Origin of the sequence: Bacteroides sp. AF34-31BH (assembly GCF_003602795.1) — a bacterium.
Lineage (GTDB): Bacteria > Bacteroidota > Bacteroidia > Bacteroidales > Bacteroidaceae > Bacteroides > Bacteroides uniformis.
The window spans coordinates 346,028-576,713 of sequence record NZ_QTLV01000002.1; the positions used below are offsets into that span (position 1 = coordinate 346,028).

Below are 230,686 nucleotides of genomic sequence, written 5' to 3' on the forward strand. Positions count from 1 at the left end.
TGATATTTGCGGGCATACCGTTGCAGGAAATACTCTGCCAGCAAGAGGATGTCGTTTCCGCGTTCCCGCAGAGGTGGAATATGCAACTCGATGGTGTTGATGCGATACAGCAGGTCTTGGCGGAAGTCTCCTTCGTCCACCAGCCGACGGATGTCTGCATTGGTGGCGCAGATGAGCCGCACATCAATGGGCGTAGCCTGCGTACTTCCCAAACGACTGATACAACGCTTTTCGATGGCAGTCAGCAATTTGGCCTGCATGGGCAGGGAAAGGTTACCTATCTCATCCAGAAAAAGCGTACCGCCGGTTGCCACTTCCATACGTCCGGCTTTCGCCTTCCGTGCATCGGTGAATGCGCCTTTCTCGTAGCCGAACAACTCGCTTTCGAACAACTGTTCGGGAATACTGCCGAGGTCTATCGTAACAAACGGCTTTCCATAGCGGGGAGAATTGCGGTAAAGCAGGCGGGCAATCACATCCTTTCCGGTTCCATTCTCACCCAATATAAGTATGTTGGCATCCGTATCGCGCAACTTCTCCACAGTAGAGAAGACTTGCTGCATGACAGGAGAATCACCGATAATAATCTCTTCGGAGCCTCCTGCTGTGACATTGCTCAGAACTTCCACCTGCTCTTTCAGCAGATTTATCTCGGTCCGCGAACGACGCAGCTTCATGCCCGAAGAAAGGGTGGCCAGCAACTTCTCCTTCTCCCACGGCTTGGGAATGAAATCCGTAGCCCCCGCTTTGATGGCACGCACCGCCTTGTCCGTATCCGCGTAGGCAGTCATGAAGATGACCACTGCTTGCGGGTCGATACTCAGAATCTGCTTCAAGCTGTCGAAACCTTCCTGACCACTGATGGCATCACGGCTGAAATTCATATCCAGCAGAATAATGTCCGGACGGAAAGTGGTCATAAAATGCTCGATGCGGTCGGGAGTCACTGCCACTTTTATCTTCTCGGCGTAGGGTTCGAGAAGAAGGTTCAGTGCAAAAAGGACATCCTCGTTATCATCTACAATCAATATTTTACCAAACTGCTCCATATCTGTTTTCTTTTCGTGCAGGCAAGGCCTACACAATCCCACATCTCTTGTACGGGCAAAGATAAGTATAATATCCATGTGTTGTGCGTGCATTATCGCACTATTTTTGTGCGCAACTGCACACGTTTGGAAAGCTTCGAACCACAACAAACACTTATAATACAATAACTTATACTTATGGCATAGAATTTGAACTTTATAGAGTAAAGAAAACAACTATGCACCGGAATATATTTTTATTGCTTATTACATTCAGTCTGATGTCGAGTGCCGTTGCCCAAGAGCACACACTGGAGCTGACTTTGGAAGAAACCATCGAGCAGGCCCGCCAGCAGTCGCCCGACGCCCAAAACGCCCGCCATAGCTTCCGTTCCGCTTATTGGAACTACAAATACTACTGTGCCAACTACCTGCCGACGCTCAAGCTTACTTCCAATCCTTATCTGGACCGTGCCATCAACAAAGTGACCCAAAGCGATGGCAACGTCAAGTTCATAGAGCAGAACCTGCTGAGTACCGACCTGACACTGAGTCTGACACAAAACGTGCCGTGGACCGGAGGAACCTTTTTCATTGAAACGGCTGCGCAGCGTCTCGACCTTTTCAGCAGCGACACTTATTCCTGGCAGACTTCACCCGTCAACATCGGATACAGCCAGTCCTTGTTTGGCTACAACAGCCTGAAGTGGGACCGGCGCATCGAACCTATCCGTTATCGCGAAGCCAAGAAAACCTACGTAGAAACCCTTGAGCTTGTTGCCGCCAATGCCACAGAGAAGTTCTTCAACCTGGCCAAAGCACAAAGCAACTACGAAATAGCCAACGCCAACTACGCCAATGCCGACACCTTATATATATATGCGCAAGGACGATACAACATCGGCACCATCAGCGAGAACGAGATGTTACAGCTCGAACTCAACAAACTGACCGAAGAAACCAACTGCATGAATGCCCGCATCGAAGTGGAAAACTGCATGCAGGAACTCCGTTCCTACCTCGGCATCCAAGAAGACCTCCATATAAAGGTGAAGATAGACAACCGGGTGCCCGACCTGCACATCGACCTGGATGCCGCGCTGATGCTTGCCAACGAAAACAGTCCGGAGATACAGAACATGCTACGCCGCAAGGTGGAAAGCGAGAGTGCCGTGTCGCGCGCCAAGGCCAATGCCGGACTGAAAGCAGACATCTACCTGCGCTTCGGCTTGACGCAAACTGCCGACAAGCTGAAAGATGCCTACCGGAATCCACTGGACCAGCAGTACGTCAGCCTGGGCATTACCCTCCCCATCCTGGACTGGGGGCGCGGAAGGGGACAAGTACGCGTGGCCCGTTCCAACCGAGACCTTGTCTACACGCAGGTGGAGCAGGACAAGACAGATTTCGACTTGAACGTACGGAAACTCGTGAAGCAATTCAACCTGCAGGCGCAACGGGTAAACATAGCCGCCCGCACGGACCATACAGCCCAACGACGCGCCGAAGTAGCCCGAAAACTCTATCTGCTCGGCAAGTCCTCGGTACTCGACCTCAATGCATCCATCACGGAAAAAGATACGGCCCGGAGAAGCTATATAACGGCTTTGTACAACTATTGGAGTTTGTACTATACACTGAGAAGCATCACACTATATGACTTTGAAAAAGAGAGGCCACTGGCAGAAGACTTGGAAAGGGTTACTAATGAAGAATCTATACAATAATAGAATCGTGGAATAGTTTTAGTAAAAGCTGGCCGGAGATTTACTAAAACTCCGGTGACGATTTACTAAATCTCCGGTGAAGTTTTAGTAAAACTCGGAACCCTTATTCAGAAGTACTTCTGAAGGGGGTATCTGAAAAGTAAAAAAAGAGTATATAAAATATTGCATTATGGATATAAAACTTGAAAAGAAACCCTGGTACATCCGTTACCGCTACTATCTGGCGGGAGGCGTTGCCTTCCTTGCCTTCTTGGTCTATGTAATCACCCTTTCGCTGGGCCCCAGCAAACTGCGCATCGAGCAAGACAACATACAGATAGCCGAAGTCAAGAACGGCAAATTCATGGAATATGTAGATGTGGAGGGAGTGATTCAGCCCATCCTTACCATCAAGGTCAATGCACGTGAAGCCGGAAGCGTGGAACGCATCATAGGAGAGGAGGGGAGCCTGCTCCGGCAAGGAGACACCATCCTCGTCATGGAAAACCCCGACCTGCTGCGCAGTATCGAAGACCAGCGCGACGACTGGGAAAAGCAGCTCATCACCTACCGCGAAAAAGAGATTGAGATGGAGCAGAAAAGCCTGAACCTGCAACAACAAGCCCTGCAGACCGATTATGACCTCAACCGCCTGCGCAAGAGTTTTGCCCTTGACAAGGAGGAGTACCGCATGGGCATCAAGAGTAAGGCGCAGCTCGAAGTTTCCGAGGACGAATACAACTATAAAGTGAAAAATGCCCATCTTCAAAGGGAAAGCCTCCGTCATGACTCTGCCGTCACCGTCATCCGCAAAGACCTCATCAGGAACGACCGCGAACGGGAACGGAAGAAGTATGAACGCGCCTGCGAACGGCTCGGCAACCTGGTGGTAAAAGCTCCCGTCGCCGGCCAGCTCAGCTTTGTCAAGGTGACTCCGGGACAGCAGGTCGCTTCCGGCGAAAGCATTGCGGAAATCAAGGTGCTGGACCAATATAAAGTGCATACTTCCCTAAGCGAATACTACATCGACCGCATTATCACCGGATTGCCTGCCACCATCAATTATCAGGGAAGAAAATACCCGTTGCGCATCACGAAAGTGGTTCCCGAAGTCAAAGACCGCACGTTCGACGTAGACCTCGTCTTCACCGGTGACATGCCCGACAACGTACGTGTAGGCAAAAGCTTCCGGGTACAGATAGAACTCGGCCAGCCGGAGGAGGCGCTCGTCATTCCGCGCGGCAACTTCTACCAGAGTACCGGCGGACAATGGATTTACAAACTGAACGCCGCAAAGACAAAAGCCGTGCGCGTGCCGCTTGGCATCGGTCGCCAAAATCCGCAACAATACGAGATTACGGAAGGTTTGCAACCCGGAGATTGGGTAATTACAACGGGATATGATACCTTTGGCGAGGCGGAAGAATTGATAATGAAATAAAACGACGCACTATGAGACAAATAATCTTAGCCATCAATGCATTGCTGAAATTCAAAGCATACACCCTTATCAATGTATTGGGATTGGCGTGCAGTTTGGCTTGTGTACTTACCGTTGCCCGATATATCCACCAGGAAAACACGGTAAACCGGTGCTTCCCTGAATATAAACGTATTTGCCTGATAAAAACCTCTACCAGCAGTGGTGAAAACTTCTTGGGAGGCTACCGGTCGGGATTGGAAAAGGATCCTGCCGTAGAACAATTTACGGTGATTTATCAAATATCGGATATGCCCGTTCTGTTCGGGGAACAAGAAATTGCAGCGAACGCTTTTTCTGTAGACAGCACCTTCTTCAAAATCTTTCCATATAGGGTGATTGCCGGAAGCGGAAGAATAGTCCGCCCGAGGGATGTTGTCATCACCCGTTCTTTTTGGATGAAGAAGCTGGGAGGAAAGAATGCCATAGGCGCTACTTTCAAAAACACAAAAGGGAATAAATTCACTATTGTAGGAGTGGTGGATGACCCCGATACCAAGACATCGTGGACGCCAGATATATTTATGTCGAATGAATTGGATGAATTCCTTTTTTTCGACCCTATATACGCCATGCTGATGGCATCGGATGCAGACATCGCACTGCTGAATAAAAAGTATTCAAAAGAACACCCCCGCAGCAAATGGAGCACTTATGAGACGGTACGCTATCAGTATCTGCCTTTGAAAGATTTATATTACGATAAAGACCACGGAAAAGAAAACAAGAACTATCAATATGGCAACCAAAGCTATGTCCGGGTATTGATGGTAGTAGCCTTCCTGGTAGGCATCATAGGGCTGCTGAACTTCATCAACATCTACACTGTCATCATGTCCAAGCGGTCAAGAGAGTTTGGGGTAAAAAAGGTGTTCGGTGCAGGCAGGACAGACATTTTCCTGCAAATATATGCCGAGAACATCTTATTGACGGGACTGGCATTACTCCTCTGCTGGGCTTTAATAGAAATAACCAAGTTTTTCTTTTTCCATGAACTTTATATACCTACCACAACAGACCCTGGCTTTGACCGGAAGGTCTCTGCCATCGTACTTTTAGGATTACCATTACTGACTACTATTTATCCGTTCTTGAAATACACATGCAGCAAGCCCGTCAACTCCATACGCGAGCTGGCATCTTCACGCTTTTCCACACGGTCACGTATGATATTACTGTGTTTTCAATATGTCGTAACTATCTTTATAATAACCGTTTCTCTGTTTTTTGTGCGACAGTTGGAATATATGCTTGGCGCTGACCTCGGTTTCCGCTCGCACGATGTGATAACTTGCCGGATGTATGTTGGTAATTTGGGACTTTATAAAACAAGTAAAGAGGAGGGATTGGATGAAGGAAAAAGACAATATATAAGTAATGCTTTGGTCAATAAACGAATGAGTGAAAGCACTCTGTTTGAACATTGGAGCAGAGGAAACAACTTGCTGTTCACTGACTTCCGTTTTGACAGCTTTGCGCTCAACAGAGCCGAAAACGGTTTCCATCCGGCATTGCGCGCACATTTAACGAGCCATTCCATGGCAATATACGATTTTCAGCTTGTAGAGGGGCGCCTATGGAACGACTCCATAGATGAAGCGTTCACCAAAAACAGTTTCAAGGTAATTATCAACGAAACCGCTAAAAGAGTCTATGGAATAAAAGACATCACCAAAGACAAGCTGCAACCTGAAGAACCACACTACGCCTCAAGCAGCTTACCGGATTTCTACAATCCACCTTGCGAGATAGTAGGGGTCATAAAGGATTTCAATGTTCGGCACCTTTCACAATCCACCCAACCGGTTGTCATCTATTATCACGATGCAAGCATAGGCGGAATTTATACTGTTACAGCCTCGTATAAGCACGAGAATAAAGCCAAAGTCATTGATTTCCTGCGCCGCTTATACGAAGAATCTACGGGAAGAACCGACTTTGAATATACGCTGATAGAAGATGAACTCCAAAAGATGTATCGTGAAGACCGTCAAGTGGTGAACATTTATACGCTCTTTGCCGGAATAGCCATTTTCATCTCTTCATTGGGATTATTGTCAATATCCTTGTTTGATATTCGGCAACGTTACCGTGAGATAGGTTTACGCAAAGTGAACGGTGCGCAAGCAAAGGATATTTATCCCTTACTCATTAAAAAGTATCTCTCGGTCATGGGAGTCGCCACTTTGCTATCCATACCCTTGTCATGGATTGCCATTACCCTCTATTTGCAGGATTTTGCCCACAAAGCCCCTTTGACATTCGACTTGTTTGCCATAGCAGTAGCCATAACAACTGCCATCTCCTTGTTGACTATTATTGGGCAAATCCGCAAGGCTGCCAACATCAATCCGGCAAGCATTATGAAAAACGAATAAAAGACATAAAAATTATAAATTTGACATATAATGAAAACACTAAAATACGCTTGGCGTTTCTTGATGCGCTCAAAATCATACACGGTTATAAATTTAGTAGGTCTGGCTTTCAGTCTGGCATGCTGCATCATGCTGATGCGATATATCCATAGAGAACTGACGGTAGACACACATTGTGTGGATCGCAATCATGTATATGGTGTCATTCAGGACATGGATGGCAATAGAGGAATGGCAACAATAGAAAACACGAATAAAGACAGTATATACATTGACCACCGTTACATAGAGAAACGCACTTCTTTAATTCTGATGGAACAGGATTTTGTGAGCGACGAAACATCCCGTTACACAGTGCGGACACTCGTAGCAGATAGTTGTTATTTTCAGCTTTTTCCTTACCGCATAGTGCAAGGAACTCCTATGAAATCTCCTGAATCTGCACTACTGACGGAAGTATGTGCACGTCGTATTTTTGGCCATGACAATCCTATAGGTAAAGTGTTACATTATTCAAATGGGAAAGACATTACCGTAAGTGGCATTATAGCCGAACCGACTTGCAAGACAATGATACAATTTGACATTGTGGTATCAAATACGCTTTCCTCATTTTGGGAACGTATGCCTATTGAATTCGTCCGTTTCACGCCGGGTACAAGCATCAAGAAAATGAACGAGCTTGGGAAACAAGCACGCTGGGTAAATCCGAATTGGAAAAATATAGATGCACGACAATATACATTTTCGTTCATGCCTATAGCAGATATTTATTGGGAACCAGCTTATGTGCAAGATGCCGGTTGCCCTGCCATGCTCACTTATGGAAAACGTTCTCATATTTACATTTTATCTTGTGTATGCTTATTGTTATTGCTTACCGGCATTATAAACTTCATCAATCTTTATTTGATAGGCACACAACGGAGGGGAAAAGAGTACGGGCTTAAAAAAATGTTCGGTATAAAAGGAACGACACTTTTCCTGCAGATATTAACAGAAAACGGACTTTTAGTTGGTTGTGCTTTATTACTGGCTTGGTTACTGATAGAGATAACAATAATCCCTGTCAGCCGTTTGTTAGAATATTATTTCACTTATACATCTTTCGACTTTTGGCTTTCTGCCGGAATTTGGGTAATATTACCCATATTGACCTCTATCTATCCGTTTGTAAAATACAATTATGCATCACCCGTCAGTTCAATTCGTGATGCCACCCAAAGCAAACGTACTGTACACACACGCATTCTTTTTCTTTTTATACAATACATCTTCACATTCCTGCTCATCAGTCTTTCCCTTTATTTCAACAAGCAGCTTTCGCTCTTATTACACACGCAACCTGGATTCCGCATAGAAAATGTACTGATAGCCAAGTTAGGGTATGAATCGGAATCAGCGATGCCACGCGAAAAATGGCAGGAAGCCAGAGAAGCTATGTGGCAACGCAGACATGAACTATGGGAGGCACTTGCACAGTGTCCTTTTATAGAACATTTTGAAATGGAAAAACGACATATACTTTCCGAAGGTTTTAAAGTAACCTACTATAACAATAGAGAGGAAAAAGTAGAGATGAAGTTTTGGTATGCTACCCCTAACTTTTTTAAGTTGTACGGTATCAAAATAATAGAAGGTAGTATTCCCAGTTTTGAAGGAGAAGGAAACAGAGGAGAGGTTTTGGTAGCCAACCGAGCAGCTATGAAAGCTTTGCACTACGACAATCTGTCTGAAGCTTTGGTACAGGAAGAGAACGAGCGTCGGTTAAATCCCAATGCTCCTCTGCATCCCATTGTTGCCGTTGCTGAGGATTACTATGACCGCCACTTGAGTGCAGGACATCGCCCCATTATCTACAATGTATGCAAACAGCGCAGTGACGATATGTGCCAGATAGCCTATACCCCCGGACGACTTAAAGATGTACTTGACTATTTGCGCGACACAGAGCTGCGTATCTATGGTTGTACAGACTTCGAATATACTTTATTGGAAGATGAATGGCATAAACTGTATCAAAAAGACCGGCAGATAGCGGTTATCTATTCTTGTTTCGCACTGATAGCTGTCTTGATATCCTGTTTAGGGCTATTTGGCATTTCACTTTTTGACATTCGTCAGCGTTATCGGGAAATAGGTATTCGCAAAATCAATGGAGCCGGGATGTGTGATCTCTACCAATTATTGTTCCGCAAATATATTCTTGTATTAGCCGTTGCATTTATTATAGCCGCTCCTCTGACTTACTATATCATATACCTATATACACAAGATTTCGCAGTGAAGGCATCCGTAGGTATAGGAATATATGTTATATCGTTACTGATAGTGGCTTTCATCTCACTGGGAACATTATTTTGGCAAATACACAAGGCTGCGAAGATAAATCCGGCAGAAGTAATCAAAGCGGAATAAAATAAGATTAAGATATGAAGTTGGTGCAGTTATCTATAAGGACATTATATCGTTTCAAGATATATACAGCCATCAATATATTAGGATTGGCTTTAAGTCTGGCATGTGTCATCATAATCTCCCGCTACGTGAAGCAGGAAAATGATGTAGATTGTTATAGTCCCGACAAAGACCGGATAGGCATCATGGTGCAGGAATACAAAGATGACAACAATAAAACGGCAGTTATCGGAGGGCCCCTCGAAGATGCAGACATAGAAGCGATGTCCACTTTCGTATGGTTCAATAAAGACTATATCATAAAGGAAGAAAAACATATTGATGTAGAAACGATTGTAGCAGACAGCTTGTTTCTAATAGTGACTGATTTTCCCATGAAATATGGAAAAGCCGAATCATGGGCGGCGTCTCCACAAACCGCCTTTATCACAGAAGAGCTGAGTGAGAAACTCTTCGGGAACATAAATCCTATCGGCAAAACCATTGAATACTCTACCGGCGACCCTCTTACGGTGACCGGAGTTATCGGCAAAGACGGAGGGAAACGCTCGCTTCATTTCGACTTGCTTGTTCCTGAAACGTTGCAGGAGGATTGGGAGTTCCGTTTCCCGATGAAAATGGCATTAATTCATAAAGGGGCTTCCTTTACGAAGATAAATGCACGGCATGCAGCGTTCCGGCAATCTCCACGTGCTGCGGATGTTGAATTCAGGTATCAACTGCTTCCCATGCGTGAAGTGTATTTTCATCCAGCCATTAATGTTTGGCAGGACATGCTGCAAAGGGGGAATTTACCACAGCTACATCTATTGGCACTTGTTGCTGTACTAATTTTAATTGTAGGCATCTTCAATTTTATGAGTCTTTATACGGTTGTATTATTGAAACGAAGCAAAGAATTCGGACTAAAGAAAGTTTTTGGAAACAATTCAGCACAGCTATTCTCCCAACTATATATCGAGAATTTCTGTCTGACACTTGTATCATTGTTTATAGCCTGGTTCCTTGTCGAAATTTCCGCCTTTCCCTTAAATAAATATTTTGATGTCATTCAACAGCCTAATGGTATATTTGACATCGGAATAACCATAGCTATCCTGATTTTGCTGCCATTGACAGCTTCAATCTATCCGTTTTTTAAATTCAAATACAACACGCCTATCCATTCATTACGGAAAATAGGCAGTGGTGAAAAATCGTCTGTTGTAAGAAACCTCTATCTGAGTATTCAGTATATCGTGGCATTCATTCTAATAGTTGTTTCCATGTTCTTCGCCAAACAACTGTATGAAATGACTCACATAGATTTAGGCTATGACACAGACTCTATCGTTAAAGTCTATTTTGAACGCTATGAACGCAAACAGCCTACCACTGAAGCAGAATATCTGAAACAGACCTCCTTGCGCAAAGCCTCCAAAGAAAATATATCCACCGCAATGAATGCCTCTCCTTTATTCACGGCATGGAATTACTCTTTATCCCCCTATGAATATTTCACCGAATCTCCGGTACTTTTCCGTAAGCTCGGAGAAACCAATTTCAAACAATTGTATTGCATTCCCATTACAGAAGAAGAAATAAGATTTCATGGCTTCCGTTTATCCCAGGGACGTTTATGGGATGCCGGCATCGACCATGAAGGTGAAGCCAAACTGATTCTCAATCAAAAAGCCATGCAACTCTTCGGACTCGGAAGCACAATCAATGCCCGACTGGAACCTCAACAACCTTTATGGCCGCGTAGGGATTTGAGCCCTTATCAGATTATAGGTATCGTCGAAGATTTTTATTGTGGACATTTATCCCAACCGGTTCTTCCTATAGCTTTTATATACGGTGAAACATATCTTTCACAAATTCCTTTGCAAGCTAAAATTGCTCCAGGACATCAAAAAGATGCCGTTGCCTTCTTGGAAAGCCTACACAACGACAATGCTGATGGAGCCTTCAATTATACTTTTGCAAAACAGGAAGTTGAGAATCTCTATAGGTCAGACAAGCAAATAACCATTACCTATTCCTTTTTCTCCTTTATGGCCATTCTAATATCCTCAATAGCTTTGTTTGGATTGTCCTTATTTGACATACAACAAAGATACCGGGAAATAGCTATACGAAAAGTACATGGCGCTACACATAAGGAAATTTTATTGTTATTACTCAAAAAATACATTATCATATTAGCAATGTCATTTTTGATTGCCATTCCTATATCTTATTGGGGAATAGCCATTTATCTGAAAGATTTTGCCTACAAAGCCAACATCAGCAGTTGGTTGTTCATTGTTGCAGCAATCATCATATCATTAATTTCCATATTAACATTGGTTTATCAAGTAAAAAAGGCTGCACGGCAGAATCCGGCAGAAGTAATAAAGAGTGAATAAAAGCGTGTATTTTCGCACAACACATGTGCTATATCGCACAGATACAGTATGGCATTACAAGATTTAATAATCTAATTATAAAACACTTAACTATTTGGCATAATATTTGAATTAAGATTATAACGAGAGACTATTGAAGACAAATAAAAAGAGAAAACATGATTATACATTATCTGAAAGTAGCAATTAGAAACCTGCTGAAATACAAGACTCAAAGTATCGTTTCCATTGTTGGACTGGCAATAGGCTTTGCTTGCTTCGCACTTGCCAATCTATGGATACATTACGAAATGACCTATGACTGTCAGTTTGATGGAGCCGACCGCTTTTACCTGCTTTACAAAAAAGATTTGCTCAATGATACAGGTTATTCAACCAGAATGCCCTATCCAACATCGAATATCTTGAAGAAAAACTTTCCCGAAGTGGAAGATGCTTGTGCGTATATGATATGGGATGATACTGAACTAAAACTTGAAGGTAGTCCCACTATTAACACATCAATGCTATTGGCAGATTCATGTTTTATGAAAATGTTCGGAATTACTCTTTTAGCCGGAAATATGGACTTTCTGCATAATGATTCACAGATAGCTTTAACAAAGGACATGGCAATGAAGCTTTTTGGAAGTGTTGACGTGTTGGGTAAGGAGCTGACTGTTGCTGACAACACTGTAACCATTGAAGCTATATTGGAAGGATTGCAACATAGCAATCTCGCTTTCGGCTGTTGGGGACGAGGTGCCTATTTCCACCAATGGCAAGATTATTGGGGCTATGCAAGCTTTCAAATTTGCGCAAAACTCAAAAAAGGTATCTCAGCCGAAAATTTTCAAAGAAAGCTTAATGCCAGCGAATATAAGGGAGATTCACGAGACCCTGATAAACTATTTGAAGGTGTCGGACTAATGCCCCTTACTCAATACCATTATTCCGAAATAAATGAAAAGAAATCTATCAAATTCCTATATCTGATATTTTTTTCTATCATAGGTGGGCTGGTCATTTCATGTTCACTCTTCAACTATCTGTCTTTGTTTATAACCCGACTCAACATCCGTAATAAAGAATTGGAATTAAGACGGATGTGTGGGTCTTCCATCAGAGGCATTCTTGCACTTTTCATGATTGAATACGGCACTATGATTTTACTTGCAGGAATAATAGGCATGGCATTGGTAGAGATTACTTTACCAATATTCAGAGAAATGTCCGGCATTACGGGAAACATCTATTATGAATCGCTGCTCTATTTCATCGGACTTTTATTATTGTCACTCATTCTGTTACTTCCCTTTGCACTGCGTCGTACAGTAAAACAAAGAAAAGATAAACGCTTCTTTATTTATCGATGTAGTATCCTATTCCAGATATTTATCAGCATACTCTTCCTTTTTTGTATGAGTATTCTGCTGAAACAGATATATCACCTCACCCATACTGATTTGGGATGGGAACGCCATAATATTGCAGCTTTTCCCCTTATTTATCCTCATGACAATTATGACGAAATTGCAGAAAAAATAGCTCAAATACCTTGTACCTCCGAAGTATTGAAAGGACACCACGGACTCTTCCCACGCACCGTCGGTTTAAGTTTGCAAATCAAAGATTGGGACGGTAGAATTGAAGGAGCAGAAGGATTTGAGATACAAAGTATAATCGAAGGAAAAGAAATTATAGATTTTTACAATCTTGACCTTATAGAAGGAGAAGCAATGAAAGAAGAAGAAACGGATAAGGTAATATTAAATGAAACAGCTGTGAAGTTTTTAGGTATGACCGATCCCATCGGAAAAAAACTTTATTTGAATGAAGGAAATGTCAAAACGATTATTGGCATCGTAAGGGATTTTCATATAACGGCTCCTACCATACCCGTAAATCCAATAATGCTGATTGGGAATCATGGCTTCTCTCATAAATTTTGGGGTGGAAGAGGGGATATATTAGTAAAGTTCCATGAAGGCAAATGGAAAGAATTAAAGAATGAGATAGAGAATTTGTTCAGTCAATCCTATCCCACTACAAGATATAAATTCGTGAATGTAGAAGAAGGCTACGAAGAATATCTAAAATCAGAAAAAGTATTGATGAAATTAATATCTTTCGTATCAATGGTATGTATTCTGATTACCATATTCGGCATCTTTTCATTGATTACGCTAAGTTGTGAACAACGACGTAAAGAGATTGCCGTGCGCAAAGTAAATGGAGCTACAACTAAAAATATCATGACAATGTTTATCAAAGAATACATGTTATTATTAATATTTGCTTCTACTATAGCATTCCCAATAGGTTATGTATTGATGAACCATTGGTTAGAGAGCTATGTAAGGCGTACAAGCATTAATCTATGGATTTATACTACCATCTTTGTAGGCATAGCTATTATTATCTTACTTTGTATCGGGTGGAGAGTATGGCAGGCAGCACAACAGAATCCGGCGGAAGTAATCAAAAGCGAATAATACAATAATGATACTATTATGATAAGACATTATATTAAAACAGCATTCAGAAACCTATTAAAGTACAAGGCACAGAATATCATCTCTATCATCGGACTGTCGGTAGGCATACTTTGTTTTAGTATCTGCCTATATTGCAGCCGCTATATAAATTCTACCGACAAGTGCTTTACCCACTGGGAACGCATTGCAGACATAAACATGCACACTTCAAAAGGAGACCTATGGTCCGGAACATCTGCTTCACTGATTGAAAGTCTGCGCCAATTGCAATTCCAAGAAGTAGAAGCATTTACTTTTGTTGCCTATCCCCGCCCACGTAGCTACAATGTGGAAACTATCGACAAGGAAGAACTGCCTTACGAAGATTTATATGCTATGGAAGTAGATACAGCCTACCATAGCGTGTTCACCCCGGAAGTATTACAAGGTTCATGGGCTGTAGCATCGCAAACTCCCAATGCCGTGATACTGACACGCTCTCTGGCACACAAAATATTTGGTCTCGGAGAGAATCCGATAGGAAAGCGAATGACCTTAGCACAACGGCTTTTCTCTTCACCTGATACCACACCACGAACAGGAGGTACCATCTATACCATACAAGCGATAATAGAAGATATTCCATTGAATACCAGCCTTAGCTTTCTCCAAAAGATTGATATGTTAATCTTGAACGATAGCGAAGGACTTATACAATTCGATGGACGAGACAGTATGACCGGTGGACTTACTTTTGCTCTTCTTCGTCCGGGCAAAACATCCACACAACTCGAAGCAAGTTTCCGTGCAATGGACTTGAAGCACACAATATTCAATGAGAAAAATACCGTATCAGCCTCGAATTTCGGAAAACTTTTTCGGGAGAAATCCGTTGCCCCTTACTTTGCCGGAATCACATTCATTGTCGGCCTTTTGATTCTACTGACTGGTCTACTCAACTTTTTTCATTTTTTGACGGGGAGTTACCTGAACCGTTCGCACGAGTTCGGCATTCGTAAAGTGAATGGAAGTAATGGCAACAAACTATTCTGGTTACTTTTTACCCAAGCCATTATCATTTCGTTCATAACCTTCTTATTGACTTTCTGTCTGATAGAAATATTTAACCCCTACCTTTCATTCTCTTTATTTGATTTCACATTAGTCATTGAACGGGACCTATTATTGATACAGACAACAGAATATATGGCAGGCATTATTTTGCTATGCTTATTACTCTGCTTGTTTACCGTATGGAGGATGAAGCATGCCTCCATCCAGTCAAGTATTTACAAGAACAAATCCAAACGCCACAAACAGAAGATACGAAATTGTCTTTTGGGTATCCAATTTTTCATCTGTTGGTTATTCATAGTCTTTACAGTCGCTTTATATTTGCAGGCTAACAAGACCGGTTCCACACTGTTCAACACACTGACAGAAAAAGAAAAGTCCGAAATTATCAGTATTCCTATGGATTACCGTTTTCTAAAAAATGACGAAAAGCTTGCTCTCATAGAGCGCATCAGTCAGCATCCGGATATAAAAGATAAAATGCTGACAGATATTAATTATCTGAAAGGTATTTCGGGAACAAGCATGCAGACAGAAAAAGATAACCGGGAAAGTAGCCTTGAAGTCAATATAATGAATGTTCCTAATAACTTCTTCGAGTTTATGAATATCCCTATCCTTTCCGGGCATGCCCTGAAGACAAATAGTGACATGGTAGCAGACCGTAAATTGGCAGAACGTATGAAGAAGGATTTACTGGGAACCACCTTGTACAATTATCAAGACAGCTACACGGTATGCGGCATTTGCTCCGATTTTGTAGCCGACACTTACAATCAGAGCCAGGGATTCGTCTTTCTGCCTTGTGATTTCAAATATTATGTAGGTCATTGCTATTTGAAGTGTGTACCCGGAAAAGCAGAAGAAGCAAAGACTTTCGTTAAGAAAATACTGGAAGAGAATCTTCCACCGAGTATACAATTACACATTTCGACCTTGCTGGAAGACATTCACCAAGCACAAGCCATCGAGAACAACATGAAAGGAATAATCTTATTCTTCTCATTTGTCAGCCTTATAATCACTTTATTAGGCGTCTATTCGGCAATCACACTGGATACGGAACGCAGACAAAAGGAAGTGGCAATCCGTAAAGTAAATGGTGCGGGATTGAAACAGATTATCATATTGTTTGCCCGTACGTATATTTATCAGCTTGTACTTTCGGCAGCGATAGCATTTCCTTTATGTTATGCCATACTGCAGTTATGGAAAAACATGTATATCGTATTCTTTAATGACGGCCCGCTATTTTGGATTTCAATCTTCATAATCGTAGCTGTCATTACTACTCTGACTATTATTTTCCGTATTCTGAAAATAGCAAGGACAAATCCGGCAGAAGTCATTAAAAACGAATAAAAGAATATATTATATTTATCTCCCAATTATGACCATACTTGCAATCCTAAAAATAATTACCCGCGGTTGGTGGAGAAACAAAGTTTTCTTCTTCATTTCTATAGTCAGTCTGGCTATAGGGTTAGCATGTACAAACTTGCTGTTCACCTATTTTGTACATGATTATAATATAGAGAGTGGCAATCGGGACAAGAAGCGTATTTTCTGTCTGCGTCAGGATAATCCGATGCAGGACGGAAGCAAGGTGGCCTATGCTGATGCCAATATTCCCCCTATGCTGAAAGAAAAATATGCAGAAGTGGAAGACTACCTGCGTATCAATTCTCTGGTTCCACAATATTGTAAATATGGAGGGGAGATTTACCACGATATAACCTTTATATCTGCCGATACTACTTTGCAACATTTCTTCCACTATCATCCCATTACCGGTAGTTTAAAGCAAGTATTGGAACAACCGGGCAAAGTAGCGCTCAGTGAAGCTTTTGCACATAAACTGTTTGGAGATAAAAATCCATTAGGAGAATTGCTGGAAATAAAAACCATGACTGATACCCAAAGTTATGAAGTGGCAGCCATATTAAAGTCACGGTCACAATCATTGCTCCAATTCGACATGATTACCGGGAATAACAAAGACTTTTGGGGTGGAATGACATTTCTGAAACTAATTCCAAATACCGATGCCCAACAGTTTACCGAAAAAATCAACCACGACAAAGTTCCCACTTTGATTCCGGAAAAGACACAATATTACGTCGACCCTCTGTCCGACATCTACTTTACTACACCGGACTACGATACACAACAACCTCTGCCGTATATCAATCAAAGTAATGTGCAATTATTGTATATCAGCCTTGCTGCCGCCTTGTTGGTACTTATCATAGCCTGCTGCAACTATACCAACATGAGCCTGAGCCGTGTATTGCAACAGCTCAAAATGATACATGTGGAGAAACTGATGGGAAGCAGCCTGAAGGATATCCGCATCCAACTGTTTGGTGATGCATTCCTCACTGTGCTGCTGGCATTCGGATTATCTTTACTCATCATCAACGACTGTCTGTCTTTTTTCAATGGATTATTTGCATCCCATTTAAACGTACATTTCTTTTTCAGCCTACAGATGCTACCCTTGTTAGTGCTCTTTGTACTAGTTATGTCCATTGTCCCTGCCTGGTATATCAGCCATAGACTTTCACAACTCTCATTCAGCGAATACAAGACACTTTACGGAGGTAAAAAGAAACAACGTTTCATAGCTTTGCTGGTCATTCTTCAGTTTTCCATTTCTATAGGGCTGATATTCGCTACTCTCGTTGCCAATGAACAAATCAATCTCATCAAGGAACGGGCCTACTGTTACGAAAATCGGATTGAAATAGGAGATTTCAATGCCGCACCGGCTACAATACTTAAAGAAGAACTGGAGAAACATGTACAAGGAATAGAGTCCATCGCCCTGTCACAAGGCTCCATATTGAATTCATGGATACGTGAGCTATCCATCAAACAAGCCGACGGTACGGAAAAAAGTTCCTACCTATTAATGCTGTATAGTGATGCCAATCTGGTAAAAACGATGGGGTTCAAACTCTTGTCCGGCAACGCTCCCGAACAACTGCAAAAACAATATGCCTATCCTGCACTGGTCAACGAAAGCTATGTCAGAATGCTGATTCCAGCAGGAATAAATGCCATTGGAAAACCTTTGAAAGAATTTGACCAGTCTGCCGATTCTTTATACATCATCGGCGGTGTATTAGAGGACTTCCCGTTCAGTTCATTGGAAAATGAAATTACCCCGGTCATACTTTACCTTCCACCTACAGAGAGAATGTCGGGTGCCAACTATCTGCAGATTAAGCTGATTGAAAGCAATAAACAAGAAACACTACATCAAATAGCCCAAATATGGGAAAAGATGAATGAAGGGGAGATATTTCAATACACAGACATGCACCAAGACTTTATGAAACGCAATGGTAAAGTCTTGTCTCTCTCCAAACTCCTTATCGCCTATTCTCTGATTGGCTTGATATTGACCTGCTTCGGCTTATTCGGCATTTCATGGTATGCCACTCGCCAGCGTATCCGCGAAATCAGCATTCGCAAGATTCATGGAGCAACATCCCGACAAATCGTGCTGTTGCTGAATAAACCATTCTGCCTGCAAATTCTGCTTGCATATATTCTAGCTGTCCCCATTGTCTATTGGCTCATGCACCATTGGCATGAACAGTTTGCCTATAAAGCCCCCTTCACCGTTATGGACTTTCTATTGCCACTATGTATTGTCTGGATAATATCTGCCGTCACAGTGTGTCTGCAAAGTTATTTGCTGAACAAAACAAATCCGATTGACTGCATCAAATCCGAGTAAGAAATAATATATTTATAACCCATAAAAACAAAGCATTATGATTAAGACAGTAAACTTACAGAAGATTTTCAAGACCGAGGAAGTACAGACTCTGGCTTTGAACGACGTAAACATTGAAGTGAAAGAAGGGGAGTTTGTTGCTATCATGGGACCTTCAGGCTGCGGAAAATCCACTTTACTGAATATCCTCGGTCTGTTGGACAATCCTACATCCGGAGAATATTACTTGAATAGGACGGAAGTATCCAAATATACAGAAGCCCAACGTACCAACTTGCGTAAAGGAGTCATCGGCTTTGTATTCCAAAGTTTCAACCTGATTGATGAGCTGAATGTATACGAGAACATCGAACTGCCGCTACTCTACATGGGCATTCCTGCCACCGAACGCAAGCGCCGGGTGGAAACCGCTATGGAGCGTATGGCAATCATGCACCGCAGCAAGCACTTCCCGCAACAACTGTCCGGCGGACAACAGCAACGCGTGGCAATCGCCCGTGCAGTCGTATCAAACCCTAAACTGATACTTGCCGATGAGCCTACCGGTAACCTCGATTCAAAGAACGGAAAAGAGGTAATGGAACTACTGAATGAACTGAATAAGGAAGGCACTACGATTGTCATGGTGACACACTCACAACATGATGCCGGATTTGCCGGACGTATCATCAATCTGTTTGACGGGCAGGTAGTGACGGAAGCTAACTTATAATTCCCGCTTCTCCCGATTTATATGCAGGTTGCAATGTTTTTTCCATTGTAATCTGCATGTTTTTTTGGAAATAGCTTTCCTTTTTTTTGTTTCTGTCGTCCGAAATGCCTAATATTGCTACCAATAAACTTTTTACTTCCACATTTTAAATAACAGAAAATGAAAACATACACACCGTCCCCTTTGAACACAGAAAATATCACTTTACCGGATAATTTGACGGAACTCACAGAAGCCATGGCACGCAATGTGCATGAAGTATGGGCTTTGGGAAGAGTGAAAGAAGGATGGAAATACGGAGAGACACGCAATGATGAATTAAAGACACATCCCGGACTTGTACCATACGAAGAGTTACCGGACTCAGAACAAGAATACGACCGGCAAACAGCCATACAGACACTGAAACTGATTATGAAACTGGGATTCGACATACAGAAGAAATAATAATCCAATATCTATTATAGTACTATGAGGACGAGTGAGAACAAGTATTATCCTATCCGGCACTGGTGGAAATTCGTGATTCCTGCCTTTATCATTCTCTTTCTGGTTGCAGCATTGATTGTGACATGCACTACATTCCAAAACCTTATTCAATTCTTTCCATCGCGTGGAATGACCTACCTGATGACACTCCATGCCATCATTTCCCTTAGCGTATGCATCTGTTTTTTTCTATGTATCAAGAGATTAATAGATGTATTCTCATTGAATCTGGAACAAGAAAGAAACATTCTTGCATCCTTGTATCAGGAAAAAGAAAAACGGGAGATTATCAATAACGATGAGAAAGAAATCAATAAACTGAAAGAGAATATCAGAAAAGAATTGAAACAAGAAACTGAAAAAAAGGAAACTGCCTAATGACAAAACAAATATGAATCTGCTAACAAGACTTTTTGCCCTTCATTTTGACCGCTCTTTTTCCGGAAAAGGATGGAGGCAGCTTGCTTGGCTTTTCGGAGTCATAGTAACTGTTTTCTTATTGATATATCTGGTAAGTTTTGCATTTATCTTTCCTGAGCCGTCTCTTGAAGAATGGACCGGTATTGATAAAGACGTACCTATGGGGCGTTTGCTTCAGTTGATTTGTCTGTTCATTGATCCGGGGAATATTGTGGAAGTACCACCTTATCTGCGTTGGTTCTCTCTATTGGTCGTAGTGCTGGGATTAATTTTGTTCTGCGGATTATTGATATCCGTAATCTCCAATATGCTGGAACGCAGAGTTGAGCGATATCGTGAAGGCGATATCGTTTACCCTTTGCAAAACCACATCGTCATTATCGGTTTTGACAACATGGTCCCCACTCTTATCCAGCAAATTTGCGATGACACACATTATGGGAATTACCATATTCTGATTCAGAGTACCCAACCGGCACAAGAAATCCGTAGCAAAATCCATACGGAACTGGATGCCAAAAATGAAAAAAGAATTGTGGTGCTGCGTGCCCGGCGCGACTCTATCGAGGAGTTGGAAAAACTCTATACTACCAAAGCGCGCGAAGTATTCCTTATCGGAGAGAGGAACGAACATGACCATGACTCACTGAACATAGACTGCCTGAAAAAGATAGTTGACATTCATAAACGATGCAATAAATGTTCCCTCATACCATTCACCGTTCTTTTCGAATATCAGACTACTTTTGCCGCTTTCCAACTGACCGATTTGTCTGCCGAATGGAGAAAATATATAGAATTCCATCCCTTTAACTTCTACGAGGGCTGGGCCAAAAAGATATTGGTAAGCCGGCAATACGGAAAAGGGGAGAACTGCATTGAATATCCTCCTCTCGACCGTGAGGCAATAACCTACGAAAGCGAAAAACATGTTCATCTTGTTATCATCGGTATGAGCCGTATGGGAGTGGCAATAGGAGTGGAAGCTGCCCATCTGTTGCATTTCCCAAACTTCTGCCGGGACAAGAACATAAAAAGTGTCATTACCTTCATTGATGAAAATGCCGACCGGGAAATGAATTTCTTTTGTGGACGATACCGCCATTATTTCGAGATATCGTCTACCCATTATTACGACATGAGCAAGAACGAAAGGCACGAGAGATTTGTCCTTCCCACCCGTTTTAAAGGAAAAGATGCAGACTTTCTGGATGTGGAATTCGAATTTATCAAAGGCCGTGCGGAAACTCCTGCCATCCAGAACCTAATTAAAGAATGGGTACATGACTCAGACCAGGTATTGACGATTGCCGTCTGTCTCAATTATCCTCCTCAAAGCATGGCAATGGGATTATATCTGCCGGACGATGTATATGATGAAAATATCCCAGTTTTTGTCCGTCAGGAAACCTCCAGTGCACTGCTCAATATGCTTAACAGTAGAAAGAAAGATGAAGCGATTCATAAATATTCCCATGTTTTTCCTTTTGGAATGCTGGACAACTGTTACGACTTGGACAAAAAAAGCCGGAGGGAGGGACAAATCATCAATTATATATACGATTTCAAGAATAAATATGGAAATGTGCCTCAATCATGCCCACCTGACAATGAGCTGAAAGACTCATGGAACAAACTGTCCGTATCCCTTCAGTGGTCCAACTTGTACAGTGCATATTCCATTGGTCCCAAGCTACGCTCCATAGGCATTACGGATGGTTACGTGAAACTGGACAACGACCAGATAACATTGCTTGCCGAAGTCGAACATAACCGTTGGAACATGGAGAAGCTGCTGCTTGGCTTCCGTAAACCCACCGCCGAAGAAGAAGAGTTAATCTATGGCAGCAAGGAAATGGGAGACATCTTCAAAAAGAAACGCTTTGTGCATCCCGATATACGTCCGTATGATGAATTGAAGGAAAGCTCAAAAGCGTATGACAGATGTATCACAGCCGGCATTCCGCTAGTCGTAAACAACAACACATAGAAAGTAACCAACACTATATTATGAAAACATACCATGTATTTATAGCCTCTTCGCTGAGTTTTCAGAAAGAAAGGGATTTAATGGAAAAAGTCCTGACGGAAAGAAACAACAGCGAACTCAATATTGTAGTGCACCGGCACGAAAAAAATGGAGACAACGATTTAGCTAAAGGCGATACGCAGGAAATCATAAATTCAGAGATAAGGCAATGTGACGTCATCATCTTCTTCGCCGGAAACTGGATACGCTCCAAGACCATCGGAGAGTTTAATGTTGCCATCGAAAATGCATCCAACAAACATATCTATTTCTATCAGAATCCGACATTGGAATACACCCAAGAAGACTGGACAAACACTACTTTATGGAAAGACTTCTATGCGGAATACATGCAAAAGCACCTGGACGACGATACCGTTATCGAGCGGTATGAGAAGCAGTGCAATACGCTGGAGCAGCTAAGGGACGCGTTGGTCAAGGATCGTGAAAGTTTTCTCAATAATCCCTTTTGCGCAATCTCTTGCCATAAGATGGAGTATGATAAAATTATTCCCAACAGCCAAGCCAACCGTCGCAGAGGCAACCTGGACTACTATTTTATCCGTCCGGAAGTAGACAACAAACTTAAAGAGGAGTTTGACAGCACAAACAAGACAATCATCGTCACCGGTCAATCCACTTCGGGAAAGACTATTGCCGTTTGCCGAATGCTGAAAAAGCTCCCTCAGGAATATTATGTGGTCATTTTGAATGCCGATACGACCAAAGAACAGTTAGAACGGCTTTCTGTATCCCAATTCCAGCATGGCAAAAAGATTCTTCTACTGGACGATTTGCAGCTGTTGTTTTGGAAAGAAGAGAATGAAAAGCCGATACCCATTGACAGAGAATTACTTCGCAAGTTATCGGAAATCCTTCACATCGGCAATCCGGACTTCAAGGTTATTGCCACTACAAGCTATAGCTTCAAGGAAGTGAAATCCATGCTTACTTTCAATGAAATGGTTCCTCCGGCCATAGTCGAAGTGGGCATCAAACCTTTATCCTTCAAAAAAATAAATGAATATGCCCGCGAGCTTAGGACATACGGCTATCTTAAACTCCGACCCGAAGCCGGCATGACTATCGGTTCCTTGTTTTTCGACATAGACAGAATCAAGACCAGATATAACAACCAGTTCCAGAACAGCAATTTAAGCAACCTGCAGAAATCCATGCTTCGACAACTCTGCCACGCCATAAAATGTTTGTGGATGTGGAAAAAGAGAAGCCGCAATAAAATAGACCTATTGCTCGATTTCCTCAAATTCACCTATGAGAACAGTTACGAAAAGGCCGACAGAAGCACCATCTGTGAATTGGCAGGCAAAGTAGATGATTTGATTTATTATCAGGACATTGAAAAGGACACATTTGAAGTTGAAGACATCATAGTAACCCAGGTTTTCCAGTACTATAGCAGTGAACCGTCCGATGACCTACTGGCAACTGAAAAGAAAGCCATAAAGGGCATATTCCGCTATATCTACTACAAAGACAGACCGAACTTTTTCAAAAATACAACCAAGATCCTGCATCGGGTGAAAAACTGTTCGGTAAATGCCCCCGAACTCCAACAGTATATCATCAATGATGTTGTAAGCCGCATTTATAAAAACGAACAAACGCTATATACAAGTAAGGAACTGGGAACAAACCCGGAAGGCGTTTCCATTGATTGGGTGGACGCCTATATTGGCAATATAGCCAATTTTGCTCCTACCAATGCAGAGGCCATCCATATTTGGAAATTAACAAAAAAATATAATAGGAGAGAGCTGAATGTGCTGCGGTGGCTTTTGCCCAGACTGCAGACACAACAAGATAAGGACATTGTACACAAGGATTTGCTCAATGAACAAGGGCAAATGCAAGACAAGTATATAGAAAACTCGTATATTGAATTTCAGACAGAATTGGTACGGTTCCTCGACATGGACGAAGCCAAAGAAATATACCTCAACGCTTCCTTTATATACGAAGCTTCCCCAAGTGCCGATGATGACGACATAGATGATTTCTTCTCCGATTCTGCAGAGAGCGCCCATGGGCAGGAAAGCAACAATGAGACTTATCTGACAGAACTGAAAGAGAAAAGAATACGTAATTTCGCCAGGCAGCTTATGCATAAAGCACAGACTCTGGCTGACATACACGACATCAAGAACTTCTTGCAGAAGAATGATAAAGGGGTAGTTCCCCACGACGATGCAGTCTTTTTCTTCAACTTTATTGCTCCCTACACCTGGCTGGAAGTTTTCAAAAGATTCAGCCAGCCGGAAGAGCTGGTTGCATTCTTCAACGAACTGACAGAACTGTCTGTCGACAAAAAAGAGGATACCAGTATGTTCCTGAACAAGACCGAAGTGTTGAATGGAGCACTCGAAAACATACCGTCCTCTTATGCCTATGATTTATGGAACCGTATGGGGAATAACTGTGATGGCTACTCATTGAACTTTATGCTCCAAAAGGCTAAAAATTTTGAGCAAGCCAAAGGAATCTTCAACACTTTTATGGAAAGGTTGGAGCAGCAAGAAGAAGAAAACAAGACCAAACTGAAAGTGGGTGAAATCTACCTGAACGACTTATTGGATACGACCTCCACTTATAGCGGGATTAAGGAATGCGAGGAACTGTTCCATAAATACCATTTACTGGAAGCAGACCAGTCTTTACTGGATTACCCGAGCCAGCACACACAAGGTATCCTATACCAACGCATGACCCTAAAGGAAATCAAGGCACATATGAAGAGACATCGTCCCCAAAACGGCGATGAATCTCGAAATATAAGAACAATCGTACAATTCATTCTGAAAATATCAAATTATGAAGAGGCGTATCAGGCACTGTTCGGAGAAACTCCCGATTGTATTACTCCGGAAGAACAACAGATTTTGAATCATTCGCCCTACGTTGTCTCCGAAATGTTCAATAAGGTAAAGACTCCGGAAGAAGGAGGAGTCGCAAGGGATTTCTTCGAGAACCGGCTGGACAAGTCACTGCTCAATCATCCTGATGCCAATATCTTGAATATCATTATCAATAACCGGTTCATATATCCCTATTATGAACAAAAAATGGACATGATAAAGCGGATGTCCGAAAAATACACCGTACAACAGAACAGTTATACACATAAACATTTACTCTATCACCTGACCAACCACACCCAAGGTTCACTTCCTCCGGAAGAAATACAACTGATTATAAATGAGGAAATAATGAAAAGCCTGGATGCGCCAAAGGATATATTGAAGCAAATGCTTATCCAGCGATACTATGCCGGAAGAGCACAAGACAACGTTCCGCAGCCTTTTCCCATTTATACATCGGAAGGGTGGAAAATTAAAGAAAGCACTATTCTGGAATATGTGTATTGTCTGCTGGACGTGGGCGTATATGATGGAGGAATTATCTTCTGTTGCATGAAGGCATTGCTCCGTCAGAATGATAAGGAAAACGCCCAACGGCTGCAAGAGCAAGCAATCAGTAAAAAGGTTTTTATCAATTACGATTCATATTGTATGTTGAAAAAGGTAGGAGCCGTCATTCCTAAACCCTACCTATTTGTCGAACATTATCCAATTATGAAGGACATATGCTATCAAATGCGGGAACGCGGCATGACCTTCGAAGAAGCCGAAAGCCGTATAAAAGAGATGGAAGATGATTTACATATTTCCATTGCACGCACACAAATCTACTGGAACAATGTCATCAGCCGCATGGCCAACAACAGAACAAACAAAAAACTGGTGCTTCAGAATACTCTGAAATTCATCGATGAACACCATGTGCCGATGAGTCCGGAAATATATTACTCCCTTTTACACACAATCACTTCCATTGAAGACTATACAAAAGTCAAAGGTTTATATAAAGGCGAATTGAATATAGGACATATCTTCGTACTTCTAAAGAAGATTCCAGAATTTGCCAAATATAGAATTGCCGAATGGGCATTTGTCGCCTGCTTGCGTCAGGAGTTTGATGAATGGTATGACATTCTATGTTCCATCAGTGAGAAAGAACAGGAGAAAAGAATTAAAATCATGTTACAGTCCGAGCGCTACAAGCAACTGCAAGTCATCACCCCCAAAGGGTATCTTAACCAGACTTTCTTGTTCTGGTGGACTATCCGCTACGCCGTCTCAGAGACTGAAGAGCAACGGAAGGCAGAATTGGATACCCTTGTCACAATGATACCCAAACCCTTTGTACCTCAGTATCCGAAAATGATAGAGAAGTTCTTTATACCTTATCCGCAAGACTTGCTTGAAATCATTCGAGAATATATAGGCCGGATTATTTCATCCGAGCCGCAATAGCCAGCAATACCCCGAGCACCACACCCAATATCGCTGCAAACAGCACCCGCATTTCTCCCGGCAGGAGGAATGTGATGGTGTGTGCCGGATACCAGAAGAAAGGAATTGTTTTCTTGAAGACAAAATTCCATTGTGCATCCCAATTCAGATGCGTAATGATGCGGGTCATCGGGATAGGAGTGAGGAGGCTGCGAGGCGAACCGCCACAATCCAGGATATGCGTATCCGTAATCTTATGGAATGTCATGAATACCGGAGCGAAAATGGTATTCATAGCAACTGAAATGGTGAGGGCTATCCATAATTTGTCCAGGCAGAATTCTCCGTTTATAATGGCGGCGGCATTTGCCATTCCCATATATTCCATGAATTGCGGCACACCTTTGGAGAAGATTATCATGGCCGCATTGATACCCATTCCCAGCAGTCCCCACACTACGGCACGCGGCAGTACGCCAAATCCTTTTCGGTTATAGACTCCGGCACTGATACGAAGTCCCAGCATCTCACCCAGTGTAGCAAGAATTCCGAATTTAACGAAACTCATTACCATGCCATGTGCAGCGTTGAAAGACTTATACCAATTGTAGATGGATTCACTCACAAAGAATGGCAGGAATATTATCACCAGAACAAAAATAAAAAGGAAGTCTTGCTTTTTCATACAAAAGTCATGTTTTTCATAAATAATGTGGCAAACATACTAAAATTATTCTAATTTAAAAGCAAATAAGTAAATAAAAGAAGTTTTACCAAACAGAATAAAGTGTTTCCCTTAACCGAACAGTGTGTTTCATTAAAGAGAACACTTCGTTTCCCTTAAAAGAACAGTTTGTTTCAAATAGAAAAACACTTTGTTTTCTATAGCTAAAACAAAGTGTTCAGCACTGTGAACTAACGAATTATCCCATTAGCTCCCTCAGAAGCCCATATCATAGTCTCGGCACAAAAAAAGTGGGATTCAGAGAAACCTCTGATCCCACTTCATCATAGTAAGCAACGGATAGTTATTTCTTATCCTTCATATATTCATCCGCTTTCTCCTTGGCACGTGCCACGCGCTTGGCTGTATCCGGATGAGAAGAGAACATCTTCTGGAACTTGGATTCCTTCGGTGCTTCCGCTGAAAGTTCAAGCAATTTGTTCAAAGCATTGTACATGGCATACGGATCGAGATTATTCTTGATGCAGAATTCAAAGCCGTAATCATCCGCTTCCGTCTCCTGCTTCTGGGAGTATTGAGCACCTGCCAATGCCTCGGCCATGGCACCCAGTTCAGAATCACTCAATTTGGATACCGTAGAACTTGCCGCACCGGCAGCATTCTTCACAGCCGAACGAAGGTAAGCATTCTTCATCGCATCTTTGGAATCCGTATGGATGACGTGACCTATCTCGTGGCCGACAACTGCCATCACTTCATCATCCGTCATGATGTCCATCAGTCCGGCACAGATGCGTACACTACCATCACCGCACGCAAAGGCATTCACATCTATTACTTCATAAACACCGAAGTTCACCTTCAAGCCGTCCACTTCCTTGATATTTCCGGTCAGCTTCTCCAGACGCTTGCCGTAATCCGTATCGGGCTTTGTCAGCGGATTGTGCGTATCCATCCATTCCATATATTCCTTGCTCATCGCTGCAATGTCAGCATCGGACAATGAAATGGCCTTGACGGCATCTGTACCGGCTTGGACAACTTTGGTCACATTGATTTTCTTTCCACCGATTTTGAACTGCGCATAGGCAGTGGTGGTACAACTCATTCCGCATACTACAGCAGTAATGATGAAGAAGTTCTTTTTCATGTACTTTACGATTTAATTTTAATCCTACTTCGCTTTGTCTATAAAAAAAACCGCCTAATCATTATTAAACGGTTTTCCGAATATCTGTTTAAATCAAGTTTACTTGATGATACCCAATTCCTTGAAACATTTAGTCAATTTTTCTACAGCATAATCCACTTGTTCGACCGTATGGGTAGCCATCAACGCTACACGCACCAGTGTATCTTGTGGAGCACATGCAGGTGGAATAACGGGGTTGATGAAGATACCTTCGTCAAAAGCCAGCTTCGTTACTATAAATGTCTTCTCTGTATCACGCACATAGAGAGGAATGATAGGAGATTCTGTCTCACCGATTTCGAAGCCTGCATCGCGGAACTTCTTCAAGGCATAGTTAGTGATGTCCCACAGACGTTGGATGCGTTCAGGTTCGGACTTGATGATGTGAAGCGCCTCGCGGGCTGCAGCCGTAGCAGCAGGTGTGCTACTTGCCTGGAATATATAGGAACGGGCATTGTGGCGCAGCCAATTGATTACCGCCTTGTCTCCAGCAACAAAACCACCGATAGAAGCCAATGACTTGCTGAATGTACCCATAATCAGGTCTACATCTTCGGTAACACCGAAATGGTCGCACACACCACGGCCTTGTTTTCCGAATACACCCAAGCCGTGAGCTTCGTCCACGTAAATGCTGGCATTGTATTTCTTCTTCAGGCGGACAATTTCGGGCAGATTGGCCAAGTCACCTTCCATGGAAAATACTCCATCCACAACAATCAGCTTTACAGCATCCGGTTCGCATTTCTGGAGTTCTTTTTCCAAAGCCTCCATATCGTTATGCTTGTACTTCAACTGAGTGGCAAATGCAAGACGGCGGCCGTCTACAATGGAAGCGTGGTCACGGTCATCACAAATGATATAATCCCCACGGCCCACAACAGCAGGAATAATACCTTCGTTTACAGTAAATCCGGTAGAAAAACAGAGTGCTTCATCTTTTCCTACGAATTCAGCCAATTCCTTCTCCAGTTCAACATGTATATCGAGTGTTCCGTTCAGAAAGCGGGAACCTGCACAGCCGGTGCCATATTTTTCTGTGGCAGCTATCGAGGCATCAATGATACGCTTGTCATATGTCAGTCCCATATATGCATTAGAGCCGAACATCAGAACCTTTTTACCATCCATCATTACCTCTGTATCCTGATGGCTGTTAATTGTGCGGAAATAAGGATATACGCCTTTTGCCATAAACTGTTGCGGCAGGTCGTATTTCGCAAATTTGTCTTGTAGTAAACCCATGAAATATCTTTTATATAATGAATATTTAATTCTATTAAATACAAGTCTTAAAAAACAGGGGGCAAAGATAGCAAAATATGTCGGTATATGTTCTATTTACATTAAAAAAACTACTTATACTTATTTTAAAAAGAATTATGTGGTTAATTTTTCAGATATTTATATTACTTTTGCCAGTTGGAAAACCTGCATAGCAACAACCCTTGCATGAACGAAAACAAGAAGAAAATAGCATTTATCATAAACCCCATATCCGGCACTCAGAGTAAGGAGCAGATACTGAAGTGGCTCGATGAAAAACTGGATAAGGAAAGGTATGCACAAGAAGTGATTTATACCGAACGGGCAGGCCATGCCGTAGAGATAGCGGCACAGAAGGCACAAGAAGATGCACATGCCGTCATCGCCATAGGAGGAGACGGCACCATCAATGAGATAGCCCGCTCACTGGTACATACAAAAACCGCTTTGGGCATCATTCCCTGCGGTTCCGGCAACGGACTTGCCCGCCATCTGCAGATTCCGATGGAGCCGAAAAAGGCCATCGACATCATCAATGACGGACTGATAGACATCATTGACTACGGAAAAATCAACGATGTGCCTTTCTTCTGCACCTGCGGCGTGGGATTCGACGCATTTGTAAGCCTGCAATTCTCCAAGGCGGGAAGGAGAGGACCACTCACTTATCTGGAAAAGACTCTGCTCGAAAGCCTGAAGTACCGTCCGGAAACCTATGAACTGGAAATGGACGGCAGCACCCTGCGATACAAGGCGTTCCTGATAGCCTGCGGAAACGCATCGCAATATGGAAACAATGCGTATATTGCCCCACAAGCCACCTTGAACGACGGACTGCTGGACGTCACCATACTCGAGCCGTTCACTGTGCTCGATGTACCGTCGCTCTCTTTCCAGCTCTTCAACAAGACCATTGACCAGAACAGCCGGATTAAGACGTTCCGTTGCCAGACACTCCGTATTCACCGTTCTAAACCAGGGGTAGTCCACTTTGACGGCGACCCGATGATGATGGGAGAGAATGTAGATGTAAAGATTATGAAGAAAGGACTGCAGGTCATTGTTCCCCGGGATGCGGAAAAAGACACTTCGAATGTCTTGCAGCGGGCACAAGACTATATCAACGGACTGAAACAAATTAATGATGCTTTTGTGGAGGACATCGCCCATAAAAACAAGATGATACTGGATAAAGGCAAAAGGCAATTCAAGAAACTGACAAAAATGTAATGTTGTAAAAAAGGTACTAAAGGAGTTTCTGAAAATAACTTTCCCCTTTTGATGCGCCATATAATATGTTTTATGTATTTTTGCATGTTCAAAATAGTAAATAAGTAAATCGTCAAACAGTAAATAAAAAGATGTATAGATCACACACCTGCGGAGAACTCCGTATCTCCGATGTTAACAAGCAAGTAACGCTGGCTGGTTGGGTACAGCGCAGCCGTAAGATGGGAGGCATGACATTCATTGATCTCCGCGACCGTTACGGAATTACCCAATTAGTGTTCAACGAAGAGGTGAATGCCGAACTTTGCGAGCGTGCCAACCGCTTGGGCCGTGAATTCGTAATCCAGGTTAAGGGTACCGTAAACGAACGTTTCAGTAAAAACCAGCATATCCCGACGGGAGACATTGAAATCATCGTATCGGAACTGGATGTTCTGAACTCATCGCTGACCCCTCCCTTCACCATCGAGGAAAATACGGACGGTGGCGACGATATCCGCATGAAGTACCGTTATCTAGACCTGCGCCGTGCCAATGTACGCAGCAATCTAGAGCTTCGCCATAAAATGACAATTGAAGTACGCAAATACCTGGACAGCCAGGGATTCATCGAAGTGGAAACTCCGATTCTGGTAGGCTCCACGCCCGAAGGTGCACGCGATTTCGTCGTTCCATCACGCATGAACCCGGGACAATTCTATGCCTTGCCTCAAAGCCCGCAGACACTGAAACAGTTGTTGATGGTTTCCGGTTTCGACCGTTACTTCCAGATAGCCAAATGCTTCCGTGACGAAGACCTGCGTGCCGACCGCCAGCCGGAATTCACACAGATTGACTGCGAAATGTCTTTTGTGGAGCAGGATGACGTCATCAACCTCTTCGAAGGCATGGCCAAATATCTGTTCAAGGAAATCCGTGGCGTAGAGATGAACGAGCCGTTCATGCGCATGCCATGGGCAGACGCCATGAAATATTACGGCAGCGACAAGCCCGACCTCCGTTTCGGCATGAAGTTCGTGGAACTGATGGACATCATGAAGGGACACGGATTCCCGGTATTCGACAATGCCGCCTACATCGGCGGTATCTGCGCAGAAGGCGCCGCACACTATACACGCAAACAGCTGGATGCACTGACCGAATTCGTGAAAAGACCGCAAATCGGTGCCAAAGGTATGGTATACGCGCGCGTAGAGGCAGACGGCAACGTAAAATCAAGTGTCGACAAGTTCTATGCGCAGGAAGTATTGCAGGAAATGAAGGCTGCTTTCAACGCCAAGCCGGGTGACCTGATTCTGATTCTGAGCGGTGACGACGCCATGAAGACCCGCAAGCAACTGAACGAGTTGCGCCTTGAAATGGGTAACCAACTGGGATTGCGCGACAAGAACAAGTTCGTCTGCCTTTGGGTGGTTGACTTCCCGATGTTTGAGTGGAGCGATGAAGAAGGCCGCCTGATGGCTATGCACCACCCGTTCACCCATCCGAAAGACGAAGATATTCCTTTGCTGGATACAGACCCGGCAGCTGTCCGTGCAGATGCATACGACATGGTGTGCAACGGTATTGAAGTGGGTGGAGGTTCCATCCGTATCCACGATGCACAGTTGCAGGCCAAAATGTTCGAGATTCTCGGATTCACTCCCGAGAAGGCTCAGGAGCAGTTCGGCTTCCTGATGAATGCCTTCAAATACGGTGCACCTCCTCACGGTGGTCTGGCATACGGTCTGGACCGTTGGGTCAGCATCTTCGCAGGTCTCGACAGTATCCGCGACTGCATTGCATTCCCCAAGAACAACAGTGGACGCGATGTAATGCTGGATGCACCTTCGGCTATTGACCAGAAGCAGCTGGATGAACTGAATCTGATTGTTGAAGTGAAAGAGTAAAAGCAGGTACGGAGTAGGAGAGTGAAAGAGTCTGCACGCATTTTTCGTTTTGCGGTAATCGGCACGCTGAATGCCTTGATTATGGCTGTTACCGTTTGGGTAATGATGGACGAACTGGACATCAACTATATGCTCTCCAATGTAACCGCATATATACTTGCACAGATACACAACTTCATCTGGTGCAAGTATTGGATATTCCCTACAGAAAAAAAGAGCAACACTTGGCGACAAGTGCTGCTCTTTTCTATAGCTTTCGGAATGGCTTACGGAGCGCAATTCCTTTTCCTCATAGGGCTGGTGGAGGGACTGGACTGCAACGAATACCTTGCCCAGTTCCTGGGATTATTCATCTACGGAAGTGTCAATTTCCTGATGAACAAACGGGTGACATTCCGTTAGTTCTCCCCCAGAGATCCCCGTCGTTATCAGTCAAGAAATCGTTTTGTCAATCCGGCATAGGCATCAATTCTGCGGTCGCGCAGGAAAGGCCACCAACGGCGTACATTTTCCGAACGTTCCAAGTCCACCTCTACAACGATATTTTCCGGCCGTTCGTTTCCTGCTTGGGCCAGGAACTCGCCTTGCGGTCCGGCCACAAAACTATTTCCCCAAAACAAGATACCATTGGTCTGCATGGAAGGATCCGGCTCATGTCCCACACGGTTCACTGAAACAACCGGCAAGCCGTTGGCCACAGCATGTCCACGCTGGGAGATAATCCAAGCATTGAGCTGACGCGCCTTTTCATCATCCGTATCACTGCTTTCCCAACCGATAGCCGTAGGATATATCAGTATTTCAGCTCCCTTCAGCGCCATCAGACGTGCTGCTTCCGGATACCATTGGTCCCAGCACACCAAAACTCCCAATTTGCCCAAAGATGTCTGAATAGGTTCGAAGCCTATATCACCGGGAGTAAAATAGAATTTCTCATAATAGGCGGGGTCATCAGGAATATGCATCTTCCGGTATTTCCCGGCAATGCTGCCGTCACGTTCAAAAACAACCGCTGTGTTATGATACAATCCGGGAGCGCGTTTCTCGAACAGAGAAGTGACCAGCACAATATCGTTGGCAGCAGCCAACTCTGAATAGAATCCCGTAGAAGGACCGGGAATCGGTTCTGCCAAGTCGAACAACTGCGTGTTTTCCGTCTGACAGAAATACAGAGAGTTATGCAGCTCCTGCAAAACAACCAATTGAGCCCCATGCGCCGCACATGCCTCTATACTTTTGGCCAAATTCATTAAATTAGTCCTGAGGTCCTTGGTATTGGCCTGCTGGATAATACCTACTTTTATTTTTCTTGTCATCTTATTCTATGGTTTATTGTTTTACTATGTATAATCGACATTACTTCAACACCCCTACGGGATATTGCATGGTAACACAATGCAAAGAGCCGTGTTGCTTAATCAAAGCACGGCAATCTATCCCGATAATTTCATAACCGGGAAAAGCCTCCCGCAACACTTCCCCCGCGCGGGCATCATTCTCCGGCTGGCGATAGGTGGGGTAAAGCACTGCATCATTCAGAATCAAGAAATTAGCGTAAGTGGCAGGAAGCCGTTCCCCTTCCTCTTCTATCTTATCGGCCATGGGCAAAGCCAGCAAACGGTAAGGTTCCCCCTTCAACGTACGGAAAGTCTTCAGTTGCTCCTCCATGCGATGCAGTTCTTCGTAATGCTCATCATCCGCATCCTTGCATTGTACATAGGCTATCGTGTCGGCAGGGCAGAAACGGGCCAGCGTGTCTATATGACTGTCCGTATCGTCACCTGCCAAATAACCGTGGTCCAGCCAAAGAACACGTTGCAGGTGAAAAACGGAACGAAGATATTCCTCAATTTCCACCCGGTTCATCTGTCCGTTCCGGTTAGGCGAAAGCAGGCATTCGGAGGTGGTGAGCAACGTACCCATGCCGTCACTTTCGATGGAACCGCCTTCAAGGACAAACCCCAAGCGATTTACATACTTTCCTTTCATCACTTCCGACTCCACCGCACGACGCGTAATCAAATTATCCTTATCGGATGCAAACTTCAATCCCCACCCGTTGAACTTAAAGTCGAGCAGAGATACACCGTCAGCATCCAGTAGGGTGATGGCTCCATGGTCGCGTGCCCAAGTATCATTCGTCTCACACTTCAGGAAACGGACATTTTCCATATTCACCCTACCGAGAATCTGTTTCTTCACCTCATCCGGTTCTGGGGTTACAATCAGCAATGTCTCCCGGGCGGCTATTTCGTGGGCAATGGCTACAAAACATTCCTGCACTTCGTCCAACATATAGGTCCAGTCTGTACCCGCATGAGGCCATGTAAGCTGTATGCCGCTTTGCAAAGCCCATTCGGCAGGCAAGTGGGGAGCACGTGTCTCTACCTGAAAAGTCATATTCTTGCCAAAACGCACCTGACAGTCCTTCTCTGCGGCACCACCCAGCGGCAGTCCTACAAAATATCCCATATTATTTATCTTTTCTAATTCGTTACTTTTTAAGTTAGCAGAGAGAGGGAGAATAAACCTTAGGTTTAGAATTGCCAAACCTCTACTTCAGACTTCTAAACCTCTACTCTATGATTGTAAACCTCTACTCGTCAATTATCACTTATCTTCCTTCGGTTTCCGGTCGAAGAATGGATTCTTGGAGGATGCACTCACCGGAATGGCAAAGACAGTCTTGCATCCTTTCAGCCAATCCAAACGCTGAGCGGCAAGTCCGGCAGAAAACATGACACGGGTATCCACCCTCAAATCGGCAGCCATGGCACAAGCCGAACCTACAGCTATCCCTACATCCACCGTATTCAAAGCACAAGGTACTCCCTCCGGACGACCGGCACAAGTGGGAAAACCGCAGTGTCCGCAATTCAAACTTTGCGTCTGCTCGCGCGTACCTATTATAATTACACATTCAGCCTGCAAAATGTTGTCCGCATCACGGAGAAAGAACTTCATACCGTGCTCTTCAACCATAGCGACCATCTTTTCAGACAGCTTCTTAATGTCTTCACCCGTAACCAGCGCAGCTTCAATCACATCAATACCTTTTCCTTTCGGTGCCGTGCGCGCAGCAGTCAGCATTTGCCTTGCCACGTCAAGCACATGTTCGTGGCGGCAATCCCGTTCATTCTGTATCATAGTCTTTCTTTCCTGAATTAATTAGTGCGTCAAAGATAGCACAAATATTTTTTTGCACTATCTTTGCGATACAGAAAGATTAAAGGAACACCATGCTGCAAATAGAAAATGCCAGTATCGCCTACGGCAACGATATACTTTTCTCGGGTTTCAACCTGCAATTGGAAAGGGGAGAGATAGCCAGTATCTCCGGCCCTTCGGGATGCGGAAAGTCGTCACTGCTGAATGCCATACTTGGATTTACTCCGTTAAAAGAAGGACGCATCGTCTTGAACGGCATTCTGCTGGATAAAGGAAACGTCGACGTTGTCCGTAAGCAGACTGCATGGATTCCACAAGAACTGGCATTGCCGCTGGAATGGGTAAAGGACATGGTACAATTGCCCTTCGGTTTAAAGGCAAACCGGGGTACACCCTTTTCTGAAACCCGCTTATTTGCATGTTTCGAGGATTTGGGTCTGGAACAAGAGTTATATTACAAACGGGTGAACGAAATATCCGGAGGCCAACGCCAACGGATGATGATAGCCGTAGCCTCAATGATTGGCAAACCACTGACCATTGTCGATGAACCGACTTCCGCTCTCGACTCCGGTTCCGCGGAAAAAGTACTCTCTTTCTTCCGCAGGCAGACAGAAAATGGAAGTGCCATACTGACCGTATCCCATGACAAAAGATTCGCCAACGGATGTGACCGACATATAATCATGAAATAACATACACACTATTGGGAACCATAGATATATCATACCTCAGCCTGGGCATCGGATTATTGCTATTATTAATACCGCTGTTTTACATCTGGAAGTTCAAGACCGGACTGTTGCGCGCTACTGTGATAGGTACGGCACGCATGATTGTCCAGTTGTTCTTCATCGGCATATACTTGAACTACCTCTTTTTATGGGATAACCCGTGGATAAACTTTCTATGGGTAATTGTCATGATATTTGTAGCATCGCAGACGGCATTGGCACGAACACAATTGAAGAGGAAGATTCTGCTCCTGCCCATATCCGCAGGTTTCTTATGCAGTGTAGTATGTGTAGGCTTGTACTTTATCGGAATAGTACTGAGAGTGGAAAACGTATTCAGCGCCCGGTATTTCATCCCTATTTTCGGCATACTGATGGGCAACATGCTATCCAGTAACGTCATAGCCCTCAACACCTATTATAGTGGACTGAAACGGGAACAACAGCTTTACCGGTATCTTCTCGGCAATGGTGCTACAAAAGCGGAAGCACAGGCACCTTTCATCCGCCAAGCCATCATCAAATCCTTCAGTCCGCTGATTGCCAATATATCCGTGATGGGGCTGGTTGCTTTTCCGGGAACCATGATTGGCCAGATATTGGGTGGCAGCAGCCCGAATGTGGCCATCAAATATCAGATGATGATTATGGTCATCACCTTTACCGCCTCCATGCTGTCACTGATGATTACAATCTCTCTGGCTTCCCGCAAGTCGTTCGATGCCTACGGCAAGCTACTGCCGGTGATGGTAGAGAAGAAGGGAAAAAAGGAGCATAAATAACTTCAACGGCGGTGGGCATCCAGTTTTCCGGGGAGATAGCGTAGCTGCACATATTGTACGCCCGGTTTCACAAAGCCGCTGTCCAACATCACTTTCTTTACACGGAATTCTTCAAGCCTATACTGCAGGTAACTTTTGATGCGTTGACTTTGCGGCTTGGTATATGCCAGCAGATTAACTTTTCCCAGCGAATCAATCTCTACCCTTGCCTTGACGGTGCGTAGAGAAAGAGGACCGTCTTTTTTCTTAGCCTGATAATCTTTATCCTTGTCTACCCAAAAGATAGCCGTAGCCTTGGGAGTAGTATCTACCGGCTCCTCCATATCCTCAGATACATCTTTACCGGAACGGTTCGTATCCTGACAAGACAATAACGATAAAAGGAAAAGAAACAAAACAAGTAATGTTTTCATAATAAAGGAGATTAATGTGTCCAACTAATCAAACGTACCCGATGAAGCATATATTATCGGATATATAAAATGTTCTTCACCTTCCGTTTGCGGTTGTTCAAACAATTGTTTGTAGATAGGTTCCGGCTCTGTTTCAGAGAAAAAATCTGCATCAGCAGGATAAATACCATAATACCACCAGGGAGTTCCTTCCATATTATAAGGCTCAATACCCTCGATTACAAACTTATATAATCCAACTGTATCACCATCTTTTATAATGCTTGTATAGGTTCCATAATTGGTCCCCATATTATATCTCAATCCTTTTAAAGGAGCATATTCTTCTTCAGTAAACTCGCCTGCTACATATTTTTTTCTTTTGCATGCAAAAGGAATCTCATATTTTCCTCCATCAGGAGAAAGAATAAAAGGATTGGGTCCATCAACCTCTATTGTATATTCATATTCTACTCCGACTTTTGATAACACCTCGACCAGTTCGTATGCAATATTACTGGCATCGGCGGGAGGGTTGAGCAAAGTTGTTTTTTTCACCAATAAGGTGTATTCATACCCCTTGCTATAATCAAACCCGGCAATTCCTAAAAAGTCCAACGCTTCATATTCATTTTTACCTTCCTCCTTTACCAACATACAATCAATGAAATGATCACTTCCCCAAGGCTGGTAAGTGCCAATCTCGGAAGAGACCTTCATTTTAATGTTTTCTACATTGTCTTGTGGAGTATCACTGTTACAAGAGGTCACACCAATTATAATCAAGAGCGATAAAATTCCGAATAGTTTTTTAGTTTTCATAGATTTAGTTTTATAATAATCGCTCGCAAAGATAGTCTTTTTCGTGATAAAACATTTTTCGATAAGAGTTTTTGTTGGAAGAAAACCGTCTATTACTCAAATTTGTTACTGATATTTTATAAAAAGAATAAAAAACATTCTCAATCCATTGCTTTTTACTATATTTGCAACCAAATTTTCTGTTCACAATGAAAATTAAGGAATTAGTAAGCGCCCTTGAACGGTTCGCGCCTCTGCCATTGCAAGACGGATTTGATAATGCCGGCCTGCAAATCGGATTGACAGATGCGGAAGCAACAGGGGCTTTGTTGTGTCTTGACGTTACTGAAGCTGTACTGGATGAAGCCATTGCATTGGGATATAATGTGGTTATATCACATCACCCTCTCATTTTCAAAGGGTATAAATCCATCACGGGCAGGGATTATGTGGAACGTTGTATCTTGAAAGCCATCAAGAATGACATCGTTGTTTATGCTGCGCACACTAACCTGGATAATGCGCCGGGAGGAGTGAACTTCAAGATTGCCGAGAAAATCGGTTTGAAGAATGTCCGTATCCTGGAAGCCAAGGAAAATGCGCTGGTAAAGTTTACTACATTCGTACCGACCGCCCAAGCGGAAGACGTGAGGCAAGCCTTGTTCGACGCCGGATGCGGCAATATCGGCAACTATGATTCGTGCAGTTATAACCTGGAAGGCGAGGGGACATTCCGAGCCCGGGAAGGCGCCCATCCATACTGTGGAGCGATAGGGGAGCTGCATACCGAACGTGAAGTACGTATTGAGACAATCATACCCGCCTACAAAAAAGCGGAAGCTGTCAAGGCACTGCTTGCGGCACATCCATATGAAGAACCGGTCTATGATATTTATCCCTTGCAAAACTCATGGCCACAAGCCGGAGCCGGTGTCATTGGCGAATTGGAAGTACCGGAGACAGAACTTGAATTCCTGAAACGGATAAAGAAAACCTTCGAAGTGGGGTGTCTCAGACATAACAAACTCCTCGGGCGGGAAATACAGACTGTTGCATTGTGTGGCGGCGCCGGCGCTTTCCTGATGCCGCTTGCCATCCGCAACCGTGCAGATGTCTTTATCACCGGCGAGATAAAATACCACGACTATTTCGGACATGATACCGATATATTATTGGCTGAAATAGGGCATTATGAAAGTGAGCAATATACGAAAGAAATATTTTATACAATAATCCGGGATTTGTTTCCTCATTTTGAGGTCCAGATGACCAAAGTGAATACAAACCCCATAAAATACATGTAAGTAAAATGGCTAAAGAAGCAAAAAAAGATCCTCAGGAATTGACCGTAGAACAGAAGTTGAAAGCTTTGTTCCAATTGCAGACAATGCTGTCCAAAATCGATGAAATCAAGACGTTGAGAGGTGAACTTCCACTGGAAGTACAGGACTTGGAAGACGAAATAGCCGGTCTGAGTACCCGTATAGACAGAATCAAGGCAGAAGTTGCCGAGTTGAAATCCTCCATTGCAGGAAAGAAAGTTGAAATTGAAACCGCAAAGGCTTCTGTAGCTAAATATAAAGACCAGCAGGACAACGTACGCAACAACCGTGAATACGACTTCTTGAGCAAGGAAATCGAATTCCAGACATTGGAAATTGAACTCTGCGAGAAGCGCATCAAGGAATTTGCAGCACAAGAGGAAGAAAAGTCTCAGGAAGTGGCAGAAAGCACTGCTGCGCTGGAAGAAAGACAAAAAGACCTCGACGTCAAGAAGAGCGAACTGGACGAAATCATCTCCGAAACCAAGCAAGAGGAAGAGAAGCTGAGAGACAAGGCCAAAGAACTGGAAACAAAGATTGAACCCCGTCTGCTTCAGTCCTTCAAACGTATCCGTAAGAATTCACGCAATGGACTGGGTATTGTATACGTACAGCGTGATGCTTGCGGTGGTTGCTTCAACAAGATTCCGCCCCAGAGACAATTGGACATCCGCTCACGCAAGAAAATTATCGTTTGCGAATATTGTGGCCGTATCATGATTGACCCGGAATTGGCAGGTATAACTCCCGAACAGAAAGTGGAAGTTGTAAAGGAAAAGCCAGTAAGAGCAAAAAGAAAAATCGTACATATCGGCTCAGATAATTAAAAATAGAACATTTTCTATATATAAAACGGCAATAGTAAAGCACCTATTGCCGTTTTTTTGTTAAATAAGCTCATAAAAACCTGCTATTAGAGAAAAAAGAAGTAGTTTTGTTGCTTGAAAAATTAATAGAATTAAATTAAAAAGCATGAGACTAAACAAATTATTCATACTCTATTCACTTTTCGGAATATTGATGGCATCGTGCATAAAAGATGAAGCACCCAATGCTGAAGCTGATATAACAGGCATCTCTTTTGAAGAAGATGTACTGGCAAGCGCTCGTTTCAATTTAAATCCGTCTTACAATGATAATCTGCAGGCCTACCCCATATTAGTAAAAGTAAAAGAGGGCACTCCTTTAAACAAACTATCCCCCCTGTTTGAGTTGACGCCGGGCGCTACCATTAGTCCGAAAAGTGGTAGTGAACACGATTTCTCTGACGGAAAAAGGGTAAAGTATACCGTAACTTCCGAGAACAAGGCTTGGCAGCGAGTATATTCCATCGGTGTACGCGAACAATCGGTATCAGACATCCCAAATGAATTCCATTTTGAAGACATACGACTTATCAATGGAATTAACCCCAAATACAAATATCAGGAGTTCTATGAAGAACAAGACGGATTGGAACTGACATGGGCCAGTGGAAATGAAGGATTCAACTGGGCAGCCAGTTCATCAGCTACTGAAAATTACCCTACGTCACAATATGACAATGGTAAAAACGGAAAGTGTGCCAAATTAGAAACTCGGCTTACCGGCTCTCTGGGAGCAATGGTAGGTATGCCGATAGCTGCCGGAAATTTGTTTATCGGTGAGTTTGATATGACGAATGCTCTCACCAGCCCATTGAAAGCCACACATTTCGGCACTCCTTTCTGTTATAAGCCCTCACGTCTAAAAGGTTGGTACAAGTACAAAGCCGGTGAACGTTTTTATGAAAACGGTGGATACACCGACCGTAAAGATGTGATGAACATCTATGCAATCTTTTATGAAGGCGAAAGTTACAACGAAGCAGGAGAAGTTACGGAAGTAATATTGGATGGAAATCTGCCAAACCAGAACTATGAACATCCCAGTATGGTAGCTTTAGCTCTAATATCCAATCCCCACGAAACCGATGATTGGGAAGCTTTCGACATTCCTTTTGACTATCAGAGATATGGAAAAGAAATAGATGAAACCAAACTGGCAAAAGGAAAATATAAACTAAGTATCATTTTTGCATCCAGCAAGAACGGTGCAACTTTCGAGGGTGCGCCCGGAAGTACCCTTTTAGTGGATGATGTGGAACTGATTTTCGAATAAGAACCCTGTAGAATTGGAATACAACATGATAAAGAAAATAGTAGCATTTATCGCATTGGCAGTTTACATGCAAACCGCCCTATACGCTCAAGAGAATCAGAATCGTACGCTTATAAACGCTGCCCTGCACGGATGGGAATATGAGATAAGGGCCGGTGTCAGCATCGGTGGTACTTCCCCGCTTCCATTGCCCGTAGAAATACGGAGTATCGATGCCTACAATCCTACTTTAGCTCTTATGCTGGAAGGAAATGCCATCAAGTGGTTAGGAAAAACTAAAAAATGGGGAGTAATAACCGGGGTAAGACTGGAAACCAAAAATATGATTACCAAAGCGACAGTAAAGAACTATGGCATGGAAATCATAGGAAATGACGGTAACCGCTTGAAAGGTAACTGGACGGGAGGAGTAAAAACCAAAGTACGCAATGCCTACATTACTGTCCCCGTACTTGGAGCATATAAAATCAACTCACGATTGCGAGCCAAAGCAGGTGCATATGTATCCTACCTGATGGATGAGGAATTCTCCGGATATGTATATGAAGGTTATCTGCGTGAAGGTAATCCTACCGGAAAGAAAGTCAACTTCTCCGACGGTGCCATTGCCACTTACGACTTTTCGGATGATTTGCGCAAGTTTGCCTGGGGCGTGCAAGCTGGTGTAGACTGGCGTGCCTTCAAACATCTGAGTGTATTTGCCGACCTTACATGGGGATTGAATGATATTTTCAAGAAAGATTTCAATACAATTACCTTTGCCATGTATCCCATCTACTTGAATGTGGGTTTCGGGTATGCCTTCTAAGATACTCGGGTATACCGAGTAAATACTCATAAACAAATAAAGGTTTAGGTTGTTATCAATCCCATAAAAAGATAACCACCTAAACCTTTATTTATGAATATAAAAGTTTGGAGCACTGCGTTGCTCATATTATGCCTATGTCCTGCGGCTATGGCACAGAAAGCCAACCGCTATCTTGAGAAACCACTCCCACAAGGCTGGGGAAAGGACGCCTCCCATGCCATTCCCGGAGATGACAATCTGTTCAGCGGACAGATACCACCCATTGACGACAAGTGGTGGAAAGCCTTCGATGACCCGATGCTGGATTCATTGATTACGGTAGCCTCCACTCAAAACTATTCCGTACTTTCTGCCATGGACCGTATGGATATGGCTAAATCCAATCTGCGGATAGAACGCGGCAGCTTTTTCCCTTCCATCTCATTGGACGGAGGATGGGCACGGCAGCAAAGCAGCGGCAATGTCAACGCACTTCCGCAATCCATTACCGGTGCATACAGCGCCTCGCTCAACGCCAGTTGGGAGCTGGACGTATTCGGAAGTATCCGCCAACGGGTAAAGGCACAGCGGGAAACCTTCATGGCAAGCAAGGAGGAATATACCTCTGTCATGGTATCCCTCTGTGCCCAGATAGCTTCTGCCTACATCGGACTCCGCGAACTGCAGCAAGAGCTAAGTGTAGTGACCCACAATTGCCATACCCAGGCAGCCGTACTTAACATTACCGAAGTACGCTACAAAACCGGACTGGTGTCCAAACTGGACGTTTCACAAGCCAAATCCGTATATTACAGTACCAAAGCCTCCATCCCACAACTGGAGGCAGGCATCAACCAATACATCACGACGCTCGCAATCTTACTCGGTACTTACCCCCAGCATATCCGCCCCATATTGGAGAAGCCCGGCAAACTGCCCGACTATATGGAACTCATAGGCATCGGTATTCCTGCCGACCTGCTGCTCCGCCGCCCCGATATACGGCAAGCCGAACGCCAAGTCAACGCGCAGGCGGCAACACTCGGCGCATCTCAAAGTGACTGGCTGCCGCAAGTGTTCCTAAAAGGTTCCATCGGCTATTCCTCCCATGACTTGAAGGACTTGACTAAACGGAACAGTATGACGTTTGAAATTGCTCCAAGCATCAGCTGGACCTTATTCAGCGGTACCAAACAGGTGAATGCCACCCGTCTGGCACGTGCCCAGCTCGATGAATCCATTCACCAGTTCAACCAGACAGTGCTTACCGCCGTGCAGGAAACGGATAATGCCATGAACTCCTATCGCAACTCCATCCAACAGATTGTTGCCATGCGCGAAGTATGCAACCAGGGAGAAGAAACTCTGAAACTCTCCCTCGATTTGTACAAACAAGGACTTACTCCCTTCCAGAACGTACTGGACGCACTACGCTCACTCCTGACATACGAAAATCAGCTGGTGCAGGCACAAGGCAGCTCCTTGCTGCATCTGATAGCCTTATACCAGGCATTGGGAGGTGGATATGAAATGAATCAGAAATAAGAATATAAACTAAACCGAACCGTATATGAAAAATCAAATGTACATCACCCTGCTCATCCTGCCATTGCTGGCAACGGGATGCGGGGGAAGGAAAGAAACGGCACAAACGATGCCCGTTCCCGAGATAAGCGTGGCCCGTCCGACAGTGCAGAACATTACGCTGACGAAAGAATATCCGGGCTACCTGACTTCTGAAAAGACCGTAGACCTGGTAGGCAGAGTCAGCGGAACCTTACAGACCATCGCTTACGCTCCCGGCAGCCGGGTACGCCAGGGACAAGTACTTTTTGTCATCGAACCGACAGTCTATCAAGACAATGTGCGGCAGGCAGAAGCAGAACTCAACACTGCCCGCGCCAACCTGGAATACGCCCAAAACAACTACACACGTATGCAGGAAGCCGTGAAAAGCGATGCTGTAAGCCGTATACAAGTGCTGCAAGCACAATCCAACGTGGCAACCTCGCAGGCTGCAGTGAGCAATGCGGAAGCAGCCCTGAACACGGCGCGCACCAATCTGGGCTACTGCACCGTCCGTGCCCCCTTCGACGGTACCGTAAGCCGTAACCTGGTGGATGCCGGAGGCTATGTAGGCGGCAGCGTGCAGCCCGTCACACTGGCAACCATCTACAAAGACGACCATCTGTACACCTACTTCAACGTGGCAGACAACCAATGGCTCTCCATGCTGATGCAGCAGGGAGACAGTATCCCCCGGCAAGTGAGTGTCAGCCTAGGCAAAGACGGACTCCTCACTTATCCCGCACAACTGGATTATCTTTCGCCCAACGTAGACTTGAACACCGGAACTCTGAACATCCGCGCCCGTCTCGACAACCCTAAAGGACTGTTGAAAAGCGGCCTCTACGTCAGCATCACCTTGCCCTACGGAGAGCAACAGCAGGCCATCCTGCTGCCGGACGCCTCCATCGGTACCGACCAGTTGGGGAAATACATATACGTAGTCAACGATTCGAATATAGTGCGCTACCGCCATATAGAAACCGGACAACTGATAGGGGACAGCCTGCGCCAGATAAGGGCAGGCATCACTCCCCAGGAACGTTACGTCACCAAAGCGCTGATGAAGGTAAGGGATGGAATGAAAGTACATCCCATCGACAACTAATATGAATTGATTAATACCAAAGCCTATGTTTTCAAAATTCTTCATAGACCGTCCTATCTTTGCTACCGTATTGGCGCTGCTCATCGTCGTAGCAGGACTGGTCACACTGGGCATCCTGCCCATCGCACAATATCCGGACATCACGCCGCCCACCGTACAGGTCAGTGCCGTATATCCCGGAGCCAATGCGCAGACGGTGGCACAAACCGTCGGCATCCCCATCGAGCAGCAAGTCAACGGAGTGGACGGGATGCTTTACATGTCCTCCAACTCCAGCTCATCGGGCGCTTACTCGCTGACCATCACTTTTGCCGTAGGCACGGACATTGATATGGCTACCGTACAAGTCCAGAACCGGGTAAGCGTGGCCCAGTCGTCACTGCCTACTCCCGTTGTGGTACAAGGTGTCACGGTGCAGAAGCAGTCATCGAATATCGTGATGTTCCTCACCATGACATCGGACAGCAAGGACTACGACGGACTTTACCTCAGCAACTATGCCAAGCTGAATCTCGTGGACCAGCTGACACGCGTGCCCGGTGTAGGCGCCGTCAATGTGATGGGAGCAGGGGACTACTCCATGCGTATCTGGCTCGACCCTGCCGCCATGCGCATCCGCTATCTTTCGCCGGCCGATGTATACCAAGCCATCCAATCACAGAATGTGGAAGTCAGCGCAGGTAACGTAGGGCAACCCATCGGCACGGACAATAAAAATGCCTATCAATACAGCCTGACCGTAAAGGGCCGACTTACCTCGCCCGAAGAGTTCGGCAACATTATCCTGCGTACCGAAACCGGAGGGAAGATACTCCGTCTGCGCGACGTGGCGCACATCGACCTGGGCTCGGCCTCTTACAGCGTAGTATCCCAACTGGACGGGAAACCCACCGCCGCCATTGCTATCTATCAGCAACCGGGCAGCAACTCGCTGGACGTTTCCAAAGGAGTAAAGGCAAAAATGCAGGAACTCTCGCAGAATTTCCCTACAGGCATACAATACAATGTAACCCTGGACACTACGGATGTCATTCATGCCTCCATAGACGAAGTGATGGTGACGTTCCTTGAAACAACCCTGCTGGTAGTTCTCGTCATCTTCCTGTTCCTACAGAACTGGCGGGCGGTCGTCATCCCCTGCATCACTATTCCGGTATCACTCATCGGCACACTGGCCGTCATGTCCTTGTTCGGCTTCTCCATCAATACGCTGACGCTGTTCGGACTGATACTTGCCGTGGCCATCGTGGTGGATGATGCCATCGTGGTGGTGGAGAACTCCACGCGTCTGCTGGACACGGGGCGCTACACCTCCCGCCAGGCTGTGACCGAAGCGATGGGAGAGATTACCGGACCCATTGTCGGAGTAGTGCTGGTGCTACTTGCCGTATTTATCCCGACAACACTCGTCAGCGGCATATCAGGACAACTGTACAAACAGTTTGCCTTGACCATTGCAGCCAGCACCGTACTTAGCGGATTCAACTCACTGACCCTTACTCCGGCGCTCTGTGCCTTGATGCTGCAACCTACCCGGCCTTCCAAGAATCCCTTGTATCGGGGGTTCAATCGTCTGTACGACAAGACACAAGGAGTTTACGACCGGATAGTGGAGTACCTGCTCCAACGCCCTGTTGCTTCCATCGTGTCATATACAGTTTTCACATTGATTGCTGTCCTGCTGTTTGTCAAATGGCCCTCCACGTTTGTTCCGGAAGAAGATGACGGCTATTTCCTCGCAGTCGTACAGCTTCCCCCTGCATCGAGCCTGGAGCGTACCCAAGCCGTAGGGAAGCAGATAAATGAGATTCTTGATTCTTACCCCGAAATAAAGGACTACATCGGCATATCCGGCTTCTCCGTGATGGGAGGAGGAGAGCAAAGCAATGCGGCCACTTACTTCATCGTACTGAAAAACTGGAATGAACGCAAGGGAAAGGAACATACGGCTGAAGCCGTAGTACAGCGCTTCAATATGGAAGTATATGGCATCCAGGAAGCAGAGATATTTGCCATGGTCCCGCCTGCCATCCCCGGACTGGGAGCTACCGGAGGCCTGCAACTCCAATTGGAAGACCGCCACAACCTCGGCGCCACCGAGATGCAGCGTGCTGTAGAGACCTTGATGGAGCATTACCGCAATTATCCGGCACTGGCATCGGTCAGCAGCCAGTACCAAGCCAATGTACCGCAATATTTTTTGAATATAGACCGCGACAAGGTACAGTTGATGGGTATCCCGCTGAACAGTGTATTCACCGCCTTGGGTTACTATATGGGGGAGGCCTACGTCAACGACTATGTACAGTTCGGACACATCTACCAAGTGAAATTGGGGGCGGGCGACCGTGCCCAGCGTGTCATCGACGATGTTCTGAAATTGAGCGTTCCCAATGCATCGGGAGAAATGGTACCTTTCTCTTCCTTCACCCGGGTGGAAGAGCAGTTAGGCATGGACCAGATAAACAGATATAACATGTACTCCACAGCAGCCGTGACCTGCAATGTGGCTCCGGGCAGTAGTTCGGGAGAGGGTATCCGGCAAATGGAAAGTCTAATCAAAGAGCATCTCGGAGACGAGTTCGGCTATGAATGGACTTCGGTAGCCTATCAGGAGACGCAGGCGGGAACCACGACGACTGTCGTATTCGTCATGGCACTGCTGGTTGCCTTCCTTGTACTCGCCGCACAATACGAAAGCTGGACCAGTCCGGTAGCTGCCGTAATGGGACTTCCGGTTGCACTGCTCGGTGCCATGCTGGGATGCTATGTCATGGGGACTCCGGTCAGCATCTACACACAAATTGGAATCATTCTGCTTGTCGCCTTGTCTGCCAAAAACGGTATTCTGATTGTGGAGTTTGCACGTGACTTTCGTGCACAAGGTAATTCAATCCGCGATGCGGCATTCCAGGCCGGACATATCCGCCTGCGACCTATTCTGATGACATCGCTTGCATTCGTATTCGGGGTTATGCCGCTGCTTTTTGCAACCGGAGCAGGGGCGGGAAGCCGTATTGCACTGGGAGCCGCCGTAGTGTTCGGTATGGCACTGAATACCTTGCTTGCCACGGTCTATATTCCTAATTTCTACGAATTGATGCAGAAGTTGCAGGAGAAGTTCAGTAAGAAACAATAGGGAGGATGAGCTACAAGTTATGGATTATGGGTTATAGGCTATCACACTTATAGCTCATAATCCATAACTCATTTTAGCAACTTGCTGCTAAAAGTTGTATCTTTGCGTGCGAATTGCCTCTTAAAGAAATTGAAGTTATGAAAGCATATTTCATCGCCATACTTACCTTATTCACTTGTATAGCTACCGTCGTCCGGGCGCAGCAAATGTCTGAACTTGAAAACCGGATTGACAGTCTGCTCAATGGCAAGAAAGCCACCGTTGGTATAGCCGTATGGACAGACAAAGGAGACATGCTCCGGTATAACGACCATGTACACTTCCCCTTGCTCAGTGTATTCAAATTCCATGTGGCACTGGCCGTACTGGACAAGATGGATAAGCAAAGCATCAGTCTGGACAGCATTGTTTCCATAAAGGCATCCCAAATGCTGCCCAATACCTACAGCCCCCTGCGGAAGAAGTTTCCCGACCAGGATTTCACGATTACGCTTAGGGAGCTGATGCAATACAGCATTTCCCAAAGCGACAACAATGCCTGCGACATCTTGATAGAATATGCAGGAGGTATCAAACATATCAATGACTATATCCGCCGGTTGGGTATCGACTCCTTCAACCTCTCGGAAACAGAAGACGACATGCACTCCAGCTTCGAGGCTGTATACCGCAACTGGAGTACTCCTTCCGCTATGGCCCGACTACTGAGAACGGCCGATGAAAAAGAGTTGTTCTCCAACAAGGAACTGAAAGACTTCTTGTGGCAGACCATGATAGATACTGAAACCGGTGCCAACAAACTGAAAGGTATGTTGCCAGCCAAAACCGTGGTAGGACACAAGACCGGCTCTTCCGACCGCAATGCCGACGGCATGAAAACTGCAGATAATGATGCCGGCCTCGTTATCCTTCCCGACGGCCGGAAATACTACATTGCCGCCTTCGTCATGGACTCATACGAGACGGATGAGGACAATGCAGACATCATCGCCCGCATATCACGCATGGTATATGATGCGATGAGAAGGCAAGGTGGCTATTGGTAGCTCCTCCTATAAGTTTTGATACTCGGGTATATCTTGCAGAAAAGTATAGCTGTTGTGCTCGTAATCTATGCGGCAACAATAATGCTGAAGCCCGTTGCTGACAATCAGATAATCCACTTTCAGCACCATGTTGTAACGGGTAATCTGGTCGAAAACCTTTTGGGTGATTTCTATTTCGGGCGCCTTGTATTCCACAATCATCCGGGCGGTAAGGTCGCGCCGATAGAGCACTGTATCACAGCGTTTCTTTGTACCGTTCAGCTGTACCTGCACCTCATTTGCCATAAGCGCCTGCGGATACCCCTTGTGAGCAAGAAGAAAGTGGACGAAGTGCTGCCGCACCCATTCTTCAGGGGTCAAGGCGACATAACGACGACGGATTATATCGAAAATAACATTTTTTCCGTTCCTTGCGGCAATTTTAGCATCGAATGCTGGTAGGTTTAACGATAACATTTACTACATTTGTAAGTTAAATAATGGTTCCCGTCTTTTGGGAACACAAATTTAATGAAATCTTATGAAAACAAAAGAAGAAATCGTAGCCAATTGGCTGCCCCGTTACACAAAGCGTAACCTGGAGGATTTTGGAGAGTACATTCTGTTGACCAACTTCAACAAGTACGTAGAGATTTTCGCAGAAAAGTTCAATGTTCCCATTCTCGGTAAAGATGCCAACATGATATCTGCCAGTGCAGAAGGAATGACCATCATCAACTTTGGCATGGGAAGTCCTAATGCCGCCATTATCATGGACTTGCTGAGCGCCATCAAGCCCAAAGCATGTCTGTTTCTGGGTAAGTGCGGCGGCATAGACAAAAAAAATAGAATAGGGGACCTCATCCTCCCCATAGCCGCCATCCGTGGCGAAGGTACTTCCAACGACTACTTCCCGCCCGAAGTCCCGTCACTCCCGGCATTTATGCTGCAACGTGCCGTTTCTTCCGCCATCCGCGACTATGCCCGTGACTACTGGACCGGTACCGTATACACCACCAATCGCCGCATTTGGGAACATGACGAGGGGTTCAAGGAATATCTGAAGAAAACCCGTGCTATGGCTGTCGATATGGAAACGGCAACCCTATTCAGCTGCGGTTTTGCCAATCATATTCCCACGGGAGCCCTTCTGCTGGTTTCAGACCAACCGATGATTCCGGAAGGTGTAAAAACCGATAAAAGCGACAACCTGGTGACCCAAAATTATGTAAAGGAACATGTTGAAATCGGTATCGCATCCTTGCGCATGATTATTGATGAAAAGAAAACCGTAAAACACTTGAAGTTCGACTGGTAATCCTCTTTACGGGACATCCCCTCGTAACACTTACTTTATTATATGGCAAAACAAGAAACGACCTGTGATGATATTCTAAAAGAGTTGAGAGCCAAACAATACCGCCCCGTCTACTATCTCATGGGCGAGGAATCGTATTACATAGACCTCATCTCCGACTATATTGTAGACAATGTTCTCACTGACACCGAAAAGGAATTTAACCTGACCGTAGTCTACGGTGCAGATGTGGATATAGCCACTGTCATCAATGCGGCTAAGCGTTATCCGATGATGTCCGAACGCCAGGTCGTAGTCGTAAAGGAAGCGCAGGCCATCCGCAACATGGAGGAGCTTTCATACTACCTGCAAAAACCATTGAACTCCACTATTCTTGTTCTATGCCACAAACATGGGGTGCTGGACAGAAGAAAGAAGCTGGCAGCCGAAATAGAGAAGGTGGGAGTTCTATTCGAATCCAAGAAGGTGAAGGATGCCCAGTTACCGGCATTCATCACCTCATACATGAAGCGCAAAGGTGTAGACTTGGATCCTAAAGCCACCTCCATGCTTGCCGATTTCGTAGGTACGGACCTCAGCCGCCTTACAGGAGAACTGGAAAAACTGATTATAACTCTTCCAAAAGGTCAGACACGCGTCACCCCCGAACAAATAGAACGTAACATTGGAATCAGTAAGGATTATAATAACTTTGAACTTCGCAGTGCCATTGTAGAAAAAGACATACTAAAGGCCAATAAAATAATAAAATATTTTGAAGAAAATCCGAAAACAAACCCTATCCAGATGACTTTATCTTTACTTTTCGGCTTCTTCTCCAACTTGATGTTGGCTTATTATGCACCCGAAAAGACGGAGCAGGGTATTGCCAGTTTCATAGGATTAAAGACTCCCTGGCAGTCGCGCGAATACCTAAGTGCCATGCGTCGTTACAGCGGAGTAAAAACCATGCAGATAATCGGAGAAATTCGATATGCAGATGCCAAATCCAAAGGAGTAGGAAATTCCTCCCTAAGCGATGGAGATATCCTCCGGGAATTGGTCTTTAAGATTCTACACTAACTTCCATACAGCATACTTTTCCATAAAAGGGAAAAAGCATAAAACAGACTGATTTGATATCATTATGTCATTTTTAGGGGGATTTATCCCCCTTTTTCTATTTCGGTCCTTAGCATAGACAGTAAAATAGGAGATAATAATCATATTTACAGCAAATTACGTTCATTTATAAGCTCTGAGAATCGTGTTTTTATAACGAATCGACCAATTATACAGAAATAAAGCAAGGATTTAAGTCTTGAAGACTAGAAAATAAATAAAGCATCTTATTTTCTTATTTATGTCACATCTTTTCTCCTTTAGTAAAAAGAAGAGATGGAGCAATTCAGCTTTAAATCGTCATATATGAAATCTGTTACACTTTTCAAGAGTACAATAGTTGTAATACACAACTAGGATAATTGACTATTGTGAATTTAATACATTACATAAATATCTATATGACGGGTGTATTATAACATATGTAATATTATACTTGAAAACACAAATGTAATAAGTAATATTTAATATCGCAAACTGATGGTTTACAAAAATAATAGAGTAGGGGTTAACCCATATAATTATAAGCAATAAATATGTATATATCAATTACATACGACGATTAATCAAATTATTAAATTATATATTATATAAAATGAGCGACAAACAAATGTAATACAGCATTTACCATCAAAAAATAACTATATAATATGCTAATAACTAGACAAATATATTATTTTATTAAACTTACGATAAACACCTATTTTACTCGTAATTTGTATTATAGCATTTGTAATGATGAATATTGTAATAACAGCATTTCATTTGTGAACTTTAAAATATTACATTTTTAATTTGCTTTTGTGATATCATTTTTTTACTTTTGTAATTCAATAAATAACATGTACAATTGTAATAACACATAAACCATGAGTATAAAAGACAGGTTCAAAATGGTTATGGACCGGGAGAAACTGACAGCAGGAGCTTTTGCCGAGAGTATCGGCGTGGCCCAAGCCACCATTTCTCACATCTTGGGTCCGCGTAACAAATATCCAAGTACGGAAGTCATTCTCCGATTGCATCAACGATACAACGACATAAACTTGGAGTGGCTGCTTACCGGAAAAGGTAATATGAGTAATAATCCGGATTCACCCGAAAACGATGGATTCGACTATCCTTTATTCGCCGAGAATCCGGAAAATCTGTCCAACGGGCCGGAAGAATCTAAAAATCGCAAGGAAATTGCATTAGAGACAGCCCTAAAATCGCCTAAAGAGATTGTAAAACAAGAGATTATCTACAAAGAAAGACCTCCCAGAAAAATCACAGAAATAAGAATTTTCTTTGATGACAATACCTACGAGACTTTCAAACCGGAAAATTAAGGAATGAGAATGGAAATAGACTAACGCCCCGGCATAAAAAAGAAACGGGTTCATTTTATTCTGCACTCGGTTTACACTATCTTTGCACCCGAAAGAAAAACATCCCTCTTTATAGATATGAAAAAGTATATTTTAGATCTGACAGTGACAGAGAACCTCCGCTTGCATGCAAACTACGTGTTGTTGAAGCTGACTTCTCCATCCCCACTTCCGGAAATGCTTCCGGGACAATTTGCAGAGATTCGCGTGGACGGCTCACCTACCACTTTTTTGCGCCGCCCCATCTCCATCAATTATGTAGATAGACAACGGAACGAGGTCTGGTTCTTAATCCAACTTGTAGGCGACGGAACCAAGCGATTAGGAGAAGCAAAAGCAGGCGATATAATCAATGTAGTGCTTCCGTTGGGAAACTGCTTCACAATGCCTGAAAAGCCCTCAGACAAGCTCTTATTGGTAGGTGGAGGTGTAGGTACAGCTCCTATGTTATATTTAGGCGAACAGCTCGCCAAGAAAGGTTGCAAGCCAACATTCCTGCTGGGTGCCAGAAGTGACAAAGATTTGCTTCAATTGGAACAATTTGCCGCCTATGGCGAGGTGTATACCACCACCGAAGATGGCAGCCACGGAGAGAAGGGATACGTAACACAACACTCCATATTAAATAAGGTGTGCTTTGAGCAGATATATACTTGCGGCCCCAAACCGATGATGATGGCAGTAGCAAAGTATGCCAAAAGTAAAGGCATCAGTTGCGAAGTATCTTTGGAAAATATGATGGCGTGTGGCATAGGCGCTTGTCTATGCTGTGTAGAAAATACCACGGAAGGTCATTTGTGCGTATGTAAAGAAGGTCCGGTTTTTAATATAAACAAACTATTATGGCAGATTTAAGTGTAAATATTGGTGAATTACAAATGAATAATCCGGTGATGACTGCATCCGGAACATTCGGATATGGTGAAGAATTCGCCGATTTCATCGAACTATCGCGAATAGGTGGTATAATTGTAAAGGGAACTACTCTTCACAAACGTGAAGGCAATCCATATCCGCGTATGGCAGAGACTCCTTCGGGTATGTTAAACGCTGTGGGACTGCAAAATAAGGGTGTACATTACTTTGTTGAACACATCTATCCCCGCATCAAGGACATTCAGACCAACATGATTGTGAATGTTTCGGGGTCTGCCATCGAAGACTATGCCGAAACAGCCGCAATCATTAATGAACTTGACAAAATTCCTGCCATAGAGTTGAACATCTCTTGCCCCAATGTGAAGCAAGGAGGAATGGCATTCGGTGTTACCGCCAAAGGAGCAGAAGAAGTGGTGAAAGCCGTGCGCTCAGTTTACAAAAAGACACTTATCGTAAAGCTCTCACCGAACGTTACCGACATCACCGAAATAGCCCGCGCAGCCGAAAATGGCGGTGCAGACAGTGTTTCCCTCATCAATACCCTGCTGGGAATGGCTATAGACGCGGAACGCAGGCGTCCGATACTCTCCACTGTAACCGGTGGCATGTCCGGTGCGGCCGTGAAACCCATTGCCTTACGTATGGTATGGCAAGTAGCCCAAGCGGTAAAAATCCCCGTCATAGGCTTGGGAGGTATCATGAACTGGAAAGATGCTGTGGAATTCATGCTTGCAGGTGCCTCTGCCATCCAGATTGGTACGGCAAACTTCATTGATCCGGCGGTTACAGTGAAAGTGGTAGAAGGAATAAATGACTATCTTAACAGACACGGTTATCAGTCTGTAAAGGATATTATCGGTGCACTCGAGGTATAAAGAATAACAAGAGATCGCCATTCGCAATATATATTCATAAAAAAGGACATTCATTGACGAATGTCCTTTTTCTTTTTATTTACATCAGTAAACTTACTCTCCCAACAAATCCGGACGCAATCTACGGGTCCTTTCCAACGACTGTTGCAGCTCCCATTCCTTAATCTTGGCCTCATGTCCGGAAAGTAAAATATCCGGAACCTTCCATCCATTGTAATCAGCGGGACGTGTATAGACCGGTGCGGCCAGCAGATTGTCCTGAAAAGAATCTGAAAGTGCAGACTGCTCATCGGAAATCACTCCCGGAATGATACGGACGATGGCATCTGCCATGACAGCCGCCGCCAGTTCTCCACCAGTCAACACATAGTCGCCGATACTGATTTCCTTGGTGATGAGATGCTCGCGAATCCGGTAATCTATCCCTTTGAAATGCCCGCAGAGAATGATGAGATTCTGGGCAAGGGAAAGAGTATTTGCCATCGGCTGATTGAACTGCTCACCATCGGGGGTCGTAAAGATAACCTCGTCATAATCCCGCTCGGCCTTCAAGGCGTTGATACACCGCTCTATCGGCTCTATCTTCATGACCATTCCGGCAAAGCCGCCAAACGGATAATCGTCTACACGACGGTACTTATCTTCCGTATAATCACGAAGATTATGGATATGTATCTCTGCAAGCCCTTTATTTTGAGCACGTTTCATAATGGAACAGTTGAAGAATCCCTCAATCATCTCCGGCAAAACTGTGATAATGTCAATGCGCATATAACTTTATTTTAGCTATTTCAAGCTGCAAAAGTACAAATATTCGGGGAGAAACCCGTATTTTTGCGTTCAAACAATCCGAAAACCCTATGACTGTAAAAGAAAAAATAGACCAGCTCCGTGCGGAATTACACCAGCACAACTACAATTATTATGTGCTGAATGCTCCTGAAATATCCGACAAGGAGTTTGACGACCTGATGCGCGAGCTACAAGACTTAGAGAAAGAACATCCTGAATACCAAGATGATAATTCGCCCACGATGCGTGTAGGGAGTGATTTGAATAAGAACTTTACACAAGTGGCACACAAATATCCCATGCTTTCATTGGGAAACACCTATTCCGAAAACGAAGTGACCGACTTTTACGAACGGGTAAAGAAAGCGTTGAATGAGGATTTTGAAATCTGCTGCGAGCTGAAGTATGACGGTACTTCCATCTCGCTGACTTACGAGGATGGCAAACTGGTGCGTGCCGTCACCCGTGGCGACGGCGAAAAGGGCGATGACGTGACGGACAATGTAAAGACAATCCGAACGATTCCACTGGTCCTCCATGGGGATTATCCTAAATCATTCGAAATCAGAGGGGAAATCCTGATGCCCTGGGTGGTTTTCGAAGAACTGAACCGGGAAAAGGAAGCACGTGAGGAACCGCTTTTCGCCAATCCGCGCAACGCTGCTTCCGGTACCTTGAAGTTGCAGAATTCCGCCATCGTAGCATCCAGAAAGCTGGATGCTTATCTCTACTATCTATTGGGAGAGGAATTGCCCTGCGACGGCCATTACGAGAATCTGCAAGCCGCCGCCAGCTGGGGATTTAAAACATCAGAGCACACCAGAAAAGCCCACAGCCTGGAGGAAGTCTTCGAATACATCAATTATTGGGACACGGAGCGTAAGAACCTTCCGGTAGCTACTGATGGTATTGTACTAAAAGTCAACAGCTTGAGACAACAAAAGAATTTGGGATTCACAGCCAAGTCCCCCCGGTGGGCCATCGCATACAAATTCCAGGCAGAACGTGCACTGACACGCTTGAATAGGGTTACCTACCAAGTAGGACGTACCGGCGCAGTCACTCCGGTTGCCAATCTGGACCCCGTACAACTGTCCGGCACCATTGTGAAACGTGCCTCCCTGCACAATGCAGATATTATCGAGGGGCTGGACCTGCATATAGGCGACATGGTGTATGTGGAAAAAGGCGGTGAAATCATCCCCAAAATAACCGGTGTCGATAAGGATGCTCGCAGTATGCTTATCGGTGAAAAAGTGAAGTTCATCACCCATTGTCCCGAATGCGGCAGCAAACTGATACGTTTTGAAGGAGAAGCAGCCCACTATTGCCCCAATGAAACCGCTTGTCCTCCGCAGATTAAAGGGAAAATAGAGCATTTCATCAGCCGCAAAGCCATGAATATAGACGGACTGGGACCTGAAACAGTAGATATGTTCTACCGATTGGGACTGATAAAGGATACTGCAGATTTATACCAGCTCAAAACCGATGACATCAAGAACCTGGAACGGATGGGCGAAAAATCGGCAGAAAACATAGTCAACGGTATTGCGGCAAGTAAAGAAGTGCCATTCGAAAGAGTACTCTTTGCACTGGGCATACGCTTCGTGGGAGAAACGGTTGCCAAGAAGATAGCCAAGTCCTTTACGGACATCGAAGAACTGGAAAACGCAGACCTCGAAAAGCTGAAAAACATCGATGAAATCGGTGAAAAAATAGCGCAGAGCATTATAACCTACTTCTCCAATCCTGCCAACAGAGAGCTAGTGGAACGGCTGAAATCGAACGGTCTGCAACTCCACCGGACGGAAGAAGACCTCAGCGGATACACCGACAAACTGGCGGGCCAGTCCATTGTCATCAGCGGCGTATTCACCCACCACTCACGGGACGAATACAAAGAGATGATTGAAAAGAACGGTGGGAAAAACGTCGGCAGTATCTCCTCCAAAACCAGCTTTATCCTGGCCGGAGAAAATATGGGACCTGCCAAACTGGAGAAAGCGCAGAAACTGGGAGTAAAGATTATGAGCGAAGATGAGTTTTTGGCATTGCTATCCTAACAAATTTCCACAAAAAGCTTTTTTATGGCTTATATTTGTAGGGTAAATCGAAAAAATTCGTACTTTTGCGAGTCATTTAATTAGAGATTACTTTATAATACTCATGATACAGACAAGATTGAAAGGAATGGGGGTAGCGCTGATTACTCCATTTAAAGAGGATGAAAGCGTTGACTACGATGCGTTGATGCGTTTGGTAGACTATCAACTTCAAAACAATACCGACTTTTTATGCGTGCTCGGCACCACGGCAGAAACTCCGACTCTGACTGAAGAAGAGAAAAAGAAAATCAAGAAAATGGTCATAGAACGGGTGAACGGAAGAATTCCTATCCTGCTGGGCGTAGGCGGAAACAACACCCGGGCCATAGTGGAAACACTGAAAAATGACGATTTCACCGGAGTAGATGCCATTCTATCCGTCGTTCCATATTACAACAAGCCATCGCAAGAAGGTATATATCAGCATTATAAGGCCATTTCTGAAGCAACGGATTTGCCGATTGTGCTTTATAATGTCCCCGGTCGTACCGGCGTGAACATGAAGGCAGAAACAACCCTGCGCATTGCACGTGATTTCAAGAATGTGATAGCCGTCAAAGAAGCTTCGGGCGACATTACGCAGATGGACGACATCATCAAAAACAAACCGGCCAATTTCGACGTTATTTCGGGCGATGACGGCATCACCTTCCCTCTGATTACTCTGGGGGCCGTCGGCATCATCTCGGTCATTGGAAACGCGTTTCCGCGTGAGTTCAGCCGTATGGTACGTCTGGCACTGCAAGGGGACTATGCCAATGCATTGACCATTCACCACAAATTTGCCGAATTATTCAAGCTTCTGTTTGTAGACGGCAACCCTGCCGGAGTAAAAGCCATGCTGAATGTAATGGGAATGATTGAGAACAAGCTCCGCCTGCCATTGGTGCCGACCAGAATCACTACTTTCGAAGCCATGCGCAAGATTCTGGATGAATTGAACATCAAATGCTAAGGCCTTATACCGCCCCTATAGGATATTAATTTCCAGTATACAACATATTAATATCAGATATGCAAGGAGTTAATTTTGTGGAAACACGGAATTAACTCCTTCTTTTTTTCCTATGTGACTATATTTATCAGTACAATAATCCCAAAACAGTCTACTGATTACGTTATAAAGCAAAAAGACATCTGGTTAAATCGAGAAAAAGACGTCTCTAGCTCAATCAAGACAAGACTATTATTTCAGCTAATCTATTAGTTCACAACACTGAACACTTTGTTTCAGCAGAGAAAAACACTTTGTTTTTATATGATGGAACAAAGTGTTCTGTCAAGGGAAACAAAGTGTTCTCCATAATGAAACAAAGTGTTTAGTTAAGGGAAACAGTTTGTTTTACTTAGCAAAACACGCGCCAGTGCCATACAAGGGGAGAACATCAACTATATGCCATTGCTGTAAAAACAAAGAACCTCCGCAAGTTTTCTTGCGGAGGTTCTTTGTGATCGCGACAGGATTCAAACCTGTAACCGGCTGATCCGTAGTCAGCTACTCTATTCAGTTGAGCTACGCGACCCTTAAAAAAATTATGAAAACTTGTGACCGCGACAGGATTCAAACCTGTAACCGGCTGATCCGTAGTCAGCTACTCTATTCAGTTGAGCTACGCGGCCTCTTTGTTTAACGGGTGCAAAGATACGTACTTTTTCCGAATTAGCAAACGATATACAAACTTTTTTTGAAGAAATTTATTCGACAAAGCGATAATTAAACAACTGCCAGCCGATGGTCATCCCCACATTCCACTCCCTTCTCGGTGAGCTATAATGATTTACATAAGCAGAGATGGCTCCGAAGGGCAAATGACAAATAACAGAAACTTCTCCCATATACTCAAAGCGGGAGAATGCTTTTCCATAATATGCTTTATTCAATGCATTCTTTTTTATCGGAAAAATCGGTGTAAAGCCATAAAATTCTGTCCGGAACTGGAACATGTCGTTCAAAACATATATGGGTTTGATACCGGCAGCCACATACTGGTTGGCACGAAAAGCTTCATTGTACATCAGTTTACTATGCGGAGTCGGTGCAAATTCTCCTGCCTGCATCATGGTTGCCGTATAATTCTCAGAGAAATTCTTCGATGAATATAGTGCTTCTGCCATCCATCCCAGGGTGAATTTCGGCCCCATAGTGTGATATGCCTCTTTCATATAAGAGATTTGTAACCATGATTGCCGCTCTTGCGGAGAAGGACTGTACCCTTCTTGCGGATTCCCCGGTTCAAATCTTTCCCTCCCGGTAAATACCTGGGCTATCAGTTTCTCCAGATAGCCTTTTGTCGCGTATTGCCGCGTATTCAGGGTACTCCCATAGAAACCGATGGAACCTCCCAAAAGTTTGTAGGTACTTCTGTCCGAACGGTCCTTATCGAAATCTATTACACTGGATTGAAAGTAGTTATCTTCCAGTTGGCCATATCCCAGACTGAACTCCGCACGCTTATTGGCCAAAAACGGCAAGGCAACCATCAACTTCACAAAACGTTCGTCCTTTGAATTGAATGAAGGTTTGTCATTCCTGGAAAACAGCTTGTCCTTCTTGTAGTAATCGAAGGTACTGATTGAAGCAATAAAACGAAAGGACGTAGGTATGTTGGTAGGCAAATCAATCTTACCCATCAACTGGGCATTATTATAAATCTTACCCAACTGACCGTCAAAAGTGATTTCCTTGGAATAATAATTCAAGTTCTGATATCCTATTCCCAAATAGATTTGATTTGAGCTCGTGGTAGAGACACTGCCCCCCAGACGCACGGAAAAATTATCCTCCATCTTCACCTTCAAATGCAGCTCATACAAATCGGATTCCGAATCATACACAGCATGAGGAACTATTTCCGAAATCATATTATCTGCCAGCAAACGAAAATACCCGCGCTTCAAGTCTTCATAAGTAAAGACTTCATGCTCTTCATCATGGAACTCTTTTTTGATGTAGGCTTGCTGTTGGGCATTCGCCCCTTCAATAATAATATCCCGAAAACGGAATTGAGGCAGGTTACTCCGGAAGACAAGGCGCCTCAAACGCACATTATCAGCATTCACCCTACGGTGAACACGGCTTTTGATGGAATCCATCATATTAAGAGTACGGTTGTAGCCTATATCGTGCAATTCCTGCAGACGGTCAAAATCCAGCAGGTTGACATCATCGTACTTGAAGGTCATGACTATGCCCAACGAGTCCGGAATGGAGTAATCGGTCTTCTGCATAATCATATTCTCCAATTGGCTCATCAGGTCATTCTCCTTCGGCTTACCGGGATTGGCCGCTACCACACTGCCAATAATGACATCCGGATGAAAATCCTCCCGCATCACATCCGTAGGGAAATTATTGTAAATGCCGCCATCATAAGCAAGCGTACTGTCTATTTCTATCGGTTTGAAGACAAATGGAAAGCTCATGGAAGCACGTACCGCATCTCCCAAATCCCCTTTACTCAATACCAATGGCTTTTTATTGTACACATCGGATGCTATACAGCGAAAAGGAACAAACAGTTTGTTGAAATTACCGCCACATGCAGCCGTAGCACGTGCAAACAATTCCACAAATACCAGGTTCATCTGTATGGGGTTGACCATGCTTGTGGGAAGTATCTGGGGCTTTATATGCAGCGAGTCCCTAAAAGCAAAACGGATATTAAAAAATTCCGGTGAAGGACGATTCTTCTTAAAATAATACTCGTATTTAGGCTCCACTTTGCCCGAATACCAACGCTTAAAGTCGGGAGAGCGCAACAGCGCCTCCATATCGTCCGGGGAATACCCCATAGCATACAGAGAACCGATGATAGCTCCCATAGAGGTTCCGGTTATATAATCAATGGGGATATTATTCTCTTCCAAAGCCCGGATAATGCCTATATGAGTCATGCCTTTTGCTCCACCGCCACTCAGTACAAGCCCCACTTTCTGAGCTTGTAAAATAAAGCCACATAGAAGAAACGAAAAAAACAATAAAACTCTTTTCATAACTATGCTATTCCGAGTAAGATAAATGTTCATTGCCCCAAATATAAACAATAGTTTCTAAAAATGCCGTATTCAACGAAGAAAATCACACCCTAATTGGTGAAAATGAATAAAAAAAGGGTATTGCGACTCCGAAGAATCACAATACCCTTGCATATATTAAATGCAAATTTAAAGGGGCTTATTTTATCAGGTCAATGCTTCTCTTGACAAAGTTGTTCAAAGCTTCACCTTTCAACATACCATTCTGCAGCAGTGCCAAATCTATCAGTTGACGGACAACCTTATTCTTGGCAGCATAATCGGCGAAGATGCCTTCTTTCTGTGTTTTCAGTTCGTCCCACTTCTTATCCAGCTCATTCACTTTATCCTTTTCGGCAGTCGGTATATCCTCATCTTTCTTGCCTTCCTGCTTCTTTTTCAGGTCAGTACGCTGCTTGTTCACTTCATCCATCTCTGCCTGAACCGGAGCAACGGCAGCAGCACATTCCTTATCTTCATCTGCCAGAACTTCTTTTACCAGCTTATGGTCTGAATTCAATACCAGGTTAAACATATCCGGCATTTCGCCATAGAAGCTCATTCCAGCCTGGATATTCGCCATTTCCTTCATACGGCGCATGTACTCGCTCTGAGTTATCATGATAGGAGTGGCATTTTCGCCCAAAGCCTGCGCCGTGATGTTGAACTCCGTCTTATCCATCTTGGGCAACTGGCTCTTGAAGATGGAAGAAAGAACTTCCTGCTTGCCGGCTTCCAACGCTTCGTTCTTCTTGTCTTCCTTGACAATCAGATTATCAATAATATCGCTGTCTACACGAGTGAAGCGAACCTTTTCGAACTTCTGTTCCAACATGCTCACCACCGCAATGTCCAGCTGTCCATCCATCAACAGCACATTGTATCCTTTATTCGTAGCGGCCTCTATGTAGCTGTATTGTTCATCTTTATTGTTGGCATACAGATAAATCAGATTTCCATCCTTATCCGTCTGGTTATCTTTAATCAACGTCTTATACTCTTCGAAAGTATAATATTTGCTGTCTGTATCGGTGAAAAGGGCAAAATCCTTGGCTCTATCATAGAAATCTTCCTGCGTAAGCATTCCGTAGTTGATGAAGATTTTCAAGTCATTCCACTTTTCCTCAAACTGTTTACGGTCATTCTTGAAGATAGACTGCAAACGGTCTGACACCTTCTTCGTGATATATGTAGAAATCTTCTTCACGTTGGCATCGCTCTGCAAATAAGAACGGGAAACGTTCAATGGAATGTCCGGTGAATCGAGCACACCATGCAGCAGGGTCAAGAAGTCGGGAACAATACCTTCCACCGAATCCGTCACATATACCTGGTTGCAATAGAGCTGAATCTTATTCTTGTTCAACTCGATGTTGCTCTTCACTTTGGGGAAGTACAGAATACCGGTAAGGTGGAACGGATAATCCACATTCAGATGAATCCAGAATAAAGGTTCGTCGGACATAGGATAAAGGTCACGGTAGAACTTCTTGTAATCTTCATCTTTCAATTCGCTGGGTTTCAGCGTCCACAACGGGTTGGAATCATTGATGATATTATCCTCGGCAGTTTCAACCTGCTTGCCGTCTTTCCATTCTTTCTTCTTGCCGAATGCAACCGGGATAGGGAGGAAGCTGCAATACTTCTTCAACAAAGAGGAAATGCGCGCTTCTTCAAGGAATTCCTTGCAGTCATCGTCTATGTAAAGAACGATATCCGTACCACGTTCTGCCTTATCAGTGTCTTCAATCGTAAACTCCGGACTGCCATCGCATGTCCACTTTACAGCCTGGGCGCCTTCCCGATAGGATTTAGTGATGATTTCGACTTTCTTGGCAACCATAAAAGCCGAATAGAAACCCAATCCAAAATGGCCGATGATGGCGTTGGCATCGTTTTTATATTTCTCAAGGAAGTCATTGGCGCCAGAGAAAGCTATCTGGTTAATATACTTGTCTATTTCTTCAGCCGTAAGACCTATACCATGGTCGGACACCGTAATGGTATCTTTTCCCAGCGAGACATGTACGGTTAAATCGCCAACTTCACCCTTGAACTCACCGATAGAGGAGAGTGTTTTCAGCTTCTGTGTAGCATCAACCGCGTTAGAAACCAACTCACGGAGAAAAATTTCATGATCACTATACAAGAACTTTTTAATGACGGGGAAGATATTCTCAGTAGTTACCCCAATATTACCTTTTTGCATACTACATTTATATTTTTTAGATTTATATTTTTAATTATTCCGGCAGATATAGCACAAAAAAAATGCCAGCCCATAAGGACTGACATTTTGACGGTTTTTATAAAGAACAGCTTATGCCTTCCTGATGCTCAGCTCGTCTTTTTCTTTGTCTACTGATACGTTTACCGTATCACCCGGCTGTAACTCCTCCGCCACTATCAGCTCGGAAAGTCCATCCTCCAAGTGGTTCTGAATGGCGCGCTTCAATGGGCGCGCACCAAACTGTACATCGTACCCTTTCGAAGCAAGGAATGTCTTTGCATCATCCTCCACAACCAGCTTGTAACCAATTGCTTCAACCCGTTCGTACAAACCTTTCAGCTCAATGTCCACAATCTTTGTGATGGCCTCCAAAGAGAGCTGGTCGAAAGTAATGATTTCATCCAAACGATTCAAGAATTCGGGAGCAAAGGTCTTGTTCAGAGCCTTTTGTATCACGCTGCGCGAATGTTCATTGTCATCCGTGCGGTTTTGCGCCGCAAAACCTACGCCACGGCCAAATTCCTTCAACTGCCGCGTACCGATATTGGAGGTCATAATGATAACCGTATTCTTGAAATCGATGGTTCTGCCATAATTGTCAGTCAAACGGCCTTCATCCAGTACCTGGAGCAAGATGTTGAACACGTCCGGATGGGCTTTCTCAATCTCATCCAGCAAGACAATGGAATACGGCTTGCGACGCACCTTTTCAGTCAACTGGCCGCCTTCCTCATAGCCCACATATCCCGGAGCGGCACCAATCATACGAGATACGGTGTATTTCTCCATATACTCGCTCATATCGATACGTATCAAGGCATCGGCAGAGCCAAACATATATTTTGCCAATTGCTTTGCCAAATGCGTCTTACCCACACCAGTAGGGCCAAGGAACATAAAGGTTCCGATGGGATGGTTCGGGTCTTTCAACCCTACACGGCTACGCAAGATTGCTTTGGTAAGTTTCTCTATCGCAGCATCTTGAGCTATCACCTTCGCCTGTAGTTCTTCCTTCATTCCGGCCAGTTTAAGTCCTTCTGCCTGCGCCATGCGCTGTACGGGTACACCGGACATCATTGAAATAACATTGGCTATTTCCTCTTCACCTACCGTTTGGCGGTCATCCTTCAAACGGGCTTCCCACTCAACCTTCATCTCCTCCAAGCGGACAGAAAGTTCCTTCTCACGGTCGCGGTAGCTGGCAGCCAGCTCAAAATTCTGTGACTTTACAGCTTCAGCCTTCAGGCTACGTGCCTCTTCAATCAGCTTTTCCTGTTCCTCAATTTCTTTCGGAACATTAATATTCGTCAAATGCACACGCGAACCCGCCTCGTCCAAAGCATCAATAGCTTTATCCGGGAAGTTGCGGTCGGTTATATAGCGTGCTGACAACTTGACACATGCTTCCAGGGCTTCATCCGTGTAGCTCACGTTATGATGGTCTTCATACTTCTCCTTGATATTCTTCAATATCTGAAGCGTTTCTTCAGCTGTGGTAGGCTCTACAATCACCTTTTGGAAACGACGTTCCAAAGCACCGTCTTTCTCGATATTCTTTCTGTATTCATCAAGAGTGGTAGCTCCAATACACTGGATTTCACCACGCGCTAAAGCTGGTTTCAGCATATTGGCAGCATCCATGGAACCGGCAGCAGCACCGGCACCTACAATCGTATGGATTTCATCGATGAAAAGGATGACATTCGGATTTTTCTGCAACTCGTTGATGATAGAGCGGATACGTTCCTCAAACTGACCACGGTATTTTGTTCCCGCCACCACAGAGGCCATATCAAGCATCACCACGCGCTTTTCAAACAAAATGCGCGAAACTTTCTTTTGCACAATACGCAATGCCAAACCCTCTACGATGGCAGATTTTCCGACTCCTGGTTCACCGATAAGCACCGGATTGTTCTTCTTGCGGCGGCTCAAGATTTGCGCCAGACGTTCAATCTCGCGTTCGCGACCCACAACCGGGTCCAGCTTGCCTTCTTCGGCAGCCCGCGTCATGTCTACGCCGAAATTGTCCAGCACAGGAGTATCATTGGACGGCTTTCTGGATGCAGCCTGTGCAGCCGAAGCCGAACCAGCTCCCCCAGTACGGGAGGAGCGGGACATATTCATATCTTCTTCATCCTCTTCATCATCCTCGGTGAATCCCATTCCCGCATTCGGATTGGTCGATTTCATCGAAAGCTGTTCAAATACAGCCTGATAATCCACCCGGTGTTCTTCCAAAACAGTTGCAGCAAGATTGTCGCCATCTTTCAAGATAGCCAGCAATACATGTTCCGTATCGGCAGTTGCACTTTTCAGCAAACGCGCTTCAAGCATACACATCTTCAATATCTTAGCCGTCATCGGGGACAAGGGCACTTCAGCGTCCGGCAAGAGAGTATCGTCCTCGGCATCCTTTAGGAAACCCTCCAGACGACTTTTTACTCGTTTTAAATCTATATCAAGTTTCAACAATATTTCAATAGCTTTTCCTCCGCCATCACGCAGCATGCCGAGCAGAAGGTGTTCCGGACCAATATAGCGATTTCTCAATCGATTGGCTTCTTCCTTGCTATAAGTAATTATGTCTGAAACTCTTTGTGAAAATTGATTGTTCATATTTTATAATTCTCCTCAATTAAAAAGGTTATCCACGACAAAGATACGCATTTATTAATTCAGCGTATCATATTTAACTGATTTAATAGTATACAAATCCCGTGCCATAAATTTCAAATCTGTTTTTCCACTTTATACCTTATATATTAATAGCAATTTGGTGAGGAATGGAGGGAGTACTTCCATATTTATGTTGCAGGCAACAAAGTTTATGGAGGAAAACTTTTGTATATCGTAAAAAAGCAGTACTTTAGCGTGGTTTTTCACGAACCCGAAAATGTATAATTAATAATCTTTTTAAATGCTTGAACAAGACAGAATTATAAAGATTAACATCGAGGAGGAAATGAAGTCATCGTACATTGACTACTCTATGTCGGTCATTGTTTCACGTGCCCTTCCGGATGTTAGAGATGGTTTTAAACCCGTTCACCGAAGAATTCTTTTCGGAATGATGGGATTAGGAAATACCTCCGACAAACCTTATAAAAAATCAGCCAGAGTTGTAGGTGAAGTATTAGGTAAATATCACCCTCATGGCGACTCGTCCGTTTACGGAGCTCTTGTACGTATGGCTCAGCCTTGGGCAATGCGTTACATGTTGGTAGATGGACAAGGTAACTACGGTTCAGTAGACGGTGACAGTGCTGCTGCCATGCGTTATACAGAGTGTCGTTTGCGAAAAATTGGTGAAGACATGATGACAGACCTTGAGAAAGAGACTGTTGACATGCAGAACAATTTCGATGACTCTTTGCAAGAGCCTACCGTCATGCCGGCCCGTATTCCGAATCTTTTGGTAAATGGTGCATCTGGTATTGCCGTAGGTATGGCTACCAATATGCCGACCCATAATCTATCTGAGGTTATTGACGCTTGTATTGCATACATCGAAAACAATGACATCGATATAGAAGAGCTGATGACGTATGTCAAAGCTCCTGATTTCCCGACCGGAGGCTATATATACGGTATGAGCGGTGTTCGCGAAGCCTATCTCACGGGACGCGGACGTGTCATAATGCGTGCTAGAGCCGAAATTGAGACTGGTTCGACGCACGATAAAATCGTTGTGACAGAAATTCCCTATGGTGTCAACAAAGCTGAATTGATTAAGAATATAGCCGATTTGGCCAACGAAAAGAAAATTGAAGGTATTGCCAATGCTAATGACGAATCCGACCGTGAAGGTATGCGTATCGTTATTGATGTAAAACGTGATGCAAATGCCAGCATTGTACTCAACAAGCTCTACAAGATGACAATGCTGCAGACATCTTTTGGTGTGAACAATGTTGCATTGGTACATGGCCGTCCACGTCTGTTGAATCTGAAAGATTTGATAAAACACTTCGTTGAGCACAGACACGACGTAGTCATCCGCCGTACTCAGTATGATTTGCGCAAGGCCAAAGAACGTGCACATATTCTGGAAGGATTAATCATTGCATCTGATAATATCGACGAAGTAATCAAGATTATCCGTGCTGCTAAAACCCCGAATGATGCTATATCAGGTTTGATGGAGCGATTCCAACTCAGTGAAATTCAGTCACGTGCCATTGTTGAAATGCGTTTGCGTCAGCTCACAGGATTGATGCAAGACCAGCTGCACGCCGAATATGAGGAAATTCAGAAGCAGATTGCTTATTTGGAAGAAATCCTTGTCAATGACGAACTCTGCCGCAAAGTCATTAAAGATGAACTGATTGAAGTAAAAGAGAAGTATGGTGACGAACGTCGCTCGGAAATTGTCTATTCATCAGAAGAATTCAATCCGGAAGACTTCTATGCAGATGATGAAATGATTATCACCATCTCGCACATGGGATACATCAAACGCACACCGCTGAGCGAATTCCGTGCGCAAAACCGTGGTGGGGTAGGCTCCAAAGGTACCGAAACCCGCGATGCAGACTTTGTAGAGCATATTTATCCTGCAACCATGCATAATACCATGATGTTCTTTACACAGAAAGGTAAGTGTTACTGGCTGAAGGTATACGAAATCCCCGAAGGTACTAAGAATTCGAAAGGTCGTGCCATCCAGAATTTGTTGAATATCGACTCTGACGATGCTGTAAACGCCTATTTGCGCGTGAAGAACTTGAACGACCAAGAATTTATCAACAGCCATTATGTATTGTTCTGTACTAAGAATGGTGTCATTAAGAAAACATTGCTTGAGCAGTATTCACGTCCTCGCCAAAATGGTGTAAATGCTATCACTATCCGTGAAGACGACCGTGTAATCGAAGTGCGTATGACAAACGGTGACAATGAAATCATCATTGCCAACCGTAACGGACGTGCCATTCGTTTCCATGAAAGTGCTGTGCGCGTTATGGGACGTACTGCCACCGGTGTACGTGGTATGACATTGGATGAAGACGGTCAAGACGAAGTAGTAGGTATGATATGCATCAAAGATCCTGAAGCGGAAACAATTATGGTTGTATCGGAACAAGGATATGGCAAACGTTCGGATATTGAAGATTATCGCAAGACCAATCGTGGAGGTAAAGGTGTGAAAACAATGAATATCACCGATAAAACGGGTAAATTAGTAACTATCAAGTCTGTTACAGATGAAAATGACTTGATGATTATTAATAAATCCGGTATTACCATCCGTCTGAAAGTCGCCGATGTTCGTATCATGGGACGTGCTACACAAGGTGTGCGTCTAATCAACCTTGAGAAACGTAATGACGAAATCGGCTCTGTATGTAAAGTCACTTCAGAAAATGAAGAGGAACTTATAGAGGAGGGGGAAGAAAATACCCTTGAAAGCCCTCAGAACGAGGTAAACAATGAAAATGAAGAATAGACATAATATTAATTTAAATTTTCTACAATCATGAAAAGAGTATTATTTTCAATGGTTTTACTACTTGTCGCAAGCTTTACTTTCGCCCAAGAAAAGAACGTAAAAGAGGCTAAAAGTATTGCTAACGGAGTAAATCCTGACTTTGCCAAAGCAGAGGAACTGATAAATCAGGCTTTAACCAATCCCGAAACAAAGGACAATGCCGAAACGTGGGATGTAGCAGGTCTTATCCAAAGAAAAAGAAGTGAGAAAGAAATGGAAAATGCCTATCTGAGAAAACCTTATGACACTCTTCAGGTATATAATAGCGCATTGAACATGTGTAAATTCTACTTCAAATGTGACGAATTGGCACAAATTCCCAATGAAAAGGGCAAAATCAAGAATAAATATAGAAAATCTAATTCTGCTACAATTTTAGCAGAACGCGGTAATCTGATCAATGGCGGTATCCAATTCTTTAATTTGGCCTCACAGAAAGAAGGCGATGCAGCCAATGAAGACAATAAAAAAGCATTAGATTTCTTTGCAACATACATTGATATTGCTATCAACCCGATGTTTGAAAAGGAAAATCTATTACAAACAGATACTGTATTACCCCAAATAGCATATTATGCAAGTTTAGCAGCTGCTAAGATGGAAGATTATCCTAGTATTTTGAAGTATGCTCCTTATGCGCAAGATGATAAAGAAGTTGGGAAATACGCAATGGAATTTATCTCTACTGCATTGAAAGCTGAAGGTGATACTGTTAAATGGATTGCTTCTTTAAAAGAAGGTATCCAGAAATATCCTGAACATTCATTCTTCTTCGGTCACTTGATTGATTATTATAGCAATAACAACAAATATGACGAAGCTATGCAGTTTGCTGATGATATGTTGGCTAAAGATCCTAACAATACATTCTATTTGTATGTAAAAGGCTACCTTTATCACAATATGAAGGACTATGATAAAGCTATTGAATTCTATAAAAAAACTATAGAAGTAGATCCTAATTATGCAGAAGCATACTCTAATTTAGGCTTGATTTACTGCTTACAAGCACAAGATTTCTCAGAAAAAGCAACTACAGATATTAATGATCCGAAGTATAAAGAAGACCAGGCTACTCTGAAGACTTTCTATGAAAAGGCAAAACCTTATTATGAAAAGGCAAGAGAACTGAAACCTGATCAAAAAGATTTGTGGTTAAATGGTCTGTATAGAGTGTATTATAATTTGCAAATGGGCCCTGAATTCGAAGAAATTGAAAAGTTGATGTAATACTTTCATAATAATAAAAGCCTAATTAAATTATTAATTAGGCTTTTATTATTGTTATATCATTAAGTAAAGAATGTTATTTCTTAAGTGAGGGAGAGAAGAAATTAAAATTAGATTAAATTATTCCAGCGCTATATTAAACATAATGCTGATATTGAATAAAAACCATATATACCTATATTCAACACCTAATTCGGTCTTCCGTAAATTACCAACAATGGTGTATCAGAATGGAAAATCATCTTTCTGGCAATGCCAGGGTTAAATAAGCGCGAAAATATATTTCTTTTATAAGAAGTTAATGTTATAATATCAATATGATTACTTTTGATATAACTGTCTAAACTACTAAGCAGATTATCGTTCTTTACCACATCATAGTATATTTCCAATTGTGGATATTGTTTTTGAAAATATTCCTTAATACCAGCCAGTTTTATTTCATTCCATGTATTCTGAACATCTGAAAGATGTATCAGAGACACTGAAAACTTAAATGATTTCAGATTATTTATTAGCGAATCAAAAGCTATTAAATCACGCTGGTCAAAATTAGTAATGAATGCAATACGCTTAGCCTCAGAAAATTGCTAGAATGGAGTATTTTCAGGAATGGCCAATACCGGTACACGGCTACGTTCAATCACTTCAGCCGTTACACTACCGATCAAATCAATATCCTTCTGACTTTTACCACGAGTTCCCATTATGATAATGCGTGGTCGATATTCCTTGGTATAGCGGAGTACCTCTTCTTCAGGAATACCTTCACGCAAGACACAAGTATATTTAATATCTGGAAACTCGCCGGAAGCTACCTTCTCTTTTACTTTATTAGATAATGCATTCAAATCAGCATGAACTTTTTGTAAGATACTCCTTACATTCTCCTCATCACTTAGCTGATAGTTAAATACGTCTCCGTATGGCAAAGAAGTTGCATATATAGGAGTAAAATAAACATGTAGCAAAACAACTTCTGCACCTATATTCTGAGCGAAATTGAAACCGAACTCGCAAGCCTTCAAAGAATAATTGGAAAAATCCACTGGAATCAGCACTTTATTACTAACCTTCTCCAGTTTAGGTGACTTCCCCCCCACTACCTCTTCAGATAACCACGCAGAGCTTTCAGTAATTTTCAGAGCATGAGGTAAGTCACTCTCCTTAATACGTACACGTACGCCAGAAGAAACAACCGGTTGTATCTGGTTTACATTGTGAATATAAGTCTCAATACCTTCATTTTCAAGAACATTTTTCAATATTTGAGCTTTCGCGTACGTTAAGATTGCCAAAGTAACTAATTTATCTTCCATATATCATTGATTTTGAGATTAAAACAAACAAGAAATCCCAATTGTTGTCAGCAATTGGGATTCTATCTAACTTTCTCTTCTTAAGCTCGAACAGCTTCTTCAGTCTTACCTGCCATTTCATCTAAAATTTTTAAAGCTCGCTCTAAAACAGTAGTATCATCAATCATAACCAATCCACCATCTGGTCCAGGTTCCAAGTGAATCCCAACACTTTTCCCCTCCTTAAAATTGTGTCCACCGAAAAAATTTCTTACAGTGTCAACATTCAGTCCAAGTTCATCGGCTATTCTATGCATACTACCACTAGGCAATGAGTCTTTAATCTTACGTAATTCATTAAATGTTATTGTTCTCATATTCATAAATTTAATGGTTAATACTCTGTACTTTTTATTATCACGCTATAAACTTAAGGAAAAAAAAGGATAAAACAAACTATTTCTTTATCTTTTTTCAAAAAGAATATTGCCTCTCCAAAAAATAATCATTTTCAAGTATGCAGAATTATAAGTACAGAGAAAAAGCTCCTAAAAATAGACAGAAACAGCTCGTATAAAGCAGAATTATCGGGTTTATACGAGCTGTTTTTAGAATACAGGGAAAATTTAAATACCTTCTATGGCAGAAGCTGGAACCCACCCTACTTTACCATCTTCCAAACGAATTTCTTTCCATTCACGCATAGAGTTGTCTTTTATCTCAACTTTACGTCCCTCATGAAGAATGAACAGACTTGTACCACTTTCACTGGGAGTACTACGCACTGTGACACTAGGTGCCAACACTATAGCTTCGTTACGTTCCATCAGTTCGCCTTTTTGCTGAGCAGCAAACACATTACTCAATATAACAAGAACCAGGAATACTATTCCTGCAATAAATCCCACTTTCTTTCCCGTAATCTGTTTTGAAAAGAAAAAGAGATAGAACGAAACGAGTAATAGTACAAAGAACACAATCCCCAACTTAGCCCATGCGTCTACGCTAAGACAATTAATCAACGATTTAGTCCAAGATACAAAGAAAACCTCAGGAACTGGGATTACCTTATCGATTGTCTTAGAACGTGCTATCTCCAAATTTGCACGAATATCAGCATTACCAGGTTCCAACAACAAGGCACGCTCATAATTCAATATAGCTCTTGCTATATCATCTGCCTTATAATAACTGTTGCCAAGATTATAATAGACCTCTGCAGCCTCTCCCTTCTTTAACAGATTCTCATATATTTGAATGGCAGAAGCATAATCATTCCGTATATAAGCGCTGTCACCTTCAGCCTTTGTCACATTGCTTTCTTGCCTTGCAGCAGAGAATTCCGCATGTGAACCGACGGATGTAGAGTCACTAGCAGTCTGTAATGTATCTACAGATGCAGAATTCTGCCCATAGGCAGTAATTGCCATCACTAGACTAAGAGTAAAAAACAATATTTTATTCATTACCATTTCCTCCTGATTAATGTTTTATCGAGTTTTCCATTTTACTGATAACTTCCAAAGAAGCTGAATATACCTTATCCATAGCCTGGTTATCATCACCCGGAGCAAAGCGGGCAAACTCACAGTTATTCAATGCATCGAGGAATTCCTTTATCAACGCATCATTCACACCATAATTACGAAGTTCCTCTTCGATATTATCCTTAGACAAACGGGATACCGGAATGTTCAGTTTATCACTGATATACCCCCAAAGAGCTTTCAAAACCTCATCATAAAACGCATCTTTCTTATTCTCAGCCAATAATTTACCAGCTTGCTTCATACGTTTCACCGCCACTTTATTGGCTTTCTTGGTACGCATCTTTGCTACATTTGCATTGGCTGCTATTTGCTTACGATAGATGATAAAGAATGTAATGAATGCAATACCCGGTATCAAATAAAGCAACCAATACGTCAACGAACCGAAGAAGAAATCACCCTTGGGAGACAGAGTAACATTATTCTGCTTGATAAAACGAATATCCTCGTTCAATACTTTCAACTCTTCCTTGCTTGTAAAGTTTGCAATAGTCTGAGCAGCATTACCTGCTCCCTTTTCCACATGCAATTCATACTCTTCCGTAGTCAACGTCTTATACGAACGGGAATTAATATCAAAATAACTGAACTTTACGGCAGGAATCTTATAAGTTCCAGCATTACGAGGAATTGCCAGATACTCAATGACCTTACTACCGGAGAGGCCCGAATTTGTCAGACGGAATTTATTGTCCACCTTCGGATCATATACTTCAAAATCCTCGGGGAATTTAACTTCCGGATTAGAGAGCAATTTCAGATTACCGGTACCAGAAATGACAAGTTTGACAGTAACAGCATCATTGGTCTTGACATTTGTACTATTGATAGAAGAAGTTATATTGAACTCTCCCACTCCTCCCGAAAAATCGGCTGGCTTACCTGCCGGCAAGGGCTTTACGTCAATTGTCAGTTGCGGAGTCAAAATTGTCTTTTTAACTTCTACGTAATTGCTTCCTCCATTGAAAAATGCCTCGAACGGATCAGCAACTTGTGTAGCCTTTGCAATGGAAGCATCAAAGCGTGCAGCATCAATTGTCAGCTTACCGGCTTGTTGCGGGAACAACACAAACTGACGATAGATTGTAGACTGATAATTTCTACCTTTATAATGCTCCAATCCCCATCTTCTGTCATTAGGCAATTCTACTTCCTGAGAATGGAATCCTTTGAAGTCGGGCAATTTCACATTATCAAACATACGTAAGTCCACCAAGGTATATATCTTGTATGTCAGCAGAAAAGCCTCTTGTTCATACACCGTCATCTTACTGGCAGTAGCTGTAATAAACAAATCACTATTCGATACAGATGTCCCGGAAGAAGCGCGGCTGGCAGTGCCCTCACTCTGTTTGCCACCATTTCCAGAAGCTCCATTAGCAGCCTGATCTGCCGGAAGAACCCTTACTTGTACAGAATTCGAAACCATTTGGTTACCATCAGCAGTGATAGTGGCTCCTGGAATGGTAAAATCACCTTCTGCAGTCGCCATTAAAATATAAGTGAATGTAATACTGCTGGTTGAAGTCGTCTGCCCATTAATCATCTGCACGCTACTCTGTTGCGAGCGGCTGGGCCCCATCAACACATCAAATCCCTTCATAGAAGGAGCACGAAAATCCCTTACCTTTTGTGTAGTCACCGTATACGACAGTCTGAACTGGTCTCCTACCGCCACAGCGTCAGGAGCGGACGCAGTAAACGAGACCTTGCCATCGGCAAAGGCATTCATACTGACTGCAATCAGTGCTATCCATAAGAAAACTATTTTTCTCATATATTATTCCTATTATGTTTGTTACCAATCTTTTTCCAGACGACCTCCTTGAAGTACCTGCTGCTTTTTCACTTTATCCTGCACATCCTTCTCGTCTTGCATGACAGAGTTTAACAGCTGCTCGGCATTTTCCTTAGACATCTCATTATCTTTCTTTTCCGGCTGAGAAGGTTGTTGTTGCTGGTCTTGATTCTGTTGCTGGTCTTTCTGCTGATCCTGCTGTTTATCCTGCTCCTTCTGTTGGTCCTGTTTATCCTGATCTTGATTCTGATCCTGGTTCTGCTGCTGGTCTTGCAATTGTTTCTGTGCCAAAGCAAGGTTATAGCGCGTTTCATCATCTTTCGGATTATTGCGTAACGACTCCTTATAGGCTTCTACCGCCTTTGCATAATCCTTCTGAGAATGAAAGATGACTCCCATATTATGATAAATCTGTGCTAAGTTCGATTTGTCCTTTTCTATCTTGGTAGCTCCCACATATTGCTCCATCGCTTCCTGCAGCTTGTTCTGCTGGATCAATGTATTTCCCAGGTTGAACATGGAAACCGTTGACTTCGGGTTTACCTCCAAAGCCTTCCGATAGTTCACTTCTGCATCCACATATACGCTATCCTTAAAAAAACGGTTTCCCTTACGGATATAATCGCGTTCCGCCTTCTGTGCAGAAGCTGAAACTGCCACTAACAGCAGCAAAACTATTCCAATATACTTTTTCTGTAACATACGCATCATTTCTTATTAGAGAATAAATGAATGTTGCGGAACAGAGGATTCTTGCGCTCCAATATCAACATCTCAGTCAGTAACAACAGCAGAATAATCCATGCCACTGCCTGAAACTGTTCATTGAATTCCGTGTACACCTGTGTTTCCACATCTGCCTTTGCCATCTTGTTGATTTCCTGACTAATCGCTTTCTGTGCACCGTTGGTATTGTCTACGCGCACATAAATACCATTTCCTGCCTGAGCAATTTCCTGACACATCTGCTCATTCAAGCGAGTAACGATTACATTACCTTCACGGTCACGACGATAATCATTAGTACCCTCTATTGGAATGGGGGCACCCTCAGGCATACCTACCCCTAATACATTGACCTGAATACCTTTCTCTGCAGCAGCCTTAGCAGCTTCTACGGCACCACCTTCATGGTTTTCACCGTCGGTGATGACAATAACAGTACGTCCCACTCCTTCTTGAGGTGTAAAACTCCGGGCAGCCAGATTTATTGCAGCTCCAATTGCCGTACCTTGCTTGGAAATCAGCGAAGGATCGATGGACTCCAAAAACATCTTGGCAGAAATATAATCACTCGTAATAGGCAACTGGGTAAATGCGTCACCTGCAAAAACAATCATACCGACCTTGTCATTCTGCATCTTATCTACCAACTGCGCCACCAGCCGTTTTGCCTTCTGCAAGCGGCTTGGCTGTACGTCTTGTGCCAGCATGGAATTGGATATATCCAACGCAATCATCACTTCCACTCCCTGGCGTTTTACCGTCTCCAGTTTGGAACCAAACTGCGGACGTGCCAGCAGTACCGTGAACAACCCAATAGCCGCAAAAACCAACCAAAACTTCACATCCGGACGGTATTTGGAAACATCCGGCATTAGCTGTGCCATCAGTATAGGGTCACCAAATTTACGAATGGCTTTCCTCCTCCGATAATTGGAGTACAAGTAGAAGGCCGCCAATAAAGGCAGCAGCAGCAACAAGTACAAATATGCAGGTTCTTCAAATCGAAACATCTTTTTATTTACAATTTAGCAATTTACAATTTACAATTTGGCTACGCAATGACTGATACACTAAAAGACATTCTCCGTTTTTACGGTATCTTCTTCAATATAGAGTTGCGTAACAGTACCTCCAGTAATACGCACAAGAAAGCAGCCAACGCAAACCAGCGGTACTCTTCCTGGCGCTTGCTGTATTCTTTTACATTCAATTTTGTTTTCTCCAGCTTGTCTATCTCTTCGTACACTTCCTTCAACTTCGAGTTGCTGGTGGCACGGAAATAGTTACCTTCCGTTGTTCCGGCAATCTGTGTCAAAGTCTTTTCATCAATTTCGACGGGCATATTGACATATTGCACTGTTCCACCTACCGGATAAGGATAAGGAGCCATACCATTGGTTCCTACCCCAATAGTATAAACGCGAATGCCAAAACTCTTGGCTATTTCAGCAGCCGTCAAAGGAGAAATATCACCTTTATTATTGACACCGTCCGTCAGCAGAATAATGACTTTCGACTTTGCCTTGCTATCCTTCAAACGGGTAACGGCATTGGCAATACCCATACCGATTGCCGTTCCGTCTTCAATCAGCCCGCACTTCATATCTTTAAGCAAGTTCAACAATACGGCATGGTCTACTGTCAACGGACATTGCGTAAAGCTTTCTCCAGCAAACAAAGTTATACCTATATTGTCATTCGGACGTCCGTTAATAAACTCTGCCGCCACATCCTTCGCCGCTTCCAACCGGTTAGGTTTCAGGTCTTCGGCCAGCATACTGGTAGAAACGTCCATAGCAAGCATGATATCAATACCCTCAATCTCACTGTTCTGCCAGCTATCGGTGGTTTGCGGACGTGCCAAAACAAGAATAATCAGTATCAAGGCAATTATCCGCAATACAAACGGTACATGCAACAAATAGTTCTTATAGCTTTTAGGGGTATGGGCATACACACGGGCATCCGAAATCTGAAGCGTAGCTTCACTATTCTTCCGCTTCATAATATACCATACTATATAAGGTATAAGCAACAGCAGCAAAAATAAATATTCAATATTGGCAAAAACCATATTTATGTACGATTTAACGATTTACAATTCAGCTTCGCTCCAAACATCCCTCACTTTTCACTCATGTATATCCGATTGAAGTCACTTTTCCTGTATTAAGCAAAATAATTATACAACTCCAATCCGATATATATCAATGAACTGACAAGGGCTACAGCCAACACTACAATACCCGTTCCCAGCAAAATCTTGGTACGCAAAGAACGTTTCTCGATAATGGTAATCTCCGTAGGCTGCGGCTTGGCATTCTCCTCTTCTTTCTCCTTGGTTTCATTAATAAAGTCAATGGCATTAATCAGGTTAGCGTCATTTTCGTTCATCAATGGATTATGCTTGGCAAATTTCACCAAATCAGCAGTCTGGAACAATTCACGCAAATCCGATATTGCTTCCTTATCTTTCATTTCCAGCAACTTATCTATGATTTCCGTAGAAGTCATTTCCAAAGCATTGAAACCAAAACGGTCTTTTATATATGTACGAAGAGTATCGGTCAATTCCGTATAATATTCCTTCGGTTCCCCTTTCTGCCATACCTTCTCATTCTTGATACGTTCTATCTCCTGCATAGCCAACTGATGGGGAGGCAGCTTAGGTTCTACCTTCACCTTACGGATAATAGGCTTATTGTCGAAGAAGCGCATTATCAGATAGACAAGTAATATCCCTATCGGGATAATCAGCGCACCACAAGCCATAAGACCATACCAGTCTTCCCAGGCAAAAGGCGCTTGCATCACTGTTTTGGGACCGAAGAACTGTTCCGGATTCTCCGGGTCTAACGGGACATTCACCGAATATACTTTCAAGGCCAACGCTTTGGAGCGATACTTCTCATTATCCACTGTCACTTCCATAGGCGGCAGATAATAAAGAGCCGAGTCGAAAGAGGTAACTGTATACTCTTGAGTTATCAATGCACGCCGGCCATCATTCAGCAGTTGCGTATCCGGCTTGGCCACATCAATAATTTCAACCCCATTCACCAGCGTATCGGTATATACCGGGAATATGGCACGCTTATCGGCATCCAGAGATACTTGAAGCTTTATCTTTGCCTGCTCTCCAATAAGAATCTGCAAAGAGTCAATCGTAGCATCTACCGTTACCGACTGGGCTACTACCCTTCCCGACCATGCTATCAATAACGCTATCAGAAATAAATATCTTTTCATTTTCCGATTAATTTCGTTTCGCAAACAAATTCATCAATGCCTTGACATAATCCTGGTCGGTACGTACCGACACATTGTCGACATTACTCTTGGTAAACGTTTCATTCAATTCCGCCTGCTTGTTCACCCACCAATCATGATGGGCACGGCGCACGGCACGCGAGGAGGTGTCAATCCACTGCTCATGTCCCGTCTCGGCATCCCTAATCTTCATCAGTCCCACGGGTGGCAATTCTTCCACACGACGGTCGTACACCTGAACGGCAACCAGGTCATGCTTACGATTGGCAATGGTCATGGCGTTCTTGAAACTTTCCTGGTCGATGAAGTCGGACAAGACAAATGCCGTGCAACGGCGTTTCATCACATTCGTCAGATATTCCAATCCCAAACGGATGTTCGTCCTCCGGCTTTCCGCATGAAAATCTATCAGTTCGCGGATGATGTAAAGTATATGCTTACGTCCCTTCTTGGGCGGAATAAACTTCTCAATCCGGTCCGAAAAGAAGATGACACCAATCTTGTCATTATTCTGAATGGCAGAGAATGCCAGTGTAGCGGCAATTTCCGTCACCATATCCTTCTTCATCTGCTTTACCGTACCGAATTCCAAACTACCGGAAACATCTACCAACAACATCACTGTCAATTCGCGCTCCTCCTCAAACACCTTGACGTAAGGCTTGTTGAAGCGGGCGGTCACATTCCAGTCAATGTCGCGTATGTCGTCGCCAAACTGATACTCGCGCACCTCGGAGAATGCCATACCTCTACCCTTGAAGGCAGAGTGATACTGCCCGGCAAAGATATTGTTGGACAATCCGCGCGTCTTTATCTCAATCTGACGGACTTTCTTCAAAAGTTCTGTTGTTTCCATTGATTTATTTTAATAATCTCATTTAAGCACACAAGCGCAATTTAGTTTATAACAGAAACTTCCCTATGAAAAGGGGTGAGGTTTTCGGTACTCAACCCTAAGGTTTACGACGCTAAGCCTCAGGTATAGGATTGTAAACCTCAAGTTTACGAAAACCTCTATTATGCGTTAGGGCACTTCAACCTTGTTCAGTATCTTGCTGACGATTTCATCAGATGTCATATTGCTGGCTTCCGCCTCGTAAGTCAAGCCGATACGGTGGCGAAGTACGTCGTGTGCCACAGCGCGCACATCCTCCGGAATGACATAACCGCGACGCTTGATGAACGCGTAGCTACGGGCAGCCAAGGCCAAGTTGATGGAAGCACGGGGCGAACCGCCGAAACCAATCATGTCTTTCAGTTCTTTTAAATCATATTTTTCCGGATAACGGGTAGCAAATACAATATCAACAATATATTTTTCTATTTTCTCATCCAGATACACCTGGCGAACCACTTTACGAGCTTCAATAATTTCGTCTGCCTTCAAAATGGGCTTCACTTCAAATTTATCACCATTGATATTCTGACGGATAATCAGTTTCTCCTCTTCCAGCTTCGGATAGTCTATTACGACTTTCAGCATGAAACGGTCCACTTGCGCTTCGGGCAGCGGATAAGTACCTTCCTGCTCGATAGGATTCTGTGTGGCAAGCACCAGGAATGGTTTGGGCAACCCGAAAGTTTCATTGCCGATAGTAACTTGACGTTCCTGCATGGCTTCCAGCAAAGCACTCTGTACTTTGGCCGGAGCACGGTTGATTTCATCAGCCAAAACAAAGTTTGCGAAGACCGGACCTTTTTTTACTTGGAACGTTTCATCCTTCTGGCTGTAAACCATTGTACCTATTACGTCGGCAGGCAACAAGTCAGGCGTAAACTGAATGCGGCTGTATTGCGCATCAATCAACGAAGCAAGCGTCTTGATAGCTAAAGTCTTTGCCAAACCGGGCACACCTTCCAACAACACATGTCCATCGGACAACAAACCAATTAACAACGACTCTACCAGATGCTTTTGTCCTACAATGACCTGGTCCATACCTGTGGTAAGATTGGTAACGAAAGCACTTTGTCTTTCAATCCGCTCATTCAGTTCGCGGATGTCAATTGTTTCAGCCATAAATCAATCTATTTTTTAATGTTTAATTTCTTCATTTATCCGGTTTTGAACCGGCAATTATTTTTTTCGCTCCCAAAAGTACGGGAATAAATTAACCATACCAACTAATTTTTATTAAAAAACTATGCGAAACCTTTTAGATTAAACTACTTTCATAGAGTTTAGTATTTAACAAAAAAGAAGCAGTAATTTTTTACTGCTTCTTGGCTAATTTCGGTATCTTGATAGTGGTACCATAAGGTACATTATCCGGATTCTTGATTACGCCGGGATTATGCTTCACGATATAAGGCCAAAGCGCTTTTGTCCCATAAAAACGAAGCGCTACCCTAGTCAGCGTTTCCCCTTCCTTGATGGTATAAGTGGTTTCTGTTCCCACAATCGTATACCCCACAGAATCCGGTTCAAACGGTGCAACTGTCTTTTTCTGCTCTTTTTTAGGAGCGGGAGACTGTGCCTGTACATTTTCCTTTGGAGTTGTTGTAAGCGCAGGAGTTGTTGTAGCAACAGTTTCTGCCACAGTATCTGTCCGGGCAGGAACTACAACATCTTTTGAAACAATGCTGTCTGTCAAGGCAATATTGTCTTGACCGGCAGGGACATCCACCTTTTCAGTAACAGATTCCTTCACATCCGAGTCTGCAACCTCTTCTACAAGAGGCTTTGCAGTAAGTTTGTCAAGCAAGTCCGGATAATACATGAAAGCTACGGCACCACCACACAACAACACTACAAATACAACGATGCCTATAAAATATTTCATAGTCGAAGAATCTGCCGTATCTTTTATCACTGGCTCAGACGGTTCCGGTTCAACAGCAACTATATTTTCAGGCATTGCTTCAGGTTCAGTTTTTTCCGGTTTCTCCTCTTCAACTTCCGGTTCGGGCTCAACTAACGGCTCTTCGACTACAGTTTCCACCAAAGGTTCTTCTATCGTGGCTTCTTCCACTAAGGCAACCTTCTCCTCCACCTCTTGTTCCGGAGTTTTGATTTCAGTATCTTCATCATCTTCACTGTCATTTTCCTGCAGGGTGTCCTCAAGCACCGTAGCGTCATTCAAAACTACAGTTTCAAAATGCGAAAATGGTCTATTGATAATATCTTTCAAAGCCGGTTCCGGTGTAAACGACACTTTTGTATGCCCTTGTATCTCAAACCTTTCCCCCGTATTCACATTAACGCTTTCACGACTCCCGACATCTATCAGCTTGAAAGTCCCCAAACCTCGTATCTTCACATACTTGTCCTTCTCCAAAGACTCCTCAATCAGCTGGAAGAATTCTTTCACAAAACTATCCGCATTCTTCTTGCTCATGCCATGCCTTTCAGCCAGCGTGTCAATCAGGTCTTGTATGTTCAGTTTCTCGTTCATAATACGGGAGATTTTTTAAAAGCCGGTTACTTAAACTTATCCTTTAACAATGTACTCGGCTTATAGGTCAATACCAATTTGGGAGGCACCAGCATACGTTGCTTTGTAGTCGGATTCACAGATATACGCTCTGCCTTCTTTTTCACTTCGAATGTACCGAACCCTTGTATAGAGATAATATTCCCCTCCTCCAACTGCCGTGTCATATCCGACAGCAATGAAGCAACCAGCTCAGAAGTATCTTTCAATGTGTACCCTAACCTCCGCGACAATTCAGAAGTAAACTCTTTGTTATTCAAAATGTAAGCCTTTAAATTGAACTACGGTGCTATATTAGCAAATCTTCTTCACATATGCAAGAAAATAAGGAAAAATCTTTAAATTATTCGTCCAAAAAGGTCGAAATCATCGGAATTTACTATCTCTACGTGGTAAAAGTTACCTATATGCAACGCTCTGTCTCCACGCTCAATCAAAACCTCAGGATCCACTTCGGGAGAATCAAATTCTGTACGTCCAATATAATATTCGCCTTCCAGCCGGTCAATGATCACTTTCATCTGCCTGCCTACTTTCTCCGCACTCAACTCCCCTGAAATGCCTTGCTGAATAGACATTAACTCATCCAAGCGCGCTTGTTTCACTTCCTGGGGAATAGAATCCTCATATTCAGCAGCGGCATACGTCCCTTCTTCTTCCGAATACGCAAAAGCCCCCATTCTATCGAAACGCACTTTACGGACAAACTCTTTCAGCTCCTCAAAATCGGCTTCAGTTTCTCCTGGATGCCCCACCATCAGTGTAGTACGGAGATGGATACCGGGAACCTCCTCACGGAATTGTTCTATCAGCTTATACGTCTCATCCTTCGTCACATGGCGGCGCATCTTTTGCAGCATATTGTCGCTGATATGTTGCAGGGCAATATCCATATATTTGCATACATTGTCACGCTCGCGCATCACACGGAATAAATCAGCCGGAAAATGTGCCGGATAGGCATAATGCAAGCGTATCCACTCCACTCCGGGAATATCCGAAATCCGCTCAACAAGCTCGGGCAACATTTGCTTCTTATATAAATCTACTCCGTAATAGGTCAACTCCTGGGCTATAACCTGGAATTCCTTTACACCCCGTGCAACCAGATACTTCACCTCGTCAAGTATCTCCTCCATCGGGCGCGACACATGCCGTCCCGTAATGATGGGAATAGCGCAATAAGAACATTTACGGTCACACCCTTCGGATATCTTCAAATAGGCATAATGCTTGGGAGTGGTCAATGTGCGCTCTATGTGCAGCTCGTCATGATAGGCCTTTCCCAAATCCTGCAGCAACTCTCTCCAATTGAATTTACCATAGAATTTATCCACCTGGGGAATTTCAACGGCCAATTCCTTCAGATAACGTTCCGAAAGGCAACCCATTACATAAAGCTTCTCCAAGTTTCCTTCCTCCTTGGCCTGCGCAAATTCCAGAATCATATTAATGGATTCCTCCTTGGCGTCACCGATGAAACCGCAAGTATTGATTACGGCAATCTGTCCCTTCGGTCTTTCCGCATCATGTGTCACATGGAATCCCACTTCCTCCAACTGACGCATCAAATGTTCCGAATCCACCAGGTTTTTAGAACATCCTAAAGTGATGATATCTATAGTCTTCCGTTTCATGCATTCTCCCCGAACAGTGAATCAACAAATTCCTTTTTACGGAACACCTGCAAATCTTCCATTCCTTCACCCAATCCAATATATTTAACCGGAATTTTAAACTGGTCTGAAATGCCGATGACTACGCCACCCTTGGCTGTTCCGTCCAACTTTGTAACAGCCATTGCCGTAACCTCCGTTGCCAGAGTGAACTGCTTGGCTTGTTCGAATGCATTCTGTCCGGTTGAGCCATCCAACACAAGCAACACCTCATTCGGAGCATCAGGAACAACCTTCTTCATCACATTCTTGATTTTCGTCAGTTCATTCATCAAACCGACTTTATTATGAAGGCGTCCTGCCGTATCTATAATTACCACATCGGCATTATTGGCAGTTGCGGAACTCAGTGTGTCAAAAGCGACAGAAGCCGGGTCAGCACCCATTTTCTGCTTTACAACAGGCACACCTACCCGTTCACCCCATATCACCAACTGCTCCACAGCAGCAGCACGGAAAGTATCGGCAGCACCCAGATAAACAGACTTTCCGGCTTTCTTGAACTGATAAGCCAGTTTACCAATCGTAGTAGTCTTCCCTACACCATTGACACCCACTACCATAATGACGTATGGTTTCTTCGCAATCGGCGCTTCAAAGTCATCCACATCCTCCGAATTATTCTCTGTAAGCAACGCTGCGATTTCATCACGCAAAATATGATTCAGCTCAGTGGCATTCATATATTTGTCGGCTGCTGCACGCTTTTCGATACGTTCAATAATTTTCAGTGTCGTTTCCACGCCCACATCCGAAGTTATCAACACCTCTTCCAGATTATCCAATACTTCATCATCAACTTTTGACTTTCCTGCCACGGCACGCGCAATCTTGCCAAACACACTTTCTTTGGTCTTAGATAATCCTTTATCTAATGTTTCCTTTTTTTCCTTGGAGAAAAAACTAAAAAATCCCATACACTAATTATTTTTATGCAACCTGTTTTCGCATTCCCTGCAAAGATAGTGCAAACCGGATGCAGAATAAAATGAACCCGTTCATTTTTTATGCCGAGGTGCAGCCTATCTTCGCATTTTCAGCAAAGATATAACAAAACTGACGAATATTAAAAACTTCGTCCTCTTTTTAAAAAGAAATCCCCTTACCGGAAATACCGACAAGGGGATCTTTATAAGTCATCAGCGCTTTACAGCCACTGTATTTATCTTATTTCTTAAAGAAGTTCTGAACATCTTCATTACGGACCATCTGTTCATCAAAGATGTAAGCACCAGTCTTAGGAGACTTCACCATTTTGATAACCTTTGTATAAGAACGTCCTTCTTTGCTTCCTTCGTGCAAGGTTGCTACCGCTTTCTTTGCCATAAGTTATAGATTTATTATTTAATTTCTTTATGTACTGTCACTCTCTTCAGAATCGGGTTGTATTTCTTCAACTCCAATCTCTCTGTGGTATTCTTTCTGTTCTTCGTCGTAATATAACGAGAAGTACCCGGCATACCGCTATCCTTGTGTTCTGTGCATTCCAGAATCACCTGTACTCTGTTACCTTTTGCTTTCTTTGCCATAATCAGTATTCTCCTCTACTTTAGCCAATAACTTTAATGCTTTTCCAATCACAATAACCTTTAGCTACCGCATCTTTCAAAGCAGCGTCCAGTCCTTTCTTATTAATAATGCGCAAACCATTAGCGCAAATGCTAAGGCTGATCCAGCAATCCTGCTCTACATAGTAGAACTTCTTGTTAAACAAGTTCAAATCAAAGGTTCTCTTTGTTCTTCTCTTTGAGTGTGAAACATTGTTGCCAATCATGGCCTTCTTTCCGGTAATTTGACAAATCTTTGACATTTCTATCTTAATTTTATAGTTTTCTTTTTTGCCTATTTCAAACAGAGCGCAAAGTAAGCACTTTTATCGTTACCAAACAAGTTTTTCTTAAAATAATTCACTGTATGATAGCATTTTTTCCTCATTTCAGCTTCTCACAAAGCAACAAAAGGGCATTTTGAATTGCTTTTTCCACATTTCCCTTTCTTCCCTCGTCCCCCTCCTGCTTCATGGTAACGATTTCATTTTTATAGGCAGCGGCTATCCACACCGTACCCACCGGTTTTTCCGGAGTCCCACCTCCAGGACCTGCAATACCGGAAGTAGCCACTGCACAATCTGTTTTCAGCGTTTTCATCGCACCTTTCACCATTTCTGTAACAGTTTCGCGGCTTACTGCTCCATGTTTTTCCAAAGTTTCGGCAGATACATGCAGCAAAGACATCTTTATTTCATTGGAATACGCCACTATACTACCACTAAAGTATTCCGAACTGCCGGGAACGGAAGTAATCAGAGCGGCAATCCCTCCACCCGTACAACTTTCTGCGGTGGAAAGGGACAATTTCTTTGCTTTCAGCAGCTCTCCTACCTTTTCTTCCAACTTCATACCTTATTATATATTATCCTAAAGTTACGCGTGAATAAGCAGGTGCTTCCATCGGACAAAAATCCTTATCCATATACTTGAAGTATCCGGTAATGGCAATCATGGCAGCGTTATCCGTCGTGTAGCTGAACTTCGGAATAAATATTTTCCAACCATACTTCCCGGCATGCTCACGGAAAGCATTACGCAATCCATTATTGGCAGAAACGCCTCCTGCAACAGCCACTTCCTTTATTTTATATTGTTTGGCAGCTTTGCGCAACTTATCCATCAAGATATCTACAACGGTAGCTTCCAGTGATGCCGCCAAATCCGTCTTGTGATGTTCGATGAAATCGGGGTCGTCCTTCATCCAGTCGCGCAGAGAGTAAAGAAACGAGGTCTTAAGTCCGCTGAAACTATAATCCAACCCTGGAATATTCGGTTTGCTAAACGAGAAGGCTTTAGGATTACCTTGCCGAGCCAGCTTGTCAATAATCGGACCACCCGGATATCCCAATCCCATTACCTTCGAGCATTTGTCAATGGCTTCACCGGCGGCATCATCAATGGTCTGCCCCAAAATTTCCATATCGTTATAGGCTTTCACCAAGATAATCTGTGAGTTTCCACCGGAAACCAGCAAGCAGAGGAAAGGAAATTCCGGCTGCACATTATCTTCACCTTCTGCTTTAATGAAATGAGCTAAAACATGGCCAGTCAAATGATTAACATCAATCATGGGAATGCCTAATGAACGGGCGAATCCTTTGGCGAAAGATACCCCCACCAACAACGACCCCATCAATCCCGGTCCACGCGTAAAGGCCACAGCACTCAATTCCTCTTTAGTTACTCCGGCGCGTTTCAATGCCTCATGCACTACCGGAACTATATTTTGTTGGTGCGCGCGGGAAGCCAGTTCAGGCACTACCCCACCGTACGCTTCATGCACAGCTTGGCTGGCCACCACATTCGAAAGCAGATAACCATCTTTGATGACAGCTGCAGAAGTGTCATCACAAGAAGATTCTATTCCCAAGATTATTGTACTCATAATGTTTATTTACGTTTAAACGCTGCAAAAGTAGTGATAAAAGTACGATTCATAACGTATTATTTCATATTTTTGTTGGCTGATTATAAAAATTAACCGCCTATCAGAAAGCTAAAAAAAACAGTACGCTGGGTACTCGGTATTGTATTGGGATTGTATATCGGTACCATATTGTTGCTGAACATTCCATCCGTTCAGCGACAAATGTCTGTATTTGTTGCCAATGAACTGGCTTCCATACTGGACAGCAAGATTTCCATTGGGCGAATAAACATAGGATTGCTGAACCGCATCATCATCGACGACCTGCTCCTGGACGACCAGTCTGGCAAGGAAATGCTGAAGGTGACCCGTCTTTCTGCCAAATTCGATATTCTCCCCCTATTCAGCGGCAAAATATCCATCAGTAACATACAATTGTTCGGCTTTAACATCAATCTGAACAAGCAGACTCCCAAGGATAAACCTAATTTTCAGTTTGTACTCGACGCATTCGCATCCAAAGATACGGTTCAAAAGAAAAACAACCTGGATCTCCGTATCAATTCCTTACTGATACGCCGCGGAAAGGTTTCATATGATGTGCTGTCCGAGAAAGAGACTCCGGGAAAGTTCAATCCACAGCATCTCCGCTTGCGTAACATTATTGCAAACATCTCCCTAAAAGCATTGCAAAATGATTCTATCAATGCTGCCATCAAGCGTCTGAGCATCGAAGAAGAACATTCCGGATTTGAATTGAAGAAACTAAGCCTAAAGGTTATCGGTAATGACCAACGGATGAAAATCGAAAATTTCGCCATCGACCTCCCCAACACCTCTTTGGCAATGGATACTATACACATGGATTATGACAGCCTGGGGGCGTTTGACAATCTTGCCCAAGATGTCCGTTTCTCATTCCATTTGCTGCCCTCTCAAATCGCCTTGCAGGATTTATCGGCTTTTGTTCCGGCTTTTGGTTCTTTTAAGGAAAAATTGCAAGTAGAGGTACAGACGGACGGCACTGTCAATCAACTGAATTGCCCGCACCTTTCCGTCTCTGTCGGAAATCATTTTTATCTGAGGGGAGACGTATCACTACAAGACCTTTCCCATCCGGAAAATGCTTATATATTCGGTAATTTGTCCAATTTGTACGCAGACCCGGAAGGAATTGCCTTCTTTGTCCGGAATTTCAGCAAGAACTATAATGGAGTACCTCCCGTCCTGCAACACTTAGGAACGGTTTCCTTCCGTGGAGAAGTATCGGGCTACTTCACAGACCTCGTAACTTACGGACAAGTACGCACCGACATCGGAACCATCCAAACTGACGTAAAACTAAGTTCTAACAAAGATAAAGGTTATTTTGCCTATTCCGGTGCAGTGAAAACCAAAGAGTTTGAGCTAGGCAAGATGCTGGGCAACAAGAAACTGGGTAAAGTAACTTTCAATCTGGATGTCAACAGCAGCCATTATGAAAAGCAATATCCGTCCGTACTGCTGAAAGGGTTGGTTGCCTCCATTGATTACAGCGACTACAATTACGAAAATATCACTCTGGATGGAGAATACAAGCAGGGAGGCTTCACGGGAAAAGTCGCCTTGGATGACACCAATGGTTCTGTTATTTTGAACGGTACCATCAATACCGCCAGTCGGGTACCGACTTTCAACTTTCAGGCAAGCATCGACAAATTTCGTCCTCATGCCCTACATCTGACACCCAACTATGAAGATACGGAAATATCAGTCAAAGTCAAGGCTGACTTCACCGGCGGTTCCATTGACGAGATGAACGGTGAAATCAACGTTGACAGCTTACTGTTCGCAGCTCCGGAAACACAATACTTCCTGGACAATCTGAAGATATCCGCCATCAGAGAAAGCGAAGACCAGAAACGGCTGACCATCCAATCCAACTTTCTCCAAGGTCGCATAGAAGGCGATTATTCTTATCGTACCCTGCCTGCCAGTGTACTGAATATCATGCGTCGTTATATCCCCGCCTTGATTCTGCCAGACAAGAAACCCATAGAGACGGAGAACAATTTCCATTTCGACATGCACATTTACAATACGGAACTGCTCTCCACCGTCTTTCAGATTCCGGTAAAAGTATATACCCATTCCACCATTAAAGGATACTTCAATGACAAGGCACAGCGACTCCGTGTAGAAGGCTATTTTCCCCGTCTCCGCTATGAAAACAAATTCATCGAATCCGGAATGTTCCTTTGCGAGAATCCCGGTGACCAGTTCCATACACGCCTACGCTTCAGCAACCGCAAATCAAGCGGCGCTGTCAATATAGCTTTAGAAGCGCAAGCCCAGAACAACAGCATACAGACCACGCTGAACTGGGGTAACAGCAGCACTGTAACCTACAGCGGGAAACTCGCCGCCGTCGCCCACTTCATCCGTGAACAGAAAGAAGCGAATGAAAACAAGAGGAAACTTCCCCCCTTAAAAACCGTCATTGATGTCCAGCCCACCAACGTGATACTGAACGATACGCTATGGGATATACATCCCTCCCAAGTGGTACTCGACTCCGGCAAAGTGTATGTCAATGATTTCTACTTCAGCCATAAAGACCGGCACTTGCGTATCAATGGTATCGTTTCACCACAACCCGAAGATACAGTACGTCTGGATTTGAAGGAAATCAACATCGGTTATGTGTTCGACATTGCAGACCTCGGAGTCAATTTCAAAGGAGAAGCCACCGGTCCGGCTTTCGCCAGCGGAGTACTGGAAAACCCCGTCATGAGCACCGACTTGTTTATCCGCAACCTCGGATTGAACGAAGGCTTGCTGGGTGATGCCAACATACACGGAGAATGGCACCACGACGTGAAGGGCATCTATCTGGATGCCCATATCAGGGAGAAAGATATCGCCAAAAGCCATGTGTATGGCTATGTCTATCCCTTGAAGCCCACCAGTTCATTGGATCTCCAAATTGAAGCGGGCGGTACCAACTTGAAGTTCATACATCATTATATGAGCAGCATCACGCCCGAATTCAACGGACGTGCCACCGGCCATGTACATTTCTATGGCAAATTCAAGGCTCTCACCATGGAAGGGCGTGTATTCGGCGATGCTTCCATGAAGGTAGACGTGCTCAACACCACTTTCTCCGTCAAAGACAGCATCTACATCGAGCCCGGCGGGTTGACCTTCCGCAACAACCGCATTTTCGACACGCAAGGGCATCAAGGCAGCATGAGCGGCTATCTGCACTATCAGCATTTCAAGAACCTGGAGTACCGTTTCAATTTCAATGTCAACGACATGCTGGTGATGAATACCAAAGAATCACCGGACTATCCCTTCTACGGCACCGTCTACGGTACGGGGAATGCCACTATTGCCGGTAATGCCCAAGATGGCGTTAACATTGACGTTGCAATGACTACCAATCGTAACACCACCTTTACCTATATAAAGGATAACGTATCTACAGCGGTCAGCAACCAGTTCATCAAGTTTGTGGACAAGACGCCACGCCGTGCCGTACAAGACTCTGTCCGCCTTTCCGACTACGAGATTGCCCAAAAGGAAATCGAGGAAGAGAAAGAGAGCGACACTGACATCCGGCTGAATCTCTTGGTAGACGCCACCCCCGACGCTACCATGAAGATTATCATGGACCCTATCGCCGGCGACTATATCAGTGGACGGGGAACCGGAAATATCCGTACTGAGTTCTTCAATAAAGGAGATGTAAAGATGTTCGGCAGTTACCGAATAAGCCAGGGAGTCTATAAATTCAGTCTGCAAGAGGTTATCCGAAAGGACTTTATTATCAGGGATGGAAGTACCATTACATTCAACGGTTCGCCGCTGGATGCCACTCTGGACATAAAAGCAGGCTATACGGTCAACTCAGCATCCTTAAATGACCTGATGCCCAACGAGGCAACCTCCGGCTACATCAGCCAGACAAATGTAAAAGTGAACTGTATGATGGACCTTACCGGACAATTGACTTCACCCGATGTAAAATTCGACATCGAGCTGCCCAACGAACGCGATGAAGTGCAGGCCATTGTCCGTAACTATATTCCTACTGACGAGCAAATGAACATGCAGATACTCTATCTGTTGGCTATCGGCAAGTTCTATACCCCGGAAAACTTGGGAGCCACCCAGAATTCGAATATGATGTCCAGTGTTGTTTCATCCACCCTTTCCGGACAGTTGAATAACGCTTTATCAAACATTCTCGATGTCAATAACTGGAACTTCGGCACCAATTTCAGTACCGGTGAAAGAGGCTGGACAGACATGGAGTTCGAGACCATGCTTTCGGGGCAATTATTGAATAACCGACTACTTATCAATGGTAATTTTGGTTATCGTGACAATCCGATGGCAAATACCAATTTTGTGGGAGACTTTGAAGCAGAATGGCTCGTCAACCGTTCCGGAGACATCCGCCTGAAAGCGTACAACGAAACGAACGACCGCTACTACACCCGGACAAATCTGACAACACAAGGTATTGGCATTATCTTCAAAAAGGATTTCAACAAATGGAGTGAGCTCCTTTTCTGGAACAGATGGAAACTCAACCGGCTGAGAAAGGAACAAGAAATAAAACAAGATACTCTATCCTCTGATAAAATAAACACAGAACAGCAGAGGCCCGAGGCACAATCAAAACGGAAAAGGGAGCAAAAATAAGATTGACGTCCTCACTGTCCACATTGAAGGTTTTAGAATAAGTAAATAGGCTCAAATACAGTATTTTAACATGGCTACACCCTTTATACCTAAAGGTGTAGCCATCACTCTACGATGGTATAGGCATTCAAGGCAAAGGGTGTAGCCATAAAAATACATCAGAAAGGCAATGGCCCGTCCGACCCCACACCTCCAAACGGGTTGTCCGTCTGTGGTGGAAAATCAGCAGCCGATGGAGGTGGCGGTGTTGCCGTACTTCCGATAGGCGCATTCATACGTGAACCGAATGTAGCTCCTCCACCCTCCGTCGGAGGTGGGATAACCATATCATCCTCCGGATTCTGGAAACGGGTGTACTGTCCGATAAATCTCAGACGCACATCCCCCACAGCACCGTTACGGTGCTTTGCTATGATGATTTCCGCCATACCGCGCAAGTCACTGCCATCGGCAGAAGTATAAATCTTGTAATATTCGGGACGGTGAATGAAGCACACCATATCGGCATCCTGCTCGATGGCACCGGATTCACGAAGGTCGCTCAACTGGGGACGCTTGCCTTCCTCGCCTTCACGGTTCTCCACACCACGGTTCAACTGCGACAGAGCGATGATAGGAATGTTCAGCTCTTTGGCCAAACCTTTCAATGAGCGCGAAATGGTACTGACTTCTTCCTGACGGCTACCGAAAGACATTCCGCTTGCATTCATCAGCTGAAGGTAGTCGATGATGATAATCTTCACTCCGTGCTCACGTACCAGACGCCGTGCCTTCGTACGGAGTTCGAATACCGACAAAGAAGGCGTATCATCCACATAAAGCGGAGCATCCAGCAAGTCACGCAGTTTGTAATCCAACTGCTGCCATTCATAGTCCGCCAACTGGCCACTCTTGATTTTCTCACTCGGAATCTCGCACACGTTGGATATCAGACGGTTCACCAGCTGCACGTTACTCATTTCAAGCGAGAACAGCGCTACGGGATTGCGGAAATTCACGGCAATGTTTTTCGCCATGGAAAGTACGAACGCCGTTTTACCCATGGCAGGACGGGCTGCAATAATGATGAGGTCGGACTTCTGCCATCCGGAAGTCATCTTGTCCAGCTTGGTATACCCACTTTCCAAGCCACTCAAACCATCGGTACGGGCAGCAGCTTTCTGAATCAAATCATAGGCTTCGGCAATGACAGGATTAATTTGTGTATAATCCTTCTTCATGTTCTGCTGGGAAATCTCGAACAGTTTTCCTTCGGCCTCCTGCATCAGGTCGTCCACGTCCAGCGTCTCGTCGAAAGCCTTGCTCTGGATATTACTGGTAAAAGTAATCAATTCACGTGCCAAAGCTTTCTGCGCAATGATACGTGCATGGTATTCGATGTGTGCAGAAGATGCCACCTTACTGCTGAGTTGGGTAATATAGAACGGGCCGCCCACTTCCTCCAATTCTCCCCGCTTGGAAAGTTGCTCCTTCACGGTGAGGATATCGACCGGCTTCTGATTCACGGCCAAATCGGTAATAGCGGAATATATCAACTGATGTCTATGCTCATAGAATGACTCCGGACGAAGAATTTCACTTACCAGCGAATAAGCGTCCTTCTCAATCATCAAGGCTCCCAAGACTGCTTCTTCCAGCTCCGGCGCTTGCGGCTGGATACGTCCGTAGTCTGTTACAGGCTGTGGTGCCTTTCCTTTCGGAGTACGGGATGTTCTTCTTTGTTCTGCCACTTTCAGAATTAAAAATTGAAAATTAAAAATTAAATGAATTTCCCTTTTAGAAAGGGAAAGCAAAGATAGTGCAAACCGAATACATAACTTTCATGCTTGTATGAAAAAGTTATGTTGAGGTGCAGCCTATCTTCGCTCGTATGGCAAAGATAAGCGAATTTATTTATAAGCAGTAAATAAATCATTGTTAAGTTTTCAATCTACTATGAACAGAAATCACTAACTTTGTCTTCGGAAGCTGCACTCCAATAGCTTCTCCTTTTAATTTTAAATTATTAATTCTTAATTTTCAACGCCATGCTGACTTTTCCAAATGCCAAAATAAACCTGGGACTGAATATCACAGAAAAGCGTCCGGACGGATACCATAATCTGGAAACCATTTTCTATCCGGTTCCCATAGAAGATGCTTTGGAAATAAATATCTTGAACGAAGGAAAAGGAAAGTTCCGTCTGCATCAAGCAGGCCTGGAGATTGAGGGAGAAGCAGAGAGTAACCTGGTAGTGAAAGCCTACAAGTTACTGGATGACCGGTTCAACCTTCCTCCGGTAGATATTCATCTCTTCAAGCATATTCCCTCGGGAGCCGGACTGGGTGGCGGTTCGGCCGATGCAGCCTTCATGCTGAAGCTTCTGAATAATAAGTTTGAACTCGGACTGCCGGATGACACTCTGGAAGAGTATGCCGCCAAGCTGGGTGCCGATTGTGCCTTCTTCATCAAAAACCGTCCGACTTACGCAGAAGGTATCGGAAACATATTTTCTCCCCTTCCCCTCTCACTGAAAGGATATCGGATATGGTTGGTGAAGCCGGACATTTTCGTCTCTACACGGGATGCCTTTGCAAAAATAAAACCGCATCATCCGGAAATGTCCCTGAAAGAAATTGCCCAACTTCCCGTAGAAGAATGGAACGGACGAATGGTCAATGACTTTGAAGAAAGCGTATTCCCCCAATTCCCGGCTATTGGAGAAATCAAGGAAGAGATGTACCGGCAAGGAGCTGTATATGCCTCCATGAGTGGTTCGGGGTCATCTGTTTACGGATTATTCAAGGAAGATGCCGTATTACCGGAAGTGGATTTCGGAGAAAAAGCTTTTGTATACAAAGGCCAGTTCACTGATATTTAAAAATGCATCAACCAATATACTGATTTCCGGAAACAAAAATACAACAAGGTTGTTCTTACAGAAAACTCAAAACAACCTTGATTATGAAAAAGTTCAAATTCTGTATTCTGGCAGGACTACTTGCCTTGCTGTCGGTGTCCGCTTTTGCGGAAGGACGTCTTCCTGCAAATATACAAACAGCTTTTCAAACGCTCTATCCTCAAGCAACGGATGTGGAATGGGAGCAAATGGCCGGTTGCTACGTGGCAGAATTTATTGCAGATGGTCAGGAAATTGATGTCTGGTTCAATAAACAAGCGGAGTGGGTTATGACTGAAACGGATGTAGAGTCACTGGAAAAAGTGCCGGCTCCCGTGGCAGAAGCATTCATGAGCAGTACAATGACCGGCATGAGATTAAGGGATATAAGAATCATCACCTTTCCCAAACATCCCACAGTGATAATAATTGAGGTGGAACAATACAATTCCGATGAAGAATTCCAACTGTTCTATGCTCCGGATGGAAAACTATTACAAAGCCTCGATGTAACAGAACTTGGAGGAGAGATTTATCCCGGACTCTTTTTCAATGATTAATACTGACGATTGGTGATTTGTTAATGATATCCATTCATCAACAAATCACCAATCATACATCACTAATCATTAATATACCTCTACCCTATCAGCAATACGCTTCGCTTTGTCGCGCAGCGTGTCAAGATCACTGTCAAGAGGTGCATAACACAGCACTACACCCATACGGCGGTTTACGCGGGTAGTAGGCTTACCAAAAATACGCAGATAAGTATCCTCTTCTTTCGTAACCTCTTCCATGCCACGATAATTGGGACGTTCCTGACTGGCTATCGGAGAAAGGATGACAGCACTGGCTCCTATACGCTCCTGCTTGATGCCAGGGATAGGCAGACCAAGCACCGCACGACAGTGCAATTCAAACTCATTCAGATTCTGGGTTCCGGCCAGGGTTACCATACCCGTATCGTGCGGACGTGGAGAGAGTTCGGAGAAATAGACACCGTTCTCATGGCTGAGAAAGAATTCCACTCCCCACAATCCGGCACCGGTCAAGGCACGGGTCACTTTCTCTGCCATATCCTGCGCCTCCCTTAGATGGGCAGGGTCAATATGGGCAGGCTGGAAGCTTTCACGATAGTCCCCACCCTTCTGTACATGGCCGATAGGCGGGCAGAACAAGGTCGGACCATTCTTCTGTGTTACGGTGAGCAGTGTTATCTCACTGTCGAACTTGATGAACTCTTCAATGATAAGTTCTTTGATGTCTCCACGGCTACCATTACAGCCATACTCCCAGGCATGCTCCAGTTCGTCGGCACTCTTTACGAGAGACTGGCCTTTACCGGAAGAGGACATCAGCGGTTTCACCACACACGGGAAACCTATCTTTTCAGCAGCAGCTTTCAGTTCATCCAAAGATTTGGCATAAAAATATTTAGCAGTCTTCAATCCCAGCTCTTTAGCTGCAAGGTCACGTATGGCTTTACGGTTCATGGTAAAGTTCACGGCGCGTGCACTGGGCACTACCTGAATGCCTTCTTTCTCGAAATCATACAGACGTTCCGTACGGATAGCCTCAATTTCCGGAACAATAATATCCGGCTGGTGTTTGCGTACTACACGTTCCAAAGCATCTCCATCGAGCATGCTGAATACCTCACATTCATCTGCCACTTGCATGGCAGGCGCTCCGGCATACGAGTCGCAAGCAATGATATACTGGCCCTTACGTTGGGCGGAAATAACAAACTCCTTGCCCAACTCACCGGAACCTAACAATAAAATCTTTTTCATCAATTCTTTTATTTACAATTTTATATATTTACGATTTGACGACGTACGATGTACGATTAGAGTTACTTTAGACAATAAACCGCCACAAGCCAAAGCAATCCCAATCGTACATCGTAAATCGTCTAATAGTAAATCCTCTTATTGGTGCTGGTCTCTCAACAAGTCATTCACCGTCTTTACCGGATTGAATGTAGTCAGAGGCACTTCTACAAATACTGTGTTCCAATCACTCATGGCTCCGTTCCACAAACCGGGAAGTTCAAGCGCTTTCAGGTCCTTGCCGTTCTTGGACTTATAGGAGATGAACCCCGTCGCTTTATCCACATACTTCACAAGATTGAACTTATGTCCTTTATAGTCACGTACGGCGCAAACCAAATCCACCGGATTGAAATGGGTACCTTTTTCAAACATTTCCTTCTTTTCCGGGTCGTCCATATCAATCTGCGAACTTTCCAGAATCTGCAGAGAGATAGTACCGTCACTGTTGTATGCCAAGAACGGACCTCCGCCCGGTTCGCCTACGTTCTTCACCATACCGCAAACACGCATCGGACGGTTCAGCTTCTCTTTCAGATATATAACCAACTCGGCATCTTCCAGATTCTTTGTCTCCGGATTCTTGCAATAGAGTTGTTTCTGCAGGAATTGCAGAACTTCAAGAATTTGCTCGTGTGTATACTTCCCGCTGTCAAGCAACTGCAGATAAGCAAACGCTCTCTGCTGTAACGCTACCAGCACACCGGCAATCAGTTTCTTATATAATACGGTGTCACCTTTCAGCTTGTCGGGTACCACATTGTCTATATTCTTTATGAAGATAATATCCGCATCAAGGTCATTCAAGTTTTCAATCAAGGCGCCATGACCGCCGGGACGGAACAACAATTTGCCATTGTCGCGGAAGGGTTTGTTTTCCATATCGGCGGCAATGGTATCGGTGCTCGGCTTCTGTTCCGAAAAAGAGATGTTATAATCCACCCCATACTTCTTTGCATAAGCGGCAGCCTTTTCGTCTACCAAAGCCTTGAACAAGGCACGATGTTCGGGCGAAACCGTGAAATGCACATTCACCTTACCGTTCTTATTGGCAGCATACAATGCTCCTTCTACCAAGTGCTCTTCCAGCGGCGTGCGGCTACCGTCTTCATACTTATGGAACTTAAGCAATCCTTTGGGCAGAGCACCATAGTTCAGTCCGGCCCCTTCGAGTAAGGCAGCAACAACCGCCTTGTAGTTTCCAGCGGCAACCAAAGTCGGTATATCCTTTCCGGCAGTCCTCTGGCAAGCGGTATTCAAGTCATCATAGAAGGCAAACTTCTCTATTTTCTCAAAGAAAGTCTTTTCAAAGTTTGTCTGGGGAGTGTCATAGTCTGCCCCGAGAAATTCAAACAAGTTCTTGAACATACGGCTGGCAGCACCCGAAGCAGGCACAAACTTCACCACCACTTTATCGGTTTGTGTATATGCCTCCCAGGCATCCAGGTATTTCTTCTGTTCATCCGTATTCGGAGCCAGTATACCCTTTTCTACAGAAGCGGCGGCAGACAGCTTCAAGTATGGAAAACCTTTTTCGAAACAAGCCAACTGTTCGGTTATTTGTTCTTCGGAGATGCCTTTATTTTCGAGCAACTCTTTGTCTTGCGGTGTTATCATAATATCTTGTTTTATTAATTCATGCCCAAAAATACAAAAAAAGCAGAACTGCCGTCAAGAAAATGAAGAAAAAACTTACCTTTGAAGCATAAAATACGGACGATTATGGAAACTGATGAATTTTTCACTATCAAAGAGAAAGATTTACTCTTCTCGCTCTACCGCAAACTGTTGCAACTTTCCGGAGAAACCCTCCAGAAGGGGGACTGCAAAAAGCTGAAAACACATCTTGTCAATACTATACAGAACAACCGTATCCAGCGTGATATATTCGGTTTGAATCCCGTCATCAAAGATATGCAGACGGCTGTCATTGTAGCGGAAGAAATCGGAATGAAGCGTGCTTCTATCCTGGGGCTCATGCTGCACGACTCCGTGCGCTGCGGCACTTGCACCGCTTTGGAAGTGGAGCAAATCTATGGCGAGGATGTGGCAGGCATCATCCGGGGATTGATACGTGTAAACGAACTTTATTCCAAAAGCCCTACCATCGAGTCCGAGAATTTCCGCAACTTGTTGCTGACTTTCGCCGAAGACATGCGTGTCATTCTCATCATGATTGCCGACCGCGTAAACATCATGCGGCAGATAAAGGATTGCAAGAACGATGAAGCCCGTCGGCAGGTAGCCAACGAAGCGGCTTATCTCTATGCGCCCCTTGCCCATAAGCTGGGTCTGTACAAATTGAAGTCGGAACTGGAAGACCTCTCATTGAAATACACAGAAAAGGACGTTTACTACCATATCAAGGAAAAACTGAATGAGACCAAGGCATCGCGTGACAAGTACATTGCCGCCTTCATTGCACCGGTACAGAAGAAGCTCGAAGAAGCCGGACTGAAGTTCCATATCAAAGGACGCACCAAGTCCATCCACTCCATCTACCAGAAAATGAAGAAGCAGAAATGCCCCTTCGAAGGCGTGTATGACCTGTTCGCCATCCGCGTCATCCTGGACTCTTGCCTGGAAAAGGAGAAACTGGAATGTTGGCAGGCCTACTCCATCGTAACAGATATGTACCAGCCTAACCCGAAAAGGCTACGCGACTGGCTGTCCGTACCTAAAAGCAACGGATATGAATCACTGCACATCACCGTGATGGGCCCCGAAGGCAAATGGGTGGAAGTACAAATACGTACCGAACGCATGGATGATATTGCCGAACGAGGCCTGGCCGCCCATTGGCGATACAAAGGAGTGAAAGGTGAATCTGGTCTTGACGAATGGCTGACTTCCGTACGCGAAGCCTTAGAGAGCTCGGACAGCAACGGACTGGAAACGATGGACCAGTTCAAACTGGATTTGTACGAAGACGAGGTATTTGTATTTACTCCCAAAGGTGATTTGTTCAAACTTGCCAAAGGCTCCACCGTGCTCGATTTTGCGTTCCACATCCATAGCAAACTGGGCTGCAAATGTATCGGTGCAAAAGTGAACGGCAAGAATGTACAGCTGAAGCAAATGCTGCATAGCGGTGACCAGGTGGAGATAATGACATCGAATACGCAGACGCCCAAGCAGGACTGGCTGAACATCGTAACCACCTCCAAGGCACGCACCAAAATACGCCAGGCATTGAAGGAAATGGCTGCACGCCAGCACGCCTTCGCTAAGGAAACCCTGGAACGCAAGTTCAAGAACCGGAAGATAGAGTATGATGAAGGAACCATGATGCGCCTCATCAAGCGCCTCGGTTTCAAGATAGTGACCGACTTCTATCAAGCCATAGCCGATGAAGAACTGGATGTCAACGAGATTATAGACAAATACCAGGAACAGCAAAGACGGGAAAATGATACGCGCGACGATATTGTCTACCGCAGTGCTGAAGGCTATAACCTTCAACAAGGCATACCGGAAGAGATAGGTACCAAAGAAGATGTACTGGTCATTGATCAAAATCTGAAAGGATTGGATTTCAAGTTGGCACGCTGCTGCAATCCCATCTATGGAGATGATGTATTCGGCTTTGTCAGTGTGACGGGAGGTATCAAGATACACCGTTGCGATTGTCCCAATGCCAGTGATTTGCACTCACGTTTCGGCTACCGTATCGTGAAGGCACGCTGGGCCGGAAAGTCACAAGGTACACAGTACCCCATCACCCTGCGCGTAGTTGGACACGATGACATCGGCATCGTGACCAACATCACTTCCATCATTTCCAAAGAAACGGGCATTACTTTGAGAAGCATCGGCATTGACTCGCATGACGGGCTGTTCTCCGGAACACTGACCATCATGGTGAGCGATACGGGACATCTGGAAGCGCTCGTCAAGAAACTGAGAACAGTAAAGGGAGTGAAACAGGTTTCAAGGAATTAAGCAACAACTATAATCCATGAAGTACGACTTTAAAAAGCAGTTGCGCAGTTTCGGATATGCTTGGAAAGGTATCCGGTGTTGCATAGGAAAAGAACAGAACCTGAGCTTCCATCTGATAGTTACGGCTGTGGTAGTCATTGCAGGATTCGTTTTAGGCATTACCCGCATGGAGTGGATGATAATCATTCTCTGCATCGGAGTGGTGATAGCAGCCGAACTGTTCAATACCGCCATTGAGAAGCTGGTCGACCTGGTGTCTCCCCAACAGCATCCCGTGGCAGGGCAAGTAAAAGACATAGCCGCCGGAGCAGTACTGGTATGTGCTGCAACGGCGGCCATTATAGGATTGATTGTATTTATCCCTTACCTCACCCGCTTCTTCTTATAATAAGGATAGGTCAGAAGTACAAAGAAAAATACGGCAAGCATAGCAGCAACAGACGCCACATGGTATATCTGCGCTTTGTCCATCAGGTGGCAAGCCACAGCCATGCCCACCAGCAGCCCTGCCTCCATGAACAAATGGCAAGTGGTGTTTGCCGTTCCACGCTGGCAATGGTGCGACAGCTTGACGAACATCTTCATGAACGGGACTGTAATGAACACCAATACAGCCAATGCCGCCAATGACCAGTAATCGCCCACAAACATCAGTGGCAGCAACGCTCCCGGTACAAAAGCAATCAACTGCATATTGATGGCAGGTACCCATGCACGCGGCAATAAGAAGCGGTCCATATTGCACAACGACACGCCTATCGGAGCACGGAAAGCCACATATACCCTCGATGCGAAAAATATGCTAGCCAGTCCGGCCGCTACGGACAGATAGGTCACCATACGGAAACCATACATCTTATACATTCCAATGCCCAACACAACACCCACCAGCATGCCCAAGCGTGCAGCCCATGCATATACCATGTTTCCTGCGCTGCGGCGCGCGGAAGTCGTTATGTCGATGGCCACCGTAATGCCCGCTGTGGTTGCCAGCCCGAAACATGCTCCCTGCACAGCGGCAAGCAGCAGAAATTTCGTATAACCATCCACAAAGGCATATCCCAGAACAGCCGCCAGCATAATGAGTGCGGAGTAAAGGAGCACGTGTTTCCTTTTATATTCATCGACCAGATAGGCATGGAAAGGACCGACAGCAAACATGGCCACCGCAAAGACCAGAAACATGCTGCCCGCCTGCCCGACGGAAACACCCAACTGCTCTCCCATCACAAAAGGAAGCAAAGGGAAAAGCATATAGACGGATATGAACAGCAACAGATTTGCCGTACACATCCGCCAAAAATTGAGTGTCATGAGTTTGTTAGTACTGTTCTTTCTCATTCGGGAAATCTAAATTCTTCACATCGGAAACATAACGGCTGATGGCATCCGTCATCACTGTATGCAGGTCGGCATAGCGACGCAGGAAACGGGGACGAAAACCGTTATTCATACCCAGCATATCCTGAACCACCAACACCTGGCCGTCCACATCGCCACCGGCACCGATGCCTATAACGGGTATAGTCAGCTCGCTTGCCACGCGGGCAGCCAATGCGGCAGGAATCTTCTCCAATACCAGTCCGAAGCATCCGGCTTCTTCCAGCAAATGCGCATCGCGTACCAGTTTCTCGGCTTCGGCATCATCCTTGGCACGGACCGTATATGTTCCATACTTGTTGATGGATTGGGGCATCAGTCCGAGATGTCCCATGATGGGAATACCGGCGCTGAGGATACGCTTCACCGTACCGATGATTTCCTCGCCTCCCTCCAGTTTGAGGGCGTCGGCATGGCTTTCTTTCATAATACGGATAGCGGAAGCCAATCCCTCCAGTTCGTTGCCCTGATAAGAGCCGAAAGGCATGTCGACAATGACCATGGCACGCTTCACACCTCGAACCACGGATTTGCCATGATAAATCATCTGGTCGAGCGTGATGGGAAGCGTGGTGACATTGCCTGCCATTACATTGGAAGCGGAATCTCCCACCAGAATCACGTCTACCCCGGCACCGTCCACAATCTGCGCCATAGTATAGTCGTATGATGTCAACATTGATATTTTTTCGCCTCTCTGTTTCATTTCGATAAGGCGATGTGTAGTCACTTTACGAGTGTCGTCTGAAATATAACCCATGATAGTATTTACAATTTGGCAATTTACAATTTACAATTACTCAATTTAATTTTCGGCGCAAAGGTAATCCTTTTTCTGATTACTTGTACAATTGAGTTAATTTATCGTAAGTGAATCCCTGAAAGTCATCCAATACATAATGACACAACGGAGCTATGTCTTCACGGGAATTGGTGGTTGCCAACCCTATAACGGTAGCTCCTGAAGCCATGCCGGCTTTCAGCCCGTTGAAAGAATCCTCGAATACATATGTGGTGTCGGGAGTTGTGCCGAAAACCTCCATACCCAACAGAAAACAATCCGGTGCAGGCTTGGAAGCCGTAAACATCTCGGCCGTAAGGATACGGTCGAAAAGAGTCTTTATTTCGGGATGAACCCGATAGACAGCTGCCATCTTCGCTTCGTTGGAGCTGGTCACTACGGCAGTCTTCACCCCATTCCGGTGTAGGTCGGCAATGAAGTCAAGCACTCCGGGAATAAAGTCGAATGACATTTCCTGTTCAAAGCGGTTCAGCCGTTCGGTAATTTCGGCCTGTTCCTTCGCCATGCCCGGAAAAAAGGTATCATAAATATAGACCAGCGTCTGGCCCTTCACCCTGCCTTCAATATCATCCATACCCAAATACTGCTTTCCCATTTCATGCCAGAAGTGACTGTACTGTGTTTCCGTGTCTACCACCACGCCGTCAAAATCAAAAAGTACGGCGGTTGCTTTTGTTGTGTCCATAAACTTTCTTTTACCTAAATCTGTTAATACCAAAACATTATAGCGTACAAAGGTGGGAATAATCTGCGAATCAAACAAATATTTTATACCTTTGTGCTCCTTAATTGACTCATATCAAATGAACAACGCGCATATATTAGGAACCGAACGTATTGGCAAACTGCTTGTGCAGTACTCCATTCCGGCCATTATAGGCATGACGATTACTTCGTTGTACAACATCATCGACAGCATTTTCATCGGTCATGGCGTAGGTCCTATGGGCATTGCCGGACTCGCCATTACTTTCCCTCTGATGAATCTGGTCGTGGCTTTCTGTACGATGGTATCGGCAGGTGGCTCCACCATTTCGTCCATCCGGTTGGGACAGAAAGACCTGGACGGAGCAACGGAAGTATTGGGAAACACACTGATGTTCTGCCTGGTCAACGCATTCATATTCGGCAGTGTTTCATTCATCTTTCTGGATGACATCCTCCGGTTCTTCGGCGCAAGCAACGAAACACTTCCCTATGCGCGAGACTTTATGCAAGTGATACTGCTGGGTACCCCCATTACCTATACCATGATAGGACTGAACAACATCATGCGTGCCACGGGATACCCCAAGAAAGCGATGCTCACCTCTATGGTGACGGTGGTCTGCAATATCATCCTCGCTCCCATCTTTATTTTCCAGTTCGACTGGGGAATCCGGGGAGCAGCCACGGCAACAGTCATATCGCAGTTCATCGGCATGGTGTGGGTTGTAAGCCATTTTTTGCAAAAGACGAGTACAGTACACTTGCAACGGGGATTCTGGAAAATGAAAAAGCGCATCATCGGCAGCATCCTTTCCATTGGTATGTCACCGTTCCTGATGAACGTGACGGCATGTGTCATCGTAATTATCGTGAACAACAGCCTGCAACAGTATGGTGGCGACATGGCTATCGGAGCTTACGGCATCATCAACCGGCTGCTGGTGCTCTACGTAATGATTGTATTGGGGCTGACGATGGGAATGCAGCCGATTGTAGGTTATAACTTCGGCGCACAAAAAAACGACCGCGTGAAAGCGACGCTACGGTTGACCATCCTTGCCGGAGTATGTATCACCAGCACGGGATTCCTCATCTGCGAACTGTTCCCTCATACCATATCCGCCATCTTCACCAGTGATGAAGAACTGATAGATATTGCTTCCAGAGGTGTACGCATTGCCGTAGCCATATTCCCGCTGGTAGGCGCACAGATTGTCATTGGTAATTTCTTCCAAAGCATCGGGAAGGCGAAAATCAGTATCTTCCTGTCACTGACACGCCAATTGCTGTATCTGCTGCCGGGACTACTGATATTCCCGCATTTCTTTGGTCTGGACGGCATCTGGATATGTATGCCGGTATCGGATTTCTTTGCTTTTGTAACGGCAGCCATTGCATTATGGATTTATTGGGCGCGCCAAAAGCGACCTCAAGGATGAAAGATTAGTAATAAACCTGCCATTCCTTTCAAAAGCTGCCACCTTTTGAGGGAATTTCTGAATACGCTTAAAGTCCCTTTTGAATTGGCTCGTTGGATGCAGTTTCTTTTTCACTTCATCAATTCCTCCATCAAGCTTTCTACACTATCAAACGTTTCTTTATTCTTTGTCTCACGTGCCTCTTTAATAGCCGCAACCGTTTCCTCATTGGGTTCTGAATACATTGCGTCCATCAGAGTGCTCTCAACGAAATTATTCAGGCTTCTGTTCGCTTTCTTGGCATGTTCCTGCAAGACCTGCAGCAAATCTTCACGCAGTCGGAACGAGGTTTGTTTTCTTACTACTGCTTCCATATTATTACTGTATTACAGTACATTGCAAAAGTAGCACAACATAATCACAAAAGCAATATCACTCAGTCTTTATTTTAAACCTTTTCTATTTATTAAAATCAGCAGGGCAGCAGGCGATGTATTTTCTTTTATCCACTCCACACCACGGCAATATCTGTTCCCTTGTATCTGTGAGTACATGCTCATTAATTACTTGTCAAGAGCAGATTTACGAAAGATTAACGGTAAATCCCGGTAAACACATCATCCATACGCTCCAAACGCATGATGCGTTTACCCTGAACACACCATCCGTAACGCTGCACTCTATCATCCAAAACCTCAGGGTTACTTGGCCGAATGCCCATGTCAGCACTGCCAACCCCGGGCATTTCAGTTGCTAAGGTGTGGCATTTCGGGCGGTAGGGTATGGCATTCGGGAAGCTGAAGTGTGGCATTTCAAACGGAGTACCGGCAGGGGGAAAAAGAAAAGGAGAAGCCATGCCTCTCCTTTTACGCTAATTTAAAAATGAAGTATCTATAAAATCACTTTACAAAGATACAACATTCAGAAGCCGATGTCAAGTGTTTCGGAAGATATTTTATTCACTCTTTATGCTCTTTACCGGATTCTCGTTGGCAATGCGCCAAGTACGCCACACGATACATACAGCTATAATTATCAATAGCAGTATAATGACCACTCCAAATGCTCCGAAACCAACATCTACCTGCTCTGCAAAGCTATCCAGCCAACGCCGACCGAAAATATAGGCGCAGATACCTCCCAAGCAAACTCCCGGAATGGCAATCCAGGTGATTTCCTTTGTCAGCAGATGAATGATGCTCCCCGCTTCGGCACCATTTACTTTACGAATGGCAATCTCCTTACTGCGACGGCGTACCTCATCATTGACATACCCCAACAGTCCCATCAAAGTAATGAAGAAGATGGAACAACTTGCCAGCAACACCACATTGCGGAAACGACGTACGTCTACATATTGCTCTTCCAACTCCTTTTCCAAAGAAGTGAATACGACATCATCCGTAGGAAACATTTCCTGCATAGAGCGATTAAGCGCTGTGAGGTTTTCACCAAACGGCTCTTTCAAACGCAAATAATGCATACTTCCCCAATTCTCCTTCACAACCAAAACAATGGGCGATTGCTCTTCAAAAGCACTGTTGATTGGGTAATCTTCCATGACTCCCACTACTTTGAAATTAGTACCGGCCCAATTTACAACACGACCTACCGCACTGTCGGTCCATCCCGCCTGACTGATAAAGGTTTGATTGACAATCAACTCATCGTTGTCCGCCCACATAGTTTCACCGTTTTTTGCAGAAGAAAAATTGCTTCCCTCTATCAGTTTGATTTTCATCATAGGTAAAAAACTACGGGTTACCCAATCAAGCCGAGTATTCACTTTATGCCCATCCCCCGTATCGAATGTATCTCCACTATATCCTTCGGTGATGAGCTGACTTGAACAAGTATAGTCTTCTACCATAGGCAGACTGCTAAAAAGAGTAACCTTGTTTTCATAATCACCTCCTACATCCGCCCAACAAGTCACCACCCGCGCAGGATCGTACTTCAAGGGACGATTTATTACCAAATGATACTGGCACAAAACCACCAACAAGAAACAAAAGATAAACGAAACCCCAACGAACTGAACAAACAGTAACGGACGTTTCCAGGAAGTGTTACGTTCGGTGTAACGGCGGAACACTTGCGTAACAGGTATGGACGAGAATACCCATGCCGGCAATATACCTGCCAATAACAGAACAGACAGAACCACCATCCCCGGTACCCACAAGTTTTGTACCGTAAACAGCGACAAAAGCTTGGCTACCGCTATCTCCTCGACAAAGTCACGGAAAAGATACATCAGTCCTCCGGTCAGAACTACCGAGAGTAGTATCAACAAGACAGTCTCATTCAGGAACAGCCCGAATATGGTACTGTTTGCCGCACCGTTGCATTTATGCACCCCTACTTCCTTGGCACGACGCGCCAAAGAGGACAAAGAAATCAGCACATAGTTGAATGCAGCTATCAGTAGGATAGCTATCGCCAGGATAGTCATTACTACCACCATTGTAGAGACAGTAGAGTTCTGCGTATGTAAGTCCGTCAAAGGCCGGAAGTCAATAGTCCAACTATTATTGGCATCCTCTTTAAAACCAGGCAGATACTTCTTAATCATTTCCGGCACTCTTGCTTCTACCGCTGGTATGTCTTTCTCAGGATTTTTGAAACGGATTAGAGATGCATAACTAATATCAAATCCCCATCCGGCACGTTTGTTATTCCAAAAGTATGCCATAGAAGCCACTACTTGGAAAGGCACATCCGTATTCTCAGGCAAATCCTCGAAAATACCACGAACTGTCACCGGGACTTTTCGGTCAAGATACAACTGTTTGCCAATGACTGTGGTCAGTTCAGCATCCTCACGTATTTTATCTGCCAACGAACGCGAAATAAATATATTCCCGTCTGTTTTCAAATCTTCAGCATTGCCAGCCAACAACTTAATCCCCATAGTGGAAAAGAGATGGCTGTCTGCATAAATGGTACGTTGCGACAAGCGCACACTGCCATGATAGAAGATTCTTTCCCAAGACTCCCGCCAGACAGTTGCATCTTCCACTTGTTCGGGAAAGTTTTCACGCATGGCTTCGGAAAAAGTACCATAAATATACGGAGCGCTTTTATCCGGCACACCGTTCAGCAGATTGGTCATATAAGCCAGATAAAGTTGTTCCGGCTTATCAAAAAAACGATTATAGCTTAACTGGAAGGCTACGCAGGCAAACAGCAGAATACCGATAAACAGCCCCAGTGTCAACGAAATAGTTTTGGTCAGGTTATTGCTACGCCCACGCAACAACATTAAGATGCTATAGTAAAGTTGTTTCATAAATCAATTATGGTTAACTAAATAAACACTCATTCACTCTTGATACTCTTCACCGGATTCTCATTCGCTATGCGCCATGCCTTGATTACCACTACCAGTACAATCAGTGCCAACAGGCAAATACCCAGCAAAACAAACCACAAAGGTGAAAGTAATTCACTGTCCGGAAACTGTTCCATCCAGATGCCGGAAATATACCAGGAGGAAATAATGCCCAATACCACTGCACCGACCGCTACCTTCAATATGTCTGCCGACAACAGATGAAGAATGTCAGCCGCCACCGCCCCGTTTACCTTGCGAATGGCAATCTCTTTAGAACGACGGCCGGTTTCATTGTTTACATAGCCAAGCAAACCCATCAGTACAATAAAGAGCACACATACGGAAGTTACAAATACCGTATTCTGGAAGCGATAGACACTCCTTCCACGTATCTCACGTATCTCTTTGAAAGAAGCAAACTGGTTCTTGTCCGTAGGCCGCAACTCCGAATAGAAAGCTTTCAGTTTTTTCAGGTTTTCCTCATAAGGCTCCTTGAGACGCACATTCACATCGTTCATCCAAAGCACATCACCATGACAGATAAAGGCCGTACTTTTCATTTTGCTTGCAAAGCCCATATTGCGTACATCCTTCACCACACCTACAATAATGCCGGGATTCTCGCCCTCATCCAATCCGGGACAACGCTGCCCCACAACCGGTTGCGCTATCTTCAGCTCTTTCACGGTAGTTTCGCCAACCAATATATCGCCTTCTTTTTCCGGCCAATCTCCTTCTATCAGTTGCATGCCCATCAGTTGCGGATATTCCTTTTCCATCCTCATATAATGAGTTCCAAGACCGGTAGTATTGTAGTGCGAAAGAATACGATTGGAAGCGCATGACACTCCCTCCACATAAGGTTGGTGACGCAAGGCTTCACACACGTTCTGTCGCTCGTTCAGGTTTTTCACTGATAGCCTGAGGTTGGCCAATCCTTCACTGCGAAATCCTAAGTCGGTATTTATAATAGTGTGATACTGCCCTACCACCGTAAGCAACATGCCGAGAATAAACGCTACACCCACAAACTGAACGAACAGCAGTCCACACTTCCATCCGCGCTTTCCGTCCGTATAGTGACGGAACACCTGCGTAACCGGAATATGGGCAAAAATCCTTCCCGGCAATATACCCGCTACCAGAAAAAGCAACAAGACAGTAAGCGCTGCTACCCAAAGGTTATCCGGACAGAAGATTTCCGACAATTTCACCTGCATCATCTCCTCTATGTTCCTGCCAAACAGATACAACAGCAAAGCAGATACCACTATAGCCCCCAATACGACAATTCCGGTTTCCCATAAAAACATTCCCATTACTTGTCCATTACCGGCACCGCAACATTTATTCACTCCCACCACTTTGGCTCTATTGCCAAGAGAAGCGATAGCTGCCAACACATAATTCATGATAGAAATAAAGAATACGGAAAATCCTAAGACAGCCAGAATGATGAGCCTGCGGCGATTATCAGAGTTACTGAGGTGCACTTTACTCAAGGGAGTCAGCACATACTCCGGACAAAAATCCCGGTTCCGGTCATAGTCGTTGAAAAGCCTGATTGTCCGTTCAAGGCTTCCATTCATCGCTTCAATATCCTCGACATGCCTCATGCGGAAAAAGATATGGTATATATCATTGTTATTCCACGTTCCCTTACTCCACTCTACAGTAGGCAGTGAGACTACAATATTATGATAATACTCCGTATTAGGTTGTAAATCCCGGTACACTCCGCGCACAGTCATTTCCTGACTTTCATTAGCTGTCAATATCTTCCCTATAGGATTCTCGTCCGGAAAAAGTTTCCGGGCCATGCTTTCCGAAAGGAATATAACATTGCGTGTGGCAAGATCGTGTACATCGCCCTGCAGCACCTCTATCCCCACGGTGCTGAAGAACAGTGTATCTGCCCCTATCATGTCCGTACCCTCAACCTCATATCCATTCAGCGAAAAAGAATACTGCATCATCTTCATCGCCACACAGCCACTCTCCACCCATTGCGGCAATGCTCCACTTAAATCAGAGGCAGCCGGTCTATGCGCCGTATCATCCAAATCCTTGTCCGGTATGCCGCCTTTCACCCAACGGATTTGTAATATCGCCACCCTATCCGCATCTTTGTAGAAGTTCTCGTAACTCAACTCGAAAGCAATTTGCGAAAAAAGCAACACACCTATCAACAATCCCAAAGACAATGATAGCAATTTCACTATATTGCTGCCACGACCACGGAGTAATATCCGAAAACTATAATAAATCTGCCTCATAATTATTCTATTAAAAGAGTAGGGAAAGTCTGTTTCTTACATAATCAAATCCTAAAGCCTATGAAAGAAAAAAGACTTCCCGGTACTCACAGTCATTTAAAAAGTTCTTATTCGCTCTTGATGCTCTTCACCGGATTCTCATTCGCTATGCGCCATGCCTTGATTACCACTACCAGTACAATCAGTGCCAACAGGCAAATACCCAGCAAAACAAACCACAAAGGTGAAAGTAATTCACTGTCCGGAAACTGTTCCATCCAGATGCCGGAAATATACCAAGCGAATCCTATTCCGATAATCACTGCACCGACAGCCACTTTCAGAATGCCTGCCGACAACAAGCGGAGAATATCCGATGACTCTGCTCCATTCACCTTGCGGACGGCAATCTCTTTGGAACGCCGTTGTGTTTCATCACTGACATAACCTATCAAGCCTAATAAAACGATAAATAAGATACAAGTACTTGTAGCACACACTATATTACGAAAACGAAGTACATTCCCGTTCTTCAACTTACGTATCTGCCCATATGTCTCGAACTCCAGCGAACAGGCAGGAAATGCTTCCTTGACCAATGCATTCAGCCGTTTCACATTTTCTTCCGCAGGTTCCTTTAAACGGACATTGAAAACACGCACACCCTTTTCATTATAGATGAAGGCCGTATTCGTCAACTCCTCGAAAAAACCCATATTCCGAACATCATCCACTACTCCCACCACCGTAACGGGAGCAGTCATTTTCAACCAAGACAAATCTATGGAAAGCTTCTTACCGACTGCCTCACTGCCCCATCTCATTGTCTCTACCGTCTTTTTGCTGACAACTGTCTCACCTTCGCGCTGTGGCCATGAACCTTCCAACAGTTCCAAACCTATCACCTCCGGAAAATACTTTCCTATAAACTGATAATGCAATAAACCAATGGAATTCCCCTGCACATCACGCAACATGGCAGTATTGTATCCTTCCAGCATGCTGAATGTTGTAGCTGCGACAGATTCCACATAAGGCTCCCTACGGATGGCATCAGCTACACTGCCCCCCTGACTCATATCTCCCGACAAGTCGGCCATAGCAAGTCCGGATGTACGGAACCCCACACTACGCCTCATCAAATCGTGATACTGCCAAACGGTAGTGAGCAGCATACTGAGAATGAAAGCAATGCCTACAAACTGCACAAAAAGCAGACCACGCTTCCACGAGCGCTTGCTTTCCGTATAACGGCGAAAAACCTGCGTCACAGGAATGCGGGCGTACATACAACCCGGAAGTACGCCTGCCACTACAAAAAGCATCAATACCGTAAGTGCCGGAACATACATATTCTGCACCGTAAACACATCCGCCAACCGAGAACCGGTCATATCCTGAATAATGTCACAGAACAGTTGCATCAGCAACAAGCAACAGCCTACGGAAACCAATACCATCAGTCCCGTTTCCCATAAGAACATGCCTAATATATGTCCGCTGCTCGCACCACTGCATTTATGTATCCCCACAGACTTGGCACGCCGATTCATGGAAGCGATGGCAGCCAACACATAGTTCATTATAGAGACAAAAAAAATGGAAAAGCCCAGTACACCCAGTATTACTAACCGCCGTATATTGTCCGGATAACTGAGATAAATATCCGGCAAAGCAATCACACTGAATTCCAGATATTCCGTCTCTCCGAGACGGGTATCCATAAACTGTTCTACCGCTTTCTGTATTCCTTGATTCATGACATCCACATCCCTGGCATGCTTCAAGCGGAAGAGCGTGTAGTATATATTGTTCTGCTTCCACGTTCCCCTGCCATAACGCCATTCAAAAGCTTCCAACGAGAGCAATACATTATGCCGGAAAACAGTATTGCCCGGTACCTCCTGATAAATGCCACGTACAGTAACGTTAAACTCTTTCTCTACCGAAATTTCTTTTCCTATCGGATTTTCATCACCAAACAACTCACGGGCTTTGTCCTGTGAAAGAAAAGCATTGTTGCCGTTCGCCAAATCATGCGCGTCTCCTTTCAACACCTGCAAGCCAATCGTCTGCAGATAAAGTGTATCCACAAACAAGACCTGTACATCCTCCAGACGTTTATTGTTTACATATAGTGTAGGCTGCCAATAATCTGCAGAACGACTGGCACACTCCACCAGTTCTGGATATGTTTCCCATAGGTCAGTGGCAGCCGGACGAAAGGTACCATTGTTATACTCCTCCGACGGGATGCCATCTTCCACACTCTGCAAGCGCAACAAAGCCACCCGTTCCGGGTCTTTGTAAAAATTCTCATAGTTCAGTTCATAAACTATCTGCGAAAAGAGCAGGATGCCTACCAGCAAACCCAAAGTCAGAGAAGTCAGCTTGACAATATTGCTTCCACGACCACGCAACAATATTTGTATTGTGTAATAGATTTGTCTCATAACAACAGTTCCATTTCATCAAAGTCCCTGGGCTGCAATGCTTGCCACCACACTACCGTCGAAAAGATGTATCGTGCGGTGTGCAAACGAGGCGTCGTGCTGGCTGTGGGTCACCATAATAATCGTAGTACCCTCTTTATTCAGTTCTGTCAACAGATTCATCACCTCAGCTCCGTTCTTGGAGTCCAAGTTACCGGTAGGCTCATCGGCGAGTATCAGCTTGGGATTGGTTACGACCGCACGGGCTATCGCCACACGCTGCTGCTGACCGCCGGAAAGCTGTTGCGGGAAGTGTTTGGCACGGTGGCTGATGTTCATCCGCTTCAGAATATCCTCTACCATGCGTTTGCGCTCACTTGCCTTCACGCCGAGGTACGTAAGGGGAAGTTCCACATTCTCGTAGACGTTCAGTTCGTCTATCAGGTTGAAGCTCTGGAACACGAATCCCAGCTTGCCCTTGCGCACACGGGTACGTTCCTTTTCCTTCAAGTCCGCTACTTCCTGACCGAGCAGCTTGTAACTGCCCTCCGTAGGATTGTCCAGCAGCCCGAGGATGTTCAGCAAGGTGGACTTGCCGCAACCTGACGGTCCCATAATGGCTACAAACTCCCCCTCCTTTACATCGAGGCTGACGTGGTTCAATGCTACTGTCTCTACTTCCGAAGTACGGAATACTTTGCTGATGTTGTTAATTTCAATCATGATATTCTATGTATTAATATTATTATCATTCGCTCTTAATGCTGTTTACCGGGTTCTCGTTCGCTATCTGCCAGGACTTCCAAAGTACGCAGGCTACGATAATCACCAAATTGGCCATCACTACCAGTACGTATACTGCCCAACTGATGGGAATACGCTCCGCAAACTGTTCCATCCACATTCCGTTGACATACCATGCCAATACCGTACCGATGACAACTGCCGGAGCTGCCACAACGAGTATATCCCTTGACAACATTTCCAAGATGCCAGAAGCCTCTGCGCCGTTCACTTTGCGGATGGCAATCTCCTTGCTGCGGCGGCGCACCTCATCGGTGGTATACCCAATCAGCCCCATCAGCATGATGAAGAACATGGTCACTGCCGCCATCAAAGTGGCATTGCGGAATACACGGACAGAATTATAACTATTCTCTATTCTTTTCTCATAGCCGGTAAAGTCAATAGTCTGGTCATGGAAAGCCTCGGCTACATCGTGGTTCAGCTTCTGCAGATTTTCGGTAAAGGGTTCTTTCAAACGGACATGTACCGTTCCATAAAAATTCTTGTTTCCCCGGGCTATGAAAGGCATCTTCTCGGTTCTGAAACTCTCTATCTGGAAATCCTTCAACTGCCCTACGACCTTGAATGTATTCCCTTCGGTATATACCGTACGGCCTACGACGTCGTCTCCCCAACGCATCATCTCGGCAAAGGTCTCGTTCACCACGACTTCCTCTTTATCGCGCGCCATACGTCCCGTCTTCATAGTCATGCCCATCAAGGCAGGAAAGTCCTCGCGCATGAAATAAGAAGAGCGGCAAGAGAACAGTGCCTGCCCGCTCTCACTATGAATCATCGAACCGCTATATCCGCTAATGGGTGTGCTGTTGGCACTGGACACCGCTTCCACGTAGGGCAATCCTTTGAAAAACTGATAAGCCGCGTCACGCGTCGCTTCATTATCCCAGTAGGCATTGCCTATGGCTATCTGCTTGGGATTATACCCCATATCCTTTTTCAGTACATACTGATATTGCGACATCACCACACACATCAATCCACTGATGAATGCCACGCCTGCAAACTGGACAAACAGCAACGGACGCTTCCAGCCCTTCTTCCCCTCGGTATAGCGGCGGAACACCTGCGATACGGGAATACGCGCAAAGAGCCGACCCGGCAACACGCCTCCCACTATAAACAGCAGAAGCACTACCGACAACGGTACCCAGATACGCTCCGGAGCCAACAAGGTGGAGAGCTTTACAACGACCGTGTCTTCCACAAAATCGCGGAAGTTGAGCATTATCAACGCCATCAGCAGCAATGCCGCCACAATGATGATACCCGTTTCCAGCAAAAACATGCTGAAAACCGTGCCACCGCTCGCACCGCTGCATTTATGTACGCCTACCGACTTGGCGCGGTAGCTCAAAGAGGAAATGGAAATCAGCACATAGTTCAACGCCGCAATGAAAAGAATGGCAAAACCAAGAATGCTCATGATGACACGCATCCGCTGCACATCATCATAATTGCGGTATGTATCACGGATGGGCTGCACAAAAGCCGTGTAACCGTACTCTTTCTTATCTTCTGCCGGGCGATATTTGTCTATCATGGCATCAATACGCGCATTGACAACAGATTTGTCGGCACCGGGACGGAAACGGATAAACTCTACCCAACTGTCTCCCCCGCTCCACGAGTAGTTATTCCAGTTGCGGCTCCACAAGGTAGGCATCGAGATAACCGCTTCCGGATTGATTGTGGCGTTCTCAGGCAAATTGGCATAGATTCCCTTCACCGTCAGGTCAAACTGATGGTCATAATTAAGCGTTTTCCCTATAGGATTCTCCTCACCGAACACTTTCCTTGCAAAGCGTTCACTCAAGAAAATAATATCCTTCTGCACCAAGTCCTTTTCGGGATTCCCGTTCAGGACGTCGATACCCATGGTACGGAAGAACAGCGAATCGGCTGCAATCTTCCTGTCGTCAAGACGCACGCTTCCATTGTAAAGGGGAGCAGATACCATAGACGTGCTCAAACTTACCGCCGACTCCACCTCTTTGGGGAAGTTCTCCAAAATAGCCCCTGCCACGGGACCGCAATTCCACTCCTGAGGCTCAAACTTCTCTCCTTTCACCGAGAATATCGACCATACTTGATACAAGTTATCATAATCCTTGAAGCAAGTGTCAAAACTCTGTTCATATGCCACGCGGGAGAAAAGCAGAATACTCATCGTCAATCCCAATCCCAAAGAAATGACCTTGATGATATTCGAACCGCGTCCCCGCAGTAAAGTCTGAATTACATAATAGATTTGTTTCATTCCGTTTATCGTTTATTAGATTTATTTTCTTGCTTTTCATATTGCAGAAAGCGTGCCAAAGAATGCACAAACCTGATTATCAGCGCATATCGTATTTCAGAAGAAGACAAAGGTGTCTAATTTTTAGACACTCCCGTCTAAAAATTAGACAGAGGCCGAATCTCTGTTCAGCCTCATAGAACAAAAAAAAGGGAAATTAGAAAAGAATCCATAAGAATGAAAACTTTACCTTTGCCCACAGTTTTCTAAAGATAGAGTATAAACGTAAAATGAAGCACCTGCACATGAAATTCCCCAAACTCTTATATCCTTCATTCCTATGCCTGCTTATAGCCGGCTGCGACATGATAGATTATCACCCTTACGATGTACACATCAGCGGTGAAACCGATGTCAATGCCCACAACATTGCCCAAATAGAGCAGAACTGCCAGAACAAGACAACAATCCGGTTCGTAACAATGGGTGATTCCCAGCGCTGGTATGACGAGACCGACGACTTTGTAAGCCACCTCAACAAGCGGGACGACATAGATTTCGTCATTCATGGCGGAGACGTCAGTGACTTCGGTGTAACAGACGAGTTCCTTTGGCAACGGGACATTATGAACAAGCTAAAGATACCCTATGTGGTACTTCTCGGCAACCACGACTGCCTGGGCACGGGCGAAGAGACTTATCGTGCAATATTCGGAGACCCCAATTTCTCCTTCATTGCAGGACGGGTAAAGTTTGTCTGCCTGAATACCAACGCCATCGAATTCGACTACTCCCGCCCCATTCCCGACTTCGAGTTTCTTGCCGCACAGATACGCGACCGTGAAGAGGAATTCGATAAAACCGTTGTGTCCATGCATATACGCCCGTTCTGCAACGAGTTCAACAATAATGTGGCACACGTATTCCAGCGCTACATCAAGGAATTTCCCGGACTGCAGTTCTGTACATCCGCACACGAACACCATCGTTTCGAGAAAGACCTCTTTGAAGATGGGATAATGTATTACATGAGCGACTGCATGAAGAACCGCAATTACTATATATTCACCATAACCCCCGACGGATATGAACGCGAAGTGGCATATTATTAATCACCTGGCATGCGCCGTCGTCTTCTTGTCGGTATGCTCTTTTTCTGCTTTTTCACAAGAGAGAGATACCATCTTCATCATAGAACACGATACTGTATGGATGGACCCGCAACCGGATGCCGTCATTGAAAGCCGAACCAGGGAGAACCGTTATGACCGCCGCGTACACCGCTACCGCAGGCATTGGGAGGCCTTGATTCCGACGCACACCAAAATTCAGTTTGCCGGCAATATGGGGTTGCTGTCATTCGGTACCGGATGGGATTACGGCAGAAGAAACCAATGGGAAACAGACGTATTCTTCGGAGTATTGCCCAAATATGACTCCAAACGTACCAAGCTGACATTCACTGTCAAGCAGAACTACCTTCCCTGGAGCCTGCAAATAAAACAGAGCCGTTTTTCTGTAGAACCGCTGGCTTGCGGCATGTATCTGAACACGGTATTCGGCGATGAGTTCTGGGTCAATGAGCCGGAACGCTACCCTAAAGGATATTATGGTTTCTCCTCCAAGGTACGCATCCATGTATTCTTAGGACAGCGCATCACTTACGACATCGACCCACAACGACGGTTCACGGCCAAAGAAATCACTTTCTTCTATGAAATAAGTACATGTGACCTATATGTAGTCAGCGCCTTCACCAACAAGTATCTGAAACCCAAGGATTATCTGAGCTTGTCATTTGGCATCAAACTGCAACTGCTATAAATTTTTTCAGTACCGCCATGAGCTCTTACTGAAGTTGCTACAAACTAATTTCTGTTTTACTTAAATCTATTCGTCCCACAATCGTTATATTATCGTCCGACAGCTGTTGAATTATCGTCCGACAGTTATCGGACGATAATTCAACAGCTGTCGGACGATTAATTCTTAGTAAGCAAAAATATAGAATAAAGCATATAATACAGATAAATCATTAACTTTGCCTGCAGAAAACAGAAATAGTTTATGGCAAAAAAAAACGGAAACATCCTGATTGTCGATGATAACCGAGGCGTACTTACCGCCTTGCAGCTTTTGTTGAAGCCATATTTTGAAGGGATAATCACACTTCCCTCTCCCGTAACCCTGCCCAGCGTATTGCGGGAAAGGTCATGGCAAGTGGTTCTTCTTGACATGAACTTCACCTCGGGCATCAATACCGGCAACGAGGGACTATACTGGCTCCATGAAATAAAGAAGCAATGTCCCACCCTGCCCGTAGTGCTGTTCACCGCTTATGCCGACATTGACCTTGCCGTACGGGGAATCAAGGAAGGAGCCACAGACTTCGTCGTGAAACCCTGGAACAACCAGAAACTGGTGGAAACCTTGCTGAATGCCGTATCAGCTTCTGAAACAAAATCTCCGGCCAACGGCCCAAATGCCGGACGTACGGCAGAAAGTAGCCACCTGTTTGCAGATACCCGCAACATGTATTGGGGAAACAGCCCCGCCATGCAGCAGCTCCGCCTTTTGGTGGAAAAAGTGGCCTCTACCGATGCCAATATCCTTATTACGGGCGAGAACGGTACCGGTAAAGAGATGCTGGCACGCGAAATTCACTCCCTTTCACCGCGCAACCGGCAGGAGATGGTAAGTGTGGATATGGGTGCAGTCACCGAAAGCCTTTTCGAGAGCGAACTGTTCGGCCACATGAAAGGCTCTTTCACCGATGCCCATGCCGACCGTGCCGGCAAGTTCGAAGCAGCCAGCCGCAGCACCCTCTTTCTCGATGAAATAGGCAATCTCCCCTACCATCTGCAAGCCAAACTGCTGACCGCCATCCAACGCCGCAGCATTGTCCGTGTAGGCAGCAACACTCCCATTCCCGTAGACATACGGCTGATTTGCGCTACAAACCGCAATCTGCCCGAGATGGTGGCAAAAGGCGAATTCCGCGAGGACTTGCTGTACCGCATCAACACGATACATCTCGAGATACCCTCGTTGCGCGAGCGGCCCGAAGACATCATCCCCCTTGCAGAACTTTTCATCGCCCGCTTCTGCAAGCAATATGACAAGCCCCCTGTCAAGCTGACGGACGGCGCCTGCGAGAAACTTACGCTCCACCCCTGGTACGGCAATATCCGCGAACTGGAACATGCCATCGAAAAAGCCATTATCATCTGTGACAACGAAACCCTTCCCGCAGAACTGTTCCAGCTGGCACGGCGAACCGGCACTCCCGAAGCAGCCGCATCCACGCTCGAAGAAATGGAAATGCAGATGATACGGAAGACGCTCGACAAATGTAGCGGAAATCTCTCTGCCGTCGCCGCACAGCTGGGTATCACCCGCCAGACGTTGTACAACAAAATGAAGAAGTATGGCCTTTAATTATTCATTCCGTGTTGCCGTCAGTCTGGCAGTAGCGCTCCTTGCAGGGGTGATGTGGACTGTGGACGTATTTTGGGGCGCGCTCTGTACCGCGCTGCTTCCCATAGCCTTGTACTGGCAGCAGAAGTTATACCGCCATCATGTGCGGAAAGTGCTTTTCATGCTCGACGCCATCGAAAACAACGACAATGCCATCCACTTCTCCGAAACGGAAAACACTGCCGACGCACGCCTCGTAAACCGTGCATTGAACCGGGTTGCCCATATACTTTATAATGTGAAAAGTGAAACAGCCCAGCAAGAAAAATACTACGAACTCATCCTGGACTGCGTGAATACCGGTATCCTTGTCCTGAACGACAATGGTGCCGTATATCAGAAAAACAGCGAAGCCCTCCGTTTGCTGGGCCTCAATGTCTTTACCCACGTCAGCCAGCTGAACCGCGTGGATCCGCGTCTTTCGTCCCTTCTTGCCAATTGCCGCCCGGGAGACAAATTGCAAATGCCTTTCAACAACGAGCGAGGCACTGTCAACATGTCTGTCCGCGTCAGCGACATCACAGTCCGTAAAGAACATCTGCGCATCCTCGCCTTGAACGACATCAACAACGAGCTGGATGAAAAGGAAATAGATTCCTGGATTAGGCTTACCCGCGTACTGACGCACGAAATAATGAACGCCGTCACTCCCATAACCTCCCTAAGCGATACACTGCTGGGACTGACCGAAGCGCAAGTTTCCAAAGAAGAAATCAGAAACGGCCTGCAGACTATCAGCAGCACGGGCAAGGGCCTGCTCTCTTTTGTGGAATCATACCGGAAATTCACCCGTATTCCCACCCCCGAACCATCCTTGTTCTATGTAAAAAGTTTTATCGAGCGGATGGTCGAACTCGCCCGTCACCAGCACCCCGATGTCCGGGTCACCTTTCATACGGACATCGCGCCAAGCGACCTTATTCTATATGCCGATGAGAACCTGGTATCACAAGTAGTCATCAACTTACTGAAAAATGCCATACAAGCCATCGAATCGGATAAAGATACAGATAAAGAAGGACATATCAACATACGTGCCTACTGCAACGAAGCGGAAGCCATACTGATAGAAATTTCCAACAACGGACCTGCCATTCCCAATGACATTGCCGAACACATATTTATCCCCTTCTTTACGACCAAAGAGGGCGGAAGCGGTATTGGATTGAGTATTTCCCGGCAAATAATGAGGCTTTCCGGCGGAAATTTATCCTTATTGCCTGGTAAAGAAACCACCTTTATTTTAAAATTCAATTGAACTATTTTAGATTTGTATTTGTTAAACACATTGCATATCTTTGTACTATTAGACATAAGAAACATCACATTTCAAACTATATAGCATAGAATTTATGATATTTACAGCAGGAAACATACTACTTATAGGTTCCATATTACTTTTCGTCAGCATCATTGTCGGCAAGACCGGCTACCGTTTCGGAGTGCCTGCATTATTGCTTTTTCTTGTCGTCGGCATGCTGTTCGGCAGTGACGGATTGGGATTGCAGTTCCACAACGCCAAGGAAGCACAGTTCATCGGCATGGTTGCACTCAGCATCATTCTGTTCTCCGGTGGCATGGACACCAAGTTTACGGAGATAAAGCCCATATTGACTCCCGGCATTGTTTTGTCAACCGCAGGAGTGCTGCTCACGGCCCTTTTTACCGGATTATTTATCTGGTGGCTGTCCGGCATGAGCTGGACCAACATCCACCTGCCGTTAATAACCTCCCTTTTGCTTGCATCCACCATGTCATCTACCGACTCAGCCTCTGTATTCGCCATTCTGCGTTCACAAAAAATGAACCTGAAGCATAATCTGCGCCCCATGCTGGAACTGGAAAGCGGTAGTAACGACCCGATGGCATATATGCTGACAATCGTGCTGATTCAATTCATCCAGTCCTCCGGAATGGGAGTTCCCCAGATATTGGGCTCTTTTGCCATACAGTTCATTGTCGGTGCCGCAACCGGTTATTTCCTCGGAAAGCTGGCTATCCTTATGCTGAACCGGCTGAATATAGACAACCAGGCACTCTATCCTATCCTGTTGCTGTCTTTTGTATTCTTCACCTTCTCCATCACCGACCTGCTGAAAGGCAACGGTTACCTGGCCGTGTATATCGCCGGAATGATGGTAGGCAATAACAAAATCATGCACCGGAAAGAGATTTATACTTTTATGGACGGACTGACCTGGCTTTTCCAAATCATCATGTTCCTCTGCCTCGGTCTGCTTGTCAACCCCCATGAGATGCTGGAAGTTGCAGTCGTGGCATTGCTCATCGGCGTATTCATGATTGTCGTGGGACGTCCTCTCAGTGTTTTTCTCTGCCTGCTGCCTTTTGGCAAGAGAATCACCCTCAAGTCACGGCTATTCGTATCGTGGGTAGGATTACGTGGCGCAGTACCCATTATTTTTGCCACTTATCCCGTGGTGGCTAATGTGCCCGGCGCCCATGTCATTTTCAACATAGTATTCTTTATAACCATCGTCTCACTGGTCATCCAGGGTACCACAGTCTCCTGGGTAGCCCGGCTGCTTGGCCTCTCCACCCCGCTGGAAAAGACCGGAAATGATTTCGGAGTTGAACTGCCCGAAGAGATTGACTCCAACCTGCACGACATGACCATTACACAAGAAATGCTGGAGCAGGCAGACACCCTGAAAGACATGAACCTGCCCAAAGGCACACTGGTGATGATTGTAAAACGTGGCGATGAGTACCTCATTCCGAACGGAACATTAAAACTTCATGCCGGTGACAAGCTGCTTCTTATTTCGGAAAATAGCAAGGAATAAGAATTACAGATAAGTTTCTATCCGTTTCAGGGCAAGAAAAAAGCGGAAACTATTTGCTTTGCATCACTATAAGACCTATCTTTGCGCAGTTTTAACTAAAGTGTGCAACAGACGAATGGAACAAGAACAAGGGTTCATCGATTATATAGAACAAAGCATTATTAAAAACTGGGATCGCAACGCCCTGACAGACTACAAAGGAATTACACTGCAATACAAAGATGTAGCACGGAAAATAGCCAAATTCCATATCGTATTGGAAAGCGCCGGCATCAGGCCCGGTGACAAGATTGCCGTTTGCGGACGTAACAGTGCACATTGGGCAGTCGCTTTTCTGGCTACAGTTACCTATGGAGCTGTCATCGTTCCCATTCTGCATGAGTTCAAGGCCGACAATATCCACAACATCGTCAATCATTCCGAAGCCAAGCTGCTGTTTGTCGGCGACCGGGCATGGGAAAACCTCAATGAAGAGGCAATGCCCCTGCTGATGGGTATCGTACTGCTGACGGACTTCACTCCGGTAGTTTGCCGCAACGAGCAGCTGATGGAGGCTTTCGAACATCGCAACGTCCTCTATGGCACACGTTTCCCCAAGAATTTCCGCCCCGAGCATATCAGCTACCGCAAGGAGGAATCACCCGAAGAACTGGCTGTCATCAACTATACTTCGGGCACCACGGGATATTCCAAAGGGGTCATGCTCCCCTATCGCAGCCTTTGGTCCAATGTTGCATATTGCCATGAGATGCTTCCTGTACGTCCGGGCGACCATATTGTATCCATGCTGCCTCTGGGACATGTCTTTGGTATGGTGTACGATTTTCTATACGGTTTTTCCGCAGGCGCCCATCTGTATTTCCTTACCCGTATGCCGTCTCCCAAGATTATTGCACAGTCATTCTCCGAAATAAGGCCACGGGTCATTTCGTGTGTACCGCTTATCGTAGAAAAGATTATCAAGAAGGATATCCTGCCCCGGATAGACAATAAAATAGGCAAGCTGCTATTGCGGATGCCCATTGTCAACGATAAAATCAAGGCTGACATGCGCAAAAAGGCAATGGAAGTATTCGGCAGTAATTTCGATGAAATAATCATCGGAGGAGCACCGTTCAATGCCGAAGTGGAACGCTTCCTGAAGCAGATAGGTTTCCCCTATACCATTGCATACGGAATGACGGAATGCGGCCCCATCATTTGTTCCAGCCGCTGGGAAACATTGAAACTGGCCTCTTGTGGCAAGGCAACCACCCGCATGGAAGTAAAGATAGACTCTCCCGACCCTCAGAACGTGGCAGGAGAAATAATCTGTAAAGGTGCCAATCTGATGCTGGGCTATTACAAAAATGCCGAAGCGACTTCCCAAATCATCGATGTAAACGGTTGGCTGCACACCGGAGACCTTGCAACGATGGATACCGAAGGATATGTCACTGTCCGTGGACGCAGCAAGAACATGTTGCTCACAGCCAGTGGCCAGAACATCTATCCCGAAGAGATTGAAAGCAAACTGAACAACATGCCCTATGTGTCCGAATCACTGATCGTATTGCAGAACGACAAGCTCGTGGCTCTTATCTATCCGGATTTTGACGATGCATTCGCCCACGGTATGGAACAATCGGACATCGAAAAGGTTATGGAGGACAATCGGAATGAATTGAATCTGCAATTACCGGCCTACTGCCAGATAACAAAAGTCAAGATACACTTCGAGGAGTTCGAGAAAACGGCAAAGAAGAGCATTAAAAGATTTATGTATCAGGAAGTAAAAGGGTAAGGGGAATATGTCAAAACCTTCTTTAACGCTTTATTTTAGGTGCGGATAACGCAGATTTTACGGATTCAGTTTATTGAATCCGCGTTATTCCGCGTAATCCGCGCCTAATATTATAACATTATAAAAGTCTTCATGTGCTTTTGATACATTCGCATCCTTTTTGTTAACAAAAATAGAAGCAAAGGAATAAACGGCTAATAAGTGTTATAAAACATACTTTTTTAGTTGGATAATTTGCAGATTTATCAGAAGTCCGTATCTTTGCAATGTGTTTTTCATAGTATTAGATTTAAGGTTAACAAAGGTTGGAGTACAGCGGTACTCCTTTTTTTATGCCCGTAAATCAGATATTCCCGGAAAGCCTCTTCAGTCCCTTCAATACAGATTTATCTTTCACCTCCATGATGCTGATGGCATAGCCGCCACCGGAGGCAGCTTTCAGTTTCAAGACCGTTTTGGGAGAAACGATACCTTTACGGATAACATAAGCTTGCGGATTTGTTTTATAATCGGCATCTTTTGCATCGGCATAGACGGTTGCAATATACTGCTTGTCTGCATCCAGGAAGTCCAGTTTCAGAGTTGAAGCATGTCCGTGCTCACTGCTGGTGCAACCGATAAACCAGTCATTCGTACCTTTTGCCTTACGGGCAACAGTGATGTAACGTCCCGGCTCAGCTTCCAGATAGCGGCTGTCGTCCCAATCCACAGCCACATCCTTGATGAACTGGAAAGCGTCCATGAAACGCTCATAATTCTCAGGAAGGTCGGCAGCCATTTGTAGAGGGCTGTACATAGTGACATAAAGTGCCAGCTGACGCGTCAAGGTAGTATTGGCATGCGTATGGCTGTTCGGATTCAACTTATTGATGTCCATTTCAAAGATACCGGGCGTATAGTCCATCGGACCACCCTGCAAACGGGTAAACGGAAGTACCGTTGTGTGGAAGGGCTTGTTACCAGCAAAAGCCTCGTACTCCGTGCCTCGGGCAGATTCATTGCCTATCAGATTGGGATAGGTACGGCATAAACCAGTCGGACGTACCGCTTCATGGGCATTGACCATTATCTTGTGTTTGGCAGCTTCGGTCACGGCGTATAGGTAATGGTTGTTCATCCATTGTCCATAGTGATGCTCGCCACGGGGAATCATATTGCCTACGTAGCCACTCTTTACCGAATTATATCCATATTTATTCATCAGACGGTAGGCAGCTTCCATGTGCCGCTCATAGTTACGGACGGAAGCCGATGTTTCATGGTGCATCATCAGACGGACACCCTTGGAATGAGCATATTCATTCAGATACTTGATGTCAAAATCGGGATAAGGAGTCACGAAATCGAAAACATAATCCTTGGAATTACCGAACCAGTCTTCCCAACCCGTATTCCAACCCTCCACCAATACCTGGTCAAAACCGTGTTCGGCAGCAAAGTCTATGTACTTCTTCACATTAGCCGTGTTGGCCGGATGAATGCCGTTCGGTTTCACCTTGGAATAGTCCGTATCATCCAGTTTCACAGAAGGGAGGTCAAAAGTATATGCCCAGGGCTTTCCCCCTGCAATCATTTCCCACCATACGCCGACATATTTCACCGGCTTAATCCAGGAGGTATCATCATACTTACAAGGCTCATTCAGATTGAGAATCAAATTGGAGGCCAGTATCTCGCGGGCATCATCACTGACTATGATCGTACGCCAGGGAGTATGGCAGGGAGACTGCATATACCCTTTATTTCCTTGGGCATCCGGAGTCAGCCAGGATTCAAAAACGAGGTTCTTGTCATCCAGGTTGAGATGCATGCAAGAGTAGTCTACCAAGGCTGCCTCGTGCAGGTTAAGGTACACTCCATCAGCTGTTTTAAGCTGTATGGAAGTCTGGACACCCGTCGGCGAAAAGACAGTTTGTGATGCATTGTCACTCACAGCTCCCTGCAGCAGTCCACGGATTTCAGAGAGTTTGGACTCCGTGTAATCATATTCCTGGGTATCATAATCTCCCGGAATCCACCAGGCAGTATGGTCGCCGGTCATGGCAAACCGGGAATGCTCTTCCTTTATCACAAAATAAACCAGATTCTTCTGTTGCGGAAACTCATAACGGAATCCCACGCCGTCATCATATACCCGAAAACGGATATTCATAAAACGAGTGGTAGACGGTTGTTCAAGTTCTACCAGCAATTCGTTGTAGTGGTTGCGGATATCTTTTGTCTCCCCCCACACCGGTTGCCAGGTTTCATCGAAAGTGGAAGTAGAAGTCCTTACTACTTTGAAACCATCCATCAGGCTGGTAGCTCCTTTCAGTTCCAATCCCAACGTACTGGGATTGATGACAGGAGCCCCTTTATAATCCACCTGATAGGCTGGTCTCCCGTCTTTTGTCAGTTCAAAATCCAGCTTCACCATGCCCGAAGGGGATGAAATGCCTTCAGCATTCCCCGCCAGGGCAGAAAAAAACAAAGCCGCGCTAAGTACAAATTTCTTCATAATAATGATATGTTTTTTGTGTTAATAGATAAACTCAATGATATGTTCCTTTCCATCATCCGGCAACCTCAGCAGGCAGGTCCCCAGCTTCTTGTCAGGACACCAGGCAGTTATCGTAAACTCTGTCTCCCGATTTTCTTCCAGCTTTCCGACATTCGTTTTCTTGATTTTCTGACCGTCCAGCAAAGCTGTTTTCGGCATCTGTTCCGTATAGATGCAGAACATCAGGTTTCGTTGGCCGGATAAGCTATATTTCTCACCGGTTCGTGTACCTACTTTCAGCGTATAGCCTTTGTCGGTAGTCTGGCAAGTAATAGGAGTGCGCATGAACTCTCCACGCAAATACCCTAAATCAGTTCCTGCATCTTCATAAAGCGAGAAGGTAGTTTCACTGCCCGCTGCAGCAGGAAATATCTCAAACGTAACCGGATAGACCGGTTTCTCATCCGTATAGTTCATGACCGGCATTTGAGGTATGATACTTCCCTGCTTTACAAACATAGGAATAGTATTGAGGGGAGCATCCACCGTCATCCATTGCTCACCGCTATATGCTGTGTGTTTGTTGTTGTAGTCAATCCAAGTTCCTTCAGGAAGATACACATTCTTGTTTCGCGCTCCTTTCTTTACCACCGGAGCAACCAGCAGTTCGCTGCCAAACATGAACTGGGCATCCGTAGAGAACGTTTCCATATCTGCCGGATATTCCAGAAACATCGGTCGCATGAGAGGCAACCCCGTTTCGTGTGCTTCGCGGGCATACGTATAGATATAAGGCAAAAGACGATACTTCAATTCGATGGCCGCCTTGGCATTCTTCTCGGCCTCTTCGCCGAACAGCCACGGCTCCACAGCCACGTTGCCCTCATGATGAATGCGGCTCAGGGGATTGAAAGCGCCCATCTGTATCCACCGCGTATAAAGTTCAGCCATCGCAGGATAATCCTCTATATCTCCGCAATAACCGGTAATGTCACAAGTAGTAAAAGGAATAATTCCCAAACCGGCAGACAACAGTACCGGAATCTGATTGGCCATCTGTCCCCAGCCTTGCGTCACGTCATCACCGTTTCCACAGTCACCGGTCCAGCCGAAGGTATAGCGTTGCAAGCCCGCAAAAGCGGCACGTGTCATCTGAAATACGCGACGGTTAGGATTCCGTTTTTCAAACTGCTCCTTCACCACCTTATCCCACGTAAGACCATAAACATTGTGAATCTCATCATGCATGCCCAAATGGTGTTTCATCACCAGGCGTTCCGTCTGCTCCTCATTGCTCCAGGCAGGTTCACCCATATCAGTCCAGAAACCGGCAATGCCATCATCAATGGGCTTCTGCTGATAAGCTCCCCACCAGTCTGCCACAGCAGGAAGGGTGAAGTCCACTACTCCACAATTACCACCCCAGGGCCAGGGCATGTCATAACTCCTGCCGTTGGTGGAGTCCTTTACCAGATACCCTAACCTATCGGCTTCCTCCCATTGCCGCTTATTGGCTTGTGAAATGACCGGATCTTGCGAAACCACCACCTTGAAGCCCATATCCTTGAGGTCTGCAAGCATCTTTTTCGGATTCTCGTAGTTCCCTTTCCGCCACTCAAAATCCTGCAAATACTGTGTCCAGCCTATGTCCTGGTAAATAACATCACAAGGAATTCCACGCTTACGATAGCCTTCAGCTATTTCATAAGACAATTTCTCGCTCGTCAGCAGTCCCCGGCATTGTGCAAAGCCCAATGCCCATTTAGGAGGCATTATGGGTTTTCCCGTCAGGTCGACATATTGTTTCATGATTTCCTTATAATCCTTCCCGAAGATGAAATAATAAATCATCTCTCCCCCAGGAGCCTCGAAACTGTAGTAATCGCGGCTTTCCGTACCAAACTTAAATTCGGTTTTATACGTATTGTCCAGGAAAATACCATAACGATAACTGCTCATAAAGAACGGAATACTCTTGTAGAGCGGGTCCTCAACGGCACTATAACAAGGCTTGTCACTGTTCCACATCTTGTAGGCTTCGCCGCGACGGTCCAGCTTGCCGGTCTTTTCTCCCAAGCCGAAGAAGTGTTCGTCACGACGGAGGGTCTTGTATTCCAATTTGCGCTGCCCGTTACTGATATGCCCCTTATCGGCATAATCACTGAACAGCAGTTTCTGATACTTGTCGAATATCTGTAAGTTAAACGGAGACTTGTTTACCCGGATACGGAGTTTAGGGGTAAAAATCTCGTAGCAGGCATTCTGTTCGTCCACATGGACGGTACCGACATCCTCCAGGTCCTCATTGACGACGGCAAAGGAAGGATTATTCCGCTGGAAACTACCGTCGGGAGAAAACCATATACGTACCGTAGACTGACTACACAGACGTAATTGTATGGCAGAACTGTCATTTAAATAGAAGGTCACACTGCGGTCGTCACTGGTATAAGAAGTGCAGTCTCCGGTGCGGTTCTGTGCATTCGCATATACTGAAAATGCACAGACGGCAAAAAATAAAAATATATATTTCTTCATTACCATAATCTGTTTGTTCCTTTATTGGATATTCTTATTCCATCACAAGCATGCTCCAGTACTTCAGCAAGGGCAAGGTAAAGGTAACCGTGCCGTCCTTCTGTTCGAATGCCAGTTCCTGCGAAGCACCGGCATGGAAATCGGGCGATGCAACCCATATCTTGTTCACTTTACCGGAAACATTCATCTTCAACGGCACGTCGGACACCAGACGCGGTTCGGGCATTGTTCCGTTCAAATCCCTCCAGCTTAAGTTATCCGCATTGAAGAAGTTGAGCAGATGAATGACTTGCCTGCCATTTACATTCTTGGCATATACAGTGATGGCAGACTTCTGCGGCGGCCATGCATTCAGAGAAAGATTCCGCGCAGCATCCGTACAGTTCAGAGAAACGGAAATCTCCGCCTCCGTATCTTTATCACGAAGCAGGTTCTGATAAGCCGTCATAAAGTCATAATAACGAATCATGGCTGTTTTCAGTACATCGTTCATCTGCAAAGCCGTGCTTGGAAAGTACTCGCGGCATAGCATGTGGTCACCCAATTCCAAATGAGAGCCTCCCAAAGCAAATATCACAGCATCCGTCAGCAGCACACCCGGTGTATTGAACTCACCGGTACTGCTACCTGCCTTGTCATAGTTCATATATGCGGCAAACACCGTTTTCAAGGCATGGTTGCCATACTGGTCGTTCGCTTTGATAATGGTGTGCAGATCCTTGAAGCCTGCCTCATCGCCCCATACTTCATTATAAAGGAAATCCACTTTACCCGTACCAGCTATCTGGGAAGCTCCATAGCTGGAGACGGCATTCATCACCAAACGCTTGTCCGGATGCTTCTGTTTCATGGCTTCGATGAACGAGGCATATCCCTTAGGCAGATTTACCTTATTGCCATCATAGTCATAGCGGTCACCCCGGTTTCCCAGTTGGTCTATCTGATAACCGTCAAAGTCCAGATTGGCATAAACATCATCGTTTTTCTGGGCAATATATGCCTGCCATTCCGTATTGGCGGGATTGAGCAGGAAGATATTACTTTTCCAACTGGAGGGCAAGTCATGCGAATCCTTATCCATGCGTCCCGTGTTCTTGAATATGTACCATTCTTCCTTTACCCCGTCGGAAACGGCATCGTCCAAAGCTCCGAAACATAGATTGTAGAACATGGACTTCATGCCCAGGCTGTGTTGTGTAGAGATATACTTCTTCACTACCTCGGTATAGACCTCCCGGTTGGCAATGTCCTTATAGACCTCGTCCAGATGCTCACGCGTACCGCCCAACGGCCAATGATGCTTGTTGTGCCAATCCTGAAACTGTACCCCGTTAATGTGGCAACGGTTCAGGAAAGCCATCTCCTTCTCTATCACTCCATCCATCTTTTTCGAAGCATCAAAAGTGGCAACGAAACCATAACGTGGAAAACGTGTCCAGTCACTGGATACATCTACGGCAATAGTACCAAGAATAACCTCTGTTCCATTCTCTTTTGTACGGTATACATCCACCAGATAACCGGTATAATCGGTTGCCGGAGCAGTCCAAGTCCAAGTAGTACCGACAGCAGCCTGCTCCGATACAACCTTGTCCATTGTCCGGTAGCGGATTTTAGCTCCGGCAGGAAGGGCGTCAGCTGTAAAAGAAACACTCTCGCCCGGCCGGTAACATGCCTTGTCGGTAGTGAGGTTGACCGTCAAGTCCGAGGTGACTGGGGTTACTTCCGTAACCCCTCCACTCTCTCCGCCTCCACCGGTACCGCTACCGGTATCATCACTCTCCTTGCTGCATGCAACCAGCAGCAAGGCTACCATTGTTGTATAAACTATCTTCTTCATCTATTGTAGATACCTATTGTTTCACGATTGAAATTGTCTCTTCCAGCTGATTCAAAGTAATCAGATAGGAACCTGCTGTCGTAATCTTCCACTTCTGGTCGATGCCGCCTACCATCACGTCCAGATATTGCGCTTTGAACGCTTCGTCTGATTTATCAAGGAAAAGCATCGGTTCTGTTTCTCCTGCAGGCTGTTTGTCTGCTACAGCCGGCATGAACCAGGCTCCATTCCAATCTTCCTGCTTATCACAAGTAAATTTCAACTCACCGGCATTCAGCGTACCTTTCCAAGTAAACACATACGGATTATCCGTTGTCTGCATCGGCGTAGCATCACCAATCGTCCAACCGGCCGGAGTAGCATCACCTACCATATAAATCATCTCATACGGAGTAAATTCGCTCATCATCATGCGTTCCTTACCACTACGGATATCCATGCAAATCTTGTAGGCCTTGCCGCATTCCCCGTCTTTCAGCACCCATTTATTGTCCGGGTCGAACCCTTTCACAAACACCACTTCTGTATCGGTATAAGCAGCATCGGCATTCTTGGCCTTATACATGTTCTCCCAACTTCCATCGGAGGTTCCGAACTTGAATTCCCCTCCTTTGCCCACTTCAAAGAACTTGCCGAAGCGGAACAAGTATGGGTCGAGCACATCTTGTTTCATCTTCACGAATCCCCAATCCGTAGCGTTACCCACAAAATAAAGCTGGTCGTAGGCAGGTGCCAACGTCTCTGTCTGGGTCAATGTAAGAACACCGGTAAACAGATTGGCCTCGACGATGTAATTATGGTCTTCTTCGACAACAAAAGGTTCATCCGGCTGGTCATCACTGCTACGAAGAACCAGCAATCCATCTGTTCCTTTGTTGTAAGAGGGCAGGAATGAGCCTAAGGTCGTGATGAACTTAAATTCACCGGCCACAAGCCGGCCCGTCCATGTAAAGATACCATTGTCCTTGCGGGTCATCTCTGTCGCATCATCGGCACTCCAGCCGCCCGGAGTGGCACTACCTATCAGATAAAGGGTGGATGTGAGCGGTTTATAGGCTGTAACACTGAAAGCAGTGGTAGACACCTGTTTTTCGTCCCGTTCCGTTACAGTAGCTGTCAAGCGCGCTTCCAACGAAATGTTCTCCCCGGCAGTTGCCCCAAAATGGTTGCGCAGGATGTCATTCAATTCCTCCACGCTCTTTTTCCATGAGTATTCTTGTACGGCATTCTCCACAGCTACATAAGAATCTGCAAAATCACTGCCGGTCTTGGCCAATTCCAGCGTATAAGAAATTTTATTACCCGTCCCATAATTGGTTCCCGTAGTCCAGGAAAGCTCCAGGGCATCATCGGCATGTGCCTGCTCATTCAAAACAACTTCCGTCTTGCTGGCCGTCAGTACAAGTTCATTCTGTCCTTTATCCAATTCCATGTAATCATCATCTACACAAGCAGATAAGGCTGCACAGCCCAGTAAGGCAAATACAAGGTGTGAAATATATTTCTTCATATTCTTCTGATTAAATTAATTAATAACCCGGGTTCTGCACCATTAAGGTATTAGCATCCATCTCCGTCTGCGGAATAGGGAACAGCAAGCGGTTCTTGTTCACGTTGCTCTTTCCAATGGAATGCAGGAATTTAATGGCATACTCTCCATTGTTGACACGAATCATGTCGAACCAGCGATGCCCTTCGAAAGCTAGTTCCATGCGGCGCTCATGGATAATCTTTTCACGCATGGTTTCCTGTGACAAGCCCGAAACCTCCGGCAGTCCGGCACGCTTACGTACAATATTCAAAGGCACGGCAGCCTGGTCAGGGCGTCCCATTTCATTCAAAGCTTCGGCCTTCTTCAGCAGGACGTCCGCATAACGATAAATCACGAAGTTGGCAGGATTGGTATTGTATTCCGGAGAAACCGTTTTCGACACCAGAAACTTGCGTACATTGTATCCCGTATTGGAATAAGAGCTTTTGTAAGCCTTACCGTCAAAATCCGGACATCCGGCATAAAGCACGGTCAAATCCTTACGTTTGTCACCGCTCTCATATTGACCCACAAATTCTTCTGTAGGCTGGTTCCAGCCATAACTGCCGGCAACAAAGTCCGAATTACGGGGACCCATGAAAGTAGAAAGCCAGGAAGACTGCGGATTGTTTCCCCAAAAATCATATTCCGTATTGCCCGAATACTGGACCTCGAACAAAGATTCCGGCCCGTTATTGACCAATGCATCGAAATTGTCCTCATACTTGCAGGAAGAAAGGTCATACCCCAAATTTGTTATCTCATCACACAAATCAGACACCTCCTGATAATATTCCGTATGATTAGGAGCCAGCGTCAGATAAATATCTGCCAACATGGCCAAAGCTGCATCTTTGCAGGCACGTCCCACGTTCTCGTCGTCGTAAGAAGACTTGGCAGGAAGCAGGTCAACCGCATTCTTACAATCGGAAATTATCTGGGCATAAGTCTCTTCGACTGTAGCGCGTGCAATGTCTGTCGGTTCTCCCGGATTATAAGGAGCCAAACGCAGTGGAACACCACCGTACAGACGTACCAATACATAGTAATAATGTGCACGGAGAAAATAAGCCTCTCCCAGACAGCGGTTCTTGATTTTCTCTGACACGGCTTCAGCCTCCAGAAGACTATTCAACACAATGTTGCATTGTCCTATCCCCACCCAGGGAGAACGCCACATGTACAATGCCATGCCATTGTCGCTCTGCGTTATGAAGTTAGAAGCTTGTATCGTTTCAAGGCCGTCGGTACCGCCACCGGCACCCACCAGACTGTTACCCGCCACAATATCCAGTGTCCAGATACGCTGGTTGTACATATTGGAAGACTGAAGGGTGCGATAGCAGGCATTGGTCAGAGCAATGGCCACATCATCGGTCACCGTCGTTTCCGGGTCAACCGTATTTTTAGGAGACTTGTCCAGAAAGTCGCTGCAGGAAGCCAGCAGCAATACTGCCAGCATATATAGTAAATTTGTTATCTTTTTCATATCCGAGTCAATCATTAAAAGTTAAAGTTTAATCCTAAGCTGAACGTACGGGAAATGGGGTAACGGTTCTGGTCTATTCCGTTAATACCCACTTCGGGGTCGAAACCGGAATATCCGGTGATGGTAGCCACATTCTCACAAGATAGGGAAAGGCGTGCATTCTCAATCTGGGCTTTCTGTAACCACTGCTTCGGGAAAGTGTATGAGAGTGTGATATTCTTCAAACGCAGATAAGAACCATTCTCCACAAAGCGGTCTGACACGCGTGTATTCTGATTGGGGTCGCCGAACACGGCACGCGGCATCGAATTGCTGGTCCCCTCTCCTTGCCAACGCTTCAGTACGTCGGTAGTCTGGTTATAGGCAGCTGCCATACCGGTATTGTCGATATTGTTGGCATTGTATATCTTATTTCCGGCTATACCTTGTAAGAAAACAGAAAGTTCGAAACCCTTATAGGAAAGGCTATTGTTCATAGAGAACAGCCAACTTGGGTTCGGGTTACCGATGACGGTACGGTCACTATCATTGATGACACCATCGTTGTTCAAATCCCTGAAACGGATATCACCCGGCTCAGCTCCCGGCTGCACGGCATGTGTATTCACTTCAGACTGGTTCTGGAAGATTCCGTCCGTAACATAGCCGTAGAAGACATTAATGGGATAGTCCTTTGCCAGCATCGTTACATAGGAGTTATTGATTTGGTTAATGTAATAAGGAACGTCGCTGTTCAAATCCTTAATTTTATTCTTGTTGTAAGTGGCGGTCAGGTTCGTTTCCCATCCCAGTTCACCGGTAAGATTGATGGTATGCAGACTCATTTCAATACCTTGATTACGTACTTTTCCGGCATTGGTATACGTGGTTGTAGTATCTTCAAATCCCGATGTGATGGGGATAGACGCCTTTACCAGCATGTCTCTCGTCTCCTTCAGATAAGCATCGAACGAGAACATAACGCGTGAATTGAACAGTGAGGCATCAAAACCGATGTTGGTTTGTGCCACCTCTTCCCAATGGATATACGGGTTGGCGAGAGTAGAAGAAACCAGCGCTGTCTGATTGCCGCTCGAAATGCCGAAAGGATATACACTGGTATTGTAGGATGCCAGATAGCTGTAGTTTCCAACACTTGCCTGGCTACCGGTCACACCGTATCCCGCACGCACTTTCAAGTCATTGATATAGTCGTTTTTTGGAAACCACTTTTCCTGAGAGGCACGCCATGCCACAGATACGGAAGGGAAAGTACCCCAGCGATGTTTCTTACCGAAACGGCTGGAACCGTCACGACGAATGGTTGCAGTCAGCAAATAGCGGTCTTCGTAAGAGTAGTTGACACGTGCCATGTAAGAGAGCAATGCCCACTCTGTCTCGTTTCCACCGATGGCATACATTTCCTCGCCATTATCCATTTCGTGCACATTGTCGAACATAAACACATTCTTCTGCGCATTCAGGTAGTCGTTGGTGTTCCATTGGGCAGACATACCGGCCATCAATCCCACACGATGTTTTTCTGCAAAAGTATGGTCGAATAGGAAATAGTTGTCCCACAAATAAGTGAACGACTTGTTATCGCTCTTATAACGTGAAGTCTCCTCTGTGGGAGTGGGTTTCCAGTTATACTTGGGGGTAAAGTTGTCTATGAACCAGAATTTGGCATCATAGCCGAAAGTACTTTTAAACTTAAGCCATTTGGTAAAAGTAAGTTCTGCCGTCAAGTTGGCCAGGAAGTTATATCCATCAGTCTGACTCTTGTTCAGTTCCGTCGGTCCAATGGGGTTGCGCGTGCTGCCATACCATTCCGAGTTACCATCAGGGCCACTCCAACTGCCATCTTCATTCTTCACCGGATAAATGGGGAGCGCTTTCAGCGCATCACCTATATTATAGCTGCCCGACTTCTTCGTATCGGCACTGAACGTAATGTTATTGGAGAACTTCAACCATTTCAAGACTTGCGCATCACTGTTGGACTGGAATGTGAAGCGACGGTAATTCACACTCTTCACGATACCGGACTGATCCAGAAAACCACCGGACACATAATAATGGGATTTCTCGTTACCGCCGGAATAACTTACCGTATAGTTCTGCATCACACCCGTACGGAGCAATTCATCCATCCAGTCGGTACCTGCACCCAATTCAGAAGGATTGGCCCATTCCGGATTAGGATTGCGTCCACTGTTCACCATCATGTCATTACTCAACTCGGCATACTGCGCCGCGTTCAATAAAGAAGGTACGTTCGTAGCATTCTGGAAAGAGTAATTGGCAGATACAGCAAGTTTTCCTTTTCCTTCCGTACCGCGTTTGGTGGTAATCATCACAACTCCATTAGCTCCCCGGGAACCGTAGATGGCTGTGGCCGAAGCATCCTTCAATACATCCAAACGTTCCACATCGGCCATATTTAAGGAAGACAAGCCCAAGTCGGTAGGCACTCCGTCAATCACGACCAGCGGGTCGCAGTTGTTGATAGAACCCAAACCACGAATCTTGATGGATACATTGTCTCCCGGTTTACCGGCATCTACAATCTGCACACCTGAGATTTTTCCCTGGATGGCTTGTCCCAAATTGGATACGGGGGAATCCTTGATATCCTTGTTACCGATGGAGGACACTGCTCCTGTAAGGTCGCTTTTCTTCATGGTGCCATACCCTATCACCACCACTTCATCCAGCATTTCGGCATCTTCAGACAAAACTACCTGAAGCTGTTTCTGTCCCTTCACCTGCACCTCTTGAGTCTTATAGCCTACAAATGAAACGACAAGAGTACCGTTCGAAGACATGTTCAAAGAGAAATCACCGTCAATACCGGTTATTGTCCCATTTGTGGTTCCTTTTTCCATTACACTGGCGCCAATAACCGTTTCACCGGTCTGGTCTTTCACTACACCTTGTACTGTAATTTGCTGTGCGAACATGCACATCGGAAGTAACATTCCTATCAGACAAACCATCATCCGTAGCCTGCTGATTGGCATTTTGTACTTTTGCATAATATAAGAATTTAAAGTTAATAATAAAAACATAAATCACATGTGTCACTCTTTCCGAAGAGGAACAATGCAAATGTATCAGATAAGAGAAGCCAATAGTGAAGGAAAGAGTAAAAAAGTAGTGGTTTACATCATTCAAAAAGGCTTAAACCACTATATATCAATAATATATAAAATTATTACCCAACTAAAAAAGTAGTGAAAATATAAGGGTAAAAGAGACACTTCCAAGCTTCAAAACCCCTATTCTCAGTTCTTCGACTTGCCAATTGTCATCACTTCCTGTTCCAACAAGTCGCGGTCACCGGCAGCCTTGTTGCGAACCTTCGTACGATAGTTATAAATGGTGGTAACAGAATACCGAAGGAACTGGGCTATCTTCACGCTGTCAGTAATGCCCAAACGTATCAATGCAAAGATGCGCAACTCTGTATTCATCCGTTCGCCGGCTTTCAAGGATATTTGCTCATCATCGGCAAGCAGGGCATTGAAGTCTTCTACAAAAGTAGGAAACAGCTGCAGGAAGGTATTATCAAAGTTGGTATAGAATTCCTTTAATTCCCCCTCTATGAATTTAGAAGACTTGATGTTCTTGTAGAGTTCCTCCACATTTCCGGTAGCGGCAATCTTTCCCAGCGACCGGCGGTAATTGTCCATCTTTTCCAAATAGACCGAGCACTGGTCCATATAACGGCCGATATACTCCTCCTTCAGATAGGAGTTTTCGGCAATGCTGTGGTTGGCCTCCTTGAGTTGTGCATTGGAAAGGTGAAGCTCATCATTCAGCTCCTTCAACCGTTTGTTGGCGTCAATCACTTCCCTGCGGGCGGCAGCCACTTTCTTCATCTGCTTGTATACATAAAATATGGCAAGTAACAGAAAAAGTGAAAGCAGGCTGATAGATACCAGTGCCCATTTCATCTGCTCCTGCTGCTTCTCCGTCTTTTGCTGGTAAGCATCATTAATGATGGGAAAGATTTCCAGAATCTCCAGCTTGCGCAACCGGGCATTGCAGGCGGCTGCATCTTCCATACATATCTTTACATAAGAATAGGCACGCTCGATGTCTCCTTCCTGGTAAAGCAGTACGGCGAGCTTGCGTAAAGAGATATATTCACGGACAGCGGTTTTCATATCCGCCATAGCAGAAACAATCAGGTATTCCTTTTCCTTCTCTTTGTCCCCTTTCAGCCGGTAAGACTCTGATAAAGTATAGGCACAAATCGCAACGTCGTGTTCATAGTCCTTCTGCAGCGCCAGATAATCCGTCAGCAAACGGATGGCCTTGTCATATTCATTGCGTACATTATACTGGTCGGACTGAATCAAGGTATGTATCAGAAGATTATCTTTATTGACCAACAGCAACGAATCACGATATTTGTCCGTAAGCTCCGTATAAAGCTTCTTTTCATATGCCGTCACGGCATAATCGGCCATAAGGCCATAGACCGTACGGTAGATATGGTAATAATATGGATGGATATCCACCGGCAACCGGTCTATATGGATATTCCGCATCAAATCCATAACTTCCTTATACATACCGGTCATTCCCAAAACATCTGCTTTATTCATGCGGGCATTGTCTATGTATTCCCGGTTTCCAAGACGTATGGCTATCTGTTCCCTTTCCTCGGCCATGTGTAATGCAGAATCCGTATTGAACGAACGGTACTCATCCAGCAATGTGCCAAGAATGGCAAAACGTTCTTCATCCGGTATCTGTCGATGCAACTGTCTTTTCAGTTCCACCAGTTTCAGCTCTTTCTGCTCCATATATATGGGACGCTCCTTTATCGCCTGGTCCAGTTTCAGCAGCAAAGAATCCGCCCGGCTGCTGTCTGCAGCATGAAGGCGGCACATACAGATGGTGCAAAGACACAAGAATATGATTATATTTTTCATCCGGCTTTCCGATTAGTTAAAGGCAATACTTTTTGAGAATCCTCATGCAAAAGTAATTAAAATACCATAAAAACCTATTCTACTATCATTAAAAGCTCGAAAGCAGAGTGATAAAAAGGCATACTGCAAGCAAAAGAATCAAAATATTGAATTACCTTTACGGAAAATCCAAAGAAAGACCATATCATAATATCATCCGAGCATCATGAATATACACACATTTATTGCCAATTATCAGGAAGCTTTCGGCCAACACGCCGAACTCCCCATCGCCTTTTGGTATTCAGACCGAATGGGGGCATCTACAGAGAAAGTAACCGGTTGTCTCTTCAAATGCATGAAACAAGTCAGAGACGGCAAAACCGTCAGTCTCAGCAACGAAACAATCACCTGCGGAGGAGGCAAGTTCTATACCGGATTTACAGAAATGCCCGAGCGCGTCCCGGGTTTTGTCTCCTTGAAAGAGAAATACAAGAAGACTCCCGAAATGGTGGTAGATTTTGTCAATGAGCTACAGATTTCCAGAACTGACAAAACCTATCTGCATTTTGCCCGCATAGACAAGATACCTTCCTTTGATGAAGTGGAAGGACTGCTGTTCCTGCCAACTCCCGACATTCTATCCGGACTGGCGACATGGACCTTCTTCGACAACAATGCATCGGATGCCGTGGCAGCCCCATTCGGCTCCGGCTGTTGCTCCGTCATTACCCAAACCATCATTGAAAACCGGAAACAAGGGAAACGCACTTTCCTGGGATTCTTCGACCCCTCCGTCCGCCCATACTTCGAAGCGGACTTATTGAGCTTCACTATCCCCATGTCCCGGTTCAAGGAGATGTATCACACCATGCATGAAAGCTGTCTGTTCGATACACATGCCTGGGGAAAAATCAGGGAAAGGATACAGCTTTCCCAATCAAGGGACGTGCATATCCTCTCCTCTCCCATTTCCTTCCCCATCCTTCCGGACATTTATCTGCAGGAAATCAGAATAGAAGATGCCGCAGCCATCTACCATGCCATCGACACACACCGGGATTACTTAAGAACATGGCTGCCATTTGTGGATAATATGCGCACAACAGCTGATGAAGAAGCTTTTTTACGTCAGGTACTATCTGCTCCTGCCGAACGAAATGAACCTATATTCGGTATTTGGAACCAGCAGCATGAAATCTGCGGACTGATAGGTTTCCATTTCTCCGATTTCGACAACCACCGTACAGAACTCGGCTATTGGCTACTGCCGGAATACCAGCACCGGGGCATCATTACTGAAAGTGTCCGCAAGCTGTGTCTGTGGGCCGTACAAGAAAAAGAGATAAAGCGGATACAAATTCGCTGTGCCGTGGGCAATGCAGCCAGTAACGCGGTACCGGTTCGCCTCGGTTTCATCCATGAGGGAACAGAACGTTGCGGAGAACTGCTGGCTTCTGGAGAATATACAGACATACATATATACAGCATCTTGAAAGAAGAAGTGCTGGCCAACCTCAAACGATAAAATATCAAATTATATATCAACTATTGAAATTATACATGGAACAACAACCTCATCTCAATGACCACAACAAGCAGGAGTACCCTCCTATGCATACAACGGAGCACATCATCAACCAAACCATGATAAGGTTATTCGGTTGCGGCCGCTCCATATCAGCACACATAGAACGGAAGAAAAGCAAGCTGGACTACCGTCTTGCCGCCTGCCCCACGGAAGAAGAAATAAAGAAGCTGGAAGAGGTCGTAAACGAGGTTATCGCCCGACAGCTGCCCGTCACAACAGAATTCATTACGCAAGAGGAAGCGCAAGGACGTTTCGACTTGGAACGCCTGCCCGATGGTGCTTCGGAAACGGTACGTGTCGTAAAAGTAGGCGATTACGACGAATGCCTCTGCATCGGAGTACATGTGGAGAATACATCAGAAATCGGAACCTTCAAAATCATCAGCCACGATTGGAACGAAGAAGCCAAGCGTTGGAGAATGCGTTTTAAATTAGTCTGAAAATCTATCAATTTTAAATAAATAAGATAGCAAAATGGCATTAAACAAGCAAATAAGTCAGATTTTTAATGACAAATAGTCAATAGAGTCAACAAAAACCGGTTGGCATAAGGTTTGCAATATAGTTAGCGAACGACGGTTCAAGAAACGGACGGTGAAAAGCCCAAAAGGCAGACACCCGAAGACAAAGAACCGGAGTTCAAAACTAAATAGCATGTTTAACTTAAACAATAGGAGACTATAACTATGATGCCTGTAAGAAGAAACCAAAATTGGTTACCGAGTATTTTTAATGATTTCTTTGACAATGATTGGATGGTAAAAGCAAATGCCACCGCCCCTGCCATCAACGTATTCGAAACAGAAAAAGAGTACAAAGTTGAATTGGCTGCTCCCGGTATGACAAAAGAAGACTTCAACGTTCACATCGATGAAGAAAACAATCTGGTCATCAGCATGGAAAAGAAAACTGAAAGTAAGGAAGAGAACAACAAGGACGAAAAGAAGGAAGGCCGTTACTTGCGCCGCGAATTCTCATACACCAAGTTCCAGCAAACCATGATTCTTCCGGACGATGTCGATAAAGAAAAGATTGGTGCCCATGTAGAAAACGGCGTGTTGAACATTACATTGCCTAAATTTACGGAAGCAGAAAAAGAAAAGGCCAAGAAATTCATTGACGTAAAATAACGCCCGGTCATTAAAAAGAAAATCTCCCGCTGCACAAGATAATGCAACGGGAGATTTTTTATATCCATAGCCATACGGAACTATTTCTTCTTCCCTTTCAGAAAACGGTCTGTCAGCCACTTGCGCACCGGTTCGTCGTATAGTTTCAAACAAGTATAAGCAAGGACAACAGCTCCCACGAAAGTAAGTATCATATAAGGGATACCTTCTGCCATTGTAGCGTTATTGTTGCATACCCAAGCCGTATAAGTGTATACCAGCGGATAATGGGTAATATAAATCGGATAGGAAATGTCTCCCAGGAACTTGCATACGGCAGTAGAGCGCTTACCGGTCACCTTGCCGCCCGCTCCCATTGAAACAATGACCGGGAAGACGCAGATAATGCAGAAAGCCTCGTAAAGCCCGTTCATCCAGTAGCCGTCCTCACCTCCGATACGGGGAATGGAAAGAACCACCACAATCAGCAGGCTGCACCACCAGAAAGCACGCTTTTCAAGCCGTATCAGCCAGCCGAGGCGTGACAGAAGTAATCCGCCGAAAAACGGATACATCAGCCGGACCATACCCACATACTGCTGTTCCCAGTTCAAGGCCCAACCACCCACAATATCGCCGGCAGGAGCAGTCAGACAACGGTATACCGTAAAACACCCTGCCACAAATACCAGCACCGACAGGGCCACCTTATTGAACTTGCGTACAAACAACGCATACAGAATATTACCGATATATTCATAATAGAGCGACCACGCCGGGCCATTCAACGGATGCATTTCCGTCCAGCCACGAATGTCAAACTTCAGCGGAAGGGGAAGCAAAGTACAGCCCAGTAACATTACCAGCAGCATGGTTCCAACGGACGTATTCTCGATAGGTGGAAAACAAGGCGACTCCTGAAAATAGAAAAAGGCAGCGCCCACAAGGCTTCCCATAATCACCATAGGATGCAGGCGAATGATACGGCGTTTGAAGAAAGTGCCCACGGTCATCCGGTTCCAACGGTCATCATAAGCATAACCGATAACAAAACCGGAAAGCATGAAAAAGAAATCCACTGCCAGATAGCCATGATTGATAATTTGAGTAAGATGACTGCCGCCTGCATGTGCTTCAAAAAGATGGAAGATAATAACCATGACAGCCGCCACGCCACGAAGTCCGTCAAGAATCTCATAATGCGGTTTCGAGGCAAGATAAGTAGTCTGTGTATTCATTTTGGTATAAGATATTTATTTATTCGCGTGCAAAGATAAGAGTTTTCTCCAATAATGAAACTGATAAATATCATATAAACTCTATCAATTAATTGACAAGTATAACAGTTGTCTTTATCATTAGATACATATCACTACTTGTACTCTTTTTCCGCACAAAAAACAGCTTTTATTATCCATAATAAAAGGGCTACACCTTTTCCTCCTCATGGCGTAGCCTTAAACACAAAAGGGTGTAGCTATCCAAGGCAAATGGTGTAGCCCTTTTTCAAGAAAAAGAGCCAAATGGGATGCTAATATGGAAAAATCAGTTAACTGCTTTTCTTATAACTTTTTACCGCCCACAGATTGAAGACCAATGCAAAGACCAACAAGGCTCCCAACTGCGGCAGCAGTTCGGCAAATCCGCCGCCACGGAGATAGATGGTACGCATTACCTCTACAAAATAGCGCAGCGGATTGATACGCGTAATCCATTGCGCCCACTCAGGCATACTGTGGATAGGGGTGAAAAGACCACTCATCAGAATAAGGATAAGCATGAAGAACCACATGACAAACATGGCCTGCTGCAACGTGGTCGAATGATTGGATATGACCAGCCCGAACCCCGACACCACCGGTAGAAAAAACAGCGCCATGCCGTAGATAGTGAGGAAATGTCCCGCCGGCAGAATGCCGTAAAGTACCCATGCCAGAACGAAACAGATGGTCAGCACCACAAAACCTATCAGCCAGTAAGGTATCAGCTTGGCGGCAATGAAAGTGAACTTGCCGACGGGGGTGACATTTATCTGCTCGATGGTGCCCGCCTCCTTCTCGCCCACCACATTGAGGGCAGGGAGAAAACCGCAAATCAGCGTCAGCAGCATTACCATGAGGGCAGGAATCATGAAAAGCTTGTAGTTCAGCGTGGGGTTGTAAAGGTTCTGCGTAGTGATGTCCACCCGGGGAAGCGGCTTCCCGGCAAGCCCTTGCGAAGACGACTCCGAACCCAGTTCACGGGTATAGTCACTGATGATGGAAGACAAGTAGGATCCTCCCAGACTGCCCTTCGTGCCGTTCACGGCATTGGCCGCCACCAGCAGACGAGGCGCCTCTCCCTTCACCCAATCCTTTTCGAAATCACGGGGAATCTCCAGCACGACATCTGCCGAACCTGCTTCAATGGCCAGCAAAGCCTCATCGTATGTATCGGGAAGCGCTGTCAGGCAGAAATAAGTGGATGCACCGATTTTATCTACCAGACGGCGAGACAAGACGCTGTGGTCATTGTCCACTATATTCAGATTGATGTTCTTTATCTCCAGATTGGCGGCCCAGGGCATCAGTATCATAATCATGCACGGGAAAATGAAAATCAGCTTGGGCAGGAAGGAGTTGCGGAACAACTGCTTGAATTCCTTTTCAATGAGAAACTTTATCATAAGACGATATTTTAAAGATTTTAGACATAAGAACAAAAGAACAGATTTCCCGTATCCTTTTGTCCTTATGTTCTTCTGCCTGAATAATTAATATAAAATTCATATCCGCTCTTTACTCAAGCCGATGCTTGAATTTCTTGAAACTCACCGTTATCAGCAATACCGCCATCGTGGCAAGTATGCCGACCTCCATCAGCACAAGCGAAACATCCACTCCCTCAATCATCAGCTTACGCACCGCCTGGATATACCAGCGTGCAGGAAGCACAGCTGAAATGGCCTGCAAGATAACGGGCATACTCTCAATGGGGAATATCATGCCCGAAAGCAACATGGTGGGCATCATCAGCATCAGTCCGGACACCAGCATGGCGGCAACCTGCGTCCGGGTGACCGTGGAAATCAGCAGCCCCAGCGCCAGGGAGACAAAAATGAATAGCAGCGACACCACCACCAGCCAGAACAAGCTGCCCGCCACGGGAACATCGAGCACATAGACCGAAAGTAGAAGAATGGTGGTCAAGTTGACAAACGACAGCACAAAATAGGGCACCGCCTTTGCCAGAATGATGAAAAGCGGTTTGACGGGAGAAACCAGCAGGACCTCCATCGTCCCCGTCTCCTTCTCGCGCACAATGGAGATGGAGGTCATCATGGCGCAAATCAGCATCAGAATAAGCCCCATGACACCCGGCACGAAGTTGTAGGCACTCTTCATCTGCGGATTGTACAGCAACTTGAGCTGGGGTACAATGGCAGCGGCATGCACTCCCGGCGGAAGCATCTCCTGCCCGGCAGAGGAGATGATGTTTGCGGCATAGCCTGCCTGCATAGTCGCCATATTGGGGTCTGTGGCGTCGGAGACAAGCTGCACGCGCGCCTCGCCGGTATAAAGCTTGTCCGAGAAACGCTCGCTGAAAACAAGCGCCATGTCAATCTCCCCTCTTCCGAAAGAAGCCTCCATATCGGCGGGAGAATGCAGGCGGCGGATGACGGTGAAGTATTCGCTTGCATCCATGCGGTCGATGATACGGCGGGTAACTACGTCATTCGACGGGTCGAGCACCGCCACACGCACGTTCTTCACCTCGGTGGTGATGGCAAAACCGAAAAGGATTATCTGCACGATGGGCATGCCCAGCAGAATCAGCATCGTGCGCCGGTCGCGGAAGATATGGAAGAACTCTTTTCGGATGAAAGATATGAATTGTTTCATTGTCTATATTTATATTTAGGCTCGGATAATGCGGATTTCACGGATTTTCAGTCGGCGGTTCGCACGGCTTGACGAGCCAGTTGTTGGAATACATCGTCCATCGTAGTGGCATTGAACTGCCGTTTCAGCTCCCCGGGAGTGTCGAGTGCACGGATGACGCCGTCTACCATGATGGAGATGCGGTCGCAATACTCCGCCTCGTCCATAAAGTGGGTGGTGACAAAGACGGTGATGCCCTCGTCGGCAGCCTGGTAAATCAGCTCCCAGAACTGGCGGCGCGTGGCAGGGTCCACCCCACCCGTAGGCTCATCCAGAAAAACAATCTTGGGACGGTGGAAGATGGAGACGGAGAAGGCCAGCTTCTGCTTCCAGCCCAGCGGAAGGCTTTTCACCAGTGTATCCCGTTCCTTTTCCAGCCCGAGGCGGAGGAGCAGCTCATCCGTCTTGGGGGCAATCTCCGCTTCGGGGATGCCGTAGATACCGGCAAAGAGGCGGATATTCTCCCACACCTTGAGGTCTTCGTAAAGGGAAAATTTCTGGCTCATGTAGCCGATGTTCTTCTTCACTTCTTCGGGTTGGGAAGCCACATCGAAACCTGCCACACATGCCTTGCCGCCGGTGGGGCGGCTAAGTCCCGTAAGCATGCGCATGGCGGTGGTCTTGCCTGCCCCGTTGGCTCCCAGGAAACCGAAAATCTCGCCCCGATGGACTTGGAAGGAGATGTGGTCTACAGCGGTGAAATTACCGAACCGCTTGGTCAACCCTTCCACTTCAATCACCTTGTTTTCGTGGTTTTCCACCCGTTCGTGCTGCAAGCCCGGAGGGCAGAGGATGCCCGCAAAGCGTGTCAGGATACGGTCGGGGGTATCGATGCCTTTTATCTCTCCTTCGTTGATGAAGGCGATGCGGTCGCATTGGCGCGCTTCGTCGATGATGGGGGTGGAAGCAATGATGGTGATACCCTGCTCCTTCAGTCGGCGAAGCATTCCCCAGAATTCCTTGCGGGACACGGGGTCGACGCCCGTAGTGGGTTCGTCCAGAAAGAGGACATCCGGTTTATGGATAAGGGCACAGCTAAGGGCGAGTTTCTGCTTCATGCCGCCGGACAACGCTCCGGCGCGGCGCTTGCGGAAAGGTTCTATCTGCCGGTAAATGTCGCGCACCAAATCATAATTCTCCTCGATGGTGGTGTGGAAGACGGTGGCGAAGAAATTGAGATTCTCCTCCACCGTCAAGTCCGGATAGAGGGAGAAGCGTCCGGGCATATACCCCACCCGCCTGCGGATGGCTTTGTAGTCCTTCACCACATCCAGACCGCAGACCGAGGCCGAGCCTCCGTCGGCAAGCAGCAAAGTGGTGAGGATGCGGAAAAGCGATGTCTTGCCCGCACCGTCCGGCCCGATGATGCCGAAAAGCTCACCGGGAGCCACTGACAGAGAGACGCCCCGCAGGGCTTCCAAGCTGCCGTAACGCTTGGAGATATTAGTTAAAGTTACAGCCTCCATACATTCCTATTTTCAGCATCCCGTCATTCTTCACGGCAATCTTTACGGCATAGACCAGATTGGCACGCTCGTCTTTCGTCAGGATAGTTTTTGGAGTGAATTCGGACGTATCGGAAATCCAGGTAACGATGCCGGGGTATTCTTTCCGCACTTCCTTTCCATAATCCGCATAAACCTTCACTTGCTGTCCCAGCTTGATTTCGGCAAGCTGCTCGGAGGTGATGTAGGCACGGAGGTAAATCTGCTCCATATCCGCCACTTTGAAAAGAGGGGTGCCGGGAGCAGCCAGTTCTCCGGCTTCGGCATATTGGGCAAGGACGGTTCCCGTCAGCGGAGAGGTGATGTGGCATTTGCGCAGCTGGTCTTCTATCTGCGCCACCTGGATGCCGACAGAGGAGCTTTGCCACGTCAGGCTGCGGTCACTGTTGCGCAGGGTGGAGTTCTGTGCGTCGAGCTGCTTGCGGAGGACTTCGAGAAGGGACTCGGCATCATCGAGCTGCTTCTGGTTGGCGGCACCCACACGGAGCAGGTTGGACACGCGGTCGCGCTCGCGCCGTGCCTGCACAATCTGTTCCTGAGTGGCGGCTACTTGTTTCAGGATATCAGGCCGCTGGCCTTCCACGGACTTGACACTGGCCTCCAACTGGAGTTTCTTCAGATAGAGTTGGACGGTATCTATAATGCCTACTTCCTGCCCGTCTTTCAGTGTCGTGCCTTCCTCGATGTCGAAACTCAGCAGTTTTCCAGACGCCTCGGCAGAAACGATGACTTCGGTAGCCTCGAACGTTCCCGTCGCATCATATTTCGGAGTACCACCGGTACAGGCGGCAAGGAGAAATAAAAAAGGAAATAATTTCAATGATTTCATACTATTTCAAGTTATAAATTACGGATTATAGTCATTAATTGTTCAGCGTATATTTCAGCTGCCAGATGTTCATCAGCAACTGCACCTCATGCAATGCCTTGGTCTGTCGTGCCATACTTTCATTGGTAATCTCCCGCAGCATATCGGTCACGGTCATTGTCCCGTTCTGCACCTTGGCCTCGGCTGCACGGCGGATATTCCCACGCAGACGGATAATCTCGTCATCATCCGCCATCTGGCGGCGCATGGATACAATGCCCGCATCCTGCTGCGTAGCCTGCAGGCGAATGTTGAAAAGGAACACATCCCGGCCGGTCTCTATCTGTTGGCGGGTATTGTCTATCCTGCGGCGGTCGTTCTTCAACGTATACAGACTGCCGAAATTCCAGGACATGCGCACCCCCGCCATATAATAGGCGTTGAATTCATCTTTCAGCATATTCAATCCCGGATTGCCGTATGCCCCTTGTACAAAAAGGCCGAAACGCGGCATCAACCGGGTGTTCAAGGCTGCCTCCTGCTGGTGGAGTTGCTCTCCCTGCGCATCGTACCAACGAAGTTCGGGGCGGTTGTTCATCTGCCGGTCTATGTTTTCTTCGGCAGCCGGTTTCAATAAAACCGTTTCGGAAGAGAGATCCTTGCCCGTAAAGGCAGCAAGCATGCTGAGGTATGCACGGCGGGTGGTCTCCAATTCCACACGGTGCTGCCTGGTGTTCAGTTGCTCTACGCTGACTGCATCCAGGTCGCTCAGGGTGGCGATGCCATTGGCTATATAGTCGGCTACCTGCTTGTGGGTTCTTCCTAAATCTTCTTGCAAGAGGCTGTTCTGTTTCAGCTGTTCGTCCAACAGCAGGATGCCGAAAAAGAGCTGGTTCACCCGGTCAGTCAAGGCATACATGTCTACATGCTGTTTTTCCAGTTCCACTTCCGAGGCGGCACGCGTCAATCGTTTTCTGGAACGTATATCCCCACCATCCCAGAGGGTCTGCTGCACTTCGAGCATCACCTGGTACTGGTCTTTCGAAGCAGTCTTGATGTCGAGATTAGGGATTTCGACCGGTAGCCGGGTGATGTCACTCTGGTACGTGGCCTTGCCGGATAGGGAAAACTGGGGCAAGTAACCTTTTCCGGCATTGGAGAGGTCGTACCCGCGTGCCTTTTCTATCAGTCCGTATTGCCTGACCAACGGATAATTGTCTTGCGCCCGGCGCTGGCACTCTTCCAACGTGAGCTGGGCATGTGCCAGCATGGCGGCAAGAGAAAGGGTAAAAAAGAAAACGGTTCGTTTCATATCCATTCTGTTTCTTGTTTATTCTACATGGTTTTGTTCTATACACATGCAAAGATAAAGGCATAACCCTATAACCATACAATCCATTTGTGCGCAAAGATGTTCTAATAGTACGACATTTCGTAGAAAAAGACAAATAATAGGAACACTTTATTATCTTTGCGGTGGAAATATACATTATTCATAAAGGGAAAGATATGGAAAAGAACAAACCGATAAGCGTCGCATTCGAGGACATCCGCAACAATCCGGATTTTATAGAACATTCCGAATACAGATTTATAAACGACGATTTGGGAATGGTCATCAGTTTTCAAGCAATAGGATTCAGGCTATTCCGCACCCAGCAACCTTATCGTGCCAAAGAAGGAAGGATTGTACGCATCATGCAAGGTAAGGGCCGAATCTCCATCAATCTTATCGAATATGAAGCTACAGCCCACGATATTATTATCATCCCTGACAATTCGCTGATAGAAATATCGGAAGTCAGTCCCGACTACGAATTCCAAGTCATCATGCCCACTGCCAATTTTCTGCCCGTACTACAGAATTCCATTCTTTCGGAAGCTTATACACGAAACGGAATCCGCCTTTCATGCAACAACGAGGAATGGGCACACATCAGCAGCTTCTTCTCTTTATTGTGGAATATACTACATTGTTTGCCCTACCGCCGCGGAGCTGTACAGCACTTGATTGTCTCACTTCTCTATAACCTTAAGTATATCCACGAGCACACATGCAAGTCAACTCCGGCACGCCTTTCACGCCAGGAAGAGCTATTCCGCCGCTTCATCGCTTTGGTGAACCAACACAGCAAGCACGAACGCAACGTCAACTTCTATGCCGACAAGCTATGCCTGACACCGCACTATCTGAGTTCGGTGATACGTGAAACAAGCGGACAAACCGTGATGCAATGGATTAATCAAGCAGTTATCCTCGAAGCCAAAGTATTGCTGAAACACAGTAATCTACTGGTGTTTCAAATATCAGACGAACTGAACTTTCCCAATCCGTCGTTCTTCTCGAAGTTCTTCAAACGTATGACGGGGATGACACCGGCGGAATACCAGAAACAAACCTGACCTCAAAACAGCTGTCCTATACGGGAGCCTGACGGTCCGTCGCAAGAGTCCGCTTCCAATGCCAGCATCCCTTGTTTGGCTGCCAGTCCACCGGCATAGCCTATCAGCGTATGGTTGCTGCCCACCACACGATGGCAGGGGATGAGTATGGAGAGGGCATTTGCCCCATTGGCAGCCGCCACCGCACGTACGGCTTTCGGATTGCCCAGCTTTCGTGAAAGCTCGCCGTAGGACACTGTTTTTCCGTAAGGGATGTTCTGCAACTCCTGCCACACCGTCCGCTGGAATTCTGTTCCGACTGCAAGCAGTGGAACATCGAATATGGTCCGCTTACGGGCAAAATACTCATCCAACTGAATGATTGCCCTTGCAATCACTTCCGAAGTGCCTTCCTCATAATCGGCATACAGCGCCTGCCGTATGCGCTTATCAACGGTTACTCTACGTTTCTCGTTCAGCATCCAGTCGCATAGGCAGAGTTTATCGCCGAAAGAGCCGAGGAGCAACTCGCCATAAGGAGATTGATAGTATTGGGTCAAAATTGTTTCCATCGAACTTAGTTTTCAGCAAAGATAGCAAATTAAATCATCATTTGTACTCCGCCCACGACTTGATAGCCAAATCATCCGGTGTCATCGTGCAGAATGCATTGATGAACGCACTTGCCAGACGGGCATTCGTTATCAACGGAATATTGAGGTCGATGGCGGCACGGCGTATCTTGTAGCCGTTATCCAACTCGCCTGCGGTGAGGTTCTTCGGAATATTGACCACCATGTCTATCTCCTTGCGGTGCAGCATGTCGAGTGCCTGTGGCTGGCGTTCGGGTTCGCTGGGCCAGTAGACGCGCGTATTCTCCACACCGTTCTCCGTAAGGAAGTTGCTGGAACCACCCGTGGCAAATATCTTATACCCCTTCTTCTGAAGCATACGCGCGGCAGAAAGCATGTCCACTTTCTGCTTCGGAGTACCGGTAGAAAGCAGGATATTTTTCTCTGGAATACGATATCCCACGGAGAGCATCGCCTTGAGAATGGCGCAGGAAGTATCGCTGCCGATGCAACCCACCTCGCCCGTACTTGCCATATCCACCCCCAGTACCGGGTCGGCCTTCTGCAGACGGTTGAAGGAGAACTGGCTCGCCTTGATGCCTACATAATCCAAATCGAACAGATTCTTGTCCGGCTTCTGTACCGGAATGCCGAGCATCACCTTCGTGGCAAGTTCAATAAGGTTTATCTTCAGCACCTTGCTGACAAACGGGAACGAACGGCTGGCACGGAGGTTGCACTCAATCACCTTGATGTCGTTCTCGCGTGCCAGATACTGGATATTGAACGGACCGGAGATGTTCAGCTCACGGGCAATCTCGCGGCTGATGCGCTTGATGCGGCGCACCGTCTCCACATACAACTTTTGTGGCGGGAACTGGATAGTGGCGTCACCGGAATGCACTCCGGCAAACTCGATATGCTCACTGATGGCGTACGCGATAATCTCTCCATCTTGCGCCACAGCATCCATCTCCACCTCCTTGGCATGCTCAATGAACTGGCTCACCACTACGGGATGTTTCTTGCTGACATTCGCCGCCAGCTTCAGGAAGCGTTCCAGCTCCTCCCGGTTGGAACAGACGTTCATCGCAGCGCCGGACAATACGTAGGAAGGACGGACCAATACCGGGAAGCCCACCTTATCCACAAAGGCGTTGATGTCCTCCAGGGAGGTCAACGCCCGCCATTCGGGCTGGTCTACACCAATGCGGTCGAGCATGGCGGAGAACTTGTCACGGTCTTCGGCATTGTCGATGCTCCTGGCGCTTGTGCCGAGAATAGGTACCTTCTGCGCATCGAGGCGCAGGGCAAGGTTATTCGGTATCTGACCACCGGTAGAGACAATCACCCCGTGGGGATTCTCCAGTTCGAGAATATCCATCACGCGCTCGAAGGTGAGCTCGTCGAAGTAAAGACGGTCGCACATGTCATAGTCCGTAGACACGGTTTCGGGGTTGTAGTTTATCATGACACTGCGGTAGCCTTCCTGGCGGATGGTGTTCAGGGCCTGCACGCCGCACCAGTCGAACTCTACGGAAGAACCGATGCGGTAGGCGCCGGAGCCCAATACGACAATGGACTTGCGGTCGCCGAGGTAACGGACATCATTTGCCGTGCCGCTATACGTCAGGTAGAGATAGTTGGTCTGTGCGGGATATTCGGCGGCAAGGGTATCTATCTGCTTCACTACGGGCAGAATGCCTGCACTCTTGCGGAAATTGCGGACGGCAAGGATGGCTTCTTCGCCGTCCATTGCTTGTTCCAAGCCGAGGGCACGGGCTATCTGGAAATCAGAGAAGCCTTGTACTTTGGCTTTACGCAACAAGTCCACGGGAATCATTGGCAACTCTCCATCAGCCATAAAAGAGTGCAGTTCCCTGCTGGTATCCATGATGTTCATCAACTTCTCCAGGAACCAACGGTCTATCTTGGTCAATTCGTGCACCTGGTCCACCGTATACCCGGCACGGAAGGCTTTGGAGATGACAAAGATACGTTTGTCGGTAGGTTCGCGCAGAGCCTTGTCCAAATCGGCAATCACCAGTTCCTTGTTCTCTACGAAGCCGTGCATGCCCTGGCCTATCATGCGAAGCCCCTTCTGGATGGCTTCCTCGAAAGTACGGCCGATAGCCATCACCTCGCCTACCGACTTCATGCTCGAACCCAGCTCTTTGTCCACCCCGTGGAACTTGCCCAAATCCCAACGCGGTATCTTGCAGACCACATAGTCCAGGGCGGGTTCGAAGAAAGCGCTTGTAGTCTTTGTCACAGAGTTGTTCAAGTCGAACAAGCCATAGCCCAAGCCGAGTTTTGCCGCTACAAACGCCAACGGATAACCCGTTGCTTTAGAGGCAAGTGCAGACGAACGGCTCAAGCGTGCATTTACCTCGATTACCCGGTAGTCCTCGCTCATCGGGTCGTAGGCATACTGCACGTTACACTCTCCCACAATGCCGATGTGACGGATAATGCGGATAGCGAGTTCACGCAATTTATGATAGTCCGTATTGCTCAACGTCTGTGACGGGGCAATAACGATGGACTCACCTGTATGGATGCCCAGGGGGTCGAAGTTCTCCATGTTGCAGACCGTGATGCAGTTGTCGAAGCGGTCGCGCACCACCTCGTATTCCACTTCCTTCCATCCCTTCAGCGATTTCTCCACCAGCACCTGCGGGGAGAAGGAGAAGGCTTTCTCCACCAGCACATTCAGCTCTTCTTCATTGTCGCAGAAGCCCGAACCCAGTCCGCCAAGCGCGTATGCGGCACGGACAATGACCGGGTATCCCAGTTCCCGGGCTGCGCGACGGGCATCCGCTGCATTCTCCACAGCTTCGCTCTTGATGGTCTTTACATCAATCTCATTCAGTTTCTGCACAAAGATTTCACGGTCCTCCGTGTCAATGATGGCCTGCACGGGAGTGCCGAGAACCGTCACGCCGTACTTCTCGAAAATCTTGTCTTTATAGAGGGAAACACCGCAGTTCAGTGCCGTCTGCCCACCAAAAGCAAGCATGATGCCGTCCGGGCGCTCCTTCTCTATCACCTTCTCCACGAAATAGGGCGTGACGGGCAGGAAGTAAATCTGGTCGGCAACTCCTTCCGAGGTCTGTACCGTGGCAATGTTCGGATTGATGAGAACCGTGTAGATGCCTTCCTCCTTCAATGCCTTGAGCGCCTGCGAACCGGAGTAGTCAAATTCTCCTGCCTCACCGATTTTCAGTGCACCGGAACCGAGCAGCAGGACTTTCTTTATATTGTTTTCTTTCATTTGCATATCTGTTTATTAAAAATGTAATAGTAGTAATAAAACCTTATCTTTCTCTTACCTTACACAATCAGTCACTAATTGAATGGCATTCAGTATAGGACTGAAAGGTATTCACTCTGGGACTGAATGACATTCAGTATGGGACTCATTATACCGTCTTTTACATACTGATTATCAAGAGATTACGAACGCAACCATTCTTGATAAAATTCTCTTACTAAAGCAACTTCACAAAGTCATCAAAAAGAAACTCCGTATCCGTCGGCCCGCTGGCAGCTTCGGGATGAAACTGTGCGGAGAACCAGGGATTGCATTTGTGGCGGATTCCTTCATTAGAACCATCGTTCATATTGATGAAAAGCGGTTCCCAGTCTTCTGTCAGCGTGTTGTTGTCTACGGCATACCCATGATTCTGTGAGGTGATGAAGCAACGTTCCGTACCCACCATACGCACCGGTTGGTTATGGCTGCGGTGACCGTATTTCAATTTGTATATCTTGGCGCCCCCAGCTTTGGAAAGCAACTGGTTTCCCATACAGATGCCGAAGATGGGCAGTTTATCGTTCTGCATTGCCTTGCGGATATGCTGCACGGCAGCATCGCAGGTATCGGGGTCACCGGGACCGTTGGAGATGAACAACCCGTCGAACTCCATTCCAGTATAATCATAGTCCCAAGGAACGCGAATCACTTCCACGTCACGTTTCAGCAGGCAGCGGATGATGTTATGCTTGACGCCGCAATCCACAAGGAGCACTTTCTTCTTACCGGTTCCTTCGTTGTAACGGATAACCTCCTTGCAGCTAACTTTATCCACATAATTCACATCGGCATAAGAGGCCTCAGGCATTTCATCCGATTCATCATCAAAGGCGATACGTCCCATCATCACCCCATGCTCGCGAAGCACCTTTGTCAGTTCGCGGGTATCGATGCCCGTGATGCCCGGAATCTGTTCGCGTTTCAGCCAGTCACCGAGGCTTTCCACCGCATTCCAATGGCTATAATTTTCGCTATAATCGCTTACAATAATGGCTTCGGCATGGATATGCTCGCTCTCCATAAAAGTGGCAAGCCCATTCGGTTCGAGAGTAAAAGGCGGCACACCGTAATTGCCCACCAACGGATAGGTGAGCGTCATCAGCTGTCCGGCATACGAAGGGTCGGTCAGGCTTTCGGGATAACCCGTCATGGCTGTGTTGAAGACCACCTCTCCCGCTACCGGTTTTTCAAAACCGAACGACTTGCCGTGGAAGCGGCTCCCGTCGTCGAGGATTAGAGTTACATTTCTCATTGATTCAATTAAAATTGATAAACTTGTTCTATATAATCAATAAATGCCTTGTTCAGCAGCTTCACACCGCCCGGCGTAGGATAATCGCCGCTGAAGTACCAGTCACCCGGATGCTTGGGGCAGGCCTCATGCAGCCCCTCGAGAGGCTGGTAGACAATCTGCACTTTGGCTTTCGTCCCTTTCGGAGTAAGAAGCTCCACCATCTTGGCAGAGATTTCCTCATCAGTGAAAGGAGCATAAATCTCCTTCACGTAATTCACCATCTGTTCTTTGGGCAGGCCTACCTGCTCCTTGGACTTGCGGTAGGCGGCGGCAATTACATCGCGCATCTCACGCTCCTTCAGCAGTTCCACAGCAGCCTTGAAGGCGATGAATTCGCTCATCTTAGCCATATCGATGCCATAGTAGTCGGGATAGCGCACCTGCGGTGAAGAGCTTACAATGACTATCTTCTTCGGCTCCAGACGGTCGAGGATGCCGATGATGCTCTGCTTCAGGGTGGTTCCGCGCACTATCGAGTCGTCGATGATGACCAGATTATCCACTCCCGGGACAAGGCTTCCGTAAGTGATGTCGTACACATGGGCGGCAAGGTCGTTCCGGCTGTTTCCTTCGGCAATGAAGGTACGCAGCTTGATGTCCTTGATTGCCACCTTCTCGCTCCGTATGCGCCGCGACAAGATATGCTCCAGTTCGTCGTGGCTGGGACTATGCCCCAAGGCGGCAATCTGCTGCACCTTCTCCTCGTTGAGGTAGTCGTCCAATCCCTGCAACATACCGTAGAAGGCGACTTCCGCCGTATTGGGGATGAAGGAGAAGACGGTATGGTCCACATCGTTGTCGATGGCTTTCAATATGTTGGGTACAAGTTTCTCACCCAGCAGTTTACGTTCCCGGTAAATGTCCACATCACTGCCTCGGCTGAAGTAGATGCGCTCGAAGGAACAAGGTTTCACCTCGCGCGGCTTGTTGATTTGCACGGTGCGCACCTTGCCGGCCTTGTTGATAAACATGGCTTGTCCGGGTTGCAGCTCCTTGATGGATTCGACAGGAACATTAAGGGCTGTCTGTATCACGGGACGTTCGCTGGCAAGCACCGCTATCTCGTCGTCCTGATACCAGAAGGCTGTACGGATGCCCCATGGGTCGCGTACGGCGAAAGTCTCTCCGCTGCCGGTAAGTCCGCACATCACGTATCCCCCGTCCCACTCCTTGCTCGAAGTGCGCAGCACGTTGGCAAGGTCGATGTGGTTTTCTATATAACGGGTGATGTCCATGCCTGCCAGCCCTTCCGCTTCGGCAAGGTTGAAGAGGCGCTCCACTTCGCGGTCGAGGCGATGTCCCAACTGCTCCAGCATGATGTAGGTATCGGCATATTTGCGCGGATGCTGGCCGATGGCGGTAATGCGTGCGAAGATTTCATCCACATTCGTCATGTTGAAGTTGCCGCAGAGGGCAAGATTCTTGGCACGCCAGTTGTTTCTCCGGAGGAACGGGTGCACGTACGAGATGCCGGACTTTCCGGTAGTGGAGTAACGCAGGTGTCCCATATAGACCTCCCCTGCAAAGGGCAGCACACGCTTGGCATAGTCCGCATCATGCAGCTGTTCCTTGGTCAAGTCCTTGAAGTGGCCCTGCACCGTACCGAAGATTTCGGTAATGGCGCCCGAGCCGAGAGCACGCTCACGGAACATATATTCCTCGCCGGGACTGGCTTCCAGTTTCACGCAGGCCAGTCCGGCACCTTCCTGCCCACGGTTGTGTTGTTTCTCCATCAGGAGATAGAGCTTGTTGAGTCCGTACATCCATGTTCCGTACTTCTCTTCATAGTACTCCAGCGGTTTCAGCAGGTGTATCATGGCGACGCCGCATTCATGCTTCAGTTGTTCCATCTATTTATTTACAATTTACCATTTACAATGTACAATTTTAAGTGTACAATTTTCTTTTCCTTATTATAGCATACAATTACCATTTACATTTACCCCTCCCAAGCGCAGCCCCATTGTACATTGTAAATGGTAAATTGTACATGTCCTCATTCTACAGTCACCGACTTCGCAAGATTCCTCGGCTGGTCCACATCCATTCCCTTGCACACGGCAATGTGATAGGCAAGTAATTGCAGAGGTACCGTAGTTATTAACGGATCAAGGCACTCCATTGTTTCGGGAAGCTCGATGCAAGTGTCGGCTATTTTACTGATGACCGTATCTCCCTTTGTCACAATGGCGATAACCCTGCCTTTACGCGCCTTTATTTCCTGGATATTGCTCAGCACCTTTTCGTAAAGCCCATTCCGGGTGGCAATAACCACCACCGGCATCTCGGCATCTACCAAGGCAATGGGACCATGCTTCATTTCGGCGGCAGGATAGCCCTCGGCATGGATATACGAAATCTCCTTCAACTTCAAAGCACCTTCCAGGGCTACGGGATAACTGTATCCGCGTCCCAGATAGATAAAGTTGTGTGCATAGGTGAATATCTTGGAAAGTTCCGCTATACGGTCGTTCAGTTTCAAGACCTCCTTCATCTTGTCGGGGATATGTCCCAATTCCTTGACAATTGCCAGGTATTGCCCTTCGTCCATCGTCTTTTTCTCTTTGGCAAGTGTCAGGGCCAGCATGGTAAGCACCGTTACCTGCCCGGTGAAGGCTTTGGTGGATGCCACCCCTATTTCCGGTCCCACGTGGATATAGGAACCCGTATGCGTGGCACGGGGAATACTGGAACCGACGGCATTGCAGATGCCATATATAAATGCCCCACGATTTCTGGCAAGCTCCACGGCTGCCAGCGTATCGGCCGTTTCTCCGCTTTGCGAGATGGCAATCACTACATCGTTGCTGTCAATCACCGGGTCGCGGTAACGGAACTCACTGGCATACTCCACCTCCACCGGAATACGGCAGAAGCTTTCAATCAAATGCTTGCCGATGAGGGCGGCATGCCATGACGTACCGCATGCCACGATGACGAAGCGTTTGGCCGCCAGCAGACGTTCCTTATAATCAATCACTGCAGAAAGAACCACGTTCGTACCCTCCACATTGATACGCCCGCGCATGCAGTCGTGAATGCAGCCGGGCTGTTCGAAGATTTCCTTCAGCATGAAGTGCGGATAGCCTCCCTTCTCCAGCTGGCCGAGATTGAGCGCTACCGTCTTTACCTCGTGCGGACATTCCACATTCTTCAGGTTAACAACCTTCAGCTTCTCTCCCCGGCGGATGAGGGCAATCTCTTCGTCTTCCAGATACACCACCTTATCCGTATATTCCACAATCGGCGTGGCATCCGAAGCCAGGAAAAACTCTCCTTCACCGATGCCCACCACCAGCGGACTGCTCTTGCGTGCAGCGATTATCCCATCCGGATTGTCCTTGTCGAGCACCGCAATGGCATACGCCCCAATCACTTCCTGCAAGGCAAGTTGCACCGCCGTCAGCAGGTCAATATGGTTTGTCACCTGAATGTATTCAATGAGCTGTACCAGCACCTCGGTATCAGTGCTGCTTTTAAATACATAACCTTTGGCTTGAAGTTTTTCTTTAAGGACGGCGTAGTTTTCAATAATGCCGTTATGGATGAGGGCGAGGCGTTCGGAAGAGGAATAATGGGGATGGGCATTGACGGAACAAGGTTCTCCATGAGTGGCCCAACGTGTATGTGCAATACCAATGTTACCGGAAATATCTTTTTGAGCAACGAAAGTTTCAAGTTCCGAAACCTTACCTTTCGCTTTGTACACGTTCAACTGTCGGTTATCACTGATTAATGCTACCCCTGCACTATCATATCCACGGTACTCCAACCGCTTCAGACCTTTGATAAGAATGGGGTAGGCTTTCCTTTGACCTATATAGCCTACTATTCCACACATAATGTATCAGTATTTGATTTTGCGCTGCAAATATACATATTCTTAAGAACATAAAGTTAATCTTTTCACTATTTATTTATCAAAAGAATAGAAAAAAGTTGTTTTTACATCAAAAAGTTAAAGAAAGTATTATTTTAAAAGCAAAAGGCTTAATTTATAAATCCAAATCAAACCGTCTGATTTTGATTTAGGATTAAAAGAAAACAGAGGGTGTTTTCTATCAATTCATAACTTCATCTTCTATCGCAGGAATTTTGCAAGAAAGAAGGCAGGAATACATATTAGCATTTTGCAATTAATACCATATATTTGCCGAACATTTTGAAACCACAAACAATATTATACAGCAATAAAGAAAGCTTATAATCATGAAACAAGAACTTTTTAACAACAAAACAAAAGCAGAGGATTACCAGCGACAGCCCAAACAGTTGGGCTTGTATGAGGCATCCCATGAGCACGATGCCTGCGGAGTAGGCATGCTGGTCAATATCCAGGGAGGAAAATCACATGAACTGGTAGAATCGGCATTGAAGGTACTGGAAAACATGCGCCACCGTGGAGCGGAAGGGGCGGACAACAAAACCGGAGACGGTGCCGGCATCATGCTGCAGATACCGCACGAATTCATTCTGTTGCAGGGCATTCCCGTTCCCGAGAAGGGAAAATACGGCACCGGCCTGCTTTTCCTTCCCAAAGACGGAAAAGACCAGGCTGTCATCTTGAGCGTCATTATCGAAGAGATTGAAAAGGAGGGATTGACCCTGATGCATCTGCGTAACGTGCCCACTTGCCCCGAAATATTGGGAGAAGCGGCTCTTGCCAACGAACCGGACATCAAGCAAATTTTCATCACCGGATTTACGGAAAGCGAAACCGCCGACCGCAAACTCTATATAATAAGGAAAAGGATAGAGAACAGAATACGCAAGTCGGACATCCCCACCCGCGAGGATTTCTACATCGTCTCGCTCTCTACGAAGAACATCGTCTACAAGGGCATGCTCTCTTCCTTGCAGTTGCGCAACTACTTCCCCGACCTCACCAACAGCTACTTCACCAGCGGACTGGCATTGGTGCACTCCCGTTTCAGCACCAACACTTTCCCCACCTGGGGACTGGCACAGCCTTTCCGCCTGCTGGCACACAACGGCGAAATCAATACCATCCGCGGCAACCGCGGCTGGATGGAAGCCCGTGAGAGTGTACTCTCCTCTCCCGCCCTGGGAGACATCCGGGAGATACGCCCCATCGTGCAACCGGGCATGAGCGACAGTGCCTCACTGGACAATGTGCTCGAGTTTCTCATCATGTCGGGCCTGAGCCTGCCGCACGCCATGGCCATGCTCGTACCGGAATCCTTCAACGAAAAGAATCCCATCAGCGAAGATTTGAAAGCTTTCTATGAATACCACTCCATCCTGATGGAGCCGTGGGACGGACCGGCGGCACTGCTTTTCAGCGACGGGCGCTATGCAGGCGGCATGCTCGACAGGAACGGACTGCGCCCTGCACGCTACCTGATTACGCAGGGCGGCATGATGGTAGTGGCCAGCGAAGTCGGCGTGATGGATTTCGAGCCGGGAGACATCAAGGAAAAAGGACGCCTGCAACCGGGCAAGATACTGCTTATAGACACCGAGAAAGGCGAAATATATTATGACGGCGAACTGAAGAAACAACTTGCCGAAGCCAAACCATACCGCACTTGGCTGGCCGGCAACCGCATCGAGCTGGACGAACTGAAAAGCGGTCGCAAAGTCTCCCATAGCGTGGAGAACTACGACAGCATGCTGCGCATCTTCGGCTACTCCAAAGAAGACGTGGAACGGCTGATTGTCCCGATGTGTACCACCGGTGCCGAACCCATCAACTCCATGGGCAATGACACCCCGCTGGCAGTACTCTCGGACAAGCCGCAACTACTGTACAACTATTTCCGCCAGCAGTTTGCCCAAGTCACCAACCCTCCTATCGACCCGATACGCGAAGAACTGGTAATGTCGCTGACCGAATACATCGGAGCCGTAGGCATGAACATACTGACACCCAGCGAAAACCATTGCAAGATGGTGAGGTTGAACCATCCCATCCTGAACAACGCCCAGCTGGATATTCTCTGCAACATCCGGTACAAAGGCTTCAAGACCGTGAAGCTGCCCCTGCTCTTCGAAGTGGCAAAAGGGTGCCAGGGATTGCAGGAAGCATTGGCAACCCTCTGCAAGCAGGCGGAAGAATCCGTCAACGAAGGAGTGAACTACATCGTGCTTTCCGACCGCGACGTAGACGCCGCCCATGCCGCCATTCCGTCACTGCTTGCCGTGTCGGCGGTACACCACCATCTTATCTCCGTGGGCAAACGGGTGCAGACGGCACTGATTGTAGAAAGCGGCGAAATCCGCGAAGTGATGCACGCCGCACTGCTGCTGGGCTTCGGAGCCAGCGCACTGAATCCGTATATGGCTTTTGCCGTCATCGACAAACTGGTGAACGAAAAGGAAATACAGCTCGACTACGCCACTGCCGAAAAGAAATATATCAAGTCCGTCTGCAAAGGCTTGTTCAAGATTATGAGCAAGATGGGCATCAGCACCATCCGTTCTTACCGGGGCGCGAAAATTTTCGAGGCCGTAGGACTGAGCGAGGAGTTGAGCAATGCCTACTTTGGCGGACTGAGTTCACGCATCGGAGGCATACGCCTGGATGAAGTGGCACGCGACGCCATCGCCTTCCACAAGGAAGGGATGGAGGTTCTTAAAAAGAAGGGGGAAGCGGAGCTATTGCCGAACCGCGGACTGTATGCCTTCCGCAAGGATGGTGAGAAGCACGCCTGGAACCCGGAAACCATCAGCACACTGCAACTTGCCACACGCCTGGGAAGCTATAAGAAATTCAAGGAGTTCACTGCCATGGTAGACAGCAAGGAATCTCCCATCTTCCTGCGCGATTTCCTCGACTTCCGCCGCGCTCCTATCAGCATAGACCGGGTGGAACCGGTAGAGAACATCGTACAGCGCTTTGTCACCGGCGCCATGTCCTACGGCTCCATCAGCCGCGAAGCCCACGAAGCCATGGCTATTGCCATGAACAAGCTGCATGGCCGGAGCAATACGGGCGAAGGAGGCGAAGACCGGGCACGCTTCATGCCGCGCGAAGACGGCACCAGTCTGCGCAGCGCCATCAAGCAGGTGGCCTCAGGACGTTTCGGTGTCACCGCAGAATATCTGGTGAATGCGGACGAAATACAGATAAAGATTGCCCAAGGCGCCAAGCCGGGCGAAGGCGGACAGCTGCCGGGCTTCAAAGTGGATGAAGTGATTGCCAAGACACGCCACTCCATTCCGGGCATCTCGCTGATTTCTCCCCCGCCCCACCACGACATTTACTCCATCGAAGACCTGGCACAGCTCATCTTCGACCTGAAGAACGTGAACCCACGGGCAAAAATCAGCGTGAAGCTGGTGGCAGAAAGCGGTGTGGGCACCATTGCCGCCGGTGTGGCAAAGGCAAAGGCCGATTTGATAGTCATCTCGGGTGCAGAGGGCGGTACGGGAGCCTCTCCTGCATCATCCATCCGCTATGCCGGCATCTCGCCCGAACTCGGTTTGAGCGAAACGCAGCAGACACTGGTGCTGAACGGCCTGCGCGGACAAGTGATGCTGCAAGTGGACGGACAGCTCAAAACAGGCCGCGACATCATACTGATGGCAATGCTCGGAGCCGAAGAATTCGGTTTCGCCACCAGTGCCCTGATTGTACTGGGTTGCGTAATGATGCGCAAATGTCACCAGAACACCTGCCCCGTAGGGGTGGCGACACAGAACGAAGAACTGCGCAAACGCTTCCGCGGACGCAGCGAGTATCTGGTGAACTTCTTCACGTTCCTGGCGCAGGAAGTACGCGAATACCTGGCGGAAATCGGTGTGGAACGCCTGGATGACATCATTGGACGCACAGACCTTATCGTCCGCAAGCCGGATGACGGAATCAGGAAACATCAGTTGATAAGCTTCGACAAACTACTGGCACGCGTAGACAATGAAGCCGCCATCCGCCACGTCACCGACCAACAGCATGGCATCGACCATGTGAAAGATGTAGAGATGCTACATGCCGCCGCCGAAGCCGTAGAGAACCAGAAAGAAATCTCGCTGGAGTACACCATCGCCAATACCGACCGTGCCTGCGGCGCCATGCTCTCTGGTGTCATTGCCGCAAAATACGGAGAAAAAGGGCTGCCCGAACATACGCTGAACGTGAAGTTCAAAGGCTCTGCCGGGCAGAGTTTCGGGGCATTCCTTGTCCCGGGTGTCAACTTCAAGCTGGAAGGCGAGGCCAACGATTATCTGGGCAAAGGTCTGAGTGGCGGACGCATCGCTGTCCTGCCTCCGGTACGGAGCAACTTCGAGGCAGAGAAAAACACGATTGCAGGCAACACCCTGCTTTACGGCGCCACAAGCGGTGAAGTTTACATCAACGGCCGTGCAGGCGAGCGCTTTGCCGTCCGCAACTCCGGTGCCACAGCCGTAGTGGAGGGTGTAGGCGACCACTGCTGCGAGTATATGACCGGCGGGCGCGTGGTAGTACTCGGACAGACGGGACGCAACTTTGCCGCAGGCATGTCCGGCGGTGTGGCCTACGTATGGAACCGGGACGACAACTTCGACTATTTCTGCAACATGGAAATGGTAGAACTGAGTCTCATCGAAGAGGCCTCCTACCGCAAGGAACTGCACGAGCTCATCCGCCAGCACTACCTGTACACCGGTTCCAAACTGGCACGCACCATGCTCGATGACTGGCCACGCTATGCCGACCAGTTCATCCAGGTAGTCCCTATCGAATACAAAAAAGTGCTGCAAGAGGAGCAGATGCAGAAATTGCAACAGAAGATTGCAGAAATGCAACGCGATTATTGAATCGCGAATTAATAATGAAAGAATGAAAGACTGAGGAAATTCCCCTTTCATTCTTTAATTCTTTAACTTTTTAATTTGTTCATCATGGGAGATCCAAAAGCATTCCTCAATATCCCCCGCCAAGAGGCGGGTTACCGTCCGATACACGAACGTATCACAGACTTCAGCCAAGTGGAACAGACACTGAACAGCCACGACCGCAAGCTCCAGGCCTCGCGCTGTATGGACTGCGGCGTACCCTTCTGCCACTGGGCATGTCCGCTAGGCAATAAAGACCCGGAATTCCAAGACGCGCTCTACCGGGGCAAATGGCGCGAAGCCTATCAAATACTGAACAGTACGAATGATTTTCCGGAATTTACGGGACGCATCTGCCCCGCCCTCTGCGAGAAGTCATGCGTACTGAAACTCTCGTGCAACGAGCCGGTCACTATCCGCGAAAATGAAGCCGCCATTGCCGAAGCTGCCTTTCGCGAGGGTTACATCACACCGTGCAAGCCCGAACGTAACGGAAAGAAGGTAGCCGTCATCGGCGCCGGCCCTGCCGGATTGAGCGTTGCCGTACGGCTGAACGCCAAAGGTTACGAAGTTACCCTATTCGATAGCAAACCGATGCCGGGAGGACTGCTGCGCTATGGCATCCCCAACTTCAAGCTGGACAAAGCCGTCATCGACCGCCGCATGAAAATCCTCGAGGCCGAAGGTATCTTGTTCAAGATGGGAGTCCATGTCGATGTGCAGAAACTGCCCGTCGGATTCGATGCCTACGCCATTTGTACCGGTACGCCCACCGCCCGCGACCTCTCCATTCCGGGCAGGGAGCTGAAAGGCATCTACTTTGCCCTCGACATGCTGGCACAGCAGAACCATATTCTGGATGGAGATACCTTCCCGAAAGACCAGCTCGTCAACGCCCGCGGCAAACGGGTACTCGTCATCGGCGGCGGCGATACCGGGTCCGACTGTATAGGCACCAGCATCCGCCAGGGAGCCGTCAGCGTAACCCAGATTGAAATTATGCCCCAACCGCCCATAGGACACAACCCGGATACTCCCTGGCCGCAATGGCCCGTCGTACTGAAAACCACCAGCAGCCACGAAGAAGGCTGTACCCGTCGATGGTCCCTCGCCTCTACCCGGTTCATCGGGAAGAATGGCAAGGTATGCGGTGTGGAAGTGGAAGAAGTGGAGTGGCTTCCGGCAACAGACGGTAACCGCCCTACCATGAAATCTACGGGTAAGAAAGAGGTCATCGAAGCCGATATGGTGCTTCTTGCCATGGGTTTCCTCAAGCCCGAGCAACCGAAGTTTGCAGAGAACGTATTCGTGGCAGGCGATGCCGCCCACGGCGCCAGCCTCGTAGTACGTGCCTTGGCCGACGGACGACGAGTGGCAACAGAAATAGACCGTTACCTCGAACCTCTAAAAGAAAACAAGAAATGATTTCCCTTTCTTTAATTTTTAACCTTTAATTTTTAATTCTCATGTGTGGAATAGCAGGAATCTTCAACATACAGTCTCAAACTCCTGAGTTGAGAAACAAAGCGCTACGGATGGCACAGAAAATCCGTCATCGCGGACCGGACTGGAGTGGTATCTACGTAGGCGGCTCCGCCATCCTCGCCCACGAACGCCTCTCCATTGTCGACCCGGAATCCGGTGGACAACCCTTGTATTCACCCGACCGCAAACAGGTGCTTGCCGTCAATGGCGAGATTTACAACCATCGTGACATCCGTGCCCGCTATGCCGGAAAATACGCCTTCCAGACAGGTTCCGACTGCGAAGTCATCCTTGCCCTTTACAAAGACAAAGGCATCCGCTTCCTCGAAGAGCTGAACGGCATCTTCGCCTTTGCCCTCTATGACGAAGAGACGGACGATTACCTCATCGCCCGCGACCCCATCGGCGTGATACCCCTTTATATAGGACGCGACAAGGATGGACACATCTACTTCGGCAGTGAGCTGAAAGCCCTTGAGGGCTTCTGCGACGAGTACGAGCCTTTCCTTCCCGGCCACTACTACCGTGGGAGCGAGGGCAAGATGCACCGCTGGTACACCCGCGACTGGATGGACTATGCCGCTGTGAAGGACAACTACACTCCTGCCGCCGAACGCAATGCCGCGCCGGCTTCGATAGGCCGGACAGCCTACAGCACACAAGTCACGGCTGTGCACGACGCCCTTGAAGCCGCCGTACAGCGCCAGTTGATGTCCGACGTCCCCTACGGTGTCCTGCTCAGTGGCGGACTCGATTCTTCCGTCATCTCTGCCATCGCCAAGAAATATGCCGCCAAACGCATCGAGACAGACAACAAGGCAGATGCCTGGTGGCCGCAGCTCCATTCCTTCGCCGTCGGCTTGAAGGGTGCTCCCGACTTGATTAAAGCCCGCGAAGTGGCCCGTCATATCGGTACCGTGCATCACGAGATAAACTATACCGTTCAGGAAGGCCTCGATGCTATCCGCGACGCCATCTATTTCATTGAGACTTACGACATAACCACTGTCCGCGCCTCCACCCCCATGTATCTGCTGGCGCGTGTCATCAAAAGCATGGGCATCAAGATGGTACTCAGCGGCGAAGGTGCAGACGAGGTGTTCGGCGGTTACCTTTACTTCCACAAGGCGCCCACACCGCAAGCCTTTCACGAAGAAACCGTGCGCAAGCTCTCCAAACTACATCTGTACGACTGCCTCCGTGCCAACAAAAGCCTTGCAGCCTGGGGAGTGGAAGGACGTGTCCCCTTCCTCGACAAAGAATTCCTGGATGTTGCCATGCGCATCAATCCGGCAGTCAAGATGTGCCCCGGCAAGGAAATAGAAAAGAAAGTAGTCCGCGAAGCCTTTGCCGACATGCTCCCTCAGAGCGTTGCCTGGCGGCAGAAAGAACAGTTCTCCGACGGTGTGGGCTACAGTTGGATTGATACACTGAAAGCCGTCACCGCCGCTGCCGTCAGCGACGAACAGATGGCACGTGCAGCCGAACGCTTCCCGATACATACCCCGCAAAACAAGGAAGAATATTACTATCGCACCATCTTCGAAGAGCATTTCCCCAGTGAAAGCGCAGCCCGGAGTGTTCCCAGCGTACCCAGTGTGGCATGCTCCACCGCCGAAGCGCTGGCATGGGACGCCTCTTTCCAAGGAAAGAACGACCCCAGCGGACGAGCAGTAGCGGGGGTACACGAAGAAGCATACAAGGATTAAAAAAAGAGCTGCCGACAGATTTCCTGCCAGCAGCTCTTCTCATTTTTTATTTATCAAATCCTATCGGACTAAAACATCATTGTCTGTCCGCCAATCACACCTGCCACAGCACTCGCTACGGCAATAATAAGTTTCAAAATCACATTCCACGTTTTCTTCATAAAGATTATCCATTATCTGATTAATAATTCATAGCTACCGTTATCCCAGTGGATTCTCACCTTGGTCTCCATCCGAATCCGAGCCTCCTCCTTCCGAACCGGAGCCGCCATCTGTGGAAGTCTTCCCCTTAAGATAATCATCCAAACTCACCAAATCCAGCCTTTCTCCAGCGCGGGTAGCAGCCTTCGATATCTTCAGTTCCCTATTCGCCTGAAAACAGATACGGACGCTCTCCACACTCTTGGCTGTCACGTCATCAGCCTTTTCCTCACCTTTCGATTTGGCTGCCAGTATAAAGACACCCAGCCCGGCTATATTAACCGTCTTTCCTTCCAGCAACTGCTCTTTCAGCTTTTCCACAAAGTTCTGCATCGTACTCTTGATGTCACCGATAGACAGAGAAGAGCGGTCCTGCATCTTCTGTGCAATAAACGCCAAATCCACGCTTTGCCCCAATGTCACCAACTGCGGATAATACTTCTTGGGAGAGTTTTCAACCCTGGGGTCCGACGGTCTCTCCACCGTCCTAAAAATTACACTCATACTTTTTTCTTTAGAGATTTAAATTCGTTTTCCTATTCACACGTTTCGTTGATCAACGATGCAAAGGTGAGGATTAAAAACTATGTAGCCAAAGAAAAAAGGTGCTTGGGAGTAGTTTTTCTGAGAAAAGAGATAAAGTGTTAATTATAAGATAATTGATGCTGAACAAAGAATCTCTTCATGAAACAGATATAAATAAGATACCTTATTTAATCACGTTTAAAAATATCCCTCGTATAGACTTTGTCAGCCACATCATCCAAACATGCGTCATAGCGGTTGGCAATAATGGCCTGCGAGATACGTTTAAACTCCTCCAAGTCATTCACAATAAGCGAACCGAAGAAAGTACTGCCATCTTCCAATGTAGGTTCATAAATCACCAGCTTGGCACCTTTAGCCTTGATACGTTTCATCACCCCTTGAATGGAACTCTGGCGAAAATTATCCGAGTTTGACTTCATGGTCAACCGGAATACACCAATGGTCACCTCCTTTTCTTTCTCCGCATCATATACACTGTTACTTCCGTATGCACCGGCAATGTGCAGCACCCTATCGGCTATAAAGTCCTTACGCGTACGGTTACTCTCCACAATTGCCGACATCATATTCTGAGGCACATCGTTATAGTTGGCAAGCAACTGTTTGGTATCCTTGGGAAGACAATACCCACCATAACCGAAAGAGGGATTATTATAATGTGTACCGATACGGGGATCCAGACCTACACCATTGATTATGGCTTGCGCATCCAGCCCCTTCATCTCGGCATATGTATCCAGTTCATTGAAATACGACACACGCAGTGCCAGATAAGTGTTGGCAAAGAGCTTCACCGCCTCTGCCTCCTTCATGCCCATGAAGAGCGTGTCGATGTTCTCTTTCAATGCACCCTCATGCAGCAGCCGGGCAAATATACGTGCAAGTTCTTCCGCTTCAGGATTTCCGATAGCACGAACTGCCGCATTCTCTTCCGCTGACACCCGGCCTTCCAAATCAATCATCTTCGGATAACCAACGATAATACGCGAAGGATACAAGTTATCATAAAGTGCTTTGCTCTCCCTTAGAAACTCCGGAGAGAAAAGCAGGTTAAATTTCTTTCCTTTCAATTCCGGCTTATACTGGAACATTGGGGCATACTTCACGTAAAGCGAACGGCAATACCCTACGGGAATGGTTGATTTAATCACCATCGCGGCATCCGGATTCACCTCAAGGATAAGATCTATCACATCTTCTATATGGTGTGTATCGAAGAAGTTTTTCTGAGGATCATAATTGGTAGGTGCCGCTATTACCACAAAGTCGGCCTCCTTGTAGGCAGACCTGCCATCCAGCGTAGCCGTCAGATTGAGTTCCTTTTCCGAAAGGTACTTCTCGATATATTCATCTTGAATAGGCGACTTCTTATTATTAATCAGTTCCACCTTTTCAGGTACCACATCCACAGCAGTCACTTTATGATGTTGTGCCAGCAGTGTCGCAATAGACAGTCCTACATATCCGGTACCGGCTACGGCTATTCGCAGTTTCTCAAAATCTTTCATGTCAATTCAATTGGGTTATCATAAAATCAATAATGGATTATTCCATATAAAAGTCCTTATACCATCCGGCAAACTTTCTGAGGCCTTCCCGAAGCGGAGTACTTGGTTTGAAACCGAAATCCCGTTCCAAAGCAGAGGTATCCGCATAAGTCACCGGCACATCACCCGGTTGCATCGGAACTAATTCCTTATGCGCCTCGAAGTCATAGTCTGCAGGCAATACACCTGCCCTTATCAGTTCCTCCTGCAATATTCGGACAAAATCCAGAAGGTTTTCAGGATGATTATTGCCTATATTATAAACTTTATAAGGCGGTACAGGCAGACCGTCTTCACCCACCTTACGTTCAGGAGCTTTTGCCATCACACGCATCACGCCTTCTACGATGTCATCCACATACGTAAAGTCGCGCTTACAGCTCCCATAATTAAATATCTTAATCTTCTCACCTTTCAGCAACTTATCGGTAAAACCAAAGTAAGCCATATCCGGACGACCTGCGGGACCATATACCGTAAAGAAGCGGAGGCCTGTGGACGGAATATCATAAAGTTTAGAGTAAGCATGCGCCATCAGTTCATTACTCTTCTTTGTAGCAGCATAGAGGCTCACCGGATTATCCACCTTGTCGTCAGTAGAGTAAGGCACCTTTTTATTCGAACCATACACGCTCGATGAAGAAGCGTAGACCAAATGTTTTACCCCCTCCCTGCCCTCATCATACGAATGGCGGCAAGCTTCCAATATATTATAAAAGCCTATCAGATTACTTTCAATATAAGCATCTGGGTTGGTAATACTATAGCGCACACCCGCCTGTGCTGCCAGATTCACAACGATTTGCGGCTGATATTCATCAAATATCTTATCGACAAGTGATTTATCGGCAATACTTCCCTTGATAAAAACAAACCGTTCTCTAAACCCGGTCAATTGCTCCAACCGCCATCGCTTGATATTCACATCATAATAAGCATTCAGATTGTCCAAACCCACTACAAGGGTATCGGACAGTTCCTCCAATAGGCGCATACAAAGATTACTACCGATAAAACCGGCAGCTCCAGTTACTAACACGTTCATGTTTATGATTGATGGATTAATGTGCTTCGCGCAATTACAGATAGAGAATAAAAAAAGAAATACACGCGAAAATAAGTACATAAAAAGAAAGGTTACTTATGCCATAGACAGTAAGGCACAAATAACCATTTCATTATCCTAATAAGATACCTAATCAACGGCCAATACTCCATATTGTCAGAAATATAATCTTGAAATATTCCATTACCGAACGATGTTCAATATACTTCATATTATAGTGTATCTTGTCCGGCATTATCTGTTCCACATACACTTTATCCGCATCTTCTGCCTGTCCCAATATTGTATTTTCATCCACGTATTCTATAGATGCATAATCAGTAATTCCCGGACGCACGGACAAGACTTTTCTTTGTTCATCCGTATAGAGGTCAACATACTTCCGAACTTCAGGACGAGGTCCAACCAAGCTCATATCTCCTTTCAAGACATTGAACAACTGAGGTAGTTCATCCAATTTATATTTGCGGATAAAATAACCTATGCGAGTGATTCGCGGATCACGTCCACCTACCGTTATCAATCCCTGTCTGTCAGAACCAATACGCATCGAACGGAACTTATAGACATAGAAATCCTTGCCGTTACGCCCTACGCGCAGCTGTTTATAAAAGCCACCACCTTTGCTTTCAAGACGAATGGCAATATACAAAAACAAAAAGACAGGAAACAGGAAGAGGATTCCTAAAAAAGAGAAAAGAATATCAAAGAAGCGAATCATTATTGACAACTTTACAATATGCCTTCTTTACGACTTTTATAATAAACTGAAGTTGTTCCTCATTCAATTGCGGATAAATAGGCAGGGAAATTTCGCCTTTAAAGTTCTCGTATGCCTGCGGATAATCCTTGATATCATAACCCAATGAATGAAAAAAGGAAAGCATCGGCATCGGAATAAAATGGACATTTACGGCGACTTCACTTTTGGCTATTTCATCAATCATGCGGTCACGTTGTTCTTCAGTAAATCCCTTGATACGTAACGCATAGATGTGATATGAACTCTCTTTTTCCCTATCCACAGAAGGAGGAAGAAGTGCCCAGTCACAATCAGCAAACCCTTCCGAATAGATATTGAACACCCTTTTACGTTCTTTCAACAATTCGGGATATTCGCGGATCTGTGCCAAACCAATAGCCGCATTAACATCCGCCATATTAATTTTCATTCCCAAACCGACTATATCATAACGCCAACCGCCAGCCTTCGATTTGGAGAAAGCGTCTTTAGTCTGGCAATTCAGGCTCATCATGCGGAGTTCTTTATAAAGTTCCGCGTTATCAAACGGTTCGGGCAAGTTCAGACAGATAGCCCCACCCTCTGCTGTTGTTACATTCTTAACAGCATGAAGAGAGAAAATCGCAATATCAGTTTCACATCCTGTACGTTGATTTCTAGTATAATAAGCGCCCAAAGAATGTGCCGCATCATTCATGACAAGGATACGCCCTAATTTCTCCTGAACGGGAGAAGAGGCTTGAAACAAATCATGTATTTCCGGTTCGTTGACCAGCTGCATAATACGGTCATAATCGCAAGGGAAGCCTGCTATGTCTACCGGAATAATGGCTTTAGTTTTCGGTGTAACAGCATTGCGGATAGCTTCTACAGAGATATTAAAATCTGTTCCGGAATCTACCATAACAGGCTTTGCACCTGCATGAAGCACAGCCAATGCTGTAGCACTATAGGTATATGCCGGCACTATCACTTCGTCACCTGCCTTCACTCCTAACCAGCGGAGCATCATAATGGCACCCGAAGTCCAAGAGTTTACACAAAGCACTTCTTTAGCACCGGAAAACACTTTGATTTCTTCTTCCAATGCTTTCACTTTAGGACCGGAAGTAATCCAGCCTGAACGTAACGAATCAACGACTTCGTTGATTACTGCCTTGTCAATATAAGGGGGCGAAAATGGAATTTTCATAATTTATATATTAAACTATTTTAAATGAATCAAATATGTAAGGCCACAAGAAAAATGTTTTCCTTCCTGCATCATAGCTTGCACAGAAAAATAACGAAAAAAAAGATAATTCGCACCAACTAAAATGTCATGTGAATCATGTTCTACAATTTTTACAATTAATTTCATATTGGGCAATATAGAAGGGGAATAAGTTATTCCTCCGGCAATGCCATTCAGATGATAATCTTGGCGACGATTATAAAGATACGATACATGTATTCCAAACTCTTCTTTATTCACTGGAATATGTTTGTAATATGTTTCTTTGATCAAAGAAACATATTCAACAAGTTGCATCCTCACATTGGCTCACGATACAATTGTTCACAAATGACGGACAACACACGACCGTATTTGCAACGCATATCAGTGAAGCCACATAATCTAAGAAAGATGAAGCTGTCCACCTTGACTTCCACTATTTTGTTGCACATACCTTTATGTCATTTATAAGAAAGACAAACTCATAGCTCCCAAATGCCTCATATAAATTCGAAGTATAATTCTTTCATTCGCAACCTACTTTCTCGCTGTCTTATAAATCACATTCAACATGCATATCGGCATCATCTTAGCTCCTGCGTACGCTAACGCCCAAAAATCTGCCATTACACCATAGTGTAACATTTTGTTCACCTTATGGCGAAGTGTGAAGATACCTTTAGCATGCTTCCAACCCCTTCTACGCTTAAAGAAGTTATCATCCAATCGAAACCTAAACAGATATTCAGGTACATTAGCAAACACACAACCTGCCACAAATCCTTGCGCCCACATCATAGTATCTTCACCAAAGTAAGTGTCCAGCGAATACAATCCCGATTTCTCAATATACGAACGTCGAAAAATGACCGTAGGATGAATCATGCAGTCGCGCTTGCGGAACAGTTTTTTGCAGTCCTCATGACTCTCAGGCATCTGCTTGCGGTAGTACTCACCACCATCACCCATTATCTCCACAGCCCAAGTACCAAGACATTCTACCTTTGGATGCTCATCAAAGTACTGTATCTGTCTCTCAAAACGATTCAGCTCGCTAATATCGTCAGCATCCATACGAGCGATGTACTCGTAACCAGCAGACATCACGATATTGAGCAAATCATTCAGTGATTGTGCCAATCCCTTATTTTCTGCACGCTTCTGAATCCTCATGCGCTCATCCTCCAAACCAGATAGATAACTATCTACCTCTTCGCGAATAGGGCCATCATATTGCACATAGAAGTCAAAATGTTTATACGTCTGATTGAGAATACTCTCAACCGAAAGTTTTACAAATTCAAATCTGTCGTTCTTATAAAGCGACATAATTACGGCTATTTTATGTAGCATAGACAATTCTCACATGTTCATACAGCTATATGGCTTATAGTTTATTCTAAGGGCATCCATAAAGCTTTCTGCGGATTTAATAGGGCTGAACTTTGCAAGCTGTTCTGGAATATTTTGGACGTATTCGAGATACTGCTCTTCCAAAGTCTTAAACCCGAAAGCTATTTCATCTATCTTGTATGGATTTATTTTGACTCCAGCTCTGCCAACTACTTCAGGAAGGCTTGCCATATTTGAGGTCAATGCAGGTTTTCCATATCCAAAACCTTCAAGAGGAGGAATGCCAAAACCTTCACAGAAAGAAAGTAATACTGTACCACTGCAATTCTTCAGCAACCAATTTACATCGTTACGCGAAAGATATCCGAGATAGAACACATTATCAAAGTTGCTAATGTAATGGCTCATTTCTTGACCATAGGAAGAAGACTTTCCTGCAATTATAAGTTGTATATCAGAACGAGTATTTGCATACTTGACAAAACCATCAACCATTCCTTTAATGTTCTTCCCTGGTTGTAAATCTCCTACGTAAAAAAAATACGGTTTATCCATGTCAATCTTTCTACCATTAACATCTTCGAGTTTGTCTGGTCTTTTGGGATCAGTTGTATTATTATCTATAAAATTATACGTAATAAATAACCTATCTTCAGGAACTTTCAGGTATTTACGAATCTCATTATAGCTAAATTCAGAAACAGTCAAAACGGTATCACACAGTTTGCAATAAAGTTTCGTCATCCAAGTTAAATAAGTTCTCTGAAGAAATCCGTATCTTTCTTTAGTTGTCAAATAATATACATCATGCAACGTGAATACTTTCTTACAACGAGCCAACAAAGGCATTGATGTACAGTAGCTATAAAGAACATCTAAAGGCTTTAAATATAAATAGAACAAAGTTTGTTCAAACAATATTCGCCTTATGCCAAATCCCAAATTGGGGACATCCACGTATTCTACATTTAGAGAAGAAGGAACAGCAAGATATTCTATAGATATTTGTTTTTGCTTGTATATAATAAAGCTTACATCTATTAACTCATATTCTGCAATCTTTTTGAGAAGCATCTGAAAATAACGAAAAGGTCCTCCTCCACTTTGAGCAGGGAGAGCAATCATGTTTATTCCGATAATCATATTGTTATTTTGCCTTTATTCCAAGAAACAGAAATGCTGTTATTTTATTACTCTTCACTGCAGTTGTAATAAAGTATGCCAGAACTAAAATAACAAGTGTACAAATAATTGTCAATGGATAATAATAGAAGGAGTCATTCAATTGTTTCCCTCCCATGGCTATAGTGCACCATCTTAATGGGTAATAATGGAACAAATAGATACCCAAAGTACTTCGACCGATATTCAAAATTATATTTTTCGAAAAAAGTACTTTGAATCTTTCTATTAGTAACAACCAGAAATGGCAACCCACAAAATTAGTAACAAACCATATTGCAAAATCAAAATTGGAAGATATGTCCTTTACAATAAATATGTAGTAAAGAGACATTGTTATATAACAAAGGCTTGAATATGGTAAAACCTTTCTTAAAACAACAGTATCAACCTTCCAATAGCTATTTACGATATAACCATAAACGAAAAATAACCAATAACGTCTAAAACTCATTAAAGAAAAATAGCCTGCAATTTCATAAGGAAGAATACTGCATAATATAGTCACAATAAAGAAAGGCGATATAAGCACCAATATCTTAGCAGTAATACTATTTATATTTTTTATTAATATAGTACAGAATTTTGTTGTCAGCAGGAAGCAAAACAGCGAAAATATGAACCAAAAACCTGATTTAGAATCATCAATAGACTTCTGCGACCATATTGATGAACCCTCAAGAAAATGATAATAAAGCCTATTGAAAATGAAAATACAGATGAATGGTATTAGCAGCTGTACTGCCTTCATTTTTAGCCAACCCTTACATTTAACTTTATCGTCTTTTACTAGTAAGCCTGAAATAAAGAAAAACAAGGCTAAAAAATAAGTGTCGATAAATGAATGTATAATTTGATTATAGAATATAATGTTTATTACATGATACACTATAACAGATACTATCGCCCAACATTTGGCAATATCATATGTATTATTTCTTTGCATTACTGATTACTATATACTTTCTCTAAATACTTTACGGTACTATCAATAGAAAATCCTGCTCTTTCCAGGACATTGACTGTATTTCGGTCATGATTATTATGGCATTTTTCCAGAATTAAGTCAGCCCAGTCAGATGGAGAATCGTTCAGAGATTTGAAACAAAATGTATCTAATATACATGCGTCTTTATTTACACTGTCAGAAACTACACAAGGAAGACCTGCAGCTTGTGCCTCCACCAAAACAAAGGGCAACCCCTCATATAAAGATGGCATTACAAAGATATCAAATGACTGCATCCACTCATTTACATTATTTTGCTGACCAGCAAATATTACGTTGTCTTGCAATTCAAAATTCCGAACCTTTTGATGTATTGTTTCATACTGTTCTCCAATACCAATAAATATAAGTTTGGAATCTTCTTCAATTTTCTGAACTTCCTTAAAGACATCAACCAGGAATGATTGATTCTTTACATCTGTAAAACGCCCTACATGACCTATTACAAGTGTCTCATTACTTATCTTTAATTTAAATCGAATTGCTTTTCTCCACTCTTCATTATAAGCGAATTTTTTCAACATAATTCCATTTTTTATAACAATAGAATTTGTATTATTAAAAAAGAAGTCTGAAGCCAAAGAAGAGCAAGCAAAACGATGAGTGCAATATTTTAAATTGAAGTTTTTATTAAACCAATGTTGGATCTGTCTAAATAGTCCATTAGTATTTGAATTATGAGCATGAATAATTCTCACTGGCACCTTATACTTCCATGCAAAAAAGATTGGAGCCAATGTTGTCATTTCTCCTTCATTCCAATGAACAGCATTATACTTACCTTTATGATTTCTAAAGAATCTCAATAAAGTTCTGTAATAAATGAGCCCCTTCCTGCGTTGTGGTAAACGATAAATAGTAGCCCCATAGCTTTGAGCTTCTTTAGAGTTTTCGGTTTCACCTTCTGAAAATATCAAGAAATCTGCATGATAGGATTTTCGATCAAGCCCTCGCAGAACATTCATCATGAATTCTTCGGTGCCATTTTTCTCTAGTGAAGATGATATAAATAAAATATTTATCATAGATTCTTTAGATATTTATGCCACAGGTTGAATACTTTTTCCTCAGTAAAGTCTTTTGCTCTGTTTTTAGCTGATTTACTGAATTTGATACGAAGTTCAGAGTTTTCAGCCAAAACATTCAGCCTATCAAGAAACTCATCAATATTGCCAACCTCATAAAGGAATCCGTTATTTCCATTATTAATTAACATCTTAGGTCCTCCACAAGGACAATTACTTGATATACATGGAACTCCTACAGCCATAGCTTCCATCAAGGCGTTAGGAGATCCCTCAAATTGGGATGTCATAACATAAATTGTTGCAGAAGATATTGCATTAGCCACATTATCAGTACGCCCCTTTAGTATTATTTTATCAGCCAAACCTACTCGTTTAATCTCTCCAGATAGTTGTTCTTTCAATTCTCCGTCTCCATAGATATGTAGTTTCCAGTCTTTATGAGCATCTGCAAAAACCTTAAATCCTTTTATTAGAAAAAAATAGTCCTTTTGTTCGCTTAGTCGTCCAACAGCAACAATAAGTTTATCCATGGGGATATAATTTGTGTTATAGAAAGAACTACTGATGGGATTGAATATTATTGTTGACTTGTCCTGTAGTTGTTTAGGGAACCAAGCTTTCGCATCTTCTGTCTGAAATACTGCTCCTTCGCTCAAGGGTAATATTGTTTTAGCCAGAATCTTTTGTAGAATGGTTTGATAGTCAAAGTTAGGGTCATTTCTGACAGAAATTATTGATTTTGTTTTTAATCCTCTTGTTGTAAGGACGCCATGATATAAGGCACTATTTAGAAAAGACACGAGATACTGAGGCTTTTCTTTCTTCAAAATGGATCGAAGTCTATATAAACGGCGAAAAGGTCCAATTAGCTTTGATGTATGGTATGCATTCCCCTCTGTCGTAAAGCGCCTCACATTCTCGCTTAAGGAATACTCACCTAATCTGCGAATTGTGGTTATCATGATAACTTCATGATTATGTTTGGCAAAAGAATTTGCCAAATTTGTGATGACACGTTCTGCTCCACCATTGCTAATATGCTCAATAAAAAAAGCTATTTTCATATTGTCAAAGATTTTGTTGTATCAATTCTTGAGATACAGTAACCAAGACAGAGGTTCACCATAATATTATAGTCTGTATAAGACATTGAGAACATGGTTTTCGCAAAATAACCAATAAAAATCATCTTGATTACTATGCTACAAGTTTTATCCAAATTTGTCCTAAATGCAGTTCTAAAAAAGGACTTCCAATACATAAAAAAGACGAAGATGCCTAAAATACCTTGATTTACAAGAATCTCAATCCAATCATTATGTGCATAATTATTACTTACGGTCAAAGTGTAGTTTGCCCCCCCCCCCAATAGTTGTTGTAGTGGAGTAGCACGATAAAGAAAATACTCCCAGAAATCGTCATACAAACTATCTCTTCCACTGGTATCTCCATCTAAGGTATCCTGAATACGCTCTAAGAAATACAGGTTTTCCATCATGTACTCTGAAATAAAGTAATACAATCCAAAGAGCAAAACAGAAAACGAAACCAAGAAGCCCAATTTCTTTTTTATTGAAATACCCAACAATGAATTATTGAAGTAAACTAAAAGCATTAATCCTGCAAAAACGGTCGCACCACGTTTCATTGAGTAAATAACAAAAATCAAGCATGTTAGTAGATACACATATTGAATCAATCTTTTTTGTGAAAGGAACATAGCAAATGGTATTAGAGATGCAATATAGTATCCTCCATTGTTCGTCACGCTATCATCCATTAAATGCCTTAGCATTGCTGCTTGCATTTGATCAAAATAGAAAATCACCGCTACAACAAAAAGAGGAATAATCCAAATCTGAATGAATTCTGACGTAATTTTCCCTCTTTTACTATAGTAGTATATCGGAAATAGCGGGGATAGCGATTTCAGAATTGTTGTTGTGTAGGAGAGTTTATGCATACGCTCTCCACTAGCTGGGCTAATATAAATAGGGCCATATAAGTAGTATAATATTCCATATACAACAAACATAAACAGCAAAATATAAACCCATTTAATAAAAGAATGATATCTTACTAAATATAGCAACTTTATTGCATAAAAAAGCGATATTCCCAAAAGACTCCAAAATACCAAACTGTTAAGTGGTGATTCTACTGCGAAAATTGGTAATAAAATCTCTATGCAACATAACAATAAGAACAATCCTGCTTCACTAAAAACAGCTTTTAATGGATTCATAGTTTCAGATAAGAACCTAATTGTAAATCAATATTTTCATCAGTGAAAGTTCCCATTCCACTTGCGGGATAGAAGGTTAACTCTCCAAAGTATATCAATCCGTTAATGTTATAGAAATCAACGCGTAGGAAAGATTGTTCTACACTTAATTTTTCAGCCAATTGAATCATTTCTGCGAGATTTTCAGGCATATTCTCCACATGGCTTGGAACTGGAGGTAAATCGGCCTCTCCGAAAGGTAGCAATTTCCCATCAGGAGAATAGTAATTAGCATGGTGCTCCACAAATCTGTCAAAATCAATCTTAAAGAAGCGAACCTTTCCATTGAAACAGAAAAATTTATAATCCTTCAAATCGGAACCTTCTTCTGCATTCTCTACCTGCATGAATTTTTCAGCAATAATCCTTTTCGGAACATTTTTGTATGGCCATTCTCGGAATTTTTTAAAAAGGTCAGATGTAAGAGAGGTTGTCAGTTTGACAAGAGCTGCTTCTTTATCAAATTTTCTTTTGTCTTTACAAACAATAACGTCACATCCACCTCCTCCATGTGTAGTTTTCAAAACAAATTGATTAGGAAGACAATCACAATCAATATCTTCTGTTTTCTCCCATACAGCCAATGTCGGAATTATATACTGCTTACCGATGATATTTGCAACATATTCCTTTACAGCATATTTATCTACCATTATCGTGTATTCAGGTTTTCGATTATTCATCTTTAACCACTGAATCTTTTCTGTAAATAATTGGGGATGTTTCAAGTTTGGCCATTTTCCCATGCGAGCACGATACCTAATTGTTAGATATGTATAATCGGGAATCCAAGAACCATACAATTCTACTAATTCATCAACGAATTTCCATGGTGATGTTATGAGTATTTTTATAGCTTTCAGTATACTTTTCATCATATTTTTTTAAAGCATAAATCAATTTTTCTCTATGAGATTCGCAAATAATATGATTTTCAATTCTCAATTTCTTCTCTCCTTTAAGAAATTTTGGTAGTAGTCCTCTTTTTGAAAACTGATACCAAATTGTATCTGTATATGGTTCCATCATCAATAATTCTTCTTTTGCTGACTCTGAATAGTATTTATCCAAATTATTTCGAAGAGCAAGTATATCCCCGATAATTACATTCAATTCTTTTATTTTATGGGCAAATATTTCTTTTTCTTCCGTATTCATTAATATAACTCCAACTGCATCCTCGGTACATTGTTTATACGGAGTTAGTTCAAACGAAATTTTTTCTTTCTGGAAATCAATACTTACCATATACCCTTCAGTCCAACATCCAGAACGCTTTGAAGCATGATCAAATAAAAGATTGCCCAAACCATAAAATACAGGCTTATCCTTATAAACCTCGTATCCACTATAACAATGCTGATGATGGTTTACTACAGCATCAGCACCTACATCAATAAAGAATCGATAAGTATCTTGCATTCGTATAGTAGGTAACTGAAAATGTTCATGACCACCATGAATGATGACTATTATATAATCAGCTTTCTTACGCGCTTCTTGTATAATATAGTATTGCCTTATAGGATTTAAAGGATTAGCACCTGCAGAGGTCTCATCAGCTATAGAAAACTCATGTTCACAGCAATTAATGATGGCGAGTGTTTCCCCACATAAATCCTTGTATAATACTCTTTCTGCCTCTGTCGCATTTTTTCCTGCTCCTACTGTATCAATACTTGAATTGCATAAAACCTCAATTGTATCCAAACAGCACTGCTTTCCTTGGTCTAAAATATGATTATTGGCTAATGTACAACAATTAAAACCAGCATATCGTATAGCAGCCACGGAACTCTCACTACCTAACAAGTTTGGTCCACATTTTGTAATGGGCCTAGCATAATTTCTGTTTTTTACAATTGGGAACTCAAAATTCACAATAGAATAATCCGCTTGTTCGGTTACTAAACAAATATTTGCAAATAATCCTTTAAAATTATTCTTTTGAAGAAAGTCGTTAATCCTATATGAGGGGCAGAAATCACCAGCTACAAGTATTTTCATTTCGAACTAATTTTATACAGTTCTCTAATTTTATTAATAACATACGAACACTTAAACTTTTCTGTGTCGCAAGCCTTTTTTTCACCTTTTGTTTTTTGATACCATTGTGAAATAGCATCCCCCCATTTTGCCGGTCCATCTGTCAATTTTAGGTAAGTAACATTACCGCAATTTGTAGTCAAAGGAATATTAGTTGACGCAAAGCATTTAAGGCTCATAGATTGAGCTTCGATTATAGCAATACCAAAACCTTCATGAAGCGATGGCATGATGAAACAATTTGATTTGTTCAATTCTAGTGGTATATTGGTATTACCTGGCAGAAAATCAACATATTCGCGCAAGCCGATGGATTCAATTTTTTCTTCAAGCAGTTTCCTATAACTAACATTCATATCAAATCCAATAATCTTCAACCGGGCAGGAATACCAACGCTTCTTATATATGCTAATACTTCAACTGAATATATCTGGTTTTTTATATCTGATATAGCACCTACTTGTACAATTGTTAATCCAGATATATTGGCAGGTGTAAAAAGACCTATATCAAAGCGATTGTCATCGTAAAAATTATTCAAGACAGTAAATATTGCTCGTTCTGAATACAACGAACAGCAAGCTTCATAAGAACATCCAATTAATTTTGTTGCATAAGTCCTAATTAGTCTGGTTCTAAACTTATTGAGTAAAGTACATATAACATTTGTTTTCCCATGAATAATATGTGCTTGACTTATACGTACAGAAACATTATATTTTGATGCAAGCATTAATAATGGCGCATTTTCATATTCACGATTGCAATGTATTACATCGTAAGGAGGCTCGTTTTTAAGTATTTTATTAACCTCTCGATAGGTGTAAAAATCACGCACATAATAGTCTGCCCTATGAAGAAGACAATTGCCTCCTTCATATTTTGGTACTCTAAATATTTTACCTCCATACTTTAGAAATTCATCATCATAATAACGTTTTTCAGAGGTAAAAAGAAGCATATCAAAATGACACTCAGTATACAGATTTCGGACAATCCCCATCATAATCGCCTGAACACCACCATTACCAAGTCCCTCACACGATACCATTAACACCCTTTTTTTCATGTGCTATTCTTTTTCGATAATTCGTTCCAAAATTAACCAAGACTCTTTACGAAGAGCGTTCAATTTAGGCATAAGTATTGAATAATCAATAGGATTTTCCCATGGTTTTGCGTTATCCAATTCCATTGTATTCTGATATATTCGATCTTGTAAATCCAACTTCGACAATAAGTTGTCTAAACGAGTACCTCTATCATTTCTACTTTTCAAAATGGCAAATTGTCTTTGGTATATCAAGCAAAAAGCCAAGCCATGAAAAGACCGAGTAATAACAAATTCAGAATATGCAATATTCCTAACCCATTGTTCAATACTGACCCTGTTCCAAATTAGTTTGTTAAAAATAGTTGTTTTTCTATTTGTATTTATAGCTGTTAAGCCTAGTTTCTTTGCAAGATTTTCACAATAATCTGTCAATTCCCAATCTTCGCTCAACGGATAGTACACCAATGTTTTCCTAATTTGACTATTAGGCACGAATTCATCATAGGAATCAAATAATAATGTCGGGTCAAGTACGGACGTTGCTTCAACGCCAAAAACATCACGCAATAACTTCATACCGGAATCCTCTCTGCAAGTAACAAATGAGAATTGGTTTAATGCAGATTTCACAAAATCGACATGCTCTGGATGGTTCCAATCTTTAATGCCAAAGCTCGATGAAAAAGATAATCTTTTCACTTTAGTTGTCCCAAAATCCAAAAAGAACATTTTCCAATATTCCTTTGTTATATCAGGATTCCAGACTTGATCACTACCTACTATGTATATATCGGCTTGTGGTGGGTCATTATAAAGTTCACTGACACTATTATATTTTTTCGTTTTTGGTATGTAATAACTCCAAAAACGTTCAAATTTTGTTGACGCAGGCAATAGTTTTTCTATAAAGTTGGCAATTCTCCCTAGAAAAGAAGGCTGTTCTTTAGAAGCCAAATGAATATTTATCATTTCAGGACAATGACCTAGGTGCTTTATAGCTTTTATAGTTGCATATGCTTGGAGTTCTGCACCGTAGTTCTTCTCATGCCATATAGTTAGCAATGCAATTTTCATCTTTGTACTATTTTTCTTAGTAAGTCCGTTAATGCTCTGATAACATATACCATTTTGTACCTCCATCCCAAATTTCCATACTTTTTTGCGACATAAAGGAAACCTTTGGTCTCATAGTCCCGAACAAATCTCAGATGTGCAGAATGAAGTGTAGAAGGTTGTTCCAATTGAGGTTGTATGCAATCTTGGAGCGTGATACTTTCTGCCTTTAGTTTAGCACACTCAAAAAGATACTTACCTTTCTCTGAATTTATCAGAATAAGTGACAATCCTTTACCATCTTCGTATGTGGAGTCTTTAGGAATACCCCACTGATCACCTACCGTTATGTCTCCCACTCGTTTGAAATTAGTGTAATAACAAACCGAGCAACTCTCTCGCATAGAAAAGCCTGAGAAATACAAATAATTGCTTGTTCTTCGAAACTCTTCCTTTCCATTTTCGAAGAGAAAGCTTTCACGAGCTCCATGCCAACCAAAACGTTTATCTCGGAAACATGCCTTTACAATCTTAGAATTTCTTAATTTCTGAAGGTATGCAAGATAGTCTTCCCAAATCTGAGGTGATGGGACTCCGTGGCAGATGATGTCTATGCAAAATAGGTTATCATGAAGACAATTTGGCAAGTATGACTTTAACCCTGCTACCTGACATGCTGTTCCTGAGAAAAGAACCTTAGTACCTTTTCTCAAATCTTCCTTTACTTGAGTAAAGCTCCCTCTCAAATCACTCTGAACATACTTTGACATACGGAGAGCAGAGAGAGTATGGCTACTGTTAGCCTTTTGATGGGTTACTCTCCAGTTCTTAGTAAATGCAGCTCCATATACTACGCCACCATTAGCAATAAACTTGTCAGCAATAGCAAAGAAAGCACCACCGCTCTGGCTCCTCTTAAGTTGTTCATCGTGTGATAATCGGAATTGATATGCCATTGGTGTTTCGTAGTTGTTATAACGTTTATACCCTTCATAAAATTGACATACCTTATCACACAATCCGCAGCCCACACATAATTCAGAATTTACTTGTGGGTATAAGAATCCAAGACTATCAGGATTCATCTTTATAGCCATATGTGAACAGATACTAGCACATGCAGTACATCCACAGCAGTTATATTTGTTATCTATTAAAATCATCTGAATAGCCGTCTTAATTATTTATTTGCGCAATATAAATCGGATTTTCTGAAACACAAATTGTCTTTCGTAAGATTTAAGCCCAAGCATTACTGTAAGAGCACATAGTATAAATTCTGTTGCACACAGATTAAGAAATAGTCGAACAAGTCCCATAGACATCATCTTTGTAACAAAATATGATACAGTGAAGCTAATTAACATGATTGCCAGACATCTAGAAACCGTACTAATGAAGAATTCACGTACAGGGAAATTGGTCATCGGACGAAGCATAAGTACTCTAAAAACTAACGCTACGAGGGCAAACAGAATAATTGTTAATTGAGACATTTCTGGAGTTCCCCCTAAAAGTAGAACTATCCAAGCTACAAAAAAATTAGCGATATAAGTAGAGCCTACAACTATTTGATACTTTTTAATATTTCCTGTAGCTAACATCAAATGTATCAAAGGATGCGAAAATGATTCTACTAATGAAAAAAATAGAATAATACGTACAAAAGATACTGTGTATTCAGGAACACTTTTTAACCATAGTCCGAGTATGTAATCAGCTTCAAAAATTATTGGGGTAACAAGAGCTAACATCAAAATAAACGCGAGTCTGCTACTTTGTAACACCAAAGAATGAGAATCATCAATACGTTTAGCAGCATAAGATTTTATTATTTGAGGCTGAACAGCCATGAAAAAATTCTGTGTAAACTTTCCAACTGCAGATTGTACTTGCGTTGCCAATCCACGAGCCGCATTTACGGTGGGACCGTAACAAACGTTAAAGAGGAGATTAATACCTTGATCACGTAATAAGCCTGATGTAGTGCCAACAAAGTTCCATCCTGCGAATCCAAAAATTTCAACAAACATTTTTTTATCAAAACTCCAGCAAATTTTGCATTCTTCAAAGTTCTTTTTGCAGTAAATTGTATAAACAATAACTATTATAAATGCAGCAACGCACATTAATGAAGAATAAAATATCAAATTATCGATAGGCGATACTTTGATTCCCAAAGCAATCAATAGGTATACAAGTCCCTCAAATATGCCTATATAAGCAAAAGCCGTCATTCTTTCATGCGCTATTATGCATGCGTTATATGGCGTGTTCCATAGATTCAAGATGAATGTAATTAGTGCAAATTGTAACACCCAATTAGATGCCAAAATTCTTCGAGTAGGTATTGTCATATGTGTATTTAAAAACCAGATACCCAAAGACTCAACAAGTATAACTACAATTATTCCTATAGCAAACTGAGTACTCAGTGCAGTACAAAAAACTCTGTTCATTTTTTGCTGATTACCTTCTCCCAGAACAAATGTAATGAATCGACTGATAGCTCCGGAAATCGATGCAGATATCATTGAAAACATAGTAATAAACCCAGCCACAGCATTATATATGCCATAATCTTCAACACCTAAGGCATCTAATATCACCCTCGATGTATATAAACTAACAATCATCAAAAATAGCATTCTACAATACAATAGCATTGTATTCTTTGCAATTCGATTCTTGTTTATTGAATAATCAGACATAAACCACTGCTTAGTAATGAAATAAAAAGGTATGCTTCTCTTCGAATAGAGATTATATTGTGCGGAATAATCAGTAAAAAACGGACTTGTTTTTTTAAGTTTGTAAGCACTCAATTGAGAGCGTCCCTCTTTGAAAGGGCACATAACTATACCCTACCCTAAACCGAGTTTTGTTAATCAATTAGTCTTGAATTTAACATTGGCTGGTAGCCAAAGCGATTTTGTCAGGAACCATGTTAACATAATCCCTGCATCTGTTAAAGATATTTTTGAAAAAAGTTCCGATGAAGTTCCAGATAGAACTGCCATGAAGCTTTACCGTTACAATCACACTATGATATGTTGCAGCCATCTCAGCACCGGCATCACTACCATAATGAAATGAATTGTTGCGCCAGGTAGTCAGCTTTCGAATGGTTCGCTCTGCCAGATTGTTGTCTATCGGTAATTCACCATCATCCAAGTAAACAAAAATCTCTTTCCAGAATCGATGCAGATAATTGAGAGCTTCTCTATAATACTGACTTCTAAATTCTGAATCCTTTGACAGTTCACTGTCCAACAAACTGCGCAATTCTATCAGGAGTTCCTTCGTTTCCAAGCTTTGCCTTTCCCGTAACCTCTCTTCCGGAGTAAGCCCGGCTTCATCATAAACATGTTCTTTCGAAAAGAATCTCTTAAGAAAGTTCGAAAAGCGTACGGCCACCGGTTCACCACCTTGATTACCTGCTTTAACGAACTTGTTGTTTGCATGAGACATACAAACTTGATGTATAGTATCTTTAAACCGGGCTGATTTCAACTCATTGCCGATAAATACATAAGCATTGTATCCGTCGGACATAATACTCTTCAATTCTGCATCACCCAAAAAGTCTGTAAGTACCTCACGGCCGCGAGAACCATTCTCATAGAAGAAAATGGCTGTTTTCTGAGCCTTGTTGACCAGAACCTAAATGTAGCACTTCTTATAGTGATCATATTTACGCACTTTACACCAGGTCTCATCGCAGTTCACAATCGAGTCTTTTTCCAAAGCTATGGACTTCAATACACAAACCAGCTCATCCAGGTATTTCTTGCCTTTCTTAAGCCAGTTGCGCAATGTGTTTTTAGAAACGGTCATGCCCATATCTGTCAGCCATTGGTGAAGAAGACCGAAAGTCACATTCTTCACATAAACTTCATAGGCGATAGCCTGCAGAAATTTAGGAGTAGCTTTAGTACCATCGAATCTAGTCACCACCTCCGGATGCCTTCAGAAGGGAAATAACCCCACCTGGGCTTTTTACCCGGCTCTGCATAATGAACCGTCTCAAAACATTCTTCCGTAAGGAAAGTACGGAAACTGAATACACGTACCATTCTCCTTTCAATGAGGCGACCGGGAACCTTTGTCAAATCAGAAGGATGCCCTATCGCTTCTCCGGCTACTCCCATCCTTTTATAACCGTCAAGACGATTGGACAAATCACGGTCTTTCCCGGAAGGCTCTTTAACCTCTGGCGATTGAACATAATCAACCGAATCCGTGCGAAGCGTATCATCGGTTCCATCATAATCATCTTTCTCCTCGTTCCGATTTGAATCACCCGTTTTAGCTTTAGACTTTATCCTTTGACGTCTATCACCAAAACGTTCCTAATTGGCATAATCAAGTTTTTCTTGAAGTGCCTTAATCTTACGTTCAGCTGATTTGCGAAGCTTATGCTCTTCTGATAACCAAATGATTGGAGAGATTCTCCATGAGGCAAAGCCTCGGTCTGGTATTGAAAGTAAAACTTTTCAAAATCTTCACTGCTATACATAAATCCTAAAATTTTTGTTCGCAGCGAAGATAGAGTTTTCAATCAATAGCCATTTTTTGACTGCTTACATAAAGAATATCAAAAAAGGACTTGAGTTTTAAGTATTATTAGTTTGGATTCCTATCGTTCATAGGAAAGGAAGTTTGCCGAGACATGAGTGCCAAAGAGTTATTCCACAATATACTTCTCCACATTCCGTGTCTCCTTGCTGAAGTTCACCCCCACTTTCACCAGCCGCCTGCCATCCAGCACATAAGGAATCAGATAACCTCTCTCATCAATTTGCTTCAAGGCATCTTCGGCACTGCCGTTCAGCTTGAACTCAAAGACGTAAACGACATCTTTTGTCTGCACCACGGCATCGGCACGACCACGCGCACTGCGCACTTCCGCCTGTACGAATTGACCCAGCAAAGTGAAGACGACATAAAAGATGGCCTGGTAGTGGCGTTCGGTATTGTTGCTCAGTTCGTAGGGAATGCCTGCAAAGAATACTTTCAGACGTTCCATGAAAGCATCCACATCACCGGAACGGAGTTCACGCATAAACTTGGCTATGTGGAAACCGGTTTCATCATCGGTCACTTCCGTATAATAAGGTACCAGAAAATTCAAGAAACCATAGCGTACCTCATCATTGGGAAAACCCAAAGTGTACAATAAAACATCCCTGTCGTAGTCTTTGATGGTCAGATAACCACTCTGGTAAATCATGGGAAGCGGGTTCTTTACTTCCGCACGATACTCAAAAAAGGCGGAAGCCGTCACTTCAACTCCCTCAATCAGAAGGCGCAAATCATAATCACTCTCTTTCAATAAATTCACCAAATAGGTAGGAGTACCGGTCTGAAACCAGAAATTATCCAAAATCTTCGACTTGCATGCATTCAACACACTGAAAGGATTAAAAACCCCTTCACAATGGGGGTAAAAATGATAACCGTCATACAACTTGGTCATCTGCTCCAAAGTTGTATCGAAGTCCATCCCATTGGCTTCCCCCAGACGTTCTATCTCCGGAGTAAACGTTGCGAGCAGTTCTTCCTTAGTAATACCACATAAAGAAGAATAGTCGGGCCATGTACTGATGTCCTGCAACTGATTTAAATCACTGAACACGCTAATCTGCGCAAACTTCGTCACACCCGTCAAAAAAACAAAGCGGAGATAACGGTCGGCACTTTTCAGTACCCCATAAAAGGCTTTCAATATCCGACGATATTCTTCCGTTAGCTTTTCATCCGAAAGAGCTTGAAGCAAAGGCTTATCGTATTCATCAATCAACACTACCACTGGCTTGCCCGTCTGAACATACGCCTGCTCTATCACATAGGCAAAGCGCTCTTCGGGACTACGCTCCTGCTTTTCTGCACCATATTTCAATTCCCACTTTTCCAAATATTGATTAAGCATGGCTATCAAATCTCCGGCTATTTCATATTTACGGGCATTTAAGTCCAGATGTAATACAGGATATTCTTCCCACCGGGTTTCCAGTTTTTCGATGGCAAGTCCGTGAAACAAATCTTTACGTCCTTGAAAGTAAGCTTCGAAGGTAGATATAAGCAAACTCTTACCGAAACGGCGAGGACGGCTCAAAAAATAGGGAGTGGAATTGGATGCTATCTTATAGACCATTGCTGTTTTGTCTACATAAAGATAATTTTCTTCACGCAGCTTTTCAAAAGTCTGTATACCAATCGGCAGTTTACGCATCTGTTCCATCTCATTTCTCTTTTTTAGAAGCTATATGCAAATATACGTTTTTTCTTCAAAGAGAAATTCTATTTATACATTTTTATTCCATTTCCTCCCATGGATAAGGATTATCCACCACATTCTGAAACTCGTCAACTGCTTCCTGCTGCTCGGCAGTCAGTGATGCAACACTCCAAGAGGCAATGATGGAACGGGCTTCATCCACCAAAGCCTCATCAAACACCTCACCATAGCAAGCAGTGAGCAGACGAAGCTTTAGTAATGAAGCAGGAAGAATATCCAAAATATCCCAACAGCGCTTCAATACCTCCTGCACATGCTGCTGTTTTTCACCATGGTCAATGAACGAGGCACTATACCCTTTCAAGAGAACAAGACAGACATTTGCCTGCTCCTCCACCGTGGTACCCCAGGTGCCTAAATTATACAAAGTTGTGGTCAAGCGATAGACTTCGCTGTTACGACGGGACAAGTCATCACTATAAATAGGACTACCGTCCATACCCAAATACATCAGATCGTGCGCGGCACGCTGAAGGAGGAGTGCTTCTTCTAAAAGAGACATGAGTAGTAATTATAAATTAAAAATTAAAGACTAGCGGATTACTTCAATGAGGTCTGGATGGATGGTCGCCATGGCAACGGCGATGATACCTTGTATAGCAATCACTACACGACGATCACGGGCACCTTTTACCTTTAGAAAAACACCTTCTTGACCCTCGAAGTCGCCACCGGTGATACGGACTTTCGTACCTTTGGAGAGATTCAGTTCTTCGGGTTGGAAATAGAGAAGATGGTCATTGTAGGTACCGGCGACGGCTATGAAACGCTGCATATCATGGTCGGGAATGATTATTTTCTGACCGCTACGGGTATCAGTAATATATTGCAAATAAGTAATTTGAGACTTAAATCGCTGCACTTCGGAAGGACGTGCGTGGACAAAAACCAGATTACGGATGACGGGAACCAAAGCACGGACTTTCCTGCCCCTACAGATACTTATCTTATATTGCATGGGAATGAAACAGCCAATATTTGCCTTTTCGAGAAGATGCATAGCTTCAAGCTCCCTGCGGTATGTGGCACGCATAGCAAACCAAACTTCGGTCTCTTTATCCATTTCTATTCTTGCTAATTTTACTTAGAAAAAGGTATTCCTTGGGGGCTTTGAACTACTATTACAGAACTGTAGTTCAATCACTTGCGAGCATTTTATGGGAAGTTTGACAAGCACTATGCCCTTCTTGTCAACAGATTCTCTGCGGTTGTTCATTACCTTTTGGTAAGAGACTATAAACGAACGTATTAGAAACAAAAAAGCGTTTTTTAATCGTACGTTAAAAAAACACCTATTTCGAACTTATACAAGACATACTCAAAGAGCTAAAAATAAGAAGATTTTAACTGATTACATATATTGCATATACTGCTGAAATTCAATGTAATATACTTGTCATTATTTATTATTAGGAACATTTTTCTATCAAACATTTTGCCATTACAAAAAACGTCTCTATCTTTGCGTTCATTAAACGTACGTTTTTTAAACAGCATATCATCTTATATATCAACCATTTACAACTCGCCCTTCACATTTCCCTCCAAAATTCCCTTATTTCTCCCTCACTTTTTATACTTTCGCATTTTTTAACCAGAATAAAAAACAGTTAAACGAACGAAGAATTACACAAATGAAAGAACTCAAAAAAAGAAGCATCTCAACAGTAACGAACAGAGAAGCATGTCGTATCAATCTGATACACAGAAACTAAAAGCAACAAAAGTAAAAGAACACAGTTCCATAGTGGATGAAAAGCTATTGTCAGAACGGGTTTACTACGGAGACCAGACCCATGTTTATGTAGGTTACTTAAGAGCCTTTAAATCAGGCTATTTTGAAGGCACAAAAATTAGAAAAATAACGGATATAGCCAAACTGCTCGTAGCATCCGAAAACTTCACAAAGAGAGCCAGAGGAGAGCAAAAGCCTTTGACTTACAGCACGATAATTACCGAATTGGAGAAGGTATGGGCCATCATAAAACGGGAAGATACCACACTGATTGACCCATACGGATATGATGTAAGGATAAATCACTGATAGTTCAGTACCTGGAAAGGCAGTAATTTTGCCCCCGTCAGCAACCGGACAGAAGGGCTACACCTTTCTCGTCGGATGGTGTAGCCTCAACAAGGCAAGGGCGTAGCCATCCGTACTGAAAGGAGTAGCCCTTTTTCATTGCTGATTATCATACATTTAATAACCCTAAAAACATAAAAAATGGGAAAAGAGAAAACTGAATTTGAGGAGCAATTTGTATCCAAAACAGAAAAAACAAAAAAACTATGGGAAAAACGGATTACGGAAAACACGACATTGAGCATGGAGTCTGTACAATGGATGGCACAGCGCATAAATTCCCTATTGGAATACATGCGATACGGATATGCATTGATAGCCTACCGAAAGCAGGACGGCAGCTTCTACATGGGAAGAGGAACCCTTGTTTCCTACGAAAGCGACTTCAAAAAGAAACATGACATGACAAGCATTAAAGCTCACGTAGCCTATTGGGACGCGGAACAACAAGGCTGGCGGACTTTTCTGATTGAGAATTTTATGGAGTGGAGACCGATAGTAAACTAACAAAAAACACCAATATCAAAAGCTATGGAGGCTTATTTACTACATGATGCCAATGCCGGCAGCAACTTAAAATTAATGATTATGATACAAGAAGAAGGTATGAAAGGATATGGCATTTACTGGACAGTGCTCGAATTCCTCAGATTGCAGAACGAATATAAAGCCAGCCTGAAAGTGATTCCCATACTGGCACAAAAAGCAAGGGTGACAACCGCCACACTGAAGCGAATCATCTATGACTATGCGCTGTTCGAGGTGAATGAGACAAGCTTCTCATCCCCCGGACTAAGCCGCCGCATGGAGCCATGGGACGCCCAACAAGAAGCTAAAAAGGAGGCCGGACGTCGCGGTGGACTGGTTAACCAGCAGAGAATCAGGGATGCCAAGACAAGCAGCGCTTTAGCAAATAAACTAAATAAAGAGAATAAAGAAACCCCCTCTCTATCTCCCCAAGGGGAGACGGGAAGAAGGAAGGAGGAGATTCTTCTGACTCCACCGGAGTACACGCTCAACAGACAGACGCATAATTACCAAGGCCTGATGGAAGAGCTGGCAAGGCAGAAAGTAACCGACATCCACGATTTGAATGCCATCCTGAGACTGACAGATTTTGGAAAACTGGGAGGGAAAATCTGGAAAATCCTATATGAGTTGAACAGCTCACCCCAACTGAAAGCCCGCATCGTGATGCCCGGAAAGTACATACTGAAATTACTCAGGGGTTAGATTTAATAAAAGAAATATAATACTTATCTTTGCGTTCAAAACAAAACACCCTAATCATTATGAATCTGAAAAAACTATTTTTTGCTTCTGCCCTGCTCTTTGCTGCATGCGGCACTATCCAGGCCCAGGAAGTCATTGCCCACCGTGGTTTCTGGACTACAGACGGTTCGGCTCAGAACTCCCTTGCCGCACTTGTAAAGGCTGATTCTATCCACTGCTACGGCTCCGAGTTCGACGTTTGGCTCACCACAGACAATCAGCTGGTTGTCAATCATGACGCCACCTTTAAAGGCGTGACTATGCAAGATGCCACAGCCAAGGTATGCACCGCCGTACAACTGGACAACGGCGAACAACTCCCTACCCTGCAACAGTATCTGGACAAGGCAAAAAGCCTGAAAACCCGCCTTATCCTCGAACTGAAAGCCCACAAGACCCCCGAACAGGAAACACGAGCCGTAGAGGGCATCGTAAAAATGATAAAGGACAAAGGGCTGGAGGACCGTACGGAATATATCACCTTCTCCCAACATGCCACCAAGGAGTTTATCCGTCTGGCACCCAAAGGCACCCCCGTCTACTACCTGACCGGTGACCTTACCCCCAAGGAGTTGAAAGCATGGGGTTGTGCCGGTCCCGACTATCACTTCAGTGTCTTCCAAAAACATCCTGAATGGATAAAGGAATGCCACGACCTCGGCATGAAAGTAAACGCCTGGACCGTAAACGAAGCCAAAGACATGGAATGGCTCATCAGCCAAGGAGTAGATTTCATCACAACCAATGAACCGGTAGTGCTGGAAGAAATTTTAAAGAAAAAATAGCCGCTCCTTATACATTTAGAAACAAAAACCAAACAAACCGCTTCATTATGTCCGCAATGGAGCGGTTTCTTGTTTTCAAAAAGATAGCAATTAGTCTTATAAAAAATCTTTTTTCTTATTTTGAATCAAACTAAACTTTCACATGGATTACAATTTATATAAAAACAAAGCCATATGCTTTTAAATTGAAAGCCTGACAGTAGATATTCTCATTGAATGAAAGTTTCGCTAAAAAATAATAGAAAATAGATATGCTTTACAGTTAATTATAAAACAAAACGTCGTATATTTGCATCGAAATAGAACAAAAGGACATACTAACCAACCAATAAAGGACAAAATGACAAGAGCTATAAAATTCACCAAGATGCACGGTGCCGGAAACGACTACATTTATGTAGATACGACCCAATATCCTATCAGCCATCCGGAAGAGCTTGCGAGGGCATGGAGTGCACCGCATACGGGAATTGGAAGTGACGGTCTGGTACTTATCGGTTCTTCGGACAAGGCCGATTTCAGCATGCGGATATTCAATGCCGACGGCTCGGAGGCCCGGATGTGCGGCAATGCAAGCCGCTGCATCGGAAAATATCTTTTTGACTACGGACTGACCTCCAAAACAGAAATCGCACTCGATACACTGTCAGGTATAAGGATGCTAAACCTGCACTTGGCAGACGGAAAGGTCAACTCTGTAACCGTAGACATGGGCATACCTGCCGACGAACCGGCAGACTACGACGGCAAAGGAGCCAAACCGATGAAAGAACAGCCCATCGAAATGGACGGAGAACGATATGTAGGGACCACCGTATCCATGGGAAACCCGCATCTGGTAATCTTTGTCAATGATATTGAAGCCATCGACCTTACAGTCATCGGTCCCAAACTGGAGAATCACCCTCTCTTCCCCGGACGCATCAATGTAGAATTTGCCCAGATATTGGGAGAAGGAAAAATAAGGATGCGTGTCTGGGAACGAGGCTCGGGCATCACCCAAGCCTGCGGAACCGGAGCTTGTGCCACCGCCGTGGCAGCCTTCCTCACCGGACGCGCAGGAAGGGAATCCATCATCATCATGGACGGAGGCTCACTCACCATCCGATGGGACATCGCCACCAGGCATGTACTGATGACGGGAGAAGCCACCAAAGTATTCGACGGCAAAATTGAATTAATTGACTAATCACCAACTATCAACCAAGAAAAGATTATGGCATTAGTAAACGAACATTTTTTAAAGCTACCGGGCAGTTATCTGTTTTCAGACATAGCCAAGAAGGTAAATACTTTCAGGATAACACATCCCAAGCAAGAGGTCATCCGTCTGGGTATCGGAGACGTTACCCGGCCACTGCCACCGGTCTGCATCGAAGCGATGCACAAGGCAGTGGAGGAGATGGCTGACGCACGGACATTCCGTGGATATGGTCCCGAGCAAGGATACGACTTCTTGATAGAAGCCATCATCAAGCACGATTACCTTCCACGCGGCATCCACTTCGGTCCTACGGAAATCTTCGTGAACGACGGAGCAAAGAGCGACACGGGAAACATCGGTGACATTCTCCGCCACGACAACAGTGTAGGCGTGACCGACCCTATTTATCCGGTCTATATAGACAGCAACGTGATGTGCGGACGTGCCGGAGTATTGGAGGAAAACGGCCAATGGAGCAACGTCACCTACATGCCTTGTACCGCCGAGAACGACTTCATCCCGGAGATTCCGGACAAGCGCATCGACATCGTCTACCTCTGCTACCCCAACAACCCCACGGGCACCACCCTGACCAAGCCCGAGCTGAAGAAATGGGTGGACTATGCGCTCGCCAACGACACGCTGATTCTGTTCGATGCCGCCTACGAAGCCTTCATCCGCGAAGATGACGTACCCCACTCCATCTATGAGATAAAGGGAGCGAAGAAATGCGCCATCGAGTTCCGCAGCTTCTCGAAGACTGCCGGATTCACGGGAGTACGCTGCGGCTACACCGTTGTGCCGAAAGAACTCACTGCCGCCACGCTGGAAGGCGAACGCATCCCGCTGAACAAGCTCTGGAACCGCCGCCAATGCACCAAGTTCAACGGCACCAGCTACATCACCCAACGGGCGGCGGAAGCCATCTATACACCGGAAGGACAACGGCAGATAAAGGAAACGATAGATTACTATATGGACAATGCCCACACTATGAAGCAGGGCCTTGAAGCGGCCGGACTGAAAGTCTACGGCGGTGTGAACGCTCCTTACATCTGGCTGAAAACACCTGACGGAACGGGCTCCTGGCGGTTCTTTGAACAAATGCTGTATGAGGCCAATGTAGTGGGCACGCCGGGCGTAGGTTTCGGCCCCAGTGGTGAAGGATATATCCGGCTGACGGCCTTTGGAAAACACGAAGATTGCGTGGAAGCCATGAAGCGCATCCGGAAGTGGCTGAAATAAAAAACAATTGAATTAGTGAAGTACTTGCTATAATCGAGTCGGACTGATCATCCGGAATTTTTCTAAATTTAAAGGTAAAAAGGTATGAAAACAAGAAGTGTAAAATGGGTAATAATGGCAATGGCGCTATTATCAATGGCAATGCCTTTCACGGCAAAGGCTCAGGATAAAGTGGAAGCATCGGTAGGCGTCGACCTCGTAAGCGGTTACGTGTGGCGTGGCCAGGATTTGGGAGGGGTAAGCCTCCAACCGAACGCATCCATCGCCTACAAAGGTTTCTCTCTGGGAGCTTGGGGCTCCGTAGGCATCGAGAGTTCGGACACGAAAGAGTTCGACCTCATACTGGGATATTCAACCGGAGGCTTCAGCATATCAGTGACGGACTACTGGTACAACGTGACCGGAGATGGGGTGACAGCCAAATACTTCCAGTACGGTGCACACAATGTTGCCAACTCACATCTGTTCGAAGCGCAAATCGGTTATGATTTCGGCCCCGTAGCCGTAAACTGGTACACCAACTTTGCAGGCGACGACGGTGTTGACAAAGACGGTGACCGTGCTTATTCATCCTACATCTCCGTGGCAGCCCCCTTCACACTGGGCGGACTGGACTGGACGGCAGAGATAGGTGCTACCCCTTGGGCCACGGACTTCTATGGAGCCAACGGCTTTGCCGTATGCGACATCAGCCTGGGAGTATCAAAAGACATCAAAATCACCGATTCCTTCTCCCTCCCGTTGTTTGCCAAAGCAACCTGGAATCCAAGGTCTGAAGGTGCCTATTTCGTAGTCGGACTAAGCTTCTAAAAGCAAAGAACTATGATTTACACACGCCGAAAGGCAAATAGTAAATTGTAAATTGTCAAATCGTAAATTATTTAAGGTATGAAAAAGATTGAAGCTATTATCCGAAAGACCAAGTTCGAGGACGTGAAGGACGCGCTGCTCGAAGCGGACATCGAATGGTTCTCCTATTATGATGTACGGGGCATCGGGAAATCCAGACAAGCCCGTATCTACCGTGGTGTCATGTACGACACCAGTTCCATCGAGCGCATCCTTATCTCCATCGTGGTGCGCGACAAGAATGCGGAAAAGACCGTACAAGCCATCATCAAATCTGCACAAACCGGTGAAATCGGCGACGGACGTATCTTCGTCATCCCCATTGAGGATGCCATACGCATACGTACAGCAGAGAGAGGCGACATCGCACTCTACAATGCCGAACAAGAAAGATAACGGGCAGCTACAAACCACAACCAAGAAAATACAATACAACTAAAAGCAACAAGAAATTATGGATAAACTTATTTTAAGTGAACTGACCAACGGACTGAACACTGTATGGATGCTGCTTGCAGCCATGCTGGTATTCTTCATGCAGCCGGGCTTTGCACTGGTCGAAGCCGGTTTTACCAGAGTAAAAAATACGGCCAATATCCTGATGAAGAACTTCGTTGACTTCATGTTTGGCAGTCTGCTCTACTGGTTCATCGGTTTCGGACTGATGTTCGGTGCAGGCGGATTCATAGGAATGCCCCATTTCTTCGACCTCTCGTTCTACGACGGAGGCGGGCTTCCCACAGAAGGTTTCCTGGTATTCCAGACTGTATTCTGCGCAACGGCTGCCACCATCGTGTCCGGCGCTATGGCAGAACGTACCAAATTCTCCATGTACCTGGTTTACACCATCTTCATCAGTGTGCTGATTTATCCCGTTTCCGGTCACTGGACTTGGGGCGGCGGCTGGCTGATGAACGGTGAGGCAGGTTCCTTCATGATGGAAACATTCGGAACAACTTTCCATGACTTCGCAGGTTCCACCATCGTCCACTCCGTAGGCGGCTGGATTGCCCTGGTAGGTGCGGCCATCCTCGGCCCGCGCATCGGGAAATACGGCAAAGACGGCAAGTCAAGAGCCATTCCGGGACATAACCTCACGATTGCGGCACTGGGTGTATTCATCCTTTGGTTCGGATGGTTCGGCTTCAACCCCGGTTCACAGTTGGCAGCAGCCACTACGGACGATGCAAGGGCCATCTCGCATGTATTCCTCACCACCAATCTGGCAGCCTGCGCAGGCGGTTTCTTTGCATTGGCGGTAAGCTGGATGAAATATGGCAAACCCTCCTTGTCTCTGACACTGAATGGCATTCTGGCCGGATTGGTAGGCATCACGGCCGGTTGTGACATGGTTTCTTCCTTCGGGGCGGTAATCATCGGCACCATCTGCGGCATCCTGATGATTTATTCGGTGGAATTCATCGACCGGACACTGAAAATTGACGACCCCGTAGGGGCCAGTTCCGTACACGGCGTCTGCGGTTTCACGGGAACCATCCTCACCGGACTGTTTTCCACCAGTGAGGGACTGTTTTACGGTGCAGGCTGGAGCTTTCTCGGAGCGCAGGTATTCGGTGCACTCGTAGTAGGCGCATGGGCAGCAGGCATGGGATTCATCATCTTCAAAGGACTCGACAAAATCCACGGCCTCCGCGTTTCCAAACGTGTGGAGGAAGAAGGACTCGACATTTACGAACACGGCGAGTCTGCCTACGGTGCATAATGATTTTATATTTTATTAAACCAACAATTACAACTCTAAGGTATTATGTCAAAATTGAGATTCAGAGTAGTAGAGACGGCGTTCAAGAAGAAACCCGTTGCAGTGGCAGTCCCGGCGGAACGTCCGTCAGAGTATTTTGCCAAGTATGTATTCAACAAGGAGAAGATGTTCCGCTATCTGCCGAGCAAGGTGTATGCCAAGCTGACGGATGTGATTGACAACGGAGCTCCGCTGGACCGCAGCATAGCCGACGAGGTTGCCGCAGGTATGAAGAAATGGGCGGTTGAAATGGGGGCGACCCACTATACGCACTGGTTTCATCCGCTGACCGAAGGTACTGCCGAAAAGCACGACGCTTTTGTGGAACACGACGGCAAAGGCGGCGTGATGGAGGAATTCACCGGCAAACTGCTCGTGCAGCAGGAACCGGACGCTTCCAGTTTCCCGAACGGCGGTATCCGCAATACGTTCGAGGCACGTGGCTACTCGGCATGGGACCCCTCCTCCCCGGCATTCATCGTAGACGACACGCTCTGCATCCCGACTATTTTCATCGCCTATACCGGTGAGTCTCTGGACTACAAGGCACCGTTGCTGAAAGCCCTGCGTGCCGTAGACAAGGCTGCCGTCGACGTATGCCACTATTTCAATCCGGAAGTAAAGAAAGTGGTTGCCTATCTGGGCTGGGAGCAGGAATATTTTCTGGTTGACGAAGGGTTGTACGCCGCACGCCCCGACCTGCTGATGACCGGACGCACGCTGATGGGCCATGACAGCGCCAAAAACCAGCAGTTGGAAGACCACTACTTCGGGGCCATCCCCAGCCGTGTGGCCGCTTTCATGAAGGAACTGGAAATCGAAGCGCTGAAACTCGGCATCCCCGTCAAGACCCGTCACAACGAAGTGGCTCCCAACCAGTTCGAGCTGGCTCCCGTCTTCGAGGAATGCAACCTGGCGGTAGACCACAACATGCTCATCATGGCCTTGATGCGTAAAGTGGCACGTAACCACGGTTTCCGCGTACTGTTGCACGAAAAGCCCTTCAAGGGTGTCAACGGTAGCGGCAAGCATAATAACTGGTCGCTGGGTACGGACACCGGTATCCTGCTCCACGCACCCGGCAAACTGCCCGAAGAGAACCTGCGTTTCATCACCTTCGTAGTGAATACGCTGATGGCCGTATACCGTCACAACGGATTGCTGAAAGCCTCCATCTCCAGTGCGACGAACGCCCACCGGCTGGGTGCCAACGAAGCGCCTCCGGCCATCATCTCTTCCTTCCTGGGCAAGCAGTTGAGCCAGGTGCTGGAACACATCGAAGAGAGCACCAAGGACGACCTCGTCAGCCTCAGCGGCAAGCAAGGCATGAAGCTGGACATCCCGCAGATTCCGGAACTGATGATAGACAATACCGACCGCAACCGCACCAGCCCGTTCGCCTTCACCGGCAACCGCTTCGAGTTCCGCGCCGTGGGTTCCGAAGCCAACTGCGCCAGTGCCATGATTGCGCTGAACTCCGCCCTTGCCGAGCAGTTGGTGGAATTCAAGAAAGATGTGGACGAACTGATTGAAAAGGGGGAGCCGAAAATCTCCGCCATCCTCGAAGTCATCCGCCGGTACATCAAAGTCTGCAAACCCATCCACTTTGACGGCAACGGTTACAGCGATGAATGGAAAGCCGAAGCAGCCCGCCGCGGTCTGGACTGCGAGACAAGTGTTCCCGTCATCTTCGACAACTACCTGAAACCGGAGAGCATCCGGATGTTCGAGTCCATCGGTGTCATGACGAAGAAGGAACTGGAAGCCCGTAACGAGGTGAAATGGGAAATGTACACCAAGAAAATACAGATTGAAGCCCGCGTGCTCGGAGATTTGGCCATGAACCACATTATCCCCGTAGCTACACAGTATCAGTCGGATTTGATTGACAACGTCTACAAGATGAAAGACCTGTTCCCCGCAGAGAAGGCTGCAAAACTGTCTGCCAAGAATCTGGAACTCATCGAAGAGATTGCCGACCGTACCGCCTTCATCAAGGAGCATGTGGATGCCATGATCGAGGCGCGCAAAGTGGCCAACAAAATTGAGAGTGAACGTGAAAAAGCCATCGCCTACCACGACAACATCGTACCGATGATGGAGGAAATCCGTTACCACATCGACAAGCTGGAACTCATCGTCGACAATCAGATGTGGACGTTGCCCAAATATCGCGAGTTACTGTTTATAAGATGAAAAATGAAGGATGAAGGATGAAGGATGAATCCTTAATCCCTATCTCATTCTTTTGTTGGTTGTTTTAAGTTTGCAGGGGGGAGAGGTGCCGCGAGGCAGTTCTCTCTCTTTTTTTCGTCCATGCCAACTGTTGGCGGTAAGCGGGAAATAACCTATCTTTGCCCGTCAGATAAAACAATCCTGTCATCATGAAGAATTTACGTAACTGCTATGCAGCGTTCCTGCTGTTTGCCTTGCTGTCCGTTTCGGCTGCCGCCCCGGCACAAACCGATCTGCAGCAAAAACTGGGTCGGATTTCCACCATTACGGAAACCCGTCCGTTGGAGTCCACCCGGTTCTCCGAGAAGTATGTAACCTATTTTACCCAGCCGTTGGACCACCGTCGTCCCGAAAAGGGCAGTTTCCGCCAGCGTGTGATTGTCTCCCACGTCGGCTTCGACCGTCCCACGGTGATTGTAACCGAAGGCTATGGAGCCGCCTATGCCCTCAATCCCAAGTATCGCGAGGAACTTTCCGAGCTGCTCGATGCCAACATGATTTTTGTGGAATACCGTTATTTCCTGGAATCCACCCCTGAGCCTAAAGACTGGCAATACCTCACCGCCGAGAATTCTGCAGACGACCTGCACGCCGTCCGCAACGCCTTTAAAAGCATCTATCCCGGCAAATGGATTGCGACCGGCATCAGCAAGGGCGGGCAGACTACCCTGCTCTACCGCACGTTCTATCCGGACGACGTGGATATTTCCGTGCCTTATGTAGCTCCGCTCTGCTACGGGGTGGAAGACGGACGCCACGAGCCTTTCCTCAGGAAAGTGTCTACTCCGGAGGACCGCAAACGGATTGAGGACTTCCAGTTGGAAGTGTTGAAACGGAAAGCCGCACTGCTCCCCCGCTTTGAGAAATATTGCAATGAAAAAGGACTCAAGTTCCGTGCGCCCGTTGAAGAGATATACGACTATTGCGTGCTGGAGTATTCTTTTGCCCTTTGGCAGTGGGGAACTCCCGTCAGCAGCATCCCTGCCACCACGGCCTCGGACGATGAGATATTTGCCCATCTGCTCAACATCAGTAATCCCGACTACTTCATTGCCGACAGTCCCACAGCCTCATTCTTCGTGCAGGCCGCCCGCGAACTGGGCTATTACGGCTACGATACGAAGCCTTTCAAGAAGTATCTTTCCATCCAATCGAGCAAGGATTACCTGCATCGTCTGATGCTTCCCGAAGAGCTGAAAGACATGCCCTTCGACAAGACCCTAAGCAAGAAAATCACGAAGTTCCTGAAAGAGAATGACCCGAAAATGATATTCATCTACGGACAGAACGACCCGTGGACAGCTGCCGGAGTGACCTGGCTGAAAGGAAAGAAAAACATCCATGTATTCGTAGAGCCCGGCGGAAGCCATCGGGCACGCATCGGCACACTGCCCGAAGAGGAAAAGAAGCAAGTGATGGAGCTGATAAATGAATGGTTGAAACAATAAAAACGGATGGTCCGTGTGGCATGAACAGACCATCCGTTTACTCCTGACAGACCATCTGTTCAACCTCAACAGATGGTCTGTTTTTTTATTCTATAATTTGTGCATCCTCAATATCGTCCACTGCCTTTACTGAAGCATCCGGTGTCTTCGGGCGGCGACGCGTAAACTTGAACCAGTTCAGCAGTTCCGAAGCCGCATAGACCAGACTGCTGATACCGATAATGATAAATGCCGTGGAGCGTACTCCCGTAGGATTGAACAGCGCAACCAAGCCGGCAAGCAGAATCAATACCGGAACCACATAAAAACCTCCCGGTACCGGCATCCAGCGACGGGCAGCGGAAAGCGAGGTAATCTGTTGCACTCCTCCCATCACCAGGATAAATCCCAATACAAATGTCAGCAAATCGGCAAAGAAACCGGGCATGATAATCAGCCACAAGCCAAACAGCAGGCTGCCCACTCCCTCGATAGGGAAACGGCTGCGCATCTCCGTGCTCTGTGCAAAGTAGCCTATGATGCTGATAAGCGAAGGCACCAGGAAAATGACACCTATCGTAATCACAAAGTAATCACCCGCCTGGTCGGGAAACATCACCAGCACCAAACCGATAACCAGCGCACATATAGCACGCAAAAATGAATAACTTAATCCTTTCATGAGTCTATGTTTTTTTGCGAAGATACATCTTTATCCGAATAACTCCACACGAAAATCCCGAAAAATCAGTTTACATTCAGCCAGGCATTCATATCTTCGGCCACAAAAAGCCAGTATAATAACAACAGTACAGCAATAACCACGCCTATGGCAACTAAATGTTTTCTATTCATAGTTTGTTCCTTTCTTTTTTTGAATGAATATTCGTTTTTACTACACTTATAAGAACAATATTTCAAGAAAAATGTTCTTATCCAGAAAAAAAGTCATATTTATTTTGGCAGTTAAAACAAAGTGCTTATATTTGTCGCGAAAACGAAGACAGGCTGCACCTCAGCATAAAAAATGAACAAGTTCATTTTATTATACATTCGGTTTGCACTGTCTTTGCCCCCGATAAAACAAAAAAAGTCAATGAAAACAATGTTAGTAAATACATATTGGTGGTGGCACCCGTTACAACTCCGACAGTCGTAAGGGAGCAGCGCTCGTATGTATATATGTAATATATAGTAAAAAACAAAAAGAGCCCTGTCGCACCAAGCGACGGGGCTTTTTTCGTTTAAGCAATAATGCGTTTTGATTTCTGAAATAGTAAATAGTAAATCGTCAAATAGTAAATAACATGATGAATTTCTTAGTTGACAAAGAAGGTTATTACGGAGAGTTCGGCGGGGCATACGTTCCCGAAATCCTCCACAAATGTGTAGAAGAGTTGCAGAACACCTACCTCAAGGTGCTGCAAAGTGAGGACTTCAAGCGTGAATACGACCAGTTGCTGCGCGACTACGTGGGACGCCCTTCCCCACTCTACTTGGCACACCGCTTGTCCGAGAAGTACGGTTGCCGGATTTACCTCAAGCGTGAAGACCTGAACCACACCGGTGCCCACAAAATCAACAACAGCATCGGGCAGGTGTTGCTGGCACGCCGCATGGGCAAGCGCCGCATCATCGCCGAAACCGGAGCCGGACAGCACGGTGTGGCCACAGCCACCGTCTGCGCCTTGATGAACATGGAATGCATCGTCTACATGGGTAAGACCGACGTAGAGCGCCAGCGCGTCAATGTGGAGAAGATGAAGATGCTCGGCGCCACCGTCGTTCCCGTCACCAGTGGTAATATGACGTTGAAGGACGCCACCAACGAAGCCATCCGCGACTGGTGCTGCCATCCGTCGGACACCTACTACGTGATAGGGTCCACCGTCGGCCCGCATCCGTACCCCGACATGGTGGCACGCCTGCAGTCTGTCATCAGCGAAGAAATAAGGAAGCAGCTCCTTGAACACGAGGGACGCGAATGCCCCGACTACCTCATCGCCTGCGTAGGCGGAGGAAGCAATGCAGCCGGCACCATCTATCACTACGTCAACGACCCGCACGTGCAAATCGTCCTCGCCGAAGCCGGAGGAAAAGGCATTGAAACGGGAATGACAGCCGCCACCATCGCCCTCGGCAAGATGGGCATCATCCACGGCTCGCGCACCTACGTCATCCAGAACGAGGACGGACAGATAGAAGAGCCCTATTCCATCTCTGCCGGACTGGACTATCCGGGCATCGGCCCCATGCACGCCAACCTTGCCAAGCAGAAACGTGCCATCGTCCTCGCCGTCAACGACGATGAAGCCATCCGCGCCGCCTACGAACTGACCCGGCTCGAAGGCATCATCCCCGCATTGGAAAGTGCCCACGCACTGGGTGCGCTGGAGAAGATGAAGTTCAAGCCGACGGACGTGGTGGTGCTGACGGTGTCGGGACGGGGGGATAAGGATATAGAGACGTATTTGAGTGATGAGTGATGAGTTATAAGTGATGAGTTATTTGAAAATACGAGATACAATGAAATAAAATACAAGATACAATGAAACAATATGATTATAAAACAATCAGCCGCACCATGCTCGGTGACTTGCATACGCCGGTGAGCACGTATCTGAAGGTGCGTGACATCTTTCCGCAGAGCGCACTTATGGAGAGTTCCGACTATCACGGCAGTGAGAACAACCGTTCGTTCATCGCTCTGTGTCCGCTGGCTAGTGTCAGCATAGACCACGGCACGGCTATCTTCCGCCTGCCGGACGACAGCCGCGAAGAGCATCCCATAACCGATGCATACCGGGTGGAAAACGCACTGAACGATTTCCTCTGCCGCTTCCGCGTGGAGGGCGAATACAGCAATTACTGCGGACTCTACGGATACACCTCCTTCAATGCTGTCCGCTACTTCGAGAATATCCCCGTGAAGGACAGCCGCGAAGCTACCAACGATGCGCCGGACATGCTGTACATATTATATAAGTACCTCATCGTCTTCAACGACTTCAAGAATGAGATGCTACTCCTCGAGATGCTGGCGCCCGGCGAGACCAGCGAACTGGACCAGGTGCAGAAGGCCATCCATAACCGTAACTACACCGCCTACGATTTCCGCGCCATCGGCCCCACCACCTCTCCGCTTACGGACGAGGAGCACAAGGCGAATATCCGCCGGGGCATCGCCCACTGTCTGCGCGGCGACGTTTTCCAGATAGTCCTCTCCCGCCGGTTCGAGCAGCGTTTCACAGGCGATGACTTCAAGCTCTACCGTGCCCTGCGCAGCATCAACCCTTCTCCCTATCTGTTCTATTTCGACTTCGGAGGCTTCCGCATTTTCGGCTCGTCCCCCGAAACCCATTGCCGCATCGAAGGCCGCCATGCCTATATCGACCCCATTGCCGGAACCACGAAGCGCACCGGCGATGCAGAGCAGGATGCCCTCAATGCCCGGTACCTGCACGACGACCCCAAAGAGAACGCCGAACACGTGATGCTGGTGGACCTTGCCCGCAACGACCTCTCCCGCAACTGCCACGATGTAAAGGTGGACTTCTATAAGGAGATGCAGTATTACAGCCATGTCATCCACCTCGTCAGCCGTGTCAGCGGAACGCTCCGCGAAGAGGCCGACCCCGTCAAGGCCTTCATCGACACCTTCCCTGCCGGTACCCTGAGCGGCGCCCCCAAGGTACGCGCCATGCAACTCATCAGCCAGCTGGAACCGCACAACCGTGGAGCCTACGGCGGCTGCATCGGTTTCATCGGACTGAACGGCTCGCTGAACCAGGCGATTACGATTCGTACTTTTGTCAGCCGCAACGGTGTCCTCTGGTTCCAGGCAGGCGGCGGCATCGTGGCCAAGAGCAACGACGAGTACGAACTGCAAGAGGTGAACAACAAGCTCGGCGCACTGAAAAAGGCGATTGAGATGGCAGAAAAAATGTGAGTTTATGTACGATTTGACGATTTACGATGTACGATTTGCCATGCGACGTACATTGCGCAGCCAAATCGTACATCGTAAATAAAGTAACTTCAATCGTACATCGTAAATCGTCAAATAGTAAATAAAATAGATTGTAAATACAAAAGATGAAAACAGTTATCATAGACAATTACGACTCCTTCACCTACAACCTTGCCCATCTGGTGAAAGAGCTTGGCGCAGAAACGGATGTGCTGCGCAACGATAAATTCCGGCTCGAAGAATTGGAGCCATACGATAAAATCATCCTCTCACCCGGCCCCGGTGTCCCCGAGGAAGCCGGACTGCTGCTGAATGTCATCCGCACCTATGCCGGACGGAAACCCATACTTGGCGTCTGCCTGGGCGAACAAGCCATAGGACAAGTGTTTGGCGGAAAGCTGGTCAATCTGGAAGAGGTATTCCATGGGGTACAGACGGAGATAAGGATTAGGAGTGAGGGATTAGGGACGAGGGAGGAAGGATTAGGGATTAGTGATGAAGGATTGGGGGGAAAGGATTATGAAGGTATTTCTCTCGAAGAAGACTATATCTTCTGCGGTTTACCCAATAGGATTCCCGTCGGACGATACCACTCCTGGGTAGTGGATACGAAGGAGTTTCCCGACGAACTTGCCATTACCGCCATCAGCCCCGAAGGACAAATCATGGCGCTGAAACATCGGGAGTATGACATACACGGCATCCAGTTCCATCCTGAATCGGTACTGACACCCGACGGAAAAACAATCGTAAAAAACTGGCTTTTCAAATGAGGCACTTCAGAAAAAGAGTAAATTCAATCGTCAAATCGTAAATCGTCAAATCGTAAATAAAAAGATGAAAGCAATACTCACCCGTCTCTTCAACCACGAAGAGCTTACGTCGGAGGAAACCAAACAAATCCTCCTCAACATCACCAAGGAAATGTATCCTGAGGCGCAGATAGCAGCCTTGCTCACTGCCTTCCAGATGCGGAGCATCACCGTGGACGAGCTTATCGGTTTCCGCGAAGCACTGATGGAGACACGCCTTCCCATCGACTTCGCCCCCTATCGCCCCATCGACATTGTAGGTACGGGCGGCGACGGAAAGAACACCTTCAACATCTCCACCTGCGCTTGCTTCGTGGTGGCGGGAGCCGGCTACAAGGTTGCCAAGCACGGCAACTACGGAGCCACTTCCGTGAGCGGAGCCAGCAATGTCATCGAGCAGCACGGCGTACGCTTCACCAACAACCCCGACACGCTGAAACGCAGCATGGAGGAGTGCAACATCGCTTACCTTCATGCCCAGCTTTTCAATCCGGCGATGAAGTTTGTCGGTCCCGTACGCAAGACGTTGGGAGTGCGCACCTTGTTCAATCTGCTCGGCCCGTTGGTGAATCCATGCTGTCCGGCATACCAGCTGCTCGGTGTGGCAGACCTCTCGCAGATGCGCCTATACACCAACGTATTCTATAAGCTCGGCATTGACTTTGCCGTGGTCAACAGCCTCGACAGCTACGACGAAATCTCCCTGACGGACGAGTTCAAGGTGATGACCCGCAACTACGAGCGCATCTACCGTCCGCAGGCTCTCGGCTTCAAGGATGCCCGTCCCGAAGAACTCTTCGGCGGCGCATGCAAGGAAGATGCCGCCCGCATCTTCGACAATATCCTTACGGGGCATGCCACACCTGCACAAACGCAATGCGTCATTGTCAACGCCGCCTTTGCCATCCAGGTGATGGAGCCGCAGAAAGAGATTGAAGAGTGCATCGCCATCGCACGCGAATCATTGGATAGCGGACGGGCGCTGGCGACACTGAAAAAATTTATCGAGATTAATAAATGAAGCAATGAAAGATATACTGTCCGAAATCATCGCCCATAAGCAAACAGAGATTGAACTGCAAAAGCAGACCGTCTCTCCGGAACAGTTGCAGGAGCAGGCCGGAGTCATCATCCGGGAGAATGCGGCACACCGCCGCAGCATGAAGCAGGCCCTTGCCGCTTCTTCTACAGGAATCATCTCCGAGTTCAAACGCCGTTCACCCTCCAAAGGCTGGATAAACGAGGCTGCCCGGGCAGAGGAAATACCCGCCGCCTACGAAGCCGCCGGCGCCGCCGCCCTCTCCATCCTGACGGATGAGAGGTTCTTCGGCGGTACGCTGCGCGACATCCGCACGGCCCGTCCGCTCGTCCGCATCCCCATTCTGCGCAAGGACTTCATCATCGACGAGTACCAGCTTCTGCAAACCTGCATCGTAGGTGCCGACGCCGTATTGCTCATTGCCGCCTGCCTCAGTCCGGAGCAGTGTAGCACCCTCACCGCCCAAGCCCACGAACTCGGGCTGGAGGTATTGCTCGAAATCCACAGCCCTTCGGAACTCTCCTATATAAATAAGGAGGTCGACATGGTCGGTGTCAACAACCGCAACCTCGGCTCTTTCGTCACCGATGTGGAGAACTCCTTCCGGATAGCCCGGCAACTGCGCGAAGCCACCCACGGACCGGCATCCCCGCTCCTTGTCTCCGAAAGCGGCATCTCCGACCCCGAAACCATCTGCCGCCTGCGTGCCGCCGGCTTCCGCGGTTTCCTCATCGGCGAAACCTTCATGAAAACAGCCAATCCGGGCGAAACCCTGAAAGAGTTCATCCAAGACAGTCTCATAATTGATAATTAAAAGCTGAAAGTTGATAATTGTAAATACAAAAGTCTCTCATACAGCGTTACATCGCGCAGCCAAATTGTAAATAGTAAATTGTAAATCGTAAATAAAATGTCTCCTCTCATCAAAGTATGCGGAATGACCGAAGCAGAAAACATCCGCAATGTAGAACTGCAAGGTGTAGATATGATTGGTTTCATCTTCTACCCAAAATCTCCCCGTTGTCTGTGCCAGATGCCCGGGTATCTGCCAGCCTGCGCCAAGCGTGTCGGTGTCTTTGTCAACGAAAGTAAGGAAAACATCCTGATGTATGCCGACCGTTTCAGCCTGGACTACATCCAGCTGCATGGCAATGAGGCTCCCGAGTACTGCCGTTCCCTGCGCAATGCAGGCCTGCACCTCATCAAGGCTTTCTCCATCTTGCTGCCCAAGGACCTGCTTTCCGTTTCTGCCTACAATGGTCTGTGCGACTATTACCTCTTCGACACCAAGACCCCGCAGTACGGCGGTTCCGGCAACCAGTTCGACTGGAACCTCCTGCACCGCTACAACGGACCCACCCCGTTCCTGCTCAGCGGTGGCATCAACCCCTACAGCGTAAAAGCCCTCCGGGAGTTCCGCCATCCCTATTTCGCAGGTATCGACATCAACAGCCGCTTCGAAACGGCACCGGGAATAAAGGATGTGGAACGCATCTCAAACTTCCTGAAAGAACTCAAGGGAGGTACGATTTGACGATTTACTATTTACTATTTGGCTGCGCAATATACGCCACATGGCAAATTGTACATTGTACATGGTAAATAGTAAATAGTAAATTGTAAAATTGTAAATCGTACCATGCAGCATATATTGCGCAGCCAAATAGTAAATTGTAAATTGTAAAATTGTAAATAGAAATAGTATGTTGAACCGCATTAACCAACTTTTCCAGGACAGCCCCAAGAATCTGCTGTCCATTTACTTTTGTGCAGGCTGTCCCACCCTCGACGGTACAGCCGACGTTATCCGTGCCCTCGAAAGAAACGGAGTCAGCATGATTGAAATCGGAATTCCGTTCAGTGACCCCATGGCCGACGGCATTGTCATCCAGAATGCCGCCACCCGCGCCCTGCATAACGGCATGTCCCTCCGCCTGCTTTTCGAACAATTGCGCGACATCCGTCGCGATGTCCGCATCCCGCTTGTCCTTATGGGATACCTCAATCCCATCATGCAGTTCGGCTTCGAAGCCTTCTGCCAGAAGTGCGTGGAATGCGGCATCGATGGCGTCATCATTCCCGACCTCCCTTTCCGCGATTACGAAGAGAGTTACAAAGCCATCGCCTCGAAGTATGACATCCGTGTCATCATGCTCATCACCCCCGAAACCAGCGAAGCCCGCGTCCGCGAAATAGACGCCCACACCGACGGTTTCATCTATCTGGTGTCCAGTGCCGCTACCACCGGTGCCCAGAAAGACTTCGACACCCGGAAGCAAGCCTACTTCAAGAAGATAGAGGATATGAACCTGCGCAATCCACGCATGGTAGGCTTCGGCATCAGCAACAAGCAGACATTCGATGCCGCTTGCGCCCACTCATCCGGTGCCATCATCGGCAGCCGCTTCGTCACGCTGCTCAACGAGAAGGAAGGAGATGCGGAAAAGGCTATCAGGCAGTTGAAGGAAGATTTGAAACAGTGAGCTTATTCAAATTTCATACAATATATTTTTCGCAATGAAATAATAAAAGAGACAAAATCTGCAAAGACTTGTCTCTTTTATTTTCTCCCCATCTCATATTTCACTATCTTTGTGCCCGAAAAAAGCTCTAATACGAATATCATGAAAGTCGATTGCCCTTCCGTACTATTGATTTACACTGGCGGAACTATCGGAATGATAGAAAATCCCGAGACCGGTGCGCTTGAGAACTTCAACTTCGACCAACTGCTACAGCATGTTCCCGAACTGAAGCGCTTCAACTACCGCATCTCTTCCTATCAGTTCGACCCACCGATCGACTCTTCCGACATGGAGCCTTCCCTCTGGGCAAAGATTGTAAAAATCATCAACTACAACTACGACAATTTCGACGGCTTCGTCATCCTGCACGGTACCGATACGATGGCCTATACAGCCTCCGCCCTCAGCTTCATGCTCGAGAACCTTTCCAAGCCGGTCATCCTCACCGGTTCCCAGCTTCCCATCGGCACCCTGCGCACCGACGGGAAAGAGAACCTCATCACCGCCATTGAAATAGCCGCCGCCAAGCATCCGGACGGTACTCCTATCGTCCCCGAAGTGTGCATCTTCTTCGAGAACGAGCTGATGCGGGGCAACCGTACCACCAAAATCAATGCCGAGAATTTCAATGCTTTCCGCTCCTTCAACTATCCCGCACTGGCAAAGGCAGGCATCCATATCCGTTATAACGAGCACCTCATCCACCGTCCCGACCCGTCGCGCCCCATGAAGCCGCACTACCTTTTCGACACCAATGTCGTAGTGCTCACCCTCTTTCCCGGCATCCAGGAAAGCATTATCAACTCCGTGCTTCATGTTCCCGGCCTGAAAGCCGTGGTCCTCAAGACTTTCGGTTCCGGCAATGCCCCCCAGAAAGAATGGTTCATCCGCCAGCTGAAAGAAGCCAGCGAACGTGGCATTGTCATCGTCAACATCACCCAATGCCAAAGTGGCGCCGTCGAGATGGGACGTTACGAAACCGGTCTGCAACTTCTCCAGGCAGGTGTCATCAGCGGCTATGACAGTACCCCCGAATGTGCCGTCACCAAACTCATGTTCCTCCTGGGGCATGGACTGAACCAAGCCGAAATCCGCCACCGCATGAATTCCGACCTGGCAGGAGAAATCACCAAGATTTAGTAAAGCGGCAATACAGAGGGCATTTAGTAATATTGATAATTTTCAAGACAAACTTGCATTATCTATCCATGCAAAATCGTTAAAAAGCGTTAACCAACACGCTTTTATCCCCCATTAATAAAGCTTATTAGTTTAAATAAACGTACTTTTGCTTACAATCAAGCAAAACAAATGTAAAATATGGGAGAAAATATCCAATACAAACGCTTTCTGCCGCTTGTTATTCTTACAGTAGGCATACTGCTGCAGGGTTGTAAAGACGATGTTTTTAACCCCGAAAAAGTGAAAGCAGCCTATCAGGACAGGTTTCCGGTCAAGAACATAGACCCGGCTATGGATTGGAAAATGACTCAGCAGGTCCGGGTCAATGTTTCTGTATCCGAAGATACCGGCATCGACTATACCATACGTATTTACGACAAGAACCCCTTAATCAGCCGGTCATCTGCCAAACTGCTGGCAGAAGGCACCACCAATAATGCAACTGTATTTACTACCGTCATGGACTGCCCTTCTGTGCTGACGAGCGCTTTCGTGTGCCGCACCGATGCACACAGCCGCAACATAGTAAAATACGTATCCATCCAAAACGGTCAGCTCCATGCCGCTTTCGGCAGTTCCCCTGCAACTACACGTGCCGCATGGACGCGCAGTGTCAGCATCGAGACCTATTCACCGGAAAAGTCTGAGGCGGAAATCACCGCAATGCTATCAAGTGCCGAAGAAATAAGGCCGAATACCGATTTTCAAAACGGAAAAGCCTACAAAATCTCCAAAGACAATATATATAGGAATAAAATCAGCAAGGACGGCATGGGAAGTGACAATCCGGCCATCATCATCATTGAAGGCAGCTGGGAACCCAATGGAAACAACATGACCGTTGAACGAGGCTTCGAATTCTATGTGATTGACGGAGGGGAAATCGTGATACCGGACGAGCACACCTTCACTTTAGTACAATCCAGCCGGTTTATCGTCTACGCGGGTGGAACCATCAAAGGGAACGACATCGAATTGACCAATGCATCCGGAGGCAGCTACAACTACAATGCCGGCACTATGGAAATAGATGATTTCCATGTCAGCCAGGGAGGAGCATTCTATAATTGCGGTACCGTACGTGTCGATGAAATGAATTTCGACAGCGGATGCAAATTCATCAACCAGGGCAAAGCCTATATCGGGAAAACCGACAGCAACATCACTATAGACAACGGATGCTATCTATATGCGGAAGAATTTGTAGGCACACTGAACATGGGAGACACCTCCTCTGCAGAAATAGAAGATTTTGGAGATAAAAGCAATAATTACAACACCCATGTCACAATGGGTGACAACTCCATGATAACCGTACTGGATGAAGCCGAATTGTCACAAGCACAATTTATGGGCCCAAACAATGAATATGCACTGGTAAAAATCAATAAAATTGAAGATATAGGGAATTTTTCCAGCCAGGGAAACATTCATTATGAAGTGAAAGAGATTGACGATGATATCACCGAGGACATCTGGTGGGAAGCTAAATTCCTTGATGCCATCAAGAACACTGAAGGAACCATATCCAAATGGGGAGAATCCCCCATCACCATTCCTGCCGGCGACTGTACCGGTGAAGGCAACACTCCCAGCGACTCCGGCTCAGAGACACCTACCGACCCTATCCCTTATACATACGTGTTCGAGGATAATTTTCCGTTGGTAGGCGACTATGACTTCAACGACGTGGTTTTAGACGTAGAAACAATTCTTCATACTGAGGGAAAGACAAACCACATCAAGCGCATCCAGCTCGATGTGACCCTTGCTGCTGCCGGAGCGTCCAAAGCTCTTGGTGTAGGCCTTCGTATAGTAGGTATCAGCAAATCCGACATTAAAGAAATTACCACCGGAGGAGCCGACAGACGATTCCAGACATCGTTCGACGACCCGTACAGTCTGTTTAACTACAACAGTGGCACACACATGGAAGATGGGGATCCCAGTGTCGTTATCCCTATTGCGGGTGAAGTACACAACGTATTCGGTAGAAGCCCCGGAACTATGATTAATACCGGAGGAACCAGTATCACAGCCAATATGTATACCTATGAAATAATCATTGAACTGGCAGACCAGACGAAGACCGAACCCCTGTTTTCCAAAGACAACCTCGATTTCTTCATCTGTTACCAATATAAAAGTATGCAGCAGCGCATGGAAGTCCACCTCTACGAGTTCTGGGGATATGGAGCCACCGCTGCCGGAACCGTACAACAGGAAAATCTTGATTTGGCAGGTAACAACACATGGGCTATCTGCGTACCTTACGGATTCCGTTATCCGATAGAGACTATCAACATTTCACGTACAGACAACCCTACGGCCAGCGCCTATCCGGATTTCATTTATTGGGCAAAGAATCGCAGCAGCCATCAGGATTGGTACACAAATCCGGTGAAAGCAAATGTATATAGATAATATGAAAAACAGCAAACAATTAGCATAAACAATGAAGAAAATATTATTTGTAGATGACAAACCTGCCATAGGCAAGGTACTCTCGGTGTATTTAGGTAAAGAAAACGAACTGGTATATTTTGAAGATCCCCTCCGGGCGATAGAATGGTTGAATGAAGGGAATGAACCTGCTCTCATCATTTCAGACATCCGCATGCCCAGAATGAACGGCAGTGAATTCCTGCACTACCTGAAGGGAAACGCACTTTTCAGACACATCCCGGTCGTTATGCTTTCCAGCGAAGAGAGTACCACCGAACGCATCAACCTGCTTGAAGCCGGAGCTGAAGACTTCATTCTGAAACCCTTCAACCCTATGGAACTGAAAGCCCGTATCAAGAAATACCTCTAACACACACAACAAATGGATATGTTATATTATATTTACATAGGTAATGACCGGTCCACCATCAATCACTTGAGCAAAGTGACAGGAGGCATGTTCATGGCTGTTTCCTCCAGCAACAAGGCAGCAAAGGTCATCGACAGCATACGCGAGCGATATAACACTTCCATTCTTTACGAGCAGAACGAACCTCTAAAAGACAGCCAAGACATTAGCTTCCTGCACAAACGTTTCCCGCGCGTCTATATCATCCTCATCACTCCGGGGCTGCAGACAGAAAGCCGCAAGGTTTATTTGCAGGCAGGGGTCAACAATACCCTCCCCCCCCAAGCTGATGAAGAGAGCATCCGGCAGATGACAAAATTTCTCCAACTGCGCAAAGAACATAAGCTACAAGAGTTCAGCCAGTCGCACCGCAAGATATTCAATACCTTCCACCTGCCTATGTGGAAACGTATCTTCGATATACTGTTTGCGTGTGCAGTACTCATTGTGCTTTCTCCGCTACTCATTGCCACAGCAATAGCTATCCGCATGGAGAGTAAAGGTAAAGTGATTTACAAATCCCAGCGCGTGGGAAGCAACTATCAGATATTCAATTTTCTGAAGTTCCGTTCCATGTACACCAATGCAGACAAGCGCCTGAAAGAGTTGAATGCCCTCAATCAGTATAGGATAGAAGAAACGTTGACGGACGAACAACCGGACATTCGTTTCGACGACCTGACAGGCACTTCTGAAGAAGAGGCTTCATTGCTCATTTCGGATGATTTTGTCATCACCGAAGAAGATTTTCTAAAAAAGAAAGCTCAAGAGAAGCAAAATACATTTATAAAAATAGAAAACGATCCCCGCGTCACCCGCGTAGGCCGTTTCATCCGGAAATACAGTATTGACGAGCTGCCGCAACTGTTCAACGTCCTCAAGGGCGATATGAGTATTGTAGGCAACCGCCCCCTGCCCCTCTACGAAGCAGAACTGCTGACCAGCGACGCATATATCGAGCGCTTCATGGCCCCCGCCGGACTGACAGGGCTGTGGCAAGTGGAGAAACGAGGCGGCGCCGGAAAAATGTCTGCCGAGGAGCGCAAGCAACTGGACATTAAATATACCAAAGAATTTTCATTCTGGCTGGACATGAAGATATTGTGCAAGACGCTGACGGCGTTTGTGCAGAAAGAGAATGTATAAAATAATAATTAAGGATATTAGAAAATGGCAATAAAACATATCACTTTCATAGTTTGTAATGCTATCCTTTTAGGATTGCTCATCGTCCCATTGTCTGCATCAGCACAAGAAATGACACGTGAAGAGCGAATCAAAGCACTTGAAAAATTAAAAATGGAAGACAAGTTATGGGAAGAAAATACAATAGGAAAACTATCTGCCGATATGCCATTAGAACTTCAAACCTTTGAGCTACCCCCACTTTCTGTTTTTCTGGACGCAGTAACAGAAAATGCGACTGTGAAACGGGCACAATCAGAAGTTGAACAAGTGAAAAATGAATATCGTTTACAAAAACGTGATTGGTGGAATTATTTTAAACTAAACGGTAATTATTCATACGGAAAATACAATGTGCTAAGCAACGCTAGTGACGAGTATACCCCAATGTATCAAACTACAATGTCGAATGCACAACATAGTTTTAGTGTAGGCGCAAGTGTAGGTATTAGTTTTGGAGATTTAATAAACCGCCAGCTTAAACTCAAAAAATATAAATACGATATTGAACAGCTGCAATATACTCAAGAAGAAGTAATGGAAGAAAGGAGATTAAGGGTATTAGAAGCATATAATGCGGTTACAGAACAAATGTCAACAATTAAGGCAAAAGCAGAAACTGCTGCCTTATATAATGCCCAAACTAAAATATTAGAAAATGATTTCATACAAGGAAAAATTGAAATTAGTACATTGTCCATAGAACGTGCACGAAGAACCGGAGCCGTTACAAGCTATGAGCAAGCACGTGTTACCCTGCATAATTCAGTTATTTTATTGGAAATGCTCACTAATATAAAAATTATCAAAGAAAAATAAATCGTGATGAAAGATACCTCTTTATTTATATCACAATTTCTATACCGTATTCGCTATTGGCTTTTATGGGGAACTTTATTTGTAACTGGCCTAGTAATCTATTTCACCCAGTTTCTGCCTTACAGTTACACAGTAGAAGGTAGTTTATTTGCCGGAGTTACAACAGCGACTTCCATTACTGGGAGCAGCGTAAATTACTCAGCTGTTACAAGTACCTTCGATAACCTCATCAACCTTGCGCAATCCCGTGGTACATTGGAAAAGGTTTCTATCCGTTTATTAGCGAATGCACTGACATATGGTGAAGAGTGGAAAGACAATCATTATATCCAGGCTAAGCACTATCGCCAATTACTGAGCATGACTCCCAAAGAAGTATTGGTTTTAGTTGATAGGAAAGATGTCAATAAGACGGCAGACGCACTTGCTAATTATCGAAAGGAATACGGTGATAATTTCGTATACTCCATGTTCAATCGCCCTATACCATTTTATAGTGCTTCAGCTTTAGAAACCGTAATTGTAAAACGTAAAGGTGCCAGTGATGTTCTTCAGCTTATTTATACATCTGCTGACCCGGGTATCACTCAGCAAACCATAATCATTCTTATAGATGAACTGAAAAAAGCATATGAAATTCTCCGTTTTAAAGCGACAAATGATGTTATCGCTTATTTTGAAGAACAAGTCCGTTTAGCAAAAATAGAATTAAACAAGCAAGAAGATGATTTGATGCAATATTGTGTCCAAGAACGGGTCATTAATTACGGACAAGAAAGTGAAGCTTTATCACATACCCGCTATGCTGTTGACGACCGTTTGGAAGAGGCTCGCCGCAATTATGCTGCAGCTTCAGCCTTAAGAAAAATGTTGGATGAAAAGATGGACATCCGTGCAACTATCATTCGTAATAACACCAATTTACTCAAAGAGTTAGAAAAAGTCAGTAGCTTAAACCAAAATATTATGGAACAAGAAATTTTCATATCAGATAAAGCTAGAGACACTAATAAAGAACTTAAAAAGAATAAGGAAGATTTACGTAAAGCAGAAGACAAGATTACCCATATCAGCGATAATCTGAATGAACTTAATTTTTCAAAAGAGGGTGTTGGACTCAAAGACATGGTTTCTGAATGGTTGACCGCATTAGTAAGTGAAGCCAAGGCTAAAGCAGAATTGGATGTTTTAAAAGAACGCCAACAAGATATTTTTGATCAATACAGTCAAATGTCACCAGTAGGTACACAAATCACCAGAAAACAGCGTGCAATTGGCATCGCAGAAGATAACTATCGTACTCAGTTGGGAGGTTTGGCAAATGCCAATCTACGTCTCAAAGACATTGAAATGAATACCAGCAATCTGCAAAACATAGCAGACCCGTCCTACCCCCTCACAGACAATGGACGTAAACGTATTCTTTATATCTTAATTGCTTTTGTTGGAAGTATAGTATTCATAATCACATATTTCCTATTGATTGAATTGCTAGACCGTACACTACGCGATGCAACTCGTAGTAGACGCTTGACCAAGTTGCCTGTAATTGCAGCATTCAATGGCACTAGTAACTTAAAATTCCGTGGCTTTTTGAAAGCGTGTAATCGTTTAGCAGCTGCTTACAGTTGTCGTCAATTAAATAATTATTTACAAAAAGACGCCCCCACTGTTATCAATTTACTCAGTATGGAAGCAAGAGAAGGCAAAAGTTTCCTATCCAAATATTTTGCTGAATATTGGGAAACTGAAGGTTTACGGGTACGTATCGTAACACATCATATTGATTTTGAACCGGACACCCAGCAATATGTCAATGCACAGCAACTTTCAGATTTCTGGGCCCTCAATGAAGCAGAAGAAACACCTAATATTATATTAGTAGAATACCCCGCTGTAAATACTGCCAGTATTCCTCTTCCCGTACTTCAAAAAGCAGATGTTAATTTATTGATTGCCAATGCATGTCGTTTGTGGCGTAACAGTGACAGCGTTACTCTAGCGCATATCATGGAAGGAATGGGAAATGTCCCCATATTCCTATACCTGAATAATGCTGAACGGGAGGTCGTAGAGTCATTTACCGGAGAACTGCCTCCTCAAACTCCCGTACATTCACTATTCAGTCAATTAGCACAATTAGGCCTTACGTCCAAAAAGGCTGCTGTGAAATAGCTATTTATAAAAAGTAATAAAGTTCATAATGGCACATACGACTCAACAGATACGGAACATATCTCCCAAAGTAATAACTTTCTTGTTATTAGCTTTTGGACTAATGTTCATGGTATATGCACTTATTTTTCAAAAGATTTTACTATTTGCCATTATAGTAGGTCTGCCATTGGGAGTTATCATTCTTACTTATAGTATACAAAGGCCTAGAATGAGCTATTTGTTATATGGTGCCTATACTTTCTACCTGACAGCCATCATGCGTTATAGCCGACAAGATGGACTAAGCGTCATATCTGACGGATTGCTCATATACATGACTATCTCCATTTTATTTTATTATGTAAAAAACAAAAATGACATTCGTCTTTCTAATGCTATTAATTTTTTCACTGTTACTTATATAGCATGGTTTCTGTATATTTTAATCCAATTCATTAATCCGGCAAGTGATAGCACTAGTTATATCGCAGGCATTCGAGGCTGGCTATTATCAACTCCTATACTTTATTTTGTCTCCTGCATTTTACTAGACAATCCTAAAACTCTAAAACGCAGTCTGATTATTATCGGGATATTTACTATAACAGCTTTTCTGAAATTATTATATCAAAAGTACCGATGGTTTGATGCTGCTGAAACAGAATGGCTGATGGGAGGTAGTTGGTATACCCATATTTTATCCTCCGGAATCCGCTATTTTTCCATTTATAGCGACGCTGGTAATTTCGGCTCTAACATGGGAATGATTTCGATTGTTTATGGAATCATTGCATTTCATACTTCCGAAAAATGGCTACGTATATTCTTTTCTTGTATTGCACTTATGGGAATAGTAGGAATGATTATGTCCGGTACCCGAGGTGCAATGATTGTTCCTCTAGGAGGACTGGCACTTTACTGCCTAATCTGCAAGAACATAAAAATAATGGTAATTTCAGCTTTGGCTGTTATCATGCTATATGCATTCTTCGCATTTACTGAAATTGGTGATGGTAATGCGCTAATACGGCGTATGAGAACTGCTTTTAGACCTCAAGAGGACACTTCATTCAATGTCCGTATAGAGAATCAAAAGCTTATTGCCGAATATATGCGAACACATCCTTGGGGAGCTGGACTGGGAAAAGGGGTAGCCCGGGTTAATGTAAACAGTGACGGAGTTGTGGAAGATACGATTCCACCTGATGCGTTTTATGTGGATATTTGGATACAAACCGGTACTATAGGACTTCTTATTTATATCAGCATGTGTATAGCCATTATAATATATTCTTGTTATATTATAATGTTTCGCGTCCGTAATCCAGGGCTTCGAAATATACTAACAGCTTTTATATGTGGTGTATTCGGAATATGGCTCAATGGGTATGTAGGACGTGGAATGGGTATGACTCCTTCATTCTTTATGGTTGCTGCTTCATTGGCCTTTATTATGAACGGTCCTTATATAGACAGATTGTTAAGAGAATCTAAAAGTGAAATATTGAATACCAAACATTAATTTTATTAAGAAATAAAATAAAATAAAAAATGAACGAATTCTTTTCCATATTCAATCCTGACTGGTGGGCAGACGAGAACAACAATGCGTTACAAATGACAGATGCTATTTTATATCTGCTCTTTTTAATCCCAGTAGCCTACCTCTTCATTTACGCAATTGCGTCATTGATGAAATACAAGAATCCTTACCCTGAAGCCAAGAAACAACATAAATTCTTGGTGCTCTTCAGCGTACTCCGTAACGGAAAGGAAGTTATAGAATCCATCAATTATTTCCTTGATACACAAATATACCCACGAGAGAAATATGATATAGCAGTAGCTGCTACCCAACTTACGGAGGAAGATTTAACAACTCTGTTGCAAATGCCAGTCAGCATTGTAGTCCCAGATAAAGAGCATTGTACAAAAGTATATGCCATTCAGCAGGTTATGGAACGATATTCTCCTCATGAGTATGATATGATAGTCGTTTTCAACTCTGATAATCGCGTTGTCCCCAATGCATTGCATTTGTTGAATAATGCCTACTACTCCGGCTGTGATTCCATACAAGCACACCGCATGACGGAAAACTTAACAACTAGTACAGCTGTTTTAGCAGCCGCCGGCGAAGAAATCAACAACAATATTTTCCGTAAAGGACATACTAAACTAGGTTTTTCGTCTGCATTACTTGGTTCCGGAATGGCTTTTGATTTCGAAATGTTTCACCGCATCAGCCCGACACTGGAGGGCTCTGACCTTGCCAAAGCTGTAGAAATAAAGCTGCTGGAAGAGAATATATACACTGAATATATGCAGGAAATCATCTGCTATAGTAAAAAGCAGGACAGCGCCCAAGGATATAGCCGAGAACGTCAACGCTGGCTCTCTGCACAATATAATAGTACTTTCTTGGCACTGAGACGTCTGCCATTGGCGTTTCTTCAAGGAAAGTGGGATTATTGCAACAAACTATTCCAGTGGTTGTTACCATCACGTTTTTTACTCATTGCCTGCATCACCATTGCGGCAGTAATCTTCACCATACTTGATTGGACCTTATCCTTCAAATGGTACATACTACTTTTACTCATCATAATTACGTTCTTAATGGCTTTACCGGAAGGTGAAATAAACAAGCGTTTCAAACACGCTGTATGGGCATTGCCTATACTGATTTTCGCTTCCATTTTCAGCCATTTCGGACGTATTTTCAAAAGTACAAAAAAGAATAAATGAAAATAGCAATCGAGGCCCAACGTATCTTCCGCCGCGACAAACACGGAATGGATTTTGTCGTTCTTGAAGTCTTAAGGGAACTTCAGAAACGGAAAGATGGCAATGAGTACTATGTACTTGTTGCTCCCGGTGAAGATTGCTGCCTCAAAGAATCAGACAATCTCCACATCATCGAACTGCGTTGCCCCACCTATCCCCTATGGGAACAGATTGCATTACCACGAGCTGTACGCCACTTAAAAGTAGATATATTGCATTGTACCTCAAATACGGCTCCATTGTGGTGCCCCATACCGCTGGTACTTACATTGCATGATATTATTTACTTGGAACCACGCCAACACCGAAATCCCTCGCTATATCAAGAAATGGGATGGCATTACCGACGATTGGTTGTTCCGCGTATCTTAAAGAAATGCAAGAAAATCATCACTGTTTCACATTTTGAATGTACACGCATCCGCGAAGCACTGCACCTGCCTAATAGACAGATAACCGCTGTCTATAATGGATATAATACACATTTCCGTAAGAATGAAACAATTGACGAGAATATCATTCAAAAGTATATCCCACAGGAAGGTTTTCTGTTCTTTTTAGGGAACACAGACCCCAAAAAAAACGCGGCACGCACGCTGAAGGCCTATTCACTTTACCTGAAAGCATCTGTAATAAAACGCCCGTTACTCATTGCGGACTTAAAAGAGGAACATATTGACGCACTCCTCCAGCAAGAAGGTATAACAGATATAAAAGTACATTTATTCTATCCGGGATATATTGACAACCGTGATTTGGTAACCCTCTATAGTGCAGCTTTTGCTTTCCTTTATCCTTCTTTAAGGGAAAGTTTCGGCATTCCAATGCTGGAAGCAATGGCTTGCGGTACTCCCGTAATAACCAGCAATACCTCTGCAATGCCGGAAGTGGCCGGAGCTGACGCCATCCTTGTCAATCCGCAAATGCCGTCAGAAATTGCAGACGCCATCCTGCAATTAGAAAAGAACAATGATTTCTATCGGCAACAATCTGCTTACGGACTAGAACGTGTAAAACAATTCTCTTGGAAAAGCACAGCTGAAGAATATGTGAAGATTTACAATGAAATCCATACACCATAAACCCACACCTCTAAAACTATGGCAGACTTCATCATCACCAGCCTCCAATCCTGGGACATCGAGATAGGAAGCACCATCAAGAACACCGCATCCGAGATAGCAAAGAAGCACCGTGTACTCTATGTCAATCCTCCCATGGATATTGCCACAAGGTTACGCATTGCAGCAGGAAAAGGGCCTCTATCTCCTACAGGCCATCGACAGCTGGAAGTCATCCAAAGCAAATCGGCTCCATTGCGGCAAATCAATGAAAATCTATGGGTATTGGACTGCCCCTTCATCATACACTCCGTAGGACAACTTCCTACATGGCTATTCAACTGTCTCAATCGCCGGAATTGCAAAAAGATTGGCAACTGGATAGTACAACAAGCCGATGTTCTTGGTTTCAAAGACTATACGCATTTGATTGATACCGACCTTTTCCGAAGCCTGCATCTCAAAGAATATATCTGCCCGGCAATCAGCATTTATTATCGGCGCGACTATGTTATCGGCTTTCCCTATTGGCGCAAGCACGGACCACGTTGCGAAGAAATGCTTGTACGTCAGTCAGATATCGTACTGGCAAATTCCAGTTACTTTGCAGAACAGCTCCGACCTCTGAACCGGCACACATATGTATTGAATACCGGTGTCAATCTTGAACTATACGATGCTACCCGGCATTGGGACAAACCGACGGATATGCAAAACATCCCCTCGCCAATAGTCGGCTATACGGGAGCTATCATCGAAAGCCGCCTGGACAGTGAACTGCTATACAATATCGCAAGGCAGTTGCCCGGCTACAGTTTTGTTTTCGTCGGACCTGAAGACAAGCATTTCCAAAAGCACCTGCTACACAATTTAAAGAATGTATTCTTCACAGGACGTAAGGAAGTGGAAGAACTGCCGAAATATATACAGCACTTTGACATCTGCATCAATCCACAGATACTCAATTCTATAACAGATGGTAATTACCCACTGAAAATAGATGAATACCTTGCCATGGGAAAACCTATAGTAGCTACCAGCACACATACCATGCGTAGCATCTTTGCCGGACACACTCATTTAGCTGTTTCAACAGAAGAATGGATAATAGCACTGAAAGCAGCAGCAAACGAAGCAGGCAACCCAAAACTGGAGAATGCCCGCATTGCCTTTGCGCATACACACAGTTGGGGACATAGTGTACAGACAATTTACAATGCCATTACCAGATATGTGACAAAAAAATAAGGTAACTATATACCACTTTGCACCAAATAGTAAATTGAAAGTTTAATGGAATTACATTTATTCATGTTTCAAACTTTTGTATATTTGCCATACGTTCAATAAGAAAGATGCAAAAATAGAATAGTAAAGTCTGGATTTTAAATGGAAATAGATTATGAAAGATGAAATTTCCGAAAGCAACAAAATTCATTTCGCTGTTATGGCTCTTGGGGCCAGCTCTCGAAAGATGAATATCTCACCCATGGAGATGTACGGGTAGACTTATTCAAACGCCTTGTTTTAGACTGCTATGACGTGATGCATACACAAAGTTTAAAACATGTTTCCGAGGATTTAGTTGAAGCTTTGTCAAATTGGGAAAAACAACACAAATTCAACAGATAAGTTTTTTCTACATTTGCCATATTGCAAATATACGAAATCTATCGGGCGAAATTCGTATCTTTGTCGCGTTTTTCTTAAAAAAGTATTATGAGTAAAAAAAGTAACCTTTACCCTCCGTAGCGGAGACAAGGACGCAGTAAACATCGAAAAGGATACTGCACACAGTAGAAATCCATTATTGGATCAGTTGGAAATCATTGCAGAGGCCATTGACTATTTGCTGAAAGGAAAATCGTCTTTCTCCCAAAGCGAACTGCGCAGTCTGGCCCACATACGGCAGATGACACGCATGCACAAAACAAAGTCCGGAGAGTAATAACTACTGTGAGTCAAATGTTTACGGACGTAACAAGTAGAAGGATGCCTAAAGAGAGAGCTCCACCGGCTACCTTCTGTAAAAAAAACACATATTTCTCCATTGTATGCCTAAGCACCCGAAAAGAGGCTGTAACACACGCAGGACAGCTTCTGGGGTCGGTGAGACGCCGCTAAACCCTACAAAAGTCCATTTGCAGGCTTGTTCTGTTATACGTAACTTTGCCGCATATTTTAAAAGATACGACCGCCGAGCAGTCTCTCCTTACACGTCACTATGAAGCCCTTCTATCCTTTCAGAATATAAGATAACTATCAGGAAATAGAAAACTAATACACGAAGAAAATGATTTGGTTCAAACACCCCAACGATTTGCCTAATGACAAAAGACTGGCCGCACTCATCGATAATGAAGGATGCAGGGGCTATGGCATGTATCTACGCATCATCGAGATGCTCTGTGCACAGCCCGACAGGAAACTCAGTTTCAATCAGCTGAATATTATTTCAAGAAAAGGATTCTCCAGAAAATACATGGAGAAAATCATCTGGGAATACCAACTTTTCACCATCCACGAAGAAGAATTCGAATCCGCCATCGACTTCAACCATACGGAAAAAGGAAATCATTTGCAAAATGATTTGAAAACTCCGGAGAAAAACGAGGAAGCAAAAAACGCACATAACCAACTGAAAAACAGAAAAGATAGCAAGAAAACCGAATCCGCGCGCGTAAGAGAAGAACAGAATAGAGAAGAACAGACGAAAAGAAAAGACGACGATGTCGTCCCAAAGAACGGCGGCAACGGCGGCATCACTCCCTACCAGAGCTGGAGGAAGCAAGTGGATGGCTTGTCGAAAAATCAACTGTTCCGTGAAATGGTCTGCATGAGAAGCGGCTACAGTGTCCTGCTGAACAAGCATTTTGATACGGCACTGGAAGAATTCAAGAAACACATCGTACTCCTCGGAAAAGAGGAGAGGATGAACAGCCAGGAAGAAGTGCGAAGCTACTTCACGTTCTACACCCAAGCCGGCCAGCGCACCTCGCAGGAGCTGCATATGCTGTTGCAGGGCCTCGAAAAGCAGCAGTCCGCCGCCGCACCTCCCGACCCCTACCGCTACGAGCAGCTTGTGGACGGACGGCGCACCTACCTGGGCTGCCCCATCCCCGACGGAGCGCCACCCCGACCGGACAATACCGCCTTCTGGAACGAAACGGCCCGTTCGTGGACTTCGCAAACCCCACCGCCTTCATCGAAAAAGCCGAAGCAGAAACCCGGCTGAAACGCCACACTCCGGCATCCGGAATGCCACACTTCAACGTTCCGAATGCCACACCTCAGCACCCCGAATGCCACACCTCAGCATGTCCCAAGTGTGGCATTTCCCCCCGTGAAGTGTGGCATTTCCCCCCGCGAAGTGTGGCATTGGAAGGGGTGAAACCATTCATGTATAATCATTTTTCAGACAAAAGAACAAAAAGACAAAACAAGAAAACAAACAGGTTCTTTTGTTCTTCTGTCAAACAAACTAAAATCATTATGAGAAATTTCCATCAACACGGTATCGACACCCGTGGCCGCATCAGCGGCCGAATCAAGACCATCTGTCCGCAATGCAACGACACCCGCGGACACAAAGGCAACAAATCACTCTCCGTAGATCTGGACAAAGGCTTGTGCTACTGCCACCACTGCGGCTACAAGTTCTACGTGCCCGACGACGCCGAAGAGCGCCTGAAGCAGCAACGCCGCGACATGCGCCGAAAACCCGCCGCACCGCCCCAGCACTTCCGCCGCCCCGCCTTCGACCCTGCCCGGATGCAACTTTCCGAGAATCTGGAACGCTACTGGACCACCGTACGCTGCCTGCCTCAGGAACTGCTGCGCGCCCTGCGCATCACCGAAGAAACGGTGCGCCTGCCCGAAACCGGCCAAGAAGAGAACTGCATCTGCTTCAACTACTTCGAGAACGGGACACTCGTCAACACCAAGTACCGCAGCGCCCGGAAGCACTTCATGATGGTGAAGGGAGCCGAGCTCATCCCCTACAACGTAGACAGCATCCTGGACACCCCGGAGTGTATCATCACCGAAGGCGAGTTCGACGCGGCAGCCGTCATCGCTGCCGGACGCAAGGACGTCGTCTCCGTGCCCGCCGGCGCCCAGAGCAACCTCACGTGGCTGGACCGCTTCGTCGAGTCGCACTTCGAAGACAAGCAGGCCATCTACATCGCCGTAGACGAGGACCCTGCCGGGCAGTCGCTCCGGCAGGAACTCACGCGTCGCCTCGGAGTGGAACGCTGCCGCATCGTGCACTTCGGCGAGGGCTGCAAGGATGCCAACGAACACCTGGTGAAATTCGGTGTCGAAAGCCTCCGCATCTGCATCGAGCAGGCCGAAGAAGTCCCCCTCGAAGGCATCTTCACCGCCGAAGACTGCCGCGACGACCTGCGCTCCCTCTACGAGAACGGCCTGCAACGCGGTGCCGACACCGGTTGGGACAACTTCGACGAGCACTGCACCCTCGAACCTCGCCGCCTGCTGGTCATCACCGGACGCCCCGGCGACGGCAAGTCCGAATTCACCGACGAACTGGTGCTGCGCCTCTGCCTGCGGCACGAGTGGAAAATCGCCTTCTTCAGCCCCGAAAACATGCCCATCGCCTACCACCTGCACAAGCTGGCGGAGAAGCTGACCGGCCACCGCTTCACCCCCGGACCGGGCATGACGGAAGCCGTCTACGAGCAGGCGGTGGGCTGGCTGGACCGCAACGTGTCGCACATCTTGCCCGACGACGGGAGCTACGGCATCGACCACATCCTGGAGAAAGCCCGCCAGGTGGTGCGCCGCAAAGGGGTGCGCATCCTCATCATCGACCCCATGAACCGCCTGGAGCAACATCTGGAACCGGGGCAGACGGAAATGGCCTACATCACCGACACCCTGAACAAGCTGGGACGTTTCGCCATCCTCAACCAGTGCCTCGTCATCCTCGTGGCCCATCCCCGCAAGGTGAACCGCAACGAAAAGGACGGCACCCTGCGCCGTGTCGAGATGAACGACATCAACGGCTCTGCCAACTTCGCCAACATGTCCGACTTCTGTCTCGTGGTAGACCGCAACGACACCAAGCAGATGGTCACCGTCTACATCGAGAAAGTCCGCTTCAAGCATCTGGGCAGCGCACACACCGATGCCAAGTTCGTCTACAACCACCTGAACGGCCGCTACTGGCCCTGCGAGGAAGCCTATATCCCCACCCCCGAAGGGGACAGACCGGGACCGGTGAACACGCAGTTCGACAACGAAAATTGGTTGAAAAATAGTGAGGAACAAGGTAGGTTATTCGAGTAAAAATCCGTATCTTTACAAGGCAGGAAGAAGATGCAGTCTCCCCCTTATAGCCTTGTCAACTTGTTCACTGAAAGCAGGTCAAAGACATGCGAAACTTAAAAAACATATAACCTGAACTTTAAGAATAATGATGAAACAGAATGATTCCTTTGCAGAGCCCCGTTTCCCCGTCCGCAGCTACGGGAAAGGCGAACTGGCCATGTACTACCTTCCGGGCATTGCCCAGCAGACTGCCGTCAACCAGCTGAACGAATGGATACGCACCGCCCCCGGTCTGGAACAACGCTTGCTTGCCACGGGCATGAACCCCTATTGCCGACGGTACACGCCCGCACAAGTACAGCTGATGATTGATGTTTTCGGGGAGCCTTCTTAAAAGGAAAGGAAGGAAAGGGGAAGGATTAGGGATTAAGGGTTAGTGATTAATGATTAATGAACACAAGCTCATCCCTAATCCTTAATCCTTAATATTGTTGTACTTTTTAACGCATTCAAAAAGAAGACACAGAAAACACCTGACAGTGAAATCAGAAAGGCTTTAAAATTAAAGAAGGGACTCCCGAACGTGAAAAAAAACGCGAAAAAGCATGGGAAGAGTACAATGCCCAAATCCTATTGGATGCCCGTAAAAATGCAAGGCTTACACAAGCGGAGCTTGCCAAACGTATAGGAGCCGACAAAGGTTATATTTCAAGAATAGAAAGAGGACTTACAGTTCCTACAGTTTCCACCCTGTATCGAATTGCAGCAGCCATGGGACTGACAGTGGAATTACGGCCTATGTAAAATCAAGCCGGACTCTCCGGACTGCCCGAAAAAACCTTGTCATGCTCTCTTTCAGGGCGCGGAATTACGCGGAATAACACGGATTTTTCTTTATCTTTTCCGCGTAATCCGCGAAATCCGTGCCTAAAATCATAACGTAAGCGATGACCGCACATCCCTAACCCCTAATCCTTAATCCCCAATAACCTCCCTTATCCTCCCCCCTCCTCCTCCTCCTCCCCC

At 45.4% G+C, this 230,686-nt stretch carries 175 protein-coding genes, 2 tRNA genes and 2 pseudogenes (1 of these 179 only partly in view); 89 read left to right on the forward strand and 90 right to left on the reverse strand.

The genetic code is table 11. The features are described 5' to 3' along the window. Positions 1 to 1,049, reverse strand: partial view of a sigma-54-dependent transcriptional regulator gene (locus tag DWZ67_RS05080; protein ID WP_117652669.1) — the 5' portion only. Its footprint begins 325 nt before the window's first position; 1,049 of the gene's 1,374 nt are visible here — the first part of the coding sequence; the start codon lies at positions 1,047 to 1,049; the stop codon falls past the left edge of the window. A gap of 218 nt (positions 1,050 to 1,267) precedes the next feature. Here DWZ67_RS05080 and DWZ67_RS05085 point away from each other — a divergent pair, with 218 nt between their 5' ends. From DWZ67_RS05085 to DWZ67_RS05145, 13 genes are all read left to right on the forward strand, one after another. Further along, positions 1,268 to 2,755, forward strand: a complete 1,488-nt coding sequence (locus tag DWZ67_RS05085; RefSeq protein WP_120138287.1) for a TolC family protein — start codon at positions 1,268 to 1,270, stop codon at positions 2,753 to 2,755. Between the two features lie 169 nt (positions 2,756 to 2,924). Continuing rightward, the gene (locus tag DWZ67_RS05090; protein WP_044468083.1) at positions 2,925 to 4,175 is read left to right on the forward strand and encodes an efflux RND transporter periplasmic adaptor subunit; all 1,251 of its coding nucleotides are present in this window, start codon (positions 2,925 to 2,927) and stop codon (positions 4,173 to 4,175) included. Between the two features lie 11 nt (positions 4,176 to 4,186). Further along, on the forward strand, positions 4,187 to 6,592 hold the full coding sequence (locus DWZ67_RS05095) for an ABC transporter permease (RefSeq protein ID WP_044468084.1): 2,406 nt from the start codon (positions 4,187 to 4,189) through the stop codon (positions 6,590 to 6,592). A 30-nt stretch (positions 6,593 to 6,622) separates the two neighbouring features. Next, positions 6,623 to 9,010 (forward strand): ABC transporter permease, encoded by a 2,388-nt coding sequence (locus DWZ67_RS05100; RefSeq protein WP_120138289.1) that lies wholly within the window; start codon positions 6,623 to 6,625, stop codon positions 9,008 to 9,010. Between the two features lie 14 nt (positions 9,011 to 9,024). Continuing rightward, positions 9,025 to 11,400 (forward strand): ABC transporter permease, encoded by a 2,376-nt coding sequence (locus DWZ67_RS05105; protein ID WP_120138291.1) that lies wholly within the window; start codon positions 9,025 to 9,027, stop codon positions 11,398 to 11,400. Between the two features lie 158 nt (positions 11,401 to 11,558). After that, on the forward strand, positions 11,559 to 13,874 hold the full coding sequence (locus DWZ67_RS05110; RefSeq protein ID WP_120138293.1) for an ABC transporter permease: 2,316 nt from the start codon (positions 11,559 to 11,561) through the stop codon (positions 13,872 to 13,874). Positions 13,875 to 13,892: 18 nt separating this feature from the next. After that, positions 13,893 to 16,292, forward strand: a complete 2,400-nt coding sequence (locus tag DWZ67_RS05115; protein WP_120138295.1) for an ABC transporter permease — start codon at positions 13,893 to 13,895, stop codon at positions 16,290 to 16,292. A 28-nt stretch (positions 16,293 to 16,320) separates the two neighbouring features. Further along, entirely contained in the window at positions 16,321 to 18,678 is a 2,358-nt protein-coding gene (locus DWZ67_RS05120) for an ABC transporter permease (RefSeq protein WP_120138297.1), read from the forward strand. Between the two features lie 37 nt (positions 18,679 to 18,715). Next, positions 18,716 to 19,390: an ABC transporter ATP-binding protein gene (locus DWZ67_RS05125; RefSeq protein ID WP_117990467.1), complete on the forward strand. Its 675-nt coding sequence runs from the start codon at positions 18,716 to 18,718 to the stop codon at positions 19,388 to 19,390. A 159-nt stretch (positions 19,391 to 19,549) separates the two neighbouring features. Beyond that, complete coding sequence (locus DWZ67_RS05130) at positions 19,550 to 19,837, forward strand: RyR domain-containing protein (RefSeq protein ID WP_120138299.1); 288 nt, start codon at positions 19,550 to 19,552, stop codon at positions 19,835 to 19,837. Positions 19,838 to 19,861: 24 nt separating this feature from the next. Continuing rightward, positions 19,862 to 20,257 (forward strand): hypothetical protein, encoded by a 396-nt coding sequence (locus tag DWZ67_RS05135; protein ID WP_022402415.1) that lies wholly within the window; start codon positions 19,862 to 19,864, stop codon positions 20,255 to 20,257. A gap of 13 nt (positions 20,258 to 20,270) precedes the next feature. Next, positions 20,271 to 22,289, forward strand: a complete 2,019-nt coding sequence (locus DWZ67_RS05140) for a hypothetical protein (RefSeq protein ID WP_120138301.1) — start codon at positions 20,271 to 20,273, stop codon at positions 22,287 to 22,289. Positions 22,290 to 22,309: 20 nt separating this feature from the next. Beyond that, positions 22,310 to 26,662, forward strand: coding sequence for a hypothetical protein (locus tag DWZ67_RS05145; RefSeq protein ID WP_120138303.1), 4,353 nt, complete (start codon positions 22,310 to 22,312; stop codon positions 26,660 to 26,662). On the opposite strand, the gene DWZ67_RS05150 is transcribed toward DWZ67_RS05145, so the two are convergent. From DWZ67_RS05150 to spt, 3 genes are all read right to left on the reverse strand, one after another. Continuing rightward, positions 26,640 to 27,326 (reverse strand): hypothetical protein, encoded by a 687-nt coding sequence (locus DWZ67_RS05150; RefSeq protein ID WP_120138305.1) that lies wholly within the window; start codon positions 27,324 to 27,326, stop codon positions 26,640 to 26,642. The two genes, DWZ67_RS05145 and DWZ67_RS05150, sit on opposite strands and share 23 nt — an antisense overlap. Before the next feature lie 343 nt (positions 27,327 to 27,669). Next, entirely contained in the window at positions 27,670 to 28,476 is an 807-nt protein-coding gene (locus tag DWZ67_RS05155; RefSeq protein ID WP_009038390.1) for a M48 family metallopeptidase, read from the reverse strand. A gap of 99 nt (positions 28,477 to 28,575) precedes the next feature. After that, positions 28,576 to 29,763: a serine palmitoyltransferase gene (gene spt, locus DWZ67_RS05160; RefSeq protein ID WP_005837169.1), complete on the reverse strand. Its 1,188-nt coding sequence runs from the start codon at positions 29,761 to 29,763 to the stop codon at positions 28,576 to 28,578. A gap of 207 nt (positions 29,764 to 29,970) precedes the next feature. Here spt and DWZ67_RS05170 point away from each other — a divergent pair, with 207 nt between their 5' ends. The 3 genes from DWZ67_RS05170 (at position 29,971) to DWZ67_RS05180 (ending at position 33,305) form a co-directional block, all read left to right on the forward strand. Beyond that, a complete protein-coding gene (locus DWZ67_RS05170) occupies positions 29,971 to 31,014 on the forward strand; it encodes a diacylglycerol/lipid kinase family protein (protein ID WP_005827827.1) in 1,044 nt (347 codons plus the stop codon). Positions 31,015 to 31,145: 131 nt separating this feature from the next. Beyond that, on the forward strand, positions 31,146 to 32,903 hold the full coding sequence (gene aspS / locus DWZ67_RS05175; protein WP_005837170.1) for an aspartate--tRNA ligase: 1,758 nt from the start codon (positions 31,146 to 31,148) through the stop codon (positions 32,901 to 32,903). Positions 32,904 to 32,924: 21 nt separating this feature from the next. Continuing rightward, on the forward strand, positions 32,925 to 33,305 hold the full coding sequence (locus DWZ67_RS05180; RefSeq protein ID WP_005827823.1) for a GtrA family protein: 381 nt from the start codon (positions 32,925 to 32,927) through the stop codon (positions 33,303 to 33,305). A 26-nt stretch (positions 33,306 to 33,331) separates the two neighbouring features. On the opposite strand, the gene DWZ67_RS05185 is transcribed toward DWZ67_RS05180, so the two are convergent. The 3 genes from DWZ67_RS05185 to DWZ67_RS05195 form a co-directional block, all read right to left on the reverse strand. Next, the gene (locus DWZ67_RS05185; protein WP_005827821.1) at positions 33,332 to 34,219 is read right to left on the reverse strand and encodes a carbon-nitrogen hydrolase; all 888 of its coding nucleotides are present in this window, start codon (positions 34,217 to 34,219) and stop codon (positions 33,332 to 33,334) included. A gap of 40 nt (positions 34,220 to 34,259) precedes the next feature. Beyond that, positions 34,260 to 35,375, reverse strand: a complete 1,116-nt coding sequence (locus DWZ67_RS05190) for an agmatine deiminase family protein (protein WP_005837171.1) — start codon at positions 35,373 to 35,375, stop codon at positions 34,260 to 34,262. A gap of 138 nt (positions 35,376 to 35,513) precedes the next feature. Beyond that, on the reverse strand, positions 35,514 to 36,050 hold the full coding sequence (locus tag DWZ67_RS05195) for a ferredoxin domain-containing protein (RefSeq protein WP_009038385.1): 537 nt from the start codon (positions 36,048 to 36,050) through the stop codon (positions 35,514 to 35,516). Between the two features lie 92 nt (positions 36,051 to 36,142). Between DWZ67_RS05195 and DWZ67_RS05200 the strand changes: the two genes are divergently transcribed. Continuing rightward, positions 36,143 to 36,766 (forward strand): ATP-binding cassette domain-containing protein, encoded by a 624-nt coding sequence (locus DWZ67_RS05200; protein WP_005827815.1) that lies wholly within the window; start codon positions 36,143 to 36,145, stop codon positions 36,764 to 36,766. 11 nt (positions 36,767 to 36,777) lie between these two features. After that, the gene (locus tag DWZ67_RS05205; protein ID WP_005827813.1) at positions 36,778 to 37,587 is read left to right on the forward strand and encodes an ABC transporter permease; all 810 of its coding nucleotides are present in this window, start codon (positions 36,778 to 36,780) and stop codon (positions 37,585 to 37,587) included. A 2-nt stretch (positions 37,588 to 37,589) separates the two neighbouring features. On the opposite strand, the gene DWZ67_RS05210 is transcribed toward DWZ67_RS05205, so the two are convergent. Together DWZ67_RS05210 and DWZ67_RS05215 are read right to left on the reverse strand one after the other, a co-directional pair. Next, complete coding sequence (locus tag DWZ67_RS05210) at positions 37,590 to 38,000, reverse strand: DUF4891 domain-containing protein (RefSeq protein ID WP_057089414.1); 411 nt, start codon at positions 37,998 to 38,000, stop codon at positions 37,590 to 37,592. Between the two features lie 24 nt (positions 38,001 to 38,024). Beyond that, positions 38,025 to 38,801: a DUF4377 domain-containing protein gene (locus DWZ67_RS05215; protein WP_005827810.1), complete on the reverse strand. Its 777-nt coding sequence runs from the start codon at positions 38,799 to 38,801 to the stop codon at positions 38,025 to 38,027. A 188-nt stretch (positions 38,802 to 38,989) separates the two neighbouring features. Here DWZ67_RS05215 and DWZ67_RS05220 point away from each other — a divergent pair, with 188 nt between their 5' ends. The 8 genes from DWZ67_RS05220 (at position 38,990) to DWZ67_RS05255 (ending at position 49,890) form a co-directional block, all read left to right on the forward strand. Then, positions 38,990 to 40,084: a Nif3-like dinuclear metal center hexameric protein gene (locus DWZ67_RS05220; protein WP_117749613.1), complete on the forward strand. Its 1,095-nt coding sequence runs from the start codon at positions 38,990 to 38,992 to the stop codon at positions 40,082 to 40,084. A 5-nt stretch (positions 40,085 to 40,089) separates the two neighbouring features. Further along, on the forward strand, positions 40,090 to 40,929 hold the full coding sequence (locus tag DWZ67_RS05225) for a zinc ribbon domain-containing protein (protein ID WP_005827804.1): 840 nt from the start codon (positions 40,090 to 40,092) through the stop codon (positions 40,927 to 40,929). Positions 40,930 to 41,074: 145 nt separating this feature from the next. Continuing rightward, entirely contained in the window at positions 41,075 to 42,241 is a 1,167-nt protein-coding gene (locus DWZ67_RS05230; RefSeq protein ID WP_016273778.1) for a PCMD domain-containing protein, read from the forward strand. 25 nt (positions 42,242 to 42,266) lie between these two features. Beyond that, positions 42,267 to 43,049, forward strand: a complete 783-nt coding sequence (locus DWZ67_RS05235; RefSeq protein WP_005827800.1) for a porin family protein — start codon at positions 42,267 to 42,269, stop codon at positions 43,047 to 43,049. A 93-nt stretch (positions 43,050 to 43,142) separates the two neighbouring features. Beyond that, positions 43,143 to 44,576, forward strand: coding sequence for an efflux transporter outer membrane subunit (locus DWZ67_RS05240; protein ID WP_120138307.1), 1,434 nt, complete (start codon positions 43,143 to 43,145; stop codon positions 44,574 to 44,576). A 25-nt stretch (positions 44,577 to 44,601) separates the two neighbouring features. Further along, positions 44,602 to 45,705, forward strand: coding sequence for an efflux RND transporter periplasmic adaptor subunit (locus DWZ67_RS05245; RefSeq protein ID WP_120138309.1), 1,104 nt, complete (start codon positions 44,602 to 44,604; stop codon positions 45,703 to 45,705). Between the two features lie 25 nt (positions 45,706 to 45,730). Continuing rightward, positions 45,731 to 48,844 (forward strand): efflux RND transporter permease subunit, encoded by a 3,114-nt coding sequence (locus tag DWZ67_RS05250; RefSeq protein ID WP_120138311.1) that lies wholly within the window; start codon positions 45,731 to 45,733, stop codon positions 48,842 to 48,844. Between the two features lie 137 nt (positions 48,845 to 48,981). Beyond that, on the forward strand, positions 48,982 to 49,890 hold the full coding sequence (locus DWZ67_RS05255; RefSeq protein WP_117688989.1) for a CblA family class A beta-lactamase: 909 nt from the start codon (positions 48,982 to 48,984) through the stop codon (positions 49,888 to 49,890). Positions 49,891 to 49,896: 6 nt separating this feature from the next. On the opposite strand, the gene DWZ67_RS05260 is transcribed toward DWZ67_RS05255, so the two are convergent. Beyond that, complete coding sequence (locus DWZ67_RS05260) at positions 49,897 to 50,346, reverse strand: type I restriction enzyme HsdR N-terminal domain-containing protein (protein WP_044467574.1); 450 nt, start codon at positions 50,344 to 50,346, stop codon at positions 49,897 to 49,899. 64 nt (positions 50,347 to 50,410) lie between these two features. On the opposite strand from DWZ67_RS05260, the gene DWZ67_RS05265 reads away from it, so the two are divergent. The 5 genes from DWZ67_RS05265 (at position 50,411) to DWZ67_RS05285 (ending at position 55,412) form a co-directional block, all read left to right on the forward strand. After that, positions 50,411 to 51,187, forward strand: coding sequence for an AMP nucleosidase (locus tag DWZ67_RS05265; RefSeq protein ID WP_087332406.1), 777 nt, complete (start codon positions 50,411 to 50,413; stop codon positions 51,185 to 51,187). Between the two features lie 42 nt (positions 51,188 to 51,229). Beyond that, positions 51,230 to 52,249: a DNA polymerase III subunit delta gene (gene holA, locus DWZ67_RS05270; protein ID WP_005837183.1), complete on the forward strand. Its 1,020-nt coding sequence runs from the start codon at positions 51,230 to 51,232 to the stop codon at positions 52,247 to 52,249. A 908-nt stretch (positions 52,250 to 53,157) separates the two neighbouring features. Further along, a complete protein-coding gene (locus tag DWZ67_RS05275; protein WP_005827779.1) occupies positions 53,158 to 53,619 on the forward strand; it encodes a helix-turn-helix domain-containing protein in 462 nt (153 codons plus the stop codon). Positions 53,620 to 53,736: 117 nt separating this feature from the next. Further along, entirely contained in the window at positions 53,737 to 54,513 is a 777-nt protein-coding gene (locus tag DWZ67_RS05280; RefSeq protein WP_005827777.1) for a dihydroorotate dehydrogenase electron transfer subunit, read from the forward strand. Then, complete coding sequence (locus tag DWZ67_RS05285) at positions 54,501 to 55,412, forward strand: dihydroorotate dehydrogenase (RefSeq protein WP_120138313.1); 912 nt, start codon at positions 54,501 to 54,503, stop codon at positions 55,410 to 55,412. The genes DWZ67_RS05280 and DWZ67_RS05285 overlap by 13 nt, the downstream gene beginning before the upstream one ends. Positions 55,413 to 55,505: 93 nt before the next feature. On the opposite strand, the gene trmD is transcribed toward DWZ67_RS05285, so the two are convergent. Continuing rightward, entirely contained in the window at positions 55,506 to 56,183 is a 678-nt protein-coding gene (trmD, locus tag DWZ67_RS05290) for a tRNA (guanosine(37)-N1)-methyltransferase TrmD (RefSeq protein ID WP_005837186.1), read from the reverse strand. A gap of 89 nt (positions 56,184 to 56,272) precedes the next feature. Here trmD and ligA point away from each other — a divergent pair, with 89 nt between their 5' ends. Both ligA and dapA read left to right on the forward strand, forming a co-directional pair. Continuing rightward, the gene (gene ligA, locus DWZ67_RS05295; RefSeq protein ID WP_057089422.1) at positions 56,273 to 58,270 is read left to right on the forward strand and encodes an NAD-dependent DNA ligase LigA; all 1,998 of its coding nucleotides are present in this window, start codon (positions 56,273 to 56,275) and stop codon (positions 58,268 to 58,270) included. Positions 58,271 to 58,373: 103 nt separating this feature from the next. Continuing rightward, positions 58,374 to 59,267: a 4-hydroxy-tetrahydrodipicolinate synthase gene (gene dapA, locus DWZ67_RS05300; protein ID WP_005827769.1), complete on the forward strand. Its 894-nt coding sequence runs from the start codon at positions 58,374 to 58,376 to the stop codon at positions 59,265 to 59,267. 494 nt (positions 59,268 to 59,761) lie between these two features. Here the strand turns inward: dapA and DWZ67_RS05305 are convergent. The 5 genes from DWZ67_RS05305 to DWZ67_RS05325 form a co-directional block, all read right to left on the reverse strand. Next, positions 59,762 to 59,835, reverse strand: a tRNA-Arg gene (locus DWZ67_RS05305). Between the two features lie 23 nt (positions 59,836 to 59,858). Next, a tRNA-Arg gene (locus DWZ67_RS05310) sits at positions 59,859 to 59,932 on the reverse strand. Between the two features lie 75 nt (positions 59,933 to 60,007). Then, positions 60,008 to 62,305 carry a patatin-like phospholipase family protein gene (locus tag DWZ67_RS05315; RefSeq protein WP_057097898.1) on the reverse strand — a complete coding sequence of 766 codons (2,298 nt, stop codon included), beginning with the start codon at positions 62,303 to 62,305 and terminating at the stop codon, positions 60,008 to 60,010. Positions 62,306 to 62,486: 181 nt separating this feature from the next. Then, on the reverse strand, positions 62,487 to 64,535 hold the full coding sequence (gene htpG, locus DWZ67_RS05320) for a molecular chaperone HtpG (RefSeq protein ID WP_005837191.1): 2,049 nt from the start codon (positions 64,533 to 64,535) through the stop codon (positions 62,487 to 62,489). A gap of 111 nt (positions 64,536 to 64,646) precedes the next feature. Further along, positions 64,647 to 67,175, reverse strand: a complete 2,529-nt coding sequence (locus DWZ67_RS05325; RefSeq protein WP_005837192.1) for an ATP-dependent Clp protease ATP-binding subunit — start codon at positions 67,173 to 67,175, stop codon at positions 64,647 to 64,649. Between the two features lie 301 nt (positions 67,176 to 67,476). Between DWZ67_RS05325 and gyrA the strand changes: the two genes are divergently transcribed. Both gyrA and DWZ67_RS05335 read left to right on the forward strand, forming a co-directional pair. Beyond that, positions 67,477 to 70,005, forward strand: a complete 2,529-nt coding sequence (gene gyrA / locus DWZ67_RS05330) for a DNA gyrase subunit A (protein WP_005827761.1) — start codon at positions 67,477 to 67,479, stop codon at positions 70,003 to 70,005. 30 nt (positions 70,006 to 70,035) lie between these two features. Next, positions 70,036 to 71,277 carry a tetratricopeptide repeat protein gene (locus tag DWZ67_RS05335; protein ID WP_005837195.1) on the forward strand — a complete coding sequence of 414 codons (1,242 nt, stop codon included), beginning with the start codon at positions 70,036 to 70,038 and terminating at the stop codon, positions 71,275 to 71,277. Positions 71,278 to 71,465: 188 nt separating this feature from the next. Here the strand turns inward: DWZ67_RS05335 and DWZ67_RS05340 are convergent. The 19 genes and pseudogenes from DWZ67_RS05340 to tsaD form a co-directional block, all read right to left on the reverse strand. After that, positions 71,466 to 72,596: pseudogene (locus DWZ67_RS05340) on the reverse strand (universal stress protein). An 80-nt stretch (positions 72,597 to 72,676) separates the two neighbouring features. Continuing rightward, complete coding sequence (locus DWZ67_RS05345) at positions 72,677 to 72,952, reverse strand: DNA-binding protein (RefSeq protein WP_085929906.1); 276 nt, start codon at positions 72,950 to 72,952, stop codon at positions 72,677 to 72,679. Between the two features lie 249 nt (positions 72,953 to 73,201). Next, complete coding sequence (locus DWZ67_RS05350) at positions 73,202 to 74,047, reverse strand: tetratricopeptide repeat protein (protein WP_005827754.1); 846 nt, start codon at positions 74,045 to 74,047, stop codon at positions 73,202 to 73,204. Positions 74,048 to 74,057: 10 nt separating this feature from the next. Beyond that, positions 74,058 to 75,902: a BatD family protein gene (locus tag DWZ67_RS05355; protein WP_005837196.1), complete on the reverse strand. Its 1,845-nt coding sequence runs from the start codon at positions 75,900 to 75,902 to the stop codon at positions 74,058 to 74,060. Positions 75,903 to 75,923: 21 nt separating this feature from the next. Further along, positions 75,924 to 76,634: a tetratricopeptide repeat protein gene (locus tag DWZ67_RS05360; RefSeq protein WP_120138315.1), complete on the reverse strand. Its 711-nt coding sequence runs from the start codon at positions 76,632 to 76,634 to the stop codon at positions 75,924 to 75,926. After that, positions 76,631 to 77,659 carry a VWA domain-containing protein gene (locus tag DWZ67_RS05365; RefSeq protein WP_022402392.1) on the reverse strand — a complete coding sequence of 343 codons (1,029 nt, stop codon included), beginning with the start codon at positions 77,657 to 77,659 and terminating at the stop codon, positions 76,631 to 76,633. The genes DWZ67_RS05360 and DWZ67_RS05365 overlap by 4 nt, the downstream gene beginning before the upstream one ends. Positions 77,660 to 77,739: 80 nt before the next feature. Beyond that, positions 77,740 to 78,723, reverse strand: coding sequence for a vWA domain-containing protein (locus tag DWZ67_RS05370; protein ID WP_005827750.1), 984 nt, complete (start codon positions 78,721 to 78,723; stop codon positions 77,740 to 77,742). A gap of 95 nt (positions 78,724 to 78,818) precedes the next feature. Continuing rightward, positions 78,819 to 79,898: a hypothetical protein gene (locus DWZ67_RS05375; RefSeq protein ID WP_057097896.1), complete on the reverse strand. Its 1,080-nt coding sequence runs from the start codon at positions 79,896 to 79,898 to the stop codon at positions 78,819 to 78,821. Positions 79,899 to 79,905: 7 nt separating this feature from the next. Next, positions 79,906 to 80,775: a DUF58 domain-containing protein gene (locus tag DWZ67_RS05380; RefSeq protein WP_005827747.1), complete on the reverse strand. Its 870-nt coding sequence runs from the start codon at positions 80,773 to 80,775 to the stop codon at positions 79,906 to 79,908. A gap of 168 nt (positions 80,776 to 80,943) precedes the next feature. After that, positions 80,944 to 81,939, reverse strand: coding sequence for an AAA family ATPase (locus DWZ67_RS05385; protein ID WP_005827745.1), 996 nt, complete (start codon positions 81,937 to 81,939; stop codon positions 80,944 to 80,946). Positions 81,940 to 82,132: 193 nt separating this feature from the next. Then, positions 82,133 to 83,314 (reverse strand): HU family DNA-binding protein, encoded by a 1,182-nt coding sequence (locus tag DWZ67_RS05390; RefSeq protein ID WP_005837202.1) that lies wholly within the window; start codon positions 83,312 to 83,314, stop codon positions 82,133 to 82,135. A 26-nt stretch (positions 83,315 to 83,340) separates the two neighbouring features. Beyond that, positions 83,341 to 83,613 carry an HU family DNA-binding protein gene (locus DWZ67_RS05395; protein ID WP_025832116.1) on the reverse strand — a complete coding sequence of 91 codons (273 nt, stop codon included), beginning with the start codon at positions 83,611 to 83,613 and terminating at the stop codon, positions 83,341 to 83,343. Positions 83,614 to 83,691: 78 nt separating this feature from the next. Beyond that, on the reverse strand, positions 83,692 to 84,990 hold the full coding sequence (rimO, locus tag DWZ67_RS05400) for a 30S ribosomal protein S12 methylthiotransferase RimO (protein ID WP_005837204.1): 1,299 nt from the start codon (positions 84,988 to 84,990) through the stop codon (positions 83,692 to 83,694). After that, positions 84,987 to 85,946: a signal recognition particle-docking protein FtsY gene (gene ftsY / locus DWZ67_RS05405; protein WP_005827738.1), complete on the reverse strand. Its 960-nt coding sequence runs from the start codon at positions 85,944 to 85,946 to the stop codon at positions 84,987 to 84,989. Before ftsY ends, rimO begins: the two co-directional genes overlap by 4 nt. A 250-nt stretch (positions 85,947 to 86,196) precedes the next feature. Then, the gene (locus DWZ67_RS05410) at positions 86,197 to 86,355 is read right to left on the reverse strand and encodes a DUF4295 domain-containing protein (protein WP_005827735.1); all 159 of its coding nucleotides are present in this window, start codon (positions 86,353 to 86,355) and stop codon (positions 86,197 to 86,199) included. A gap of 14 nt (positions 86,356 to 86,369) precedes the next feature. After that, a complete protein-coding gene (gene rpmG, locus DWZ67_RS05415; RefSeq protein WP_002560155.1) occupies positions 86,370 to 86,558 on the reverse strand; it encodes a 50S ribosomal protein L33 in 189 nt (62 codons plus the stop codon). 20 nt (positions 86,559 to 86,578) lie between these two features. Continuing rightward, a complete protein-coding gene (gene rpmB, locus DWZ67_RS05420) occupies positions 86,579 to 86,839 on the reverse strand; it encodes a 50S ribosomal protein L28 (protein ID WP_004291052.1) in 261 nt (86 codons plus the stop codon). A gap of 121 nt (positions 86,840 to 86,960) precedes the next feature. Then, entirely contained in the window at positions 86,961 to 87,428 is a 468-nt protein-coding gene (locus tag DWZ67_RS05425; RefSeq protein WP_120138317.1) for a CinA family protein, read from the reverse strand. A gap of 13 nt (positions 87,429 to 87,441) precedes the next feature. Next, a complete protein-coding gene (gene tsaD / locus DWZ67_RS05430) occupies positions 87,442 to 88,464 on the reverse strand; it encodes a tRNA (adenosine(37)-N6)-threonylcarbamoyltransferase complex transferase subunit TsaD (protein WP_087333143.1) in 1,023 nt (340 codons plus the stop codon). A 204-nt stretch (positions 88,465 to 88,668) separates the two neighbouring features. Here tsaD and DWZ67_RS05435 point away from each other — a divergent pair, with 204 nt between their 5' ends. Then, on the forward strand, positions 88,669 to 93,141 hold the full coding sequence (locus DWZ67_RS05435) for a translocation/assembly module TamB domain-containing protein (RefSeq protein ID WP_120138382.1): 4,473 nt from the start codon (positions 88,669 to 88,671) through the stop codon (positions 93,139 to 93,141). Positions 93,142 to 93,299: 158 nt separating this feature from the next. On the opposite strand, the gene dnaB is transcribed toward DWZ67_RS05435, so the two are convergent. Next, positions 93,300 to 94,871, reverse strand: a complete 1,572-nt coding sequence (dnaB, locus tag DWZ67_RS05440; RefSeq protein ID WP_008664493.1) for a replicative DNA helicase — start codon at positions 94,869 to 94,871, stop codon at positions 93,300 to 93,302. Between the two features lie 297 nt (positions 94,872 to 95,168). On the opposite strand from dnaB, the gene ispE reads away from it, so the two are divergent. Together ispE and DWZ67_RS05450 are read left to right on the forward strand one after the other, a co-directional pair. Continuing rightward, entirely contained in the window at positions 95,169 to 96,002 is an 834-nt protein-coding gene (gene ispE, locus DWZ67_RS05445; RefSeq protein ID WP_120138319.1) for a 4-(cytidine 5'-diphospho)-2-C-methyl-D-erythritol kinase, read from the forward strand. Between the two features lie 83 nt (positions 96,003 to 96,085). Beyond that, a complete protein-coding gene (locus DWZ67_RS05450) occupies positions 96,086 to 96,580 on the forward strand; it encodes a PepSY-like domain-containing protein (RefSeq protein ID WP_005827722.1) in 495 nt (164 codons plus the stop codon). A 69-nt stretch (positions 96,581 to 96,649) separates the two neighbouring features. Here DWZ67_RS05450 and purT read toward each other — a convergent pair whose 3' ends face one another. Together purT and DWZ67_RS05460 are read right to left on the reverse strand one after the other, a co-directional pair. Further along, on the reverse strand, positions 96,650 to 97,816 hold the full coding sequence (gene purT, locus DWZ67_RS05455; RefSeq protein ID WP_005827720.1) for a formate-dependent phosphoribosylglycinamide formyltransferase: 1,167 nt from the start codon (positions 97,814 to 97,816) through the stop codon (positions 96,650 to 96,652). A gap of 138 nt (positions 97,817 to 97,954) precedes the next feature. Further along, a complete protein-coding gene (locus DWZ67_RS05460) occupies positions 97,955 to 99,472 on the reverse strand; it encodes a DUF4301 family protein (RefSeq protein WP_008664488.1) in 1,518 nt (505 codons plus the stop codon). A 105-nt stretch (positions 99,473 to 99,577) separates the two neighbouring features. Between DWZ67_RS05460 and DWZ67_RS05465 the strand changes: the two genes are divergently transcribed. Further along, positions 99,578 to 101,797 (forward strand): RelA/SpoT family protein, encoded by a 2,220-nt coding sequence (locus tag DWZ67_RS05465; RefSeq protein ID WP_008664486.1) that lies wholly within the window; start codon positions 99,578 to 99,580, stop codon positions 101,795 to 101,797. A 16-nt stretch (positions 101,798 to 101,813) separates the two neighbouring features. After that, a complete protein-coding gene (locus DWZ67_RS05470; RefSeq protein ID WP_008664485.1) occupies positions 101,814 to 102,185 on the forward strand; it encodes a diacylglycerol kinase family protein in 372 nt (123 codons plus the stop codon). Here the strand turns inward: DWZ67_RS05470 and DWZ67_RS05475 are convergent. The 3 genes from DWZ67_RS05475 to DWZ67_RS05485 form a co-directional block, all read right to left on the reverse strand. After that, positions 102,161 to 103,138 (reverse strand): MFS transporter, encoded by a 978-nt coding sequence (locus tag DWZ67_RS05475; RefSeq protein WP_009038365.1) that lies wholly within the window; start codon positions 103,136 to 103,138, stop codon positions 102,161 to 102,163. The two genes, DWZ67_RS05470 and DWZ67_RS05475, sit on opposite strands and share 25 nt — an antisense overlap. Beyond that, positions 103,119 to 103,940, reverse strand: coding sequence for a 3-methyl-2-oxobutanoate hydroxymethyltransferase (gene panB / locus DWZ67_RS05480; protein WP_034523185.1), 822 nt, complete (start codon positions 103,938 to 103,940; stop codon positions 103,119 to 103,121). The genes DWZ67_RS05475 and panB overlap by 20 nt, the downstream gene beginning before the upstream one ends. Before the next feature lie 76 nt (positions 103,941 to 104,016). Continuing rightward, complete coding sequence (locus DWZ67_RS05485; RefSeq protein WP_005837215.1) at positions 104,017 to 104,664, reverse strand: HAD family hydrolase; 648 nt, start codon at positions 104,662 to 104,664, stop codon at positions 104,017 to 104,019. A gap of 118 nt (positions 104,665 to 104,782) precedes the next feature. On the opposite strand from DWZ67_RS05485, the gene DWZ67_RS05490 reads away from it, so the two are divergent. Beyond that, positions 104,783 to 106,126 (forward strand): MATE family efflux transporter, encoded by a 1,344-nt coding sequence (locus tag DWZ67_RS05490; RefSeq protein ID WP_120138321.1) that lies wholly within the window; start codon positions 104,783 to 104,785, stop codon positions 106,124 to 106,126. Positions 106,127 to 106,236: 110 nt separating this feature from the next. Here the strand turns inward: DWZ67_RS05490 and DWZ67_RS05500 are convergent, their stop codons facing one another. The 6 genes from DWZ67_RS05500 to DWZ67_RS05530 all read right to left on the reverse strand — a co-directional run bounded on the left by DWZ67_RS05500 (position 106,237) and on the right by DWZ67_RS05530 (position 117,193). Further along, entirely contained in the window at positions 106,237 to 106,479 is a 243-nt protein-coding gene (locus tag DWZ67_RS05500; protein WP_057089429.1) for a hypothetical protein, read from the reverse strand. A gap of 581 nt (positions 106,480 to 107,060) precedes the next feature. Next, positions 107,061 to 109,397, reverse strand: a complete 2,337-nt coding sequence (locus DWZ67_RS05510) for an ABC transporter permease (protein WP_057089430.1) — start codon at positions 109,395 to 109,397, stop codon at positions 107,061 to 107,063. A 29-nt stretch (positions 109,398 to 109,426) separates the two neighbouring features. Further along, positions 109,427 to 111,718, reverse strand: coding sequence for an ABC transporter permease (locus DWZ67_RS05515; RefSeq protein ID WP_120138325.1), 2,292 nt, complete (start codon positions 111,716 to 111,718; stop codon positions 109,427 to 109,429). A 107-nt stretch (positions 111,719 to 111,825) separates the two neighbouring features. Then, positions 111,826 to 114,150: an ABC transporter permease gene (locus DWZ67_RS05520; RefSeq protein ID WP_120138327.1), complete on the reverse strand. Its 2,325-nt coding sequence runs from the start codon at positions 114,148 to 114,150 to the stop codon at positions 111,826 to 111,828. A gap of 18 nt (positions 114,151 to 114,168) precedes the next feature. Further along, complete coding sequence (locus tag DWZ67_RS05525) at positions 114,169 to 114,852, reverse strand: ABC transporter ATP-binding protein (protein ID WP_120138329.1); 684 nt, start codon at positions 114,850 to 114,852, stop codon at positions 114,169 to 114,171. A 25-nt stretch (positions 114,853 to 114,877) separates the two neighbouring features. Next, positions 114,878 to 117,193: an ABC transporter permease gene (locus tag DWZ67_RS05530; protein WP_120138331.1), complete on the reverse strand. Its 2,316-nt coding sequence runs from the start codon at positions 117,191 to 117,193 to the stop codon at positions 114,878 to 114,880. Between the two features lie 284 nt (positions 117,194 to 117,477). Here DWZ67_RS05530 and DWZ67_RS05535 point away from each other — a divergent pair, with 284 nt between their 5' ends. The 6 genes from DWZ67_RS05535 (at position 117,478) to DWZ67_RS05560 (ending at position 125,236) form a co-directional block, all read left to right on the forward strand. After that, entirely contained in the window at positions 117,478 to 118,284 is an 807-nt protein-coding gene (locus DWZ67_RS05535) for a metallophosphoesterase family protein (RefSeq protein WP_034525553.1), read from the forward strand. Next, positions 118,259 to 118,996 carry a hypothetical protein gene (locus DWZ67_RS05540; RefSeq protein ID WP_044468800.1) on the forward strand — a complete coding sequence of 246 codons (738 nt, stop codon included), beginning with the start codon at positions 118,259 to 118,261 and terminating at the stop codon, positions 118,994 to 118,996. The genes DWZ67_RS05535 and DWZ67_RS05540 overlap by 26 nt, the downstream gene beginning before the upstream one ends. Before the next feature lie 243 nt (positions 118,997 to 119,239). Beyond that, positions 119,240 to 120,610, forward strand: coding sequence for a sigma-54-dependent transcriptional regulator (locus tag DWZ67_RS05545; RefSeq protein WP_035448589.1), 1,371 nt, complete (start codon positions 119,240 to 119,242; stop codon positions 120,608 to 120,610). Continuing rightward, complete coding sequence (locus DWZ67_RS05550) at positions 120,600 to 121,907, forward strand: sensor histidine kinase (protein WP_117962540.1); 1,308 nt, start codon at positions 120,600 to 120,602, stop codon at positions 121,905 to 121,907. Before DWZ67_RS05545 ends, DWZ67_RS05550 begins: the two co-directional genes overlap by 11 nt. 94 nt (positions 121,908 to 122,001) lie before the next feature. Next, positions 122,002 to 123,453 (forward strand): potassium/proton antiporter, encoded by a 1,452-nt coding sequence (locus DWZ67_RS05555; RefSeq protein WP_005827676.1) that lies wholly within the window; start codon positions 122,002 to 122,004, stop codon positions 123,451 to 123,453. A 115-nt stretch (positions 123,454 to 123,568) separates the two neighbouring features. Continuing rightward, positions 123,569 to 125,236: a long-chain fatty acid--CoA ligase gene (locus DWZ67_RS05560; protein WP_035448595.1), complete on the forward strand. Its 1,668-nt coding sequence runs from the start codon at positions 123,569 to 123,571 to the stop codon at positions 125,234 to 125,236. A gap of 343 nt (positions 125,237 to 125,579) precedes the next feature. On the opposite strand, the gene DWZ67_RS05565 is transcribed toward DWZ67_RS05560, so the two are convergent. The 7 genes from DWZ67_RS05565 to DWZ67_RS05595 form a co-directional block, all read right to left on the reverse strand. After that, positions 125,580 to 127,733 carry a glycoside hydrolase family 97 protein gene (locus DWZ67_RS05565; protein ID WP_120138333.1) on the reverse strand — a complete coding sequence of 718 codons (2,154 nt, stop codon included), beginning with the start codon at positions 127,731 to 127,733 and terminating at the stop codon, positions 125,580 to 125,582. Between the two features lie 21 nt (positions 127,734 to 127,754). Then, positions 127,755 to 130,253 carry a glycoside hydrolase family 31 protein gene (locus DWZ67_RS05570; protein ID WP_120138384.1) on the reverse strand — a complete coding sequence of 833 codons (2,499 nt, stop codon included), beginning with the start codon at positions 130,251 to 130,253 and terminating at the stop codon, positions 127,755 to 127,757. Between the two features lie 34 nt (positions 130,254 to 130,287). Continuing rightward, entirely contained in the window at positions 130,288 to 132,093 is a 1,806-nt protein-coding gene (locus tag DWZ67_RS05575) for a glycoside hydrolase family 66 protein (RefSeq protein ID WP_120138335.1), read from the reverse strand. 13 nt (positions 132,094 to 132,106) lie between these two features. Beyond that, positions 132,107 to 133,603, reverse strand: coding sequence for a SusF/SusE family outer membrane protein (locus tag DWZ67_RS05580; RefSeq protein ID WP_016273861.1), 1,497 nt, complete (start codon positions 133,601 to 133,603; stop codon positions 132,107 to 132,109). Positions 133,604 to 133,622: 19 nt separating this feature from the next. Then, complete coding sequence (locus DWZ67_RS05585; protein ID WP_009038353.1) at positions 133,623 to 135,113, reverse strand: RagB/SusD family nutrient uptake outer membrane protein; 1,491 nt, start codon at positions 135,111 to 135,113, stop codon at positions 133,623 to 133,625. Positions 135,114 to 135,127: 14 nt separating this feature from the next. Beyond that, positions 135,128 to 138,130 carry a SusC/RagA family TonB-linked outer membrane protein gene (locus DWZ67_RS05590; RefSeq protein ID WP_009038352.1) on the reverse strand — a complete coding sequence of 1,001 codons (3,003 nt, stop codon included), beginning with the start codon at positions 138,128 to 138,130 and terminating at the stop codon, positions 135,128 to 135,130. 249 nt (positions 138,131 to 138,379) lie between these two features. Then, positions 138,380 to 140,038, reverse strand: a complete 1,659-nt coding sequence (locus DWZ67_RS05595; RefSeq protein ID WP_008664452.1) for a DUF6377 domain-containing protein — start codon at positions 140,036 to 140,038, stop codon at positions 138,380 to 138,382. Between the two features lie 205 nt (positions 140,039 to 140,243). On the opposite strand from DWZ67_RS05595, the gene DWZ67_RS05600 reads away from it, so the two are divergent. From DWZ67_RS05600 to DWZ67_RS05610, 3 genes are all read left to right on the forward strand, one after another. Then, positions 140,244 to 141,545: a GNAT family N-acetyltransferase gene (locus DWZ67_RS05600; protein WP_080782273.1), complete on the forward strand. Its 1,302-nt coding sequence runs from the start codon at positions 140,244 to 140,246 to the stop codon at positions 141,543 to 141,545. A 35-nt stretch (positions 141,546 to 141,580) separates the two neighbouring features. Continuing rightward, on the forward strand, positions 141,581 to 142,048 hold the full coding sequence (locus DWZ67_RS05605; protein WP_044467875.1) for a hypothetical protein: 468 nt from the start codon (positions 141,581 to 141,583) through the stop codon (positions 142,046 to 142,048). Positions 142,049 to 142,294: 246 nt separating this feature from the next. Further along, positions 142,295 to 142,738, forward strand: a complete 444-nt coding sequence (locus DWZ67_RS05610) for an Hsp20/alpha crystallin family protein (RefSeq protein ID WP_025832163.1) — start codon at positions 142,295 to 142,297, stop codon at positions 142,736 to 142,738. 80 nt (positions 142,739 to 142,818) lie between these two features. Here the strand turns inward: DWZ67_RS05610 and DWZ67_RS05615 are convergent, their stop codons facing one another. The 6 genes from DWZ67_RS05615 to DWZ67_RS05640 form a co-directional block, all read right to left on the reverse strand. Next, on the reverse strand, positions 142,819 to 143,955 hold the full coding sequence (locus DWZ67_RS05615) for an acyltransferase family protein (RefSeq protein ID WP_044467876.1): 1,137 nt from the start codon (positions 143,953 to 143,955) through the stop codon (positions 142,819 to 142,821). A 311-nt stretch (positions 143,956 to 144,266) separates the two neighbouring features. Continuing rightward, a complete protein-coding gene (locus DWZ67_RS05620) occupies positions 144,267 to 145,382 on the reverse strand; it encodes an ABC transporter permease (RefSeq protein WP_044468709.1) in 1,116 nt (371 codons plus the stop codon). A 112-nt stretch (positions 145,383 to 145,494) separates the two neighbouring features. Then, a complete protein-coding gene (locus tag DWZ67_RS05625) occupies positions 145,495 to 146,598 on the reverse strand; it encodes an ABC transporter permease (protein ID WP_044468708.1) in 1,104 nt (367 codons plus the stop codon). A 47-nt stretch (positions 146,599 to 146,645) separates the two neighbouring features. Continuing rightward, positions 146,646 to 148,103: an ATP-binding cassette domain-containing protein gene (locus tag DWZ67_RS05630; protein WP_044468707.1), complete on the reverse strand. Its 1,458-nt coding sequence runs from the start codon at positions 148,101 to 148,103 to the stop codon at positions 146,646 to 146,648. Continuing rightward, positions 148,081 to 148,971 (reverse strand): HlyD family secretion protein, encoded by an 891-nt coding sequence (locus DWZ67_RS05635; protein WP_009038348.1) that lies wholly within the window; start codon positions 148,969 to 148,971, stop codon positions 148,081 to 148,083. Before DWZ67_RS05635 ends, DWZ67_RS05630 begins: the two co-directional genes overlap by 23 nt. Before the next feature lie 34 nt (positions 148,972 to 149,005). Further along, the gene (locus DWZ67_RS05640) at positions 149,006 to 150,268 is read right to left on the reverse strand and encodes a TolC family protein (protein WP_035448616.1); all 1,263 of its coding nucleotides are present in this window, start codon (positions 150,266 to 150,268) and stop codon (positions 149,006 to 149,008) included. 191 nt (positions 150,269 to 150,459) lie between these two features. Between DWZ67_RS05640 and DWZ67_RS05645 the strand changes: the two genes are divergently transcribed. After that, positions 150,460 to 151,353: a helix-turn-helix domain-containing protein gene (locus DWZ67_RS05645; protein ID WP_120138386.1), complete on the forward strand. Its 894-nt coding sequence runs from the start codon at positions 150,460 to 150,462 to the stop codon at positions 151,351 to 151,353. A gap of 2 nt (positions 151,354 to 151,355) precedes the next feature. Here the strand turns inward: DWZ67_RS05645 and DWZ67_RS05650 are convergent, their stop codons facing one another. From DWZ67_RS05650 to glmS, 5 genes are all read right to left on the reverse strand, one after another. Then, positions 151,356 to 151,904: a methylated-DNA--[protein]-cysteine S-methyltransferase gene (locus DWZ67_RS05650; RefSeq protein ID WP_044468003.1), complete on the reverse strand. Its 549-nt coding sequence runs from the start codon at positions 151,902 to 151,904 to the stop codon at positions 151,356 to 151,358. Positions 151,905 to 151,941: 37 nt separating this feature from the next. After that, positions 151,942 to 155,178, reverse strand: a complete 3,237-nt coding sequence (gene carB, locus DWZ67_RS05655; protein WP_034529837.1) for a carbamoyl-phosphate synthase (glutamine-hydrolyzing) large subunit — start codon at positions 155,176 to 155,178, stop codon at positions 151,942 to 151,944. Between the two features lie 217 nt (positions 155,179 to 155,395). Continuing rightward, positions 155,396 to 156,472, reverse strand: a complete 1,077-nt coding sequence (carA, locus tag DWZ67_RS05660) for a glutamine-hydrolyzing carbamoyl-phosphate synthase small subunit (RefSeq protein WP_117990779.1) — start codon at positions 156,470 to 156,472, stop codon at positions 155,396 to 155,398. Between the two features lie 8 nt (positions 156,473 to 156,480). Next, positions 156,481 to 158,364, reverse strand: coding sequence for an amidophosphoribosyltransferase (locus tag DWZ67_RS05665; RefSeq protein ID WP_120138337.1), 1,884 nt, complete (start codon positions 158,362 to 158,364; stop codon positions 156,481 to 156,483). 146 nt (positions 158,365 to 158,510) lie between these two features. Next, positions 158,511 to 160,355 (reverse strand): glutamine--fructose-6-phosphate transaminase (isomerizing), encoded by a 1,845-nt coding sequence (glmS, locus tag DWZ67_RS05670; protein ID WP_044468006.1) that lies wholly within the window; start codon positions 160,353 to 160,355, stop codon positions 158,511 to 158,513. Positions 160,356 to 160,720: 365 nt separating this feature from the next. Here glmS and gltB point away from each other — a divergent pair, with 365 nt between their 5' ends. The 3 genes from gltB to asnB all read left to right on the forward strand — a co-directional run bounded on the left by gltB (position 160,721) and on the right by asnB (position 168,486). Next, the gene (gltB, locus tag DWZ67_RS05675) at positions 160,721 to 165,274 is read left to right on the forward strand and encodes a glutamate synthase large subunit (protein ID WP_410492078.1); all 4,554 of its coding nucleotides are present in this window, start codon (positions 160,721 to 160,723) and stop codon (positions 165,272 to 165,274) included. An 84-nt stretch (positions 165,275 to 165,358) separates the two neighbouring features. Further along, positions 165,359 to 166,717 (forward strand): glutamate synthase subunit beta, encoded by a 1,359-nt coding sequence (locus DWZ67_RS05680; protein ID WP_120138387.1) that lies wholly within the window; start codon positions 165,359 to 165,361, stop codon positions 166,715 to 166,717. Positions 166,718 to 166,758: 41 nt separating this feature from the next. Beyond that, complete coding sequence (gene asnB / locus DWZ67_RS05685) at positions 166,759 to 168,486, forward strand: asparagine synthase B (RefSeq protein WP_120138341.1); 1,728 nt, start codon at positions 166,759 to 166,761, stop codon at positions 168,484 to 168,486. A 68-nt stretch (positions 168,487 to 168,554) separates the two neighbouring features. Here the strand turns inward: asnB and DWZ67_RS20055 are convergent, their stop codons facing one another. The 24 genes and pseudogenes from DWZ67_RS20055 to DWZ67_RS05805 form a co-directional block, all read right to left on the reverse strand. Beyond that, complete coding sequence (locus DWZ67_RS20055; RefSeq protein ID WP_005837261.1) at positions 168,555 to 168,647, reverse strand: smalltalk protein; 93 nt, start codon at positions 168,645 to 168,647, stop codon at positions 168,555 to 168,557. Between the two features lie 40 nt (positions 168,648 to 168,687). After that, positions 168,688 to 169,191 (reverse strand): HU family DNA-binding protein, encoded by a 504-nt coding sequence (locus DWZ67_RS05690; RefSeq protein ID WP_005827604.1) that lies wholly within the window; start codon positions 169,189 to 169,191, stop codon positions 168,688 to 168,690. A gap of 209 nt (positions 169,192 to 169,400) precedes the next feature. Then, entirely contained in the window at positions 169,401 to 170,744 is a 1,344-nt protein-coding gene (locus DWZ67_RS05695) for a nucleotide sugar dehydrogenase (protein ID WP_120138343.1), read from the reverse strand. 37 nt (positions 170,745 to 170,781) lie between these two features. Next, the gene (locus tag DWZ67_RS05700) at positions 170,782 to 171,828 is read right to left on the reverse strand and encodes an NAD-dependent epimerase/dehydratase family protein (RefSeq protein ID WP_191857952.1); all 1,047 of its coding nucleotides are present in this window, start codon (positions 171,826 to 171,828) and stop codon (positions 170,782 to 170,784) included. A 154-nt stretch (positions 171,829 to 171,982) separates the two neighbouring features. After that, positions 171,983 to 172,570, reverse strand: a complete 588-nt coding sequence (locus tag DWZ67_RS05705) for a sugar transferase (protein ID WP_005837266.1) — start codon at positions 172,568 to 172,570, stop codon at positions 171,983 to 171,985. After that, positions 172,554 to 173,783, reverse strand: coding sequence for a DegT/DnrJ/EryC1/StrS family aminotransferase (locus DWZ67_RS05710; RefSeq protein ID WP_005837268.1), 1,230 nt, complete (start codon positions 173,781 to 173,783; stop codon positions 172,554 to 172,556). Before DWZ67_RS05710 ends, DWZ67_RS05705 begins: the two co-directional genes overlap by 17 nt. Positions 173,784 to 173,798: 15 nt before the next feature. Further along, positions 173,799 to 174,065, reverse strand: a complete 267-nt coding sequence (locus DWZ67_RS05715) for a hypothetical protein (RefSeq protein ID WP_191857951.1) — start codon at positions 174,063 to 174,065, stop codon at positions 173,799 to 173,801. Between the two features lie 59 nt (positions 174,066 to 174,124). Further along, the gene (locus DWZ67_RS20565; RefSeq protein ID WP_005837269.1) at positions 174,125 to 174,259 is read right to left on the reverse strand and encodes a hypothetical protein; all 135 of its coding nucleotides are present in this window, start codon (positions 174,257 to 174,259) and stop codon (positions 174,125 to 174,127) included. 85 nt (positions 174,260 to 174,344) lie between these two features. After that, a complete protein-coding gene (locus DWZ67_RS05720; RefSeq protein ID WP_005837270.1) occupies positions 174,345 to 175,136 on the reverse strand; it encodes a glycosyltransferase in 792 nt (263 codons plus the stop codon). Between the two features lie 33 nt (positions 175,137 to 175,169). Next, a complete protein-coding gene (locus tag DWZ67_RS05725) occupies positions 175,170 to 176,303 on the reverse strand; it encodes a glycosyltransferase family 4 protein (protein WP_005837271.1) in 1,134 nt (377 codons plus the stop codon). A gap of 4 nt (positions 176,304 to 176,307) precedes the next feature. Beyond that, complete coding sequence (locus DWZ67_RS05730) at positions 176,308 to 177,288, reverse strand: acyltransferase family protein (protein WP_005837272.1); 981 nt, start codon at positions 177,286 to 177,288, stop codon at positions 176,308 to 176,310. Continuing rightward, complete coding sequence (locus tag DWZ67_RS05735; RefSeq protein ID WP_005837274.1) at positions 177,288 to 178,376, reverse strand: glycosyltransferase family 1 protein; 1,089 nt, start codon at positions 178,374 to 178,376, stop codon at positions 177,288 to 177,290. The genes DWZ67_RS05730 and DWZ67_RS05735 overlap by 1 nt, the downstream gene beginning before the upstream one ends. Beyond that, entirely contained in the window at positions 178,373 to 179,443 is a 1,071-nt protein-coding gene (locus tag DWZ67_RS05740; RefSeq protein ID WP_005837276.1) for a glycosyltransferase family 4 protein, read from the reverse strand. Before DWZ67_RS05740 ends, DWZ67_RS05735 begins: the two co-directional genes overlap by 4 nt. Then, positions 179,440 to 180,624, reverse strand: a complete 1,185-nt coding sequence (locus tag DWZ67_RS05745; protein ID WP_005837277.1) for an O-antigen ligase family protein — start codon at positions 180,622 to 180,624, stop codon at positions 179,440 to 179,442. Before DWZ67_RS05745 ends, DWZ67_RS05740 begins: the two co-directional genes overlap by 4 nt. Further along, positions 180,621 to 181,541 carry an ATP-grasp fold amidoligase family protein gene (locus DWZ67_RS05750; protein ID WP_225982683.1) on the reverse strand — a complete coding sequence of 307 codons (921 nt, stop codon included), beginning with the start codon at positions 181,539 to 181,541 and terminating at the stop codon, positions 180,621 to 180,623. Before DWZ67_RS05750 ends, DWZ67_RS05745 begins: the two co-directional genes overlap by 4 nt. Continuing rightward, the gene (locus DWZ67_RS05755; protein WP_005837280.1) at positions 181,480 to 182,670 is read right to left on the reverse strand and encodes a CapA family protein; all 1,191 of its coding nucleotides are present in this window, start codon (positions 182,668 to 182,670) and stop codon (positions 181,480 to 181,482) included. Before DWZ67_RS05755 ends, DWZ67_RS05750 begins: the two co-directional genes overlap by 62 nt. Then, entirely contained in the window at positions 182,667 to 183,779 is a 1,113-nt protein-coding gene (locus DWZ67_RS05760; RefSeq protein ID WP_225982682.1) for a glycosyltransferase, read from the reverse strand. The genes DWZ67_RS05755 and DWZ67_RS05760 overlap by 4 nt, the downstream gene beginning before the upstream one ends. Positions 183,780 to 183,782: 3 nt before the next feature. Then, the gene (locus DWZ67_RS05765; RefSeq protein ID WP_005837283.1) at positions 183,783 to 184,838 is read right to left on the reverse strand and encodes a polysaccharide pyruvyl transferase family protein; all 1,056 of its coding nucleotides are present in this window, start codon (positions 184,836 to 184,838) and stop codon (positions 183,783 to 183,785) included. Beyond that, positions 184,835 to 185,980 carry a Coenzyme F420 hydrogenase/dehydrogenase, beta subunit C-terminal domain gene (locus DWZ67_RS05770; protein WP_005837285.1) on the reverse strand — a complete coding sequence of 382 codons (1,146 nt, stop codon included), beginning with the start codon at positions 185,978 to 185,980 and terminating at the stop codon, positions 184,835 to 184,837. The genes DWZ67_RS05765 and DWZ67_RS05770 overlap by 4 nt, the downstream gene beginning before the upstream one ends. Before the next feature lie 21 nt (positions 185,981 to 186,001). Then, the gene (locus DWZ67_RS05775) at positions 186,002 to 187,426 is read right to left on the reverse strand and encodes a lipopolysaccharide biosynthesis protein (protein WP_225982680.1); all 1,425 of its coding nucleotides are present in this window, start codon (positions 187,424 to 187,426) and stop codon (positions 186,002 to 186,004) included. Between the two features lie 295 nt (positions 187,427 to 187,721). Further along, positions 187,722 to 189,250, reverse strand: a pseudogene (gene tnpC, locus DWZ67_RS20610) (IS66 family transposase); the annotation flags it as partial. Positions 189,251 to 189,504: 254 nt separating this feature from the next. After that, entirely contained in the window at positions 189,505 to 191,061 is a 1,557-nt protein-coding gene (locus DWZ67_RS05795) for an ATP-binding protein (protein ID WP_005837291.1), read from the reverse strand. A gap of 73 nt (positions 191,062 to 191,134) precedes the next feature. Further along, positions 191,135 to 191,620: a UpxZ family transcription anti-terminator antagonist gene (locus DWZ67_RS05800; protein WP_120138345.1), complete on the reverse strand. Its 486-nt coding sequence runs from the start codon at positions 191,618 to 191,620 to the stop codon at positions 191,135 to 191,137. Between the two features lie 30 nt (positions 191,621 to 191,650). Next, on the reverse strand, positions 191,651 to 192,187 hold the full coding sequence (locus tag DWZ67_RS05805; protein WP_034523189.1) for a UpxY family transcription antiterminator: 537 nt from the start codon (positions 192,185 to 192,187) through the stop codon (positions 191,651 to 191,653). 615 nt (positions 192,188 to 192,802) lie between these two features. Here DWZ67_RS05805 and DWZ67_RS05810 point away from each other — a divergent pair. The 11 genes from DWZ67_RS05810 (at position 192,803) to DWZ67_RS05860 (ending at position 204,001) form a co-directional block, all read left to right on the forward strand. Beyond that, positions 192,803 to 193,162 carry a hypothetical protein gene (locus tag DWZ67_RS05810; protein ID WP_005837300.1) on the forward strand — a complete coding sequence of 120 codons (360 nt, stop codon included), beginning with the start codon at positions 192,803 to 192,805 and terminating at the stop codon, positions 193,160 to 193,162. Between the two features lie 180 nt (positions 193,163 to 193,342). After that, entirely contained in the window at positions 193,343 to 193,708 is a 366-nt protein-coding gene (locus DWZ67_RS05815) for an SH3 beta-barrel fold-containing protein (protein WP_005837301.1), read from the forward strand. A 24-nt stretch (positions 193,709 to 193,732) separates the two neighbouring features. Beyond that, a complete protein-coding gene (locus DWZ67_RS05820) occupies positions 193,733 to 194,434 on the forward strand; it encodes a Lin1244/Lin1753 domain-containing protein (protein ID WP_005837302.1) in 702 nt (233 codons plus the stop codon). A 59-nt stretch (positions 194,435 to 194,493) separates the two neighbouring features. Beyond that, positions 194,494 to 195,258: a glycerophosphodiester phosphodiesterase family protein gene (locus DWZ67_RS05825; RefSeq protein WP_005837303.1), complete on the forward strand. Its 765-nt coding sequence runs from the start codon at positions 194,494 to 194,496 to the stop codon at positions 195,256 to 195,258. 340 nt (positions 195,259 to 195,598) lie between these two features. Next, positions 195,599 to 196,447, forward strand: a complete 849-nt coding sequence (gene dapF / locus DWZ67_RS05830) for a diaminopimelate epimerase (protein WP_120138347.1) — start codon at positions 195,599 to 195,601, stop codon at positions 196,445 to 196,447. 27 nt (positions 196,448 to 196,474) lie between these two features. Next, positions 196,475 to 197,707, forward strand: coding sequence for an LL-diaminopimelate aminotransferase (locus DWZ67_RS05835; RefSeq protein WP_120138349.1), 1,233 nt, complete (start codon positions 196,475 to 196,477; stop codon positions 197,705 to 197,707). Between the two features lie 84 nt (positions 197,708 to 197,791). Then, a complete protein-coding gene (locus DWZ67_RS05840; protein WP_120138351.1) occupies positions 197,792 to 198,517 on the forward strand; it encodes a hypothetical protein in 726 nt (241 codons plus the stop codon). Positions 198,518 to 198,595: 78 nt separating this feature from the next. Next, on the forward strand, positions 198,596 to 198,952 hold the full coding sequence (locus tag DWZ67_RS05845; protein ID WP_005827548.1) for a P-II family nitrogen regulator: 357 nt from the start codon (positions 198,596 to 198,598) through the stop codon (positions 198,950 to 198,952). 58 nt (positions 198,953 to 199,010) lie between these two features. Beyond that, positions 199,011 to 200,279: an ammonium transporter gene (locus DWZ67_RS05850; RefSeq protein ID WP_057258582.1), complete on the forward strand. Its 1,269-nt coding sequence runs from the start codon at positions 199,011 to 199,013 to the stop codon at positions 200,277 to 200,279. A gap of 45 nt (positions 200,280 to 200,324) precedes the next feature. Further along, the gene (locus DWZ67_RS05855; RefSeq protein ID WP_005837309.1) at positions 200,325 to 202,514 is read left to right on the forward strand and encodes a glutamine synthetase III; all 2,190 of its coding nucleotides are present in this window, start codon (positions 200,325 to 200,327) and stop codon (positions 202,512 to 202,514) included. 188 nt (positions 202,515 to 202,702) lie between these two features. Next, positions 202,703 to 204,001 (forward strand): S28 family serine protease, encoded by a 1,299-nt coding sequence (locus tag DWZ67_RS05860; RefSeq protein WP_120138353.1) that lies wholly within the window; start codon positions 202,703 to 202,705, stop codon positions 203,999 to 204,001. An 85-nt stretch (positions 204,002 to 204,086) separates the two neighbouring features. Here DWZ67_RS05860 and DWZ67_RS05865 read toward each other — a convergent pair whose 3' ends face one another. Then, the gene (locus DWZ67_RS05865; protein WP_120138355.1) at positions 204,087 to 204,662 is read right to left on the reverse strand and encodes an HdeD family acid-resistance protein; all 576 of its coding nucleotides are present in this window, start codon (positions 204,660 to 204,662) and stop codon (positions 204,087 to 204,089) included. A 628-nt stretch (positions 204,663 to 205,290) separates the two neighbouring features. On the opposite strand from DWZ67_RS05865, the gene trpB reads away from it, so the two are divergent. The 24 genes from trpB to DWZ67_RS05995 all read left to right on the forward strand — a co-directional run bounded on the left by trpB (position 205,291) and on the right by DWZ67_RS05995 (position 230,464). After that, the gene (gene trpB / locus DWZ67_RS05875; RefSeq protein WP_171030456.1) at positions 205,291 to 206,466 is read left to right on the forward strand and encodes a tryptophan synthase subunit beta; all 1,176 of its coding nucleotides are present in this window, start codon (positions 205,291 to 205,293) and stop codon (positions 206,464 to 206,466) included. A gap of 62 nt (positions 206,467 to 206,528) precedes the next feature. Next, entirely contained in the window at positions 206,529 to 207,929 is a 1,401-nt protein-coding gene (locus DWZ67_RS05880) for an anthranilate synthase component I family protein (RefSeq protein ID WP_044467670.1), read from the forward strand. Positions 207,930 to 208,075: 146 nt separating this feature from the next. Then, complete coding sequence (locus tag DWZ67_RS05885; RefSeq protein ID WP_120138357.1) at positions 208,076 to 208,723, forward strand: anthranilate synthase component II; 648 nt, start codon at positions 208,076 to 208,078, stop codon at positions 208,721 to 208,723. Positions 208,724 to 208,787: 64 nt separating this feature from the next. Next, positions 208,788 to 209,783, forward strand: coding sequence for an anthranilate phosphoribosyltransferase (gene trpD, locus DWZ67_RS05890; protein ID WP_005837316.1), 996 nt, complete (start codon positions 208,788 to 208,790; stop codon positions 209,781 to 209,783). Positions 209,784 to 209,787: 4 nt separating this feature from the next. After that, positions 209,788 to 210,615, forward strand: a complete 828-nt coding sequence (gene trpC, locus DWZ67_RS05895; protein WP_120138359.1) for an indole-3-glycerol phosphate synthase TrpC — start codon at positions 209,788 to 209,790, stop codon at positions 210,613 to 210,615. A 96-nt stretch (positions 210,616 to 210,711) separates the two neighbouring features. Beyond that, positions 210,712 to 211,335, forward strand: coding sequence for a phosphoribosylanthranilate isomerase (locus DWZ67_RS05900; RefSeq protein ID WP_005837318.1), 624 nt, complete (start codon positions 210,712 to 210,714; stop codon positions 211,333 to 211,335). A 169-nt stretch (positions 211,336 to 211,504) separates the two neighbouring features. After that, positions 211,505 to 212,284: a tryptophan synthase subunit alpha gene (trpA, locus tag DWZ67_RS05905; protein WP_009038310.1), complete on the forward strand. Its 780-nt coding sequence runs from the start codon at positions 211,505 to 211,507 to the stop codon at positions 212,282 to 212,284. Positions 212,285 to 212,425: 141 nt separating this feature from the next. After that, positions 212,426 to 213,466, forward strand: a complete 1,041-nt coding sequence (locus tag DWZ67_RS05910) for an asparaginase (protein WP_117652636.1) — start codon at positions 212,426 to 212,428, stop codon at positions 213,464 to 213,466. 180 nt (positions 213,467 to 213,646) lie between these two features. Further along, positions 213,647 to 215,932: an LruC domain-containing protein gene (locus tag DWZ67_RS05915; protein ID WP_120138361.1), complete on the forward strand. Its 2,286-nt coding sequence runs from the start codon at positions 213,647 to 213,649 to the stop codon at positions 215,930 to 215,932. Between the two features lie 31 nt (positions 215,933 to 215,963). After that, positions 215,964 to 216,323, forward strand: coding sequence for a PleD family two-component system response regulator (locus tag DWZ67_RS05920; protein WP_016273897.1), 360 nt, complete (start codon positions 215,964 to 215,966; stop codon positions 216,321 to 216,323). A gap of 18 nt (positions 216,324 to 216,341) precedes the next feature. Beyond that, positions 216,342 to 217,508, forward strand: coding sequence for a sugar transferase (locus DWZ67_RS05925; protein WP_035458053.1), 1,167 nt, complete (start codon positions 216,342 to 216,344; stop codon positions 217,506 to 217,508). Between the two features lie 24 nt (positions 217,509 to 217,532). Further along, positions 217,533 to 218,366, forward strand: a complete 834-nt coding sequence (locus DWZ67_RS05930) for a TolC family protein (protein ID WP_016273899.1) — start codon at positions 217,533 to 217,535, stop codon at positions 218,364 to 218,366. Positions 218,367 to 218,372: 6 nt separating this feature from the next. Further along, on the forward strand, positions 218,373 to 220,541 hold the full coding sequence (locus DWZ67_RS05935) for a hypothetical protein (RefSeq protein WP_117952020.1): 2,169 nt from the start codon (positions 218,373 to 218,375) through the stop codon (positions 220,539 to 220,541). A gap of 28 nt (positions 220,542 to 220,569) precedes the next feature. Continuing rightward, positions 220,570 to 222,045 (forward strand): O-antigen ligase family protein, encoded by a 1,476-nt coding sequence (locus DWZ67_RS05940; RefSeq protein ID WP_016273902.1) that lies wholly within the window; start codon positions 220,570 to 220,572, stop codon positions 222,043 to 222,045. Positions 222,046 to 222,074: 29 nt separating this feature from the next. Then, positions 222,075 to 223,271: a glycosyltransferase family 2 protein gene (locus DWZ67_RS05945; protein WP_016273903.1), complete on the forward strand. Its 1,197-nt coding sequence runs from the start codon at positions 222,075 to 222,077 to the stop codon at positions 223,269 to 223,271. After that, positions 223,268 to 224,392: a glycosyltransferase family 4 protein gene (locus tag DWZ67_RS05950; protein ID WP_016273904.1), complete on the forward strand. Its 1,125-nt coding sequence runs from the start codon at positions 223,268 to 223,270 to the stop codon at positions 224,390 to 224,392. The genes DWZ67_RS05945 and DWZ67_RS05950 overlap by 4 nt, the downstream gene beginning before the upstream one ends. An 18-nt stretch (positions 224,393 to 224,410) precedes the next feature. Further along, the gene (locus tag DWZ67_RS05955) at positions 224,411 to 225,619 is read left to right on the forward strand and encodes a glycosyltransferase (RefSeq protein ID WP_016273905.1); all 1,209 of its coding nucleotides are present in this window, start codon (positions 224,411 to 224,413) and stop codon (positions 225,617 to 225,619) included. Between the two features lie 297 nt (positions 225,620 to 225,916). Next, positions 225,917 to 226,003, forward strand: coding sequence for a hypothetical protein (locus DWZ67_RS20370; RefSeq protein ID WP_229094616.1), 87 nt, complete (start codon positions 225,917 to 225,919; stop codon positions 226,001 to 226,003). A 187-nt stretch (positions 226,004 to 226,190) separates the two neighbouring features. Beyond that, complete coding sequence (locus tag DWZ67_RS20570) at positions 226,191 to 226,319, forward strand: hypothetical protein (protein WP_258985407.1); 129 nt, start codon at positions 226,191 to 226,193, stop codon at positions 226,317 to 226,319. 345 nt (positions 226,320 to 226,664) lie between these two features. After that, the gene (locus DWZ67_RS05975) at positions 226,665 to 227,606 is read left to right on the forward strand and encodes a DUF4373 domain-containing protein (RefSeq protein ID WP_016273907.1); all 942 of its coding nucleotides are present in this window, start codon (positions 226,665 to 226,667) and stop codon (positions 227,604 to 227,606) included. Between the two features lie 257 nt (positions 227,607 to 227,863). Continuing rightward, positions 227,864 to 229,678, forward strand: coding sequence for a bifunctional DNA primase/helicase (locus tag DWZ67_RS05980; protein WP_016273908.1), 1,815 nt, complete (start codon positions 227,864 to 227,866; stop codon positions 229,676 to 229,678). 127 nt (positions 229,679 to 229,805) lie between these two features. Continuing rightward, positions 229,806 to 230,054, forward strand: a complete 249-nt coding sequence (locus DWZ67_RS05985) for a DUF4248 domain-containing protein (RefSeq protein WP_016273909.1) — start codon at positions 229,806 to 229,808, stop codon at positions 230,052 to 230,054. Positions 230,055 to 230,147: 93 nt separating this feature from the next. After that, positions 230,148 to 230,348, forward strand: coding sequence for a type II toxin-antitoxin system RelE/ParE family toxin (locus DWZ67_RS20655; protein WP_410492079.1), 201 nt, complete (start codon positions 230,148 to 230,150; stop codon positions 230,346 to 230,348). Beyond that, positions 230,294 to 230,464, forward strand: coding sequence for a helix-turn-helix domain-containing protein (locus DWZ67_RS05995; RefSeq protein ID WP_410492077.1), 171 nt, complete (start codon positions 230,294 to 230,296; stop codon positions 230,462 to 230,464). The genes DWZ67_RS20655 and DWZ67_RS05995 overlap by 55 nt, the downstream gene beginning before the upstream one ends. The last annotated feature ends 222 nt before the right edge of the window (positions 230,465 to 230,686 follow it).

Coding starts and splice junctions, on each gene's coding strand:
- DWZ67_RS05085 (WP_120138287.1), top strand. CDS start 1,268: ATGCACCGGAATATATTTTTATTGCTTATTACATTCAGTCTGATGTCG.
- DWZ67_RS05090 (WP_044468083.1), top strand. CDS start 2,925: ATGGATATAAAACTTGAAAAGAAACCCTGGTACATCCGTTACCGCTAC.
- DWZ67_RS05095 (WP_044468084.1), top strand. CDS start 4,187: ATGAGACAAATAATCTTAGCCATCAATGCATTGCTGAAATTCAAAGCA.
- DWZ67_RS05100 (WP_120138289.1), top strand. CDS start 6,623: ATGAAAACACTAAAATACGCTTGGCGTTTCTTGATGCGCTCAAAATCA.
- DWZ67_RS05105 (WP_120138291.1), top strand. CDS start 9,025: ATGAAGTTGGTGCAGTTATCTATAAGGACATTATATCGTTTCAAGATA.
- DWZ67_RS05110 (WP_120138293.1), top strand. CDS start 11,559: ATGATTATACATTATCTGAAAGTAGCAATTAGAAACCTGCTGAAATAC.
- DWZ67_RS05115 (WP_120138295.1), top strand. CDS start 13,893: ATGATAAGACATTATATTAAAACAGCATTCAGAAACCTATTAAAGTAC.
- DWZ67_RS05120 (WP_120138297.1), top strand. CDS start 16,321: ATGACCATACTTGCAATCCTAAAAATAATTACCCGCGGTTGGTGGAGA.
- DWZ67_RS05125 (WP_117990467.1), top strand. CDS start 18,716: ATGATTAAGACAGTAAACTTACAGAAGATTTTCAAGACCGAGGAAGTA.
- DWZ67_RS05130 (WP_120138299.1), top strand. CDS start 19,550: ATGAAAACATACACACCGTCCCCTTTGAACACAGAAAATATCACTTTA.
- DWZ67_RS05135 (WP_022402415.1), top strand. CDS start 19,862: ATGAGGACGAGTGAGAACAAGTATTATCCTATCCGGCACTGGTGGAAA.
- DWZ67_RS05140 (WP_120138301.1), top strand. CDS start 20,271: ATGAATCTGCTAACAAGACTTTTTGCCCTTCATTTTGACCGCTCTTTT.
- DWZ67_RS05145 (WP_120138303.1), top strand. CDS start 22,310: ATGAAAACATACCATGTATTTATAGCCTCTTCGCTGAGTTTTCAGAAA.
- DWZ67_RS05150 (WP_120138305.1), bottom strand. CDS start 27,326: ATGAAAAAGCAAGACTTCCTTTTTATTTTTGTTCTGGTGATAATATTC.
- DWZ67_RS05155 (WP_009038390.1), bottom strand. CDS start 28,476: ATGAAAAAGAACTTCTTCATCATTACTGCTGTAGTATGCGGAATGAGT.
- spt (WP_005837169.1), bottom strand. CDS start 29,763: ATGGGTTTACTACAAGACAAATTTGCGAAATACGACCTGCCGCAACAG.
- DWZ67_RS05170 (WP_005827827.1), top strand. CDS start 29,971: ATGAACGAAAACAAGAAGAAAATAGCATTTATCATAAACCCCATATCC.
- aspS (WP_005837170.1), top strand. CDS start 31,146: ATGTATAGATCACACACCTGCGGAGAACTCCGTATCTCCGATGTTAAC.
- DWZ67_RS05185 (WP_005827821.1), bottom strand. CDS start 34,219: ATGACAAGAAAAATAAAAGTAGGTATTATCCAGCAGGCCAATACCAAG.
- DWZ67_RS05190 (WP_005837171.1), bottom strand. CDS start 35,375: ATGGGATATTTTGTAGGACTGCCGCTGGGTGGTGCCGCAGAGAAGGAC.
- DWZ67_RS05195 (WP_009038385.1), bottom strand. CDS start 36,050: ATGATACAGAATGAACGGGATTGCCGCCACGAACATGTGCTTGACGTG.
- DWZ67_RS05200 (WP_005827815.1), top strand. CDS start 36,143: ATGCTGCAAATAGAAAATGCCAGTATCGCCTACGGCAACGATATACTT.
- DWZ67_RS05210 (WP_057089414.1), bottom strand. CDS start 38,000: ATGAAAACATTACTTGTTTTGTTTCTTTTCCTTTTATCGTTATTGTCT.
- DWZ67_RS05215 (WP_005827810.1), bottom strand. CDS start 38,801: ATGAAAACTAAAAAACTATTCGGAATTTTATCGCTCTTGATTATAATT.
- DWZ67_RS05220 (WP_117749613.1), top strand. CDS start 38,990: ATGAAAATTAAGGAATTAGTAAGCGCCCTTGAACGGTTCGCGCCTCTG.
- DWZ67_RS05225 (WP_005827804.1), top strand. CDS start 40,090: ATGGCTAAAGAAGCAAAAAAAGATCCTCAGGAATTGACCGTAGAACAG.
- DWZ67_RS05230 (WP_016273778.1), top strand. CDS start 41,075: ATGAGACTAAACAAATTATTCATACTCTATTCACTTTTCGGAATATTG.
- DWZ67_RS05235 (WP_005827800.1), top strand. CDS start 42,267: ATGATAAAGAAAATAGTAGCATTTATCGCATTGGCAGTTTACATGCAA.
- DWZ67_RS05240 (WP_120138307.1), top strand. CDS start 43,143: ATGAATATAAAAGTTTGGAGCACTGCGTTGCTCATATTATGCCTATGT.
- DWZ67_RS05245 (WP_120138309.1), top strand. CDS start 44,602: ATGAAAAATCAAATGTACATCACCCTGCTCATCCTGCCATTGCTGGCA.
- DWZ67_RS05250 (WP_120138311.1), top strand. CDS start 45,731: ATGTTTTCAAAATTCTTCATAGACCGTCCTATCTTTGCTACCGTATTG.
- DWZ67_RS05255 (WP_117688989.1), top strand. CDS start 48,982: ATGAAAGCATATTTCATCGCCATACTTACCTTATTCACTTGTATAGCT.
- DWZ67_RS05260 (WP_044467574.1), bottom strand. CDS start 50,346: ATGTTATCGTTAAACCTACCAGCATTCGATGCTAAAATTGCCGCAAGG.
- DWZ67_RS05265 (WP_087332406.1), top strand. CDS start 50,411: ATGAAAACAAAAGAAGAAATCGTAGCCAATTGGCTGCCCCGTTACACA.
- holA (WP_005837183.1), top strand. CDS start 51,230: ATGGCAAAACAAGAAACGACCTGTGATGATATTCTAAAAGAGTTGAGA.
- DWZ67_RS05275 (WP_005827779.1), top strand. CDS start 53,158: ATGAGTATAAAAGACAGGTTCAAAATGGTTATGGACCGGGAGAAACTG.
- DWZ67_RS05280 (WP_005827777.1), top strand. CDS start 53,737: ATGAAAAAGTATATTTTAGATCTGACAGTGACAGAGAACCTCCGCTTG.
- DWZ67_RS05285 (WP_120138313.1), top strand. CDS start 54,501: ATGGCAGATTTAAGTGTAAATATTGGTGAATTACAAATGAATAATCCG.
- trmD (WP_005837186.1), bottom strand. CDS start 56,183: ATGCGCATTGACATTATCACAGTTTTGCCGGAGATGATTGAGGGATTC.
- ligA (WP_057089422.1), top strand. CDS start 56,273: ATGACTGTAAAAGAAAAAATAGACCAGCTCCGTGCGGAATTACACCAG.
- dapA (WP_005827769.1), top strand. CDS start 58,374: ATGATACAGACAAGATTGAAAGGAATGGGGGTAGCGCTGATTACTCCA.
- DWZ67_RS05315 (WP_057097898.1), bottom strand. CDS start 62,305: ATGAAAAGAGTTTTATTGTTTTTTTCGTTTCTTCTATGTGGCTTTATT.
- htpG (WP_005837191.1), bottom strand. CDS start 64,535: ATGCAAAAAGGTAATATTGGGGTAACTACTGAGAATATCTTCCCCGTC.
- DWZ67_RS05325 (WP_005837192.1), bottom strand. CDS start 67,175: ATGAACAATCAATTTTCACAAAGAGTTTCAGACATAATTACTTATAGC.
- gyrA (WP_005827761.1), top strand. CDS start 67,477: ATGCTTGAACAAGACAGAATTATAAAGATTAACATCGAGGAGGAAATG.
- DWZ67_RS05335 (WP_005837195.1), top strand. CDS start 70,036: ATGAAAAGAGTATTATTTTCAATGGTTTTACTACTTGTCGCAAGCTTT.
- DWZ67_RS05345 (WP_085929906.1), bottom strand. CDS start 72,952: ATGAGAACAATAACATTTAATGAATTACGTAAGATTAAAGACTCATTG.
- DWZ67_RS05350 (WP_005827754.1), bottom strand. CDS start 74,047: ATGGTAATGAATAAAATATTGTTTTTTACTCTTAGTCTAGTGATGGCA.
- DWZ67_RS05355 (WP_005837196.1), bottom strand. CDS start 75,902: ATGAGAAAAATAGTTTTCTTATGGATAGCACTGATTGCAGTCAGTATG.
- DWZ67_RS05360 (WP_120138315.1), bottom strand. CDS start 76,634: ATGATGCGTATGTTACAGAAAAAGTATATTGGAATAGTTTTGCTGCTG.
- DWZ67_RS05365 (WP_022402392.1), bottom strand. CDS start 77,659: ATGTTTCGATTTGAAGAACCTGCATATTTGTACTTGTTGCTGCTGCTG.
- DWZ67_RS05370 (WP_005827750.1), bottom strand. CDS start 78,723: ATGGTTTTTGCCAATATTGAATATTTATTTTTGCTGCTGTTGCTTATA.
- DWZ67_RS05375 (WP_057097896.1), bottom strand. CDS start 79,898: ATGAAAAGATATTTATTTCTGATAGCGTTATTGATAGCATGGTCGGGA.
- DWZ67_RS05380 (WP_005827747.1), bottom strand. CDS start 80,775: ATGGAAACAACAGAACTTTTGAAGAAAGTCCGTCAGATTGAGATAAAG.
- DWZ67_RS05385 (WP_005827745.1), bottom strand. CDS start 81,939: ATGGCTGAAACAATTGACATCCGCGAACTGAATGAGCGGATTGAAAGA.
- DWZ67_RS05390 (WP_005837202.1), bottom strand. CDS start 83,314: ATGAACGAGAAACTGAACATACAAGACCTGATTGACACGCTGGCTGAA.
- rimO (WP_005837204.1), bottom strand. CDS start 84,990: ATGAAACGGAAGACTATAGATATCATCACTTTAGGATGTTCTAAAAAC.
- ftsY (WP_005827738.1), bottom strand. CDS start 85,946: ATGGGATTTTTTAGTTTTTTCTCCAAGGAAAAAAAGGAAACATTAGAT.
- DWZ67_RS05410 (WP_005827735.1), bottom strand. CDS start 86,355: ATGGCAAAGAAAGCGGTAGCAACCTTGCACGAAGGAAGCAAAGAAGGA.
- rpmG (WP_002560155.1), bottom strand. CDS start 86,558: ATGGCAAAGAAAGCAAAAGGTAACAGAGTACAGGTGATTCTGGAATGC.
- rpmB (WP_004291052.1), bottom strand. CDS start 86,839: ATGTCAAAGATTTGTCAAATTACCGGAAAGAAGGCCATGATTGGCAAC.
- DWZ67_RS05425 (WP_120138317.1), bottom strand. CDS start 87,428: ATGAAGTTGGAAGAAAAGGTAGGAGAGCTGCTGAAAGCAAAGAAATTG.
- tsaD (WP_087333143.1), bottom strand. CDS start 88,464: ATGAGTACAATAATCTTGGGAATAGAATCTTCTTGTGATGACACTTCT.
- DWZ67_RS05435 (WP_120138382.1), top strand. CDS start 88,669: ATGTCTGTATTTGTTGCCAATGAACTGGCTTCCATACTGGACAGCAAG.
- ispE (WP_120138319.1), top strand. CDS start 95,169: ATGCTGACTTTTCCAAATGCCAAAATAAACCTGGGACTGAATATCACA.
- DWZ67_RS05450 (WP_005827722.1), top strand. CDS start 96,086: ATGAAAAAGTTCAAATTCTGTATTCTGGCAGGACTACTTGCCTTGCTG.
- purT (WP_005827720.1), bottom strand. CDS start 97,816: ATGAAAAAGATTTTATTGTTAGGTTCCGGTGAGTTGGGCAAGGAGTTT.
- DWZ67_RS05460 (WP_008664488.1), bottom strand. CDS start 99,472: ATGATAACACCGCAAGACAAAGAGTTGCTCGAAAATAAAGGCATCTCC.
- DWZ67_RS05465 (WP_008664486.1), top strand. CDS start 99,578: ATGGAAACTGATGAATTTTTCACTATCAAAGAGAAAGATTTACTCTTC.
- DWZ67_RS05470 (WP_008664485.1), top strand. CDS start 101,814: ATGAAGTACGACTTTAAAAAGCAGTTGCGCAGTTTCGGATATGCTTGG.
- DWZ67_RS05475 (WP_009038365.1), bottom strand. CDS start 103,138: ATGAGAAAGAACAGTACTAACAAACTCATGACACTCAATTTTTGGCGG.
- DWZ67_RS05485 (WP_005837215.1), bottom strand. CDS start 104,664: ATGGACACAACAAAAGCAACCGCCGTACTTTTTGATTTTGACGGCGTG.
- DWZ67_RS05490 (WP_120138321.1), top strand. CDS start 104,783: ATGAACAACGCGCATATATTAGGAACCGAACGTATTGGCAAACTGCTT.
- DWZ67_RS05500 (WP_057089429.1), bottom strand. CDS start 106,479: ATGGAAGCAGTAGTAAGAAAACAAACCTCGTTCCGACTGCGTGAAGAT.
- DWZ67_RS05510 (WP_057089430.1), bottom strand. CDS start 109,397: ATGAAACAACTTTACTATAGCATCTTAATGTTGTTGCGTGGGCGTAGC.
- DWZ67_RS05515 (WP_120138325.1), bottom strand. CDS start 111,718: ATGAGGCAGATTTATTATAGTTTTCGGATATTACTCCGTGGTCGTGGC.
- DWZ67_RS05520 (WP_120138327.1), bottom strand. CDS start 114,150: ATGAGACAAATCTATTACACAATACAAATATTGTTGCGTGGTCGTGGA.
- DWZ67_RS05525 (WP_120138329.1), bottom strand. CDS start 114,852: ATGATTGAAATTAACAACATCAGCAAAGTATTCCGTACTTCGGAAGTA.
- DWZ67_RS05530 (WP_120138331.1), bottom strand. CDS start 117,193: ATGAAACAAATCTATTATGTAATTCAGACTTTACTGCGGGGACGCGGT.
- DWZ67_RS05535 (WP_034525553.1), top strand. CDS start 117,478: ATGAAATTCCCCAAACTCTTATATCCTTCATTCCTATGCCTGCTTATA.
- DWZ67_RS05540 (WP_044468800.1), top strand. CDS start 118,259: ATGAACGCGAAGTGGCATATTATTAATCACCTGGCATGCGCCGTCGTC.
- DWZ67_RS05545 (WP_035448589.1), top strand. CDS start 119,240: ATGGCAAAAAAAAACGGAAACATCCTGATTGTCGATGATAACCGAGGC.
- DWZ67_RS05550 (WP_117962540.1), top strand. CDS start 120,600: ATGGCCTTTAATTATTCATTCCGTGTTGCCGTCAGTCTGGCAGTAGCG.
- DWZ67_RS05555 (WP_005827676.1), top strand. CDS start 122,002: ATGATATTTACAGCAGGAAACATACTACTTATAGGTTCCATATTACTT.
- DWZ67_RS05560 (WP_035448595.1), top strand. CDS start 123,569: ATGGAACAAGAACAAGGGTTCATCGATTATATAGAACAAAGCATTATT.
- DWZ67_RS05565 (WP_120138333.1), bottom strand. CDS start 127,733: ATGAAGAAATTTGTACTTAGCGCGGCTTTGTTTTTTTCTGCCCTGGCG.
- DWZ67_RS05570 (WP_120138384.1), bottom strand. CDS start 130,253: ATGAAGAAATATATATTTTTATTTTTTGCCGTCTGTGCATTTTCAGTA.
- DWZ67_RS05575 (WP_120138335.1), bottom strand. CDS start 132,093: ATGAAGAAGATAGTTTATACAACAATGGTAGCCTTGCTGCTGGTTGCA.
- DWZ67_RS05580 (WP_016273861.1), bottom strand. CDS start 133,603: ATGAAGAAATATATTTCACACCTTGTATTTGCCTTACTGGGCTGTGCA.
- DWZ67_RS05585 (WP_009038353.1), bottom strand. CDS start 135,113: ATGAAAAAGATAACAAATTTACTATATATGCTGGCAGTATTGCTGCTG.
- DWZ67_RS05590 (WP_009038352.1), bottom strand. CDS start 138,130: ATGCAAAAGTACAAAATGCCAATCAGCAGGCTACGGATGATGGTTTGT.
- DWZ67_RS05595 (WP_008664452.1), bottom strand. CDS start 140,038: ATGAAAAATATAATCATATTCTTGTGTCTTTGCACCATCTGTATGTGC.
- DWZ67_RS05600 (WP_080782273.1), top strand. CDS start 140,244: ATGAATATACACACATTTATTGCCAATTATCAGGAAGCTTTCGGCCAA.
- DWZ67_RS05605 (WP_044467875.1), top strand. CDS start 141,581: ATGGAACAACAACCTCATCTCAATGACCACAACAAGCAGGAGTACCCT.
- DWZ67_RS05610 (WP_025832163.1), top strand. CDS start 142,295: ATGATGCCTGTAAGAAGAAACCAAAATTGGTTACCGAGTATTTTTAAT.
- DWZ67_RS05615 (WP_044467876.1), bottom strand. CDS start 143,955: ATGAATACACAGACTACTTATCTTGCCTCGAAACCGCATTATGAGATT.
- DWZ67_RS05620 (WP_044468709.1), bottom strand. CDS start 145,382: ATGATAAAGTTTCTCATTGAAAAGGAATTCAAGCAGTTGTTCCGCAAC.
- DWZ67_RS05625 (WP_044468708.1), bottom strand. CDS start 146,598: ATGAAACAATTCATATCTTTCATCCGAAAAGAGTTCTTCCATATCTTC.
- DWZ67_RS05630 (WP_044468707.1), bottom strand. CDS start 148,103: ATGGAGGCTGTAACTTTAACTAATATCTCCAAGCGTTACGGCAGCTTG.
- DWZ67_RS05635 (WP_009038348.1), bottom strand. CDS start 148,971: ATGAAATCATTGAAATTATTTCCTTTTTTATTTCTCCTTGCCGCCTGT.
- DWZ67_RS05640 (WP_035448616.1), bottom strand. CDS start 150,268: ATGGATATGAAACGAACCGTTTTCTTTTTTACCCTTTCTCTTGCCGCC.
- DWZ67_RS05645 (WP_120138386.1), top strand. CDS start 150,460: ATGGAAAAGAACAAACCGATAAGCGTCGCATTCGAGGACATCCGCAAC.
- DWZ67_RS05650 (WP_044468003.1), bottom strand. CDS start 151,904: ATGGAAACAATTTTGACCCAATACTATCAATCTCCTTATGGCGAGTTG.
- carB (WP_034529837.1), bottom strand. CDS start 155,178: ATGAAAGAAAACAATATAAAGAAAGTCCTGCTGCTCGGTTCCGGTGCA.
- carA (WP_117990779.1), bottom strand. CDS start 156,472: ATGAGAAATGTAACTCTAATCCTCGACGACGGGAGCCGCTTCCACGGC.
- DWZ67_RS05665 (WP_120138337.1), bottom strand. CDS start 158,364: ATGGAACAACTGAAGCATGAATGCGGCGTCGCCATGATACACCTGCTG.
- glmS (WP_044468006.1), bottom strand. CDS start 160,355: ATGTGTGGAATAGTAGGCTATATAGGTCAAAGGAAAGCCTACCCCATT.
- DWZ67_RS05680 (WP_120138387.1), top strand. CDS start 165,359: ATGGGAGATCCAAAAGCATTCCTCAATATCCCCCGCCAAGAGGCGGGT.
- asnB (WP_120138341.1), top strand. CDS start 166,759: ATGTGTGGAATAGCAGGAATCTTCAACATACAGTCTCAAACTCCTGAG.
- DWZ67_RS20055 (WP_005837261.1), bottom strand. CDS start 168,647: ATGAAGAAAACGTGGAATGTGATTTTGAAACTTATTATTGCCGTAGCG.
- DWZ67_RS05690 (WP_005827604.1), bottom strand. CDS start 169,191: ATGAGTGTAATTTTTAGGACGGTGGAGAGACCGTCGGACCCCAGGGTT.
- DWZ67_RS05695 (WP_120138343.1), bottom strand. CDS start 170,744: ATGAAAGATTTTGAGAAACTGCGAATAGCCGTAGCCGGTACCGGATAT.
- DWZ67_RS05700 (WP_191857952.1), bottom strand. CDS start 171,828: ATGAACGTGTTAGTAACTGGAGCTGCCGGTTTTATCGGTAGTAATCTT.
- DWZ67_RS05705 (WP_005837266.1), bottom strand. CDS start 172,570: ATGATTCGCTTCTTTGATATTCTTTTCTCTTTTTTAGGAATCCTCTTC.
- DWZ67_RS05710 (WP_005837268.1), bottom strand. CDS start 173,783: ATGAAAATTCCATTTTCGCCCCCTTATATTGACAAGGCAGTAATCAAC.
- DWZ67_RS20565 (WP_005837269.1), bottom strand. CDS start 174,259: ATGTGCAACAAAATAGTGGAAGTCAAGGTGGACAGCTTCATCTTTCTT.
- DWZ67_RS05720 (WP_005837270.1), bottom strand. CDS start 175,136: ATGTCGCTTTATAAGAACGACAGATTTGAATTTGTAAAACTTTCGGTT.
- DWZ67_RS05725 (WP_005837271.1), bottom strand. CDS start 176,303: ATGATTATCGGAATAAACATGATTGCTCTCCCTGCTCAAAGTGGAGGA.
- DWZ67_RS05730 (WP_005837272.1), bottom strand. CDS start 177,288: ATGCAAAGAAATAATACATATGATATTGCCAAATGTTGGGCGATAGTA.
- DWZ67_RS05735 (WP_005837274.1), bottom strand. CDS start 178,376: ATGATAAATATTTTATTTATATCATCTTCACTAGAGAAAAATGGCACC.
- DWZ67_RS05740 (WP_005837276.1), bottom strand. CDS start 179,443: ATGAAAATAGCTTTTTTTATTGAGCATATTAGCAATGGTGGAGCAGAA.
- DWZ67_RS05745 (WP_005837277.1), bottom strand. CDS start 180,624: ATGAATCCATTAAAAGCTGTTTTTAGTGAAGCAGGATTGTTCTTATTG.
- DWZ67_RS05750 (WP_225982683.1), bottom strand. CDS start 181,541: ATGATGAAAAGTATACTGAAAGCTATAAAAATACTCATAACATCACCA.
- DWZ67_RS05755 (WP_005837280.1), bottom strand. CDS start 182,670: ATGAAAATACTTGTAGCTGGTGATTTCTGCCCCTCATATAGGATTAAC.
- DWZ67_RS05760 (WP_225982682.1), bottom strand. CDS start 183,779: ATGAAAAAAAGGGTGTTAATGGTATCGTGTGAGGGACTTGGTAATGGT.
- DWZ67_RS05765 (WP_005837283.1), bottom strand. CDS start 184,838: ATGAAAATTGCATTGCTAACTATATGGCATGAGAAGAACTACGGTGCA.
- DWZ67_RS05770 (WP_005837285.1), bottom strand. CDS start 185,980: ATGATTTTAATAGATAACAAATATAACTGCTGTGGATGTACTGCATGT.
- DWZ67_RS05795 (WP_005837291.1), bottom strand. CDS start 191,061: ATGGAACAGATGCGTAAACTGCCGATTGGTATACAGACTTTTGAAAAG.
- DWZ67_RS05800 (WP_120138345.1), bottom strand. CDS start 191,620: ATGTCTCTTTTAGAAGAAGCACTCCTCCTTCAGCGTGCCGCGCACGAT.
- DWZ67_RS05810 (WP_005837300.1), top strand. CDS start 192,803: ATGTCGTATCAATCTGATACACAGAAACTAAAAGCAACAAAAGTAAAA.
- DWZ67_RS05815 (WP_005837301.1), top strand. CDS start 193,343: ATGGGAAAAGAGAAAACTGAATTTGAGGAGCAATTTGTATCCAAAACA.
- DWZ67_RS05820 (WP_005837302.1), top strand. CDS start 193,733: ATGGAGGCTTATTTACTACATGATGCCAATGCCGGCAGCAACTTAAAA.
- DWZ67_RS05825 (WP_005837303.1), top strand. CDS start 194,494: ATGAATCTGAAAAAACTATTTTTTGCTTCTGCCCTGCTCTTTGCTGCA.
- dapF (WP_120138347.1), top strand. CDS start 195,599: ATGACAAGAGCTATAAAATTCACCAAGATGCACGGTGCCGGAAACGAC.
- DWZ67_RS05835 (WP_120138349.1), top strand. CDS start 196,475: ATGGCATTAGTAAACGAACATTTTTTAAAGCTACCGGGCAGTTATCTG.
- DWZ67_RS05840 (WP_120138351.1), top strand. CDS start 197,792: ATGAAAACAAGAAGTGTAAAATGGGTAATAATGGCAATGGCGCTATTA.
- DWZ67_RS05845 (WP_005827548.1), top strand. CDS start 198,596: ATGAAAAAGATTGAAGCTATTATCCGAAAGACCAAGTTCGAGGACGTG.
- DWZ67_RS05850 (WP_057258582.1), top strand. CDS start 199,011: ATGGATAAACTTATTTTAAGTGAACTGACCAACGGACTGAACACTGTA.
- DWZ67_RS05855 (WP_005837309.1), top strand. CDS start 200,325: ATGTCAAAATTGAGATTCAGAGTAGTAGAGACGGCGTTCAAGAAGAAA.
- DWZ67_RS05860 (WP_120138353.1), top strand. CDS start 202,703: ATGAAGAATTTACGTAACTGCTATGCAGCGTTCCTGCTGTTTGCCTTG.
- DWZ67_RS05865 (WP_120138355.1), bottom strand. CDS start 204,662: ATGAAAGGATTAAGTTATTCATTTTTGCGTGCTATATGTGCGCTGGTT.
- trpB (WP_171030456.1), top strand. CDS start 205,291: ATGAATTTCTTAGTTGACAAAGAAGGTTATTACGGAGAGTTCGGCGGG.
- DWZ67_RS05880 (WP_044467670.1), top strand. CDS start 206,529: ATGAAACAATATGATTATAAAACAATCAGCCGCACCATGCTCGGTGAC.
- DWZ67_RS05885 (WP_120138357.1), top strand. CDS start 208,076: ATGAAAACAGTTATCATAGACAATTACGACTCCTTCACCTACAACCTT.
- trpD (WP_005837316.1), top strand. CDS start 208,788: ATGAAAGCAATACTCACCCGTCTCTTCAACCACGAAGAGCTTACGTCG.
- trpC (WP_120138359.1), top strand. CDS start 209,788: ATGAAAGATATACTGTCCGAAATCATCGCCCATAAGCAAACAGAGATT.
- DWZ67_RS05900 (WP_005837318.1), top strand. CDS start 210,712: ATGTCTCCTCTCATCAAAGTATGCGGAATGACCGAAGCAGAAAACATC.
- trpA (WP_009038310.1), top strand. CDS start 211,505: ATGTTGAACCGCATTAACCAACTTTTCCAGGACAGCCCCAAGAATCTG.
- DWZ67_RS05910 (WP_117652636.1), top strand. CDS start 212,426: ATGAAAGTCGATTGCCCTTCCGTACTATTGATTTACACTGGCGGAACT.
- DWZ67_RS05915 (WP_120138361.1), top strand. CDS start 213,647: ATGGGAGAAAATATCCAATACAAACGCTTTCTGCCGCTTGTTATTCTT.
- DWZ67_RS05920 (WP_016273897.1), top strand. CDS start 215,964: ATGAAGAAAATATTATTTGTAGATGACAAACCTGCCATAGGCAAGGTA.
- DWZ67_RS05925 (WP_035458053.1), top strand. CDS start 216,342: ATGTTATATTATATTTACATAGGTAATGACCGGTCCACCATCAATCAC.
- DWZ67_RS05930 (WP_016273899.1), top strand. CDS start 217,533: ATGGCAATAAAACATATCACTTTCATAGTTTGTAATGCTATCCTTTTA.
- DWZ67_RS05935 (WP_117952020.1), top strand. CDS start 218,373: ATGAAAGATACCTCTTTATTTATATCACAATTTCTATACCGTATTCGC.
- DWZ67_RS05940 (WP_016273902.1), top strand. CDS start 220,570: ATGGCACATACGACTCAACAGATACGGAACATATCTCCCAAAGTAATA.
- DWZ67_RS05945 (WP_016273903.1), top strand. CDS start 222,075: ATGAACGAATTCTTTTCCATATTCAATCCTGACTGGTGGGCAGACGAG.
- DWZ67_RS05950 (WP_016273904.1), top strand. CDS start 223,268: ATGAAAATAGCAATCGAGGCCCAACGTATCTTCCGCCGCGACAAACAC.
- DWZ67_RS05955 (WP_016273905.1), top strand. CDS start 224,411: ATGGCAGACTTCATCATCACCAGCCTCCAATCCTGGGACATCGAGATA.
- DWZ67_RS20370 (WP_229094616.1), top strand. CDS start 225,917: ATGCATACACAAAGTTTAAAACATGTTTCCGAGGATTTAGTTGAAGCT.
- DWZ67_RS05975 (WP_016273907.1), top strand. CDS start 226,665: ATGATTTGGTTCAAACACCCCAACGATTTGCCTAATGACAAAAGACTG.
- DWZ67_RS05980 (WP_016273908.1), top strand. CDS start 227,864: ATGAGAAATTTCCATCAACACGGTATCGACACCCGTGGCCGCATCAGC.
- DWZ67_RS05985 (WP_016273909.1), top strand. CDS start 229,806: ATGATGAAACAGAATGATTCCTTTGCAGAGCCCCGTTTCCCCGTCCGC.